Origin of the sequence: Rubrivivax gelatinosus, assembly GCF_004340905.1 — a bacterium.
Taxonomy (GTDB): Bacteria; Pseudomonadota; Gammaproteobacteria; order Burkholderiales; family Burkholderiaceae_C; genus Rubrivivax; species Rubrivivax gelatinosus.
In genome coordinates, this window is the sequence record NZ_SLXD01000001.1 from 168,942 (window position 1) to 390,013 (window position 221,072).

Genomic DNA, 221,072 nt, shown 5'->3' on the forward strand with positions numbered 1-221,072 from the left:
TCACCGACCTGCCGCCGGGCAGCTTCGCGGTGCTGACCAAGATCCACCACGCCGCGGTCGACGTCGCCGGGCGGCACGAGCTCGTCGACGCGCTGCACGACCTGGCCGCCGAGCCGCCGCGCGCCGAGCCGCCCGAGCCCTGGTTCCCCGAACGCGCCCCCGGCGCGCTGAAGCTGCTGGCGCGCGGCGCGCTGCACAGCGCGCTGTCACCGCTGTCGCTGGCCGCGCCGCTGCTGCGGCTGGCACCGGTGGCCTGGACCTTCGCCGCCGACGTCGTCGCGCCCGAGCAGCACAGCGCCACGCGCTTCAACTCGGTGGTCTCGCCGCACCGCGTGTTCGACACCCGCCGCTTCGCGATCGCCGAGTTCGAGCGCATCCGCGGCCTGGTGCCGCGCGCCACCCTCACCGACGCGGTGCTCGCGGTCTGCGCCGGCGGCCTGCGGCGCTACCTCGACGCCCAGGGCGAGCTGCCCGAGGCCGACCTGGAAGCCATCGCGCCGGTCGCCGGCGCGGTGCCCGAGCCCGGCGTGGAGCCGCCGTGGCAGCTGGTGAGCCTGGGCACGACGATCGAGGACCCGGTGCAGCGGCTGCGCCACGTCCAGCGCCAGACCGCGAGTGCCCGCGCCGGGCTGCGTGCGCGGGCCGCACGCGGGCTGGCCGAACTCGCCGAACACGCGCCGGCCGCGACGCTGAAGCTCGCCTCGCGCTGGCTGGGCCTGCGCCCGAGCGAGCTGCGCCGGCCCGCCGCCTGCTGCACCGTCACCGCCGTCGGCAGCCCGCGCCAGCCGCTGTACCTGTGCGGCGCGCGCATGACCTACTTCTCGGCCATCCTGCCGATCGCCGACGGCATGGGGCTGGTGTTCGCCGTCACCGAGTACGACGGCCGCATCGTCGTCTCGCCGACGTCCTGCCGCGAACTGGTGCCCGACCCGGAAACCTTCACCCAGGCAGTGCGCGACAGCTTCCAGGAGTACCTGGCGCTGGCCGCGGCGGCGCCGGTGCCGCTCAGACCGGCAGCACGTGGTGCGTCAGCAGCCGGTAGGCCCGGCCCCAGCCCCCGTGCGGCTCGAACGGACGCCAGCGGCCGTCCGGCAACGCGAGGCGGTCCGCGACGATCCACAAGACCACCGGGTTGAAACCCAGCCCGAGGTGGCTGCCGGGCACGCGGATGTTCTCGTGGCGCGCCGCGTCGCCTTCGATCGTCGCCTCCTGCGGCGGCACGACGCCGTCGCTGAGCGAGTACAGGCAGGACACCGGCACCGACAGCGGCGCGCGTTCGCGCAGCTTCTTGGCGCGCGGCTGCATCGTGTGCGCCGTCGGGCCGTGCGGATGGGCGATCAGCCGGTACATCGCCTTGACCAGCGGCGGCGACGCGCTGCCCCCGGCGTCGACGCTGACCGGGCTGCCCAGCGTGACGACCTGGCGCACGCACTCCGGTGCCTGGTGGGCGCCGTAGACCGCGAACACGCCGCCCAGGCTCCAGCCGACCAGGCTGACCGGGCGCCCGGCGCGGTGCGCCATGTGGCGGATCTTCTGCTCCAGCGCGGTGGCGTGGCGCGGGTTGAAGCCGACGTTGCGGCCCAGGCCCCAGGTCTCGACCGCGTAGCCGCGGTGGCGCAGGAAGCGCTCCAGGCCGACGAGCGAGAACTCGCTGCCCATGAAGCCGGGCAGCAGCAGCACCGGATGGCCGTCGCCGCGCGGCGCGGCCAGCGACAGCGCCGGCAGCGTCCAGGGCAGCACGGCGAGCTCGGCGAGGACACGCGCCTCCAGCGCCGAGTGCAGCAGCCGCGGGCGGCCGCGGTGCGGGTGACGGGTGGCCATGCGGCCACTGTACGCCCGGGCACGCGGGCCGGATGCAGGACGATGTCACGCAGCGGACATCCCCCGTGCGTTACGCGGTGTCCACAATGCGGAGGATGTCGCGGCCGCCGCAGAATCGCCTCCACGATGCCCACCGCCCCATCCATCGCCACGCGCAGTGCCACCGAAGCCGACCTTCCCCTGCTCGTCGCGCTGCGGCGCGGCTTCGGTGCCGACGGAGACGACGCCGAGCTGGCGGCGCAGCTGCGCGGCCAGCTCGACGGCAGCACGATCGTGCTGCTCGACGGCCACCCGGTCGGCCTGCTGCGTGTGCACCGGGGGAGCCGGGACTGGGCGATCCAGCAGGTGCAGCTGCTGCCCGGGTACCGGCGTGCCGGCATCGGCAGCCGGCTGATCGGCGAGGTCCTGGCCGAAGCGCGCGCCCAGGGTGCCCGTGTCAGCCTCTCGGTGCTCAAGGCCAACCCGGCGCGCAGCCTGTACGAACGCCTGGGTTTCACCGTCACCGCCGAGTGCGAGAACGGCTACAGCATGCGCGCCTGTCCCTGAAGGCAGGCACCGGGCGTTTAAGCTCGCGCGGTGGCAACTCCCGCCGTGCCTCCCGTCTGGATCGAACGCGCCCGCGCGCTGGCCGATGGCCCGCGGCGGCTGCTGGGGATCGCCGGGCCGCCCGGCGCCGGCAAGTCCACGCTCGCGGCGGCGCTCGGCGTTGCGCTCGGGCCGCTCGCTGCGGTGGTGCCGATGGACGGTTTTCATCTCGCCAATGCCGAACTCGAGCGCCTGGGCCGGCGGGGCCGCAAAGGCGCGCCTGACACCTTCGACGCCGCCGGCTACACGGCGCTGCTGGCCCGGCTGCGTGCCGCCGAGGGCACCGTCTGGGCTCCCGAGTACCGGCGTGACCTGGGCGAGCCGGTGGCCGGCGCCATCGCGGTGCCGCCCGACACGCCGCTGGTGATCACCGAAGGCAACTACCTCCTGCTCGGCGGCCCCTGGGCCGGGGTGCGGCCGCTGCTGGACGAGATCTGGTACGTTGAGGTCGACGATGCGCTGCGGCGCGAGCGCCTGGCCGCACGCCACCGCCGGTACGGGCGCAGCGCCGCCGACGCGGCCGCCTGGGTCGAGCAAACCGACGAACCCAACGCGCGCCGCGTGGCCGCCGTGCGCCAGGGCGCCCACGCCGTGTTCAGCTGGGGTGAACCCTGAGGCTTGCGTCGCCGCCAACCCCCTATTTGCAAGGGGGTGACATCCCACATCGTGGGCTCCGAGCGCGGATCATTCACGCTGGTGGGTGCAAGGGCGATCGACAGATCGAAGCGGCAGGTCCAAGCGGCAGCCAGGGCTCGGCCGGACAGCGTGGGCAGGACAGCGGGCCGCAAGGTCATCTGTCTCAAGCGCTTGATCTGGCTCATGTCGACAACCCCGCAACCACCGGGAAACAGGCTCCAATGACCATGCGCAGTACCAAGGTCGCAGTCTGCTCCGCCACGCCTTCGGCGCGGGACGGCAGCGGGATCGCTCCTTGCTCGACGCCCGATGCCCACCTTCACGCCACGGTGAGAGAGACATGAGCGAGATCAAAGTACAGAACGGAGACGAGGCCCTGAAGCGGGCGGCCCTGTGGGCCTTGCTGGCCAGGGTCGTCATCGAACGGCCGACACCGCCCTGGCTGGACGAACTCGAGGCCGAGCTGTCGTCCTCAGACGCCACGCCGCCGCTGTCGTCGCAGCTGGGCAACCTGCTCGCCGCGCTGCGCAAGTCGCGCCGCCATCCGGGCGGCGCCACGGTGCTGGCCGTCGACCGCACCCGGCTGCTGTCGATGGTGATGCACGGCGAGACGCTGACGCCGCCCTGCGAGTCGGCCGCGCTCGGCGCCGCGCCGGGCGGTGACCGCGTGCTCGACGTGCTGCGCTCCTACCGCGAAGCCGGCTACGAGGCGATGGCTGCGCTCGGCGCGCCCGACCATCTGGGCAACGAGCTGCGTTTCGTCTCGCACCTGTGCCGCCTCGAGGGCGAGGCACTGGCCGGCGGCGACGCCGCCGCCGCGCAGCGCTGGCGCGCGCAGCAGCTGCGCTTCCTGTCGCGCCACGTGCAGGCCTGGGTGCCGGCGCACTGCGAGCAGCTCGCCGCCAAGGCCGCCACCGGCTACTACGCCGCCGCCGCGGTGCTGATCGGCCGCGCCTGCAAGCTCGCGCTCGACGAACTGGACCCGTTCACGCCGATGATCCAGGTCGCCGCCTGAACGCGGCGCCCGCCTACCGCATCACGAGCCCGGCTTCGCGCCGGGCTCGGCGCTTTCAGGCGATGCGGCCGATCCAGTCGAGCAGGCGGCCGATCGACGGCTTGTACGGCGGCGCGATCAACCCGGTGGCGGCCAGCGCCGACTGCTCGAACACCGGCTTGTCCTTGGTGAACTGGCGAAAGCCCGCCTCGCCGTGGTACGCGCCCATGCCCGAGGCGCCGACACCGCCGAAGGGCAGCCCCTCCTGGGCGACGTGCAGCAGCGTCTCGTTGAGCGACACGCCGCCGGAGATCGTCTGCGAGAGCACCTTGCGCCGCGCCGCCGCGTCGCTGCCGAACCAGTACAGCGCCAGCGGCCGGTCGCGGTCGTTGACGAAGTCGATCGCGTCGTCGAGCGTGTCGTAGCCGACGATCGGCAGCACCGGGCCGAAGATCTCCTCCTGCATCACGCGCATCGACGCGTCGACGTCCAGCAGCAGCGTCGGCGGCAGCTGGCGGCTGGCGCGACCGATGCCTTCGCCCGGCGCCTCCAGCTCGATCACCGTCGCGCCGCGCTCGCGGGCGTCGTCGACCAGCTCGCGCAGGCGGCGCAAGTGGCGATCGCTGACGACGCTGGTGTAGTCGGGGTTGGCGCGGAAGCTCGGGTAGAGCTTGCCCATCGCGGCGCGCAGCGCGGCGACGAAACGCTCGCGCTGCGCCTTGGGCACCAGCACGTAGTCGGGTGCGATGCAGGTCTGGCCGGCGTTGACCAGCTTGCCGAAGGCGATGCGCTCGGCCGCCTTCGCGAGCCGGGCCGAGGTGTCGACGATGGCCGGCGACTTGCCGCCGAGCTCCAGCGTCACCGGCGTCAGGTTCTTCGCCGCGGCCTGCGCGACCTCGCGGCCGACGGCCGTCGAGCCGGTGAAGACGAGGTGGTCGAAGGGCAGCGCGACGAAGGCACGGCCGATCGCCGCGTCGCCGGTGACCACCGTCACCTCGTCGGGCGCGAAGTGCTCGGCCACCGCAGCCTGCAGCGCTGCCGAGAAACGCGGCGTCAGCTCGGACGGCTTGATCATCGCCCGGTTGCCCGCCGCCAGCGCGCCGACCAGCGGCGCCAGCGCCAGCTGCAGCGGGTAGTTCCAGGGGCTGACGATGCCCACCACGCCCAGCGGCTGCGGCAGCAGCCACGAGCGCCCGGGCCAGAACGCCGGCGAGGTGGCGACGCGCCGCGGCTTCATCCAGCGCCCGAGGTGCCGGCGCGCCTGGCGCAAGCCGGCCTTCAGCAGCATCGTCTCGGTGATGCGGATCTCGACCGGCGAACGGTTGCCGAAGTCCTCGCCGATCGCCTCGGCGAACGCGGCGGCGTGGTGCTCGAGCAGCTGCTCGAGCCGGCGCAGCCGCTCCAGGCGCAGCGCGCGCGAGGGCAGCATGTCGGCACGCTGCGCACGCCGCAGACGCTCGAGCAGCGCGGGCAGCGCTTCGGCGGGGACGGACGGCGGGACGGGCGAGGTGACGCTCATGCGCGGCTCCTGGGTTCGGCGGCGGGGCTATCCGAGGGGCGGGCACGGCAGCGCCAGCACCCCGATCGTGGACCTTATCGACCGATGTTTACGATGTCAACATGGGCATATACTGAGCCGATGGACAGCCGATCCACCGCGCCGGGCGGACCTGCGCGCCGCAGCTATCACCACGGCGACCTGCGCGTCGCGCTGCGCGAGGCGGCCGAGCGCATCCTCGTCGAACGCGGCGCCGCCGAGGTCAGCCTGCGCGAAGTGGCGCGGGCGGTGGGTGTCTCGCATGCCGCGCCGTACCGCCACTACGCCAGCCGCGAGGCGCTGCTGGCCGACATCGCCGCCGGCGGTTTCGACCGGCTGCGCGCCGTGTTCGCGGCGCTGCCCGAGAGGCCCGACGCCGCCGCACGTTTCGTCTCGATGGCACGTGCCTACGTCGAGTTCGCCGTCGCCCAGCCGGCGATCTACCGCCTGATGCTGGGCCCCGAGGTGCGCAAGGCCGATCACCCGGTGCTCGCCGAGGCCGGCCACCGCGTGCTCGACACGCTGCGGCGCGCCCTGCTGGCGCTCGGCGTGCCGGCACCGGCCACCGACGAGGCCATGGCCGCCTGGGGCTTCGCGCACGGGCTGGCCCAGCTGCTGGTCGACGGCCGGCTCGAAACCGATCCGGCGGTCGACATCCCGCTGGACCTGGAACGCCTGGTCGAGCGCTCGGCCCGCATCTACGTCGCCGGGCTGGCCGCCGCCTGAACCCGCCTCGCGAGCGGCCGGTCACGCCCGGTCATCGCCGGGCACCGGCATGCGGTTTGCCCGCGACGTCATCATGGTTAAACTGTCCGAAACCGCAAAAAACGCTGATCGAGGGATAGCCCGGGGGCTTCGTTGGGCGCGGGTTGTGCTGGGACAAATCCATCCGGCCCCGGCCTCGCCAGAGTCAACAGGCGCCACCACCCGGTGCAGCGTTTCACGATGCAGGAGATAGACATGATGAAGTGTTCGACCGAGACAAGGGGTCCGGACGCTGAATCGGCGTCGCAGCCAGCCCACGCGAGCTTCGTCACGGGCACATTCGAGGACGACGTCGCCCTGCTGCGCATCGCCTTCGCGCCGATGCCCGTTCCCGACTCGACCCTCGTCAGGCTCAGCGACGCCTCGCGCATGATCTGCTGCCCGGCCGGACGCTTCACGCTCGGATCACCCCGGCGGCCCGAACCTTCCTGGTGGCTGGTGCGCCATGGCTGCGCCAGCGTGGGCCGGCTGGGCGCCGACGGCGGCTTCATCGAGCGCCGCCTGATCGGCCCCGGCGAATGGTTCGACGTCACCGGCGCACTCGACCTGCCGGGCGGCTGGGCCGAAGCGGCCATCGTGCGCGAGCCGATCGAGCTGCTCGCGCTGCCGCTGGAGTCGCTGTTCGAGGCCTGCGACAGCGACGAGGTGTTCGCACGCGCCTTCGCGCTGACGCTGGCTGCGCGCATGCGCGAGCTGGCGCTGCACCGCCCCGACGTGCCGCAAGGCGCCGAACGCCTGTCGGCCGCGGAACTTGCCGACCTGCGCAGCCACGCACGCCTGCCGGGCGACCCGATGGCGATGCTGCGCCGCTGAAGCGGCACCGCACGAGACAGGCGCCCCGCGGGGCGCCTTTTTCATGGGCGCCCGGTTCTCAGGGCTGCAGCACCCGCCCGACCCCCTTCGTGCGCCGCGGGCCGAAGCGCAGGAACAGGTCGCCGTCCTCGGCGGCGACATGCTGCTGCAGGTCGTCGATGAACTTGCGGCAGCCGGCGGCCAGCGGCCCCGCCTCGGGCGACGCCGGCAGGCGCAGCACCAGCTCCTCGAGCCGCGTGATCGAGACCTCGTGCGCGCGGTGCTCGCGCTCCAGGTCGTCGAGCAGCAGGTCCAGCAGCGTGCCGCCGCCCTGCTCCATCATCGGGAAGAGCCGCATCTCCTCCTTGAACATGTGCTCCTCGAGCGCCTGGCCCATCAGCGCCAGGTGCTCGGCGAGTTCGGGCAGCACGCCCGCGGCGGCCAGCGCGCGCGCCTGGGCCACCAGCTCGGGCACTTCGCGGCGATGCGTCTCGTGGAAACGCACCAGGATGCAGGCGATCAGGTCGGCCACCGCGTGCGGGACCTTGTCGGAGGGGCTCATCGTCGGGTTCTCTTCACATCGAGAGGTCACGGCCCGCCGCTCGCGGGCCCTGCCGGGATGCTCGCCCGGCCCCGCCGGTCGAATCCTTGAACCGGTTCAAGGAAAGTACCCGAGCAAAACAGGAGGATAAGCGCACCGAAGTCAAGGAGGCGCTTTCCATGAGCCAAGTCCGGGGCGGGTTCACCAAGCAGATGGCCCGCAACATGTTCTACGGCGGCACAGTGTTCTTCGCACTGCTGTTCGCCGCACTCGTCTTCCACACCGAGCGGCGCATCCCGCAGCGCTCCAATGCCGCCGCGATCACGCCTGCCGTCATCGCCGGCAAGAGGATCTGGGAGACGCGCAACTGCATCGGCTGCCACACGCTGCTGGGCGAAGGCGCGTATTTCGCGCCCGAGCTGGGCAACGTCTACCAGCGCCGCGGCGGCGAGTTCATCAAGGCCTGGATCAAGGCCCAGCCGACGCACATCCCGGGCCGCCGGCAGATGCCGCAGTTCGACCTCACCGAGCAGCAACTCGACGATCTCGTGCAGTTCCTGAAGTGGACCGGCGAGATCGACACCGAGAAGTGGCCTCCCAACATCGAAGGCTGAGCGCCGGAGCACCTTCCATGAATACCCAACAAGTCCTCAAGTACCGCTCGCAGGCGGTGGCCAAGCCGTACTTCATCGCGGCGATGCTGCTGTTCGCCGGCCAGATCATCTTCGGCATCAGCCTCGGGCTGCAGTACGTCATCGGCGACTTCCTGTTCCCGTACATCCCGTTCAACGTCGCACGCATGGTGCACACGAACCTGCTGATCGTGTGGCTGCTGTTCGGCTTCATGGGCGCGGCCTACTACATCGTGCCCGAGGAGTCGGAGACCGAGCTCTGGAGCCCCAAGCTGGCCAGGGCGCTGTTCTGGATCTTCCTGGCCGCCGGCGTGCTGACCATCGTCGGCTACCTCACGCTGCCCTACGCCAGGCTGGCCGAGCTCACCGGCAACGACCTGCTGCAGACCATGGGCCGCGAGTTCCTGGAGCAGCCGCTGCCGACCAAGATCGGCATCGTCGTCGTCGCGCTCGGCTTCCTGCTCAACGTCAGCATGACGGTGCTCAAGGGCCGCAAGACCAGCGTCTCGGTGGTGCTGCTGATGGGGCTGTGGGGGCTGGCGATCTTCTTCCTGTTCAGCTTCGTGAACCCGCACAACCTGGTGCGCGACAAGATGTACTGGTGGTTCGTCGTGCACCTGTGGGTCGAGGGTGTGTGGGAGCTGATCCTCGGCGCGCTGCTGGCCTACGTGCTGGTCAAGACCACCGGCGTCGACCGCGAGGTCATCGACAAGTGGCTGTACGTGATCATCGCCTTCGCGCTGATGACCGGCATCCTGGGCACCGGCCACCACTTCTACTTCATCGGCCTGCCGGGTTACTGGCAGTGGATCGGCAGCATCTTCAGCGCGATGGAGCCGATCCCGTTCTTCATGATGACGGTCTTCGCCTTCAACATGGTGCAGCGCCGCCGCCGCGAACATCCGAACCAGGCCGCCGTGCTGTGGGCGCTGGGCACCGCGGTGATGGGTTTCCTGGGCGCGGGCCTGTGGGGCTTCATCCACACGCTGAGCCCGGTGAACTACTACACCCACGGCTCGCAGGTCACCGCCGCCCACGGCCACCTGGCCTTCTACGGCGCCTACGTGCTGGTGGTCATCACGCTGATCAGCTACGCGATGCCGACGCTGCGCGGGCGCATCGCCAACAGCCAGCGCGCCCAGGCGGTCGAGATGTGGAGCTTCTGGATCATGTCGATCGGCATGGGCGTGATGGTGCTGGCGCTCAGCGGCGCCGGCATCCTGCAGGTCTGGCTGCAGCGTTTGCCGACCGAAGGCGCGATGAGCTTCATGTCCACCCAGGACCAGCTGCGTTTCTTCTACTGGGTGCGCATCGCCGGCGGCCTGACCTTCCTCGCCGGCCAGTTCACCTACTTCGCCAGCTTCTTCGTCGGCGGCGAGCCGGTGAAGACCGACACGGTGACGTCGGCCAAGCTGGCGCAAGCCTGACCGCAGGGGGCTGCTGCCATGGACATGAGCGAACGCGGCGCCCTCGGGCTGGAGCTGTTCCAGCCCGACGCCGGCCGCAGCGGCGGGGCCACGCTGCCTTTCTACGCCGAGCAGGCGGGCGAGGCGGCGCTGTTCGAGCAGGCCTGGCGGCAGCGGCTGCCGCTGCTGCTGAAGGGCCCCACCGGCTGCGGCAAGACCCGTTTCGTCGAGCACATGGCGGCCCGCCTGGGCCGCCCGCTGGTCACCGTCAGCTGCCACGACGACCTGTCCGCCGCCGACCTGGTGGGCCGCCACCTGATCGGCGCGCAGGGCACGGTCTGGGCCGACGGCCCGCTGACACGCGCCGTGCGCCAGGGCGCGATCTGCTACCTCGACGAGGTCGTCGAGGCGCGCAAGGACACCACCGTCGTGCTGCACCCGCTGGCCGACGACCGCCGCGTGCTGCCGATCGAACGCACCGGCGAGCTGCTCGCCGCGCCGGCGGGCTTCATGCTCGTCGTCTCGTACAACCCGGGCTACCAGAACCTGCTGAAGAGCCTGAAACCCAGCACCCGCCAGCGTTTCGTCGCGCTGACGCTGGGCTACCCCGAGCCGGCGCTGGAGACGCGCATCGTCGAGATGGAGTCCGGCGTCGCGCCGGAGCTCGCCGCGCGCCTGGTGCGCCTGGCGCAGGCGCTGCGCCGCCTGACCGAACACGACCTCGAGGAGACGGCCAGCACCCGGCTGCTGGTGATGGCCGCCCGCCTGACGGCCGGCGGCGTGCCGCTGCGTGCGGCCTGCCGCGCCGCGATCGTCGACGCGCTGACCGACGACGCCGGCACCGCCGCCGCGCTGGACGAAGTCGTCGGCGCCGTGCTCGGCAACTGAGAACCCGCGGCCGCCCTCGAGTGGCCGCCTCCGACTCCCCCGCCCCGTGTCCGCCGCCCTGCAACACCGCCGCCGGCTCTTCCAGGCCGCCTTCCTGGCGCTGTTCGTCAGCGCCCCGGCGCTGGACCTGCTGCGTTTCGACCTGCACGAGGCCCAGCTCTGGCTGCTGGGCCGGCCGTGGACGCTGGGCATCACCGACTTCACGGCCGGGCGCATCGGCGCGACCGAGGTCGCTCTCGCCATCGTGCTGCGCGCCTTCGTGCCGGCGATCGTGCTGGTCGTCGGCTTTCTCTATATCGCCTGGCGCTGGGGCCGGCTGTACTGCGGCTGGCTGTGCCCGCACTTCAGCGTCGTCGAGACGCTGGACCGGCTGATGCGCCGCGCGCTCGGCCGCGCCAGCCTCTGGGACGCCGCCCCCACGGCGCGAGGCGACTGGCGCTGGTGGCCGCCGTTCGTGCTGCTGGCCGCCGGGTTGGGTTTTCTCTGGGCGGTGACGCTGCTGTCGTACCTGCTGCCGCCGGCCGAGGTCTGGGGCCGGCTGCTGGCCGGCGAGTCCACGCCCAACCAGGCGCGTTTCCTGGCCGTCGCGACGGCGGTCTTCACCGCCGAGTTCGTCTTCGCGCGCCACCTGTTCTGCCGCTTCGGCTGCGCCGTCGGGCTGTTCCAGAGCCTGGCCTGGATGGCCAACCCGCGCGCGATGGTCGTCGGCTACGACCGAGCCCGTGCACGCGACTGCCGCAGCTGCAGCACCGCCGCCGCACCCGGCGGCAGCGCCTGCGACAGCGTCTGCCCGATGCGGCTGAAGCCGCGCGACATCAAGCGCCGCATGTTCTCCTGCGTGCAGTGCGGGCAGTGCCTGGACCAGTGCGAGCAGTCGCAGGGCGGCCAGGCACGCCAGCCGCTGCTCGAATGGCGCACCGGCGCCGACGCGCTGCGCGAGACGCTGCGCCGGCGCAGCGGCGAACGCCAGGCCCGGGGCGAAGGCCGCGGTCTCTCCACCACCCTCACCCTGCCCCTCTCCCGCGAGCGGGAGAGGGAACTCGAGCCAGACCCCGCGCTGGCACTGTCCCGCGTGCGGCAGAGCGAACTCGAGCCCGGCCCCGCGCGGCCCCCTCTCCCGCACGCGGGAGAGGGCTGGGGTGAGGGCCGCAGCCACACAGCCGCCTTCGCGCAGGCGCGGGAGCACCGCGCCGAGGAGTTCTGAAATGGAAGAGTGGGTCGGCCAGCACTGGCACCGCTTCATCAGCCGCGCGGCCGACCGCCGCCACGCCGACGCCGCCGTCACGCTGCCCGAGGTGCAGCGCACGATCACGCTGATGTTCCGGGCCGGCGGCGGCGCGCCGGGGCTGCGTTTCGCGTCGGCCAGCGCCACACGCGCCGGCGGCCCGCGCGGCTGGCTGCAGCGGGTGGCCGGCAGCGGCACGCATGCCGCCACCGCACGCCTGGACGCCGAGGCGCTGTCGTTGCCGCCCGAGGTGGCGGTCTTCGCCGACGCCGCGCTCAACCGCCGCCTGTACCTGTGGCTGGCGGCGCTCGCCGCGCACTACACGCCGACCGGCGACTGGCTGGCCGACAACCTGCACGCCACGGCCGCCGCGCTGGCGCAGTTCCCCGGGCTGCGCACCGCGCACGCCGAACTCGTCGCCGCGCAGCTGGCGCTGCGCCCGGCGCCCGGCACGCTGCGTGGCCCGGCCGCCGCAGCCGAAGCCACCGTGCAGCATGCGCTTCGCGGCGAGCCGCTCGCCCTGCCCGCCGGGCTGAAACCCGCCGACGCCGCGCCGGTCTGGCTGTGGCTGGACGCCGCCGAAGCCGCCGTCGCCGCCGCGCGCCAGGACCCGGCCCCAGCCGGCGACGACGAAGCCGCCCGCGCCAAGCCCAGCACCAGCGACCGCCGCCGCCACGCCGAACGTGTCCAGGACGAACGCAGCCAGGCGCCGCTGATGATGTTCTTCCGCGCCGAGTCGATCCTGTCCTGGGGCGAGTTCGTGCGTGTCGACCGCGCCAGCGACGACGAGGACGACGGCAACGCGCTGGCCGCCGCCGACGACCTGGACACGCTGGCCATCGCGCCCGACGGCCGCCGTGCCGCGTCGCGCGTGCGTTTCGACCTCGACCTGCCCAGCGCCGCGGCCGACGACCGCCCGCTGGGCCCCGGCGTGCGCCTGCCCGAGTGGGACTGGCGCCAGCAGTTGCTGATCCCGGAACACTGCGCCGCCCAGGTGCTGGTCGCCGCCTCGCCGCCGCCCTGGCAGCCGCCGCCGGCACTGCGTGCCGTGGCGCGCCGCGTGCGCCGCCGCATGGAGGTGCTGCGCGCCGCGCCGGTGCGTGCCCGCGCCCAGGCCGACGGCGACGAGCTCGACCTCGACGCCTGGCTGCGCCACCGCGTGTTGGCCGACGCCGGCAGCGTCGACGAGCAGCCCGCCGTCTGGCAGCGCCGCGTGCGCGGCGAACGCAGCCTGGCGACGCTGCTGCTGGCCGACCTGTCGCTGTCCACCGACGCCTGGGCCGGCGGCGACGCGCGCATCGTCGACGTCATCCGCGACGCGCTCTGGGTCTTCGGCGAGGCGCTGGCCGCCAGCGGCGACGCCTTCGAGATGCTGGGCTTCTCGTCGGTGCGGCGGCAGAACGTGCGCATCCAGCACCTGAAAGGCTTCGGCGAGCCCTGGGACGGCGCGGCGCGCGCGCGCATCGGCGCCATCAAACCCGGCTACTACACGCGCATGGGCGCCGCGCTGCGCCTGGCCACGCAGCGCCTGGCCGCGCGCCCGGAGCGCCAGCGGCTGCTGCTGATCCTGACCGACGGCAAACCCAACGACCTCGACGTCTACGAAGGCCGCTACGGCCTGGAAGACACGCGCCACGCGGTGCAGGCGGCGCGCGACGCCGGGCTGCAACCTTTCTGCGTCACCATCGACGAGAGCGCGCACGACTACCTGCCGAGGGTCTTCGGCCAGCACGGCTGGGCGCTGGTGCACCGCCCGCAGGACCTGGTGCAGCGCCTGGCCGCCGTCTACGCGCGCATGACCCGTGGTTGATCGCGGGAGCCCCGGCCGCCAGAATTGACGTCAATCAATAGTTGGCCCGCATCGGAATCGGGCGCATCCTCGGTTCCAACCCCGCGCCGCCGGCGCGCCTGCCGGCCTCAGGAGAACGAATGGAGACGAGGAGCTTCGACATCCCGCGCTACCTGGCCGTGCTGCCGCTGTTCCAGGAGATGAGCCCCGAGGAGCTGCAGCGCCTGGCCGAAGGCTGCCGGCTGCGGCGCTACTCGCGCGGAGACACGGTGTTCCGTGTCGGCGAGCCCTGCGAGGAGCTGCACGTCACGGTGATGGGACAGGTCAAGCTGTTCGCCATCTCGCCGGCCGGGCAGGAGAAGGTCATCGAGCTGGTCGGCCCGGGCAACACCTTCGCCGAGGCGCTGATGTTCACCGGCAAGCCCTACATCATCAACGCCCAGGCGCTGGGTGACACGCTGGTGCTGAGCGTCGGCAAGGCCGCGGTGCTGGCCGAGATCGAGCGCGACTCGCGTTTCGCGCTGCGCATGCTGGCGGGTATCTCGCGCCGGCTGCACGGGCTGGTGCACGACGTCCAGGCCTACTCGCTGCACAGCGGCATGCAGCGCGTCATCGGCTACCTGCTGCGCGCCCTGCCCGAGGAAGCCGAGGACGCCGCCGCGTTCTCGCTGGCCGACGCCGGCGTGACGCCCGCCGCCCAGGCCCAGCGCCGCGACCTGCGTGTCAGCCTGCCGGTCAGCAAGGCGACGATCGCCTCGCGGCTGTCGCTGACGCCCGAGTACTTCTCGCGCGTGCTGCACGAGCTGGAAGCCGCCGGGCTCATCGTCATCGACAAGCGCGAGATCCGCATCCCCGACCCGAAGCGGCTGGCGGGGCACAACCTGCAGTAGGCGCCGGGAGAAGGGCGACACACGCCACGTCTTCAGCATGCGAAAGGCCAACAACCGTGAACAAGCCCGCCTCGCGCCGTACTTCGGGCTCGGATCTTGAACGCGTGGATCGGCACACGATCCAGCCGCACGAATACAAGGAGTTGCCGGAGCTGACCGCGGACCTGCTGGCCCGGGCCATCGTCAAGAAGGGTGGCCGGCCGAAGTCCGAGAACCCCCGCCAGCTCATCAGTCTGAGACTGCCGCCGGAAGTCATCGCACGCTGGCGGGCGACGGGCCCGGGCTGGCAGACACGCATGGCCGAGCGGCTGGCGGAAACGCCGCCGACACCCGTCGAGAACGGCTGAGCGCCCGCTCTCCTCAGCTGATCCCCAGCCGCTCCTTGATCTCCGGCAGCAGCCGGCGGCTGATCGGGATCACGCGGCCGCGGCGCGTCACGAACTCGGCCAGGCCGCTTTCCAGGTACTGCAGCTTGTGCACGAGGTCGACGTTGACCAGGTACTGGCGGTGGCAGCGCAGCAGCTGGGTGCGCTGCTGCAGGATGTTCAGCCGCAGCGCCGTCGGGTGCTCGTGGCCGTCGAGGTCGGACACGTAGATGCCGGTGGTGCGCGCCTCGACGAACTCGACGTCGGTGGCCTGCACGAAGACCACGCTGTGCAGCCCGTAACACGGGATCTGGCGCAGGTGGTTCACCTCGGGCAGCACGCTGAAGTCGTGCTTGAAGAAGCTGTTGCGCAGCCGCTCCAGCGTCAGCTCCAGCCGGTCGGAGGTCACCGGCTTCAACATGTAGTCGAAGGCGTTCTTCTCGAACGCGCGCACCGCGTACTCGTCGTAGGCGGTGAGGAAGACGATGTGCGGCATCGTCTCGGGGTCCAGCATGCCGATCATCTCGATGCCGGTGATCTGCGGCATCTGGATGTCCAGGAAGACGACGTCGGGCTTGTCGACGTGGATGCGCGTCAGCGCGTCGATCGCGTTGCCGCATTCGCCCAGGATCTGGATGTCCCGGGCAGGCTCCAGCGCGCGGCACAGGTCGCGCCGCGCGAAGGGCTCGTCGTCGACGATGAGGGCGGTGATCATCAGCTCAGGGCCTCCACGGGAATGCGCACCGTGGCGCGGGTCGAGACTTGGCGCTCGCAGCTCATCGTGACGCCGTAGGCCTCGCCATAACGGTTCTTCAGCCGGCGGTCGACGATGTTCATGCCCAGGCCGCCACCCCCGGGCTTGGGATCGTAGCGGCCGGCGTTGTCCTCCACCACCAGACAGACCGCCGGCCCGTCCAGGTGCGCGCTGATGGCGACACGCCCCACGCCGATGATCTGCGCCGTACCGTGCTTGATCGCGTTCTCCACCAGCGGCTGCAGCGTGAACGCCGGCACGCGCAGCGCCATCAGCGGGTCCGGGATGTCGATCTCCACCGACAGCCGGTCCTCGAAGCGCGTGAGCTGGATGCCCAGGTAGGCCTTGATGTGCGCGATCTCCTCGGACAGCACCACGTCTTCGGTCGGGCGCTTCAGGTTCTTGCGCAGGAACACCGCCAGGTCGGTGAGCACCGCACGCGCCTTGGCCGGGTCGTCGTGGGTGATGGCGATGATCGTGTTGAGCGTGTTGAACAGGAAGTGCGGGTTGACCTGCGCGTGCAGCAGCTTCAGCTCGGCTTCCAGCAGCAGGCTCTTCTGGCGTTCGTAGCGGCCGTCCAGGATCTGGCTGGACAGCAGCTTGGCGATGCCTTCGCCCAGCGTGCGGTTGATGGTCGAGAAGATGCGGGTCTTGGGCTCGTAGAGCTTGATCGTGCCGATGACCTGGCGGTTCTCGCCCACCAGCGGGATCACCAGCGCCGAGCCCAGCTTGCAGTGCGCGCTGATCGAGCACTGGAACGGCACCTCGTTGCCGTCGGCGAAGATGACCTCGTTGCACTCGATCGCGTGGAAGGTCTGCTGCGACGAGATCGGCGTGCCCGGCAGGTGGTGGTCGTCGCCGACGCCGATGAAGGCCAGCAGCTTCTCGCGGTCGGTGATGGCCACCGCGCCGACGCCGGTCTGCTCGTAGATGATGCGCGCCACGCGCGTGCTGTTCTCCTGGTCGAAGCCGTCGCGCAGCACGCCGTCGACGTGCGCCGCGATGTCCAGCGCCTTGGCCGAGAACGCGCGCGACTGGCGGTCGATGCTGTCGCGCCGGTCGAGCAGGATCTTCACGAAGATCGCCGCGCCGCCGGTGTTGGCGATCAGCTCGGGCAGCGCGATCAGCTTGACGATCTGCAGCGCCTCGTCGAAGGGCCGCGACAGCGCCAGGTCGATGCCCAGCTCGATCAGGATGGTGATGAAGGTCAGCCCGCCGGCCAGCGCCGGGCTGAACAGCAGCCGCGTCTTGCCGCGGCTGATGAGGTAGCGATGCGTCAGGCCGCCGGCCAGGCCCTGCATCACGATGTCGATGCCGGCCGCCAGGCCGAACGAGCCGCCCAGCGTGTAGCGGTGCAGGCCGCCGGTGATGCCCACGCCCAGCCCGACGACGGGCCCGCCGAGCAGGCCGCCGAGCACCGCGCCGATCGCCGGGGTGTTGGCGATCGCGTTGCCGCTGACCACCGGCAGCCCGAGCAGCGTGCCCATGATGCAGAAGGCCGAGAAGATCAGGTAGCACGCGATGCGGTGCGGCCAGCGGATGGTCGCACGCGTCAGCGGGATGAACAGCCGCGTGCGGCTCAGCGCGTACGCCACCACCAGGTAGACGCACATCTGCTGCAGCAACGACAGCGACAGCGAGACGATCGAACTCAGGGTCAACGGCGTACCTCTTGAACTGCTCCGGGCGTCGGTACGCGACAGGCCGCCCAGCGCGCTATTTTGCGCTGGGCGGCCTGTCGCGGGGCGGTGCTCAGGGGGCCCAGCGGATGCACTCCTGATCGGGTTCGGCGACGGCGATCGGGATCGGCGCGGCCATCTTCAGCGCCAGCCCGCCGCAGGAGGTCTCGCGGTACTTCGGGTCCATGTCCTTGCCGACCTCGAACATCACCTCGATCACCTTGTCCAGCGGCACGATCGGCGCGCTGGTGCGCCCCAGCGCCATGCGCGCGGCGTTGATCGCCTTCACCGCGCCCATCGCGTTGCGCTCGATGCAGGGGATCTGCACCTGGCCGCCCACCGGGTCGCAGGTCAGGCCCAGGTTGTGTTCCATCGCGATCTCCGCCGCGATGCACACCTGCTCGGGCGAGCCGCCCAGCAGCTCGGCCAGGCCGGCCGCGGCCATCGAACACGCCACGCCCACCTCGCCCTGGCAGCCGACCTCGGCGCCGGAGATCGACGCGTTGGTCTTGAACAGCGCGCCGATCGCCGCCGAGGCGAGGAAGTAGCGCGTGCAGTCCTCCTCGCCGAGCGGGTTGATGAAGTGCTCGTAGTAGGCCAGCACGGCCGGCACGATGCCGCAGGCCCCGTTGGTGGGCGCGGTGACGACGCGGCCGCCGGCGGCGTTCTCCTCGGACACCGCGAGCGCGAACATGTTGACCCAGTCGATGATGTTCATCGGGTCCTTGGACAGCGGCCCCGCGGCAGCCAGGCGCCGGTGCAGCGCCACCGCGCGGCGCGGCACGCGGAACGGGCCCGGCAGCACGCCTTCGGTCTTCATGCCGCGTTCCATGCACTGCGACATCTGCGCCCGGATGTTGGCGAAGTAGCGGTCGATCTCCTCCTGCGAGTGCAGCGCCAGCTCGTTGCGCAGCACCAGCCCGGACAGCGACAGGCCGGTGCTGCGGCAGTGCTCCAGCAGCTCGGCGGCATTGCGGTAGGGATAGGGGGCCGCCGCGTCGCCGTCGTCGCCACCTGCCGCGGCGCCGTCCTCGATGACGAAGCCACCGCCGATCGAGTAGTAGTTCTTCTCCAGCAGCACGCGCTCGCCGGCGTAGGCGCGCATCGTCAGGCCGTTCTCGTGGCGCGGCAGGCTGGAGCGGTGGAAGGTCATCGCCGTGCGGCCGAAGTCCACCTCGGGGCCGTCGGCACCGAGCTGGATGCGCTGCGTGCTGCGCACCTTCTGCACCAGGCCCGGGATGGCGCCGACGTCGATCGTGTCGGGCAGCTCGCCCATCAGGCCGAGCAGCAGCGCCACGTCGGTCTTGTGGCCCAGGCCGGTGAGCGCCAGCGAGCCGTAGACGTCGATCACCACCGACGTCGCCTGGGCCAGCTTGCCCAGGCCGCGAAGGTCCTCGACGAAGCGCCGCGCGGCGTTCATCGGGCCCAGGGTGTGGGAGCTCGACGGGCCGATGCCGACCTTGTAGAGCTGGAACATGCTGATCATGGTGAGTTCCCCTTGTTGTGGGAAGACGCTGCCCGCCGGCCCCCGCCGCCCGTCCAAGTTCAGGCGCGGCGGCAGGCGGGCAGCAAACCGGGTGTCAGAGACCGATCAGCGAGTAGAAGATCGCCGACATCGCCACCGCGCCGATGAAGATCACCAGCACGTTGCTCGGGCTGTTGGCGTACTTGCGCATCGCCGGCACCTTGCGGATGGCGTACATCGGCATCAGGAACAGCAGGGCCGCGATGACCGGGCCGCACAGCGATTCGATCATGCCCAGGATGCTCGGGTTGACCGTGGCCACGCCCCAGATCGTGAGGAACATGAAGAGCATGCTGCCGCGGTTGACCAGCTTGTCGTTGACGCGCTTGTTGCGGCCCTTGAGCTGCTGGGCGACGAAACCGTTGAGGCCTTCACGGGCGCCGAGGTAGTGGCCGAGGAAGGACTTGCTCATCGCGACGAAGGCGACCAGCGGCGCGATCACGGCGGCCCAGGGGTTCTGGAACTTGTTGCCGATGTAGGACAGGATCGAGATGTTCTGTTCCTTGGCGGCGGCCAGGTCGGTGGGCGACAGCGCGAAGACGCAGCTGAAGACGAAGAACATCACCACCACGACCATCATCAGCGCGGCGTACTTCTCGATGCGCTCGGCCATGCCGACGGCGTCCTTGCCGTACTGCTGCTGCTGCGCGACGGCGAAGCGCGAGATCACCGGCGAGTGGTTGAACGAGAACACCAGCACCGGGATGCTGAGCCACAGCGTGACGCTGAACTTGCTGAACGACGGCACGCCGCCTTCGAGCACCGCACCGTTCCATTCCGGCACGAGGAACAGCGCCAGGCCCATCAGCACGAAGATGAAGGGGTAGACCAGCCAGCCCATCACCTTGACGACGATCTTCTCGCTGAGCGCGACGATGGCGATCAGCCCGGCGGTGAGCAAGAACGACAGGATCACCCGCGGCCAGGCTTCCATGTGCAGCTGGTGCGTCATGAAAGATTCGACGGTGTTCGTCAGACCGACGCCGTAGAGCAGCAGGATGGGAAGAATCGTGAAGAAGTAGAGCAGCGTGATGAGCTTGCCGGCGAGCGGGCCGAAATGCTCGGTCACGACTTCGGTGATGTCGCTGCCGGGTTTTGACGACGAAAGAATGAAGCGGATCAGGCCCCGGTGCGCGAGATACGTCATCGGGAATGCCAGGAGCGCCATCACGAGCAGCGGCCAGATGCCGCCCAAGCCCGCGTTGATCGGCAGGAACAAGGTCCCCGCGCCGATGGCCGTGGCGAACAGACCCAAAACCCACGTCCGGTCGTGAGCGGTCCAGGATGATTCAGCGACGGGGGCGCGTACGGCGCCTGCGTCTATTCTGGTGGTGGCGGACATTGTTGCTACTCCTCTTCGATGCACCGTGATCGGTCAAGGTGAGCACGGTTGAGAGGCAGTCTAGGAATGCAAAAACGCGCCGCCGGGGCGAATCCGGAGCGGCGGTTTGGGCGCCGGAGTGGTTGGTTTGGCGCACGAGCGGAGGCCCTGCTGCGCTGCTGCGGCGCAGCAAGCGGGCACAACGGCGGCGTGTCGTGCGGCTGCCTGGCGCGCAGCCGCGGCGCGGTGAAATCCGGCTCAGCGCACGCCGTGGACGCAGGCCAGCGCCGCCGCGATGGCCGCCTGGATCGCGGCCCGGGCCTGCGGGCTGTTCTTCCAGCAACTGCTGCCGCTCAGTCGCGCGCCCTGCTCCAGCAAGTCGCGTGCGTCGGCATCGGCCAGCGCGGCCAGGCTGCGGATGCCCATCTGCTCCAGGCGCTCGACCACCCGAGGTCCGACGCCGCGCGTGGCGAGCAGGATCTCACGTTCGTGGGCGGCGAAGTGCAAGGGGTCGGACATCGGCATGGCGCTGGAGGATCGGTTGCTGCGTGTCTTCACGACAAGGTCAGGACTGTGAGGCTGAATCCCACAAGCGCAAGCTGGTATCTAGCAGAAACTCGTCTTGATAGTGACCGGTCGCGAGTGAAAGCCCCACCGGTATACCATCGACCTGGGCAAGCGGCAGGGTGATTTCAGGCAATCTCGCCACACCGGCAAACGACGTGACGGCCATGGTGCGGCCGTAGTAATCGAGCACCGCATCGAGGTTGCGGCCAGTGAGCACGCCCTTCTTCGGGGCCAGCACAGGTGCCGTCGGATAGCAGAAGACATCACCCGGCCGAACGAATGCCGCAACCCGCGCGAACAGGGCTTCGCACAGGTTCAGGGCGTCGCTCATCGCACTGCGATCAAAATTCTCGACATTGCGATATCCCGCCCGGAAATTGGGCCCTTGCTCGGGCTGGTTATCTTCGATCCAGCCCCCGATGGCGTTGGCGATCTCTGCCGTCTGCAGCACCCGGAGTGCGTCCTCGTTGCACGACCGCAGACTCACGTTCAAACCAGTGATGTCGCGCAGGGAAATGGACGTGACATTCACATGAGGCAGGCGGCCAAACTGCGCCACGCATCCCGAAAGAGCATCCTGGATGGCCGGGTCGGCCAGCTCGAAAGCCTCTTTCAGCAAATAGATGTTCTTGACCGGCGGCCGCGCCAGGTCGTGACTGCGCAGAAGCACACGCATCGCCCGCGACAGAACAGGCAGATTCCGCGCCAGAACACCCACCGTGCTGACACTCGGCGCAAAAGGCAGCACCCCGGCTTCGGATATGCGATGAAGACTCGGCCGCATGCCGCATACCCCACAAAGACTGGCGGGAATCCGGATCGAGCCTCCACAGTCGGTGCCCAGAGCAAAGTCGACCAGCCCGCAGGCGACGGCTGAGGCCGAGCCACTCGAAGAGCCACCCGGGATCCGATCAGGCGCCCGCGGATTCACCGGCGTGCCATAGAAGTAGCTTTCACCGTCCAGGCTGTAGGTAAATTCGTCGGCAATTGTCTTGCCGACACAACGCGCCCCGGCCATCAGCAGCTGCTCGACGCAGACCGCGTGATAGGCCGCCCGCGGATGGGCCTCACGCCACGGCTTGCTGCCATAGGATGTAAATCGCCCGCGGATATCGATGTTGTCCTTGACCGCAAAAGACAAACCATCCAGCACACCAGATCGATACGGAGCGATGTCAAAGATCTCGACAAAGGCGCTGGAGGTCTGGAAATCGTAGGTCTTCATTGGCAGTCATCGAACGAAGCGGAAAGACTCGGCGGCGGGGAAGACGATCCGCGCAAGATTGTCGCCCCCCCCGATGTCCCACCGGGGTGGCCGACGGGATCCCTCCCGATGTCCCCGGGTCGGTTGACCCCGTGCCGCCCCTGCGCAGGCGTCCAGGCCCCACGCAGGAGGCGGCAGCGGCCAGCATCATCGATGGCGCCGCGGCGCCGTCAAGGGACGTTCGGGTGGAAGGACACGGCCTTGCGGGTGCCCTGCCAGTACTCGGCGCTCATGCAGGCCGTCCAGTAGAGCTCGGCGGAGTCGTCGTCCTGCAAGGCGTCGCGCAGCAGCTCCAGGATCTCGGACAGCAGCATCTCCTCCCCGTGCCCCAGCTCCTGCATCCAGGTCAGCTCGCCTTTGGCCGCATTCCAGTAGCAGACGCCGCAGGCCCCGACGTCCCGGTCGCCTTGCAGCACCAGGTTGTGGTGCAGCGTCCGGTACGGGTGGCGTTCGAGCCTGGGCGCCACGAACTGCAGGACACCGTGGTCATGCCAGTCGTCGCGCTGGGCGTGGGTCCAGTAGATCAGGTGCTGCTGTTCGATCGCCTGCTGGATGCGCACCGTGTCCCAGTGCTGGTCGATGATGGTGTCGGCGACGCGGCCCGACATCGTGCAGCCGTACTGCCCCACGGTGACGAGATCGATCGCAAGCTCCTCGGACGGCGGCAGCACCTGCGGCTCGTGCCCGCCGTGGCCGCGGACATAGACCTTGTAGATGGACATGTCGGCTCCTTCGTGGCGGTGCGGCTGGCTCAGGCCTGGGGCTTGCCCGGGAGGCTGCTGACGGCGAGCACCGAGCCGTGCGGCCCCGTCACCGCCGGCGCATTGGAGCGCTGGAACCGGTCGTAGATGGTGCGGGCCTCGTCGAGTGCCGTGTTGATCTGGTCGTCCTTGAGCTTCATCGACGCCAGCTGGCCCCGGTAGATGTTCAGGAAGGTGTTGAAGCGGATCTTGCTCAGGTCCACCGCGGACTTCACCACGACGAAGGCGGAGGCCTTCTGCATGGTGCTGCGGATGCTCTGCGCCTGGACCTCAAGGTACCAGGCCATCAGGTCCACGCGCACGACGGACCAGCCCTCGGTGAGCACGTAGTACTGCTTCTTCGTGCCGGTGCTGGCGCCGCCGCTGCCGAGGAAGACCGTCAGGGCGTCGGTGATCAGGTTGCCCACGCCCGTCAGGATCTCGTCCTTGCCGCCCGAGCAGAAGCTCTTGAGCGCCGAGCTGACCGAGTCGCCGATCTTGGACACGCTGTCCGACGCGATGGCGTGGGTGTAGGTCTCGCTGTTGAGGACGGCCTCCACCGGCACCGTCTGGTTGTCCGGACTGCCGGCGGTGCGCAGGTTGGTGGAGATCTGCAGTTCGAAGAACTCGGCCTTGCTCTCGGCCAGCCGCGCCAGGTTCTCGACCAGCTCGCGCTGCATCTGACCCTGTTCCTTGGAGCTGTCGAAATCGTCGATGAGCTTGCGAATCGCTCCCATGATGAGCACCTCCTGAAGTGAATGGCGACCTGGATGCGACGCCGTCGGCCGGGTGGCCTGGCGGCGGCCCGCTGGGGAATCCAGCGAGGAGCCCATCATGCGAAGGGCGAGCGGGCCGTCCAATACCTCCGACGTCGTAGGGGGGCACCCGGGTCAGCCGCATGCGCCGGCGCGCGGACCGACGAGCGCAACCAGGCGGGCGGTGGTGGCGACCTCCAGCTTGCGCATCAGGTTCTCCCGGTGCTTGCGCACCGTGAGCGGGCTGATGCCCAGCCGGCGCGCGATCTCCTTGCTGGTGTGCCCGGCGACGACGAATGCCATCACCTCGCGCTCGCGGGCCGAGAGCGTTTCCAGGCGGGGGGCCACGGCACGCACGCCAGCGCTCGGAGCGGCGCGCGAGGGCGACGACTCCAGCGGCGCTGTGCACGCCCAGTTTGGCCATCAGGTTGCAGCGGTGCTTGCGCACCGTGAGCTCGCTGATGCCCAGCTCGCGCGCGATCTGCCGGCAGGACAAGCCCCGGGCCATCGCCTGGACCAGTTCGGTCTCCCGGCGCGTGAGCGGCGGGGCGGGCCGGTCAAGGGTCACGGGCGCGCCGGACCATGGCGGGGCGGCGACTGGCCGTGACTCATGCCGTGACCGTCGGCTGGGCGCGTGCACGCGCCCGCATCCCGGATGCTGCGTTCCATGAGGGGCCTCCCTGGCCTTGCCGACGACTCGCCGCGCCCAGGGCCCAGTGGTGATGAACGCCGTTCAGCCGAGATCTCCATCTCGCATCGGTCGCACCCCGTCTGCCGCAAACGCGAGAAACGGTCGTCGGTCAGTCAGATCGTGATGGAACACGATGCGCACGAGGATGTCGACGTCGGGGCGGGAAGCCATGATTTGTCGAAGTGGAGGCTGAGCGCCTCGGATGACGGCCGGCCCTTCGAACGCAGGTTGCGCGGGTTGCTCGTGCTTCAATGAGGCCGAGGCGGAGCGCCTCGGATGACCGGCGGAAGGCCTCGACTGCGGCATCGGCCTCGCGGCTTCAATGAGGCCGAGGCAGAGCGCCTCGGATGACTGTGGCGAAGGTAGTGCACTCCGCGGACGGGACGCAGCTTCAATGAGGCCGAGGCAGAGCGCCTCGGATGACCTCCACCGCGCCAGGTGAAATCCCCCTTGACGTCGATGCTTCAATGAGGCATAGACAGAGCGCCTCGGATGACCACAGCACGCTCACCGCCTGCTGCACCTTCAGCTGCAGCTTCAAGGAGGCCGAGGCAGAGCGCCTCGGATGACGTCGCCAGTCATCGGCACCTCGACTGGATCGGCCAGGGCTTCAATGAGGCCGAGGCAGAGCGCCTCGGATGACATCGACGTTGCCGCGCTGGTGATGCCCGAGGCGGCCTCGCTTCAATGAGGCCGAGGCAGAGCGCCTCGGATGACATCAGCGTGGCGTCGTCATCCTTGGCCGACGCCGGGCTTCAATGAGGCCGAGGCAGAGCGCCTCGGATGACCTGGCGGCCATCATGCGCGACGACCAGACCATGATGCTTCAATGAGGCCGAGGCAGAGCGCCTCGGATGACGACAATACCTCGCTGTGGGTCGTCGTATGGGGGCCGCTTCAATGAGGCCGAGGCAGAGCGCCTCGGATGACCTGCCCGGCGAGCTTGGTTGCCAGCAGCAGGTTGTCGCTTCAATGAGGCCGAGGCAGAGCGCCTCGGATGACGCGACCGGCTACCGCGGCGCGGCCAGCGCGACCGGAGGCTTCAATGAGGCCGAGGCAGAGCGCCTCGGATGACCTGGTTGCCCATCAGCAGGCCGCTGGCGGACATGTGGCTTCAATGAGCCCGAGGCAGAGCGCCTCGGATGACCTGGACTCGTCGCCGATCAAGATCCCGCTGGCTGCTGGCTTCAATGAGGCCGAGGCAGAGCGCCTCGGATGACCGGCCGCACCATGTAGTCGATCGCCTCGGACTTGCTGCTTCAATGAGGCTGAGGCAGAGCGCCTCGGATGACCAGGAACAGGCTCGGCGCGACGAGGCCGAGAAGCAACGCTTCAATGAGGCCGAGGCAGAGCGCCTCGGATGACCGGCGTGCTGCGCACGGCGTCATAGACCGATGGGTCGCTTCAATGAGGCCGAGGCAGAGCGCCTCGGATGACGGCCAAGGTATTCCTTCAGCTGCTCGGCACGCACGCGCTTCAATGAGGCCGAGGCAGAGCGCCTCGGATGACTCGTGCCGCGACAGGTCGCCGGAATGCTCGACGACGGCGCTTCAATGAGGCCGAGGCAGAGCGCCTCGGATGACGTCGCGGCGCAGTGACACGTCGAGCAGCGCGGGATTGCTTCAATGAGGCCGAGGCAGAGCGCCTCGGATGACCCGAGCGCCGTTCTGGCGCACCGCTACCCCAACACGCCGCTTCAATGAGGCCGAGGCAGAGCGCCTCGGATGACGCCACATCGTGGCGACGGCCTGCCACGTGCCCGCCTGGCTTCAATGAGGCCGAGGCAGAGCGCCTCGGATGACGGGCGCCGGCGGGTCCCAGTCGGTGGCTGCGGTGTCGCTTCAATGAGGCCGAGGCAGAGCGCCTCGGATGACGTCGCGCACGCGCACGCCGCCGCCCGAGTCGGCGGTGCTTCAATGAGGCCGAGGCAGAGCGCCTCGGATGACGTGTCCGGCCGTCAGCGCTGGAGCGGCGCCGACCTGCTTCAATGAGGCCGAGGCAGAGCGCCTCGGATGACCGGACGCCGAGCCGGAGGCCAGCAGCGATGAGCAGCTTCAATGAGGCCGAGGCAGAGCGCCTCGGATGACGAGGAACTCCTTCATCGTCAGCCGCTGGGGCGTGGCGCTTCAATGAGGCCGAGGCAGAGCGCCTCGGATGACATCGCGTGGAAGCGCGACGGGCACGTGAGCGTCAGGCTTCAATGAGGCCGAGGCAGAGCGCCTCGGATGACGAGCTACCGCAAGGGCCGCGCGATCCGCGACTACGTGCTTCAATGAGGCCGAGGCAGAGCGCCTCGGATGACCAAGATCGCGGCGCAGCGTGAAGCGGAGGCCGAGCGGCTTCAATGAGGCCGAGGCAGAGCGCCTCGGATGACAGCGACGCAAGGCCACGGGGCGATGGGAGTACACCTTGCTTCAATGAGGCCGAGGCAGAGCGCCTCGGATGACCTACCTCGACGGCATCAGCACGACGACGGGCAGCGTGCTTCAATGAGGCCGAGGCAGAGCGCCTCGGATGACGCCTATACCAGCGCGACGACGCGGCGCAGCTTCACGCTTCAATGAGGCCGAGGCAGAGCGCCTCGGATGACCGCCTCACGGGCGCGCTCGACGTGCGACAGGCCTTTGCTTCAATGAGGCCGAGGCAGAGCGCCTCGGATGACCCGCGGCAACGTGGGCGCCGCGTCGCAGGCCGCCGCGCTTCAATGAGGCCGAGGCAGAGCGCCTCGGATGACGGGCCGAGTCATCGAGTTCGTGCACCGGGTCAAGACGCTTCAATGAGGCCGAGGCAGAGCGCCTCGGATGACCCGCGTGGCGCTGGGCATCAGCACGCGCGAGGCCGGCTTCAATGAGGCCGAGGCAGAGCGCCTCGGATGACGCCGGCCGCGCGTCTGCAGGCGATCTCGACCTGGCGGCTTCAATGAGGCCGAGGCAGAGCGCCTCGGATGACCGGCAGCATGCTGCGGTGGGTGAAGCGTCGGCCGCGGCTTCAATGAGGCCGAGGCAGAGCGCCTCGGATGACCTGACGTACTGCTTGACCGCGGTGACCTCGGCCTTGTTGCTTCAATGAGGCCGAGGCGGAGCGCCTCGGATGACACCTTTTCGCCGACGCGCAAGCAACTGCTTGTCCTGCGGCTTCAATGAGGCCGAGGCGGAGCGCCTCGGATGACCTCCCTAGCTTTGCGCGCGCCGGGTAAGCCCGCTTCGCTTCAATGAGGCCGAGGCGGAGCGCCTCGGATGACATCGCGATCGGCCTCGTCGTGTAGTTGGACTCGGCGCTTCAATGAGGCCGAGGCGGAGCGCCTCGGATGACCCACGAGCGTCTGCAGGGTGCGGCGGGCGAAGGTGTCGCTTCAATGAGGCCGAGGCGGAGCGCCTCGGATGACCCACCAGGGGATGCTGCAGAACCTGATCGCCAACGAGCTTCAATGAGGCCGAGGCGGAGCGCCTCGGATGACGATCGCCATCCGCGAGCACAGCGCCGACGATCAGTCGGCTTCAATGAGGCCGAGGCGGAGCGCCTCGGATGACCTACGCCCGCGAGCTGCAGCGCCAGCAACGGAACGCGCTTCAATGAGGCCGAGGCGGAGCGCCTCGGATGACCGCCGCGATGGGCTCGCCGCTCGCGAGCGCAACTGTCGCTTCAATGAGGCCGAGGCGGAGCGCCTCGGATGACAGGTGCTCGGCCTTGCTGGTGATGGTCGACAGCGGGCTTCAATGAGGCCGAGGCGGAGCGCCTCGGATGACCCGAGCGTCACGTAATCAAAGACGTTTGCCACGAGCCGCTTCAATGAGGCCGAGGCGGAGCGCCTCGGATGACAAGGCCACGGCATCGGCGCAGTCATCAGCCGCTCCGAGCTTCAATGAGGCCGAGGCGGAGCGCCTCGGATGACGCCCGCCGCCTTGCGCTGCGCCCGGTTGCCCGTTTCGCTTCAATGAGGCCGAGGCGGAGCGCCTCGGATGACGCTCCACTATGCTCGGCTGGCACCACGGGCACCTGGCGCTTCAATGAGGCCGAGGCGGAGCGCCTCGGATGACGCTTCGGCGCCTGCGCATCGGCGGCGGCCAGGGCGGCCACCGCATGCTTCAATGAGGCCGAGGCGGAGCGCCTCGGATGACGCAGTGAGGCCCGTCGGCACCCAGGATGAGCCATCGCTTCAATGAGGCCGAGGCGGAGCGCCTCGGATGACCCGCAATCGACGAGGCCATCGAGCGGCTGCGGGCTGCGCTTCAATGAGGCCGAGGCGGAGCGCCTCGGATGACCCGGCGGCCGCCGTCGAAGAAGCTGCGTTGCAGCCTGCTTCAATGAGGCCGAGGCGGAGCGCCTCGGATGACTTCCTCTGCGGTTACGCCTTCAGCGTGGGGGAGTTCTCGCTTCAATGAGGCCGAGGCGGAGCGCCTCGGATGACCCCGACATCTGCATCGCTACCTTGACGGGAACTGTGGCTTCAATGAGGCCGAGGCGGAGCGCCTCGGATGACCTCGCCGACACGCTTCAAGCCTTGGAGGTCTGCGGTGCTTCAATGAGGCCGAGGCGGAGCGCCTCGGATGACGGCGCGCGCGCTGCAGATCAGCGTGCTGCGCGCGGAGCTTCAATGAGGCCGAGGCGGAGCGCCTCGGATGACCCGGTTCGCTCGAGACTCGTTCCTGAACTACGAGATGCTTCAATGAGGCCGAGGCGGAGCGCCTCGGATGACTGGGGCCGTGCCGGCACAGAACGACGCGCCCGGCCAGCTTCAATGAGGCCGAGGCGGAGCGCCTCGGATGACGCCGCTGCCGGCGGGCTTCATCGACGACGGCCTGCTGCTTCAATGAGGCCGAGGCGGAGCGCCTCGGATGACCCCCATCGTCGACGGGAAGCGCTGGGCCATGGATTCGCTTCAATGAGGCCGAGGCGGAGCGCCTCGGATGACGTCCGTCGCGGCGTCTCGCCCGGCGCGCTCGGCTTCCTGCTTCAATGAGGCCGAGGCGGAGCGCCTCGGATGACCAGGTAGGTCAGGCCGAGCAGCACGCCGTCGGAGCGCTTCAATGAGGCCGAGGCGGAGCGCCTCGGATGACAGGCCTTCGCAGAACGCCCGCCAGCACCGGATTTTGGCCCGCATTTGCGAGCGCTCCCGGGCCGAAGACGCGGCGGGCGGCAGGGTGCGGGCAGGGACCGACAGCGGGGTCATGCAAGTGCTTGTCAGACAGGCGCTTTGCGCTGCGCGAGCGCTCACCTGGGGCGGCCGCCAGCACCACAGCGCTCGCGGCTCCGCGGCAGGCCGTCATGCTGCGATCAGACGATCGTCGGCACGCGCTCGATCGGCACGAAGCTGCGCTTGCCGAGGCTCTGCACGCGCGGCTCGACACGGTCTGCGGGGCCGAGGTCGACAATCAGAACGTGATCCTCGGACGGCGCAATCGTGTCGGTGACGCGCGCCATCAGTTCGGCACGGCGCATGGCACCAAGCCGGCACTGGAACACCGACAGCTGCATCCACTCGCCGAAGCCGTTCATCAGCTTGAACACTGCGCGCCAGCGCCGCTCGTCGGCGATGTCGTAGGTCACGAGGATCAGGTGTTCGTCGCTCATGCACAACCTCCCGCAGGGGCACTCATCGCGTCGTGAAATGAGGGCACTGCTCCAGTTCGCCAAGCAGGTGCCGTCCCAGCAGCCGGCACTGGATCTCGACGATCTGCCGGTACTGCGCCGCATAGCCGAACAGCGGGTGCGTCACCTCCTGCGACATGCGTCGTTCGAACGCCGCGATGACGGCCCGGCGGCCGCGTTCGTTCAGGCCGACTGCCCCGGCGGCCGTCACGAAGTCGCCAGCGTCGACCTCGCCGTTGTTCACCAGGGTGAGCAGCACCGAGTCCGCGAGCAGCGGCCGGAAGGGCTCCATCATGTCCAGCGCCAGCGCGGGCCGCCCGTAGCGCGGCTGGTGGTAGAGGCCTCGATAGGCGTCAAAGCCAACCGCGGTCAGCGTCACCGCCAGCGTGCGCGACAGCAGCGAGTACAGGTACGACAGCAGCGCGTTCACCGGATCGCGCGGCGGGCGGCGGTTGCGCTGTTCGAAGTCGAAGGTCCAGGGCGTCGGCGGTTCGGCGCCCGAAGCATCGCCACTGCCTCCCAGCATTTCGCCGAAGTGTCGGAAGTAGCGTGCCGCGGCGTTGCCCTCGATGCCCAGCAACTGCGCCAGGTCGTGCGCGCGCTCGGCGGCCTCGACGTCTTGGCGGAACTCGCTCAGCAGCGACTCCGGCAACTCGCCGCGCTTCCAGTTGCGGCGCAGCAGCGTGCGCTGGTTGCGGATCTTGGCGGCCACGAGCCCGCGCGCGAAGCGCAGGCAGGCCCCGGCGTCGAAGCTGGCGCGGTACTGCGCGGTGCGCAGTTCGACGTTGCGGTGGCCCAGCCCGATCGTGTGCCCCAGGAACCAGCCGCCGTGCGACAACCAGGTGACCGGAATGCCGCGCGCCATCAACTCGTGCTGGGCCGGCGCGGTGAGGTAGACCCCGCCCTGCAGCACGAGCTGCGACACGTCCATCAGCCGCGCGTCGGCCACCTTCTCGTCGTCGACCGAGACCTCCAGCACCTCGCCCTTCTTGGACACCTTGGCGCCGCGGGCCTGCACGTACATCGGCAGCGCCGGCGTCTGCCCGACGACCAACGGCCGCGGCGGTGTCTGCGCGGTCTTCAGGTAGTGCACCTCGTCGGGCAGGCAGATGGACGCGAGCGAGCAGCGCGGGCACTTGGGGCTGTTCTCCAAAGGAGGAGGGATTTGGCCGCCGGTGGCCAGCAGGCGCAGCCCTGCGGCGGCCTGGCGCGCGGCCTCGCGCAGTTCGGCGTCGAAGGCGACGGGCACGCGCTCGCGCGACGCGGCGAAGTACAGCACCCCTTCGGGCGAGTCGTAGCCGTGTTCCTCCAGCAGCAGCGCCTGCACGCAGAGCTGGATGCGCTCAGGCTCGTAGGCGCCGCGTGCGACGTGCGGTCTCCGGCCGTGTTTGTAGTCGACCGGGACGGCCCGCCGCCCGTCGAACTCGGCCAGGTCCAGCTTGGCCACCAGCCCCAGCGCCGGCGAAGACAGCTCCAGCGATTGCACGTGCACACGCACGGGCTCGGCCGCGGCGTCATCCGGCGCCGGCGGCGTGCCGGAGCGCTTGTCGACACGCCGGTGCCTGCTGCGCCCCTCCACGGTGTCGGCCGACTCCGCCCACTCGCCCTGCACCCACTCCAGATACGCCAGACGAGGGCAGTAGGCGTACTCGTTGACCATTCGCGCCGGCAGCAGTGGCACACCGGGAGGCAGGGGCGGAGCGTCCAGCGGCAGGGATGACTGCGCGGCGGTGCTGCCGGCCGACTCGATCGGACTATCCATGTTTGCCCCCTCAACGCGCGCCGGCCACCCGACCCGCGCGAACCACCGCCGGAGAGAAGCTGCCGTAGCCGCCCTGTGCCGAGCGCCGGACCTCCACGGTGCAGACCGCGCCGACTCCGGGGCGACCGGCGCGCGGATCGAACCAGTCGAGCGCGAGCAGCGACCTGACTGTCGCCAGCGATGCGGGAGCGCTCCACAGAGGCCAGGCAAACTGCATGTCGCCGTGGCGGCCACGGAAGCCCGTTGTTGCCAACCCCCTGCCCCGTGGCACTGAGGGCAGCAAGGGCAGCGCGCGAAACGCGAGCCATTCGAGCGGAGCATTGACAGTCGTCGGCGCAACGCTGGGGTCCGATGCCATCAGCGCGTACAGCCGCTCGGCACCGGGATCCCAGCGCAGATTCGCGCCGCCGCGCTCAGCCGGCCGGCCGGACAACGCATCGGCCACCCAGTCGTCGCGGACGGACTCCCTGACCTTCTCGACCGTCTCCAGGAATGCCTGCTGCCCGGCCGTGAAGTGCAGCGCCGTCGGCTTGACATTGCCATGGGCACGATCCACCGCGGCTTCAGCATCGCTGCCGTACGCCGCCGCGTACAGCGCCTGATCGTCCTGCCCGGCCACCCAGGCGTCGATGGCTTGCGCCAGGAAGTGCGCATAGACCGCAGGAGCCGGCTTCAGGTCCGCCACCACACGCAGCTTGTTCTTCTCCTGCTTTTCGTAGACCAGCCGCCACGGCTGCGGCCCGGCCTGGCTGCGGGCGTCCTCGGCCACCCAGCGCACCAGGGCGTCGATGGCGACGCCCTGGATCTGGGCGACGAAGGCTCCGTCGTCCGAGAAACTCAGGCGCGCCGCAGGCTCGCGCGCCGCTGCCAGCCTCAGAAGACCGAGAGCGGCCAGGAAGTCACGCGGGTTGGTGCCCACCACGCCATCCAGTCGGTTCATGGCTCCTGCCCCCTTTCTTCGGCCTCGCTCGCCCGGTGATCCGCCAAACGCAACACCGCCTCCAGCCAGCACAGCTCCTGCCATCCGTAGCGCTCGACCAGGCGCCAGAAGCGCTCGGCCAGCGGCGAATCCAGGCGCCACAGCCGGTGGTCCGACGTCGTCGTCGGGAAATCCAGCCGGCCGAACACCGGGCTCTCGTGCCCGGCCAGCGCCACGTCCACAGGCGCAGGGTCGGCGGCCACTGGCGCGAACGGGCGGCAGTGCCCGTGGTGGCTGGCGACGAGGTGCAGCACCAGATCCAGGTCGTGGGCCAGCGCGGCGACACGCTCGCGCGCCGCCTCGATCAGGGCCAGCGACTGAAGCTCGTGCCGCGCACCCGCCGGATAGCCGCTGCGCTGCTGCGCGCGGCGCGCGGCGTCGCGGTCTGCCGGGCTGATGCGCGACTTGGCCCAGGCGCGCTCGTCCTTGAAGAACTCGATCTCGTCGCCGCCACGCAGCAGGAGCTGGAAGCGCTGGTCGGCCTTGCCGATGTCGTGCAGCCAGGCCGCCAGCGCGATGTCGGACGCCAGGGCCGAAGGCAGGCCGAGCGCTTCGGCGTAGCGCCTTGCGAAGCCCTCGACGTCCGCGCTGTGGCGCGCCAACGTGATGCCGGCGCGGCCGGCGTGGAACGAATCCTCGTCGTCGCTGCACAGATCGGCTCCGCCTTCGACGCTGCGCAGCGGCTCGCCACCGAGACGGCGGCGCAGCTCGGCCGGAGCCAGACGGGGCGCTTCCAGCAGCCGCCAGGCCTCGCGTCCGCCGCCTGGAGCGACGACGCTGGTTCGCAACCGCGCCGCCAGCGCCTGCAGCCAGACGGATCGCCAGCCGTCCTCGCCCTCCGCGGCGCGCCGCAGCGAGGGGCGCGGATCCTCGTCGTCGGGCACGGTCAGGCCCAGCCCCGCAAGCACCGCCGGATGCAGGCGCAGCACTGCACAGCCGCGCCCCATCAGCGCGGCACGTTCGGCGAGGTCGGACACCGGCTCGGTGCCGGCGGGGTCGAAACTGCCGCTCGACAGGCCACCCCGCGTGCTGGGCACGACCAGCGTGTCGCCAGGGCGCAGTTCGTCGGCGCCGATGATGCGGCTGTCGTCGCCGCGCCAGCACAGTGCGCGCCGGCCGCCGTCGGTGCTGTCCGTGTCATCGTCGGCGCCGGCTACGGCGTCGACGTCGGCGATGTCGGCCGCGCCATCGCCGCGCAGCCACGCCCTCGCAGCGACGAAAGGCAACGACACCGTCTCCAGGCTGCTCGGGCGCACGGCGGCCACGACGCTGCGGGCCGCCGCGGGGTCGTCGCCCGCCAACATGGCCTCGTCGAGGTCGGCTCGCCACAACACCTGGACATCGGCCGGCCCGGACTGCGGGCCGTGCAGGAACAAGGCCACGTCCGGCACCAGGGCCGGTGCAGGCGCCGTCTGCATCCACAGGTCGACATAGGCGGGCAGCAGCGTCGGCGCGCGCCGCAGCGGGGCCAGCAGCGGGCCAGGCTCCTCAGGCAGTGCCAGCCGCTCGATGCCAAAGTCCAGCTTCTTCTGGCCCTTGAGCCAGTCCCAGGTCGACTTGAGCGCCGCGCCGTAGATCGGGTCGTCGCGAGCCTCGCCGCTGACGTGCACGACCACGGCTTCGGCTCGGCCGTAGCGGCCGAGCCGGTCGACGCGGCCCAGGCGCTGGCGCAGGGCGTCGAGGCTGGCCGACTCGCTGACCATCGCGTCGAAGTCCAGGTCCGCACCGGCTTCGATGCATTGCGTGGCGACGACGATCAAGCGGCCGTCGGCAGCGTCGCGCGTGCGGCCCGAAGCGATGCGCGGCCACCAGCGCGCCAGCAGGTCGTCGCGGTCCAGCGGGCGCATGCGGCCGGTCAGCAGCACGACATCGACGTCCGAAGCGCCGCGCTCTCGCAGCAAGGCTGCGGTCTGGCGTGCCGAGGCGACGCGGTTGACAACGACGGCGACGACCGCATGGCGGTCCAGCAGGCGCAGCGCCAGTTCGGCACAGGCGGCCGGCAGCGCGTCTCGCGTCTTCACGGTGCTGGTCGTCACAGGCTTGGCCGCGTGCAGACGCGGCCCCAGCGCCGATTCCGGCGCCCGTTCGGCAGCGTCCAGGCGGAAGCTGTCATCGACCTCGCCGCCCGGCGTGGCCGACAGGAACACACGATGGAAGCGCTGCGGCAGGGACGGCACGCTTTCAGGCCTGGCGCGAGAGCGCAGGCGCTGCAGTGCATCCAGCGTCTGCGCGAAGGGTCGCGACAGATGCACCTCGTCCAGCAGCAGCAGCGTGTCGTTGGCCAGCAGGCCGGCGTGCACGGGCCGCATGCCCGGCGACACGCCGTAGCCCTGGATCAGCAGGCGCGAGCCGACCTGGTCGACGGTCGAGGCGATGACCAGCGGCTGATGTGGCGTACGTGCCCAGCCGTCGTCCTTGGGGATGCCGCCGCGCAGCGTGTAGACGGCCAGAGGCTCCTCGTCGCCGCCCGTCAGCGAAGCCAGGGCATCGCGCACGGCCGCCAGCACCGGCACGTCATCAGCCCGGGTCAGCGCCGCGAGCAGGCGGCGGCCACGCTCGGCGGCCTGGTCGACGACGACGCGCCGGTCCACGACCATCGCGATGCGCCGCGGACACCAGCGATCTGCCGGCGGCGTCGCCGCGTCGAGCGCCAGCGCGAACAGCGCGATGTCGATGCAGCTGGTCTTGCCGGCACCGGTCGGCAGGTCGAGCACGGCCGGCCAGCTACGTCGGGTGACGACACGCTCCAACAGCCGCTGTTGCCACGGAAATGGCGGGTGGCCGTGGACGGCGGCGTGAAAGGCCGCGAAATCCGAGGTCTGCAGCGTCATGCGCCACCTCCTTCGGCGGCAGGCATGCACAGCCCGAGGCCGTAGTGCCGCCCCGCGCCGAGCAGCACCGGACCGGCCACCGGCTGGGCGAAACGAAGCCGGGCGTGCACCCGCACCCGCGGTGCACGCCCGGCGCTGACGACCCAGCCGCGGAAGTCACCGCCAGGCTGGGCGCCGGCGGCCAGCGGCGAAAGGCTCACTTCGACTTCTTCAGGGCGGGGCAAGCCGATCCTTACGCAGGCCTCGGCGATGCAGCGCTGCGCTTCGACGGCGGCGCGATGCGCGGTGCCGCCGAGGTTGCTGCGCAAGTTTCCGGGATGGCGATCGAGCGCGATCGGCGTTGCCGTGACGAAGCTGCGCGAAGGCTGGCACCAGCGGTCCGGCCTCAGCCCCCAGCGCTCGGAGAGCTCCACACGCCGAAGCCGAACCGGAGGCAGCCCTTCAGCGGCGAGTTCGACGACGCCATCGTCCCCGCGCGCGGCCTCCCAGGCAGCCAGCCGGCGCATCAGCGTGCGCCGCTCATCGGACGCCAGGCCAGCCGGCAGCACGATGGCACAGCCCAGCACACCGCCGTCGGCGTGCTCGTGGCCAACGTCGGGACAGGCGACGAAAGCCAGGTGTGGCACGGCGGTCGGGCGTCCGTCTGCGTCATGACCGCACAAGGACGGGGGCAGCGAAGCGCCAGGACCGCCCGCCTCCAGCAAGGCCGCCCGCAGCGCACGGGCCAGCTCCGGGCCACGCGAGGCGCGCAGCCGGGCACCACCGCAACGCTGGTAGACGATCCACTGCGGCGAGAACACGCCGCGGGCAGCGGCGACAGGCTCCCGATCAGCCTTCGGAGCGGCGTAGCACTGCGGGCGCGCAGGCAGCACTCGCGCCTCGACGCCTTCGTGACGCACATGGGCGGCACGCAGCCTATCCAGCTGCCCAGGGCCAACGACGCGCAGGACCAACGGAGCAGCCTCCACCGGCACCAGCGTGGGCTGCACCATGCGTTCGACGCGTGTGCAGCGCACCAGCGAGGAGGCGTGCCCCAGCCGGGTCACGCGGCCCAGGACAGCGTCGAAACCGGCCTGCAACTCGGCTGGCAGCACCGACGGCCAGACGAACGCGAAAACAGGCTGCGGCGGGGTCACCGACGGGAAGGCTCGCACCTGTCGTGTGCGCCGGTCGGGCAACAGCGCTGCAGCGGCTTTGAGATCGACAGCGCTGGCTTGTCCGCCCGTGTCCGCCAGCTTGGCGACCAGTTGGTCGCGAAGCTTGTCGCGCGCCTTGAGCGCGGCCGTGACGGTCTTCTTGGGCTCGGACGGCGACAGGGCCGACAGTGCGACTTCGGCGTCGCCGAGCTTGCGCGCAGCCTCGTGTGCCGCAGCCAGCACCGTGACGTCGTTGACCGGCACGTAGACGTCGTGCACGTCGCGCCGGGCCGGCGCGCCCTCGGGAAGTTCCAGCGCTGGTGCCGGCTGGCACTCGAGCCAGCGCAACGCGGCCTCCTCGGCCGCGGCGGGCGGATCGGCGTCATGCAGCGCCGCCACCAGCGCCGAGTAGAAGCGCGCCGGATGCGGCGGCCACTCGGCACGGCGGCGGTCGTCGTGCGCCGTGGCGACGTAGCGGCCGGCCAGCAGTTCGACTTCGACGACCAGCACCTCAGTCTCCCTCGGCGTCGGCACCGGCGGCCGCGAGCTTGCGGCTCTCGATGACCAGATGCTGCAGCTTGGGAGAGGGCGTGAGTTCGGCGAGCGCGACGCCCGGTGCCAGCACTTCGCCACTGCCCCAGCGCACGAAACTCAGTTCAGGCGGCAGTGCCGCGACCGCGGCGACGTAGAGATCGACGGCCTCCTGCAGGGTCAGCGCCAGCGGGACGACGCTGCCGTCCTTGACGACGGCCTCCAGTTGCAACGTGCCGCGTCCATCGGCCGAGGGCACCAGCAGGCAGCGCGAGCGCAGGTCGTGGCCGCGGTCTTCGGCGGCCAGGGCGGCGAGCAGCGCCAGCGCTGCGAGCACGGTACGCACGGCGGCATCGCCGCCGCCGAAGGACAGCCGGCGCAGCGCGGCCAGCGAAAGCACCAGGGTCTGCTCGGCGTGGTCGATGGTGACGCCGCCGGCCACGTCGTCGATGGACGGAGGGATGTTTCCGTGCACGATGGAGGCAGGCTTGCCGGCCTTGTCCTTGCTGCCCCACTTGCGCACCCGGTCGGCATCGGCGTCGCTGCGGGGCGGCTTGGTCGGATCCAGCACCTCGGCCGCCATCACGTCGGTGGTCCAGGTCAGGTTTCCGTCCGCGTCCCGCTCGCGGGCGACGTAGATCGTCGCCGCGTCGCGCATGATCGCCGCCGGATCGATGCGGCTGGAGGTCTTGACGCCACGCACCGCGCCGACACCGACAATCTCCGACACGAGGGCTCGCGCGAACTTGGCACCGCGCCCACCTTTGGGCCCGGTGCTGTCCCAGAGCCCGAACACCAGCGCGGTTGGGCAGGCGCGGAACAGCGGACCAGCGTTGCGGATCGAGGCATCGACGAAGGACTTGCCCAGCGCAGATGCACGGAACAGCGTCTCGCCATGCAGGCTGTCGCGCAGCAGCGCGTCGGCGACGCGGTGCGGCGCGGTCAGCGAGGTCACGCAGCCGACCTCGGGCGCGATGGCCCCGAAGTCGACCGTGATCACCGGCAGTGCGATGCGGCGCTCGGCCCACAGCGCCTGCAGCGCCTCTTCCATGCGGTTGGCTTGGCTTTGCACCGAGTCCAGCAGCACGCATTCGGCGACCTCACCGCCGGGCAGGATGCGGCGCTCGAAGGCGTAGCGCGCCCCGGGCTGGGGCTTGCGGTCATCGACGCTGTGCGTGGGCGGGAACACCTTGTCGCCCGGGCCACCGGCCGGCTCCAGCACGGCCTTGCCGCGAATGGCGACGGCACCGCCGGCCACGAACGCGGTCAGGGTATCGAGGGTCAGTTGCTGTCGGGTCATCTCGTCTGCTCCTGTGTCGTCAAGGTGGAAGGGATTGCCGCGACGGCTTTGCCGCGCAGCGATGAGGAAACTGTCGCCGGCCGCCGGGCCAGCAGATGAGCCGCCAAAGCGCTGCGGCCCTGAAGATTCATCCAGCGTCTTGCAGCGCCACCCCCGCCTTCAGCCGCGCCAGCACCTCGTCGGCCAGCTCCTGCGGCCACAGCACCTCGACCTCGGGCGCGTGGCGCAGCACGTCCATCACCAGCTCGCGCGGGTCGGCGTAAGGCAGGTCCAGCAGCCAGCGGCCCTCGGCGTCGAAGCGGCCTCGCTGGTCTGCGTGCCAGCGCTCGGCGGCCACCCAGCGCGCGCGCTCGGCGCTGAAGCGCAGCCGCGCCCAGGTGACGTCGCGGCCGGCGAAGATGCCGTAGCCGGCGCCCAGCACGGCGTCGAGTTCGTCTTCGGGCACGTCGATGGCGGTGCGGTCCAGCACGCGCACCCGCCGCACGGCGTCGACGCTGAAGTGGCGCAGCGCCTCGCGCTGGTGGCACCAGGCGTCCAGGTACCAGTTGTCGCGGTAGTGCACCAGGCGCTGCGGCGACACCTCGCGCTCGCTGGTCTCGGCGCTGGTGCGGCTGCGGTAGCCGATCTGCAGCCGCTGGCGGCGCAGCAGCGCGGTGCCGATGGCCTGGAAGCCCGGCAGGTCGATGCGGCGCGCGCCGACGGTCTGCACGCGGATGCGCCGCGCCACATCGCTGCGCGGCGGCGCGCCGGTGCCCAGCAGTTGCGACAGGCGCTTGCGCAGCGGCTCGATGTGCGGGCCCAGGAAGCCGCCGGCGTCCAGGTTGGACAGCAGGTGCTGCATGGTCAGCAGCGCGTGGATCTCCTCGGCGCTGAACCACAGCCCGGGCAGCTCGTACTGGCCGTCGGGCCCCTCGGGCCGGCGCTGCAACCGCCAGCCGCGGCGCTCGCGGTCCCACTCGACGGGCGTGTTCAGCCGGTCGCGCAGCAGCGCGATGTCGCGCTTGAGCGTGGAGGCCGACACCTCCAGCTCGCGCATCAGCCACTCGCGGCTCACGCAGCGGCCCGAGTCCAGCCACTGCCGGATCTTGTAATGGCGGTCGGTCTGTGCCACCTGCCCTCCCTGGCCGCGATGTCCGCGGCGCGCCCAATCTAGTACAACGGGTGCCCGCCGAAGGCGGGAGAACTCAGGAACGCAGGCACGGCGCGCCTGCCGGCACCCCGGATGGGGGGCCGGCCACAGCGTCAGCCCAGCCCCGCAACGGCCCAGTGGCCCCGCCCCTGCCCGCCCGATCTCGAAACCCAGGACACGAAGTCATCTCCATGCCCGCACCGTTGCACATCGGAATCGTCGGCTGCTCTGCTGAAGGCGCCGCTCTCTGCTACCGGACGATCTGCGCAGAAGGCGCAGCGCTGCTCGGCCCGCACGCTCATCCTGAGGTCTCGCTGCACACCGCGTCCCTCGCCGATTACGTCGAGTGCCTGGAGCGCAACGACCTCGACGGCGTCGCCGAGCTGATGCTGGCTTCGGCCCAGAAACTCGCCGCCGCGGGCGCCGACTTCCTGGTCTGCCCCGACAACACGATTCACCAGGCGTTCTCGAAGGTCGAGCCGGCCTCTCCGCGGCCCTGGCTGCACATCGCCGAGGTCGTCGCCGCCGAAGCCGCCGCGCGCGGCTATCGGCGCATCGGCATCACGGGCACCCGGTGGCTGGTGGCGAGCGAGGTCTACCCCGAGAAGCTGGCCGCGCGTGGGCTGGACTACGTGCGCCCCAGCGAAGCCGAACGAGACGAGATGGGGAGGCTCATCATGGACGAGCTGGTCCCGGGTGTTGTCAGGCCGGCCACCGTCGCGTATTTCCAGAGCGTCATCCGCAACCTGCAGGCCCACCACTGTGACGCCGTGGTTCTGGGTTGCACCGAGATCCCGCTGATCATCGACGACGGCAACTCGCCGCTTCCGACGCTGGACTCCACTCGCCTGTTGGCGCGGGCCGCGCTGCGCCGGGCGGTCGAATCCGGGCGCTGAGGGGAAACGAACTCCTCCTCTGGCGCATGACGCCGGCCCGGCCTGGCGTTGATGCCGGCCGGCTCAGCCGCGCCGCCGCCCGCCCGCCCGCTCCCGATGCAGCCAGGTCAGGCCCGAGGACGTGCCCAGCGGTTTGCCGCCGCGCGCGGGCCGGTACTCGCAGCCGATCCAGCCGTCCCAGTGCCCCTGTGCGGCCAGCTCGTCGATGAGCTCGAAGAGGTACGGGTAGTGCACCTCGCCCCGGTCGGGCTCGTGGCGTTCGGGCACGCCGGCGATCTGCAGGTGGCCGACCTGCCCGGTGGGCAGCCAGCGGCGCAGCAGCATCGCCAGGTCGCCCTCGGTGATCTGGCAGTGGTACAGGTCCATCTGCACCTTCAGCGCGGGCGAGCCCAGGGCCTGCACCGCGTCGTGCGCGTCCTGCTGGCGGCTGAGGAAGTAACCCGGCATGTCGCGCTGGTTGATGGGCTCGATGAGCAGGGTGCAGCCGGCGGCCAACGCGCGTGCCGCGGCCCACGCGAGGTTGTCGTGCCAGAGCGCCAGACGCTGCTCGCGGCGCACGCCGGCGGGCAGCAGGCCCGACATCACGTGCAGGCGGCGGCAGCCCAGCGCCCGCGCACAGGCCAGCGCACGCTCGATGCCTTCGCGGAACTCGGCCTCGCGCCCGGGCAGGCTGGCCAGGCCGCGCTCGCCGCCAGCCCAGTCGCCGGGGGGCGCGTTGAACAGCACCTGGCTCAGGCCGTGCTCGTCGAGCAGGGCGCGCAGCGTCGCGGGGTCGTGCTCGTAGGGGAAGAGGTACTCCACGCCCTCGAAGCCGTCCTGCGCCGCGGCGCGGAAGCGCTCGAGGAAGGGCTTCTCGGGATACATCAGCGACAGGTTGGCGGCGAAGCGGGGCATGGTGGCGGCAGGTCGCGTAACGAGTGGGATGCGGTGGCGGGGCCGGCCGGCGGCCACCGCGGGCCGGCCCGGCCGGCGCAGGCCCGGGTCGTCCTGCGCGTCGGCCGGCCCCGGCGGTGTGCCGGGCGCGGGCTTACTTCGCTTCGCGCAGGCGTTCGACCTCGGCGCTCACCTCGCCCACCAGCGCCTCGCCGATGTCCTTGGCCAGCTTGGCCGAGACCGGCGCGAGGTGGCGGCGCATGCGCTCGATCTCGGCGGCGCTGACCTCGTTGACGAGGGTGCCGCGGGCCTTGAGCGAGGCGGTGGACCTGGCCTCCATCTCGCGCGAGACCTGGCGCTGGTAGGCCCGCGTCTCGACCGCGGCCTCGGTGAGCACCCGGCGCTCGGCGTCGTTGAGCCGGGCCCAGGCCTTGCCGCTGGCCAGCACGATGAGCGGGTTGTACTGGTGGCGCGTCAGCGAGAGGTACTTCTGCACCTCGTTGAACTTGTTGGCGTCGAACACCGCGGTGGGGTTCTCCTGCCCGTCGACGGCCTTGGTCTCCAGCGCGGAGTAGACCTCGGTGAAGGCCATCGGCGTGGCGTTGGCGCCCAGGCCGTTGATGGTCTCGATGATCATCGGCGACTGCGACACGCGGATCTTCAGCCCCGCGAAGTCCTCCAGCCGGGCCACCGGACGGCGGCTGTTGCTGAGGTTGCGGAAGCCGTGGTCCCAGTAGGCCAGGCCCACCAGGCCAGCCGGCACTTGCGTCAGCAGCTTCTGGCCCACGGGGCCGTCGAGCAGCGCGTCGGCCTCGGCGAAGCTGCTGAACAGGAAGGGCATGTCGAAGACCGCGAAGGGCTTGGCCAGGCCCACCATCAGGCCCGGCGGCAGGGTCGTCATCTCGACGGTGCCGCCCTGCAGCGCCGAGATGGTCTGGATGTCGCCGCCCAGCGTGCCGCCAGGGAAGAGCCTGATCTGCATGCGCCCCTTGGACTTGGCCGCCACCAGCTCGGCAAAACGCACCGCGCCCGCGCCCATGTGGCTGTCCTTGGGCTGGACGAAAGCGAACTTGAACGTCTGGTCGCGGATCTCCTGCGCGGCCGCGGGCAGCGCGGCGGCAGCGAGCAGGGGGGCAGCGAGCAGGGCGCGGGCGAGCAGGCGTCGCAGGGCGTTGGGGGTCTGCATGGTGATGTCTCCGTTGTGTCGATGGCCTTCTGGGGGCGGTGGGCCCGGCGCCGTGGCGGCGCCGGGGCGGCGGCGTGGCCGCGCGGGGTCAGAGCTGCAGTTCGCGGCGGAACATGTCCTCCTGGGCGCGGCGCACCTGCACGGCCTGCTTGCTGGCGTCGTACTCGACGTCGTCCCAGCTCACGACCTCGCCGGCGGCGATGTCGCGCTTGAGCACCATGTTGTGCGCCAGGCCGATGGGCAGCGCGCGCCGGCGCAGCGAGGTGGCGGTGGGCATCAGCTTGCCGTAGACGGTGAAGCCGCCCTCGCCGTCGAGCTTCTCGCCGGCCCTGAGCGCACGCTTGGCGGTGGCGCCCACGTCGCCGCGCCACTCGCCGGTGGCGCCGGTGGCCTCCTGGCGCACGGCGATGCTGGCCACCGAGATGCCCAGCTCCAGGCCGATGAGGTGGTAGGGCTTGTACATGGCGGCGTAGCGGCCGCTGGCGTCGGTCTTCAGGCCGTACTGCTGGAAGCAGTCCTTCACGTAGGGGCTGGGCGCCTCGAACACGGCGTACACGCCCCAGCGCAGGTCACGGAACACCGGGCGGCCATCGCGCTCGAGCGAGCTGACCACCTCGACCATGCCCTTCTTCGGCAGGATGCCGCCGTCGGCGGCCGGGCGCAGGACGTGCGGCAGGTCGTCCACGCCCACGGGCGGGAACACCAGGCCGTCCTCCGGCGGCGACAGCTCGCAGCCGTTGGCCACCGCGGCCATCTCCAGCGCCGACTTGGTGCCGTCGAGGAAGCTGTTGAACATCTGCGCGTTGAAGTCGCCGCCGGCGACCTGCGCCTCGCTGAAGCCGTAGTGGCCCCAGACCGTCTCGGGCGTGCTGGCGTGGTAGATCGGCAGGTACTTGGTGCCCTTGCCGGCGCACACGACCTCCATGCCGATGGTGCGTGCCCAGTCCACCAGCTCGGCGATCAGCGCCGGCTGGTCGCCCGAGGCCATGCTGTAGATGATGCCGGCCTCGGCCGCCCGGCGCGCCAGATAGGGGCCGGCCAGCACGTCGGCCTCGACGTTGACCATGATGATGTGCTTGCGGTGCTCGCAGCACAGCAGCGCGTGGGCGATGCCGGCGGCGGGGCTGCCGGTGGCGTCGATGACGATGTCCACCGCGTCGCTGGCGATGACGGCGTGGGCGTCGTCGGTGATGAAGGTGCTGCCGTCCTTCTTGGCCTGGGCCAGCGAGGTGGCGGCGAAACGCGGCGCGTCCCAGCCCACGCGCGCCAGCGAGGCGCGGGCACGGTCGGGCGAGAGGTCGACCACCGCGGTCAGGTGGATGCCCGGCGTGCGCGGCGCCTGCGACAGGTACATGGAGCCGAACTTGCCGGCGCCGATCACGGCGACGCGCACCGGCTGGCCGTTCTGCGCGCGGGTCTTGAGCTTGCGGATGAGGGACATGGACTCGGGGTCTCCGTCTGGGGGTTGGCAAGGAGCGGTGTGCGCTCCGGATCGGGCGAGCCGGCCTGCCGGCTCGGTCAGAAGCAGTCGCAGCGGTGAACGAACCGCGCACGCCCGGGCCGCTCGCCCTGCGACGGCCGGGCGGGTGAGGCGGGCTCGTTCACGGCCTGTCAGCCGTGGAGCCAGCGCAGCGGCACCAAGACGAGTTGCGGGAAGAAGACGAGCAGGAACATCACGGCCGTCTGCGCGGCCATGAACGGCAGGACGCCGCGCGTGACTTCGGTGATGTTCATGCGGCCCACGCCGGCCACCACGTTGAGCACGGTGCCCACCGGCGGCGTGATCAGGCCGATGGCGTTGTTCATGATGAACAGCACGCCGAAGTAGACCGGGTCGATACCGGCGGCCTTCACCAGCGGCATCAGCACCGGGGTCATGATCAGGATGGTGGGCGTCATGTCCATCGCCATGCCCACCACCATCACCAGCACCATGATGGCCAGCAGCAGCAGCGTGGGGCTGTCCAGCAGCGGCTCGAGCAGGCTCACCACCTGGCTGGGCACGTCGGCCACCGTGATCAGCCAGGCGCTGACCATCGCCGCCGCGACCAGGAACATGATCACGGCGGTGGTGCGCGAGGCGCTGACGAAGACCTCGGCGAGCTGCGGCCAGTGCAGCTCGCGGTAGACCAGCGTGGACACCGCCAGCGCGTAGACCGCCGCCACCACCGCCGCCTCGGTGGGCGTGAACACGCCCATCCTCAGGCCCACGACGACGATCACCGGCAACGCCAGGGCCCAGGTCGATTCGCGCAGCGCCGTCCAGCGCTCGGCCGCGGAGGCCGGCGGCGGCGGCTGCACCGCCTCGCGGCGCGAGATCCAGCCCCAGGTCAGCGCCAGCGCCAGGCCCAGCATCAGGCCGGGCACGATGCCCGCGAGGAAGAGCTTGCCCACCGACACGTTGGCCGCGACGCCGAAGACGATGAAGCCGATGGACGGCGGGATGACCGGCGCGATGATGCCCGCCGAGGCGATGAGGCCGCCGGCGCGCGCCCGGTCGTGGCCGGCGCGCACCATCATCGGCAGCAGCAGCGTGGCCAGCGCCGCGGTGTCGGCCACCGCCGAGCCCGACAGCGCGGCCATCAGGCAGGCGGCGACGATGGTCACGAAGCCCAGGCCGCCGCGGCGGTGGCCCACCAGCGCGAGCGCGAGGTTCACGATGCGGCGCGACAGCCCGCCCACGTTCATGATCTCGCCGGCCAGCATGAAGAAGGGCACGGCCAGCAGCGGGAAGCTGTCGGCGCCGTTGATGACGTTCTGCGCCAGGATCTGGGCGTCGAGCAGGTCGAGCTGCCACATCAGCGCCACGCCGCTGGCCAGCAGGGCGTAGGCGATGGGCGTGCCCAGGGCCATCACGGCCAGCAGCGAGCCGAGGAAGAGAAACACGGTCATGGCCTGCTCCTCAGTGGCGCCAGGCGGCGCTGCGGTCCAGGTGCAGGTCCTGGATCTGCGCCACGTCCTCGGACTCCTGCAGCGGCGCCAGGTCCTCGTCGCCGAGCTCGCCGGTGACGGTGCGCAGGGCCTGGCGCAGCAGCAGCCCCAGCACGAGCACGCCGAAGACCACGCCGGCACCGTAGAACCCCGCCATCGACAGGCCGCTGACCGGCGCGCGCACCGACCAGTTGATGGCCGCCTGCTGCCAGCTGCCCACCAGGAGCAGCGCGGTGATGGCGATCATCAGGGTCTGGCTGAGCAGCAGGCAGGCCCGGCGCCCGCCGCGGCCCAGGCGCTCGACCAGCAGGTTGCTGCCCAGGTGGCCCCGGTTCTCGACGGCCACCACGGCACCGAGCATCGTCATCCAGACGAAGGCCCAGCGGGCCAGTTCCTCCGACACGGTGATGCTGGCGTCGAAGCCGTAGCGCATCACCACGTTGCCGAAGACCAGCACCACCATCAGTGCCAGCAGCGTGGCGCATGCGAGGTCCAGCACCCGCATGCCCCTGCGTATCCAGAAAGCCATGTCTGTCTCCGATCTTGTCTCGTCGGTCACCTCTGCGGGTGCCGGCCCCGGCCGGTGTGGACGGGGCGAGGCCACGATAGCATCGGCATTCCTGCAAAAGAACTCGCAAATCAGCACACCGGCTGTGCAAAAACTCGCATGCCCGACTTCGACTGGAACGACCTGCGCGCCTTCCTGGCGATGGCCCGCACCGGCCGCCTGACGGTGGCCGCGCGGCAGCTGGGCGTGGATCACAGCACCCTGAGCCGGCGCATCAGCGGCCTGGAGGCGGCGCTGGGCACGCCGCTGTTCGACCGCCGCCCGGCCGGCTTCGTGCCCACCCCCGAGGGCGAACGGCTGCTGCCCGACGCCGAGGCCATGGAGGCGATGGCGCTGCGCCTGACCGGGCGCCTGGCGGACGCGGGCCAGCAGCTCTCGGGCAGCGTGCGCGTGGGCTCGCCCGAGGGCTTCGGCACCTACTTCTTCGGGCCGCGGCTGGCCACGCTGGCCACGCGCCACCCGCAGCTCGAACTGGAGCTGGTGGCCATGCCGCGCAGCTTCAGCCTGTCCAAGCGCGAAGCCGACCTCGCCATCACGATGACGCGCCCGGCCCAGGGCCGCGTCTACGCGCACAAGCTGGTGGACTACGCGCTGGGCCTGTACGCCAGCCCGCAGTACCTGCAGGGCCACGCCGCCATCCGCCAGCGCGAGGACCTCACGGCCCACCGCTGGATCGGCTACGTCGAGGAACTGATGTGGACCGAGGAGCTGGACTACCTGCCCCAGGTGCAGCGCGGCCTGGTGCCGCAGCTGCGCATCTCCAACGTCATCAGCCAGATGATGGCGCTGGCCGGCGGCGCGGGCCTGGGCGTGCTGCCGCACTTCATGGCGCGCCAGCAGCCGGGCCTGGTGCCGGTGCTGGCGGACAAGGTGCGCCTGGTGCGCAGCTACTGGTGCGTGACGCACGAGGACACGCACGAGCTGGCCCGCGTGCGGCGCGTGGTCGAGTTCCTGGACGAGCAGGTCATGGCGGCGGGCGACGACTTCTGGCTCGACTGAAGCGGCCGTGAACGCACCCACCACGCCGGGCGGCCCAGGCATGCAGGTTGACGACGCGGGCGCCCGCGGGCCGGTGGCGGGCGATGGCGCCGGGCGGCAGGCAGGCGAGCGGGCACGCGTCGGGCATCAGGCGAGCCGTGCGTGGTTGCCGGGCCAGGCCGGTCACACCAAGGCGTCACCCGGCTCACCCGCCCGGGTTCCGCGGGCCGGCAAGGCCCGCTTGCCGACCGCGCTTCACGCTGGCGGCTGTCCGGTGCTCCTCGGCAACTCCACCCAGAACACGCTCCCCTCCCCGACCACGCTGCGCACGCCGATGCGCCCGCCCTGCAGCTGCACCAGCTGGCGCGTCACGTCCAGGCCCAGGCCGCTGCCCCGGGCGCGTTCGGGCTGCGCGCTCTCGGCCTGCTCGTAGCGGCCGAACAGCCGCGCCTGGTCGGCCTCGCCGATGCCGACGCCGGTGTCCTGCACCTCCAGCCGCCAGCGCTCGCTGTCCAACGCCTGCGCCCGCAGCACCACGCGGCCGCCGGCCGGGGTGAACTTGACGGCGTTGGACAGCAGGTTCAGCAGCACCTGCGTCAGCCGCAGCGGGTCCAGGCACAGCCCGGGCAGCGGCTGCAGCTCGGCGTGCAGCCCGATGCGCTTGGCCTCGGCCGGCTCGCGCAGCAGCGCCAGCGCCTCGTCCACCAGCACCGGCAGGTCCAGCGGCCGGGGCCTGAAGTCGAGCTTGCCGGCTTCGATGCGCGACAGGTCCAGCAGGTCGTTCACCACCTGCAGCAGGTGCTGCCCGCCCTGGGCGATGCGGTCCAGGTACTGCCGGTGCCGCGCCGACTCGGGCGGCACCTTGCCCTGGCGCAGGAGGTTGGCAAAGCCGATGACGCCGTTGAGCGGCGTGCGCAGCTCGTGCGAGACGCTGGCCAGGAACTCCTGCTTGCGCCGGCTGGCCGCGGCGATCTCGCGGTTCTGCGCCTCCAGCTCCACGCCGCGCAGGCGCAGCGTCTCGTTCTGCTTGCGCTCGGTGATGTCGGCGACGACGCCGATCATGCGCGCCGGCGCGCCGGCTTCGTCACGCAGCATCAGGCTGTGCAGCGCCAGCCAGTGCTCGCTGCCGTCGGACCAGACGACGCGGAACTCGGTGTTCAGCGCCTCGCCCAGGCGCATCGAGGCCTCGGCCTCGGCCAGCACGCGCGGGCGGTCCTCGGGGTGCAGCGCGCTGCGGAAGGACTCCACCGTCCATTCGGCCACCGGCTCGGCGTGGCCGAAGCAGCGGTCGTGCTGCTCGGAGTGGTGCAGCACGCCGCTGCGCATGTCCAGGTCCCAGGTGCCCATGCGGCTGGCTTCGATGGCCAGGCGCAGGTCGGCTTCGCTGCGGCGCAGAGCGGCCTCGGCCAGGTCGCGCGCCTGCTCGCGCTCGTCCAGCAGCCCCTGGGCGCTGACCAGCGCGTCGGCCAGCTCGCGCGCCTCGTGCATGTCGGGGCGGGGGATCGGCACGCGCCGGCCGGCGCCGATCTGGCGCGCCGGGCCGGTCAGCGCCTGGATGGGCCGGGCGATGCTGCGCGCCAGCACGGTGGCCAGGCCCAGCCCGCCCAGCAGCAGCACGGCCGCCAGCCCGGTGAACAGCGCCAGGCTCTCGCGCAGCTCGGCGGTCAGCTCGGCGCGCGGCGCGCCGATCGTCACCGACCACAGCCAGCGTTGGGACCGCGCATGGGCGGCCAGCACCTCCACGCCTTCGCGCGTGGTCGTGAACGAGCTGCTGCTGTCCTCGTTCAGCACGCGCTGCAGCATCTGCGGCACCAGCGGCGTGCCGACGTAGCGCTCGGCGTTGACGGTGCGCGCGGCGGTGATGCCCTTGCGGTCGACGACGCTGGCGATCCAGCCCGGCGGCAGCCCCTGGCGCCGCATGAAGTCGGCCAGCGTGTCCACCGACAGCACCATGACGAGCCAGTAGCGCTGGCGCCCGTCGCGCATCACCGGCACGCGCAGCGACACGCGCCGCACGCCGGTGACGGCGCCCAGGAACAGGTCCGACACCTGCGCCTGGCCGTCGCCGGTGGCCGGCGGGAACATGTCCAGCGGGCGGCGCGGCGGCAGCGGCCCGCCGTAGGGCACCAGCAGGTTGAGCAGCTGGTTCTCCTGGGTGTCGAAGATCACCAGCGTCAGCGCGTCGGTCTCGGGGCGGGCCAGCGCGGCCTGGTCGTGGAAGGCGCGCAGGTCGCCCCGGTCCAGGTGCGGCGAGGTGGCCAGCATGCGCAGTGCCGTGGCGTGTTTGTCGATCTCCGACTCCAGCGCCTGCAGCAGCCGCGTGGCCGACGTGCCGGCGCTGCGCATCAGCGCGTCGTGCTCACGCTGGTAGTGCGTCAGCAGCACCACCACCGCCGCCAGCCAGCCCGGCACGATGCAGGCGACGACGAGCAGCTGCAGGCGCCCACGGATGGTGCTGGGCAGCCAGGAGCGTCGCTCAGCCAGTCGCATGCAGGCACCTCGCTGTCGGCGGGCACGGGGTGGCGGGGGGCACGGCGGCACGCGCGGGCGTCGCCCGGCGGTCAGGGCTCATGCGTCCCCACTCGGGATGACGATTCTGCCCAGCGTGGCACGGTTCACGCTGAGGGTTAATCACAGCGGAACGCGCCGCTGGCGCAGTCTTTGCCTTCAGAGGAGGGCCGGATGCTGCATCAACCTCAGGACTTGGGCCTGGCCGACTTCATCATTCATGACCTCGACGCCATCATGGCCGAGTGGGAGGCGTTCGCTGCCACCCAGCTGCCGGCGGCCGAGGGCATGTCGTCGCTGGCGCTGCGCGACCACGCCCCCGCGATCCTGCTCACGGTGGCGCGCGACTTGAAGACGCAGCAGACGCAGCTGCAGCAGGCGGACAAGTCCAAGGGCCTCGCGCCGGTGAGCCCCGGTGCGCCGCAGACGGCGGCCCAGACGCACGCCGTGCTGCGCGCACGCCACGGCTTCGACATCAACCAGTTGGTGGCCGAATACCGCGCGCTGCGTGCCAGCGTTCTGCGCCGCTGGCTCGCCGTGGTGCCGCTGGAGCGGCCGCAGGTCGAGGAAGTGATGCGTTTCAACGAGGCGATCGACCAGGCGGTGGCCGAGTCGGTGGCGCACTTCCATGCCCAGGTGGAGTTCTCGCGCAACCTGGTGCTGGCGATGCTGGGGCACGACATGCGCACGCCGCTGGGCAACATCTTCATGACGGCCACCTACCTGCATCGGCTGCAGGCCGGCGAGCAGGTGACGACGGCGGCGGCGCGGCTGATGCGCAGCGGCGAGTCGCTGCGCGCGCTGATCGACGACCTGACGACCTTCGGCCGCACCAGCCTCGGCCTGGGGTTGAGCCTGGCATGCGCGCCCATCGACCTCGCCCCCCGGGCGGCCGACGAAGTGGAACAGCTGCGCGGCGCCCACCCCGGCCGGCACATCGAACTGTCGATCAGCGGCGACACCCACGGCCACTGGGACGGCGTGCGGCTGCAGCAGCTGCTGCGCAACCTGGTGTCCAACGCCATCCGCTACGGCAGCCGCGACGCGCCGGTGCAGGTGGTGCTCGACGGCCGGGACCCGCAACTCGTGCTGCGGGTGGACAACCGCGGCGAGCCCGCGGACGCCCAGGCCCTGGCCCGGCTGTTCGGCCCGCTGGAACGCGGCAGCGCACCTCAGGAAGGCGGCGAGGGCCGCGAGAGCCTGGGGCTGGGGCTGTACATCGTGCGCGAGATCGCCCAGGCGCACGGCGGCGAGGTCACGGTGCGCTGCGACGGCGACCTCACCGCCTTCACGGTGCGGCTGCCGCGCGGCGAACCCGGCACGCCGGCAGCCGCCGACACTGCCGGCTGAACAGGGCGCCGGCCGGCCCGTGTCGCCAGGCGGGGACGGCGCTTCGCCAAACCTTGCGCGCAGCGCGGCCTATCGTCACGCTCTCTTGACCTAGGTCTAGCCGCGACCCTGCGCTGCGCCCGGGTCAGCGTGTATCGTCCCGCCGAGCCTCAGCCCCCGGTCCGCGCCCCCGTCGTCGATGAACCTCGCCCTGCCCCCCGGCCATCCGCTGCGTCTTTGCAGTGCCGCGCTGGAGATCGCCCCGCTGCCGCCCGAGCGCCTGCTCGCCGCGGGCGGCGAGCCGACGGCGGCGTTCCTGGCGCCCAACGGCGAGTCCTGGGTGGGCATCGGCGCGGTGCGCTGGCTCACCGGCAAACCGGGCGACGCGCACGCGCTGTGGGCCGGTCTGGCCGATGTCAGCCCCGACGCCCCGCCGCCCGCTGCGCTGGGCGCGCTGCCGTTTTCGGCGCGCGAGATGCCCGACGCGCTGTGGGCCGGCCTGATGCCCGGCGGCGTGGTGCTGCCCGAGCGCCTGGTGGTGCAGCGCGGCGGCCGCGCCTGGCTGCGCCTGACGCTGCCGGCCGCCGAGGCCGACACGCTGCGCGCCCGGCTGAACTCGGTCGCGCGCGAGCTGGCGGCGCTGCCGGCGGCCGAGAACACGCCGCTTCCGGGCTTCGACGAGTTCGACGACGCCGACACGGCGGCGCGTTACACCGCCGCGGTCGGTGACGCGGTGGCACGCATCCGCGCCGGCGAGCTGGTCAAGGTGGTGCTGGCGCGGCGCGCCAACATCGCGTTCGAACACGCGCCCAGCGCCGCCGCGGTGCTGCGCCGGCTGTCGGCACACCAGAGCGGCGCGGTGCGCTACGCCTGGTGCCGCGGCGGCAAGGCCTGGCTGGGCGCCACACCCGAGACACTGCTGCGCCTGGACGGCCGCACGCTGCGCACCGAGGCGCTGGCCGGCACGCGCCCGGAGGCCCGCGCCGACGAGCTGCACGCCGACGCCAAGGAGCGCCACGAACACGCCGTCGTCGTTGACGCGGTGCGGGCGGCCATCGCACCCTGGGTGCAGGCGCTGCCGCCGGCGCGCCCGCCCGGCCTGCGCCGCACGCGCGGGCTGGCACACCTGCACACGCCGATCGAAGCCACGCTGCGCGCCGACACCGACGCGCTGGCGCTGGTGCACGCGCTGCACCCCACGCCCGCGGTCTGCGGCCTGCCGGCCGAGCGCGCCGCCACGCTGCTGGCAGCCCTGGAAGGCGAACCGCGCGGCCTGTATGCCGGCCCGGTGCTGCGCCTGTCGGCCGACGGCACGGCACACGCCGTCGTCGGCCTGCGCGGTGCGCTGCTCAGCGGCCGGCTGGCGGTGCTGCCGGCGGGTGCCGGCATCGTCGACGGCTCCGACGGCGAACGTGAACTCGCCGAGACACGCGCCAAACAAGGCAGCGTGCTCGACGCGTGGCGGGCCTTCGCCGCAGCATGAGCGCTCAGGACTTGTCCGGGGCTCATTCCCGCTTGGCGGGACCGGCCGCCAGGCCGGAGGGTGCCCCAGTGAGCGCTCAGGACTTGGCCGGGGCGCCCCAGTGAGCGACCTGCACACCGCCTGGGCGCGGCTGTTCGCCGGCGCGCTGCGCGACGCGGGCATCGGCCACGCCGTCATCAGCCCCGGATCACGCTCGACGCCGCTGGCCCTGGCGCTGGCGCGCACGCTGCCGCACACGCTGCTGCACGACGAACGCGCGGCGGCCTTCTTCGCGCTCGGCCAGGCACGGGCCAGCGGCCGCCCGGCGGTGGTGCTGGCCACCAGCGGCACCGCGCCCGGGCACTGGTTGCCGGCGGCGATGGAAGCGCGCGAGGCCGGCATCCCGCTGCTGCTGCTCAGTGCCGACCGGCCCTGGGAGGTGCAGGACGCGCAGGCCTCGCAGACGGTGGACCAGCAGCACCTCTTCGGCCGCCACGTGCGCGCCTTCTACGACCTGGGCCTGCCCGACGAACACCCGGCCGCGCTGCGTGCCGTGCCGCGCATCGCCGCGCAGGCGGTGCTGGCCACACGCCACCCGCTGTCCGGCGCGGTGCACGTCAACGCGCGTTTTCGCAAGCCGCTGGAGCCGCAGCCCGGCCCGGGCGGCGAGCCCTGGCGGCCGCTGGTCGAGCGTCTGTCGCGCGACGGCGCGCCGCGCCTGCTGCCGCCGGCGGCCATGCCGTCGCCCGAGGCGGTGGCGCTGCTGGTCGAACGCGTGACGGCCGCGCCCAAGGGCCTCATCGTCGCCGGCCCGCTGCCCGCGCCCGACGCGCCGGCGCTGCGCCGCGCGGTCGCGCGTTTCGTCGCCGCCAGCGGCTACGTGCTGCTGGCCGAGGCCACGAGCCAGCTGCGTTTCGGCCTGCCGGCCGAAACCTTGCCGCGCTGCCTGGGCGCCTTCGACGCGCTGCTGCGCGCGCGCCCGGTGCGTGCCGCGCTGAAGCCCGAACTGGCGCTGGAGATCGGCGCGCCGGCGGTGTCTGCGCAGTGGCTGGCGCTGTGTGCCGGCCACGACGCACCCGAACGCATCGTGCTGCCCGGCGAACGCCCGGCCGACCCCGCCGGTGGCGCCGCCGCGATGCTGCTGGGCCCGGTGGCCGCGCTGCTGGAGGCCGCCGCCGAGCGCCTGGAGTCCCAGGCACGGCCGCGGGCCGAGCATGAGGCCGCCACCGCGTACGCCCAGGCCTGGCAGTTCGCCGAAGCCGGCGCCTGGGCGGCACGCGAGGACTGCGCCGACGGCGGCGACGACGGCCCGCTGCACGAACACCAGATCCCGGCGCTGCTGCGCGCCGCGCTGCCGGCCGGTGCGACGCTGATGGTGGGCAACAGCAACCCGGTGCGCGACCTGGACCACGACCTGCGCCCCGACGGCCGGCCGCTGGCCGTGCTGCACCAGCGCGGCGCCGCCGGCATCGACGGCCTGGTGGCCGGCGCCGCCGGCGCCCGGCGTGTGCTCGACGGCCCGCTGGCGCTGCTGCTGGGCGACGTCTCGCTGCTGCACGACGCCGGCGGCCTGGCCGCCGCGGCCGCGGTGCGCGGGCCGCTGGCCATCGTCGCGGTGCACAACGACGGCGGGCGCATCTTCGAGCGCCTGCCGATCGGCCGCGCCCCGGCGCTGGCCGACGACTGCGAGGCGCTGTTCGTCGCCGGCCACGGCCGCGGCTTCGAGGGCCTGGCCGACACCTATGACCTGGGCTACGAGCGTGTGGCCACGCCGGCAGCACTGCGCGACGCGCTGGACTGCGCGCTGGCCGCCAACCGGCCGATGCTGATCGAGGCGCGTGTCGCCGACGGCGGCAGCGCCACGCGCGCAGCGCTGCTGTCGGCGATGGCCGAGGCCGGCGCCGCGGCGGTGTCGCTGACGTGAACGCGCCCGGCACCCGCCACGCCGCACGCGGCGACGGGCCGCCGCTGGTGTTGCTGCACGGTTTTCTCGGCCACCCGGGCGCCTGGGACGGCGTGCTCGCCGCCCTGCCCGCGCACGGCGAAACCTGGTGCCCCTGGCTGCCCGGCCACGGCCCGGCGGCGCCCGAACCGCGCAGCTGGGCCGAGGCGGTGGACACCATCGCCGCCACGCTGCCCCCCGGTGCGCTGTTGGCCGGTTATTCGATGGGCGCCCGGCTGGCGCTGGGCGCGGCGATGGCGCGGCCGGGCCGCGTACGCGCGGTGCTGCTGGTCGGCGGCCACGTCGGGCTGGCGGGCGGGGCCGAACGCGCCGAACGTGCGGCGCAGGACGCGGCGCGGGCCGCAGCCTTGCGCCGCGACGGCCTGGCCGCCTTCGTCGACGCCTGGGAGGCGCTGCCGCTGTTCGCCAGCCAGCGGGCTATGCCGGCCGCGGCGCAGGCGGCCCAGCGCGCCGCGCGGCTGGCGCACGACGCCCAGGCGCTGACCTGGGCTTTCGAGGTCGCCGGGCTGGCGCAGATGCCCGACTACCGCGCCGCGGTCGCCACGACCGGCCAGCGCCTGCACTGGCTGACCGGGGCCGAGGACACCCGCTTCGACACCCTGGCCGCGGGCCTGGCGCGGCCGCCGCAGATCACGCACGAACGGGTGCCCGGCGCCGGCCACAACCTGCTGCTCGAAGCACCACAGGCCGTGGCCGCGGCGCTGGCGCGGCTGGCGGCATGAACACCGGCGCGCGGCGGCTGACGCTGGGCGCGCCGGTACGCGTGCCCTGCGGCACGCTCAGCGTGCGCGGCAGCGACAGGCCGCGGGTGGCGGTGCGGGTCGCGGTGTCCGACGGCAGCTTCACCGGCCACGGCGAGGCCCTGCCGCTGCCGGGCTTCAGCAGCGACGACGCCGACACGGTGCTGGCCGTGCTGGCGGCGCTCGCCGGCACGACGCTGCGGCTGCCCGACGCCGGCACGCCGGGCGCGCGGCTGAATGCCGCGCTGGCGCCGCTGGCCCCGCTGCTGGCGGGCTCGCCGTCGGCACGCTTTGCGCTGGAGTGCGCGCTGCTGGAGGCCGCGGCGCAGGCCGAAGGCCGTGCGGCCGCCCGCTGGCTGGCCGGCGGCCGCACGCTGCAGCCGGTGGCCGTGAGCGTGCTGCTGCCCGACGATGAACGCGCGCCGTCGGCAGCCGCCGAGGCCGCGGCCCGCGGCCACCGCGTGCTGAAGCTGAAGATCACGATCCCCGGCCGAAGCCCCGCCGACGAAGACCGCCTGCTGGCGGCGGTGCGTGCGGCAGCCGACGCCGCCGCCGGCCCGGGCGCGGTGGCACTTCGGCTGGACGCCAACGGTGCGCTCGCGCCGGCCGACGCACCGGCGCGGCTGGCGGCGCTGGCGCGCCACGGTGTCGAGCTGGTCGAGGAGCCCTGCCCGGGCATGCCGCCGCCGCTGCCGCTGCCCTGGGCCGCCGACGAGTCGCTGGCCGACCCGGCGCGTGCCGCGGCCCTGCTGTCGCTGCCGCCGGGACGCCGGCCCGCGGCGCTGGTGCTCAAGCCGGCGCTGCTCGGGCTGGCGCGCTGCCTGGCGCTGGCCGACCAGGCCGTCGCGGCCGGCATCGGGCTGATCGTCACCCACGCTTTCGATGGCGACACCGGCTTCGCCGCCGCCTGCGCGCTGGCACAGGCGCTGCCGGTGCCGCCGCTGCCCTGCGGCCTGGCGCCGCACGCCGGCCTGGAGCGCGACTGTCCGGCCGCGGCCTGGCTGCCGCCGGCGGCAGGGCCTGGGCTGTTGCCGCCCGCCTGAAACCCACGACCATATGCTTCGTATACGTTTCGTATACGATGCCGGCATGGGAATCGTCAAAATCTCCGAGCCGATGCACGAGAGCCTGCGGGTCGCGGCGGGTGCGCTGTCGCGCTCGATCAACGCGCAGGCCGAACACTGGATGCGCATCGGCATGCTCGCCGAGCTGCACCCCGACCTGCCGCACGGCGAGCTGTGCCGGATGCTGGTGCGCGCCGAGCTGGCCGGCGGGCTGGACCTGGCCCGGGTGGCCGGGGCGCCCGAAGCGAGGGTGCAATGAGGGGGCCGGTGCCGCGGCGCAATCCGGCCGAGGTGGCCAAGGCGCGCGAAGCCGGCCACATGGCCGCGTCGGTGCTGGCGATGCTGGTGCCGCACGTGCGCGCCGGCGTCAGCACCGAGGCGCTGGATGCGCTGTGCCACGACTACATCGTCGGCACGCTGAAGGCGGTGCCGGCCAACGTCGGTTACCACGGCTTCCCGAAGACGGTCTGCGCCTCGGTGAACGAGGTCGTCTGCCACGGCATCCCGTCGCCGGCCACGGTGCTGGCCGACGGCGACATCGTCAACATCGACGTCGCCGTGATCCACGACGGCTGGTACGGCGACTGCAGCCGCATGTACTGCGTCGGCGAGGTCTCGCCGCTGGCGCGCCGGCTGGTGGACACCACCTACGAGGCGATGCGTGCCGGCATCCGCCGCGTGCGCCCGGGCGCGACGCTGGGCGACGTCGGCCACGCGATCCAGACGGTCGCGCGGCGCGAAGGTTTCGGCGTCGTGCGCGAGTACGGCGGCCACGGCATCGGCACCGTCTACCACGGTGACCCGCACGTCGCGCACTTCGGCCAGCGTGGCCAGGGGCTGCGGCTGGCCGAGGGCATGATCTTCACGATCGAGCCGATGCTCAACGCCGGCAGCCCGGCGATCCGCGAAGCGGGCGACGGCTGGACCGTCGTCACGCGCGACGGCTCGCTGTCGGCGCAGTGGGAGCACATGGTGGCCGTCACGCGCGACGGCTGCGAGGTGCTGACACCCTGGCCCGACGGCCTGGGCGGCTACGCGCCGGTCTGAGGCCGGAAGGCGTTCTGCGCCTGGCGAAGGCTCGAGCGCGATTACACGCGCGCGAGCTGACCGGCGCGCGCCGCGCCCGACCTCACTGCTTGAGCACCCAGGCGATGACGGTCTTGAGGTCGGCGTCGGAGATCTGCTGCGGCGTGTGCGGAATCATCGGCACGACGCCCCAGTTGCCGGCGCCGCCCTTGCGCACCTTGTCGAACAGCATCGCGTCGACCTTCTTGCCCTTGTACTTGGCCGCGACTTCCTTGTAGGACGGGCCGACGACCTTCTTGTCGACCTGGTGGCACATCAGGCAGCCGGACTTCTTGACGATGTCCTCGGGCGCGGCCTGGGCCGCAGCGGACACGAAAGCGAGGCCGAGTGCGGCCAGCAGGGGCTTGATCATCTGGACGGTTCCTTTTCCGGCCCGCGGCGAACGGTCGCGCCGCCGGGCTCGATGCGAATGGGAATGCTTATCGTATCCAGTCCAGACCGCTTGGCTTTGATCAAGAGCAGGCCGACGGGGCGACGGATCTCGCTTCGCACGCCCTCGCAGAGGCTTGACGATCTTTTATGTAGCCGACTACATTTCAGCCAAGGAGACGCCGATGTTCGAACTCAAGGACCTGCCCAGCTACGACACGCTCGCCGCCTTCGGTGCCGCCTACGGCAACCCGGACGTCGACGGGCTGCACACCTGGCTGGCCTGGGCTTCGGCCACCGGCGAGATGCTGGCGGCCTTCGAGGCCAACCTGGCCCGCCACGGCGGCCTGTCGCAGTCGCAGTTCTTCGTGCTGCTGCTGCTCAAGCGCAACCCCGTCGGCCTGAGCGTCGGCGCGCTGGCACAAGGCGTCGCGGTGACCTCGCAGACCATGACCCGCATCGTCGACCGCATGGAAGGCGCCGGGCTGTGCCGGCGCGAGGCCGACCCGCAGGACCGCCGCGCCTGGCTGATCCGCCTGACGCCCGAGGGCGACGCGCTGCTGGGCAAGGCCCTGCCCGCGCACTACGCCTGGGTGGCCGGGCTGATGCGCCAGTTCAGCACCGAGGAGCGCCGGGTGCTCGCCGGGCTGATGCAGAAGCTGCGCAGCGCAGATCTCTCGCCGTCCTGAGCGGGGCGCCGGTCGCGCCCTCCCGTTTCAACACCCAATATGTAGCCAACTGTCTTTCAGCCATGAACCCAACCATCACGCTCCACCAGCCCTCGACACCGCTGCGCCTGCTGCTGACCTTGTGTGCGCTGGCGGTCGTCTCGCAGCTCTACGTGCCGCTGCCCATCCTGGCGCAGCTGGCGCAGGAACTCGACGTGGCGCCCGGCGTCGCCGCCGGCGCGGCCGGCGCCTTCGGCCTGGCCTATGCGGCCGGCTTCCTGGTGTTCGGGCCGCTGTCCGACCGCCTGGGCCGGCGCCAGGTGATGGTCTGGGGGCTGGGGGCGCTGGCCCTGCTGAGCGCCAGCGTCGCCTGGAGCCATGCCGCACCGCTGCTGATGGCCGGGCGTGCGCTGCAGGGTTTCGCCGCAGCGGCCTTCCCGCCGGTCGTCATCGCCTACCTGGCCGAGCGCGGCAGCGCCCGGCAGCGCAGCTGGGCGGTGGCCGGGCTGAGCACGGCCTTCCTGTCGGCCGGCCTGCTGGGCCAGATCTACGGCGGCGCGGTCGCCGGGCGCTGGGGCCTGGGGGTGGCGATGCTGCCGCTGGCGCTGGTGTACGCGGCGACGGCGGGCGCACTGGCGCTGACGCCGGCCGACCCGCGGCCGGCAGCGCGCCCGGACCGCTGGCTGGCCGTCTACCGGCCGCTGGGGGCGCTGCTGGCCGACACCCGCCTGCGGCGCGTCTACGCGCCGGCGCTGCTGCTGCTGATGTGTTTCGTCGCCTTCTATCTGGCGCTGGACGCCCAGGCCGGCAGCGCCTTGCAGGCGCTGGGCATCACGCCGCTGGCCGCACGGGCCGTGGCGCTGCCGGGCTTTCTGATGCCGCTGGCCGCCGCCGTCCTGATGCCGAAGCTCGGCGCGCGGCGCCTGGTGGCGCTGGGCCTGGGCCTGGCGAGCGCGGGCATGGCGGCCTGCGCCGCGGCGGGCCCTGAGCACCCGCTGGAGCTGCTGGCCGCCAGCGTGCTGTTCGCCGCCGGGCTGGGCTTCAGCGTGCCCAGCCTGATCGCCCGCGTGGCGGGGCTGGCCGACGCGCCGGCACGCGGCCTGGCGGTGGCGCTCTACACCTTCGTGCTGTTCGTCGGCGCCAGCGTCGGCCCGTGGCTGGCGCAGGCCACCGCGCACTGGCCGCTGGCCACGACGCTGTGGCTGCTGGCGGCGCTGCTGGGCGCGGCGACGGTCTACGCCGTCAGCGGCCGCGACGTCAGGGCGGTCAGTGCGGTCAGTGGGAAGTGCCCTCCGAGCGCGTGATCTTGTTCCACACGTTGTACTTGCCGACCGGCTTGCTCATCGGCAGGCGCTTCACTTCCTTCAGCGTCCTGGCGTCGTAGACGACGAGCGCGCCGTCCAGCTCCCAGACGCTGGCCAGCGCGTAGCGGCCGTCCTTGGTGAACTCGATGTGCGCCAGCGTCCGGCCGGGCTCGCGGATCGTCGCCACCGGCGAGAGCGTCGCCTTGTCGATCAGCGTCAGCGTGTCCCGGGCCGTCGGGCTCATCATCGAGTCGGCCCAGGCATAGGGCGTGGCCTCGTGGCTGCGCATGAAGAAGCCGGGGCCCGGCGTCGGAATCGTCTTCACCGGCTTCCAGGTCTTCATGTCGATGACGTCGATCGCGCCGCCCTTGAGGTTGGGGCTGGCGAGCACCGTCGTGCCGTTCCATCCGAAGGTGATGCCCGAGCCCAGGTGCGGCATGCCGGCGATCGGCAGCTCGGCCACCTTGCGCCGGATGTCGAGGTTGACGACCTGCGCGCTGGCGCCCTGCCCGTCGGCCTTGGGCCGCGTGGCGCCCAGCACGTGGCGGTAGCCCTGGTCGAAGAAGAAGTCGTCCAGCGGCTCGTCGAGCACGGTGCGGCGCGGGTTCTGGAAGCCGGGTCTGGCGATCGCCTCGCCCATCTTGTAGTCGTGCACCAGGCCGTCGTGGATCGGCTCGGCCTTCGGGTCGTAGCTGATCTCCCAGACCTCGGGGATGTCCTTCATCGCGACGACGAAGCTCTTGCGCGGCGCGGCGTCGTACACCGCCGAGACACGTGACGCGGCTTTGCCGTCCAGCGTCTGCGCCGGGATCGTCTTCACGAGCTTCAGGTCGGCGTCGAACAGCGCGACGGTCTTGGGCAGGTAGTTGGCCGCCATCACCCAGCGGCCGTCGCCGCTGACGGCGATGTTGCGCATGTTCAGGCCCGCCCGCACCTCGGCCACCACCGTCAGGTTCCAGAGGTCGTACTTCGTGATCCAGCCGTCGCGGCTGCCGAAATAGACGTAGCGCCCGTCGGGCGTGAACTTGGGCCCGCCATGCAGCGCGTAACGGCTGGCGAAGCGGTGGATCACCTCGAAGCGGTCGCCGTCGACCAGCGAGACGTGGTGGTCGCCGCCTTCGACGACGACGAAGAGGTTCATCGGGTCGGCACGCCACACCGGTTTGGCCGGCAGCTTCGCAGCACCCGGCGTCTCTTCGCGCGAGGCGCGGATGTCGGCCTCGCTCCAGGCCGGCGCCGGGTTCACCGGCTGGTAGACCCAGGCGGCCAGCGCGTCGATCTCGGCGGCGCTCAGCGTGGCCGCGAAACCCGCCATCTGCGTCGCCGGCCGGCCCTGGGCGATGACCTTGCGCGCTTCGGCCGGGCGCAGGCGCTCCAGGCTCTCGGGCAGCAGCGCCGGGCCCATGCCGCCGGTGCGCTGGGCGCCGTGGCAGGCGGCGCAGTGTGTCGTGTACAGCGCCGGGGCGGCCGGTTCGGCCACCGGCTGTGCCAGCGCGACGTCCCAGCCGGCCCAGACGACGGCCGCGGCCAGCAGCAGTTTCAGCGCGCGTTTACGCATGTTGGGCCTCCCGGCGGCCGAAGGGCGCCAGCGCGACACGCGCCGCGTCGGCGCCGGCGGCCAGGCCGATCTCCTCGTCGTCGAGGTAGCAGCCCGGGTCTTCGGCCCAGGCGTCGCCGGTGAGCTGCTGGGCACGCACCCGCGTGTTGCCGCCGCAGATCGCGAAGTGGCGGCAACCGGCGCAGCGGCCGCCGACCGGGCGCGGGTGCGCCTTCAGGCCGGCCATCAGCGGGTCGCTGGTGTCGCTCCAGATCGCCGAGAACGGCCGCTCGCGCACGTTGCCCAGCGAGTGGTGCCACCACATCGTGTCGGGGTGCACGTTGCCGAGGTTGTCGATGTTGGCGACGTTGACGCCGCTGGAGTTGCCGCCCCAGGCGACGAGGCGCTCGCGCAGCGCCTCGGCCCACTCGGGCCAGCGCGCGGCGGCCCACTGCAGCAGGAAGGGACCGTCGGCGTCGTTGTTGCCGGTGACGTAGTCCTCGTCGCGGCCTTGCTGCACGCTCTGCCAGGCGCGTTCGAACAGCAGTTCCATCGCCTGGCGCGTGGCGGCAAACAACGCGTCCTTGCCGCGGTGGATGTTGCCGCGGCCGGCGTAGTTCAGGTGCGAGAAATAGAACTTGTCGACCTGCTCCTCGCGCATCAGCGCCAGCAGCGCCGGCAGGTCCTGCTGGTTCAGCGCCGTCATCGTGAAGCGCAGGCCGACCTTGACGCCGCGTGCACGCAGCAGGCGCACGGCGGCCAGGCTGCGGTCGAAGGCACCTTCGAGGCGGCGGAACTTGTCGTGCGTGGCCTTGAGCCCGTCCAGGCTGATGCCGACGTAGTCGAAGCCGGTGGCGGCGATGCGGTCGGCGCAGGCCTCGTCGATCAGCGTGCCGTTGGTCGACAGGCCGGTGTAGAAGCGCATGGCCTTGGACCGGGCGGCGATCTCGAACAGGTCCGGGCGCATCAGCGGCTCGCCGCCGGAGAGGATCAGCACCGGCACCTGGTAGGCCTGCAGGTCGTCCATCACCGTGACGACCTCGGCGTGACTCAGCTCGCCGGCGTAGTCGTGGTCGGCCGACAGCGCGTAGCAGTGTTTGCAGGTCAGGTTGCAGCGCCGGATCAGGTTCCAGATGACGACCGGGCCCGAGGGACGCGGCGTGCGCACCGCCGGCCAGGCGCCGGTGCGGATCGCGGCGTCGAGTTCACGCAGGTACTGGCTGATGCGGAACATGGTGTTGGGGCTTTCTCGCTTGCTCCCTCTCCCGCCTGCGGGAGAGGGTGGGGGTGAGGGCTCGCGGCGCACCACCACCCTCACCCCGGCCCTCTCCCGCGCGCGGGAGAGGGGGCAAGGCAGAGCGGCACGAGGCACCGGAGCTCATATCCGCAACCCGGTCTTCTTGAGACATGGTGTTGCGCTTTCTCGCTTGCTCCCTCTCCCGCCTGCGGGAGAGGGTGGGGGTGAGGGCTCGCGGCGCACACCACCCTCACCCCGGCCCTCTCCCGCGCGCGGGAGAGGGGGCAAGGCAGAGCGGCGCGAGGCACCGGAGCTCATATCCGCAACCCGGTCTTCTTCAGGATCGCGGTGGAATAAAGGATGTCGTGGCCGCGGCAGGCGCTGCCGAGCAGCGTTTCGACCTCGCGGGCCTGGGCCTCGACTTCGGCGCGGCTGCGGCCGTGCAGCATCGCGAACAGGTTGTAGGGCCACACCGGCCGGTGGCGCGGGCGGCGGTAGCAGTGGCTGACGCCGGCCAGCGCGCCGATGCGTTCGCCGAGCGTGTCGACCTGGTCGTCGGCGACGTCCCAGACGCTCATGCCGTTGGCGGTGAAACCCAGCGCGTAGTGGTTGGGCACGGCGCCGATGCGGCGCACCAGGCCCTGCTCGAGCATCTGCGCCAGGCGTTCGCGCACACGTTCGCCCGGCACGCCGAGCATCGCGCCGACGGCTTCGTAAGGCCGCGGCACCAGCGGCAGCCCGCCCTGCGTGGCGGCGATCAGCTCGCGGTCGAAGGCGTCAAGCGGCATCGTCGGCCTCCTCGGTCTCCAGCGCCGCGGCGGCATCCACCAGCGGCAGGCGAAGCTCGACGAAGAACTCGCGCTCCTTCGGGAAGGCGAGCACCGGCAGGCCGGTCTCGGCTTCGATGCGCGCGATCGCGGCGTCGGCCGCGGCGGGGGTCTCGGCGGCGACGACGAACCACATGTTCAGCGCATGCTCGCGGCGGTAGTTGTGCGCCACCTCGGGCAGCGCGTTGACGATCGCGGCGACGGCGTCGAAACGGTCCTCGGGCACGGCGACGGCGGCGAGCACGAAACGCCCGCCGGCGCGTTCGATCTGGAACAGCGGGCCGAAACGTGTCAGCACGCCGGCCGTCAGCCAGCCGTGCACACGCTCGATCAGCGTGTACTCGCTGCAGCCAAGTTCGGCGGCGAGCTCGGCGAAGGGCCGGTCGCTGAGCGGCAGGCCGCCGTGCAGGCGATCGATCAGCCGCAGGTCCTCAGGCGTGAGCATGCGCGGACTCCAGGACGGGGGCGCCGAAACGCGAGGCACCGGTCTGCTTGAAACGCCGGCACGAGAACAGCACCGAACGCGGGGCCTGCTGCAGCCCGGCGGCGACGGCGGCACGCTCGAGCACGTCCTGCACCGCGTCGCGGTCGCGGCCGTGCACCATGCAGTACAGGTTGAAGGGCCAGCCTTCGCCACGCGCGCGGCGGTAGGCCAGCGTGACGCCGGGCACCTGCGCCAGCGCGTCACCGCGCGTGTCGACCTCGGTGTCGGGCAGGTCGAACACGGCCATCGCGTTGGCGGCGAAACCCAGCTCGTGGTGGCGCACGATGGCGCCGAAACGTTTCAAGGTGCCGTCGCTCAGCCAGCCGCCCAGCGTGGCGAGCACGGCCTCGGGCTCGCGGCCGAGCTCACGCGCCCAGAGGTCGTAAGGCCGCGGCACCAGCGGCAGGCCTTGTTCGACGAGCGCGGCCAGCGGCCGGTCGACAGCGGGCACCGCCGGGGCGCGGCGCTGCGGCGCCATCGCCTCGGGCGCGGTGCGCGCACGCAGGTCGAAGCCGAGGTCGATGCGGTAGGGGCGCAGCAGCGGCAGGCGCAGCGCGGCCAGGCCGGTACAGCGTTCCAGGCGCGCGACGACCGCCTCGACCGCCGCGGCGTCGGCGGCATTGACGACGAACCAGAGGTTCAGCGTGTGCTCGCGCTCGTAGTTGTGGTTGACCTGCGGCTCGGCCGAGACGAGGGCCGCGACCGCGTCCAGCCGCGCCGGCGGCACGGCCATCGCGACCAGCAGCCCGGCGCCGCCGGCACCGGGGCCGAAGACACCACCGATGCGCGACAGCGCGCCGCGGCGCTGCGCGTCGCGGAAGGCCGCCAGCAGCTCGGGCGCCGGCCGGCCGGAGGCCGCGGCGATCGTCGCGAACGGCGTGCGTTCGAGCGGGAAACGCTGCTGCCAGGGGTTGAGCAGGTCGGTGCCGTCCATGCCTAGAACCCGACCCGGTGGGCGCGCGAGGTGAAGAAGATGCCGCTCGGCGAGTCGACGGCCAGCGTCGCCAGCGTCGTGAAGCGCGTGGTGTCGACGACGCTGACGCGGTGGTCGTCGCGGCTGCTGATCCAGACCGCGTCGCCGCGCGGCGTGAACTCCAGGTGCAGCACCGCCTTGCCCGGCGAGAACGTTTGCACGACCTGGTTCGACAGCGTGTCGATGACCTGCACGCGGTCGTAGTCGGGCACGGCGAAGTTGACCCAGACCTGGCGGCCGTCGGGCCGCGCCATCACGAACACCGGCTGACCGGCGACCGCGATGCGGCCGACTTCCTGCCAGCTCCCGGTGTCGACGACCAGCACCTCGTGGCGGCCGATGGCCGGCAAATAGGCGCGCCGCCCGGCGACGGCCCAGCCACGCAGATGCGGCATCTTGTAGACCGGCAGCGGCCCCTGGCCGCGGCCGTAGCCCGACAGCACCTTGCGCGGGCGCAGCGGCTCGGCCCAGAGGTCGACCAGCGCCAGGCCGTCCTCGCCGAACAGGCCGGCGACGTAGTGGCGGCCGTCGGGCGTGACGAGCGCGTCGTAGGGCTGGCGGCCGATGCCGCCGAGCTTGGTCGTCTTCGGCGCGGCGGGGTCGCTGCAGTCGGTGATCCAGATCGCGTCGGCGTCGAACAGGCTGTAGGCGAAACGCCGGCCCGGCAGGTCGACGAGGCCGACGACGCGCGAGCGCTGGCCGGGCGCGACTTCGGCCGGCACGTCGGCGACAAGCGCCAGCGTCGCGGCGTCGAAGACCTTGATGCCGCCGGGCGTGTAGTTCTGCGCCGCGACCAGCGTGCCGTCGGCGCTGATCGCGCCGCCGATCGAGTTGCCGGCCTGCATCACGCGGCCGGCGATGCGGCGCTCGAGCAGGTCGACCTTGCTGAGGCCGCCGTCGCGGCCGAAGACGTAGGCATGGCGGCCGTCGCGCGAGAACACCGCCGAGGCATGCGACAGGTCGCCGAGGCCGCCGACGCGGCCGAGCACGCTGCGGGCGCTGGTGTCGACGACGACGACGGAGCCGGCGGCACGTTCGACGACGAGGCCGAGGTCACCGGTGCCGCGCAGGGCGGGCGTCTGGGCGCAGCCGGGCACGAGCGCGGCCAGCGGCGGCAGCGCGAGCGCGGCGAGCAGGTCGCGGCGTTTCATCGGGAGGCGGGCAGTTCGGGGAAGCCTGTGAGCAGCCGTTCGGCGATCCAGCGCGCCTCGCCCTCGTCGAGCATCGCGCGCCAGGGCGGCATCGGCGTGCCGGGGCGTCCGTGGAAGATCGTCGCGGCCAGGCCGTCGACGGGTTTGTCGGCCAGGGCCAGCGGCGTCAGCGCGGGGCCGAGGCCGCCGGCCAGCCGCATGCCGTGGCACGAGCCGCAGTCCTGCCGCACCACACGCACCAGCTGCTGCTGGCGCTCGGGCGCGGGTTCGGCGGCCAAGGCGGTAGCGGCCGCCGTCGTCAGCACGACGGCCGCCCACCGGCGCCGCCTCAGCCTTGCTTGAGGATCCACGCGATGACCTCCTTGAGGTCGGCGTCGGAAATCTTCTCCGGCGGGTTGGGCGACATCGGGATCGGGCCGAAGCTGCCCGATCCGCCCTTGCGCACCTTGTCGAAGAGCTTGGCGTTGACGTCCTGGCCCTTGTACTTGGTCGCGATGTCCTTGAACGACGGGCCGACGAGCTTCTTGTCCTTGGTGTGGCAGGCCATGCACGCGGCCTTGTTCAGCGCGTCCTCGGGCGCGGCCAGCGCACCGGCACTCGCGAACGCGAGGCCGAGCGCGACCAGCAGGGTCTTCTTCATGGGAGTCCTTTCGGTGATGAGGAGGCCGGGAGCGGTGCCGGTGCCGCCCCCGGTGCGCGACATCAATAGATGTCGTGTTGCGTGTTGAAGATGTTGAAGTGACCGGTCGGCGTGATCAGCCGCGGGTCCTTGATGACGGCCTTCAGCTTCAGCGTCCTGTCGTCGACGACGACCAGCGCGCTCTGCTTGTTCTTGGCCGACCAGACCGAGAACCAGACCTCGTCACCGGCCTTGTTGAACTCCGGCTGCACGACACGCTTGGCGCCGTCGTCGCCCAGGCCCGCCCACTGCGCGATCGGCAGCACGGTGAAGCCCTTGTCGAGGTTCTTCACGTCGTAGACCGCGATCGACTGCGACAGCGCCGGGTCGGGGTTCAGCGGCGTGTCGACGTACAGGTGCTGCGACTTCGGATGGCTCTTCAGGAACAGCGAGCCGCCGCCCTGGCCGGTGAGCTTGGCGACTTCCTTGAAGGCGTAGGGCTTGTGCTTGACCGGGTCGGTGCCGATCAGCGAGATCGTCTCGTCGCCCAGGTGGCCGGTGGCCCAGACGGGGCCGAAGGTCGGGTGCACGAAGTTGGCGCCGCGGCCCGGGTGCGGGATCTTGCCGACGTCGACGATGGCCGCCAGCTTGCCTTGCTTGGCGTCGATGACGGTGATCTTGTTGCTCTGGTTGGCCGCCACCATGAAGTAGCGTTTGCTGGCGTCCCAGCCGCCGTCGTGCAGGAAGGGGGCCGAGCCGATCTCGGTCATCTTCAGCGCGTCGAGGTTGGAGTAGTCGACCATCAAGGTCTTGCCCGTCTCCTTGACGTTGACGATGAACTCGGGCTTGTAGTGCGACGCGACGATCGACGCGACACGCGGCTCGGGGTGGTACTCCTGCGTGCCGACGACCATGCCGCGTGTGGCGACGATCTTCTTCGGCTCCAGCGTGTCGCCGTCCATGATCGTGAACTGCGGCGGCCAGTAGGTGCCGGCCACGGCCAGCTTGTCCTCGTAGCCCTTGTACTTGGAGGTCTCGACCGAACGCGCCTCCAGGCCGACGCGGATCTCGGCCACCGTCTCCGGGTGCTCCATCCACAGGTCGATCATGTTGATCTTGGCGTCGCGGCCGATGACGAACAGGTAGCGGCCCGAGGCCGAGGTGCGCGAGATGTGCACCGCGTAGCCGGTCTTGATGACGCTGATGATCTGCTTGCTGTCGCCGTCGATCAGCGCGATCTCGCCGGCGTCGCGCAGCGTCGTCGAGAAGATGTTGTCGATGTTGAACTTGTTCATCTTCCTCGTCGGCCGCTTCTCGGGCGGGACGAGCACCTTCCAGGTCTGCTTCATCTGCGCGAGACCGAACTCGGGCGGCTGCGGCGGCTCCTGCTGGATGTAGCGCGCCATGATGTCGACGGTCTTCTCGTCGAGCTCGCCCGAGGTCAGCCAGTTCGGCATGCCGGCGGGGCTGCCGTAGGAGATGAAGACCTTCAGGTAGTCGGTGCCCTTGGCCAGCGTGATGTCCGGCGTCAGCGGCTTGCCGGTGGCGCCCTTGCGCAGCACGCCGTGGCAGCCGGCGCAGCGCTCGAAATACGTCTTGCGGCCAAGCTCGAACTCGGCCTCGGTCATCGCCGGGGCCTTGGGGTTCGTGCTCTGGTGCATCGGCTCGTGGGCCAGCGGCGACGGTGCGCCCTGGTAACTCTGCTGCGCCGGCGGCAGGGTGCCGTGGGTGTCGGCGGCGGCCGACGCCGCGCCCTGGGCCATCGCGCCGGCGGACGCCAGCAGGGCCGTCAGCGCGGCAGCGCCTGCGACCGTGGTCTTGCGGATCATGTTCTCTCCTTCTTTCTCGGCAGGTCGCGGCCGGCAGCAAGACCGGCGGCGTAACGCGGGCGCGGCCGTGCCGCTTCCGTGGAACGCATGGTCGGCAGCGGCTGCCGGGGCGTCCTTAAACTGGTTCAAGGACGCTGCCGCCACCGCATTTCGACAATGGCCCCACATCGCGACACACCGGCAAGGAGTTCGGCATGACAGATTTCACCGAGGCGCCCTACCTGCTGGCCGACCCGTCGCGCTGCGGGCACGTGACGCTGCTGGGCGCCGGCCCGGGTGACCCGGAGCTGCTGACGCTCAAGGGCGCGAAGGCGCTGCAGCGCGCGTCGCTGCTGCTCTACGACGCGCTGGTCAGCGAGGAGGTCCTGGCGCTGGCGCCGCCCACGGCCGAGCGGCTGTACGTCGGCAAGCAGGCCTCGCGGCATGCGCTGCCGCAGGAGCAGATCATCGAGCTGATGCTGCGCCTGGCGCGCAGCGGCCGATCACTCGTGCGGCTCAAGGGCGGCGACGGCTACATCTTCGGCCGCGGCGGCGAGGAGGCGCTGGCGCTGGCCGAGGCCGGCGTGCCCTTCGACGTCATCCCGGGCCTGAGCGCCGCGCAGGGCGCCGGTGCCAGCGCCGGCATCCCGCTGACCCACCGCGACCACGCCGGCGCGCTGGTCTTCGCCACCGGCCATCTGCGCGCCGACCGCCAGGCCGTCGACCTGGACTGGGAGGCGCTGGCGCGGCCGCGGCAGACGCTGGTGATCTACATGGGGGTCGGCACGCTGCCGATCATCTGCCGCGAACTCGTCGCCCACGGCCTGGCGGCCGACACGCCGGCGGCGATCGTCGAACGCGCGACGATGCCCGACGAACGCTGCCTCACCGGCACCGTGACGACGCTGCCGATCCTGGCGGCGCTGCAGAAGGTGCGCACGCCGGCGCTGATCGTCATCGGAAGCGTCGTCGGCCTGCGCCCGCTGCTGGCGCAGCGCCGGCGCGAGGTCCGCGAACTGCAGGCCTGCGCATGAACGACAGCCGTGCCGCGGCCTTCGCCCGCATTCCCTACGAAGGCCCGCCCGAGTGGCGCGAGCCGGTGCTCGAGGCGCTGGCCCGGGTCGTCGACCCGGAGATCGCGCTGAGCATCGTCGACGTCGGCCTGGTCTACGGTGTGCGGCTGCAGGACCGCATCGCCGCGATCCTGCTGACCACGACCTCGGCCGCCTGCCCGCTGGCCGACTCGATCGCCGACGACGTCGAGAGCGAGCTGATGCAGCTGCTGCCGGCCGGCTGGGCGGTGGACCTGGAGCTGACCTGGACGCCGGAGTGGACGCCGGAGCGCATGAGCCCTGCCGCACGCCAATTCATGGGTTGGTGAGGCTGCGATGAAATCCCTGCGCCCGCTGGTCGCCGCCGCCGTCGTCACCGTGCTCGTCTCGGCGGTGATCGGCGGGCTGCTGCGCGTGGGTGTCGGCGAGGTGCTGCTGGGCAGCGACGCCGGCGCGGCGGTCTTCGGCCGTGCGGCGGTGTTCCACGCGGCGCTGATGCTGTCGGGTTTCTTCGGCACCGTGATCGCCATCGAACGGGCGGTCGCGGCGCGCGTGCGCTGGGCTTTCGCGGCACCGGCGCTGTCGGGCGCCGGGGCGCTGGCGCTGCTGGGCGGGGCCACCGCGCTGGCGGCGGCGCTGTCGCTGGCCGGCGCGGCGGTGTTCGTCGCCGTGCACGCGCTGCTGCTCAAGCGCCAGGCGATGACACACACCCGGCTGCTGGCACTGGCCGCGGGGGCCTGGCTGGCCGGCAACGCCTTGTTCGCCGCCGGCCGCGGCGCCGACGCGCCGGTCTGGTGGTTCGTGTTCCTCGTGCTGACGGTGGGCGCCGAGCGGCTGGAGATGACGCGCTTCGCGCCGCGCAAACCGGCTGCCGAACCGGCGCTGCTGGGCATCGTCGCGGCGCTGCTGGCCGGCGCGCTGGGGTCGGCCTGGCAGCCGGCGGCCGGCGGCGTGCTCTACGGCCTGGCGCTGAGCGCGCTGGGCGTCTGGTTCGCGCTCTACGACGTCGCGCGGCGCACGGTGCGCGCGCCGGGCCTGCCGCGCTACATGGCGCTGTGCCTGCTGTCGGGTTACGCCTGGCTCGTCGTCGGCGGGCTGGCCTGGATGGGCACGGCGCTCGGCTGCCCCGGGCGCGACATGGCGCTGCACGCGCTGGGCCTGGGTTTCGTCTTCAGCATGGTGATGGGCCACGCGCCGGTGATCCTGCCGGCGGTCGCCAAGGTCAAGCTGCGTTTCGGCGCCCGCTTCTACGTGCCGGTGGTGGCGCTGCAGGCGTCGCTGGCGCTGCGGCTGTTCGGCGGCGCCGAGCACGCCGGCCTGAAGGCGCTGGGCTCGGCGCTGAACGCGGCCTCGGTGGCGCTGTTCGCGGTCATCGTCGTCAGCGCCATCGTCGCCGCGCGCCGTGCCGCGCGCCGGGCGCCGCCGCCCAAGCCGGTGGACGCCGCCGACGCCGAAGCGCGCCTGGCCGCGGCGCTGGCCGCCGCCCGCGCGCGCCGCGGCGACACGCCGCACTGATCAGCCCGGCGGCGCGAGCCACGCGCGCAGCGCCGGCGACAGCGTGCGCGCGCGGTGCTGCACGAGGTACAGCGGCCGCACGATGGGCGGCAGCCCGCCGTCCAGCAGCCGGACGCGGCCCAGCGCCAGCGCGTCGGCCACGGCCAGCGAGCTCAGGCAGCTGATGCCCAGCCCGGCGGCCACGCCCTGCAGCAGCGCCTCGTTGGTGTCGAACTGCAGCGTGCGCGCGAAGTGGTCCAGCCGCGGCAGCAGCGCCTGCTCGACGGCCTCGCGTGTGCCCGAGCCCGGTTCGCGCAGCAGCCAGCGGGCCTGGCGCAGTTCGTCGCAGTCCAGCCGCCGGCCGGGGGCGGCCAGCGGGTCGTCGGCCGCGGCGACGAGCAGCAGCCGGTCTTCGGACCAGCGTTCGACGGCGAGTTCGGGCTCGCTGCAATGGCCTTCGACCAGCGCCAGGTCCAGCTCCAGCCGCGCTGCGGCGGCGGCGATGGCGCGGGTGTTGTCGATGCGCAGCGTGACCTGCGCGTCGGGCCGCTGGCGCAGCAGCCGCGCCAGCAGCGCCGGCACGAGGTAGTTGCCGACGGTGCGGCTGGCGCCCAGGCGCAGCGCCAGCGGTGGCCCGGCTTCGCCGCCGGTGAACTGGCGCTCCAGCCGGTGCAGGCGGTCCAGCGCCTCGCGCAGCTCGGGCAGCACGGCGCGGCCGCGTTCGTTGAGCAGCAGCCGGCGGCCGACACGGTCGAACAGCCGCGTGCCCAGCAGCGACTCCAGCTCGCCGAGCGCGGCGCTGGTCGCCGACTGCGACAGCGCGACCCGTTCGCCGGCCGCCGCGGTGCTGCCGCAGTCGGCCACCGCGAGCAGCACTTCCAGCTGGCGCAGCGTGAAACGCATGGTTCAATCGAGTTGCTGGGTCGATCGATCATACGCAAACAACTCGTTTTTCAGATCACTCGGCGCGGCGCACGATGCGCCCCGTGTCGCCTGCCCTCCCCTCGTCTTCGATGCGCGCGCTGCTGCCCGGGCTGGCGCTGGCCGCAGCCATCGCCGCCGCGGCCACGGCGCTGGCCGCCCTGCCGGGCTTCGCGGCCCACGGCCTGGGTGCGCTGACGCTGGCCATCGTGCTCGGCATCGCCGTCGGCCACGCGCCGGCGGCACGCCGCGCGGCCACCGGGCCCGGCATCGAGTTCGCCAAGCAACGCCTGCTGCGCTGGGGCATCGTGCTCTACGGGCTGCGGCTGGGGCTGGCCGACCTGGGCGCGCTGGGCGCCAGCGGCCTCGTCATCGACCTGCTGATGGTCGGCACGACCTTCGTGCTGGCGTATGCGCTGGGCCGGCGTGTCTTCGGCCTGGACCACCGCACGACGGTGCTGATCGGCGCCGGCAGCTCGATCTGCGGCGCCGCCGCGGTGATGGCCTGCGCGCCGGTGCTGCGTGGCCGCGCCGACGAGGTGGCGGTGGCGGTGTCCACCGTCGTCGTCTTCGGCACGCTGGCGATGTTCGCCTACCCGCTGGCCTATCCGCTGCTGGGCCTGGACGCGGCGAGCTTCGGGCTCTACGTCGGTTCGACGGTGCACGAGGTGGCGCAGGTCGTCGCCGCGGCGCGCCCGGCGGGCGAGAGCGCGGCCGACGCCGCGGTGGTGGCCAAGCTGGCGCGTGTGATGCTGCTCGCGCCCTTCCTGCTGCTGCTGTCGGCCTGGGACGCGCGCCGCGGCGATGGCGGCACCGGCCGCATCACCGTGCCCTGGTTCGCGCTCGGGTTCGTCGCCGTGGTGCTGCTGCACCCGCTGCTGGCGCTGCCGCCGGCGCTGGTGGACACGCTGCTGGCCGTCGACGCCGCGCTGCTGGCCGCGGCGATGGCGGCGCTGGGGCTGACGACGCACGTCTCGGCCCTGCGCCGCGCCGGCGCCCGGCCGCTGGCGCTGGCGGCGCTGCTGGCGCTGTGGCTGGCCGCAGGCGGCCTGGGCGTCAACCTCGGCGTGCAGGCGCTCGCCGGCGGCGGCTGATCAGTCGAAGGCCGGCGTCTGCGGGCGCTCGACCGGCTTGCCCGCCGCGACCCAGGCGTCATAGCCGCCGGCGATAGAGACGACGTCGGTGTAACCCATCTCCTGCATCGCCACCGCGGCCAGCGCGGCGCGGCCGCTGCTCTTGCAGTACAGCACGACCTTCAGGCCGCGCTCGGCCAGCGCCGGCGTGGCGCTCAGCTTGAACTCCAGCATGCCGCGCGAGACGTGCAGCGCGCCGGGCAGATGGCCGGCGGCGTACTCGTCGGCCTCGCGCACGTCGAGCAGCACGTCGGCACGCGCGATCGCGGCCTCGGCCAGGTCCGTCGAGACTTCGTGGATGCGCGACTTGGCGGTGACGACGAGGTCGTGGGCGGTTTTCATCGGGAGGGTCCGGAAGGGTTGAAGACGGATTCGCACTATACCCACGCCGGTATGCAAACACGATCGCATGAAACCGATGCCGAGCCGGAGACGGCCATGCCGTCGCCAGGTAAAGCAGGGCAGAACCGGCCCGTCTCGAGGCTTTCCCGGCACCTGCCGCTGGCAAACTGCGGCAAACCGTCCCTCCAGACAACAACAACGCCGTCAGCATGAGCCTCCGCCTCCAGACCCATCGCTTTCACCTTGCACTGCCCGCCGCGCTGCTCGCGGCCGGCCTGCTGGCCGCCTGCGGCGGCGGCGGCAGCAGCAGCTCGGACAGCTACACGCTGGGCGGCACGATCAGCGGCCTGGACACCGAGGGCCTGGTGCTGGCCAATGGCAGCGACACGCTGGCCGTGGCCTCCGGCGCCAGCAGCTTCAGCTTCGACGACACGGTCAGCGGCAGCTACAAGGTGACGATCAGCGCCCAGCCCTCGGGCCAGACCTGCCAGGTCAGCAACGGCAGCGGCAGCGCCAGCGCCGACGTCTCCAGCGTCGTCGTCAGCTGCCGCGACTACCGCGTCTACGTGGCCAACAGCGCCAGCAACACGCTGTCGCAGTTCGCCGTCGGCAGCACCGGCACGCTGTCCGCGCTGAGCACGGCGAGCCTCGGCGTGAGCTACGCGCCCTCGGCGCTGGTGGTCAACCGCAACGGCAGCCGCGCCTGGCTGAACTACCGCGACGACGAGTTGCTGACCGTGCTGGACATCGACAGCAGCGGCGCGCTGAGCGTCGCCAGCGCCAGCGCCGAGGCGGCCACCTTCGGCTACGCGCTCGCCCTGTCGCCCGACGAGTCGACGCTGTACTCGGTCAACTACGGCGGCGCCAGCGTCTCGCAGTTCAGCCTGGCCAGCAGCGGCAAGCCCACGGCGCTGTCGACGGCGTCGGTGAGCGCGGGGTTGTCGCCGTACGCGATGGCGATCACGCCCGACGGTGCCTTCGCCTACGTCGCCAACGCCAGTGGCGACACGATCTCGATGTACTCGGTGGGCAGCAACGGCGCGCTGAAGGCACTGAGCACGCCGACGGTCAGCGTGGCCAGCCGCGGCAGCAAGCCCCAGGGCCTGGCGGTCGCGCCGGGCGGCGGCTACCTCTTCGTCACGCTGGCCGACAGCGCCAAGGTGCTGAGCTACACGATCGACAGCAGCACCGGCATGCTGACCTACAACAGCAGCCAGAGCACCGGCACGACGCCGCGCGCGATCGCGCTGACCTCCACCGGCACCCGGGCCTACGTCGCCAACGCCGGCTCGGCCACGGTGTCGCAGTTCCTCGTGTCCGGCGGCACGCTGACGCCGATGGCGACCCGCACCGTGGCCACCGGCAGCACGCCCTCGGGCATCGCGATCACGCCCGACGACGCCTACCTCTACGTCAGCAACGCCGGCGACGGCACGGTCTCGGAATTCTCGGTGAGCACCAGCGGCGCGCTGGGCGCGCTGGCGACGATCAGCACCGGCGGACAGTCGCCGGTCGGCATCGTCGCGCGCTGACCCCGGCCTGCGGCCGTTCCTGGTCGAATCCCGCTCGCCCCGCTCCAGTACCGAACCGTCCCCGTCACGCCCGTCCAGCAGAACTGCAGCATCGTCGGGTGCGACGAGACGCACGAAGCCGCGGTGCTGGACCCGGGCGGCGCTGGCGGTGCGCCGGGCAGATGGCCGGCGGCGAATTCGTCGGCTTCGCGCACGTCGAGCAGCACGTCGGCATGTGCGACCGCGGCCTCGGCCAGGTCCGTCGAGACTTCGTGGATGCGCGACTTGGCGGCGACGACGAGGTCGTGGGCGGATGTCATCGGCAGTCCTCCAGGGCCTGCAGGTGGCAGCGACCGTACCGGCGGCGGTATGCGCCGCCTGGTCTCAGTGCGGGCTGGCCAGCTTGAGCCCGACGATGCCGGCGACGATCAGCGCGAGGCTGGCGATGCGCCCCGCCGACGCCGCCTCGCCGAACAGCACGATGCCGAGTATGGCCGTGCCGACCGCGCCGACGCCCACCCAGACCGCGTAGGCCGTGCCCACCGGCAGCACCTTCATCGCCAGGCCCAGCAGCAGCACGCTGCCGGTCATCGCCGCCAGCGTCAGCACGCTCGGCAGCGGTCGCGTGAACCCCTCCGTGTACTTCAGGCCGATCGCCCAGCCGACTTCGAGAAGACCGGCGACGAAGAGCAGCAGCCATGCCATTCGTGAACTCCTGTGTGCGGGGCCTGTCGGCCCGATGGAACAACAGCCGCGCCATGAGCGGGCCGGGTAGAACGCCTGTCAGCCGCGGACGCGCCAGCGCCACGGGCGTTCGGCGTGGCCGTCTGGGGCCGGCGCGGCGGCGGCGGCAAGACGTTCATCACGTGGCGGGCTGCGGCAGTTGGCCGGACTGTGGTGCCGCGGTGCACCGCTTGGCAAGAGGCCTGCCCCCAGCGCTCTCTCCCCATCGCGCAGCCGTCGAACCCGGCCCCGCTTCCCTAGGTGTTCGGCCCGGCGCCGACACGACAAACGAGCACGATCGCGGCTAACATGAACTTCGGCCGGCGTCGTACGGCGTCCGCACCTCGCACCGGGTGCCCGACTGGCGGGTCCTCTTCGCGACCTAGCGTCACGTGCACAGGCTCTTCGACAGCCTTGTGCCTGCTTTACCATCCAAAGCCGATCAGTCAGTCAGCGTCACAAGCACCATATGGGCGGAGCATCAGCGGGCAAGGCTGCCGGTGAGGAATCGGCGGGGCTATGGTCTCTTGCCTCTGGTCTTTGGGCGCCGCGGGACGAAGGCGGGGGCTTCGTGCTGCACAGGACGGCACAGGGGAACGCCCCATCGCCGGCACTGAGTCAGGCCGATCTGGCCTGCTGGCTGAACGCCGGTCTCGAGTCAGGCCCCCAGAGCGGCCTGCAGCCCCCGGAGTTCCGTTTCTGCGTCGACAGCGGCGCCCCGTTGCGACGCCCCGCAACGGCAGCGCCCGGCGCCCCCTGGGTGCCCCCCTTCGGCGCGAGCCCGCTGGCCCCGCGTGCGGCCCGCGTGGTCGGCGGGCTGCGTCAGAGCAACAGCAGCATCGTGCTGAGCCGCCGCAACGAGCGGCGCCCCGAAGCCGAGCCGGATGCGAGCCAGCCTCTGCCACCTCCGGGCGACTACGAGTTCTTCTCGGTGGCGGCCGGCACCCGAACGCCGGCGCTGCTGGCGCTCGATCCGAGCAAAGGCACGCTGTACGCCTGGCTGCCCGCATCGCAGCGCTGGGAGCCGCTGGAGCACGACGGCGGCGGTCTTCTGGCCGTGTCTCGACTGGCGCGTGCGGCCTGGCGCTGCGAGCTCAGCCAGGCCGGTTCGAGCAGCCTGCTGTTCCTGCCCACCGAAGAGGGCCTGGCCTGCATTCAGCCCGACGCCGTCGGACTCAGCTTCCAGGCGCAGTACCACGGTCAGGATGCCGCCGTCGGCGCGCCCGTCCAGTTCGGTGAACAGGTCTGGGCGCCGCTGCGCAGCAAGGCCGGCATGCTGCGTTTCGTCAGCGCCAGCCTGCAAGGCAGGCCTGGCGCGGTGGTCGAACTGCCGGACGGGCCGCTGGAGACCGGCGCCCTGCAGGCGCCGCTGGCAGACGGCCGTCTGGCGATCTGGCCTGCTGCGGCCGGCCAGCTGGTGCTGCGCAAGCAGGCGAGCGGCGCCATCCAGGGGAGCTTCCTGGCCTGGCCACAGGGTCTGCAACCCGCGTTCGAGTTCGGCAGCCCGTTCCTGTCACGCGATGGCAGCCTGTGGCAGCTGTGCTTCGACACGCGCGCCGACAGCTACGTCTACCTGCAGCTGGGCGTCGAACAACCGGAGCGCGAGACCACCACGGCGCCGCGCCTGTGCACCGGCAGCTTCAATTTCCGCTTCGCCTCCAGGTTCCGCAGCGCACCCTGGCTGGAGCCCGAGCATGGAGACGACAGCGCCACGAATGCGGTGGTGCTGCCGCTGCTCGAGTCGAGTCCCAGCGCTGCCGTGCTCGGCGTGAAGCTGGCCACCACCGAGGGCCTGGCCCATGTGCTGCAGTCCAGCGAGCGCATGCGTGTCGAGCTGGTGCTGGACGACGACACCACGCAGACCGCCTTCTACTGCCTGTCGGTCGCCGAGCCCTGGCGGCTGCGCTTCTTCGTGCACGAAGCGCGGCTGTGGGCCTATCACCCCCTGTCGAACAGGCTGGACGGCTGGAACCTGCAATGACGCGCCTGACGAACCTCCTCCGCCGTGCGGCGTCGGCCCTTGCGCTGACGGCCTTGAGCTGGGCCGCGCCCGCGACCGCAGCGGGCATCCAGCAGGCTTTCCTGGTGCAGAACTCCGGCTGGATGGAGCCGTTCTACACCGACCCCGCGTCCCAGCTGAAGCCGCTGGTGGCCGCGGTGGCCGCTGCCGCCACGAGCCCCGACGACACCGTCTTCACGCTGGCCTTCAGCCAGAGCAGCGGCAGCCATGCCTCGCCGCAGCTGCTGGCCAGCAGCCGTGGCGCGGCCGACATGGCGCGCCAGCTGGCGCCGCTGGCCGTGGCGCGCAAGGGCAGCGGCGGCGCGCTCGCCGACACCGATTTCAAGGAAGCCATCACCGGGACGATCACCGGTCCGTTCAAGGCCGCGCCGGGCATCCTGTGGATCTTCACGAACAACAAGAACAGCCCCAACAACGACGCCCAGACGGCCGAGCGCAACCGCGACTTCTACCGCCTGCTGCACCTGGAGCCGTCGATCACGAAGACCCTGGTGTTCCCGCTCAAGATGCCGGTGCGCGGCAAGCTGTATGCGGCGCAGGGCCTGATGGTCTACGCGCTCGCCTACGGCCAGCCGGCCGCCGCGGCGCTCGACCGCATCATGGCCGAGGGCCGGCTGTCCAAGGTGCTGACGAACGCGCCCGCGCGGCTCAAACCGGTCGATCAGGGCGCCGCGCGGCTGCTGCCCGAACGCGTCATGAACGCGCCCAACGTGCGCGTCAGCCTGGCCAGCGACAACACCACGCTGGTGCTCGACGTGGACGCGGCGGACCTGGTGCCCACCGTCACGCTGCAGGCCTCGCTGGAGAACCTCTTCTATCCCTACGTGATCCGCCAGGCCAAGGTGCAGGCCGCGCTGGGCCTCGGCGCCGGGCGCACGCCGATCGCGGTGGCTCCCGCCGCCATCGAAGGCCTGGAGCCGGGAGCCCGGCAGTCGGTGGAGGTGAGTTTCACGCTGCCGATGGCGCAGGTGCCGTCCCCGTGGTCGGCCCAGGCGCTGGCGGCGATGGGCAAGCAGATCGTGCTGCCCATGGTGGTCGAGATGGCGCTCACGGATCAGCAACTCGTGCCTTCGGCGGCCTTCACGGCCCAGCTGCGCGAGCTGTTTCCCGGCGACCCGATCTCCGAGATGTTCACGCCGCCGGACAGCGTGCGTGCGTCGCAGACCCAGGTCCCGCTGCAGGTGCGCATCCAGTACCCGCTGGCCCCGGTGCTGGCCCTGATGGGCGGCGTGCTGCTGCTCGTCGGCAGCATGGTGGCCGGCCTGGTGCTGGCGCGCAGCAGCAAACGATATGAAGTGCTGGTGGATGGCGTGAGGCGCAGCTTCGTCCTCAAGCCCTTCAGCACCCTGCCGGTCGTCGACGGGGACGGCAATCCGGTCGGCGAGCTCAAGCGCGGGCTGGGGCGGCCGCAGGTGCTGCGCGTCGCCGAGGGGCGCAGCCTCAGCGTGACCGGCCGCTGAACGATCTTCCATCTGTTTACCGTGACGACCTCTGAAATGGGAACCCAAGGACATGGCCAACTCTGAATCGACCACCTCCGGTTTCACGCTGCCGGCACCGACCGATTCCGCACCCTCGGCCGCCGGCACGGGCACCACCGTGGCCCTGCCGGGCGATCAGCTCGCAGGCGCCTACCCCGTGGGCACCGACACCTCCTCGCGCGACCTGCTGATCGGCGGCGGCATCCTGCTGGTGCTGTTCGTCGCGTTCTTCTTCGCGAAGAACGCCTATGCCAACACGCTGGTGGGCAAGCGGGTGCCGCCGAACAAGGCCAACGCCGCGGGCTGGTGGATGTTCGTGCTGCTGGCCAGCCTGTCCACCGGCGTGGTGCTGTCGGCCGTCAACGCCTCGAAGTTCATGACGCCGCTGATCCTCGGCCCGGTCGGCGCCGTGGGCCTGCTGGCCCTGGCGCTGATGCTGACCACCGGCCGCAAGTAAGCGCAACCAGGCCGACGGCTTAGAGAACGGGCAGGTAGTTCATGGCGGACAAACTCATCGACCAGTCCGGCGCCCATGGCGCCGAGGCAGCGCCCAAGCAGGAAACCAGCATCGACCTGCGCCCCACGCTGTTCATCGGCGTCGGCGGCACCGGGATGGAGGTGCTGATGCGGGTGCGGCGCCGGATCCTGAACGCCCTGTGGGGCGGTGCCGGCAACCGCACGCGTGTCGAGCAGCTGAGCGATTTCCCCGTCGCCCAGTTCATCCAACTCGACCTGGACAGCGGCGCCGTGATCGACGGTGGCCGGGCCCAGGCCGAGGACCTGCAGTTCGATCTGGTCAAGTTCACCGACGACGAGAAGATCGTCGAGACCTTCGACATCGAGAAGTACAGCCGCGACGACGATGCGCTGGAGCGTTACCCGCACATCAAGGACTGGCTGTCGCTGACGCCCAAGAAGATCCGTGAGCTCGGCATCGACCCGGCCAAGGGCGCCGGGCAGATCCGGGCGATCTCGCGCCTGTACTTCTTCGACAAGTACGCCAAGATCCGCGACAAGATCCGGCTGAAGCTGAAGACGCTGAAGGCCGGCCTGTCGCACGAGCGCCAGCTCAACCAGCTGGGGCTCAAGATGGAGACCAGCAAGTTCCGCATCGTCGTGGTGGGCTCGGTGGCCGGCGGCACGGGTTCGGGCGCCTTCCTCGACATGGGCCTGCTGGCGCGCTGGCTGGCCAAGACCGAGGTCGGCAACGCCGATGTCGAGCTGATGCTCTTCCTGCCCACCGGCTATGCCGGCGCCAACAAGGACCGCACCGAAGCCAACGGCTACGCGGCCTTGATGGAGCTGGAGTCGGCCATGATGGGCAACAAGGGCTATGTGGGCCGCTGGGACGCCTACGACCAGCCCGAGCTGCCGCGCGAGCCCTACAACGAGGTCTACCTGATCGACTCGGGCAACCTCGCCCAGCAGCACACCAAGGACGTCATGGACGTCTATTACATGGTGGCGGACGCGCTGTTCGAGGATTTCGCGTCCGGCGACTTCGCGCGCCGCAAGCGCTCGGTCGCGGTGAACCAGGCGCAGCACAAGAACTTCCTGTTCGACGCGCTGGTGCCCAAGAACCGCTTCCCGGACATGCGCCTGTCCTTTGCCAAGCGCTACTCCGCGATGGGCCAGGCGGTGCTCGACACGCGCCAGGAGGCGCGCCGCGACGAGCGCACGCACCGCTGGGCCGGCGAGATGCTGAAGGCCTTCTTCGGCGTCGGCGCCTCCGACCTGGGCGCCAACCGCGCGACCGACAAGCAGCGCGACGAGTTCATGGCCCACCACATGGCCCTGCGTCCCTGCGTCTTCAGCGACTTCCCGGAGTTCTCCGACAAGAGCGTCGAGCTCAAGCGCAGCTCCGGCGAGTTCCAGGACTTCTTCATCGTCGAGGACCTGCTGCAGGACAAGAACGGCCTGCTGCTGGCGGGCGTCGAGCAGCGCGTCAACCACCGCATCGACGAGATCCGCAACGGCTTCGACCGCAAGGAATGGCCGGCGCAGGTGCGCGCGGCCGTCAAGCTGCTGGAACGCGACGCGGTGCGCGACCAGGACTCCACCGCCGACACCACCGAGGACCGCGTCAGCAAACGCCGCCGCGAGGTGCTGGAGCGCGTCAAGACGACGGTGCGCACCCAGCTCTACGCCTACCTGGACAACAAGGAGTTCGGCGGCCTCGAGTACGTGCTGTCGCTGGTCGAGCAGATCAAGGACCGGCTGGAGGCCAACGGCAGCGGCATCCTGGCCGCGCTCGCGCTGAACGCCGAGCGCTACCGCGAGATCAAGGAGGCGGTCCGCACCCGCGAGTTCGAACGCCTGCTGACCAACCTCGAGCAGACCCGCGGCGGGCTGTTCGGCGGCGGCGAGAAGCAGGCCGTCATGGTGATGGACCAGCTGCGCACCGAGATCGCCAACGGCATCAAGTTCCATCTGCGCGCCAAGGCTGCCGATGAAGCGGCGGTGCTGATGAACGAACTGTCGACCTGGCTGGGCCGCAAGACCGGCGTCGATGCCCAGGGCCGCCCGATCTGGAGCGGGCTGGTCGGCGAACTGCAGGCCGGACGCGAGGCCGTGCTGGCGATGCTGGAGCAGCTTCAGCGCGCCAACACCATCCTGCAGCAGGACCTCAAGAAGGACCATGCGACGCTGATCAGCGTGCCCGCGCCGGACCGCGAAACCCCGATGCCCGGTGCCGCGCAGCTGCGTGAATGGGCCGACGAGGCCTTCAAGGACCTGGGCGGATCGCGCGTGCTGTTCCCGATGCTGGCCGAGGCCGAGGACCGCTTGAAGATCCTCGCCAAGGTCAAGCGCATGGCCGAGCGGCAGCTGGCCCTGGCCACCAGCAGCGAGGACGGCGCCGCGCTGGCCGATCCGTTGATCGAAGCGCTGGAGCTGATGAGCCCCAGCGCCCGCCAGGAGGCCTTCCGCAAGCTGCTGGCCTGTGCGATGCCCTGGATCGATGCCAACCTGTCCGGCGACTTCACGGTGCGCGCCGACCAGTACAAGTGTTTCATCGGCGTGGCCGGCGCCGAGGAGTTCAAGCGCAGGTACCACAACGAGCTGGAGGTCTGCGTGCCGACCCAGGCTGGCATCACGTCGGGCCAGCTCTCGATCGTCGAGACCGGCGTTCCCGGGCGGGCCGTCTGCTACTGCGAGCTGTCGGGCGTGCCGCTGACGGTGCTGCGCGGGCTGGAGGGCTGGCGCACCAGCTACCGCAAGGAGTCCGAGCGCAGCCCCACCCACACGCACATCGACTCGACCCAGTTCAGCCATCCGATCGCACCGGCCACGAACGAGATCGCGCGCCTGGCGGAGGACTTCAAGTACTTCCTGCTGGCCGTGATGACGGGCGTGCTGACACGGTCGGCGCAGCGCATCGTGCCGCCGGGCCAGTACCAGTTCGCGGTCGCCCGTGGAGACGTCCGGCGCATCGGCAACGAGCGCGCGATCCGCCAGAACGGTCTGCCCGTGGCCTACCGCGAGGCCATCGTCAACCGTGTCCAGGAGCTGATCGCGGAGGCGGGGGCCGCGCCGTTGGCGGCGCTGGCCGCACTGTGTGACTACTACGAGACCGCGGTCTACACGCCCAAGCTGGTATCCGACGCCACCGGCGCCGAGCAGGTGCGCAAGGGCTTTGCCAGCGCCATCGCCACCGAGGCCAAGCAGGAGCTGCGCGAGCGCGCCCGGCGCAAGGGCATGACGGAGCGCGAGATCAGCCAGATCGGCACGCAGCTGCTGGACGATCTCAAACGCTGGGCTGCACCCATCGGAGACTCCGACGCCGACGCCTACGACTGGGAAGTGCGAGAGCCTGGCGAGGACGGGCAACCGCGCCTGAAGTACATGATCCAGCCGGAGATGCTCAAACCCGGCGCCCTCGAGGCCCTGCTGGCCCCGCGTGCTGCCGCCGGCGGCCTGGCGGGCGCGTCCTTCCCGGCCGCGATGCCGGCCGCCGTCGTGGGCATGCCGCCCATGCCCGGCGCCATGCCGCCGCCGCTGGGCGGCATGCCTGTGCCGATCGAACAGCACCAGTACCACCTGGGCGTCAACGGCACGCAGTACGGTCCCTTCACCGCGGCCCAGATCGCGCAGATGCTGGCGTCCGGCCACATCGCCCTGGCGGGCACCAAGGTCTGGCGCCAGGGCCTGCCGGCCTGGCTGGACCTGAATCAGCTGGCCGAGCTGGCCCCTCTGCTTCAGCAGGGCCAGACCCCGCCTCCGCTGATGCCGCCGCCCCTGTCCTGAACATCCGCGAGCCCTTTCTTGCAAGCGCCTCCCGCCAACTGCCTGAGCTGCAACGCACGCCTGTACTCGGCCGTTCGACACTGCCCTTTCTGCGGCAGCGCCGTGCCGCAGGCCGATGCGGCCGTGCACGCAAGCGCAGCGCCGGTCGCTGCGCCGGTCGCTGCGTCCACACCGGCGGCCATCCCGGCCGCGGCAGCCCGGCAGCCCGAGCCGCCGGGAGGCGCGACCGGCACACGGACCGGCGACGAGCCACGCGTCGCCGAGGCGAAGCCGGCTTCCGGAACCTCGTCCCGCCGATCCACGGCCGCGCCGACGCCGGCACCCGCGGCACCCGCGCCGGCTGCAACCAAAGCCGCCGGCACGCCGACTCCGCAGTCGCCACCGCCGGGCCCGCCGCCGACCACGGAGAGCGACACGGGCAAGGCGGGGCGCGGCGGCATGGGCCTGATGGGCAAACTGGCGCTGGCGCTGGTCGCCCTGGGCGGTGCCGCCTTCTTCTTCACCGGCAACTCCCCGCGCGAGCCCGACCCCTGCCAGGACGCGCTGGACCAGGCGGCCAGCCTGCTGGCCAGCGGCAATGCGGCCGCGGCGCGCAGCCAGACGGTGCTCGCCACGGCGTCGTGCAGCGGTGAGGCCCGCGCCAAGGCCACGGATCTGCAGGCCGCGGCGGACAAGGTGCTGGCCAGGCAGGCGGCCTGCGAACGCAGCTTCCGCCAGATCGGCAACCTGGTGGCCGACCGGCGGCTCGAAAAGGCGCGGTCCCAGCTCGATGCGCTGGAGACCGCCTGCGTCGAGAGCCCGCAGGGCAAGGCCTTGCAGCAGAAGATCAACCAAGCCCGGGCGACGGCCACCGACGCCGCCGGCCAGGTGCGCCAGCATCTCGCCGAGGGCAACCTGAAGAGCGCCCGCGAGCAGCTGGAGCGCCTGGCGGCCAGCAACCGCGAACACGCCGATCTGGCCGGCCTGCGGCAGGAGGTCCAGGCGGCCGGTGCGAGGCAGGAGCGCGAGGCGATGCCCGAGCAGACGCCTGCACCGCCGTTGCGGGCGGCGCAGCCCGCGCCGAGCCCGGCCCCCGCGGCACCGGCGCCCCAGCCGGTCGCCAATGCACAGGCAGAGATGGCCCAGGTGCTGCTGCGCGACGCGGAGAACGCCTTGCGTCAGCTGCGCTTCGACGCCGCGAAGACCTTCGTCGACAGCGCCCAGCGCCTGGACCCGCAGAACCCGCAGGCTGCCGCGCTGGCGCGCCGCATCAAGGAACGTGAACTGCAGTATCTGAGGGAGGAGACCTCCATCAAGTGAGGACTGCCGCACGGCCAAGGCCACAATCGCAGCATCAGGGAGACGACATGAAATCGATCCAGCCGCTTCAACGCACGATCGCCTGCATCGCCGCCACGGCCCTGCTGGGGGCGTGCGCCACGACCCAGGGGCCCGCGGGGGACCAGACCACCGACGACGACCCCTGCGGCGTGACGACGAGTGCTGCCGTGGGCGCATTGGCCGGCGCCGTGCTGGGCGGGCTCATCGACGGCAAGCGGGGCGCGGTGCGGGGTGCCGTCATCGGTGCGGGCACCGGGGCACTGGCCTGCGTCGCGATCAACCATCAGTCCCGCCAGACGAAGACGGCCGCACAGGCCGAACAGGACTACCTGAAGGTCCGCAAGACGCTGCCGGCCGAACCCGAGGTGACGGCCTATGCCGCGCGTCTGGAGTCCGGTTCGGTGCAGCGCGGCCAGCCGCTCAAGGTCAACTCGACGCTCGAGCTGGTCAATGGCCGCGGCAGCAAGGTCAATGAGGTGCGCGAGGAACTGGTCGTCTTCAACCCCGACGGCACGCCCTTCAAGACCGGCAGCAAGCCTTTCACGGCCAACTCGGCCGGCCGCTTCGAGAACTCATTCGAGCTGAGACTGCCGGAAGCTGCCCCGCAAGGCGCCTATGCGCTGAAGACGAACGTCTACGTGAACGGCAAGATGCTGGCGACACGCGATCTGCGCACCCAGGTGGTGTGGGACGGCAGCTCCGGCGTCATCGTCGCCTCGCGCTAAGCCGCGCATCGGCTTTCCCCGGCGCTGCCGCCGATCGCCGCGGCGCCGTGTGGCGGTGGCAGCTCCTCCGAGCCGAATCCCCGCACAAGGCCCGCTTCATGGGCCTGGCGCGGCGACGCCGCCGCGCAGCCGCCGAGGCGGTTCTCGACGCCGAATAGAGCGGCGCGCAGCGATCCGCGATTGCCTCCCGACGCGGTCAATTCGAATGACCGTTTGCGTGCCTGTTGCCCGGGAATGGCCGAGTTTTGTTCTATGTTTGCGGTTTCAATTCCTTGTTCTTGAGAAACACTCTCGCGCGATGCTCCAGTACCGAACCGTCCCCGTCACGCCCTTCCAGCAGAACTGCAGCATCGTCTGGTGCGATGAGACGCGTGAAGCCGCGGTGCTGGACCCGGGCGGCGACGTGCCGCGCATCCTGGCGGCGATCGAGGAACTCGACGTCGCGCCGCGGCTGATCCTGCTGACGCACGCCCACATCGACCACGCCGGCGGCGCCGGCCGCCTGGCACGCGAGCTGGCGCTGCCGATCGTCGGCCCGCACGAGGGCGACAAGTTCTGGATCGACGGCCTCGCGCAGCAGGCGGCGATGTTCGGCTTCGCGCCGGCCGAAGCCTTCATGCCGGTGCGCTGGCTCGACGACGGTGACACCGTCGCCGTCGGCCGCACGACGCTGGCGGTGCGCCACTGCCCGGGGCACACGCCGGGCCACGTCGTCTTCCACAACGCCGAGGCGAAACGCGCCTTCGTCGGCGACGTGCTGTTCGCCGGCAGCGTCGGCCGCACCGATTTCCCCGGCGGCGACCACCAGACGCTGATCGACAGCATCGTGCAGCGCCTGTGGCCGATGGGCGACGACACCGTCTTCGTGCCTGGCCACGGGCCGGAAAGCACGTTCGGCGAGGAACGACGCCACAACCCCTACCTGCGTGGCACCTGAGCCGAAGAACAGGGCGGCTGCGATTGACCTATTTCAAGGCTGCCGCCGCCGAGCGGCCGCTACGCTGACGGTTTCATCGATTCAGACCGACCGGCGGCGCCCCATGAAGATCATCGGCATCCCCTTGCGCAAGCCCAGCTTCGACGAAGTGACCGCCGCCGCCGTGATGGGCAGCGGGCTGTGGCTGCTGCTCGTCGGCCTGGCCCACGCCAGCGGCATGGCGCTGGAGCGGGCCGACGCCGGCGCGCTGCTCGTCGTCGCGCTGTGGGGCGCGCTGAGTGCACGCGTGGGCATCCACGTCGGCCAGGGCGAGCGCCATCTGCTGGCCAACCTGGCCGTCAGCGCCGTGCTGCTGGGCGCCTACCAGGCCGCGGTGACGCTGGCCGGCTGAACGCGCCGGCCGCGGGAGGACAATCCCGGCTCCCGGCCGTCGTGCGGACGGCCGCCACCCGGAGAACCCTCACGATGGCCGAACCCTCCCCGCTGCGTGTCGAGCGCGACGGCGCGATCCTGCGCCTGACCGTCGACCGGCCGGAGCGCCACAACCCCCTGTCGATGGCGGTGCTGGGCGCGCTGCGCGAAGCGCTGCTGCGCCACGCCCACGACCCCGCGCTGCGCTGCGTGCTCGTCACCGGCGCCGGCGAGCGTTATTTCGCCGCCGGCGGCGACGTGCACGAACTGGAGTCGGTGCGCAGCGACGACGACGCGCGGCTGATGTCCGACCGCGGCCGCACCGTGCTGGACACGGTGCGCGACTGCCCGGTGCCGGTGCTCGCGGTGCTCAACGGCGACGCCATCGGCGGCGGCAGCGAGCTGGCCGTGGCCTGCGACTTCCGCCTGATGCGCGAAGGCACGCACATCGGTTTCATCCACGGCAAGCTGGCCATCACCTCGGCCTGGGGCGGCGGCCCGGACCTGGCCTCGCTGGTCGGCCCGGCACGCGCGCTGCGCATGATGTCGCGCTGCGAGCTGGTGCCGGCACAGACCGCACTCGCCTGGGGCCTGGCCGACCTCGTCGTGCCCGACGCCGCGGCGATGCCGGCGGCGGTGGACGAGTTCATCGCGCCGATCCTGCGCCAGACACGCGCCGCGCTGACCGGCGCCGTCGAGCAGACGCGGGCGCTGCGCCGCGGCGAGTCCTACCGCGAGCGGCGCGAGATCGAGCAGCGCCACTTCGTGCGCGCCTGGGTGCACGAGGACCACTGGGCGGCGGTGGAGCGCTTCAAGACGCGCAAGCGCGGCGCCTGAAGCCTCAGGGCGCCGGCGGCGTGCGCGCGTAGACCCGCGTCGTGCGCAAGCGCCCCTGCAGGTCCAGCCGTTCGTTGACCAGCGTGCCTTCGTGGCGGAAGCCGGCGCGTTCGGCCAGCTTCCAGCTGCGCAGGTTGCGTTCGTCGCAGGTCAGGAAGACACGGTTCGCGCCGAGCTCGCCGAGCGCGTGGTCGGCCAGCGCGCGCACGCCTTCGGTGATCAGGCCCTGGCCCTCGTGGCCGGCGCGGCACCAGTAGCCGACCTCGAAGCGGCGCAGCGTCCAGTCGGGGCCGTGCAGGCCGCTGCCGCCGACCAGGCGGCCCGAGCCCTTCAGGAAGAAGAAGGCCATCATGTCCTCGTTGAGCAGCCAGCGCGCCTGGCCGCGACGGCAGTTGGCCTCGGACTGCTCCAGCGTTGGCGGCGGCGTCACCCAGCCCAGCCAGGGCGCGAGCAGCGGCAGCGACTCCAGCACCGCGGCGTTGAACACCGGCCCGTCGCCCGGGCGCGGCACGCGGATCACGAGGCGCTCGGTCTCGAGCTGTTCGGGCAGCTGGTTGGAAGGCATCGGGGCACTCCGGCAGGTTGCGTGCAGCCTAGCGGGCCGGCCGGCGCCGCGGAAGCGCCGGGTGCACGAGCGCGGGATCAGCCGCCGCCCAGCGGCTTGTCGTACAGCTCCAGCGTCTCGCCGCCGTGGTCCACGGCCTGCAGCCGGCGCCAGCCGCAGCGCTCCAGCAGCGAGGCGGCCGTCGCCGTGGCGCAGTACAGCCGCGTCTCGCCCATCGCCGCCGCGCGGCGCTCCAGTTCGAGCAGCAGCGCGCGGCCGATGCCCAGGCGGCGCAGGCCCGGGTGCACGACCGCGGCGCCGACCCAGGGGCCGAGCTGCGGCAGCGATGCCAGCCCCTCGCGCTTGAGCGCCATGAAGCCGCAGGGATGGCCGTCCAGCCGCGCCACCAGGCCCAGCGGCAGCGCGTCGTGCCGCGCATAGGCCTGCAGGTCGTGCAGCGCGTTGCCAGGCCCGCCGGGGCCGTACCAGGCCGGCCACTCGGCCTCGAACCAGCGGCGGATCAGCGGCATCAGGTCGGGCCGTTCGGCCAGCGGCACGATCTGCGGCACGGCCGGCCCGCCGCGCATGACGACGACCTCGAAACGCGTCGCGGCGGCACCGCGCACGAAAAAGCCGTCCTCGACGGCGGCGAAACCGTGGTGCTCGTAGAAACGGCGCGAGTTGCGTGTCGCGACCACCGTCACCGGTCCGTCGTGGCCCTGCCGGGCGCGCAGCAGCGCGATGTGCAGCAGATGCCCGCCCAGCCCGCTGCCGGTGGCCTCGGGGCGCACGAAGAGCAGCGTCACCTCGCCCGGCACGGCAGCGCAGAAACCGAGCACACGGCCGTCGCGCTCGGCCAGCGTCATCTGGCCGGCCTCGATCGCCGGGTGGTGGATGGCGGCGCTGCGGCCTTCGAACCAGGTCGCCATCTGCGCCGGCGTGTAGGCGTCGGCGCAGAGATGCAGCACCGAGTCGCGGTGGGCGTCGTAGACGGCCGGGGCGTCGGCGAGCACGGCGGGGCGCAGCGTGATCGCGCCGGACGCCAGTTGTTCGAGCAGCGTCGTCATTTCAGTCTTGCTCTCGACAGGCCGAGGAGAAGTCGAGTGGTGGAGGGGCGGCCGACAGATGAGTCTTTGAAGCTTGCCACAGCCGCTAAACTGGTCAGCACACTGGTTTGAAGGAGTCGACCATGAAGCACTGGCCCGTCCAGGACGCCAAGGCACGCTTCAGCGAGTTCCTCGAAACCTGCCTGGCCGAAGGCCCGCAGATGGTGACCAAACGCGGAGCCGAGGCTGCGGTGCTGGTGCCGGTGCAGGAATGGCGGCGGCTGCAGGCGGGCGCGCGCCCATCGTTGAAGGAACTGCTGCTGTGCGACGAGGCACGCGGCGAGCTGCTGCTGCCCAGCCGCGGGGCAGCCCGCCGCCGCACGCCGAGCGCCGCACGCTAGCCCGATGTTCCTGCTCGACACCAACGTCGTTTCCGAGCTGCGCAAGCCCAGGCCACACGGCGCCGTGCTGGCGTGGTTGCGCGGGCTGGACGAAGCCCAGGTGCATCTGTCGGCGGTGACGATCGGCGAGATCCAGGCCGGCATCGAGCTGACGCGCGAGCAGGACGCCGCCAAGGCCGCAGAGATCGAGGCCTGGCTGGAAATGACCGCGGCCTCGTTCCAGGTGCTGCCGATGGACGCCAGGACGTTCCGCGTCTGGGCGCGGCTGATGCATCGGCGCTCGAACACGCTGTACGAAGACGCGATGATCGCGTCGACCGCCCAGGTGCACGGCCTGACGGTGGCGACGCGCAAGGTCGCCGACTTCGACGCGCTCGGTGTGCCCGTGCTCAACCCGTTCGCAAGCTAGCCGACGCCGCTCACGACGCCCGGACCACCCAGCGCGCGAACGCTGACAGGTCGTCGACGACCGGAACCTCGACATCGGAGGGCGCCTGGGCGCCGCTGGTGCGCAGCCAGACCGCCTGCACGCCGAAGCGCCGCGGCGCCCGCACGTCGTGCTCCTGCGAGTCGCCGACCATCGCGATGCGCTCGCGCGGCACGCCCAGGCGGCGTTCGACGGCGTCCCAGAACTCGGGCTCGTTCTTGCGGTGGCCCAGCTCGGTGAAGCAGAAGATGTCGGCGAAGTGGCGCCCGAGGCCGACGCGGCGCAGCGCCAGCTCGATCATCGGCCGGCGCGACACCGTGGCGTTGGTGGCGATGGCCAGCGGCAGCCGCCCGGCCAGCAGCGCCAGCGCCTCGGCGGCGCCGGGCAGCGCCTGCACCTGCGGCCACAGCCCCATCGGCGTGTCTGCAGGCCCCTGCTCCGACATCAGCGTGCCGCCCCAGTCGAAACACACGGCCTGCACCTCGTGCAGCGGGTTGGGCGCCGGCTCGCCGGCCAGCGCCGCCGACGCCGGCAGCCCGGCCAGCGAGCGCCGGTAGAAGACCACACGCTCGGTCTCCTCGAAACCCAGGCGCTCGTGCAGCGCCTGACCGGCGAGGTTGTCGAGCGCGGTGTCGGACGCCAGCTCGGCACAGCCGCGGCTGCGCGCCCAGGCGGCGACGGCGCCGACCAGCGCGCGCGAGACGCCCTGCCGGCGCGCCTCGGGCACGACGTACAGGCCTTCGAGGAAACCGACCGGGCTGCCGTCAGTGCCGTTGACGTAGTCCTGCCGGATCGAGGCCTCGGCCAGGCCGAGCGCGGCGCCGTCGTCGTCACGGGCCAGGAACTGCGCGTAGCGCCCGGGTTCGGCGAGCTGCGACTGCATCTCGTGCAGATGCCCGGCAGCGTCAGCGTCGGGCCACAAGGCCTGGCGCAGTTGCAGCCAGGCGGGATTCGGCAGCGTCAGCAGGGCTTCGATCTTCATCGGGCAGCGAGGGGTCTCAGGGCCGGCGCTTGCGGGCCGCGTCGTACTTCTTCCAGTAGCCGAACTCGTCTTCGTGGACCTCGAAGTCCAACTCGGCGATGCGCGCCTGCAGCCGCTCCTGCACGTCGGCGACGGCCTGGTTGTAGACCGAGGGCGCGATCTCCTCGAGGAAGAAGCCGAGCAGCCCGGCGGCGGTGACGTTGCCGACCGGCTCGTCCAGGTTCTCGCGGCACCAGCGTTCGATCGAGGCGATGGCCTGCTGCCGGTCCTGCTTGTTCAGTTCGATGGCCATCGGGGCTTGTGCCGGCACGCCGGGCGGAGGAAAGAGACGGCCATTTTGGCGGGGCGCGACGAAAGCGCCCGCCGCCCTACAGCGCCTGGCGGCGCCGCCACTCCTCGGCGTCGAGCTGCGCCAGCGCGGCCTCGTAACGCGCCTGCGAAGCCTCGGCCAGCATGCCGCCGCGGCTTTGCATCAGCTCGAAGAAGTGCTCGGCCAGCGCCGAGCAGACGGCGTGCAGCGCCTCGTGGCGGTCCAGCCCCTGGCCGACGAGCCGGGAGAGCGCGTCGACGACAGCCGGCACGCCGAGCGCGAGCTGGTTCTCGACGATCGCGTGGAACACGGCATGGGCGCGCACGCTGGGCAGCGGGATGCCGGCCTTGCGGTGGTACTGCTCGGCCAGCTGGATGCGCGCGCCTTCGTCCAGTTCGAGCCATCGCGTGGGATCGGGCGCGAAGTCGGGGTCGTAGCGTTGCATCGTGGGGCTCCTCCAGAGGACGCGGGACCGGCGCGTCATTGTCGCCCCGGCGAGGTGGCGGCGCATGGCCGCCGCCGTTCAGGCCCGCCGCGCCGTCACCCGCCGGAAGTGCAGCGGCAGCGTGGCCGCCTGCCCGTCGGCCACCAAGGCGGCGACCGCGTCGCGAAAGCGCTGTTCGAAGCCTGCGCGCTCGGCCGGCGGCATCATCAGCAGCTCGTAGACGCCCCCATACCAGCCCCAGGCCGTCTCGGGGTCGCAGGCCAGGTCGGCGGCGACCTGGGCGATGCGCAGGTCGGCGAAGCCGCTGAACAGACCGCGGATGCCGTCCTCGTCGCGCCAGGCCCGGCCCGGGAAACGCAGGCCCGGCCACGCGGTGGCGGTCTCGGTGCTGCGCAGCGTGTCGATGAACACCTGCTGCACCGCCGATGCGGGCGCCGGCGCCGCGACCAGCGCGGCGACGACGCCGCCCGGCCGCAGCACCCGGCGCAGTTCGGCCAGCACCTGGTCGGCGTCTTCCATCAGCATCAGCGCCATGTGCGAGAGCACGAGGTCGAACGACGCATCGGCATAAGGCAGGCGTTGCGCCCGCGAACGCACCAGGCGCGCACGGCCGCCCAGCCGGCGGGCGGCGGCGGCCAGCTCGCCGGCGCTGAAGTCCAGGCCGTGCAGCGTCAGGCCCGGCTGCTCGCGCACAGCCAGCAACGACAACAGCGCACCGTCGCCACAGGCGAGGTCCAGCACGGCCAGCGGCGCCGGGCCGCCGGGCACGGCGTCCGCCAGCAGCGCGTAGGTCGAGGCGTGCGAGGCGCCGGCCATGCGCACCGGCAGGCGCGCCATCGCGTCGCTGGTCACGCCGGGGTGGCGGTCGTGCGTGTCGGCGAGGAAGCGCTCCAGCACGCTCATCGTGCGGGCTCCGCGGGCAGCACTGGATTCAAGGCCTTGCTGAGCACGACGCTGCGATAGACCTTGCCGGGCCACTGCACGTGGCCGACCGGCCGCCAGCCCAGGCGGGTGTAGAGCGCCACCAGATGCGTCGCCGGTTCGGCGGTATCCATCGCCAGTTCGGAAAATGACTCGCGCCGCGCCCAGGCTTCGCAGGCGGCCAGCAGCGCGCGGCCGACGCCGCGGCCCTGCAGCGCCGGTTCGACGGCGAACTGGTGGACCGCCGCGACCCCGGGGCGCGTGAACCAGGCGCAGACGTTACGCGCATAAGTCGGATGCACGAGCACCGTGCCGACGAGGCGGCCGCCCAGCTCGGCGACGAAACACTGGCCTCCGGCGATGCGCTGCGCCGTCACCTCGGGCGTCTGGTCGGCAGCGGTGTAGTTCAGGCCCATCGCGGCCAGGCGGCCGTAGGCGCGGTGCAGCAGCGAAGTCAGGTCGGCCAGCGAGTCGGCTGCGGCCAACGGGCGGATGAGGGGCATCGGAACGAGCGGAGCGACCGGCGGGCGGCCGACCCGCCGCGTTTTACACGACCTCGCCGGACGCCCCAGCCGCCTCCCGGTCCCGCTCGGCGAACACCTCCTGGGCCGCGAACAGGCCGTTCAGTGCCGCCGGGAAGCCGGCGTAGACGGCCATCTGCATGATGAGCTCGACGACCTCCTCGCGCGTGCAGCCGACGTTGAGCGCGCCGTGCACGTGCACCTTGAGCTGCGGCGTCGCGTGGCCCAGCGCGGTGAGCGCGGCGACGGTGGCGATCTCGCGCGACTTCAGGTCCAGCTGCGGGCGGGTGTAGACGTCGCCGAACGGGAACTCGATCAACAGGCGCGCGAAGTCGGGCGCGATGTCGGCCAGCGCCTGCACGACCCGCTCGCCGGCCTGGCCGTCGATCTGGCGCAGCTTGTCCCAGCCGCGCGCGTAGCGCGAGGCTTCGGGGGCCTGTGTGGTGTCGGTCGTCATGCGCGCTCCCCGGTGGCGGCCAGCAGGCCGCGGTAGAGGCCGATCTTGTCGTCCAGCGCGCGGGCGCTGGCCTGCAGCTCGTCGATCTGCGCGGCCAGGCGCTCGCGGTGGCGCTCCAGCATCGCCAGGCGCTCGCCGGTGCTGGCCTCGCCCTGGGCGCGCAGCACGGCGTAGCGGCGGATCTCCGCCAGCGGCATGCCGGTGTGCTTGAGACGCAGCACGAAGGCCAGCCAGGCCAGGTCTTCGTCGCGGTAACGGCGGTGGCCGTTGCCGGCGCGGCCGGCGGGCTGCAGGATGCCTTCGGCTTCGTAGAAACGCAGCGTGTGCGCCGACACGCCGCTGCGGCGGGCGATCTCGCCGATGGAAAGCGCTTCGAGGTTCATGCCCGCATCGTGGGGCTTCGAGTGCACTCGAAGTCAAGCCCCGCGCGGCAGGCCGTGCGGGCTACTCCAGCACCACCGCCGTGCCGCTGGCCGAGACCATCAGCATGCCGTTGCCCTGGCCCAGCACCTCGTAGTCGAGGTCGATGCCGACGACGGCGTTGGCGCCGGCGGCGCGGGCGCGTTCCTCCAGCTCGGCCAGCGCGATGTCGCGGGCGCGCTGCAGCTCGCGTTCGTAGGTCGCCGAACGCCCGCCGACGATGTCGCGGATGCCGGCGAACAGGTCCTTGAAGACGTTGGCGCCGAGGATGGCTTCGCCGGTGACGATGCCGCAGTAGCGGCTGATCTTGCGGCCTTCGACGCTGGGGGTGGTGGTGAGGATCATGCGCTCTCCTTGGGCACGGCCGGAGGAAGCGGCCGGCTGGCGCAGGCTAATGCAGCAGGTCGTGGCGACGAAGCACGTGGGCAGACGATGGACATCGGCGACCGGCTGGCAGGCCACGCATGAGCCGGCCGCGTCACGCGGGGCCTTGGCGTGCCGACCGCAGCAGCCACAGACGGCCCGTCGCCGCCAGAACCAGCCCGAGCACGCCAAGGCATCCGACCAACCGGGCAACCCGTCTCCAATAGGCCCGCTTCATCGCGACGACCATCTCCCGCGAGAGGATCTCCTCATCGCCGATACGGACGCCGTAGATGGCGAATGGGCCGTCCCACAGCGAAGGCGGGACCGGCCGCTGCACGGTGACCACGGTGCCGGGAGAAAGCGACTCCAGGCGTGCCCTGACTTCGGGTGGTTGCAGTTGGTCGAAGTCCTTGATGTACGCAGGAATCGCTCCGTCGCTCAACTCCAGGTAGACGGTCGCCTTGGGCAGCTTCACGAGCACGGGAGCAGTTGCCAGGCGCATCTTCTCGGCGCGCAAGGAGGCCGACACAGTCTCGTCCGGGCGGCCGAACGCCGCGACGCAGACGAGCCCGATGCCCGCCACCGCCGAGACCCCGAGGCCGAAGCGAGTCAGCCAACGCATCTCCGAGGCGTACAGGTCCATGTCTCGTCTGCGCTGGGGTGGCCGCGCCTCAAGAGGCGGGCGAAGCGCGGCAACTGGCCGGCAGCAGCGCCGGCTTCAAGCTGGCGCCGTTCGTGCACGTCCAGGTGACTCGCCGCTGCTCGTCGGCCGAAGGCACCAGGACCAGTTCGCCCTGGGGCAGGTCGACCGTCACGACCATGTTCTCGGCGTTCAGCGACAGCGTGCTGCCGTCGTGCAAGCGCTCGGACTGGCCGACGGCGGCCAGGGAGTCCGGCACGTTGCCGGTGCGCTCGTAATGCTCGGCGAGGGCCGCCTCGACGGGCTGCGCTTCGGCCAGCGCGGCGGCGACGCTCGCCTTGTCCTTGTAGCTCTGATAAGCCGGGATGCCGACGGCGGCCAGCACGCCGACGATGTAGACCATGATCAGCGCGCCGAACAAGCCGCCCTGCGGGCCCGCGTAGGGCACGAAGGCCGCCAGCAGATAGGCCAGCGGCTTGCGGCGCGGCATCGCGGCGTCGTTCTTCATCACGCGGGCCACACGCTTGGTGAGCCAGGGATAGGCGGCAGTCAGCTCATGGAACGAGGCCCAGAAGCCACCGGCATCAGGCAGCTGGTGGCGCTGGTAGGCCGCGACGTCGACGGTCTTCCAGCGGGCCGGGCCCGCGGCCAGGGCCAGCAGCGATTGCGCCGCCGCCAGGCGCGAACTGCTGCAGGCCAGACCGTGGCGGTCGCAGGTGCTCTCGCGGCTGCGCGAATACGCCGCGCCGAGCAGGGGCAGCCAGAGCACCGGCCAGCGCAGCAGGTGCCCCTGCAGGTGCTTCATGCGGATGTGGCCGAGTTCGTGCCCGATGTAGAACTTCACGCCGTCCGGATGCTCAGCCATCGCGTCGACGGTGTCCGTGTAGAGCACCACGAACTCGTGGCCGAGGAACCGGGTGGCGAAGGCGTTGATGCTGCCGCTGCCGTTGAGCACGTAGGCCTTGGGCGGCTTGGCGATGCGCAGGCGGGTGCAGCACTCGACGTACTGGGCGTACAGATCCGGGAACTGGTCCTCGGACAGTTCGACGCCGTTGCCGCGGATGTAGGCGATGAGCGCCGAGTGGGCGACGACATAGAAGACGAAAGCCACGAGCAGCGCGATCAGCAGCCCGCCGAAGGTGCCGACGAGCAGCACCAGCCAGGCGATCACACCCAGGATCAGCGTGATGCGCCCGAGGCGCTTCTCGTTGTAGTGCACAAGATCGTTCACCCATTCCTCCCTTTTCATTCTTCGGTCGACGACACCGCCGAGCAAGGCCGCGCAGGCTATCCGCCTTGGGTGGCGAAGGGCCTCGAAACCAGCGACCACGGAGGCGGCTCGTCCCCTGCCCAGCCGACGGCACGGCGGGCGTGCCCGGCGGGCTCCGTTATCTACTCCCCGTAGACACGGGTCACCGCCCAGAAACCGACCGCGAGACCCAAGAGCCCGAGTGCGCACAGAAGAACCAGGTACGCGCAAAGCCGGAGCAACTCGCGTGCGCTGAACTCCTGAAAGACTGTCGCCTTGTAGACGCACAAAGCGGCTGCGACCCATGCGATCAGCACCGCGTAGGGGCTGATCGGCAGGTTCAGGCCCCGCTCGTGCATGAGATACGACGAGCCAAGGAAGACAGCGGGAAGCGTGCAGGCCAGCACCGAAAGCCGGACGAACAGACGACCGATCCTCATCGGACCGCCTCGCCATTGACGGACGGCGCTGGAATCCGTGGCGACCCGAACGGTTCGCCGTAGGAGCGACGCGCGACGTAGGTCTCCAAGTCCCGGGCCTCCCGCTCGTCCAGCACGCCCAGCGTGCGCGCCACCGCGGCCGCGTACTGGCGGTAGGCCCAGGGCTGGGCGGTGATCAGTGGGCCGTCCTGCACGAGGTCGGCACGCACGAACTGCATGCCGTCCCAGAAGTGGCGTGTCGCGGCGATCTTCTCGGCGGGCGCGTGCTCGGCGGTGTAGTTGTGCGTGCCCCGGCGCCCGACCAGCAGCCCGGCGCCGGCCATCACCAGGTTGCCGGCGCAGATGCCGGCGACGAGCGCGCCGGCGGCGGCCTGCGCACGCAAGGGCTCGCTGGCGCGAGGCACCGGCAGCATCAGCGAGCGAGGGTCTCCGCCCGGCACGAGCACGGCCTGCAGCGAGGCCGACTTCAAGGCCGACAGATCGCCGGCCGGCGCGAGGGTGGCGCCGTTCGACGCGTGGTGCGGTTCGCCGTCCGGCGTGTAGTAGCTCAGCGTGCAACGCCCGGCCAGCGTCTCGGCGGCCAGGGCGATCTCGAAGAAGATGCAGCCGGGGTAGAGCAGGATGGCGACGTGCATCGTCAGGACTCCAGGGTTGAGGAGCCGGGGCTCACGGCGCACCGGGCTCGGGCATCACCGGCCGGCCGACCGACGGATGACCTGGCGATCACATCAGTTGGCGCACGCTGCAGACCTGCTCGGTCGAGGCAGCGGCACGCACACGCGGCAACGGGATCAGGCCGCCGTCGATGCGGAGGCCGGGAAGCGAGAGCACGATGGGATCGGCCACGGCGAACGGCTCGCCGACGATGACGAAGACGTACTGCCGCCAGTTCTCGGACTTGACGAACAGGCGCAGGAAGTCAGGCCCGCTCCTGTCGGCCGCGCCCACGAACGGTGACGTGGGCGCGAAGGAGTACTTGAAGACTTCAAAGTGCTCGCCGCCGATATAGGCCATGCCGTACAGCCGGACCCTGGAAGCACCCGCCGTCGGCATGTCTTCGGACGAGCTGCAGCGGCGCTCGCCGTTGGCCTTGTCGAGGCAGGAGACCTGGTACGAGGCCTCCGACAACTCCAGCGTTCCAGCCTGACCGGGCGCGGCCTCGGAGACATAGCGCAGCTCGGCGCGCTCCAGCTGCAGCCGCCGCCCCTCGGGCGCCAGAACGGTCATGCAAAGGGATCCGAAGGGCTCTCCAGGGCAACGGGAGAGATGGATCTCCGCTTCGGGCTCGAGCTGCAGGTTCAGGAAGTAGGGCTGCGGCTGCAGGGCCGTCACGGCAGGCGACACGGCGCCGACCGGTTCCACGCGCAACACGCGCGCGTCGTGGCAGTTGGCGCAGCCTTGCAACAGCACAGCAAGCAGCAGCGCGCCCCAAGACCACGGCCGCCATCGCGAGTGCGTGGCGCCGGCAGGGTGCGGCGGCGGGGAGCACTCGCGGTTCATTCCGTGCACTCCACGATGAAGTGGCTGGTCAGCCGGGCGTACTCGTAAGCCCAGACGATGTCGGGGCCCGTGAAACCGTGCGGGCACAAGCCGCGCTCCGCCAACAGATCCGCCGCATGGCGGCGCATGCCTTCGCGGATCTTTTCGCTGGACGGAAGAGGCGGCGCCAGGATCTCGGGGTACTTCTTCAAGCCAGGGTCCCCGTGCACCACGAACCGCACCCGCTTCGGCTTGTCCGGGTCGACGGTCACCGTCTCGGGGACCGGCCGGCGGGACGAGTCGGTGGCACAACCGGCACCGGCCAGCACCGCCAGGAGCACGAAGGCGACGGTGCGAGCCTGTCGGCCGAGGTGGCCGCTGGCCGGGGTGCGCGCGGTCATCGTGCAGCTGTCGCCAGCACCAGCCCAGGGGCCACCGGCCACTGGCAACGGTTCGCACGACAGCGAACGATCAAGATCGCCTCGGCCACCGCGAACGCGGAAATGTCGTTGCAGGTCAGTTCCTGGTCCAGGCGCCGATATTCAGCACCTGCTTGTCCACCGGCAGCGCAGCCAGGCCAGGATTCTTCCGGCGAATGATTCGGAGATCACGCTCGAACTGGTCCGAGCATTCTGGCAGCCCGCCACCGGGGATCGCCAAGCCAAAAATGTTCTTCCCCATCAGCGTCTCGATATGCAGCGCACCGATGTACGTCGCCTTGTCCGCTTCGACGGTGAAGGTCAGGACCGGCAGTTTTTCTCGCGGCGAAATATAGCCATAGCCGCCCATCGTTGGAATATAGATCGTCCAGGTGACCATCTCGTACTCCCCCGGCTCGAGCATCAACGCCTGCGCGCGCCCGAGTCGATCCGGAAGCTCGGGAAAGTCATCGTCCCTGACGAAAAATGCGACATCGTTCGACTTCAAGCGCTGCAACGCTTCATCGCCCTTCTTGCGGAAATAGAACCAGGTACCGATCGTGGGCTTGCCTTCGGAAGCCGTGAGGGAGAAGAACAGCCAACCCTTGCCGGGCGTGATGACCGCCTCCTTCTCGCCTTGCAGGGGCAGCGATTCACACCCCCCGGCCAATGCGGAGACACCCAGCGAAGCACCCAGGAAGTAACGCCGATTGATCATGAAGCAGCCAGCCTTGTTTCTGATGATGGGGTAATGGCAGACGGACCAAGGGGACAGTTGAAACGTGCGCGGCGCCAGGGCGCGGAGCAGGCCTCCGCTGTGCAGGGACCTGCAACTTGATGCGCCTGCCTCAGCGTCAAGTTCTCCAGCAGCCTATCGAGGGGGTACGGTGCCGGCAAGCGCCGGCCGTCATCTTCACGATCTTCAGAGAAATAACCGTTGCCGCCGCACCAACGAACAGCAGATCGGCCATGCCGGAGCAACACCGCCGACCGGCTACCGTCCGGGGCATCACGGACGGCTCTGCGAATTGCATGTCCGATTCCGGCGCGACACCACGCCGGCCCACGACCAGACTGCAAGCCACTATTTGCAGGAGCAGACCGATGCATGACTTGAACGGCAAGGTGGCGATCGTCGTGGGCGCCAGTTCCGGGATCGGGCGGGCGACGGCGTTGTTGTTCGCGTCCGCCGGGGCGGCCGTCGTCCTGGGTGCACGGCGAAGCCACGAACTGGACGAGGTGGCGAAAGAAATCAGAAGCCGCGGAGGACGCGCCGAGTCTCTCGCCGGCGACGCGAGTGACGAAGGCTTCGCGGAAAGCCTGGTCGCCCTGGCAGAGGAGCGTTTCGGCGGCCTGGACATCGCCTTCAACAACGCCGGCACGCTGGGCGAAATGGGGCCAAGCGACACCGTCTCGGCAGACGGCTGGCGCCAGACCCTCGACACCAACCTGACGAGCGCGTTCTTCGGCGCCAAGCACCAGATCCGCGCGATGAAGCGGCGTGGCGCCGGCAGCATCGTCTTCACGTCGACCTTCGTCGGCCACACCGTCGGTTTCCCGGGCGTCGCCGCTTATGCCGCCAGCAAGGCGGGCATCGTCGGGCTGACCCAGGCGCTGGCCGCTGAACTCGGCCCCATCGGCATCCGCGTCAACGCTCTGCTCCCGGGCGGCACCGACACCGCGATGGGGCGGCAGATGAGTTCGACACCCGAGCAACTGCGCCGGGTCGCCGACCTCCATGCGCTGAAACGACTGGCCAGCCCGGAGGAACTGGCGCAGAGCGCGCTGTTCCTGGCCTCCGATGCGTCGTCGTTCATGACGGGGGCGGCGATGCTGGTGGACGGCGGGGTTTCGATCAACCGGACGTAGGTGCAGCCGGAGCTTCCTGTAGGTTCAACGCCCACGATCCGACGTGTGGGAGCTCACAGCGCACCGGCCTCGGGCATCACCAGCCGGCCGATCGACATCAGGCCCTGGGCGTCGAGTTCGGTGACTTCCGTCCAGCGGCGGCTGCCCGGCGCCGTTTCCACTTCCGGCAGCGGCAAGCCGTGGACGAAGCGGGTCGACGCACCGGACAAGGCGAAGAACCGGCGCGAGCCTGGCGCCAGCTCGACGGCCAGCGGCGGGGCCATCTCCCCGAACACCGGCAGGCCGGCGACGGTGCGCAACCGATGGCGGCCGGGCGGCAGGCTGATCACGGTGTAGGTACCCGAGTCCAGCGTCGCCAGATGGCGATCGCCCTCGTAAACCCGGACGACCTTCGAGTCGTGCGGCGCGCGCAGCAGGTAGACGAGCGCCTGCCCCGGCGGCGCGTCCTGCAGCGGCAGGTCGACCGGCGGCACGTAGGGCTTGAACTCGCTGGCGCAGGACGCCAGGGCGGCGGAACAAACCAACAGCCAATGGCGGCGCGAGAGCGGGCGTTGCGGCATGACTCAATGTCCCCCGGCGTCACGCGACAGGTCGTCGAGGGCCTCGAAGAGCACCTGGTGGATGTCGTCGCCCGCGATGTCGCCGGTGAGGCTTTGACGGGACAGCCCGACAACCGGCACGCCGTCGACCGTCGCTTCGATCCTGGCCGAGACGAGCGAGGACCGCGAGCGCCGCGCGATGTAGTCGATGACGACCGGCGCCAGCAGGCTGCCGACGACGGCCGACTTGCCGGAGCCGGCGGCGTCCACCGGCATCGGCAGCGGCGCCGGGCCCGAGGCGAGACTGCTGTTGCCCGCCGCCGGCTGGAACACCTGGACCTTGAGATCCTTCATTTCGACCCTCTTGCCGGCCAGCGCGGTGCCGGCACGGTCCTCCAGCCAACTGCCGACCAGCACCGACGGCGGCCGCGTGAACGCGTCGTCGCCGAAGAAGACCGTGGTGCCGAGCGTGTCCTGCTCTTGCATCGTGACCGGCCGCAGCTCGCTGCGAGCATCGACGAAGGCGAACGACAGCGCCGTCGCCTCCGGTGGCGCGACCAGGCGGGGACGGGGAGGCGCGGTCTGGCAGCCGGCGATGAGAACGACGAGTGCGAGGAGCAGGCGGGTCATAGCGGGGCGGTGGTGGGATGAGGAACAGGCGGGATGAACTCTCACCGCGCCCCGGCACCAGACGCCTGGGGCCAGGTCACCCGGTAGACGGTCACGCCGTCACGCCAATAGGACGGGCCTTGGTGAACGCGGATGCCGAGGGCGGGCGAATCACCGATGGTCTCGCCGTCCTGGATGACGGGGCCCTTGGAGATCAAGTACTGCGCCATGCCCTGCAGGAGCACGAACACTTCCAGGCCGGGGCGACTGACGTCCTTGGCCTCGATCTCGCGCAGGTCGAACTGCTCCATGCCCTGGGTCGACACCGAGAACCCGCGCTCGGCATCACGGCTGACCCGGAAGTTGATCCACAGCCAGGCCGGCGGCTGGTCGCGGTTGATGGCGGTGCTCTGACGCAGGAAGGCCTCGCGGGACTGGAGGCTCGCGCCCCAGTAGCTCGCGATCGCGTTGCCGTCCATCAGCGAGGCGACCACGTCGGTGAGCAGCAGGGACGCGTCGAGCTTGTCGAGGCCCGTGCCGAGAACGCTGACGGCCACGTGAGCCCGGTGACCGGCCGTGGCCTGGCACGCCTGGCGCCAATACCAGGCGGCAGCACACAGGTCGTCGATCTGGCCCTTGGGCAGCGGCGCGTCGATCAGGCCGACCATGACGGTGCCACCGGCCACGCGCAGCAGGATGACGTCGCGCCCATCGGCCTCCATGTCGGTGATCGCCAGACGCCCGGCCAGACGCTTCTCGACCTGGGCGCGGAACGCCTTCGCCTCGGGCAGCCTGGGTTCCGACAGCAGCACGAAGGACAGGACGTTGGCCTTGCTTGTCTCTGCCGCGCGGGCCGGGAGGAGCGTGAACAGGAGGCAAAGCAGCAAGGCGAAGGTACGCATGGGCATGAGGGTGAGGTTCAACGACCGATGCCGTTTCGCGAGGTTCGATTGCTCGTGCAGACGGCGTTATGGACCCTGTAGAAGGTTTAGACGGCTGGCTGCCTCAAACTGAAAGCCTATAGCGGGAGCTGCATACGGAGGCCAAGTGTTTAACAAGAGACAGCACAAAGGCCTCTGCCTCGCAGTACTCAGATAGTGAGATTTCGACGAGTTTTCGGCCATGCGCGATCGCATTCCTTCTGTCGTACATGCTCTGGTAGTATGAACGAATCTCTGAAGACGTCTTGCCAGAGAAGGACGCTGGATAGCAATCGATCTCAAACACGCTCTTGAAGATCTTTCGTCTCTCAACCGTGTTTTCGGCCGGCTTCCTCAACCAGGACCAAAGAGCCGGCTTTGAGTAGCGGTCATCCTTGTCGGGCGCTTCGGCCGGCACCGACAGATCAGCAGATAATATATCGTCGCCAGGCACATACCCTTTCCCTTCGGGCCGGTAGTGCAGCAGCGTCTTCAGAACATCAATTTCGAATTGCTCCATTGCACCGAGCAAGCGAACGAACGCCGAACTAGTGATGAAGTTGGGCAGCCGCGCCCATCCAATGCTGCTTCTCTCTACTCCAATGTCTTGCTCTGAGAAGCGCGATCTCGCACCGGCCAATTGAACGTCAAGTAGGTCGATGCCATGTTCTCTTACGCTCTCTTCCATTGACCGAACCATATCTAGCCTGCTTCGACCCTCAGCAACGTATGTGACATGAACCGGCTTGACCCCTTGCTCTGAAAGCCACTCATCGTAGAACGATTCGGGCCGCTTGGTCCCTAGGCCAATCGCGCCTCCACGCAAGGTAAAAGCGACAGATTCACGCAGCGCTTCGACATGGCGAAGCGCTGCCCATGAGAGTTTGTCCATGATTTAGATGGAGACTACAAACGTCTAACGAAGCCAGGAGGGTCGGGGCCAGATCTTGCTTTTGCACGCCTCTTCGGCCGTCGGAGGTTTGCCTCGCAAGAGCGGCCTACGTTCGCAGCCTGGGATGCAAAACACAAGACCTGCCCCGAGGCCACACACTGCGCCCGGGCCAACCGGCATCGCGGGAGTGTTATTGCAGACTGCCCTTAGCCTAAGGCGTGAAAGTAGTGCTGCGCTTCAAGTTCAACCCCGCGCAGACAACTTCGCTTTTTCGTCGCGGATTTCCGCCTTTTTTCTGGCCCCCTCGGGGACCATGGAATAAAGCGCCTCCAACTCTCTTGGCTCAGATATCCCCTTTTTGACGACAAAGTTAAGCAATTCAAACATTTTCGAGGCAATGTGATCAAAGTCATCATCGCACATTTCCCCTGGATGAACCGCATTGTTTCCTGTTATTCGCACCGTATCCGCAACCTTAACAACCAAAGGCGGGATGGTATTTTTTGCAGCCAAAGACCTAATGTCTTCATTTATGTTCACCCCCTCCTCGCCCAAATGTCTACACAGCTTCTGCAGACCAAGCCTGAGTAATGCCGCCGCCCCTCTCGGCGACTTTGAGAAAATCCGAGCGGCCTCACAGTAGTCTCTCACCACATCCTCAGGCATATCAACCTCTGGCAGCGGCGCAGTACCGAAGTCCGGATAAACCATCTCACCAGAATTCGGCTTCAAATTGCCATGCACATTCTTTGTGTCATACGCCAACCAAAGGCTCGCTTTTCGGCACCTGGAGCAAGTAGCCTCAAGATATTTAGTTATCGCCTGCCTGTTTACTAGCCAAGCCCAGTCCATGTGCGCGTATGTGCCGCAGAAAGGACAATGAAAAGCTTCAATGGTTATTTCAGGCGCAACATAATTCATTAACACACCTTTGATTCACTGCCTATCGCGACTAAAGATTTTGCATCAGGCTTGATGAAAGGCGCTGCTCCGCCACCAATCGAACCTATACGGCGCGTGCCCGCTTGGCGCGGGCGATAAGCAGTGTCGCGCCGCGGGCGTGATGGCAATGTAAGGTGGCATCCCTACTGCGACAACGACTGCGCAGAGGAGGACGCCAGACTGCGGATGCGGCGTTGCCTTCAATCGACGCGTCACAGCCACGCCGTGGTGACGGTGGCACGTCGAGCGATACTAGTAAGTCGACCAACTGCTCCAACCGCCCGCCTTTGATGAACGAGCGGACATCCCCACCCCACCCCGCCCTGCCGCGGACGCCGGGTGGCCGGTGGAGTGAAGTATTAGGAGGAGGCCCGGCGCAGCCGGGCCGGGGGACATGAACGGAACCGGCCACCCGGTGGCCGCGGCACGCCGCAGTCGGTCGCGGACGAGACGCCAGGAACTCCGCGACTCACGCGAAGAACCGGACAGCCGAACAGGCAGCGCCAGAAGCCAGGGCAGCGCCACCCTCATACGCAAGAAACCAGAAGCGCCCCTACGCCCCCACCTTCAACGCCCCCCGCCGAATCTGATCCCGCTCCAGGCTCTCGAACAGCGCCTTGAAGTTGCCTTCGCCAAACCCCTCCTCGCGACGCCGCTCGATGAACTCGAAGAACACCGGCCCGAGCAGCGTCTCCGAGAAGATCTGCAGCAGCAGCCGCTTGTCGCCGCCCGTTGTCGAACCGTCGACCAGGATGCCGCGCGCCTGCAGCGGCGGCACCTGCAGGCCGTGGCCGGGCAGGCGTTCGTCGAGCATCTGGTAGTAGATGTCGTTGGGCGCCGTCATCAGCGGCACGCCGGCCATCTGCAGCGCGTCGACGGTGGCCACCAGGTCGTCGGTCAGCAGCGCGATGTGCTGGATGCCCTCGCCGCTGAACTTCATCAAGAACTCCTCGATCTGGCCGCTGCCGCCCTTGCCCGACTCCTCGTTCAGCGGAATGCGGATCAGCCCGTCGGGCGCGGTCATCGCGCGGCTCGTCAGGCCCGTGTACTCGCCCTGGATGTCGAAGTAGCGGATCTCGCGGAAGTTGAACAGCCGCTCGTAGAAGCCGCCCCAGAACGCCATGCGCCCGCGGTAGACGTTGTGCGTCAGGTGGTCGATGACGCGCAGGCCGTGGCCCCGCGGGTGGCGTGCCGCCGGGTCGGCATAACCGGGCAGGAACTCGAAGTCGATGTCGTAGATGCTCTTGCCGTCCTCGAAGCGGTCGATCAGGTACAGCGCCGCGCCGCCGATGCCGCGGATGGCCGGCAGGCGCAGCTCCATCGGCCCGGTGGGCACGTCGATCGGCTGCGCGCCCAGCTCCAGCGCACGCGCGTAGGCGTGGTGCGAGTCGCGCACGCGGAAGGCCAGCGCGCAGGCGCAGGGCCCGTGCTCGGCAGCGAAGTAGCCGGCCAGGCTCTTGGGCTCGCGGTTGACGATGAAGTTGATGTCGCCCTGGCGGTACAGGACGACGTCCTTGCTGCGGTGGCGGGCGACGAGCGCGAAGCCCATCTTCTCGAACAGCGGCTCCAGGACGTTCGGCGTCGGCGAGGCGAACTCGACGAACTCGAAGCCCTGCAGCCCCATCGGGTTGGGGAACAGGTCGGGCATGGATGTCTCCGTGGGGAACGGTTGAAAGCGTGCGGCGGGGCTCAGCAGCCCGGCGGCGCGCACGCGATCCCGCGCACGGAGACGGCCAGGTGGCCGCCGAAGGTCATCGCCAGCGCGGCGGCCCGCTCGTGTGCACGGCGACCCCGGCGCGCCAGGGGCGCGCAGCGACGGAGACAGGCGGGGGAGCGGGTGGCGGGCATCGTGCGATGGCAGGGGAACCGCGGCGCGCGCCACCGGCGCGCCGCCTTGCCTGCCGGATGCCAGCCTAAGCCCGGGCCGGGGGCGTCGGCCTCGGGATAAACGCCGGGGCGGCGCTCAGGCCTTCGGTACGCCGAGCACCACGTGCGAAGCCTTGATGACCGCCGTGGCCGCCACGCCCGGCGCCAGGCCCAGATCCTTCACGGCTTCCTTGGTGACGATGGCGGCGATCTGCGCACCGCCCGGAAGCGTGATGACGACCTCGGCGTTCACCGCGCCGGTTTCGACGGCGCTGACGGTGCCGGCCAGCTGGTTGCGCGCCGACAGCTTCAGCTCGCTGTCGCCGGTCATCACGATGACCCAGGGCGCCTTGACCAGTGCCACCACCGGCTTGCCCGGGGCCAGCTCCAGGTCGGTGCAGCTGGCCAGCGTGACGATGGCCGTCAGGTGGTCGCCCGCACCCAGATCGACATGGACTTCGGCATTGACGGCACCGGCCTTGACCGCCGAGACGGTGCCGCGGAGAACGTTGCGAGCGCTGATCTTCATCGTGCTTCCTTTGTGTTGCAGGCTCTGACGGGTTTTTTGTAGTGTTGCCTACATAGAATGTCGGGCACCCGACAGCGTCGGCCCGATGCAGCCCACTCTAAGTGCCACGCCTATGGCGTTGCCACCATAACGATGGCCTCGCACCACGCCGGCATCCGGCGGGCGCGGGACGGCGGCGCTGGCACGGCTTTCGCTATCTACCGCGGTACATATAAATGCCGAAGACGATGGACTCCGACGCCACCCCCCGCTTCGCCGCCCGCATGACGCTGGACACCGACGGCGGCGCCTCGCTGGGCGAGACGCGTGTGCGCCTGCTCGAAGCGATAGCCCGCCACGGCTCGATCAACCAGGCCGCCAAGGCCGTGCCGCTGTCGTACAAGGCTGCCTGGGACGCGATCGACACGCTGAACAATCTGGCGCCGCAGCCGCTGGTCGAGCGCGTCACCGGCGGCCGCCAGGGCGGCGGCACACGCCTCACCGACTACGGCCGGCGCGTCGTCGCGATGTACCGCGCGCTGGAGACCGAATACCAGACGGTGCTCGACCGCGTCGCCGCGCACCTGCCCGAGGCCGGCGCGTCCGACGTGCGCGCCTTCCGCCAGCTGATGCGCCGCGCGTCGATGCGCAGCAGCGCACGCAACCAGTTCCACGGCCGCATCGTCGGCCTGCGCGACGGCCGCGTCGACTACGAGGTGCGCCTGGCGCTGGACGACGCCACCGAGATCGTCGCCGTCATCACCCGTGCCAGCGCCGAGAACCTGGGCCTGGCCATCGGCCAGGAGGTGCTGGCGCTGGTGAAGTCCAGCTCGGTGCTCGTCGCCACCGACCGCGCCATGCGCGTCACCGCGCGCAACCAGCTCTGGGGCGAGGTCTCGGCGGTGCACGCCGGCATCGTCAACGACGAGGTCGTCATCGCCCTGCCGGGTGGCCGCAGCGTGGCCGCCGTCGTCACCCACGGCAGCGTCGAGGCGCTGGGCCTGGTGCCCGGCATGGCCGCCGGCGCGCTGTTCAAGTCCTCGGCGGTGATCCTGGCCACCTACGACTGACGCTTGTCCCGTTCCCCGTCCCCCGTCACACGGAGCTTTCCTGCATGAAGAACCCGATCGCCCTCGCCGCCCTGCTCTTTGCCGCCAGCCTGGCCCATGCCGACGAGGTGCAGGTGGCCGTGGCCGCCAACTTCACCGCCCCGGCGCAGAAGATCGCCGCCCAGTTCGAGAAGGACACCGGCCACGTCGCCAAGCTGAGCTTCGGCGCCACCGGCAAGTTCTACGCGCAGATCACGAACGGCGCGCCGTTCGAGGTGCTGCTCGCGGCAGACGACGAGACCCCGGCCAAGCTGGAGAAGGAAGGCCAGGCCGCGCCGGGCACACGTTTCACCTACGCCATCGGCACGCTGGTGCTGTGGAGCGCGCAGCCGGGTGCCGTCGACGCCCAGGGCGCGGTGCTCAAGAGCGGCCAGTTCGAGCGCCTGTCCATCGCCAACCCCAAGACCGCGCCCTACGGCGCCGCGGCCATCGAGACGATGAAGGCGCTGGGCGTTCTCGACGCCGTCACGCCCAAGCTCGTGCAGGGCGAGAACATCGCCCAGGCCTACCAGTTCGTCGCCACCGGCAATGCGCCGCTGGGCTTCGTCGCGCTGTCGCAGGTCTTCGAGGACGGCGCGCTCAAGAGCGGCTCGGCGTGGATCGTGCCGGCCAAGCTGCACCAGCCGATCCGTCAGGACGCGGTGGTGCTGGCCAAGGGCGCGGCCAACCCGGCGGCCAAGGCCTGGCTGGCGTATCTGAAGAGCGAGAAGGCGCTGGCCATCATCCGCGCCTACGGCTACCAGGTCGCGCCGTAAGCGCGACGCACGGAGCCCACCGATGCCGTTCAGCAGCGAAGACTGGGGCGCGATCCGGCTGACGCTGGAGCTGGCGACGGTCGTCACCGCGCTGCTGCTCGTCATCGGCACGCCGATCGCGTGGTGGCTGGCACGCACGCGGTCTTGGTGGAAAGGCCCGGTCGGCGCCGTCGTCGCGCTGCCGCTGGTGCTGCCGCCGACGGTGCTGGGCTTCTACCTGCTGCTGGCGATGGGGCCGCACGGCCCCGTCGGCGCGTTCACCGAGTGGCTCGGCATCGGCCGGCTGCCGTTCACCTTCGCCGGGCTGGTGGTGGCGTCGGTGTTCTATTCGATGCCTTTCGTCGTGCAGCCGCTGCAGAACGCCTTCGAGGCGCTGGGCGACCGGCCGCTCGAAGCCGCGGCGACGCTGCGCGCCGGGCCGCTGGACACCTTCTTCAGCGTCGTCGTGCCGCTGGCACGGCCGGGTTTCCTCACCGCCTCCATCCTCGGCTTCGCGCACACCGTCGGCGAGTTCGGCGTCGTGCTGATGATCGGCGGCAACATCCCCGAGCAGACGCGTGTCGTCTCGGTGCAGATCTACGACCACGTCGAGGCGATGGAGTACGCCCAGGCCCACGGGCTGGCCGCCGGCATGGTGATCTTCAGCTTCGTCGTGCTGCTCGGGCTGTACACGCTGAACCCGTCGCGGAGGCGGGCATGAACGCCGGCCGGCCCGAAGCGCAGGCGGTCGAACGTGCGGCCGAGCCGCGGGCGGCGATCGAAGCGCGTTTCGACGTCGATTACCCGGGCTTTCGCCTGCAGGCCGACCTGCAGCTGCCGGGCCGCGGCGTCACCGCGCTGTTCGGGCCTTCGGGCTCGGGCAAGACGACGCTGCTGCGTGCCATCGCCGGGCTGGAACGCCACCGCGGCCGGCTCGTCGTCGGCGGCGAGTGCTGGCAGGACGAGACACGCGGCCTCTTCGTGCCGACGCACAAACGCCCGGTCGGCGTCGTCTTCCAGGACGCCAGCCTGTTCGAGCACCTGACGGTGCGCGCCAACCTCGACTTCGGCCGCAAGCGCATCGCGGCGGCCGATCGCCGTGTCGATTTCGACGCCGCCGTCGAGCTGATGGGCATCGGCCACCTGCTGGAACGCCGGCCGGCGCACCTGTCGGGCGGCGAGCGCCAGCGTGTCGCCGTCGCGCGCGCCTTGCTGACCAGCCCGCGCCTGCTGCTGATGGACGAGCCGCTGGCCGCGCTGGACACGGCGCGCAAACGCGAGATCCTGCCCTTCCTCGAGAAGCTGCACGCCGAGCTGGACCTGCCCATCCTCTACGTCAGCCACGCGCCCGACGAGGTGGCGCGGCTGGCCGACCACCTGGTGCTGCTGGACAGCGGCCGCGTCGTCGCGCACGGCCCGCTGGCCGAGCTGATGGCGCGGCTGGACCTGCCCACCGCGCAGGGCGAGGACGCCGGCGTCGTCATCGACGGCCGCGTTGTCGAACACGACGTGCACTACGGCCTGGTGACGATCGCCTTCCCCGGCGGGCGTGTGCAGGTGGCGCACGGGCCCGAGCCCGCCGGCCGGCGGCTGCGGCTGCAGGTGCGCGCGCGCGACGTCAGCGTCGCGCTCTCGCCCTCGGGCGACAGCTCGATCCTCAACCGCGTCGCCGCCACCGTCGTCGCCGAGGCGCCGGCCGACACGCCGGCGCACGTGCTGCTGCGCCTGGACGCCGGCGGCACGCCGCTGGTGGCACGCATCACCCGGCTGTCGCGCGACCAGCTCGGGCTGGTGCCGGGCTGCCCGGTGTGGGCGCAGATCAAGGCCGTCGCGCTCTTGGCTTGAGGACCGCGATGAACACCCTGCCCGACCCCGAACTGCTGGCCCTGCTGCACGACGACGTTCCCTGCGGCGACCTGACGACCGAGGCGCTGGGCCTGGCCGCGGCGGCGCCGGCGCGGCTGGAGTTCCGCGCGCGCGCCGCGATGACGGTCTGCGCGACCGAGGAGGCCGAACGCCTGTTCGTGCTCGCCGGCGCCAGCGCGCGCCGCCTGGTGCCCAGCGGGCGCGCGGTCGCGGCGGGTGAGCGCCTGCTCGCCGCGCAAGGCCCGGTGCCGGCGCTGCACGCGGCCTGGAAGACGGCGCAGACGCTGGTCGAATGGGCCTCGGGCATCGCCACCGCCAGTGCCACGCTGGTGGCCGCGGCGCGCGACAGCGGCCGCGCCGTGCCGGTGGCCTGCACGCGCAAGAACGTGCCGGGCACCAAGTGGCTGTCGGCCAAGGCGGTGCGCGCCGGCGGCGCGACGATGCACCGGCTGGGGCTGTCGGAGACGCTGCTCGTCTTCCCCGAACACCGGCTGTACCTGCGCGAGGCGCCGGCGGCCACGGTGGCGCGGCTGCACGCGGCCGAGCCCGAAAAGACGGTGGTCGTCGAGGTTCGCAGCGTCGACGAGGCGCTGGCCTGGGCCGAAGCCGGCGCCGACGTGCTGCAGCTGGAGAAGTTCAGCCCGGCGCTGGTGGCCGAGTGCCACACGCGGCTGCAGGCGCTGGCGCGGCGCCCGCGGCTGGCCGCAGCCGGCGGCGTCAACGCCACCAACGCCGCGGCCTACGCCGCCGCCGGGGCTGACCTGCTGGTCAGCTCCGCGCCCTACAGCGCGCCGCCCTGCGACGTGCGGGTCGAGTTCCATCCAGGCGACGCCGAGCTCGCCTGAGGCCGAAGGAGGATGCCGATGGCCCGCGACCCCAGCGCCCCGCCGCCGCCCTGCCGCATGGGGCAGCCGCCCACCGACTGGCGGCATCTGCTGCCCGACACGCTGCGCGCCCTGGTGGTGCCGCCGCAGCGCTGCGAACACCACGCCGACGACGAACTGCCGGCCGAACGCACGCTGGGCTACGCCGCCGACGGCACGCCGAGCTTCTGCACCAGCCGCCACCGCCTGGCCGCGCCGGCGTCCGACGACGACGAGGAGTTCGTCGAAACGACTTCGGTCACCGCCTGCACCACCGCCTGGCGGCTGCACGACGGCCGCTGGCTGGTGCACGAGTCGGTGCTGCACTACGGCCGCTGCCCGCCCGAAGAAACCGCGCGCTACTACCTGTCGGAGACGATGCCACGATGAGAATCCCGCTGCCGGCGCGCTGGGGCGCCTTCATGCTGCCGCTGCTCGCGGCCTTCACCTTCGCCGCTGCGGCACGCGCCGAGCCGCCGATCGTCGCCGCCGGCGCCGGCTACAAGCGCCCGGTCACCGAACTCGCCCAGGCCTTCGAGGCGCGCAGCGGGTTCAAGCTCGAAGCCTCGTTCGGCAACATGGCGCAGGTGCTGGCGCTGGCCGCGCAGAGCACGCGTGTCGCGCTGATCCTCGGCGACCAGGCTTTCCTCGACGCCGCGCCGCTGCTGAAGGGCGCGCGCCTCGTGCCGGTCGGCGAAGGCCGGCTGGTGCTGGCCTGGGCCAAGGCCGCGCCGGCACCGGCCAAGGCCGAGGCGCTGGCCGAGCCGGCCTACGCCCGCATCGCGCTGCCCGATCCGACGCACGCCGTCTACGGCAAGGCGGCCACCGAGTTCCTGCAACGCAGCGGCCTGGCCCCGGCGCTGAAGCCGCGGCTGATGACGGTGGCGACGGTGCCGCAGGTCTCGGCTTACCTCGTCAGCGGCGACGTCGACGCCGGCTTCATCAACCTCACGGACGCGCTGGGCATCCGCGAGCGCATCGGCGGCTGGCTGGTGGTCGACGCGGCGCTGTATTCGCCGGTGCACATCGTCGCCGCCGTCGTGCCGGGGCACGAGGGCGACGCCGAGATCCAGGCCTTCGAGGCCTTCCTCGCGACGCCCGAGGCGCAGGCCCTGCTGCGCCGGCACGGGCTCTGACGCCGGCGCCGTGCCGGACGTGTTCGCCGCGCTGGCCGAGCCGGCGCTGCGTTCGGCGCTGGTGCTGTCGGCCCAGGTCGCGGCGCTGACGCTGCTGGTGCACGCGACGCTGGGCACCGCGCTGGCGGCGGCGCTGGCGCGGCGCGGCTGGCGCGGGCGCGCGCTGCTCGACGGGCTGGTGACACTGCCGCTGGTGTTTCCGCCGGTGGCCACCGGCTTTCTGCTGCTGTGGCTGCTGGGCCGCCACGGCGTGGTCGGCGCGCCGCTGCGCGAGCACCTCGGGCTGGACTTCGTGTTCTCGTTTGCCGGCGTGCTGCTGGCCTCGGTGCTGGCCGGGCTGCCGCTGGTCGTCAAGCCGGTGCAGGCGGCGCTGGAGAGTGCCGCGGCACGGCTGGGCGAAGCGGCGCGCACGCTGGGCAAGAACGAGTGGCAGATCCTGCTGCAGGTGCTGCTGCCGGCAACCCGGCGCGCGCTCGCGGCCGGGCTGGCGCTGGGGCTGGCGCGTTCGGTCGGCGAGGTCGGCATCACGCTGATGCTGGGCGGCAACGTCGAGGGCCGCACGACGACGGTCTCGCTGGCGATCTACAACGCCGTGATGGGCGGCGAGTTCGCCCAGGCCGCGCTGCTGTCGGCGCTGCTCGGCGCGGTGGCGCTGGCGGTGTTCGCGGCGCTGCGGCGGCTGGAGGCCTTGTGAAGGCTGGCCGCGAGCCCCTCACCCCGACCCTCTCCCGCAAGCGGGAGAGGGAACAGACAGCGGTGCCGGAACGGGCGCTGCGGGGGTGATCCGCCTGCCGAAGCCGACACCGACCACCGACCGCCGCCGGTGACGTCCCCTCTCCCGCCCCGCGGGAGAGGGAGCTGGCGCTGGTGCCGGCGGGGACGGATGGCACGGGCACCGAGGCCCGGCCGCTACGAGACGCGGCCTGCCGACGACGCGGCTTCGATGCGCGGCGCCGCGGCGCTGACGAGCACCAGGTCACCGACGCGCCAGTCGCCATCGGCGGCAATGCGGCAGCGCTGGCCGGCGGCCTCGACCTCGACGGCGCCGTCGGCATGCCGCGCGAGCACACGCGCCGGCACCCGCAGGCAGCCGTCGTCGGATGGCGGCGCGGCGGGCAGGTCCTGCTGCAGCCGGCCCTGCTCCAGCCGCAGCAGCCGGCCGGCCAGGCGCAGCGCCTCGGCCGGGTCGTGCGTGACCAGCAGCGCCGAAGGCCGGCCGTGGCCCGGGATGTCGCCGCGGCGCAGGCGCAGCAGGCCGTCCTGCAGTTCGTGGCGCAGCGCCGCGTCCAGCGACGACAGCGGTTCGTCGAGCAGCAGCAGCCTCGGCTGCGACGCCAGCGTGCGCGCCAGCGCCAGGCGCTGCTGCTGGCCGCCGGACAGCTGCTCGGGCCGGCGATCGGCCAGCGCCGCCAGCCCGGCCCAGTCCAGCCAGTCGCCGGCCAGGCGCCTGGGTGCGCCGGGCCGCAAGGCGAACTCGACGTTGCGCCGCGCCGTCATCTGCGGGAACAGCGCATGGTCCTGGAAGACGAAACCGACACGGCGATGGCGCGTCGGCACGAAGACGCCGCGTGCGGCGTCGGACCAGCATTCGTCGCCCCAGTCGACCCGCCCGGCCTCGGGCCGCGCCAGCCCGGCGACCAGCCGCAGCAGCGTCGTCTTGCCGGCACCCGACGGCCCCAGCAGCGCCGCCCATTCGCCGGGCGCCAGGCGCAGCGCGACGTCCAGCCGCATCGGCCCGTGGGCCGAGGCCAGCGGCATCGCGACCTGGAGCTGCAGCGCACGCGGCGTTTCGTCGTCGTCGGCCGCTTGCGGCCGGGGCCAGAGTCTCATGCGCGGGAGCGTTGCACGCGCCGTGCCGGGGCGTGTGTCGCCGCGTGTTCGTGCACGCCGCCGGTGTGCGGCGCGGCCTCGGGCAGCGCGCCGTGGCCCAGGCTGGCGAGGATGCCGCAGGCCGCGCCATCGCCCGGCGTGCCGCAGCGTGCACGCAGCGTGCGCAGCGAGGCTTCCAGCGCGCGCAGTTCCTCGATGCGGTGCACGACGTGGCCGATGTGTTCGTCGAGCAGCGCATTGACGCCGCTGCAGTCGGCCGGCGGCGCGTCGCGGAAGGCGAGCAGCGCACGCACCTCGTCCAGCGACATGTCCAGCGCGCGGCACTGACGGATGAAGGCCAGGCGCTCCAGCTCGGCCTCGCCGTAGACGCGGTAGTTGCCGCCCGAACGCGGCGGCGCCGGCAGCAGGCCTTCGCGTTCGTAGTAGCGGATCGTTTCGACCGGCGTGCCGCAGGCCGCCGCGAGTTCACCGATGCGCATCACCGTTCCTCCGTCGTGGGACCGCTTGACTCTAAACCCGCTACAGGGTCTGCAATGGCGGCATGGACACGAAGAAGAACGATTCCGACGGCTGCGGCGAAGGCTGCGGCTGCACGCCGGTGGCCACGGTGGCCTTGCCGATGCCGACGCGGCGGCGGCGCGCGCCGGAACCCGCCCACGAACATTCGCACGACCACGGGCATGAGCATGGGCACGACCACGCGCACGACCACGGCCATGCCCACACGCATGGCGACGCGCACGCGCACGAACACGACTGCTGCGGCGGCGCCTGCGCCGCGCCCGCCGACACCCAGCCCGACCCCGGCGGCCCCGGCCTGAGGCTGCGCATCCCGGCGATGGACTGCGCCGTCGAGGAAGGGCAGATCCGCCGCGCGCTCGAAGGCATCACGGGCATCCGCAGGCTGCATTTCGCGCTCGCCGAACGCACGCTGCGCCTGGACGCCGAACCCGCGGCGCGCGACGCCGCGCTGGCCGCCATCCGCCGCGCCGGCTTCGCCGCCGAGCCGCTGGCCGAAGACGCCGCGCCGCTGCCCTGGTGGCGCGCCGCCGGCCTGCCGCGCCTGGGCGCGGCGCTGGCGCTGGCCGCCGCTGCCGAGCTGCTGCACGCCCTGCTGCCCGCCTCCCAGACCGCCGAATGGGCCGGCATGGCGCTCGCCGCCGCGGCGATCGCACTGGCCGGCCTGGGCGTGCTGAAGAAGGGTTTCGCCGCGCTGGCGCGCCGCCGGCTGGACATCAACGCGCTGATGTCGGTGGCCGTCGTCGGCGCCTTCGCGATCGGCCAGTGGCCCGAGGCCGCGATGGTGATGGCGCTCTACACGATCGCCGAGCTGATCGAGGCCCGCGCGGTGGACCGCGCGCGCGGCGCGATCGCCGCGCTGATGGCGATGGCGCCCGAGGTCGCGACGCTGCGCCGCGCCGGCGCCTGGGTCACGGTGCCGGTGGCCGAAGCCGCCGTCGGCGAGACGCTGCGCGTGCGCCCCGGAGAACGTTTCCCGGTCGACGCCGTGCTGAGCGAAGGCACGACCAGCGTCGACCAGGCCGCCGTCACCGGCGAAAGCCTGCCGGTGGACAAGCAGCCGGGCGACGCGCTGTTCGCCGGCACGCTGAACCTGTCGGGCGCGGTCGAGGCGCGCATCAGCGCGCCGGCCTCGCGTTCGACGCTGGCGCGCATCGTCGAGGCGGTCGAACACGCCCAGGCCTCGCGCGCGCCGACGCAGCGTTTCGTCGACCGCTTCGCCGCCGTCTACACGCCGGCGGTGTTCGCCGTCGCGCTGGCGGTGGCGCTGGGCGGGCCGTTCGTCGCCGGCTGGGCCTGGACCACGGCGATCTACAAGGCGCTGGTGCTGCTTGTCATCGCCTGCCCCTGCGCGCTGGTGATCTCGACGCCGGTGGCGCTGTCCAGCGGCCTGGCGGCGGCGGCGCGCCGCGGCGTGCTGCTCAAGGGCGGCGCGCATCTCGAAGCCGCGCGCCGCATCCGCGCCGTGGCCTTCGACAAGACCGGCACGCTGACCGAGGGCCGGCCGCGTCTCGTGCACTGGCAGACGCTGGCCGGCGACGAGGCCGCGGCGCGTGCGCTGGGCGCGGCGCTGGCGGCGCAGACCGACCACCCGGTGTCACGCGCCATCGCCGCCGGCCTGGCACCGGCCGCAGCGGCCGCCGTCAGCGCGGTGCAGGCGCTGCACGGGCGTGGTGTCGTCGCCCAGGCCGAGGGCGCCGCCGTCTGGCTGGGCAGCCGCCGCCTGGCCGCCGAACGCGGCGCGCTGACACCCGAGCTCGAAGCCGCGCTGGCCGAGCACGAACGCCAGGGCCGCGGCCTCACGCTGCTGGGCCGCGGCGCGCAGGCGCTGGCGCTGTTCGCCGTTGCCGACACGCTGAAGCCCGGCGCGCGCGAAGCCGTCGCGGCGCTGAAGGCGCTGGGCGTGGTGCCGGTGATGCTGAGCGGCGACCACGGCGCCGCGGCGCAGGCGGTGGCCGCCGAAGCCGGCATCGCCGAAGTGCGCGCCGACCTGCTGCCCGAAGACAAGCTGGCCGCGATCGAGGACCTGCAGCGCCGCCACGGCCCGACGGCGATGGCCGGCGACGGCCTGAACGACGCCCCGGCGCTGGCGCGCAGCGACCTGGGCATCGCGATGGGTGCCGCCGGCACCGACGTCGCGATCGAGGCCGCCGACGTCGTCGTGATGAACGACGACCCGCGCCGCGTCGCCGAGACCGTGCGCCTGTCGCGTGCGACGCACGCGGTGCTGGTGCAGAACATCGTGCTGGCGCTGGGCATCAAGGCGGTGTTCCTGGCGCTGGCGGTGTTCGACGACGCGACGATGTGGATGGCCGTCTTCGCCGACATGGGCGCCAGCCTGATCGTCGTCTTCAACGGCCTGCGGCTGCTGCGCCGCTCGAAAGGCTGATCAGCCGGGGCGGCGCGCCAGCATGCCGATCAGCGCCGCCCGGCCGACGTGCTGCGTGCCTTCGGCGAGTTCGGCTTCGTACTCGGCGAGGTCCAGGATCTCCAGCCCGGCGAAGGCCTCGCGCAGAAGCTCGGGCGTGTAGAGGTGGTCCACGCGCCCCGGCCCGCCGCTGCGGTAGGCCAGCTGCGCCGGCGTGTAGCCCTGCAGCACCAGGCAGCCGCCCGGACGCAGCGCACGCGCCATGCGCTCGAACAGGCGCGAGCGCGTCGGCGGGTCGGCGAACTGCACGAAAACCGCGGCCACCAGGTCGTAGGCCGCTTCGGGCCAGGCCCGGTCGTCGCAGCCGACGACCTCGTAGTGCACCGTGACGCCGGCCTCGGCCGCCAGGCGCCGCGCCTTGGCCACCGCGACCTCCGAGATGTCGAAGGCGTCGACCTCGAAACCGCGCCGCGCCAGCCAGACGCTGTTGCGGCCTTCGCCGTCGGCGACACACAGCGCGCGCCCGCCCGCCGGCAGCCGGGCGGCCAGGCTCTCCAGATAGGCGTTGGGCGCCGTGCCGAACAGATAGCCCTCGGCGCGGTAACGCTGGTTCCAGCCGCCGGCGGGGTCGTCGAAGACGGGGGTGTTGTCTCTGCTCATGCGCCGATTGGGCCACGTCCCGGGAGGCCCCGCGGCCGGCACCGGAACCCCGGGGGGTAGCATCGCGGCGTCAGCTTTCCCGGAGCCCGTTCATGCGCCGTGCCCTCGCCCTCGCCTGCCTCGTCTGCGCCCCTGCCGTCTTCGCTGCCGAGGACGGGCGCACCTTCGTCCCGATGACGCCGGCCGCCCAGGCCACGCTGCGCGACGAGATGCTGGGCAACCTGCGTGCGCTCAACGAGCTGATCGCGCTGCTGGCCGACGGCAAGCTGGCCGAGGCCGCCAAGGTGGCCGACACCGAACTCGGTTTCGGCGCGATGGGCCGCAACCGCTCGCTGCCGATGGACGCGCGCCCCGGGCCGCAGATGCCGCAGGAAATGCACCGCCTGGGCATCGAAGGCCACCAGGCGGCGACCCGTTTCGCCGAAGCCGCCAAAGCCGGCGACCAGGCGCTGGCGCTGCGCCGGCTGGGCGAGCTGACGACGAGCTGCGTCGTCTGCCACCACGCCTGGCGCACGCGCTGACGGCGCGGCTCAGAGCCGCGGGCGGTAGTCGAAAGCCGAGGCCGCGCGCGGGTCGGTGAAGGGCTCGACCGGCTGCGCGCGTGTGACCGCGGCGTTGACCAGCGAGGCCGGGAACACTTCCAGCCCGGTGTTGTAGAGCTCGACGTTGCGGCTGAAGATCGTCAGCGCCGCCGTCACTTCCTTCTGCAGGTCCACGAGCTGGGCCATCAGGTCGCGCAAGGCGCCGGCGGCCTGCAGCTCGGGGTAGGCCTCGACGGCGATGCGCAGGCTCTTCAGCAGCTCGGCGCTGGCGCGTTCGGCCTGGGCCAGCGCGATGCCGTCGGGCTGCGCGCCCAGGCGGCCCAGGCTCTCGCGCAGCTGCGTCACGCTGGTCAGCAGGCCGCGTTCGTACTCCTGGTAGGAGCCGACCAGCTCCTCCAGCCTGGGCAGGGTCTGCTGCTTCTGGCGTTCGTAGGCCAGCACGTCGGCCCAGGCGCGGCGCACCGCGTTGCGGCGCGAGACGATGCCGTTGTGGATGAGGACGACGCCGCAAGCGACGGCGATGGCGGCCAGCACGACGATCAGGGTGGTGTTCACGGGAAGGCCTTTCGGGACGGGATCGGGGGTGCGGGCTCGGCGCGCGGCTGCAGCCCGTCGGCGGCGTCGCACAGCGCGCGCAGCAGCGTCGTCAGCGCCTCGAGCTTGGGCATCGTGGCCGTCGACCGCACGCGCCAGCGCAGCTCGTCGAGGCGGTCGGTTCGCTGGCGGGCGTCGGCACGCACGAGCAGGTCGTCGTCGGAGAACGAGATGCAGCCGCTGTCGCCGATGAAGTGCAGGTCCAGCGCGCGGAAGTGGCGCCCGGTCTCGACGAAGGTCTGCACGACGGACGGCGTCAGCAGGCGCGCGGCCTGCATCTCGCTGGCCGCGCCGACGCGCCAGCGCTCGCCGAACTCGATCGACGCGGTGCTCCAGGGCACCGGCATGTTCGGCTTGCGCACTTCGGAAACGGCCAGCACCAGCGGCAGCGCCAGCGAGACGACGACGCCGTGGCGGTCGTGCGTCGTGCGCTGCGTCTCGTCGTGCTGCTTGCCGTCGGCGTCGGTGCGGGTGCTGTGCCGCACCTCGACCCAGCGGAAGCGGTAGCAGGCGATCCGGTGCGTGCCGCCGGCTTCGTCGGTCCACTCGCCCTCGACGAGGCGGTCGATGGTCTGGCTCTCGTCGCCGCGTTCGAAGTCGGGGAAACGTTCGCGCCATTCGCGCCACAGCGCAGGGCCGTCGCGCTGCACCGCGCTCAGGCCGCGGTCGAGCATCGCCGCCTGGCCGAGCACGGTGTCGATGAAGCGCCGTCGCGCCGCGAAGGCCGCCACCGGCAGGCCGCCGGCCAGCAGCACGACGAGCAGCGCCGCCAGCGCCTGGCCGTCTTCGCCGGCCTGGTGGCGCCAGGCCGCGGCCAGCACCGCCAGCACCGCGACGGCGATCGCCGGCAGCGGGTCGGCGCGCACGATGCGGCCGTCGGGGCCGGCGTGGCGGGCGAGTTCGGCCAGCAGCAGCTCCTTGGACGGCAGCGCCGACGCGAGCCGCGCGGCGCGGCGCAGGCGCATCAGGTGGCGGATCATCGGCCGGGGCGGGGGCGGGTTCTGGGCGGCATCGGCGCGCCGCAGCATGCCACGCGCAGGCTGTCGCGGGGGGTCATGCCCCGTTATCGGCGCCTCAGGCGCCGACGTTGAATCTCAGCGGGTCGCGGCCGAGACACGCGTCCAGAGCGCTGCCGCGGCGGCAGCCGGCGCGCCGTCGCCCAGGCCGGCGCTGGCGGCGTCCACCCAGTCCAGCGTGTCGTGCGCGCCGCCGGGCACGCGGTCGCGGCGGCGTTCGGCCACCAGCCAGGCGTGCATCGCCGCGTAGTCGGCCGGGCGGCGGGCCTGGATCCAGGCCAGGCCGGCGAGGTCGGCCCAGGCTTCTTCGCCACGTTCGGGATTGGCGGCAGCGTCGGCACCCGGCGGGCGGCCATGCCAGGCGCCCTGCACGTGGCGTTCGCAGTGCGCGACCTCGTGCGCGGCCATCAGCTCCAGCGCCAAGTCCTCGCGGCCGGGCGGCAGGCGTTCCAGCGTCGCTTCGGCTTCGGGGTTGGCGCGCATCGACAGCACGAACTTGCAGCGCCCGTCGACGAAACCCAGCGCCAGCGGCGCCAGCCCGGTGGTGGGCTGCGGCTGCACGACGATGTCCAGCGGCAGGCCGCGCGCCTCGGCGTCGGCCAGCACCGGCGCGGCACCACGCAGCCAGCGGGTCTCGGTGGCGGTCAGCCCACCGGCGGCCGCCGGCAGCGCCGCGGCGAGCATGAAGCCGAAAACGATCGTCTGCCGCACCTGCGTCTCCCGCCGTTGCCGATCCCGGCTCTTCGGCCGGGACGCGGGGCGGTTGAGTGCTGCGGCAGACCGTTACATCGGCGAGCCGCCGGCCCGCCGCGGCCGCGGGAAGAACCGTTCGCCCAGTGCGGCGTTGTCGACCTGCACCAGGTCCTTGTCGAACTGCCGGCCCAGGCGCTGCTGCACCTGCGGCGAAAACGCCTTGCGCAGCAGGCCGAGGAAACGCGGCGCGGCGGCCAGATGCAGCTCGTCGAAGCGGTGCGCCAGCGCCGCTTCGTGCAGCCGCGCCGCGACACGGCGCGCGAAGCTCTCGGCTTCGTGGTGGCGTTCGTCCTCGCCGGCCGAGGTGGTGGCGGTGCCGCCGCGCGTGCTTTCGGGCGCGCCGGCGGGCACGCCGCCGGTGCGGCGGCCGACGGCGTCGTCACGCAGATCGCGGCCGCGCGCGTGCGCCGCCGGGTCGGTCAGTTCCTCGATCGGTTCGAGCGCACCGCCGCCGTCGGGGCGGCGCAGCAAACGTGCGATGGCCTCGTCGGCCACCAGCACCCAGATCGTCTTGTCGTCCATGCCGGCTCCTGCGGTCAAGATGCCGCGAAAGCCGGCAAGCCGCGTTCCGCCGGCCTCAGGACGCCATCTGGCTCTGCAGGTAGTTCGGCAGCGTCACCAGGCCGATCAGGCGCAGCTGCTGCTCCAGCCAGTGGGCGTGGTCCTGCTCGGTGTCGTCGAGCATCGGCAGCAGGATGTCGCGCGTGACGTAGTCGCGTTCGGCTTCGCACAGCGCCATCACCTCGCGCAGGTGCTGCACGACACGCAGTTCGACGGCCAGGTCGTTCTGCAGGATCGACGGCACGTCGTGGCCGACGTCCAGCGCGTTGGGCGTCATGCGCGGCGTGCCGCCCAGCATCAGGATGCGGCGGATCAGCGCGTCGGCGTGCGCCGTCTCGTCTTCCATCTCGTGGCCGATGCGGTCGGCCAGCTTCGCCAGGCCCCATTCGGAGAGCATGCGCGAATGGATGAAGTACTGGTCGCGCGCGGCGAGCTCGTCGACCAGCAGCGCGTTCAGCGCGTCGAGGATGGCGGGGTGACCTTGCATCGGCTTGTCTCCTGGCGGGGCAAATTCGCGCAAATCGTACGCTGCCCCCGGGGTCTTTGCAGGGCGCGGGTCTGCGGGTTGGCCGCAGGGCCGTGACGGCGCGCACGCGCGAGACTGCAGTCCCGCCCGCTTCACGCACCCGATGCCCCCGAGCCGCCTGCGCCGCCCGCCCCTGCCCCGCCCCGGCGCCGACGACGCCGTGCGCGAAACGCTGGCCTTCATCCGCGCGCACAGCGCGATCCGCTTCATCGCGCTGCCGTTCTTCCTCGGCGCGATCGCGGCGCTGGCCAAGGTTTACTACGACGACGAGCCGCCGCCGTCGCCGACGCTGCTGGCCGCCACCGGACTCCTGCTCAGCCTGGTGGCCGGCACGATCGAAGTCGTGCTGTCGCGCAACCTGATCGCCTGGTGGCACGCGCTGGACCGGCACTTCGCCCGCGCGCCGCACTGGCGGCTGGTGCGGGCGCACCGTGATCCAGGCGCACTGACGGCGGCGCGCTGGACGCTGTTCCTGCCCTACGTCGCGGCCTTCGTCTTCTGGCTCGTGCAGCTGGCCGGCTGCATCGCGCCGGCCGGGCGCGGCGGCGCGGTGCTGGTGTTCGCGCTCTTGCTGGCGCTGCTGCTGTGTTCGGGCGCCGGCGCCGTCTGGCGCCGCGCCGCTCAGGAGCCGCCTTCGGGCACGTAGACGATGGAACCGTCCTTCATCCGGTAGGCGACGCCGGCCTTCTCGCCATCGCCGCTGCCGATCGCGCCGCTGGCCTTGTAGCGCTCGATCTTCTCGCCCTTCTTGACGACCATCTCCATGCTCGGTTTGCCCGGGTCGGTGATGACGGTGACGTCGCGCTTGGAGAACGGGTTCATCAGCGGGTTCTGCGCCACCGTGATCAGCAGCGCGGCGATGACGACGAGGAAGATGTCGATCAGGTTGACGACCGAGAGGATGGGGTCGTCGTCCTGCGGTTCGTGCAGCAGCTTCATGCCGCCGCCTTGCCGCGGGCGGCCGTGATCTCGACCAGCTCCTCGGCCAGCCAGCGCCGGCGCACGTTGACGACCCAGAAGGTGATCGACGCCGCGATCAGCGCCAGGATCACCGCCGAGAACGCGACGGTGAGGTTCTGCGACACCTGCGCCAGGTTGCCGTCGGACAACGACTTCAGCGCCGGGCCCATCGGGATCATCGTCGCGACGAGTCCCAGCATCGGCGTCACGCGGCTGGCGATGCGCTGCGTTTCCAGCATCCGGTGGGCGTGCAGGTCCAGCGCGTCGTCGCTCAGGCCGCCGGCGGCGCGGTCGGCGGCCAGCAGCGGCCGGCCGCCGCCGCGGCGGCGCTGCCAGGCGAGCGTGGCGAACTCGCCCAGCGCCCAGAAGGCGTAGAGAAAGAGCAGCGCGATCAGCGCCAGCGTCGGCAGCAGGAAGAGCTGCGCGACGTCGTACATGGTCGATTCGAGCACGTGGTTCATGGTCGGAGGGCTGCCTTCAGGTGGCGAAAGAAAGGGTGGACCGGTGGCGCCGGCCGCGCAGCGCGCCGCCGGCCAGCGCCAGCGCGATGGCCGCCAGCGCCAGCGCAGCACGCGAGGCCTCGGCCGGCGGCGGGGCGACACGTTCGAGCAGCAGGCCCTCGACCGGGGGCCGTGCCGCGGCGGGCTCGGGGGCGACGGGGGCCGCTTCGGCGGGCGCCGCGGGTGCGGGCGCCGGCACGGCCGGCTGCGGCGCGAGGCCGAAACCGACGAAGGCGGCGAACGCGGCGCTGTCGGGCCGAACGTCGTGGCGCTCGGCCAGCTCGCGCCAGCGTTGTTTCAGCTCGGCGACGCTCTCGGGCGCGGCCTTCCACTGGCCCAGGCGCGCGGCTTCCAGCATGCGTTCGATGACCTGCGCCATCGCGTGCGGGTTGCGGCTCTCGAACCAGCGGCGCACGCCGAGCTGGTGCTTGTCGCGCACGTAGACGTCCATGAACTCCTGCCACTGGTCGTCGCGCACGATCTCGCGCGCCACGCTCTGCCAGCCGGCGAAGTTGTTGATGCCGTCCAGCACCTGCAGCGTGCCGGCGTAGCCCTCGGCCATCAGGCCGCTGATGTGGCCGGGGTGGAAGTTGCGGGTCGCCAGCTCCTTGGCGAGGAACTCGGCCGCGCCTTCGACCCGCCCCGCGCCCGGCCCGCGCAGGTTGCTGATGTAGAGCTCGGGCGCCTGGCCGTCGAGGTGGCGCACGGCCAGCGACAGCCCGCCCAGGTACTGGAACGGGTCGTCGGTGGTCAGCATGCCGTAGAGGTTGGAGCTGCGCGCCAGCACCGCGCCTTCGGTGCCCTTCAGGTGCTCGGCGTAGAGGTTGGCCTTGCCGCGTCCGTCCACGCCGGCCTGGCCCCACTCGCCCTCGTCGGGGCCGTAGGCGTACTGCATGCGCGACAGGTACAGCGTCGCCAGCTTGCGGTCGCCCTCGGCCTGGGTCTTCCAGGTGTCGGTGGCCAGCGCCGCGTCGTCCAGGCCGCTGCCGTAACGGCCCGACTCGGACGAGAAGATGCGCGTCTGCCCGGCGCGTTCGGCGGCCGCCGCGTCCAGCCCGCGTGCGCGCAGGCCGGCGCTGATGCGGCGTGCGTTGGCCGCCACCGGGTTGTCGGCTTCGTCGGCCTGAGACGCGAGCTTGGCCGCCTTGGCGAGCTGGCGCATCACGTTCGGGAAGTGGTCCCGGTACAGCCCGGTGGCCGACAGCACGACGTCGATGCGCGGCCGGCCCAGTGCGGCGCGCGGCACGAGCTTGACGTCGGCGACCCGCCCGCCCGCGTCCCAGACCGGCTCGACGCCCAGCGCCCACAGCGCCTGCGCTTCGAGCAGGCCCTGGTGGCGCATGGTCTCCACCGACCACAGCGTGAACGCCAGCTTGGCCGGCGTGCGGCCGGTCTTGGCGCGGTGCGCGGCGGCGAGCTGCTCCAGCGCCTGCTTGCCGGCTTCCCAGGCGGCTTTGGTCGGCACGCGCGAGGGGTCGAAGCCGTAGAGGTTGCGCCCGGTCGGCAGCGAGTCGGGGTTCTTGATCGGGTCGCCGCCGTAGCTCGTCGGCCGGTAACGCCCGGCGAGTGCGTCCAGCAGCCCGGCGAGCTCGCCTTCGGCGCCCAGGTCGGCGTACCAGCGCCGGCCGCGTTCGAGCGCTTCACGCACCGGGGGTGGCAGCGCCGCGGTGTCGGCGCCCTGGACGATGAACTCGTGCAGACGGCGGTAGGTGGCGGTCTCGGTGAGTTTTCGCCAGTCGCCGACCAGCACCTCGTCGGCCTCTTCGCCGGGCGCGGCCAGCGCGACGAGGGTCTCGCGGCCCAGCATCTCCATCACCATCGCCAGGCGCCAGCGTTCCTCGGGCGCGCGGCCGAAGGTATGCAGGCCGACCGGCTGCACCGTCAGCGCCAGCTCGTGCAGATGGTCGTGCAGCGCGGTGATGAAGGCCGGGAACTCGGCTTCGACACGCTCCTGGCTCCAGCCCATGTCGGCGGCGATGCGTTCGCGCTTAACGCCGTCGGCAATCTGGCGCCGCAGCGCGTCGCGCACCTGGCCTTCGCCCTGCGCCAGCCACTGGTGCAGCGCGTCGTGCAGCGCGGTCAGCGCGTCGTGCAGCCCGGCCGGTGCCAGCGCCGGCGTCTGGTGCGAGACGACGACCGCACGCCCGCGGCGTTTGGTCTGCAGCGCCTCGCCGATGTTGTCGACGATGTACGGGTAGACCACGGGCACGTCGCCGACGGCCAGCAGCGCGTCGTCGTGGACCGACAGCCCGCGCTCCTTGCCCGGCAGCCACTCCTGCGTGCCGTGGGTGCCGAAGTGCACCAGCGCGTCGGCGGCGAATTGCTCGCGCGCCCAGAGGTAGACGGCGTAGTAGTGGTGCGAGGGCACGGCGCTGGTCGAGTGGTAGATGGCTTTCTCGCGGTCTTCGCCGCGTTCGCCGCGCGGCGGCTGCGGCAGCAGGCTGATGCCGCCCAGGCGCAGCCGCGGCACGACGAAACCGTCCTGGCCGCCGCGGCGCACGATCCAGGTCGAGCGTTCGGGCGCGCCCCAGCGTTCGTGCAGCCGCGCGCCGACCTCGGGCGGCAGCGCCGCCAGCCAGGCGCGGTAGCGCGAGACCGGCAGCCAGTCGGCCAGGCCGTCGCGCAGCAATCGCTCCAGCACCTCGCGGTCGGCCGCCGGGCGGTAGGCGGGCTCCAGCAGGCGCTGCAGCGACGCCGTCAGCACCGCCTCGTCCTGGGTCTCGGTCGTGTAGCCGGCCTGGCGCAGCGCCGCCAGCGTCGCCACCAGGCTGCGCGGCAGGTTCATGAACGAGGCCGACAGGTTCTTCTCGCCCGGCGGGTAGTTCCAGAAGAACAGCGCGACGTGTTTGTCGGCCGGGGCCTTGCGCTGCAGCGCGACGAGCTTCATCGCCTTGGCGACGACGGCGTCGACCTGCGGCGCGATCGGCTCCAGGCGCTCGTCGGCGCCGCCGTTGGCCGAGGCGATCAGGATGTCGGTGATGCCGGCGGTCTCGGCCTGCGACAGGTAGAACGGCACGTCGTCGATGCGCACGCCCTGCGGGTCGGCGCGCCAGGCGGCGGCGTCTCCGCGACGGTAGTTCATGGCCTGGATCACCGGCACGCCCAGGGCCTCGAACTCGGCGCGGCGCGCCTCGGGGCTCAGCGTGATCTGGGTGTTGATCAGCACGTCGACCGTCGGCCGGCCGTCGAGCAGCGCGACGCGGCGCACGGCGTCGGCGTCGAGCACCGGCGTGTAGAAGGCCAGCGGCAGCGCGCCCTGCGCTTCCAGCCGCGTGATCAGCGCGTCCAGCAGCTCGGTCTCCTCGGCGGCGACGCTCTGCGGGTGGAAGACGATGCCGACGACCGGCGGGCGTGCCCCGCCCGGCGCGACGCCCTTCCACGCCAGGTAGTCGCGGCTCGACGCGCTGACCAGGCCGGGGTATTTCGGGTGGTAGATGCCGGTGGCCGGGAAGACGACCGGGTCGGGGTGTAAGCCCCAGGGCCGGCCGTCCAGCCAGTCGTCCAGGGTCTGGACGAAGTGGCGCAGGTTGGGCCCGGCGCCGTTGACGTAGTAGGCGTGCAGGCGTTTGGCGAGGTCGGCCGGCACGTCGTGCGGGCGCGCCTCGGCGGTGGACAGCCAGACGTGCCGGCGGCGCTCCAGCGCCGGCAGCGCGGGCGCCAGCTTCTCGCGCATCCAGGCCTCGATGTGGGCACGCGGCGCGTCCAGCAGCACGAGGTCGGCGCCGTCCCAGAGCGTGGCGTCGATCGTGCCGAGCTTCTCGACGTAGCGGGCCTGCACCTCCAGCCCCAGCGGGCCGCCAACGCGTGCCAGTGCCGCGAGCTTGGCCGGCGGCACCGGCGAGGTGGTGACGACGAGCACGCGCGCGGCCTGCGCCGGCAGCGCGAGCAGCAGCAGCAAGGCGGCGAGCACGACGGCCGCCGCCGCCAGCCGCCGGCGGGCGGCGGCGAGCGGGGCGGCGAGCTGGCAAGGCCGGCGCGTGGCCGGCGGGCTGGCGTCGCGGCGCATCAGAAGCGGTAGCGCACGCTGGCGTTGAAGGCGCGGCCGGGCTGCGTGTAGGCGTCGATGGCCTCGGTGGTGGTGCTCAGCTCGCGTGCGTCGGCCCACTGCATGTACTTCTTGTCGAAGAGGTTGGTGACGCCGAACACGAGTTCGGTGTCGGGCCGCACCAGCCACCACATCGACAGATCGGCGACGGCGAAGCCGCCGGGCACGTACTGCGTGCTGTCGGCCTCGCGCACGTAGCGGCTCTGGCGCTTCATCGCGGTGACCGAGAACTCGCTGCCGAAGTGGCCGACCTCGCGCTTGACGGCCAGCACCAGCTTGTCGGGCTCGACGCTCTCCAGCGGCTGCTCGACGCCTTCGCTGTCGCTGTCGCCGTGCGCATGGGCGTAGCGCGCCGACAGCGTCCAGCCCGGGGCGACGCTCCAGTCCAGCGTCGCCTCGACGCCGCGGATGTCCACGCGGTTGAGGTTGACGGCCTGGAAGACCCACGGGTCGGCCGAGGTGCCCGAGCCGTCGACGGTGACGTTGGACTCGATGAAGTCCTTGTAGCGCGACTTGAACACCGTCGCCGTCCAGCGCAGCGCGCCGCTCTCGCCGCGCAGGCCGAGTTCGACGGTGTCGCTGGTCTCGGGCTTCAGGTCGGGGTTGCCGATCGAGATGTAGGGCTGAGAGGCCGTCAGGTTGGTGACGCCGCCGTTGACCTGCGACGGTGTCGGCGCGCGAAAGCCGTGCGCGACGTTGGCCACCGCACGCAGCGCCGGCGAGAACTTCCAGATCAGCCCCAGCCGCGGCGACAGCTCGCTGCCCGACAGCGCCGTCGGCGCGATCGAGTTGTTGAGGGCGTACAGCGGGTCGTTGCGGTCGGGGTCGAGCTTGAAGTGGTCCCAGCGCAGCGCCGGGATCAGCGCCAGCCGGCCGAGCGAGATCTCGTCCTGCACGAAGGCGCCGAGCAGGCGGTAGTCGGTGTCGGGGAAGCTCTTGTTCTTGACGAAGGCCGAGGAGCCGCTGGTGACGAGCACGCCGTCCAGGTAGTTGGCGCCGTCCTTCAGCGAGGTGACTTCGGTGGTCGACGCGTCCAGGCCCCAGACCAGGCGCTGCGCGAGCTCGGTGCCGAAGTTGGACTCGAACTGCACGCTGCCGCCGACGGTCTTCTCCTCGTAGCGCGCGTCGCGTTCACGGGTGTTCCAGGCGCTGGTGTTGGTGCGCGCCTCGTAGCCGAGCTGGCGGTTCTCGCTGTCCTGGGCGTAGACCGTGGCGTTGACACGCTGGAACCAGGCGGCGCGCGGGTCGGCGAACTCGTAGCCGGCCTTCAGCAGCGTGCGCTCGATGCGCTCGGCGGCGTCGACGTCGGTCGTCGTCGGGTACATGAAGTTGCCGAACAGCGTGTAGATCTCGGCATCGGTGCGTTTGCTCAGGTGCTCGGCGCTGAACTTCAGCTTCTGGCGCGCGTCCAGGCGCTGCTCGAGCTTGGCGAGCACGAAGTTGGATTGCGTGTCCTGCGGGTTGGGCGTGGTGCGGGTGTTGTTCCTGGCGTCGTTGTCGCCGCCGTTGTCGACCTCGTGGCCACGGCGCAGGCTGGCCAGCAGCATGGCCTCGGTGCCACCTTCGGCGCGCAGCGCGAAGGTCGGCACCGCGACCCAGGAGTCGTCGACGCCGCGGTAACCCAGCTTCAGCGACTCGGCGTGTTTCTCGCCCGGGCGCAGCAGGTCCGACGGGTCCTTGGTGACGAAACTCACCGCGCCGGCCAGGCCGTCGCTGCCGTAGGACGCCGAGGACGGCCCGCGCAGCAGCTCCACGCGCTTGAAGGCCTCGACGTCGATGTAGTCGCCGCGGCCGGCGAAGAACGGGCCGCTGGAATAGAGCATCGGCAGGCGCACGCCGTCGACCTGCAGCATCACCTGGTTGCCTTCGAGGCCGCGGATGTTGATGCCCTCGTTGCCGCCGCGGCCGGTGCTGTAGAAGGCCGCCGAGCTGCGGTTGGGCAGCGCACGCACCGCGACGCCCGCCTCCTGCTTCAGCAGGTCCTGGATGTCGTTGGCGCCGCGGCGGTCGATCTCCTCGGCGGTGACGGCGCTGACGGTGGCCGCGACCTCGTCTTCGTTGGCCTCGACCCGCGTCGCCGAGACGACGACCTTGGGCAGCGGGGCCTGGGCGACGACGGTCGGCTGGGCGACCGGCTGGGCCTGGGCCAGCCCGGCCGCCAGTGCCGCGGCGGCAATGGTCAGCGGATGAAGGGCAAAACGTTGGCCGCGGCGCGGACCCTGTGGCTGTGACATGGCTGTCTTTCTTGTGTCATGGCAAAGGGCTGGCGGCCGGCGCCCGGGCGGGCGCGGTGGCTGGCGGTCGGTGGGAGAAAGGGGACGCTCAGGCGCCGAGCGCCGGGCGGATGCGGGATTCGGCGCGCCAGGCGCCGCCGCCGAGTGCCCGGCGCAGCGCGACCAGCTGCTCGGCCTGGCGGCGGTTCTCGCGCACCAGGTCCAGCCGGGTGCGCAGATCCGGCGTTTCGACGTGCAGCAGGCGCAGCTCGTCGCGCAGCTGGGCGAGCTCGGTGTCGCGGCGGATCAGCAGCGCGCGCAGCCGCATCGCGTCGGCCTCGGCGGCGTCGGCGCGGCGCTGCAGCTCCCCGAAGACAGCGCCGGCTTCGGCGCGGGCCAGCGCCAGCACGGCCGCGATCCTGGGCTTGGGCGCGTTCATGCGTCCACCTCCACCTCGAGCTGGGCGACGAGGCGGCGCCAGCCGCAGCGTTCAGGCCGGACCGTGGAGTCGTCGCCCAGACGCGCGATCGGGGCGCCCGTGGCGTCCAGCAGCAGCAGCGTCTGGCGCAGGCCGGCCAGCGACGGGCAGCCGAGCAGCCAGGCCTCGGCCACCGCGTCCTCGCGCAGGTGCAGGCGCACGCCGGCGGTCTCGGCCTGCGTCCAGCCGCGGGCCTGGTGGACCGCGCGCCAGTCGCCGCCGCAGGCGCCGGCGCCGGGCACCTCGACCGACAGGCGCACGCCCTGCTGGGCGGCCGCGGTGAGCAGTTCGTGCGCGCTCGTCGGCACGACGCGGCGCGCGAAGTCCGGGCCGGCCAGGCGGCAGGCCTGCGCCGGGCTCAGCGCAAAACGCGCCAGCAGGGCTTCGAAACCGTCAGGCGTGCGCATCGCGCCCCAGGCCCGGCGCAGCGTGGCCGCGTCCGCGGGTTCGTCGGCGGGACGCGCGGCACGCACCCTGCGCGCCGCCAGAGGGCGCGGCGCCGGCTCGAAGCAGGCGCAGGCCTCGACAAGGTCCAGCCAGGCGGCCACGCCAGCGGCTTCCAGCGGCGTCAGCTCGGCCAGGCTGTCGCCGGCGGCGTCGAAGAACTGCAGGCTGCGCGCCAGCGAGCCGTCGGCGCCACGCTGCTCGAGCGCGAAGGCGTGCGCCCAATGTTCGGGCGCGCAGGCCGGGCCCAGGCGCTCGACGCGGCAGGCGCGGTGGCCGGCGACCGAACGCGTGCGGCCGAAACGCGCCAGCGCCGCGGCGATGTCGCGGCGGCGCACACGCAGCCGGCGCGCGGCCAGCGGCGACTCGGCGCGGTCGAAACAGCCGGCGTGTGCCGCGACGAGTTCGGCCTCGCGCACGCCGATGGCGGCCGCGGCGTCGCAGCGCTGCAGCGCCGCAGCCGGCACCGGCGTGCCGCTCAGCGCACGCAGCAGCTGACGCAGCGCCGGCGCACGCACGCCGGGCGGGGGCAGCTTGAGGCCCTGGAGTACACGTGGAACGGCGGACGTTGGGTGCACGAAACGCTCCTGTTGGAGAGGGCGCACGTGCTGGCGGATCGCTGGCTGGTGCTGCGGCAGAGAAGGACGGGCTACTTCGTCAGGATCAGCTTGCCCATCGAGGTGATGCGCATGCGGTAGACGGCGTCGCCGTGTTCGATCTCGATCTCGTCGGCCGCGCCGAAGAGATCGGCGCTCGTCCAGCGCGGACGGCGCGACGCCGGAGAGGGGGCAGGACGCCTGGCCGGCGTGTCGCCGGACGGCCGCAGCGGCTCGCGGGGATCGGGTTGCAGCATCGTCGTGGCCATCGGTTGTCGATGCTGTCGACTGTAATGCGAACCATTCTCATTAACAAGCCCACGAGCGCAGGAATGGCGTGCACGCCACGTTCGCAGGGCCGGGATGCCCTTTCGCGCGCCTTGGCCCGGGCGCGGTCACGGCGAACCGTTACAACATCGCCTGCCGCCGATTGCCACTGCCCGATGCCCCGTTTCCAAGCTGACGATGAACCCCGCCGCCTGCCGCTGTCGGCGATGCTGCAGGCGCTCGCGCACGATGAATCACGTGAACGCATCGCCGTCGGCGACCTGCTGGCCGCACTCGGCGACCGCGCGCTGGCCGCGCTGCTCTTCGTCTTCGCCTTCCCCAACGTGCTGCCGACGCCGCCGGGCACCTCGGCAATCCTGGGCGCGCCGCTGATCTTCCTGGCAGCCCAGCTGGCCTTCGGGCTGAAGCCCTGGCTGCCGCGTGTCATCGCCTCGCGTTCGATGTCGCGCGCGGACTTCGTGCGCCTGATCACGCGCGTGGCGCCCTGGCTGGCGCGTGCCGAGCGCCTGCTCAGGCCACGCTGGAGCGCGCTGGCGGCGCCGCCGATGGAATACCTGATCGGCCTGGCCTGCCTGCTGCTGTCGCTGGTGCTGGTGCTGCCGGTGCCGCTGGGCAACATGCTGCCGGCGCTGGCGGTCAGCCTGTTCGCGCTCGGCGTGCTCGAGCGCGACGGCCTCTGGGTGATCGCCGGCGCCGCCACCTCGGTCGTCGCCGCGGTCGTCGTCTCCGGCGTCGTCTGGGCGATGGTGAAGGGCGCCGTCTACTTCATCACCCAGGTGCTGGGCCTGGGCGGCTGAGTCAGGCGGCTTCGTCGGCCGCCGGCGGCGGCGCGTCGCGCAGGTCGCGGCGCAGGATCTTGCCGATGTTGGTGCGCGGCAGCGGCTGCGCACGGAACTCGACGTGGCGCGGCATCTTGTAGCCGGTCAGGTGCTGGCGGCAGTGCGCCAGCAGTTCGCGCTCGCTCAGCTCGGGGTCGTGGCGCACGACCACCACCTTGACCGCCTCGCCCGAACGTTCGTCGGGCACGCCCACCGCGGCGGCCTCCTGCACCCCGGGGTGCATCGCCAGCACGTCCTCGACCTCGTTCGGGAAGACCTTGAAGCCCGAGACGACGATCATGTCCTTCTTGCGGTCGGTGATGCGGATGCTGCCGTCCTCGTCCATCGTGCCCATGTCGCCGGTGCGCAGCCAGCCGTCGGCGGTCAGGACCTCGGCGGTCTCCTCGGGCCGCTGCCAGTAGCCGCGCATCACCTGCGGGCCGCGCAGCCGGATCTCGCCGACGGCGCCCGGAGGCAGCACGCGGCCGTCGTCATCGGCGATGACGACGTCGGTGCTGGGGATGGGCATGCCGATCGTGCCGCTCCACTCGTGCACGTCGACCGGGTTGGCGATCGCCACCGGCGAAGCCTCGGTCAGGCCGTAGCCCTCGACCAGCGGCACGCGCGCGCGTTCGCGCCAGCGCTGGGCGACGACGTGCTGCACCGCCATGCCGCCGGCCACCGCGAGCTTGAGCCCGCCCAGGTCGACACGGGCGAAGCCCGGTGCGTCGAGCAGCGCGCGGTACAGCGTGTTGACACCGACGATGCCGGTGAACGGCACCGTCTGCAGCGTCTTCAGCATCTCGCCCATGTCGCGCGGGTTCGGGATCAGCACCAGCATGGCGCCCTTGCGCAAGAAGACGAAGGACGCCATCAGCGCGAACACGTGATACATCGGCAGCGGCAGCACGACGGTCTCGCGGCCGTCCTGCAGGTCGCGTGCGAGCCAGGCCGTGACCTGCAGCACGTTGGCCAGCACGTTGCCCTGCGTGAGCATGGCGCCCTTGGCGACGCCCGTGGTGCCGCCGGTGTACTGCAGGAAGGCGAGGTCGTCGTGGCCCAGCGTCACCGGCGACAGCGGCCGGCGCCGGCCGGCGGCCAGCGCCTGGTTGAACGTCACCGCGCCCGGCAGGCGCCAGGCCGGCACCATCTTCTTCACGTGGCGCACGACGGCGTTGACGATCGTGCCCTTGAAGCCCAGCAGGTCGCCGGCGCCGGTGGTGACGATGGCGCGCAGCCGCGTCGCCGCCACCACCTGCTGCAGCTTGGCGGCGAAGTTCTCCAGCACGACGATGGCCGCGGCACCCGAGTCCTGCAGCTGGTGCTCCAGCTCGCGCGGCGTGTACAGCGGGTTGACGTTGACGACGACCAGCCCCGCGCGCAGCGCGCCCAGCAGCGCCACCGGGTACTGCATCAGGTTGGGCATCATCAGCGCGACACGCTCGCCGCGCGCCAGGCCGGCGTCGTGCTGCAGCCAGGCGGCGAAGGCGAGGCTCGCCTCGTCGAGCTGGCGGTAGCTCATCGTGCGCCCCATCGACCACAGCGCGGGCTGGTCGGCGAAGCGGGTGCAGGCATCGGCCATCGCGTCGACCAGCGACGCATGGCGGCCGACGTCGATCTCCGACGGAATGCCGTCGGGATAGTGGGCGAGCCAGGGCTTGAACATGAGGCCGGCGATGGTCTCACAGCGCGTGCGCCGCGGGCGCCCGCGACGGCGACGGCCCCTGACCGAAGTCAAAACGCCGCACCGCGTCAGGGCATGCCTTGTCATGGTGCATTCACGGCGCTGCCATCTGGGCGGCGCAGCATCGACGGTCCTGGAGGCGAGCGCGATGCTGATTTTCGTGAACACCGAGTGCCTGGTGAACCATGCCGACGACGGGCACGGCGGCCTGCCCGGCTTCGAGGCCGTGCTGCACGCCTGGCCGCAGCTGCGCGTGGTGCTGGCCGACGAGCGCCGCCACTGGACGACGATCGAGCGCCTGCGCGCGCCGTTCAGCGCGCCGCTGCATGCGCGCATCCTCGGCACGACGCCGATCTACGGCGCGCTGGCGCAGTCGCGCCCGGGGCGGGAGGACGAGATCCTCGACTGGCTGCGCCAGGCCGACGCCGAGGAGGCCGACTGGCTGGCCGTCGACGACCGCAGCGACGAATTCCACGCCCACGCGCACCGGCTGCTGCCCTGTCGCCGTTTCGGCGCCGCCGAAGCCGATGAGCTGCACGCCCGGCTGCAGCGGCGCTCGCTGCGCCGCGAGGCCGTGGTGCGGTCGATCGTGCCGCTGCGTCCGGCGGCTTCGCTCGGCGCCTGAATTCCTGCGGCGGTGGCGCCGCCACCGCGGTGCGCGGACAATGCGCGCCTTCACGAGGACATGGGCATGGACCAAGAATTCCTGGACGGCATCGCCGAGCAGTTCGCCGACATTCCGATGGACGAGCTGATCAGCGGCCCGCTGATCGCCGACTGCGAGCCCGCACTGAAGGCCGAGCTGGCCCGGGCGCGCTACATCCGCTTCGCCGGCTTCGCGATCGACGCCGACGGCGGCCTGCCGCAGGTGAAGTTCGAGTGGCAGCGCGCCGACGCCGAGGCGCCCGAGATCCTGCAGGTGCCACTGCCCGGCACGACGCCGGAAGACCTCAGCGAGACCATCGCCCGCGAAGGCGGCGGCTCGCTCTGACACGCATGGCCACGACCAGCCGCGCCCGGGCCGAGGAAGAGGCGCGTGTCCAGCGCCGGCTCGAGGACCTGGAGGTCAAGCTCGCCTTCACCGAGGACCTGCTGGAGAAGCTGGACGCCGTCGTCGTGCGCCAGCAGCAGCAGATCGACCTGCTGACCCAGAAGCTGGTCGATCTCAAGCGCCAGGGCGCGGCGGCCGAGCCGGCGACCTGGCGCAGCCTGCGGGAAGAACTGCCACCGCATTACTAGGAGTCCGCGCGGCAGAAGCCGCGCCGCCTCCTAGCCGGCCGCCCTTGCCCGCTACCAGCGGTACGAGGCCGTCATGACGAGCTCGCGCTGGGTGCCGTACCAGCAGTCGCCGCGCGCCAGGCAGGCGGCGAAATAGGTCTTGTCGGCGAGGTTGGTGACGTTGAGCGCGAAGGCCCAGCGCTGGATGTCCCAGCCCAGCATCGCGTCCATCACCGTCACCGGGGCGGTGCGCAGCGTGTCGTAGCCGTCCCAGGCCGGGCCGATGTGGCGCACGCCGAAGCCGGCGCGCACACGCGGCAGGCCGTAGGCGTCCAGCCGGTGCACGGCCCACAGCGAGCCGGTGTTCTCCGGCACGTTGGCCAGGCGCGCGCCGGTCTCGGTGTCTTCGCTGCGGGTGCGCGTCCAGGCGGCGATCAGCTGCCAGGCGGCGAGGTCGGCGCGCAGTTCGAGCTCGGTGCCGCGCACCTCGACGTCGCCCAACTGGCGCGTCGTGCCCGGCGTGTCGCCGTCCTCGACGCGGCCGCTCTCCTTGAGGCGGAACATCGCCGCGCTGGCGGTCAGCGGCAGCGTCGCCGGCTGCCACTTCAGGCCGGCCTCTAACTGCTTGCCGCGCAGCGGCTGGAAGGCCGAGCCGGTCTCGCTGGCACCCTGGGGCTCGAAGGACTCGGCGTAGCTGAGGTAGGGCGAGACGCCGCCGTCGGCGAGGTAGACCGCGCCGACGCTGCGGCTGGTGGCGTTGACCTTCAGGTCCTCGCTGCCTTCGGCCAGCGTCTTGGTGCGGTCGTGGCGGATGCTGCCGGTGAGCACCCAGCGCGCGCCGATCTTCATCTGGTCCTGCAGCACCACGCCCCACTGGTCGGTGCCGCTGGAGCCGGTGTAGGTCGGGTCGGCATTGGCACGCGTCAGCGTCGGCGGCGTCCACTGGCCGTAGGTCGGCGTGTAGACGTCCAGCGCCGTGGCAGAGCCGGTCCAGTACAGCCGGTCGGCGCGCTGGCGCATCGTGTCGACGCCGGCCAGCAGCGTGTGCTGCACGCTGCCGGTCGCGAGCTTGCCGGTGACGAACAGGTCGGCGTTGGTGATGCCGCCCGAGTCGTCGCTGGCGTACCAGGTGCGGTTCAGCGAGCGGCCGTCTTCCAGGTAGCCTTCCCAGTAGTTGGCGTAGAGGCTGCGGTGCTTGCCTTCCACGACGTCACGGCGCAGGCGCTGGCTCAGCGTCCAGCCGGGCGCCAGCTCGTGCTCGAGCTCCCAGCCGAAGCGCCAGCGGTGGCCGCCGTAGGTGTCCCAGCCCGGTTCGCTGACGAAACGCTCGACCGGGATCTTGCCGTTCGGGCCGTCGTAGAGCGTGCCTTCGAGCGGGAAGAAACCTTCGGTGCTGCCGCTCTCGTCCTTCTGGTACTGGGCATAGACCCACAGCCGGGTGTCGGGCGTGAGCTTCCAGTCGATCGACGGCGCGAACAGCGTGCGCTCGATGTCGGCGTACTCGACCTGGGTGCCGCTGTCGCGGTGCAGCGCGAGCAGGCGCCAGGCCAGGCGGCCGTCGTCGCCGAAGCTGCCGTTCAGATCGGCGGCGACCTGCTGGTGCTCGTGGTTGCCCAGCTGCACCGAGACCTCGTTGCCGGCCTCGGGCTGCGGGCGCTTGCTGACCAGGTTGACGACGCCGCCGGGGCCGTTCTGGCCGGCCATCACCGAGGCCGGGCCGCGCAGCACCTCGACGCGCTCGAAGGCATAGGGCTCGTCGCGCACGACGCCGTACCAGTTGGTCAGCGGGCGGCGCAGGCCGTCCAGCAGCGTCGAGCCCTGGCTGCCGCCGCGCAGCTCGAACCAGTCGCCGCGGTTGTCCAGGCCGTAGACGTCGGCATTGACGCCGGGCGTGTAGCGCAGCACCTCCTGCATCGTCTGCGCGTTCTGGTCGCGGATCTGCTCGGCGCTGATGACGCTGATCGACTGCGGGATCTCGTTGAGCGGCGTGTCGGTGCGCGTGGCCGTGGCGCTGCGGCGGGCGGTGTAGCCCGAGACCGGCGAGGTGGCGGTCTCGACGCGGCCGCTGGCCTTGATCGCCGGCAGCGTCGCGGCTTCGGGCTCGGAGGCGGCGGTGGCCGCGGGTTCGGCGGTCTGAGCCTGGGCCTGCAGCGCCAGCAAGGCGGCTGCCGCGAGCAAGGCCAGGCGCGGGGAACGGGAGGAGAAGGTCGTGGGCATCGGTTCGGACGGTCTCGCCTCGATCAGGCGGCGGCGAACTGTAATGCGACTGCTTCGCATTTGCGAATGCGCACCATGACAGCATGTACCTTGTCGCGCCGCCGCGACAGCGCCCGGGTTCAGGCCGCGCCGACGTGCCAGGCCTTGACCTGCTGCTGCGCCTGCCACATCGCGCGGTAGCGGCCGGGCACGGCCAGCAGCTCGTCGTGGCGGCCCTGCTGCACCAGCCGGCCCTCGTCGAGCACCAGGATGCGGTCGGCCGCAGCGATGGTCGACAGCCGGTGGGCGATGACGATGACGCTGCGCTCGCGCACCAGATGGTCGATGGCGCGCTGCACGGCGAGCTCGCTCTCGGTGTCCAGCGCCGCGGTCGGCTCGTCGAGCACGACGATCGGCGCGTCCTTCAGCAGCGCACGCGCGATCGAGATGCGCTGGCGCTCGCCGCCGGACAGGCGCGCGCCGATCTCGCCCAGCCGCGTCTGCCAGCCCTGCGGCAGGCGCTCGATGAAGTCCAGGCACTGCGCCGCGCGCGCCGCGGCGCGCACCTCCTCGTCGCCGGCCTCGGGCCGCGCCATGCGGATGTTGGCGAGCACGGTGTCGTCGAACAGGTAGACGTCCTGGAACACCACCGAGACCTGCGCGTTCAGCGTCTCGGCGGGAATGGCGCGCAGGTCCACGCCGCCCAGCAGGATGCGGCCCTGCTGCGGGTCGGCGTGGCGCAGCAGCAGCCGCAGCAGCGTCGACTTGCCCGAGCCCGAAGGGCCGACGACGGCCGTCATGCTGCGCTCGGGCAGCACGACGTCGACGCCGCGCAGCACCGGCGTGCCGTCCGGATAGGCGAAGCCCACACCCTCCAGCCGCAGCTCGTGGCCCTGGGGCCGCCGCTGTGGCTGCTGCTGCGGCAGCGGCTGCACCGCCATCAGCGCGTCGATGCGCTCCAGCGCGGCCTCGATCAGCTCGAAGATCGCGGTGTAGGCGACGAAGTCCGACAGCGGCCCGGCGAAACGCACGACCAGCACCAGCGTCGCGGCCAGCAGCGCCAGGTCCAGCGTGCCGGCGGCCACCCAGGCGGCGCCGGCCGCCGCGATCGCCAGCAGGCCGAGTTCGACGACGCTGGCGATGAGCACGTTGGGCTTGCTGCCCTTGCGCTGGCCCAGGGTCTGCAGCCGTTCCAACTCGGCGAAGCCGGCGCACAGCGCCGTCGCGCGCTCGCCGTCGCAGCAGGCGGCGCGCAGCGCGGGCAGACCCTGCATGTACTCCAGCGTGTCGGCGGCGCTGCGCGCGTGCGCGGCGCCCAGCGCGCGCATGCCGCGGCCGAAGGCCGGCCGGCGCCAGCGGTACAGCGGCACGATCGCCGGGAACACCAGCAGCAGCGCCAGCGCCAGCCGCCAGTCGAAGGCGAAGACCGCCAGCGCCGCGGCCAGCGGCGTGACCAGCGCGACGGCGACCAGGTTGACGATGGTCAGCGTGTAGTTCAGGTTCTCGTCGACGTTGCCCAGCAGCATCGCGTGGACCTCGCCGCTGCGCCGGTCCTGCAGCTGCAGCAGCGGCATGCGGCGCAGCTGCTCGCCCAGCCGGGTGCGCAGCTCGTGCGTCGTCAGCGCCATGCGGCCGTCGTAGTCGAAGCCCTGGGCCCGCCAGCGCAGCGCCGTCGACGCCAGCCCCAGCGCCGCCATCGCGCCCAGCCAGCCCCAGGCGGCGCGCGCATCGCCCCGCGTCAGCAGCGCCTGCAGCAGCGGGTAGGCGCAGGCCAGCGCCAGCCCCTGCAGCGCCGCGGCGGCCACCAGCCCGGCAAGGCTGGCGCGCAGCGCCGGCGCCTGCGCCCCGGCGCTGCGCAGCAGCTGGCGGTAGGTGTCGATCCAGGGCGTGGGCCGCAGCCCGGCGTGTGCGGAACTCATCGTGCGCCCTCCCCGGCCGCGTGGCCGGTGCGCAGCGCCCAGTGCTGGGCGCGCTCGTGGTGCTGCCAGAGACGGGCATAGAGCCCGGCGCGCGGCAGCAGTTCGTCGTGACGGCCGGCCTCGACGAGGCGGCCGCGGTCGAAGACCAGGATCTGGTCGGCATCGCGGATCGTCGCCAGCCGGTGCGCGACCATGATCACCGTGCGCCCGCGCATCAGCGCCGACAGCGCCTGCACGATCGCCGCCTCGTTCTCCGGGTCGGCGAAGGCCGTGGCCTCGTCGAGCACCAGGATCGGCCGGTCCTGCAGGATGGCGCGCGCGATCGTCAGCCGCTGGCGCTGGCCGCCGGACAGGAAGACGCCGCGTTCGCCGACCGGCGTGTCGTAGCCCTGCGGCAGCGCGGCGACGAAGTCGTGCGCCTGCGCCGCGCGCGCGGCCGCCTGCACCTGGTCGGGCGTGGCCTCGGGCCGGCCCAGGCGGATGTTGTCGGCCACGCTGCCGGCGAACAGGAAGGCGTCCTGGAAGACGAAGGCCACCTGGGCCATCAGCGCCTGCGGCGTCATCTCGCGCACGTCGACGCCGCCGACACGCACCGCGCCGCGCTGCACGTCCCAGAAGCGCGGGATCAGCCGCGCGACCGTCGTCTTGCCGGCCCCCGAGGGACCGACGAGCGCCGTCACGCTGCCCGGCGCGACACGGAAGCTCACCGCCTCCAGCGCCGCCGCCGACGCCGTGTCGTAGGCGAAGCACACGCCGTCGAACTCGACGCTCGCGTCCTGCGGCACCCGGCCCGTGGCCGGCAGCGGCAGCGGCGCCAGCGCCAGCACCTGGTGGATGCGGTCGACGCTGAGCCTGGCCTTGTCGACCAGGTGCATCAGCGACATCAGCGGCATCAGCGCCTCGGCCATGCCGGTGCCCAGCAGCAGCAGCGCCAGCCAGCGTTCGAAGCTCAGGTCCGGCCACAGCCACAGCCCGAGCGCGAACAGCGCCAGCAGCGTCGGCAGCGGCCCCAGCACGGCGAGCGCGAAACGTGCGCTGAAGCCGGCGGCGCGGTACCAGTCGGTCAGCATCGCCAGGTAGGCGGCCAGCGCCCGCTCGTAGCGGCCGAAGGTGGCACGCCCGGTGTCGAAGCTGCGCACCACGGGCATCGCCTGCACGAACTCGACGACCGCGGCGCCGACCTGCTCGCGCGCGGCGTGATAGCGGCGCGACATCTCGCCGCGCCCGCGCATCGCCAGCGACATCACCGCGACGCCGAAGACCAGCACCGCCAGCGCGCCCAGCGCCAGGCGCCAGTCCAGCAGCAGCAGCGCCAGCAGCGTCGCCACCGGCGCGACGTAGGCGCGCGCATACAGCGGCGTGCTGTCGGCGACGAAGACGTGCAGCGCCTTGACGTCGTCCTGCACCACCTTGGCCAGCGCGCTCGGGCCCAGGCGCTGCACCTCGCCCAGCGGCAGCCGCGCGACGTGCTCGGCCAGCCGCGTGCGCAGCAGCGTCTCCAGGCGGAACGCGGCGTAGTGCGAGCGGTTGAAGGCGTGCAGCCGCAGCACGTAGGCACCGACGGTGCAGACGGCGGCCGCCAGCAGCGGGCCGGCGGGCCAGTGGCCGGGCGCGTGCAGCAGCGCCTGCACGGCCAGCGCCAGCGCCGCCAGCGCCGCCATGCCCAGCAGCACGCTGGCCGCGGCGACGGCCATCGCGGCGTGGATGCGCCCGCGCACCGGGTCCATGATCGCCCACGCGGCGCGCGCGCCGCTGGCGGTTTCGGGGCTCTCGTTCATCGGGTCGCGGCCCGCGCGGCGGGCTCCTGGGGACCGGCAAGGCCGGCGTTGGTCGTCAGCGCCAGCGGCACGGCCGCCAGCGCGGCCAGCACCGCCAGCGCGAGCACGGTGCCGTAGCCCAGCACGCCGGCCAGCGCCGTCGCGCCGCCGGTGACCACGGTGGCGAAGCCCAGGAACAGGCCGTACTGCAGCGCGTAGTCGGTGGCCGGGCGCGCCGGGTCGACGCGGTCCATCATCAGCGTGGACATCACGACCAGCGCCGGGTTGTAGAACAGGAACAGCAGCCCGGCGCCGGCCAGCGCCGCGCCGGTGCCGCTGTCGCCGCCGACCAGCGGCAGCAGCGCCAGCACGCCGGGCACCTGCAGCGCCGCGGCGACGACCAGCGCCCGGCGGCGCCCGCCGCGGCGGATCAGCCAGCCGGTGGCCAGCGCCGAGACGATGCCCAGCAGCGAACCCAGGCCGTTGACCACCCAGCCGATGCCTTCCAGCGACCAGCCGGCGTCGGCCAGCAGCGGTGTCAGCAGCGCGTAGGCCATGCTGACGCCCACCGGGTACAGCGCCAGCATCGCCAGCCAGCGGGCGCCCTGCGGGCGGCGCCACAGGCCGACGACGCTGGCGCGCAGCCCGGCCCGCTCGGGCGGCACACGCGGCTGCGGCGGCTCGCGCAGCGCCAGCAGCTGCACCCAGCTGACGGCGGTGCCGGCGGCCAGCAGCGCCATCGCGCCGGCCCAGCCGATGCGCTCGTAGAGCACCAGCACCGCGCCGGCCCCGAGCAGGTTGCCGAGCAGGCCGCCGGCGGCCTGGATCGCGTTGCCCAGCGCGCGGTCGGACGGCGCGAGACGGCGGCAGGCGAGCGCGTCGGCGGCCAGGTCCTGCGTCGCCGACAGCGCGCCGACGACGACGCAGCCGGCCAGCACCCGGCTGAAGTCCTGCACCGGGTCCAGCGGCGCCATCGCCAGCAGCGCGAGCACCATGCCGGCCTGGGCCAGCAGCAGCCAGCCGCGTTCATGGCCCCAGCGGCCGAAGGACAGGCGGTCGACCCAGGGCGCCCAGAGGAACTTCAGGACCCAGAACAGGCCCAGCAGGTAGATCGCGCCGAGCTGCTCCAGCGGCATGCCGGCGCGGCGCAGGATGGCCACCAGCGCGACCATGAAGAAGCCCGGTGCCAGGTACTGTGTCGTGTACAGGCTCAGCAGCAGCGCCCAGGGCGGGCGCGCGTGTTCGGCAGCGGTCATCAGAAGCGCCAGCGCGCGCCGAGGCCGAAGCGCCGCGGTTCGCTGTAGACGACGAGGTCGCCGACGTCCATCTCGCTGACGCTGCTGACGACCTGCTTGTCGCCGGCGTTGCGCACCCAGGCGTAGACGTCCCAGGCGCCGCGCTGCCAGCCGGCGCGCAGGTCGACCGCGGTCCAGGCGCCGCTGCGGCGGGTGTTGGCGGCGTCGAACCAGCGCCGGCCCTGGCCACGCAGGTCGACGCGCGCGTAGCGCCCTTCGGCGTCGTGGTACTGCAGGCCGACGGCCAGCGTGTAGGCCGGCGTGCGCTCGATGTTCGCGCCCTCGGCCGCTTCGCTGCCGTGCTCGTCGTAGACCGCGTGCGTGGCGCCGAGCGCGGCGTCGAGCTCCCAGCGGTCGGAGAGCACGTAATTGGCCTCCAGCTCGGCCCCGTAGGAGTGGCCGCGGCCGGCGTTGGAGGTGAAGATCTGGCCGCTGCCGGCGTCGTACGAATAGACGTGGATGTCGCGGATGTCCAGGTAGAACAGCGCCGCCGACAGCTGCAGCCGGCCCGGCGCCGAACGCAGGCCGAGCTCGTAGTTCAGCGAGGTCTGCGGCTCGAAGCGGTTCTCGGACTCGACGGCGCTGGAGGTCCAGAAGTTGTAGCCGCCGGGGATGTAACCCTTGGCGACCGAAGCCCAGACGCTCCAGTCGGGCGTGGCCTGCCAGCGCAGCGCGGCCTTGGGCAGCAGCGCGTTCCAGCGGTGCTCGGCGTCGAGCGCGTAGACCGTCGCGCCGCTGCCACCCACCGGGCCGAGCCGGTAGTCGGAGACGAAGGCCTTGTCCACGGTCTGCGCCCGCGCGCCCAGCGTCAGCTCCCAGCGCGGGGCGAGCGCGACGACGGCCTGGCCGAAGACCGCGGCGGTGGTGGTGCGTGTCGTCGACGGATCGTCCAGGTCCAGGTCGACGCCGGGGCCGAAAGGCTCGCCCATCGCCTCGCCCGGGTACTGCATGCCGTAGCGCGTGTTGCGGTAGCGGTCGCGCTCGGCATAGACGCCGGTGACCCAGCGGGTGCCGCCGCGCGCGCCGCCGGACAGGCGCAGCTCCTGCGTCCAGGTCTCGAAGCGCGAGTACTGGAACTGCTCGAGCCCGTCGTAGAGCGCCAGCGATCCCCAGTCGCGGTCGTAGGCGCCCTGCACGCCCAGCGTCTTGTGCGTCGTCACCGCGTTCAGCTCGCGGCCGTCGCCCAGGCGCCAGCGCAGGCGCAGCGCCTGGGCGTTGGTGATGGTCTTGGTGCGTGTGGCGACGTCGTAGTCGGCGTCTTCGGCGTCGTCGCGGTCGTAGGCGGCGAACGAGGTGCCGCTGGGCGCCAGGCCACCGTCGATCCAGTCGCGACGGTCGGCGTCGTGGGTCAGCGCGAGCTTGATGTCCAGGCGCTCGCTCGGCGCCCAGCCCAGCGTCAGTGCGAGGCGGCGCTCGGCGCGGTCGTTGGCGTTTTCGCCCGTGCCGCCATGGTGGTTGTCGATCCAGCCGTCGTCACCGGCGACGCGGCCGGCCAGCGCCAGCGTCAGGCCCGGCACGGCCAGCGGCCCGGACAGCGAGAAGTCGGCGGCGCGGCCGCTCTGGTTGGCGACTTCGACCCCGGCCCGCCCCTGCCAGCGCGGGCCCGGCGCGCGCGTGACGACGTTGATCACGCCGCCGATCGAATCCTTGCCGTAGAGCGTGCCCTGCGGGCCGCGCAGCACCTCCACGCGCTCGACGCCCTCGAGCAGCGTGTCGTAGGCGTAGCGGCTCGAGTACGGCACGCCGTCGACGTAGAGCACCACCGGGTTCAGGTTGGTGAAGGTCGAGGCGTTGAGCCCGCGCAGGTTGACCTCCTCCGAGAACACGAAGGACGAGGACATGTTGGGCACCAGCCGCACGACGTCGGCGATCGAGTGCAGCCCTCGCTGCGCCAGCGCCTCGCCGTCGAGCACGGTGATGCTGGCGGGCACGTCCTGCAGCCGCTCCTCGATCTTGTTGGCGGTGACGATGATCTGTTCGGCCCGGGCCGGCACGGCGGCCGCGGCGGCGATCGCCAGGGCGAGCACGGCCGGACGGGGCGCCCGCAGCGGGCGGCGTCGAAGGTTCAAGACGGACTCCTGAAACGATGAAGGGAGCGCGCGCGGCGGCGGCGCGCGGCGGCGCTCAGCCGGCGATGCGCACCTGCACGATCGTCGGCAGCAACCGGCCCAGCCAGGGCAGCGGCGCCACCACCGGCATCAGCGCGCCGGCAAAACCGCGCACGCGGCGATAGGGTTCCTCGCGCACCGAGGCCAGCCGCGGGCTCCAGCCGCGCAGCAGCGGCGCGATCTCGTCGCGGTTGATGCCCCAGGGCATGCGCGGCGCGCGGTAGTGCGGCGTCAGGTCCAGGCCCTGCATCGTCTTGCGCGAGAACCAGCGCGGGATGACGTCGAACATCAGCTCGCCGCCGGGGAAGGCGTCGACGATGGCGCAGAACAGGCGGCGCACCTCGGCCTCGTCGAAGTACATGAACAGGCCCTGCGCCGAGACGAAAACACCGCGCGCGGCATCGACCTCGGCGATCCAGCGTGTGTCCAGCGCGCTCAGCGCGAGGTGGCGGCAGCGCGGCGACGGCGGCAGGAAACGCTCGCGCACCGCGATCGACTCGGGCAGATCGACGCACAGCCAGTTCACACGGCCGTCGTCGCAGCGCTGGAACTGCGTCTCCAGCCCGCAGCCGAGCTCGACCACGGTGCCGCCGGGGTGCGCCGCCAGCCAGGGGCGCAACGCCTCGTCGAACATCAGCGAGCGCATCGCGTGCGAGCCGTCGGCGCGCCGGAAGTGGGCTTCGTAGTCGTAGGCGATGCTGCGGTACAGCCGCACGGCCTCGGGGTCGCGCAGCCAGCCGTCGGGGCGGAGGGCCTCGGTGGCGCGGTTGTGCAGCGTCCACAGCATGGTCTGCGGAACACCGGCGAGCTGGGCGGCCTCGGACATGGTCGGGTGCGGTGATGGCGGTAAACTTCAGATGATAGTGATTCGCATTTGCATCACCACCCGAATCGCATCGTCTTCCGCCCGGATCGATGCCGCCGCACCATGAGCCACGCCGCGTCTCCCCACCCCGTCGAGGTCGAGGCCTCGGACCTGCTCGAGCGCCACGAGCAGCTGGACTTCGGCCGCGGCGCCTGGTCACGGCTGTCGATCGTCGGGCTGCAGGAGGGCGTGGCGCTGCTGGGCTGGCAGGCCGGCTTCGATTCGCCCTGCGAGCTGCGGCTGCGCGACGACAGCGACGCGGTGCATTTCGGCTACGCGCTGCGCGGGCGCAGCCGCTGCCGCATCGAACACGGCCGGCGCCGCGAAGAGCACGACTTCCCCGCCGCACGCGGCCACCTGCACTACGGCCCCGACAGCCGCGGCCGCTTCCTGCAGCACGGCGAGTACTGCAGCGTCTCGGTGATGCTGCGGCCGGCGCTCTTGCGCGCCTGGGCCGGCGAAGACCGGGCACTGCAATGCGCGCTGGACGACGGCCACTGCCTGGCCCACGGCCTGCACGGGCGCGAGCTGCACGCCGTGGCGCAGTCGCTGCACCAGGCGCTGTTGCCCGGCGCGCCGCCTCGCCATGCGCTGTGGCTGCAGGGCCAGGCGCTGGCCTTCGTCGGCCTGTGCCTGGAGGCGGGGCGCGACGGCGCGGCCGCAGGCCTGGGCGCCGATGAACGCCGCCGCCTGCTGCAGGCGCGCGACCGGCTGCTTTCCGACCTCGCGGCGCCGCCGCTGCTGGCCGACCTGGCCGCCACGCACGGCCTGAGCGTGCTGCGGCTGCAGCGCGGCTTTCGCTCGCTCTTCGGCTGCAGCGCCTACGCGCTGTTCCAGCGCGAACGCATGCACGAGGCGCGGCGGCGGCTGCTGGCCGGCGAGGCGCGTGTCACCGACGTCGCGCTGGAGCTGGGCTACACCAACCTCAGCCACTTCGCAGCCGCGTTCCGGCGCGAGTTCGGCCTGGCGCCGGCCATCGTGGCCGGCCGCCGCCGCGCCTGATCAGCGCCGGGGGCGCACCAGCCGCACGGCGTTGGGCAGGTTGCGGTCGTCGAGCACCTCGTCGCCGCTGCGGAAGTCCACGGCCCAGGCGTCGTAGTCGTTGCCCGGCTCGGTGTCGGCGCTCCAGAACCACAGCGGCGGTGTCGCCGGAAAGACGCGGCCGTCGATCGCCGGGTCCACGCAGTGGCCGTCGACCAGCGTGCGCAGCTCGGCGCGGGTCGGCAGCCGCCAGTCGTGGCGGCCCAACCAGCCGTCACGCACCAGTCGTGCGACCAGATCCTGGGCCTGCATCGCGCTCAGCCGGCGCGGGGCGCCGTCGGCGCAGTGCTCGCCCCTCTGGCCCCAGGGGCAGCGCTGCCACTGCAGCCCACGCGCCGGGTCGTCGACCAGGGCCGGCGAGGCGACGACGAAAGCCGGCGGCGGGCGCACGCCGTCGCGGCAGATCGGCGCCGTGCCGGCGGCTGCCGCCAGCAGCAGCGCGGCGGCGAGCATCAGCGCTCCAGCGCCGCCTTCACGACGCGGAAGACGTCGGTGTTGTCGACGTAGCGGCCGTCGTCGTTGTGGCCGGTGACCTCGGCGAAACGCGGGTCGCGGCCACGCTGGTGGGCGGCGAAACGCTCCGCGCCGGCACCGCGCGCCCACAGCCGCACCAGTTCGTTGGTGTGGTTGTCGCTCCAGAAACGCGGTGCCGGGCGCACGCCGGCACCGCCGTTGGGCACGGCCTGGAAGGCGACGCGGTCGGACTGCGGCCCCAGCGGCAGGCCGTTGCCGTGATCGGTGGTGACGATCAGCAGGTTCTGCTCCCAGCCGCCGTGAGCGGCGATCCAGGCCTCGACGACGGCCAGCGCGGCGTTGAACTCGGTCTGCTCCTCGACCAGCCGGCCGGCCTGGTTGGCGTGCGCCGCCCAGTCGACGGCGCCGCCTTCGATCATCAGGAACAGGCCGTCGGGGTCGCGCTCCAGGTGGCGCAGCGCGGCGCCGGCCATCGTCGCCAGGTCGGGCACGCCGGCGATGCGGCGCACGCCGCTGGGCTGCGCCGGGTCCGCGCCCAGCACCTCGTCCTCGCGCGCCTGCTGCAGCGTCCAGCGCACCCGCGGGATGCCGAGCAGCGGGCCGTCGACGCGCCGCTGGCCGGCGGCCAGGCGTTCGAACTCGGCGCGGTCCTCGACCAGCGTCCACGGCCGTTCGGCGCCCGCCGGGCGCAGCGTGCCGGCGCGCAGCTCGCGCCACTCGGCTTCGGCGAGCACGTCCCAGCGTTTGGCGCAGGCCGTGCGCGCGGCGCAATCGGCGGCCGACAGGCCGAGCACGCTGGCGCCGTTGCCGTCGTGCTCGGGGTGGCCGGCGCCCATGATCAGGTCGAGGTTGCCGTCGCGCAGCATGTCGCGTGCGAGCTCGCTCATGCGGCTGCGGCTGGCGTTGCGCGCGCCGAAGGCCGCCGGCGTGGCGTGCGCCAGCGGCACCGAGGTGACGACGCCGGTGGCCTTGCCGGCACCACGCGCGATGCGCGTCGCGAAGTCCAGCGGCTGGCCGAAGTTGTCGACGTTGATCGCGTTGTTGTAGGTCTTGGTGCCGGAGGCCAGCGCGGTGCCGGCGGCGGCCGAGTCGGTGTACTGGCGCTTCAGGTACTGGTAGCCGGCGATCGCGGTGGCGTAGGCGTCGCCCGGCACCGGGGCCACCGGGCTGGGGTCCCAGGCGCGCGCCGGGTCGTAGCTCACCTGCGGCGTCGCGTCGTGCGTCGGCTTCGTCGAGGTGTTCAGCGGGAAGGTCGTGACGCCCCAGCGCTCGGTCAGCAGCTGGTACTCGGGCAGGTCGTTGGCGCGCGCGCCGGAGCGGAAGTGGGCCGCCATCTCCCAGGTGTTCCAGCTGGCGCCGTCGCTGATCATCACGATGACGTTCTTCGGCTGGGCCGGCGCGGGGGCGACCGGCGCGGCGGCGCAGGCGGACAGCAGCGCGGCAGCAGCCAGGGCGGCAAGCGCCGCACGGCGCGGCGGGACGGCGGACGAAGACGGACGACGGTTCATCGGCGGACGGGTAGCGGTTCTGACGGAGCCGCGAGCCTAGCCGATGCCCGCAGCGCAGGCCACGATATTGCGACAGCAATATCATTAGAACCCGCTCACCCCTCCTGCCCATGGAACGCAACACCCGCCAGCGCTCCGCGATCCGCGTCGCGATCGCCGAAGCCGCCCGCCCGCTGCTGCCGCAGGAGGTGCTGGAGCGCGCCCAGCGCACGGCACCCGGCCTGGGCATCGCCACCGTCTACCGCAACCTGAAGGCGCTGGTCGACGAAGGCCTGCTGCGCACCGTGACGCTGCCCGGCGAGGTGCCGCGCTACGAGGCCGCCGAACACCGCCACCACCACCATTTCCAGTGCACGCGCTGCCAGCGTGTCTTCGACGTGCATGCCTGCCCTGGCGACCTGTCGCACCTGGCGCCGCCGGGCTTCGCCGTCGAGGACCACGAGCTGACGCTGTACGGCCGCTGCCGCGACTGCGGCACGCCCGCGGCTGCCAACTGATGTCGGCCGGAGCAACACGATGCTGATGGCAGGCGCTCTGGCCCGTCTCGCGGGCGCGGCACTGATCGTCGCGGCCCTCTGGGCCGCGGTCGCCTGGGCGATGTCATGACCACGCGCCACACAACCGGAGCCCATCTGCACGCGGTGGAACCGGCCACGAAGCCGGCCGCCGCACGCGCGGCCGCCGTGCGCCTGCACGACCTGACCGTGTCCTGGCGCGGCCACCCCGCGGTGCACCACCTGAGCGGCGCCTTCGAAGCCGGCTGCGCCACCGCCATCGTCGGCCCCAACGGCGCCGGCAAGAGCAGCCTGATGGCGGTGCTCGGCGGCACGCTGCGGCGCTACCAGGGCCGCGTCGAACGCGACCCGGCGCTGCGTGTGGCCTATCTGCCGCAGGCCGGCGAGATCGACCGTTCGTTCCCGGTGCGGGTGCACGAGTTCGTCGCGATGGGGCTGTGGCAGCGCATCGGCTGTTTCGGCGCCGTCGACGAGGCGATGCGCGGGCAGGTGCACGCGGCGCTGCACGCGGTCGGGCTCGACGGTTTCGAGCAGCGCCCGATCGGCGAGCTCTCGATCGGCCAGATGCAGCGTGTGCTGTTCGCGCGCCTGGTGGTGCAGGACGCGGCGCTGATCCTGCTGGACGAACCCTTCAACGCGCTCGACGAACGCACCACAGCCGACCTGCTGGCGCTGCTCGAGCGCTGGAAGGCCGAAGGCCGCACGCTGATCGCGGTGCTGCACGACCTGCCGCAGGTGCGCGCGCACTTCGAGCGCACGCTGCTGCTGGCGCGCGAGCGCGTCGCCTGGGGGGCGACGGCCGAGGTGCTGTGCGACGAACACCTGGGTGCCGCACGCCGCATGGCCGAGGCCTGGGACACGCACGCGCCGCGCTGCACCGTCGAGAAGGAGACGGCGCCGTGACCGAGCTGCTGCAACCCTTCGTCGAGTTCGGCTTCATGCGCCGCGCGCTGGTCGCGACGCTCGCGCTGTCGCTGGGCGCGGCGCCCATCGGCTGCCTGCTGGTGCTGCGCCGCATGAGCCTGGCCGGCGACGCGCTCGCCCACGCGGTGCTGCCCGGTGCGGCGGTGGCCTACCTGATCGCCGGGCTGTCGTTCCCGGCGATGAGCGCCGGCGGCTTCGTCGCCGCGCTGATCGTCGCGCTGGCCGCCGGCTTCGTCACGCGCAACACGCCGCAGCGCGAGGACGCGAGCTTCGCCGCCTTCTACCTGATCGCGCTGGCGCTGGGCGTGCTGCTGGTGTCCTGGCGTGGCAGCCAGGTCGACCTGATGCACCTGCTGTTCGGCAGCGTGCTCGCCGCCGACGACGCGGCGCTGCTGCAGACCGCCGGCGTCGCCAGCCTGACGCTGTTCGCGCTGGCGCTGGCCTGGCGGCCGCTGGTGCTGGAGAGCTGCGACCCCGGTTTCCTGCGCAGCGTCGGCGGCCCCGGCGCCACCGTGCACGCGCTGCTGCTGGTGCTGCTGGTGGCCAATCTCGTCAGCGCCTTCCAGGCCCTGGGCACGCTGATGGCCGTCGGCCTGATGATGCTGCCGGCCGCGGCGGCGCGTTTCTGGGCCGCGGGGCTGGCGGCGATGTGCACCGTGGCCGCCGCGATCGGCGCCGCCTCGGGTGCCCTCGGCCTGCTCTGGAGCTACCACGCCGAGCTGCCGTCGGGGCCCTGCATCGTGCTCGTCTGCGGCCTGGCCTATCTCGGCTCGGTGCTGTTCGGCCGCCGCGACGGCGTGCTGGTGCGCCGCTTCCAGGCCGCCCACCACCTTCAACGCTGAGACCCATGACCACCCTGCCCCGCCGTTCGCTGCTCGCCGCCGCGCTGGCCTGCGCCGCCGCGCCCGTCTTCGCGCAAGCGCCGCGCGGCGGGCGCATCGTCGCCAGCTTCTCGATCCTCGCCGACCTGGTGCACGAGGTCGCGCCGCCGGACTTCGAGGTCGTCTCGCTGGTCGGCCCCGACGCCGACGCCCACGCCTGGGAGCCGCGCCCGGGCGACGTGCGCAAGCTCGCCGGCGCCGACCTCGTCGTCGTCAACGGCCTGGGGTTCGAAGGCTGGATGACGCGGCTGGTGAAGAACTCGGGCTACCGCGGCGAGATCGTCGTGGCCAGCGAGGGCATCACGCCGCGCCACGCGGAGCACGACGAACACGACCATGGTCATGGCCACGACCACGGCGACGCCGACCCGCACGCCTGGCAGGACCTGGCCCACGCCCGGCGCTACGTCGCGACGATCGCCGCCGCGCTGGCGCGGCGCTGGCCGCAGCGGCGCGCCGAGTTCGAGGCCCGTGCCGCGGCCTACGGCGAGCGCCTGGCGGTGCTGGACACGCGGCTGCGCCGCCTGGTCGACACGGTGCCGCGCGAGCAGCGCCGCGTCATCACCTCGCACGACGCCTTCGGCTACCTCGGCGCGGCCTACGGCATCGAGTTCCTCGCGCCGCAGGGCTGGACGACGCACAGCGAGCCCTCGGCCGCAGCCGTCGGCCGGCTGGTGCGCCAGATCCGCCAGCAGCAGGTGCGCGCGGTCTTCGTGGAGAACATCAGCGACCCGCGGCTCGTCGAGCGCATCGCACGCGAGACCGGCGCGCGCATCGGCGGGCGGCTCTATTCGGACGCGCTGTCGGCGCCCGGCGGCACGGCAGCGAGTTTTCTCGCGCTCTACGAGTACAACGTGCGCACGCTGGTCGCCGGCATGAGCGGCGGCTGAGGCTTCAGCGAAGCGCGACGGCCAGCAGCGGCGCGACGAGCACGTTCAGCGCCCCGACCAGCACCATCACCAGCCCGGCCACCGCGCCCTCTTCGGCGCCGACCCGGTGCGCCTGGGCGACACCGGCGCCGTGCGCGCCCATGCCGAACAGCGCGCCGCGTGCCAGCGTCGAGCGCAGCGGCAGCCAGCGCATCAGCGCCTGGCCGATCGTCGCGCCGAGCACGCCGGTGAAGACGACGAACACCGCCGCCAGGTCGGGCACGCCGCCGATGTCGCCGGCCACCGTCATCGCGAACGGCGTGCTGACCGAACGCGGCACCAGGCTCAGCCGCAGCTCGCCGCCGACCCCCAGCCAGGACGCCAGCCACCAGGCGGTGAGGATGGACACCGTGCTGCCGACGACCATGCCGACGGCCAGCGCCGCGGCATGGCGGCGCAGCAGCGCACGCTGCTCCCAGACCGGCACCGCGAAGGCCACCGTCGCCGGCCCCAGCAGCGCCAGCAGCCAGTGCGTGCCGCGCAGGTACTCGGCATAACTGCCGTGCAGCGCCAGCACGACGAGCAGCAGCACCGCCGGCGCCAGCAGCAGCGGCAGGGTCCAGGCGCGCGGATGGCGGCGGTGCAGCGCCTTGGCCGCGGCATAGGCGGCGATCGTCGGCGCCGACCACAGCAGCACCGCAGCGGCGGCCGACGCCGAGAACATCGCCATCACGGCTGCGCCACGCCGCGGCGCAGCATGCACTCGACGGCCAGCGCGGTGGCGGCCATCACCGCCAGCGTGCCGCCGGCGATGACGACGAGCAGCTTGAGGCCCAGCCAGCCGAAGAGCTCCGGGTGGTCCAGCACCGCCAGCACCGCCGGCACGAAGAACAGCAGCATCTCGGCGATCAGCCAGCTCGCGCCGCGGCGCCAGCTCGCCACGCGCACCGCGCCGGTGGCCAGCAGCAGGAGCAGCAGCGCCATGCCGACCAGCCCGCCGGGCAGCGGCAGGCCGGTGGAGCGCACGATCAGTTCACCGGCCGCCCAGACGGCGCCGATGGCGCCGAGCTGCGCGACGCGGCTGCGCCGCCAGCGGCGCCGCAGCGCCACCGTCGTGCCATGCCAGTCGAGTGCGAGATCCATGGCTTGCACTCTAGGTTGCAGCGCAGCATGATGAAAGCGAATCTTGAGAATGGTTGCCAGTCCAGAACGGAATGGATATCAAACTTCGCGCCTTGCGCGCCTTCATCGAGGTCGTGCGCCAGGGCGGTTTTTCGCCCGCCGCACGCCAGGTCTTCGCCACCCAGTCGGCGGTCAGCAAGGCGGTGCGCCAGCTCGAGGACGAGCTGGGCGTGGTGCTGCTGGACCGCGGCGTGCAGCCGGCGCGCCTGACCGACGCCGGCGAGGTGGTCTACCGCCGTGCGCTGGCGCTGCTGGCCGAGCAGGACGACCTGCGGGCCGAACTCGACGAGCTGCGCGGGCTGCAGCGCGGCGTGCTGCGCCTGGGCCTGCCGCCGATCGGCAGCAGCCAGCTGTTCGCGCCGCTGTTCGCGCGTTTTCGCGGCCTGTACCCGGGCATCGAGGTGCAGCTCGTCGAACACGGCAGCAAGCGCCTGGAGGAAATGCTGCGCGACGGCGAGCTCGACCTCGCCGGGCTGCTGGCGCCGATGTCGGGCGCCTTCGAGTGGCAGTCGGTGCGCGAGGAGCCGATGTGCGTGCTGGCCGCCGAGTCGGCGCCGCTGGCGGTGGAGGCTGACCGCGTGCGCTTCGCCTCGCTCGCGGCGCAGCCCTTCGTGCTGTTCGAGGCCGGTTTCGCGCTCAACCCGCTGCTCGTCGACGCCGCGCGTGGCGCGGGCTTCGAGCCGCAGATCGTCGCGCGCACGAGCCAGATCGAGTTCATGGTCGAACTCGTCGCCGCCGGCCTGGGCGTGGGCTTCCTGCCGCGGCTGATGGCCGAGCCGCGGCGCCGCCCGGGCGTGCGCGTGCTCGCGCTGGCCGAGCCGGCGCTGGCCTGGCACATGGCGCTGGCCTGGCGCCGCGGCGGCTACCTGCCGCATGCCGCACGCGCCTGGCTGGAGCTGGCCGCCCGCGCTTAACGAGGCAACGCGCGCGGCACCCAGCCCGAGGCGCCGAGCACGTCGACACGCGCGCGGCGCGCGACGCTGTAGTGCAGCTCGGTGCCTGGCGCGACGCCCATCGCGGCCAGCCGGCGCTGCAGCAGCGCACGCGCCGCGGCGAGCTCGGTCACCTCGACGTCGATGCGGTGAAAGCGCAGCGGCCGCAGGCCGGCGCCGCCGGCCTCGCCAAGCGAGCCGCCCCAGCCGAGCAGCGTGCCCAGGCCGGCTTCGGCCAGCGCCTGCTCGAGGGCGGCGTGCAATGCGTGGTGGGCGTCGGCCGCTTCGTCGGTCGACGGGATCTTCAGGTACAGGAATTCCATGGACGGCAGCACGGGGCACCGGACGCGCCCCCCGAGCGCACAACGTGCGAGCCGCCGGTTGCGAGGACACAACCCTGCGGCCGGCGTCGCGTGCGCACCTTGACGCTGCCGGCCCGCCGCGCCTTAGACTGCCGCCACGACGAGGAGGAGACCGGCGATGGGCATGCGCACGGCGCGTGAGCGGTGTCGCACGCGAGCGGCGCAAGGGCCGTGTCGCGCCTGCGGCACCCGTTTGCGCTCATGACCGCCGACCCGCTTGCGGCGGCCGGACGCCGCCTCGCGCTGCCCCTGGTCGTCACCGCGCTGGTGCTGGGCTCCGTGCTGAGCTGGGGCTGGCTGGTGCACCAGGACGCCGTCGCCGCCGCCGACGCCCATGGCGATGCACTGCGGCGGGTGGCCGGCGAAGTCGAGTCGGGCACGCTGGCGCTGGCCGGCGACACCGGCGAGGCCGCGCCGGCGGAGACGGCCACCCGGCTGCGCCAGGCACGCGGGGACGTGCTCCAGCTCGGCCAGCGCGCGGGCGCCGGCGGCGCGGCAGCGCGCTTCTCGTCGGCACTGGACGCCGCGCTCGCGAGCCCGCATGACGGCGCCACGCTGCGCCGGCTGGCCGCCGCGTGGCGCGAGTTCGAGGACACGACGCTGGCACGTGCCGAAGCCGTGCGGCGCGACGCCGACCGCCGCTTCGGGCTGCTGCTGCTGGCCGCCGCGGCGCTGGTCGCCGGCGGGATCGCCTGGACGCTGCGGCCGCCGCGCCCGGGCACGGCACCGCCGGACGCGCCGCTGGAAGACACCGGCCACGGCGGCTTCGAACCCGGCGAACACCCGTTCGCGCGCCTGTCCGGCGACACGCCGGCGATGCTGGTCGCCTACTGGGACCGGGCGCTGCGGCTGCGTTTCGCCAACCAGGCCTACCTCGACTGGTACGACCTGGATCGCGACGCCGTGCTGGGCCGCACGATGGGCGAGGTGCTCGGCGACGAGGTGCCGGTGCGGCGCCGCGAGGCGCTGGAGCGCGTGCTGGCCGGCGAGGTCGTGCAGACCCGGCTGGACATCAACGGCGCCCGCGGCCGCCGCGGCCACTTCTGGGTCTACCGGCTGCCCGACAAACGGGGCGGGCGCATCGCCGGCTTCTATTTCATCGCCAGCAACGTCAGCGAGCTGCAGGACGCGCGCCTGGCCGCCGAAGCCGCCAACCAGGCGCTGGCGCACGCGGAGGCCTTCACGCGCGAACTGGCGAACTCGCTGCCGGCGGTGGTGCTGTACTGGGACCGCGACGAACGCTGCCGATTCGCCAACCTGGCGGCGCAGGACTGGTTCTCCCGCCCCGAAGCCGAGCTGGTCGGCCGCTCGATCGCCGAGCTGATCCCCGCCGCGCAGTACGAGGTGGCGCGGCCCTTCATCGAAAGCGCGCTGCGCGGCGAGCGCCAGCAGTACGAACGCACGCTGGTGCGTGCCGACGGCCGCGCGGTGCCGCTGTACGCGCAGTACGTGCCGCGTTTCATCGATGGCCAGGTGGCGGGTTTCCTGGCCGTGCTGACCGACGTCGGCGCGCTCAAGCGGGCCGAGCAGCGCCTGGCCGAAGCCAACGTGCAGCTCGAGCAGCGCGCCGTCCAGGCCGAGGCGGCGACACGCGCCAAGAGCGCCTTCCTGGCCAACATGAGCCACGAGATCCGCACGCCGATGAACGCGATCATCGGCCTCACGCACCTGATCGCGCGCGCCACCGACGACCCGCTGCAGCGCGAGCGGCTGCGCAAGGTCGACGGCGCCGCGGCGCACCTGCTGCAGATCCTCAACGACATCCTGGACCTGTCCAAGATCGAGGCCGGCAAGCTGCAGCTGGAACCGGCGGACTTCTCGCGCGACGAGCTGATCTCGCGTGCGCTGGACGTGGTCGAGGCCGCGGCACGCGCCAAGGGCCTGGAGCTGGTGCTGGACACCGACCACGTGCCCAAGCGCCTGCGCGGCGACGCCCGGCTGCTGTCGCAGGCGCTGATCAACCTGCTGGGCAACGCGGTGAAGTTCACCGAACGAGGCTGGATCCGCCTGCGTGCCGAGGTGCAGCGCGCCGAAGGGCGGCGCCTGCTGCTGCGTTTCGAGGTGCAGGACACCGGCATCGGCATCGCGCCGGAACATCTGCCGCGGCTGTTCACGCCTTTCGAGCAGGCCGACAGCACGCGCACGCGCCGCCACGGCGGCACCGGGCTGGGCCTGGCGCTGACACGCCATATCGCCGAGCTGATGGGCGGCAGCGCCGACGCCAGCAGCCGGCCCGGCGAAGGCACCACCTTCGGCTTGACCGCCTGGCTCGAGCGCGCCGAAGCGGTGCCCTCGACGGCGTCCAGGCGGCTGCCACCGGCGCTGCGGGCGCTCGTCGTCGACGACCTGCCCGAGGCGCGCGAGGCGATCGCGATCCAGCTGCAGGGCCTGGGCGTGACGGTGGACACGGCCGAAGACGGCCCCGGCGCGCTCGCACGCCTGCTCGCCGCACGCGAGCAGGGGCTGGCCTACGACGTCTTCCTCGTCGACTTCATGATGCCGGGCTGGGACGGCGTCGAGACGCTGCAGCGGCTGCGCGCCGCCGATCGCGGCGGGCGCACCCGGGCGCTGCTCGTCAGCGCCGGCGACGACCCGCAGATGCACGGACGCGCGCGCGACGCCGGTTTCGGCGCGGTGCTGTTGAAGCCGCTGACGCCGTCGGTGCTGCACGACGCGCTGGCGCGGCTGCTGCGTCCGGCTCCGGTGGTCGACGCCGCGCCGCCGGCAGACGACGCGTTCGAGCAGCTGCGTGCACGCACGGCCGGCCGCCGCGTGCTGGTGGCCGAGGACAACCCCGTCAACCAGGAAGTCGCGATCGCGCTGCTGGAGGACGCCGGGCTGGAGGTCGTCGTCGCCGGCGACGGCCAGCGCGCGATAGAGCTGGCGAGCGCCGGCGCCTTCGACCTCGTGCTGATGGACGTGCAGATGCCCGGCGTCGACGGCCTGGACGCGGCGCGCGAGATCCGGGCCCGTCTCGGTCCGGCGCTGCCGATCATCGCGATGACCGCCAACGCCTTCGGCGAGGACCGCGAGGCCTGCCTGGCCGCGGGCATGGACGACCACGTCGCCAAGCCGGTGGACCCGCCGCGGCTGTACGCGACGCTGCTGCGCTGGCTGTCCGGCGCGGCCGGCTGAATCACTCGGCGCGGAAACCCGAGGCGCGCAGCAGGTCGGCGCCCAGCGCGAACTCGCTCGCGACGAAGCGGCGGAACTCGTCGGTGCCGAGCACCGCGGCGCTCAGCCCCAGCGGCACGAGCGCGCCGGTGCTGTCGAGCGCCTTCGCCGCCGCCGCGATCGCGTCGGACAGCGCCTGCACGCGCACGGCCGGCGTGTCGCGCGGCGCCCAGACGCCGTACCAGGAGTGGTGCAAGAAGCCCGCGAAGCCGCTCTCGGCGAAGGTCGGCACCGCGGGCAGCAGCGGGCTGCGTTCGGCCGCGCTGATCGCCAGCGGTCTGACGCGGCGCGCGCGCGCCAGCGGCAGCAGCGCGACCGCGGAGTCCAGCAGCAGGTCGGTGTGGCCGCCGGCGACGTCCATCAGCGCCGGCTGCGAGCCCTTGTAGGGCACGAGGTTCAGGCGCAGCCCGGCGCGGCGCTGAAAATCGAGCGTCGCCAGGTGTCCGGGCGCGCCGAACGCGGGCACGCCGGCGTTCAGGCGCCCGGGTTCACGCCGGATCGCCGCGACGAGCGCCGCCAGGTCCGGCTCGGTGCGGCCCGGGGCGACGACGAGCAGCAGCGGCGCCTGGCCGAAGCGGGCGACGGCGGCGAAGTCGGTCTGCGGGTCGTAGGGCGGCAGCGCCAGGACCTGGCGCGTGAAGACGTGGGTCGCGGCCGAGAACAGCAGCGTGCGACCGTCCGCCGGGGCGGCCATGACGAGGCGACCGCCGATCGTGCCGCTGGCGCCCGGATGGTTCTCCACGTTCACCGGCGTGCCCAGCACCGCGGGCAGTGCGCCGGCGAGCGCACGCGCCGCGGCATCGACGCCGCCACCGGGGGCGAAAGGCACCACCAGCCGCAGCGGCGCGGACGGCGTGGCGTCGGCCGCCTGCAAGCCCGACGCCCAGCCCAGGGCCGAGATCAGCAGCGATCGGCGCTTCAGCGCCGGCATTCGCGCTCCACCATGACGCCTCCGGAGTGGCCGCAACGGCCGGCGGGAGCCAGCATGCAGCCGCCGCACGGCAAGCGCAATGCCCCGTCCCGGGCTGCGTCAGCGTGCGGCGGAGGGAGGCGGCGCGGTCCAACGGACGCGCCGCCGAGGCTTCACTGGACGCGCAGCTCGTCCAGCGTCTTGCCGGCGGCGAGCGCGGCGCGGATCCACTCCGGACGCTTGCCGCGGCCGACCCAGGTGTTGCCCTGGCCGTCGGCATAAACCGGCTTGCCGGCGGCCTTGCGCGAGCGCGCGGCCTTGGGCGCCAGGCCCAGATCGGCGGCGCTCAGGCCATAGGCGGCGATCTGGGCCTTGATGTCGGCGACGACGTCGGCGATTTCCTTCTTGCGCAGCGCTTCGGCCTCGGCCTTCAGCTTTTCGATCTGCGCCTGGATTTCCGCGTAGGTTGCCGTGGGGGCTGCATTCTTCTTGGTGGCCATTCGGTGATGTTCCGTCATTTGTCGGGATGAAAAGGATAACGCGAAAACGCCGGAGCGCGCCGGACGGTTTACACCGACCTCGCCGCGAACGGGCAAATGGCGACGCAATGCGAAAGAAGCTCGCGGCGTCGGCATCGGTTTGACATGCGGCCAACACCGGGCGATCGGGCGTCGATCGAAGGGCCTGGCCGCAACACGACGTGCGGCAATGCGGCGCAATGGCCGCGACTCAGAGCCAGCCGAAATGGGCGCGCAGATGATGCGCCGTCAGGTTCACCGGATCGACCGGCGCCTGGGGAAACTGGCGCATCGCCGCGCCCCGCCAGCCGCCGGGGTTCTGGCCGAGCACCGCGATCGACTTCAGCCGCCAGCCGGCCGATTCGAAGTGCTCGAGATACGCACCGGCGTCGGGCATGTTCGCCGGATCGACCGGATTGGCCAGCGGCCAGAGGCAGAACAGAACCGCCGCGCAGCGCCGCCCGGCAACCTCCCGGACGAAGTCGGACGGCGTCGTGCGTGTTTCCTGCAATGCGCCGGCACGTGCGTAGAGCCTGAATGCAGGAGCACCCGAAGCGGGCTGGATGTCCCGCAGGCTGCGATTGAAACAGCCGCTCAGGCTGCGCACGAGGGTCGACTTGCGCGTGTTCGGGTTGCCGATCAGAACGTAGGCTTGCACGGGGAGTCCCGGGATGTCGTGCCGGTCCGATGATGCCGCAGACCGCGGGCGCGGGGTATCAGTGCGGCGGCGGGGCCAACGGGCCGGCGTCGCGCCGGTCCAGCAGACGCACGCCCTCGGCCCCGACACCGAGCAGCAGCTCGGCATCGCCGTGGCGCACCAGCACCAGCCGCTCGCGCGGCCCCAGCACCAGCGTACGCAGCACCCGCAGTTCCGGCGCGCCGGCGGCCGCGGGCGGCTGGACGAAACGCCGCAGCCAGCGCAGCCCGAACCACGCCAGCGCCAATACGAAGGCCAGCGCGAGCACGCTGCCGGCCAGCCCGCTCCATGCCGCAGTCACTGGAGCACCCTCCGGCCTGCGGCCGGTCCCGCCAGGCGGGAATGAGCCCCGGACAAGTCCTGAGGGTTCACTGGAGCACCCTCCGGCCTGCGGCCGGTCCCGCCAGGCGGGAATGAGCCCCGGACAAGTCCTGAGGGCTCATTGGGGCACCCTCCGGCCTGGCGGCCGGTCCCGCCAAGCGGGAATGAGCCCCGGACAAGTCCTGAGGGCTCATTGGGGCACCCTCCGGCCTGCGGCCGGTCCCGCCAAGCGGGAATGAGCCCCGGACAAGTCCTGAGGGCTCATGTCGCGGGCTTCGCGGACGCCGCCGGCGGCCGGCCGGCGTAGGCGCTCAGGTCCTCGCCCGGCGCGGGGCGCGTCGGCGGGCCGTCGCCGCGTTCCATCGCCTGGCGCACCTCGCGGGCCCAGAGGATGACCTCGGCGACGACGTCGAAGAGGTCCGCCGGCACCAGCTGGCCGACCTCGCCGCGGCCGAGCAGGTCGCGCGCCAGCGGCACGTTGCGCACGATCGGCACGCCGGCTTCCTCGGCAGCTTCGCGCATCGCGCGCGCGACGTGGTCCTCGCCCTTCGCACTGACGGTGGGCACCGGGCAGCTGTCGCGGTCGTAGTCGATCGCGATCGCGACGTGCGTCGGGTTGACGACCAGCACGTTGGCCTGGCGGGCGGCCTGCTGCGCGTTGCGCTGCGACCATTCCTGGTGCGCCTGGCGGCGCTGCTGGCGCACATGCGGGTCGCCTTCGCTCTCCTTGGTCTCCTGCTTGATGTCGCGCAGGCTCATGCGCAGTTTCTTCGTGAACGAATGGCGCTGCCAGGCCATGTCCAGCGCGGCGACGAGCACGAAGGCGACGAGCGTCCAGGTCAGCGCCTGCCGCGTCACCTCGAGCAGCAGCGTGCCGACGGCCGCCACGCCGCCCGGCGCCTGCAGCAGCCGCGCGCTGTCGGCGAGCACGCCGCGCAGCACCAGCGTGCCGATGGCCAGCAGCAGCACGCACTTGGCCAGCGACTTGGCCAGCTCGACGAGGTTGTCCAGGCCGAACATGCGCTTGATGCCTTCGACCGGGTTCAGGTGCTCGGCCTTGGGCTTGAGCCGCTCGGCGCTGAACACCGGGCCGGCCTGCAGGAACTCGACGAGCACGCCCAGCGCGGCCGCCGGCAGCAGGGCCAGCGCGCTCAGCCACAGCGCGGTACGCCAGGCCAGCTCGCCCAGCGCCGGCGCCGCGACGTCGAAGGGCCGGCCGATGCTCGCCAGCGCCGCCTCGGCCAGCGCACCGAGTTCGCGGCCGGCGTAGACGCCACCGAGCACGACGACCGCCAGCCAGGCCAGCAGCGGCACGGTGCTCGACAGGTCGCGGCTCTTGGGCACCTGGCCCTTGCGGCGGGCATCCTGCAGCTTCTTCGGCGTCGGCTTCTCGGTCTTGTCGCCGCCGTCGTTCTTGTCGGCCATGGGCGGGCGCGTCCTCCTCTGGATGGCAGACGCGATCCTCGGCCCGACCCGCTCCGGTTGACACCTCGGGTGCAACTGCCTGTTTCCTAGGGATCCCGGCCGCTCCCATATGAAAGGGCGGACCTAACAAACTCGGCACAGACGGATACCGAATAGGGGAGTTCGACGTGACCGCCGTCACGAAGTCCCGGGAGCATCGCGCCGCGCACCAGAAGAGCCGTCATAAGCCGTCAGAGGAGGTCATGTGCGACGCCGTGAGGCCTGTGCCACCGGATCTGTCCGGTATCCCTTTCGCTGTGCCGCCGCATGGGCGGCGCTGTCGGCATTCGGCCCGGCCTTCGCCGCGGCGCCGGCGCTGGACGCCGACACCTGCGCGGCGCTGCAGGGCGCCGCGACGGCCAAGTACAGCCTCGGGCTCGCAGCCTGCGGCTTCGACGCCGCCGGCGCTGCGCCGGCGGCGCCGCTGCCGCGCACGCGCCAGGCCCAGCAGCTGCAGATGTACGACCCGGCGCCCGCGCCGGAGGCGCCCGCCACATCGGCGCCGGCTCCCGCCCCGGCGGCTGTCCCGGCACCCGTCACGCGGCGCTGGCCGGCCTCGCTGGCGCGCGCGCTGCAGCTCGCGCCGGTGATCGACGAGGTCGCACTCGCCGAGAACCTGGACCCGCTGCTGCTGCACGCCATCGCGCACGTCGAGTCGCGCCACGACGCCGCAGCCGTGTCGCACGCCGGCGCCCGCGGCGTGCTGCAGCTGATGCCGGGCACCGCAGCGCGCTACGGCGTGCAGGGGCGCAGCGCGCTGCACGACGCGCCGACCAACCTGCAGGCCGGCGCGCGCCACCTGGCGATGCTGCAGCGCCGCTACGGCGGCGAGCTGGACCTGGTGCTGGCGGCCTACAACGCCGGCGAAGGCGCCGTCGAGCGCCACGGCCGGCGCGTGCCGCCGTACCGCGAGACGCAGGACTACGTGCGCCGCGTGCTCGGCGAGTACGGCCGTCTGCGCGCGGCCGCGGCCAGTCTGGTGCCGGTGACCGTCCGATGAGCCTCGCCGCCTATTTCGCGTCGGCCCGCACGACGCGTGGCAGCCTGTTGTCGCGCTACGGCGATCTGGCGCTGGTGGCCGGCGTCGTCGTCATCGTCGCGCTGATGGTGCTGCCGCTGCCGCCGCTGCTGGTCGACGTGCTCGTGGCCATCAACATCTGCAGCGGCGTGGTGCTGCTGCTGGTGGCGATCTACGTGCGCTCGCCGCTGGAGTTCTCGGTCTTCCCCAGCGTGCTGCTGATCACGACGCTGTTCCGGCTGGCGCTGTCGATCGCGACGACGCGCATGATCCTGCTGGAGGCGCACGCCGGGCACATCATCGACACCTTCGGCCGCATGGTCGCCGGCGGCAACCTGGTCGTCGGGCTGGTGGTGTTCCTGATCATCACCGTCGTCCAGTTCATCGTCATCGCCAAGGGCGCCGAGCGCGTGGCCGAGGTCGCGGCGCGCTTCACGCTCGACGCGATGCCGGGCAAGCAGCTGTCCATCGACTCGGACCTGCGCTCGGGCCTGATCGACAAGGACGAGGCGCGCCGCCGCCGCCGCGAGCTGGAGCTCGAGAGCAAGCTGCACGGCAGCCTCGACGGGGCGATGAAGTTCGTCAAGGGCGACGCCATCGCGAGCATCGTCATCGTCGTCGTCAACGTGCTCGGCGGCCTGGCGATCGGCGTGCTGCAGAAGGACATGACGCTCGCCGGCGCGATGCACACCTACTCGATCCTGACGATCGGCGAGGGGCTGGTGGCGCAGATCCCGGCGCTGCTGGGCGCGATGTCCGCCGGCCTGCTGGTCACGCGCGCCACCGACGAGGAACGCGACCGCCATCTGGGCGACGCGATCGGCCGCCAGATCGCGGCCAAGCCACGGGTGCTGCTGGTGGCCGGCGGCCTGTGCGTGCTGCTGGCCGCGGTGCCGGGTTTTCCGGCGCTGGTCTTCCTCGGCCTGGCCGCCGTGCTGCTGGGCGGCGGTGCGCTGCTGACGCCGGCGCTGCGTGCGCTGCTCGAACGCCGCCTTGGCCCGACGCTGGCGCGCGTGCCGCGCCGCGAGGCCGCCGCCCCGGGCGTGCTGAGCACCGCCGCGCCCGAGCCGCGCCCGGCGGTGCCGCTGCTGCTGGAGCTGCCGCAGAGCGCGCTGGACGCGGCCAGCGCACGCGCCCTGGTCGACGCGCTGTCGGAGGTGCTCGACCGCTTCCAGCTCCAGCTCGGCCTGCTGCTGCCGCGCATCGCGGTGCACCCGCGGCGCGCCGAAGCCGGCGCCCCCGCCGGCTGGCGGCTGCTGGCCTTCGAGGTGCCGATCGCCGAAGGCGTGCTGCCGCCGGCGCCGCTGCCGCAGGCGCTGGCCGAGGCCTGCCACCAGGCGCTGCGCCGCCACGCCGCGCTGTTCCTCGGCACGCAGGAGACCGGCGCGCTGCTGGCGCGTGCCGGCAGCGACTACCCCGACGTCGTCAAGGAGGCGCTGCGCGCGCTGCCCCTGGCGCGGCTGGCCGAGATCCTGCGCCGCCTGGTCGAGGAGGAGGTGCCGATCCGCAACCTGCGCGACGTGCTCGAAGCCCTGGCCGACGCCGCGCAGCGCGAGAAGGACGTCTTCGCGCTGACCGAGATGGCGCGCATCGCCCTGCGCCGCCAGACCAGCCACCGCGCCGCGCCCAACGGCGTGCTGCGCGCGGTACTGCTGACCCCCGAGTTCGAGGACCGGCTGCGCGCCGCGGTGCGCGTGGCCAACGGCCAGTCGACGCTGGCGCTGGACCCGGCCGAGGCCCAGGCGGCGATGCAGCGCCTGGCGCAGGCGGTGCGCGCCAGCCGCCCGGCGGCGCTGCTGACCGCCGTCGACCTGCGCCGCCACGTGCGCAAGCTGGTCGAGGCCGAGTGCTTCGACACCCCCGTGCTGAGCTACCACGAGCTGATGCCGACGCTGCGCCTGGACGTGCTGGCGCGTGTCGGCGACGAGCCCGCCGTGCAGCTCGAGGCGGCCTGAGCCGCCGCCCCCCCGATGAGCCTCTCCCACCCGATGAACCCCATCCCGCGACCGCTGTCCGCCCGTCTGGCCGCGCTGCTGCTGGCCGGCGCCTGCCTGGCCACCCAGGCCGCGCCGATCCCGTTTGCCGAACGCCAGGTGCGGCTGACCGCGCGCGAGCAGCCGGTGGCGCAGTTCCTCGAGGACCTGTTCGGTCAGGTCGACGTGCCGGTGGCCGTCAGCGAGCAGGTGCGTGGTGCGGTCAACGGCGCCTTCGAGGGCGACGCCGAACGCGTCTGGGCCAAGGTCGCGCGCAGCTTCAACCTCGTCGGCTACTACGACGGCACGGTGGTGCACGTCTACGTGCCCGCGGAGCTGGGCACGCGCACGCTGCCGATGTCGCGCGAGGCCGCGACACGCGTGCGCCGCAGCGCGCAGGAGCTGAACATGCTGGACACGCGCCACACGCTGCGCGCCACCGCCGAAGGCACGCTGGTGGCCGCCGGCACGCGGCGTTTCCTCGACCAGATCGATGAGCTGGCGCAGGGCCAGCGCGCCCAGGCCGCCGCGGCGGCGCCGCAAGGCTTCGAGGTGCACTTCCTGCGTTATGCCTGGGCGCACGACGTGGCGGTGAGCTTCGGCGGCCGCGACGTCGTCGTGCCCGGCGTGGCGTCGATCGTGCGCGCGCTGATGACCAGCCAGGCGCGCAGCCGCATCGAGATCAGCAGCCACGAGCGCCCGGCCCCGAGCACCGTGCCCAAGCTGCGCGGCCAGGGGCTGGCGGCCCAGGCCGCGCCCGAGCCGCAGCCGCCGTCGGCCGCGGCGCTGCTGGCCGCCTACGGGGCCGCGCCGGGCACGCTGCCGGCCGCCGCCGCCGAACCCGCCGCGCTGCGCCTCGTCGACACCTCGCTGGCGCGCGTCGAGGCCGACACCCGGCTCAACGCCGTCATCGTGCGCGACGACCCGCAGCGCCTGCCGCAGTACCGCCAGCTGATCAGCGCGCTGGACGTCGAGCCGCAGGCGCTGGAGATCGAGGCGCGCATCGTCGACATCGACACCGACCGGCTGCGCGAGCTGGGCATCAACTGGCGGCTGTCCAGCGGGCGCTCGTCGCTGCTGTTCGGCAACGGGACGAACAGCGACACGCTGCTGTCGGGTTCGCAGCGGCCCGAGGACATCACGCCGCAAGGCAAGGGCGGCTTCCTGTCGGCGGTGCTCGGCGGCGCCGACGAGCTGGCGCTGCGCATCAACGCGCTGCAGGACCAGGGCGCGGCCAAGGTCGTGTCCAGCCCGCAGGTGCTGACGCTGTCGGACGTCGAGGCGGTGTTCGACACCAGCCGCACCTTCTACGTGCGCGTTGCCGGGCGCGAGGACGTCGACCTGTTCTCGGTGTCGGCGGGCACCACGCTGCGTGTCACGCCGCACGTCTTCCGCGACGACCACGGCGTGCGCATCAAGCTGCTGGTGGCGATCGAGGACGGCGCGCTGTCGCAGCAGCAGGTCGACCAGATCCCGGTCGTCGAGCGCGCCTCGATCAACACCCAGGCGCTGATCTTCGAGGGCGAGAGCCTGCTCGTCGGCGGCCTCACGCGCGAAGCCAGCAGCAACGGCGTCACCAAGGTGCCCTTCCTGGGCGACATCCCGGTGATCGGGAACCTGTTCAAGAGCAGCGTCGACAGCCTGCGCCGCACCGAACGCCTGTTCCTGATCTCGCCGCGCCTGGTGCCGGCGCGGCGTGTCGCCGCCACCGCGCCCGAGGGCGCCGCGCCGCCCGCCACGGAGAACCGCCGATGAACACGCCGCCCGCCCCCGCCGCCCACGAGCTGCGTGTCCTCGACGGCCCGCAGCGCGGCGCCTGCGTCGTGCTCGAACCCGGCCGCGCCTACCGCGTCGGCCGGCGCTGGGGCTGCGACGTGCTGCTGCGCCCGCAGGCCGGCGACGACGGCGCCGAGCTGACGCTGACGCTGCAGCCCGACGGCCGGCTGCATCTCCAGGTTCAGGCCGGGCGCGTGCGCTGCGGCCGGCGCGAGCTGGAGCCTGGCCAGGCGCTGGCGCTGCCGGCGCTGCAGCCGCTGGAGCTCGACGGCGTGCGCCTGGCCGCCGGCCCGCTGGGCAGCCCGGCCTGGGTGGCGCTGCTCGAAGGCGGCGTGCCGCCGCCGCCCGCGCCCGAGCCGGCGCGCCCCGACGAGCGCCGCCAGCGCCTGCAGCGCTGGGGCCGCTGGCTGCGCCTGGGCGGCGCAGCACTGGCCGCGACTTCGCTGTCGATGTTCGCGCTGGCGATGGTCGCCACGCCGGCGGCGCCGACGCCGGCGCAGCAGGCGCGCCAGGCGCAGGCCCTGCTCGCCTCGGCCGGCTTCACCGCCGTCGAGGTCGCGCCCGAGTCCGGCGGCCTGCTCGTCAAGGGCTACCTGGAGACCCAGGCCCAGCGCACACGCGCCGAGCAGCTGCTCGCCGGTCAGGGGCTGGCGGCGCGGCTGGACGTCTGGGTCAACGAGGCCATCGCGCGTGCGATCGAGGACGTCTACCGCGTGCACGGCGTGAAGGCCGAGGCCCAGCCCAGCGGCGCCGGCGCGATGCGCGTGCGTACCGCGCTCGCCGACCCGGCGCCGCTGGCCGCCATCGAGCGCCGGGTGCGCCGCGACGTGCCCGGGCTGCACAGCCTGCAGCCCATCAACGAGCCGCCGCGCCACACGCCCAGCCCGATCCCGGCGCTGGACGACCCCGGCAAACGCGTCGCGTCCATCGTCGCCGGAGCCGAACCCTATGTCGTCACGGTCGACGGCACGCGCTACTTCGTCGGCGCGATGCTGCCCACCGGACACCGCATCGAGCTGATCGACGGCAGCCGCGTCGAGCTCGAACGCGAAGGCGAGCGCTCGGCCATCGTCTTCTGATCCCGCCACGTCCCCCAGTCACCAGGAGCCCACCATGTCGCAAACGATCCCGCCCACCAGCCTCGCCGCCGCCACCGCCACCGCCAGCACCGGACAGGGCACCGGCAGCAAGTGGTACGAGCTGATGGCCGAGGCCTGGGGCAAGGCCCTGGACAGCAAGGCCACCGAGATGGAGGGCACCGCCGACCTGATCAACGGCGGCGACGACCGGCCGGCGACGATCACCCAGCTGACGGCGCAGTCGCAGCAGATGGCCTTCCTGGCGCAGAGCGCGCACACCGCGATCTCGTCGGTGGGCACGGCGCTCGAGACCATGGCCCGCAAGCAGTGAGCCGCGGAGCACGCCGATGACGACGCTCGCCGTCCTCCCGCCCGCCGCGGCCGCGGCGACCGGCGCCACGCCGCCGGTCCAGGCCGGCTACGGCGTTTCGCTGACCGACCTGTCGGCCTTCAACGCCTCGCTGGCGCGCGCCGGGCAGCCGCTGCAGGCCCAGCCGACGCAGGCCGCGGGCGAAGGCATGAAGCTGCTGTTCCGGCCGCTGGAGCAGATCAACGGCGAGGCCGCCGCGCTGTCGCGCCACGCGCGTGTCGCGATGCAGGCCGGCGCCGACATGACGCCCGGCGAGATGGTGATGCTGACCGTGCGCTGCCAGGAGTTCCTGTTCCACAGCCAGCTCACGGCCAACGTCGCCAACCGCACGTCCGACGGGCTGCAGCAGCTCTTCCGCCAGCAGGCCTGAGGCCGACCATGCCGCATCCCACCGCCCCCGCCCTCCCGCGCGCCCGGCTGCGCCGCCTGGCGTTGCTGCTGGCCGCTACCGCCGCGCTCGCCGGCTGCGGCCGCGAGGAGCTCTACGCCCAGCTCGACGAACGCGAGGCCAACGAGATGGTCGCGCTGCTGACGCACGCCGGCATCGACGCGGCCAAGCAGCGGGTCGACGGCGGCCAGTTCGCGCTGCGTGTGGGCAGCGGCGAGTTCGCGCGCGCGGTGCAGGTGCTGCACGCCGCCGGCTACCCGCGCGAGGAACATCAGAGCCTGGGCACGATGTTCAAGAAGGAAGGTTTCGTCACGACGCAGCTCGAGGAGCGCGCGCGCTTCATGCATGCGCTGTCGCAGGAGCTGGCCGGCACGCTGCAGAACATCGACGGCGTCGTGCTCGCGCGCGTTCACCTGGCAGTGCCCGAGAAGCGGCGCTTCGCCGAGAAGCCCGAGCCGTCGGCGGCGGCGGTGTTCCTGAAGGTGCGCCCGGGCGTCGACCTGTCGCCGCAGATCGGCTCGATCAAGGCGCTGGTCGTCAACGCGATCGAGGGCCTGCCTTACGAGCAGGTGACGGTCGTCACCTTCCCCGCCGAACCCTGGCCCGGGCCGTCGGCACCGGCCGCCGCGACGGCGCTGGACGGGCTGGGCCGGCCGCTGCTGTGGGCCGCGGCGCTGGGCGGCAGCGCGCTGGCGATCGGCGGCGGGCTGTGGTTCTGGCAGCGCCGCCGCGGCGGCGCGCGGCACGAGATCGCGCCGCTGCAGGCGGTGGCGGGTGGCCCGCATGACTGAAGCCGCCGTCTCCCCCGCGCTGGCCCGCGCCGCACGCGCCGCCGCGGCCGCCGCGACGCTGCCGCGCAGCGACGTCTCGCCGGCCTGGGACACGCTCGCCGCCTGTCCCGACTGGGCGCTGGACGCTCCGGGCAGCCGCGCCACGCTGCGGCGCCTGGGCGCGCTGTGGCACGCCGGCGCGCTGCAGCGCTGCATCGACGGCCGCCAGCTGCAGGCCGCGCAAGACGGCCTCGGCGCCACGCTGCTGCAGGCGCTGCTGGACACCGACCCGCCCGGGCCGGGCGCCGCGGCGCTGCCGGCATGCGAGGCGCTGGACCAGGTCTTCGCCGAATGCGGCCACGCGCTGGCGCTCGCCGCGCTGCCCGATGCGGCGCTGCGGGCAGCGCTCGCGCCCGCCGAGCCCGGCGCGCTGGACCGCCTGCCACTGCAGGTCGCGGCAGCCTGGGCCGAGGCCGCCGAACGGCTGCCACCGGCGCAGGAGACGCCGCGATGAGCCCTCAGGACTTGTCCGGGACTCGTTCCCGCAGGGTGCCCCGATGAGCTGGATGGCCGTGCACCTGCAGCCGCAGCTGAGCCTGACGACCGACGCCCTGCTGCTGCCGCCGCACGAGGCCGCCGCCTTCGCCGACGCGGTGGCGCTGGCCGAGTCGCTGGCGGCCCTGCACGCCGCCGAGTCCGAGCGCATCGCCGCGGCCGAACACGCGGGCCATGCCGCCGGCTTCGCCGCCGGCCGCGCCGAAGCGCTGGCCGACGTGCAGGAGCAGGCCGCGGCGCAGCTCGCCGGGCAGGCCGACGCCCTGGCCCATCGCCACGACGAGACGATGGCCGCGCTGGAGCAGCGCGTCGTCGCGCTGGCGCTGCTGGTGCTGCGCCGTGTCGCCGCGTCGCTGCCGGCCGACGAAGTGGTCGCCGCGCTGGCGCGGCAGGTGCTGGCCCAGGCCGACGAGTCCGGCCGCGGCGAAGGCCACGTGCTGCGCCTGCACCCGGCGCTGGTGGTGCCGGTGCAGGCGCGGCTGGACGCCGAGGGCGCCGCGCTGCGCTGCCGCGCCGACGATCGCCTGGCACCGCTGGACTGCGAGCTCGACACCCCGGGCGGGCGCCTGCTCGCCGGGCTGGAGACGCAGCTGCAGCGTGTGCAGGCCGCGCTGCAGCAGGTGGTGGCGCGATGAACGCGCCGCCCGCCTGGCCCGACGCCGGCCTGCAGCGTGCGCTGGCCGAGCTGCAGCCGGTGGCCGCACGCGGGCGCGTCGTGCAGGCCGTCGGCACCATGCTGCGCGCCACCGGGCTGCCGGCGCACCTGGGCCAGCAGTGCCGCATCGTCGACCCGCGCCATCCGCAGCTGGCGCCGCTGCGTGCCGAGGTCGTCGGCCTGGCCGACGGCTGCGCGATGCTGGCGCCGCTGGGCGAGCTGCGCGGCGTCGCGCTGGGCGCCGAGGTCGAGCTGCTGGAGCAGCAGGCGCGTGTGCCCTGCGGCCGCGGGCTGCTGGGCCGCGTGCTCGACGCCTTCGGCGAGCCGCTGGACGGCCGGCCGCTGCCGCCGGGCCTGGCCGGCTGGCCGCTGCGCAACGCCAGCCCCAACCCGCTGGCCAGGCGCCCGGTCGACCAGGCGCTGGCCACCGGCGTGCGCGCCATCGACCTCGCGCTGACCGTCGGCATCGGCCAGCGCGTCGGCGTCTTCGCGATGGCCGGCGGCGGCAAGAGCACGCTGCTGGCGATGCTGGCGCGCGGCGCGCAGGCCGACCTGAACGTCATCGCGCTGGTCGGCGAACGCGGCCGCGAAGTGCGCGAGTTCATCGACGACAGCCTGGGCGCCGAAGGCCTGGCGCGTTCGGTCGTCGTCGTCGCCACCTCCGACCGCCCGGCGATGGAACGCGCGCGCGCCGCCGAGACCGCGACCGCCATCGCCGAAGGCTTTCGGGCCGGCGGCGCGCACGTGCTGCTGATGATGGACAGCGTCACGCGCTATGCCCGCGCGCTGCGCGAGATCGGCCTGTCGGTCGGCGAGCCGGCGGTGCGCCGCGGCTACCCGCCCAGCGTCTTCGCCGAGCTGCCGCGGCTGTTCGAACGCGCCGGCCACGACGCCCAGGGCGCGATCACCGCCTTCTACACCGTGCTCGCCGAGGACGAAGACGGCAGCGACCCGGTGGCCGAGGAAGTGCGCTCCATCCTCGACGGCCACGTCGTGCTCAGCCGCGCGCTGGGCGCCGCCGGCCACTATCCGGCGATCGACCTGCTGGCCAGCGCCAGCCGCGTCTTCCCGCGTGTGACCGACGCCGCGCAGCAGGCCGCGGCGCGCGAGCTGCGGGCGCTGCTCGCGCGCTACGCCGAGATCCGCTTCCTGCTGCAGGTGGGCGAGTACCAGGCCGGCAGCGACGCGCTCGCCGACCGCGCGATCGAGCGCATGCCGCGGCTCGAAGCGCTGCTGCGCCAGGCGCCCGACGAGCACACGCCACCCGCCGAGGCGCTGGCCCGGCTGCAGGAGGTGCTGGCATGAACGACGAGCGCCAACGCCGCGAGCAGGCGCGCCAGCTGCAGCGCCTGCGGGCGCTGCGCGCCGAACGTGCGCAGCGCGAACGCGCCGAGGCCCAGCGCGCCCAGCAGCAGGCGCTGGCCGCGGTGCGCGCCGCCGAGGCCGAGTTCGACGCCCGCCGCCAGGCGCTGAAGGCACTGCTCGCCGCGCGCAACGGCGGCGCCGTCGCGCCCCGCTGGCAGGCCTGCGCCGAAGCCCGACGCGCAGCGCTGGACGAAGCCGCCGAACGCGCCGAGTACGCGCTGCTCGACGAGCAGGAGGCGCTGGACGCGGCCGACCGCCGGCTCGACCGCGCCCGCGCCGCCTGGCGCGAGGCGCTGTCGCGGCGCCAGACCGCCGACGAAGCCGGCCGCGACGCGCTGGCCGCCTGGCGGCGCGCGCTCGAAGCCGCCGCCGAACGCGAAGACCCCGCGCCCCGTATCCAGACCCCTTCGTTTCTTCCGGGAGCCCCACGATGACCCCACGTCCTGCCCGCACCGTCTACCTGGTCGACGACAACGCCGAGTTCCGCAGCAGCGCCCAGTGGTGGCTCAGCGGCGCCGGCTACCGCGTGCACGACTTCGGCGATGCGCAGACGGCGCTGGACGCGCTGGACCGCCTGGCCGCCGAGCGCCCCGACGAGCTGCACCGCGCCTGCCTGCTGCTGGACGTGCGCATGCCGGGCCTCAGCGGCCTGGACCTGCACGACCGCCTGGCCGACCGCGGCCTGACGCTGCGCCTGGACCCGGCGGCCGAGCCGCCCGCCGCGCCGCCGGCGGCGCCGCCGTTGCCGGTGGTCTACATGACCGGCCACGGCGACGTGCCGCTGGCCGTGGCCGCGATGCAGAAGGGTGCGGTGACGATGCTGGAGAAGCCGTTCGCCGACGACGCGCTGGAGCAGGCGCTGGAGCGCGCCTTCGCGCTCGCCGAGTCGGCCTGGGCACGCTGCCAGGTGGCCTCGCTGTTCGCGCTGCCGCCGGGCGACGGCGCCGTGCCGCCGCCGACGCCGCGCCTGCCCGAGCCCGACCCGGCCGAGGCCGGCCGGCGCGAGTACCAGCGCCGGCTGGAGTCGCTGTCGCCGCGCCAGCGCCAGGTGCTGCAGGGCATCGTCGCCGGCAAGCTGAGCAAGCAGATCGCCTGGGAGATCGGGCTCAGCGGCAAGACGGTGGAGTTCCACCGCAAGTGCCTGATGGAGCGCATGCAGGCGCGCAACGCGATGCACCTGCTGCGCATGGCGGTGTCGCGCAGCGTCGACGTCGCCGACACGCTGGTGGCGTGAGACGGCGGGGCGGCGCGCGCCTCGCCGTCTCAGCGTGTCCAGCCGAGCAGTTCGCAGCCCAGCGTGTGGTCACGGGCGCTGCTGCTGCGGTTGCGGACCTTGAACATCGCCGCGGCGCCGGGCGCTGCCGGCAGAGGGTTCAGGTTGCGGCCGCTGGCCGGCGCGTACCAGATCTCGCAGGTGCCCATGCACGACGAGCCGCTGCAGACCAGCCCGGTATCGACGTCGAAGGCGACACGCTCGCCGTCGGGCGACCAGCGGCCGTAGGACGTCAGGCCGGTGGCGGTGAGCCGCTCGAGCGCGCTGCCGTCGACGCCGCCGACCCACAGGTCCAGGTCGTCGACGTTGCCCGCGCCGGTGTAGGACACCAGCGTGACCAGGTAGCGCAGGCCCAGCGGGTCGACGGAGAGGTCGACGAGGCTGCGGCCACCGAGGTTCAACTTCGCCACCGTGCTGCGGCTGCCGCCGACCTGGCCGACCGACAGCGTGCCGTCGGCGGCCAGGTGCAGGTAGCGCCCGTCGGGCAGCCAGTCGACGACGGTGCCGACACCCGAGATGCGGTCGAGCTCGCGCAGGTTGGCCAGATCGACGAAGACGTAGTCGGTGGCGCTCAGCGAACTGGTGTAGTCCTCGGCCTGCGACACCAGCAGCACCGCCTTGTTGGCCGGCGATGGACGCAGGTCGGCGGCATAGCCGCTGATCACGGCCGAGTACAGCGTCGTGCCATCGCTGGTGCGCTTGATGCGCAGCACGGTGTCGCCGTCGCGCTCGTCGTCGTAGTTGTAGATGGCGTACTGCGAGCCGTCGGGCCAGGGGCGGGCCACCTTGTCGGCGTCGACCAGCGTCGGCGCTGCGCCGCCGAGGTCGGCGATCTGCGTGCCGTCGAGGAAGTCCAGCGCGTAGTTGCTGTGCCAGAGGCGGCCGGAGAGTTCGGACGCACCACCGGATCCACCGGAGCCGCTGTCGTCGTCGCCTCCCCCTCCGCCACCACCACCGCCGCAGGCGGTCAGCGCGGCCGTCAGGAGTGCGGCGATCGCCAGGCGCCAACGGGGGCGCCGTGCGCGTCCGGTCGGCGCGGGGGAACGAGGCGTGAGGCTGCTTTCAAGCATTGTTCTATCTCCCTGGAGTGGCTGAACAGGCACACGCCGGCCACCCGCCTGACGGGGCGGGCCGCCAGCGGCGTCACGGATCAGTCGAGTTGCAGGCCGCCCGGCCCGAAGGAGACGCGCTCGGCGTCGGCCTTGAAGAACTGGCGCAGATAACCCCGCGCGGCCTCGCGCATGCGCTGCTCGGTGGCAGCGTCGGGTTGCTGCTGCAACGCCATCTGCGTGCCGGCCATCAGCATGCCGAGGATGGCCATCTGCTCGTACATCTCGCGCCGGTCGAGCATCGGCGCGTCGGCGAGTTCGGGCTGGGCCGCCAGCAGCGAACGCATCTGCGCCACCACCGGCGGGAAACGCTCGTCGGGGAACGAACGGTTGTGCAGCCCCATCCAGCTGGCGACGAGGAACGACGCGAGCGCGCCGCCCAGATCGCCGTGCGGGATGTCGAACTGCTTTTCGATGCCGCGGTAGCGCACCAGCAGATCCTCGAACAAGGCCTTCGCCTTCGCCTGCTGGCCCGCCGGGTAATGCGCCGCCAGCTTGGCCGGCATCGTCGCCGGGCCGCGCGTGGACACCGTCAGCGCACCCGCGCCGTCCTTGCTGCGGCCTGCGCCGGCCAGCGCCGCCTGCGCACGCTTGGGCGTCGACAGGTCGTTGACGACGCTCTGCGTCAGGTAGCTGGAGGACAGGAAGTTGGACATCGGCGCGCCGGTGACGGCGTAGCCGGGGCTGTACATCTGGGCGTGCACCGGAGACTGGACCAGGCACAGCACGGCGGCGAGCGCCAGCGTTCGACGGACGAGATGCATGGGCGGATGGGCGCCAGGCGCCGATGACGACGGTTCAAGACCAGATCTGACGCCGCGATTGAAGCGGGGACGGCTCCGTTTGTCAGTCTCACAAGGTGACAGAGCGTCACCGCATCCCAAGAAAAAGGGGCGGAAGCCCGAGAGCCCCGCCCCTCCTTCGTGTCGGCCGCGAGCCGCGCTTACTGCTTGCGGGCCATCGCCGACAGGCCTTCACCGATGGCCTTGATGGCCGTGGAGAAGGCGGTCTGCAGCATGTTGTATTCCTGCGAGGTCGCCTGGAATTGCGCGTTGACCGAGTTCATTTCCTTGGCGGCCTGTTGCTGGGCCTTCTCGGAACCGCCGGCGGAGGACAGGTCGGCGAGCTTGTTGCTCAGCTCGACCATCTTCGCGGCCTTGTTGCCGGCGGCCTCGCCCATCGCCAGCGCGATGGCTTCCAGCCAGCTCGTCGCGGACTTCTTGCCGCTCTTGCCGGCGCTGGACTTGCCGTCGCCCTTGTCCTGCGCCATCAACGCCTGGGCGTTCTTGACGATCGCCTCGGTCAGCTCTTCGGTCAGGCTCTTGATGTCGCCGCTGAAGTTGGACGCCACGGCGCCGTCGGCCTGCTCGTCGCTGGACTGCGTGAGGTTCGAGACGACGTTCTGCACCATCTGCGAGATCGCCTCGCCGAGGAACTTGGGCATGCCCGAGGCGACCAGCTGCGTGACCGCGGACATGACGGCCTGGCCGACGGCCTGCGTCACGAGGTTGGCCAGCGAAGTGGCCAGCGCCATCGGCGGGAAGACCATCGACGCGATGTTCATCACCAGGCCGAGGATGTTGCCGCCGCCGAAGACGTTGCTCAGTGCTCCACCCATGATCGGAATCCTCCAGAAGTGTTGACGGGTTGCGGGTCGGGGCTCGCGTCCTGCGGCCCGCTCCCGCGGCATCGGTGCAGGGCTCGTGTGATGCCGTACACGATGGGGCGGATTCAACCGGAGCCCCTGGCGCCGCGTAACCTGTGATCGCTCCTAGCCGGGCCGGCGCCGTAGGGCGCAAGGCGCCGGCGCATCCGGTGACAGACGCACTGGGGACGATCCCAGGTGCCGGTTGCGGCGGGGTGTCGGAAGCTCGCGACCGTCAAGGGAGAAAGAGCCCGCGTCGTGCGCACAGCCGGCACGACGACGAGGCCCACACCGATGCACGGACGTTTCCTGATCGCGCTGGCTTGCGCAAGCCTCGTCGCCGCCGCGCCGGCCCAGGCCTACTGGGGCACGGCCGATGTCGGCAACCTCGCGGCGCTGGACTTCTCGTACAAGCTCAGCCGCATCCAGATGCGCAACGCCGAGCGCGCCGGCCAGCGCGCGCGCAAGGCATCGCCGGCACCGTTGCCGACCGAGGCGCGCGCCCGCCAGACGGCCGCCCGCGAGATGGCGCAGGCCTATCCGGCCGCACAGCGCGAACAGGCCGCCGCGCTGTTCGAGACGCTGCTGACGAAGTACGGCGAGATCGAGGATCGTTTCGGCATCCGCCGCGGCGACATCGGCGGCGCGCTCGCCGCCTTCGTCGCCGGCAACCTGATGGCGATGCGCCAGCAGCCTTTTCCCGACGCCCACTTCGCGGCGCTCGTGCGCCAGATGCGCGAAGCCGTCGCAAGCGACCCGGCCTACCGACGCCTGGACCCGGTGGAGCTGCGCCGCAGCTACGAACAGCTGGCCATCGTCGGCATGTTCATGGCCGCCACGCAGATGGCCCTGGCGCAGCAGCCCGACGACGGCCTGCGCGAACGCAGCGTCACGGCCGCGCGCCGCTACCTCGCGACGGTGATCCCCGGCGACCTGGACCGCCTGCAGATCACGGCCGACGGTCTGTCCCAGCGTTGAACGACCCCGTCATGCCGATGCCGCTTTCCCCCCGACGATGGCTCGCGCACGCCGCCGCCTGCCTCGTGCTGGCCTGGCCGGCCTTCGCGGCCGCCTACGGCCCGATGTACAACATCGGCAACCTCGGCGTGCTGGACTCGTCCTGGTACTACCAGTCGATCCAGTACCGCATCGTCGAGAACGCGCGCCAACGCAATGCGGCCGCCAAGGCGGCCGACACGCCGCCCGCACCCAGCCGCGACGCCGTCGTCAAGCTCGTCACCCGGGCCGACGGTCCGACCCGGATCCCCAGCCGCCTGGCCGCCGGCTACCCGCCCGCCGGGCGGGCGCAGGCCGAGTCGACGTTCGCGACGCTGCTGCGGTCCTATGGCGACATCGAACGCCGCTTCGGCATCGAGCCGGGCGACCTCGGCGGCGCCGCCGCGGCCTTCGTCGCCGGCTGCTGGATGGCGATGCGCGGCGAGGACTTCCCCGACCACCACTTCGCCACCCTGGTCGCGCAGATGCGCCGGGTGATGGCCTCGCAGCCCGGCTTCGCCTCGGTGCCGGCACGCGAGCGGCGCGAAGCCTACGAACAGCTGGCCATCATCGGCATGTTCATGGCGACGACGCAGATGGGGCTGAAGTCCAGGCCCGACGCCGCGCTCGCGAAGAGCAGCCGCGAGGCGGCGCGGGGCTATCTGCAGCAGTTCCTCAAGGGCGACGTCGATCGGCTGACGCTGGGCGACGACGGACTGGTGCTGCGCTGAAGGCACGCACCGCCTGCCCGCGGTCTGCATCCCGGAACGAACGACACCCAACGATGGCCAACGGAACCAGACCATACGGGTGCATTCTTCGCTGGGCGCTCGGCGCCACCCTCATCGCCATGGCCGGCTTGGCCGCCTGCGGAGACGGCGCAGGCTCTCACGACAGCGCCAACAACGGAGGCGGCGGAGGCGAGGCGGCGTCCGGTCGCTTGTGGCACAACTTCTTCCCGCTCGGCGACGGCACGGGTCTGTACGTGTCGTCGCCGGACGGCGCGCGCACTCGGCACGTCGATGCGGTCAAGGACGCGGTGCCGACGCCCGACGGTTCGCACTACGTGACACTCGAGCACGACCTCAGCGCCGACACCAGCCAAGTCTCGATCAAGTCGAACTCGGACGGCCGCGTCGTGCACCAGGCCGTGCTCAACGGCTACGTCAGCAAGGTCCGCCCGTCTCCCCTGCGGTTGGGCGACCTGCTGCTGGTGTGGGCGAGCAGCGCCATCGCGGGCGACGGCGTCGTCACGGCGATCGACTTGCCGGCGCGGCGGACCTTGCAGCGATGGCCCACCCGCGCCGCGGCCGACTGGCTGCCCGACGGCCGCGTGATCTCCGCGGAACCCACCGGCGCCGTCCACGTCGCCATCGTGGGCCAGCAGGACAGCGCTGTCGGCACACTGTCGGTGCCGGGGTGGACGCTGCGCGGACTGTGGAGCGACCCAACCGGCAGCCGCATCGTCACCCGCTGGATGCGCTTCAACGCCAGCGGCGATCCGGCGGAGACCGATCTGTGGATTGCCGGCGCCGACGGGACCGGACTCCAACGGCTGACCCGAACGGGCCTGACGTCCTACGCGGTGTGGGCGCCCGACGGCCGGTCTTTCGCCTTCGACTGGGACCCGGCCAACGTGTGCACCGGGACCGCCTGCGTCGGTGCCGGCAGCTGCGAACTGCACACGGCGCCGGCGACCGCGCGCGAGGTCACCCTTGATCACGCGTCGGTCCGACCGATCGCCGTCACCGACGACGAGGGCCAGGCGGCGACGCTCGGCTGCGACCTTCTAGGGTGGACGCGCTGAGCGCGCAGGTACCTCAAGCGACGCCGTCCACGGCACCGCTGTCTTCCGGGCACGCGCTGTGGCTTTTCGCACGACTGACACCCGAGACGACGAACCTCGGGCCCGGCAGAAGGCGGCTCGCCGCGAGTCCCTAGGACGCCAGACATGAGGAAGCAAATGGACTCTCTCAGCCGCGTGATCGGATGGGCGCTGGCCGCGGCTGCCTTGGTGGCGGCCAGTCTGGCCGCCCGATGGGCAGGCTTTCGCCTTCCATCAAGACAGGGCAAACGCCTGCACCGGAACGCGGTTACCAGCGCCGGAGGCAGTCGGAACATCCTCGGTCCCGGGCGGAACAGCGTCACATGAGCCTTCGAGCACTGGGTCACGCGCTATGCGCAGCCACCCTCTTCGTGGCCCAGTCCGCCCACGCCTACTGGTGCTGCTACGGCCTGGACAACCTCGCCGGGCTGGACTTCCAGTACCGGATGAACCGCATTCAGATGCAGCTCGTCGAGCAGTCCGCGAAGGCCAGGGCCAAGACCCCGGCACCGCTGCCAACCGTCGAGCGCGCCAGCACGACGGCCGCCCGCGAGATGGCGCAGGCCTATCCAGCAGCACAGCGCGAACAGGCCGCACGAACCTTCGAGACACTGCTCGCGAAGTACCGGGAGATCGAGGATCGTTTCGGCATCCGCCGCGGCGACATCGGCGGCGCGCTCGCCGCCTTCATCGCCGGCAACCTGATGGCGATGCGCCAGCAGCCTTCTCCCGACGCCCACTTCGCGGCACTCGTGCGCCAGATGCGCGAAGCCGTCGCACGCGACCCGGCCTATCGGCGCCTGGACCCGGTGGAGCTGCGCCGCAGCTACGAACAGCTGGCCATCGTCGGCATGTTCATGGCCGCCACGCAGATGGCCCTGGCGCAGCAGCCCGACGACGGCCTGCGCGAACACAGCGTCACCGCCGCACGCCGCTACCTCGCGACGGTGATCCCCGGCGACCTGGACCGCCTGCAGATCACGGCCGACGGTCTGTCCCAGCGTTGAACGACCCCGTCGTGCCCATGCCGCTTTCCCCCCGACGATGGCTCGTGCACGCCGCCGCCTGCCTCGTGCTGGCCTGGCCGGCTTTCGCGGCCGCCTACGGCCCGATGTACAACATCGACAACCTCGGCGTGCTGGACTCGTCCTGGTACTACCAGTCCATCCAGTACCGCATCGTCGAGAACGCGCGCCAGCGCAATGCCGCCGCCAAGGCAGCCGACACGCCGCCCGCACCGAGCCGCGACGCCGTCGTCAACCTCGTCACCCGGGCCGACGGTCCGACCCGAACCCCCAGCCTGCTGGCCGCCGGCTACCCGCCCGCCGGGCGGGCGCAGGCCGAGTCGACGTTCGCGACGCTGCTGCGGTCCTATGGCGACATCGAACGCCGCTTCGGCATCGAGACGGGCGACCTCGGCGGCGCCGCCGCGGCCTTCGTCGCCGGCTGCTGGATGGCAATGCGCGGCGAGGACTTCCCCGACCGCCATTTCGCCACCCTGGTCGCGCAGATGCGCCGGGTGATGGCCTCGCAGCCCGGCTTCGCCTCGGTGCCGGCGCGCGAGCGGCGCGAGGCCTACGAACAGCTGGCCATCATCGGCATGTTCATGGCGACGACGCAGATGGGGCTGAAGGCCCGGCCAGACGCCGCGCTCGCGAAGAGCAGCCGCGACGCGGCGCGGGGCTATCTGCAGCAGTTCCTGAAGGGCGACGTCGACCGGCTGACGCTGGGCGACGACGGCCTGGTGCTGCGCTGACGGCCTCCCCCTGGTCACGATCCCAGGTGGCGAGCGCGCCGCCGGCTTCCTAAGCTGCGCCGCGATCGGAGGACCGCCCATGAACGACATCGGCCGCCAACCCGCACGCGTGCCGTCGCCGCCGCCTTCGCCGGTGGTGGACACGGCGCTGCGCCAGCTCGACCGCCTGCTCGACGCCTCGGGCCTGGGCTGGGTCAGCCGCGACGAGGTGCGCCAGGCCACCGAGCTGATCGGGGCGCTGCCGGCGCGTGATGCCGACGCCGTCGTCGACCGCATGGCCGCCACGGGCCGGCTGGACCGGCTGGCGCAGGAGGTGATGGACCGCTCCTGGGTCGGCCCCGGGCTGACGGCCGACCAGCGTGCCGACTTTTTCCAGGCGATGGCGCAAGACCTGGACGGCGACTCGCTGGCCGCGCTGTCGCGGGCCCTGGCCGGCACCGAGGCCGCCAGCGGCGGCTTCGAGCCGGTGACCGAACTGGGCACGGCGGTGGCGCGCCACGCCTCGCCACAAGCCAAGCTGGACTACGTGCAGGCGCTGGCCGGCCGAACGACCGACCAGCCGCAGCACGCGGTCGGCGGCCTGCTGGAGTTCGACGGCCAGCGCCGCCTGGGCGATGCCGAGGCGCGCGCCATCGCCTCGGTCGTCGCGTCCTTCGGCGACGATCCGGCGTCGGCGCGGGCCGCCTTCGAGACCCTGGCGCGCGAGCCCGGTGCGCTCGACGCCGTGATGCTCGCCGCCACCGACACCGAGCAGGACTGGGGCCTGATCAACGGCTGGCACACGGCAAAGTCGGACCACGGCACGTTCCGTGCGCTGATGCAGACCGCCGCGCGCATGGAACAAAGCTTCGCCGGCGGTGCCGACGGCGCGACCGTGCGCGCGCTGGGCGACCGCGTGTTCGACGCCGCGGTGCGCGCCGTCGCCCCGGGCGACGTGCAGGCCGCCGACCTCGTGTTCCGCGCCACGCCGATGGACGCACACGCCACGCGCATGGCCGAGCTGTCGCAAGCTGTCTACGACCGCAGCAGCGCACCGGCCGGCGCCACGCGCCTGGGCGACGCGCAGCTGCAGGCGCTGGGGCTGGACCCGGCGCTGCTGCACAAGCCGGCGATCGGCTTCGAGGCGGCGCTGTTCCGCCTGGACGACGGCGCCTGGGTGCTGGCCTTCCGCGGCACCGACGACTGGGCGCTGAAGCGCGCGGGCGACGCCGACGACAACCTGGCCCAAGGCATGGGGCTGGGCTCGCTGCAGCACTCGGCGGCGGCGATCGCAGCGATGGAGGTGGCGCGCGTCGTGCCCGCCGGCCGTCTGGAGACCACCGGCCACTCGCTGGGCGGCGGCCTGGCGGCCACGGCCGCCGGGCGCGCCGGCGTGCCGGCCACCACCTTCAACGCCGCCGGCGTCGCCGACGAGACGCGTGAAGGTTATTCGCTGCACTTCGCCGAGGGCCAGGTCACCAACTACCGCACGACGGGTGACATCATGAGCTTCCTGAACGGAGGCCCGGTGCCGACACGTTATGCCGACGCGCTGGGGCTGGACCGGCTGCGCCAGTTCCCGGCGTCGGTCGGCCGCTCCGTGGACCTGGGCAACCCGCTGGCGCGCATTTACCTCGGCGCGCGCCTGGACAGCTGGAACCCGGGCACGATCGCCGAGGGAGGCCGGTTCGGCACGCAACAACATGGTCTGGAGGAAGTCCTGCGGCATCGTGCGCCGGCGCCCTAGCGGCGTCGGCGTGGTGCTGGCCGCGGGCCTCGCGGCCCTGGGTTTCGCCGCCTGCTCGCCGGCCGCCGCACCGAAGGAGGAACCCGTGTCCATCGACGTCTCCGCCGTCTTCGGCGCCACCGACCAGCGCGAGCGCGCCCTGGCCCGTTTTGCCGACGAGCCCAGCCGGCGTTTCCTGCGCCTGGCCGAAAGCGGCGACCTGGCCGCGATGACGGCCCAGGTGCGCGCGGGCTACGCCGTCGACACGCCCGGCGAGCAGGGCGTGACGCCGCTGCTGGCCTACGTCGCCTACGTGCGCCCGGTGCGCGCCGACGTCGTCGCCCACCTGCTGGCGCTGGGCGCCGACCCGACCCGCACGCTGGCCAACGGCATGTCGCTGCTCAACGCCGCCGCGCGGGTGCGCGACCCGCAGCTGCTGCCGGTGCTGCTGAAGGCCGGCGTGTCGCCCGATGCGCGGCTGCCGGTGCAGGGCGAGACCTTTCTGTCGCTGGCGATCCGCGAAGGCAACACCGATCTCGCGCTGGCGCTGCTGCAGGCCGGCGCACGCGCCGACCTGCCGACCGCCGACGGCAGCCTGCCGCTGCTGCTGGCCACCGGCATGGGCAACTGGATCGTCGCCGACGCGCTGCTGCAGGCCGGCGCACGCATCGACCCGCCACGCCTGGCGCACGCGCTGAAACTGAACCCGCCGGCCGCTGACACGCCGCAGGGCCGCGCGCACGCTGCGGTGGCCGCCAGACTGCCGCGATGATCCCCGACCGGTTGAGGCGTCGTCGCGATGACGAGCCGGGCGACAAGCTCGCCCCGCGCCTGCTCAGCTACCCGGCTTACGCGGCGCCGCACGCCGGCCGCGGCTCGGCACTGCGCCCCGACCAGGCGGCGGAGAACCTCGCCTGCTTCGAACAGGTCCTGCCGCAACGGCTGCAGCAGGTCTCGGCGCTGCTGCGGGAGGTCGCCGGCATCGACACCCGGGCGGCGCTGGCCGACCCGTCGGCGCACGCCGCGGCGTTCGCCGACGAGCTGCAGCGCTGGGCACTCGCCCAGTGGCCCGCGCTGCCGGCCGAGGGTGGCCTCGCACGCTGGCTGGACAGCCGCCGCAGCGGCGACGACATCGTGTTCTCGATGCTGCTGGACCTGGCGATCCTGCTCGGCGAGCTGGTCCGCCGTGGCAACCCGGACTGGCACTGGGGCCTGGATCTGGACGCGAAGAACCTCGCCGACGGCATGCTCAGCGCACGCCGCATCGTGCTGCTGGCCGACCCGGTGGGCACGCACACGACGCCTTTCGTGCTCGACGTCGAGGACATCGTCGTGCACCGCTTCCTGCATGGCGACGACCCGGCGCAGCGCCTGCTGAACCCGCTGCGTCGTCTGGTCGAGGAAGGCCTGCGCGGCGATGCGATGGCTCACTGGCGGCAGGCCGGGCCGGCACCGCGCTGAGACCATGACGGGCTGGCTGAAGACCATTTTCGGTCCACGCGAACGCGAGGGCGCGCTGGGTGCCCGGCTGCGCCAGTACCCGCCGTTCGTGCTGCCCCACCCGGGCTCGGGCGGCGAGCTGTCGGACGACCAGGCGCGCGAGAACCTGGCGAACTGGCTGCAGCAGCGCGAGCCGCGCCTGGCGACGATCACGCGGCTGCTGCACGACGACGCCGGCCTCGACACCGCGCCGGCGCTGGCCGCGCCACGGCAGCACGCCGCCGCTCTGTGCAGCGCGCTGCAGCAATGGGCAACCGAGGCCTGGCCGGCGCTGCCGCCGCATCCGCGGCCGGCGTATTCGCACTGGCTGCACAGCCGCCGCGACGGCGACGGGCTCGTCTACTCGATGCTCGCCGACCTGGCGCTGCTGCTCGGTGAACTCGTCTGCCGCGGCAACCCGGCCTGGCGCTGGGGCGTCGACCTGGACCCGCAGAACATCGCCGACGGGCTGCTGACGGCGCGCCGCATCGTGCTGCTGGCCGACGTCGGCGGCCACCGTTTCGTGCTCGACGTCGAAGCCGTCGTCGTCGCCCGCTTTCTCGACGCCGAAGCCCCGGCGCAGCGCCTGCTCGATCCGCTGCGTCAGCTGGTCGAACGCGGGCTGCGCGGCGACGACTTCGTGGTGCTGGGCGGCAGCGGCTGAAAGCTCCGCCCGTCCCAGGTCCAGCGCCGCCCGTCGGCACAGGCGACGGTGAGGCCGCGCCGCGGCAGCGTGCAGTCGTCGCTGTCGCGCCAGCCGGGCAGCAGCGCGGCCGTGAGGTCGTTCCAGCCCGCGCCGTCGCGGCGCAGCAGCCGCGTGCGCTGCGCGTCCGGCCAGCGCTGTTGCACGGCGACGACGGCGCCGCCGTCGGCCTGGCGGAACAGCGCCGCGACATAACCCGGCCGGCCGCCGTCGCCACGCAGCGCGAGATAGCCGTTGGCGGCGTCGTCCACCTCGTACAGCGGGTGGCCGGGCTGCAGGCGCTGCAATCGTTCCAGCCGCGTCAGGTCGACGACGTCGACGGGCAGCGAGGCAAAGGCCGCCGCCAGTTCCGCCTTCACCGTCGGCAGCAGCCGCGCATAGGCCGGCGCCAGGCGGCGGCGCGCCTCGGCGGCATCGACCACGCCGTCGAGCAGCGATTCCAGCTCGGGCACGGCGCGCACGCCGTCGCCGTCGCGGCGCAGCACACGGGCGCTGTCGTGGCGCTCGCCGCCGGCCGGCGCGGCGCGGGTGTAGCGCTCGAGCAGCACGAGGTCGCGTGCCCCTTCGGGCCCGGTGGCGAAGGCGGCGCGCAGCTCGATGTCGAAGAAGGCGTCGGCCGGTTCGGGATCCCGCAATCGCAGCAGCCGCCAGTGCGCGGCGTCGCCGGGGCGCGGTGCCAGGTACCAGACGGCGACGCCGGCCTCGGGCTCGGGCGCGCGCCAGGCCAGCAGCCAGCCGCGTTCGTGGGCGCCGAAAGGCAGCGCCAGCGGGCCGTGGATCAGGCGGGACCCGGCGGGCAGCAGCGTGCGCAGCGCAGCCTCGTCGGCGGCGACTGCGGCAGGCACTTCGTAGGGCGGGTCGTAAGGTGCGGCCGCGGCGGTGCCGGTCAGCACCGCGAGCAGCGCCGCGCACAGCCTTTGCAGCAGCGTCATGCGGCGACGATAGCGCCGGCCGCGGCAGCCACCGGCATCCGGTTGCAACGGACTCAGTTGGAGGAGAACCGCGCCCAGGCCTCGGCCATGCGCGTGTCGTACTGGTTGGCGGCGTAGCCCTCGCCGTTGTAGCGCAGCGCGAAGCCGGCCCAGTCGTGGTCGCGCAGCGCCTGGTGCATCGCCGGGTCGGCCTGGATGAAGCTGACGAAGGCGTCGAGCTGGCGGCCTTCGCCCTGCTGCATCGCCTGCACGAAGCTCTCGACGTCGGCGTAGCCGGCGGCCTGGTGGTTGAAGCCCATGATCTGGAAACGGCCCCAGGAGGCCGACTCCAGCGCCGCCGTGCGGTCCAGCGCCATCGCCTGCTCCAGCCGCGGGTACTCGCCGGCGCCGCCGACGTAGAGGCTGCGGTTCCAGCGCGCGCTGGAAATGTCGGGGTGGCTGGCGTTGTAGGCGCCGCCGGTGCGACGGCCGAAGACGTGGGCCTCGAACAGGATCTTCGGCCGGCCGTCGGCGAGAAAGCCGCTGCCCGGCGCCTCGACCTGCGCGACGGCGCGGATCGCGGCCACGTCAACGCCCAGCGTGGTCGCGGCGCGCTGCCAGTCGGCGTCGCTCAGCGTGCGCTGCGGCGTCGCCACGGCCGCGGGCGGCGCGGCGGCCGGCGCCTCGGCACTGAGCCGCTGCGTGTCGACGAGCACGGTGCGCACGCTGTTCTGCGTGCCCAGCGCGTCGAACAGCCGGGCGTGGTCGGCCGGCGGCAGCGTCAGGCAGCCGGCCGAATAGGTGTTCGAGGCGCCGCCGACGTGGATGTGCATGCCGTAACCGCCACGCGCGGTGCGTACGCCTTCGTCGAAGCGGCCGTCGTGGTTGGTGTCGCGCTCGGTGACCTGGTCGTTGCCGGCCATCAGCGCGCTGGCGCCGAGGAAGCTGCCGCGCGTGTGGCTGTAGGTGCCTTCGGCCAGGCGCCCCTGGTCGCCGCGGCGGTCGCCGTTGTAGTCGCCGCCGACGGCACGCCGTGCATAAGGGCCGCCGGGTTCGTACTGGCCCGAGGGGTCGGTGTTGGCGCGCAACTCGACCGCGTGGCGCGTGCCGTCGGCGCCTTGCCAGAGCACGACCATGCGGTCGTCGTAGACCCCGCGGCCCTCGGCGGCGCGGGCGTTCGTGTCCTGGCGCAGCGCGAGGATCACGCGGCGGCCGTCGGCCAGGTCCTGGCGCGCGGCGGCGTCGCCGAAACGTTCGACCTGTGCGGCGTAGAGCTCGTAACGCGCGGCTTCGTCCAGGCCGGTGGTGTCGGGCAGACGGCCGGCGGCGAGCGCCGGCGCGGCCGGGGCCGCGGGGGTGGCCGGTGCCGCCGCGCGCGGCGCGCTGCCCGGCAGCCGCAGCACGTCGCCGGGGAAGATCAGGTTCGGGTTGGTGATGCCGTTGGCTTGCACGAGAGCGGCGACGCTGCTGCCGTGGCGCGCTGCGATCGCCGCCAGCGTGTCGCCCGGCTTCACGGTGACGCTGCGCTCGGCCGCCGGCAGCGCCAGCCACTCGCCCGGGTGGATCACGTCCGGATTGCGGAGCTGCGGGTTGGCGTCGATCAGCGCCTGCAGGCCGACACCGTGGCGCTGCGCGATCGCCGCCAGCGTGTCGCCGCGCCGCACCTGCACGCCGGCGGCGTCGCCCTGGCCGGCCGGGGTCGGCGCGGTGACGGGGCTGCTGATGCGCGTGGGGCTGAGGTTCATGGACGGCGCTCCTGCGGACATGGAAATCCCGGCCATGCTCGGTTCGTGTCGGAGCAGCCGCCAGTGCGGATCGCTCCTCACGGCCGCGCACCGGCTGCAGATGTTTACGCTTGCCCCCGGATCGAACCCAGGGGTGGCAGCACGAGCGCGCTGCCTAGACTGCGCCGTGGTCCCCTTCCCGCCCCTGCTGCAGACGGCACGCCTGCGCCTGCGCCGCTTCGCGGCCACCGACGTGCCGGCCCTCACCGCGATGCATCGCGAGCCGCGTGTGCGCGAGCTGCTCGTCGACGACCAGCCGCTGGACGAACCCGCCGTCGCCGCCGATTTCGTGCGCCGCCTGCAGGCCTGGTACGGCGCGAAGCCCGGGCTCGGCATCTGGCACGCCGAACGGCGGCAGCCGCCCGACGCCGAGGCGCTGGCCGAAGCCCGGGCCGCCGTCGACGCCGGAGAACTCGACGCCGCGGCGCTGGCCTGGCTCGTGCAACCCGGCTGGCAGTTCTGCGGCTGGTTCAACCTGATGCCGATGAGCGGCCACCCGTCGCGTGTCGAACTCGGCTGCCGGCTGCGCCCCGAGGCCTGGGGCGGCGGGCTGGCGCTCGAAGGCGGCGAGGCGCTGCTGGCGCAGGCTTTCGGCCCGCTGGCGCTGGCCGAGGTCTGGGCCGTCTGCCACCCGCGCCACCGTTCGGTCGACGTGGTGCTGCGCACGCTGGGCTTCGACGCGCTGGGCACGGCGCCCTACGACGGCCGCCCGGCCGCGCACTACCGGCTGGACCGCGCCGGCTGGCTGGCGGTGCAGCGCCACGGCTTGCGCGAACGCCGGCGCCACGCCGTCGCGGCCGTTCGCGCGCTCGCCGCCTGATCGTGCAGACGATGAACAACTCCGCTGCGCCCGTGCGCCCGCCCGCGCCGCCACGCACCGACGGCGAGCCGGCGCGGCCCTCGGACGGGCGCGCCGAGGACTTCGCCGCCGCGGTGCAGCGCGCCGCGCGGCGAGGCCCGAAGACGCCGGACGAGCCCGCGGGCAGGCTGCCGCCGCAGGACGCCGGCCCGCCGGCCGTCGGCCCGCTGCTGGCCGCCCTGCCACCGCCGGCCTTCGCCAGCGCACCCGCCGCCGCAGCGCCGGCGGCACGCGGCGACGTCGCCGCGGCCGAGCTCGGCGCCGCGCTGACCAGCCTGCTCGCGCCCGCCGACGCCGAGGGCCTGCAGCACTGGCAGTTCAGCTTCGCCCAGGCCGGGCTGCCGCTGGCCGCCGTGGCGCTGACGCTGCCGGCACACCCCGGCGCTGCGATGCAGCTGCAGCTGCGCCTGCCCGCGCACAGCCGCGAGCGCCCGGCGCTGGCCGCCGGCCTGGACAGCTTGCGCGAACGGCTGGCCGCGCGTGGTGCCGCCGGCGCCGAGATCACGCTGCACGACGACGAGAACCCCGGACGATGAACGCCCTGCCCCCTGCCGACGCCGGCACGCGCCTGGCCGCCGAACTGCCCGCCCTCGTCGAGCTCGCGCTCGCCCGATTGCTGGCCGCGCCCGACGCCGGGCCCGAACCGGCGCCGCTGCGCGTGCCGCGCAGCGTGCGTTCGGCGGGTGCCGCCGCGCTGGCCGCGCGCCAGGGCGGCGGCCCGGCGGCGCGCACCCAGGCGCTGGCGCTGTACACCCGCTGCCTGCAGCACTACCGCCAGGACGTTCAGGCCCGGCTGCAGCCCGGGCTGCGCGAAGACGACGCCGGGCTGGCGGCGGCCTTCTTCACGCTGGCCAACCTCGCCGCCTTCGACGGGCAGTCGCCCGACACCGGACGGCTCGACGCCGTCGAACGCCAGTTCCGCCGCCTGCTGGGCGCCTGCGGCGCCTGGACGCACTGCAGCACCGCCGAGCGCCAGTCCTTCGTCGAGCAGCTGGCCGCCGTCGGCGTGCTGGTCAACGAGTCGCGCCTGGCCGCGGCCACCCAGGGCGATGCGGCGCAGGCGCGGCTGCGCGACGCCGCGCGCGGCTACCTCGTGCAGCTGCTGGGCCTGGCCCCGGAGCGCCTGGCGCTGGGTGAACACGGCCTGGTGCTGAAGGCGGCCTGATGTCGCTGCAGGTCACGCCGAACCCGCTGGCCGGGCTGGCCGCCTGGTTCGGCGGCGACGGCCCGGGCGCCGGCATGGCGCCCGGGCCGAACGCCCCACCCGCCGCCGGCGAGGCGCAGGCCACGGCCGCCGTGCAGGCCGCCGCGACACCGGCGGCGCCGCCCACGGCGCCCGGCACGCCGGCCGTCGCGGCGCCGCCGGCCTGGGGCCACACCGAGCACGGCGAGCTGAGCCAGCCGATGCCGCTGGCGGCGGCCCCCGCCTCGTCGCCGGCCCCCGACCTCGCCGCGCCGCCGCTGACACCGGCCTGGGTGGGCAGCCTGCAGACGCCGTCGGCCTTCGCGCCCGGCTGGCCGCGTGCGCCAAGGCCCGAGCGCGAGGCGCGCCGCCCACGCCCGGCGGTGGACGATCCCTGGGACGACCCCGAGGAACCCGACACACGCCCGTCGGGCCGGCCCGACGAAGCGCCCGCGGCGCGCCCCGCCGCGCCCGTGCCCGCCGGGCTGCCCGAACGCGTGCGAGCCGAACTGCGGCGCCGGCGCAGCGTGCTGCTGCTCGCGCCGCTGCGCGCGGCCACCGGCCCCTCGCCGCTGGCCGGCTGGTGGCTGGGCGTCGACGCGAAGGGCCAGGCGCGGGTGCGACGCTGCGGGCTCGTCGGCGAGGCGCCGGCGGCCAGCGGCTGGCGCTTCTGGCACGCACACCGCGACGACGAACACGGCGCCGTGCGCCTGGCCACCCGTGCCGACGCGCCGGGCCAGCCGGCGTTGCAGCTGCGCCTGGCCGGCGAGGCCCTGCCGCCGGCGCTGCGCGGCCCGGCCGAGGCCTGGGCCGATCTGCTCGAACCCGGCCTGGCGCGGCACTGCCTGGGCCTGCAATGGACCTGGCTGGTGGCCTGCGCGCCGTCGCCGCCGCCCTGGGCATGAGATCTGACGTCTGCCCAGTGAACACCGAACCCGACAACGCCACGCTGCTCGCCGCACTCGGCCAGGCGGCGCTGCGCCTGCGCATGGCGCCGGCCGGCGTCGTCTGGCGCACGCCGGCCTGGGTCGAACGCCATGCCGGCTGGCCCGACGCCGCGCTGCACGCGGCGCTGCAGCCGGCCTGGCAGGCGCGTGGCGAACCCGGCTCGGCCGGCTCGGGCAGCGTCGCCGCGCCGGGCGGCACGATGGTCGCGCTGCACTGGGTCGTGCTGGCCGACGGCCTGCTGCTGCACGAGCCGGCGCCGCCGCCGGACACCGCGCTGGCGCTGCAGCGCCACCTGCGCGACCGCGAACGGCTGCTGTTCACCTCGCGCAGCGTCAGCGTCGGCGAGATGGCCAGCACGCTGGCGCACGAGATCAACCAGCCGATCGGCACGATCGCCAACGTGCTGCGTGGCGTCGGTGCGCGGCTGGCTCGCCTGGCCGTGCCGGCGCACGAGCAGGCGGCGCTGGAGGACCTGCGCCACGGCCTGAAGCTGGCACTGGACCAGGCGCAGTTCGCCGGCCGCATCGTCGGCCGCATCCGCGAGTACACGCCTTCGCGCCAGCCGCGGCGCGAGCGCCTGGACCTGCGCGCGCTGGCCACCGAGTGCGTGTCGCTGCTGGACTGGGAGTTCGCGCGCGACGGCGTGCCGGTGCAGGCCGACATGCCGCACGAGGCCTGGGTCGAGGGCGACGCGCTGATGCTGCAGCAGGTGATCGTCAACCTGATGCGCAACGCGCTCGAAGCCCAGCGCGAGGCACCGGGGCCGAAGGCGCGTGTGCTGCTGCGACTGCAGCGCGTGCCGGGGCTGGCCGGCGTGCCCGACGAGCTGCAACTGGACATCGTCGACCACGGCTGCGGCCTCACCGAGGACGCCGAGAGCCGGCTCTTCGTGCCCTTCGAGTCGAGCAAACCCGACGGCATGGGCATCGGGCTGAAGATCTGCCGCAGCTTCGTCGAGCTGCACCAGGGCCGGCTGTGGTTCACGCGCCATGCGCCGCCGGACGCCGGCTGCAGCTTCCACATCGCGCTGCACGCAGCGCCTTCACCCCCGTCAGCGCCCGGGCGGGCCGAGCGCGCCGAACCCCGGGAGCCCGGACCAGCCGCCGCCTGAGCCAGCGCCGCCGCGCGCAGCCTGCAGAAAGGCGTCGACGGCAAGGCCGGGGACGGCCCCCGGCGCCCAGGCCGCGGCCAGCGCGCGCAGCGCGGCGCGGTCGGCGCGCGACCAGGCGCCTTCCAGCGGGTCCGCAGCAGCCGCCTCGAGCCGGGCGCGGTAACGTGCATGGGCCTGCACGTCCTGCGCCATCAGTCCCAGCAGCGCACGCGCCGTGCGGTCGAAGGCGCTGGCCGACAGCGGCAGCGCACCCTGCGGATGCAGGAAGGCGGCACAAAGGAACTCGATCGGCCCCTGGCGCCGCGAGGCGCCCGCCAGCGCGCCCCAGGCGGCCTGCGGGCCGGACGGCAGCCGGCCGCTGGCCAGCGCGTCGTTCAAGGTCGCGGCCACGGCGCGCTGCGCCAGCGGCTCGCCGTGTTCGCCGACGAGGCACAGCACGCGCAGGAACGCCGGGTACAGCGGGTCGCCGATCGCGCGGCACAGCTGCTCCAGCCAGGGCACGCGCTCCGCGGGCGCGAGCAGGCAGCAACCGTCGACGAGGGTCTGGGCGGCCTCGTGCCAGTCGGGCTCGGCGCGCAGCGCCTTCACGGGATCAGGCGCCGGCGTCGCCGGCGAGCAGGCTGGCCAGGAAACGCGCCGTCAGCGCCTGCGGCGTGGCCGAACCGTCGGCCGGGGCGCGCAGCACGCGCGAGGCCGCGTCGGCACCGCCGTCGGTGCCGAGATCAGCCCAGCCCGCGGCCTCGGCGGCACGCGCTGCGGCGGCCGGAGCGAACGATGGCGAAGGGGGCCAGGCAGGCAGCGAGGTCATGGCGCCAGCTTAGGGGGCGGGGACCGGCCCGCGCCACTGAGGATCGTCCCCAGGGTCGGGCTCAAGGCGCCCAGATGCGCAGCGCCGGCAGCAGCCCGGCGACGCCGTCGTCGAGCCGCGCCACGACCGTGTCGACCAGCACCGTGAACATCAGCACCCAGACCAGCGTCGCCGCCACCGACTTCAGCGACATCGAGATCGAGATCAGGTTGAGCTGCGGCGCGAAGCGGTTGACCAGGCCCAGCGCCAGGTCGAGCACGTAGAGCACGACCAGCGCCGGCGCCGCGAACAGCAGCGCCAGCAGCATCAGCTGCGCGAAGGCCGACTCGAAGACCTGCACGTCGGCCGGGTCGAAGTGCAGCCCGGGCTGCGCCAGCGGCCAGATCGCGAAGCTCTGCACCGCGACCGCCACCAGCGCCAGGAACCCGCCGCCGGCCATGAACAGGAACATCGCCAGCCGCGCCAGCAGCGCGCCCGACAGCGAGGTCTGGTGCCCCGACAGCGGGTCGGCCACCTGCGCCAGCGTGGCGCCGACCTTGGCGTCGACGATCTGGCCGGCGGCCTCGAAGGCCCAGAGCACGGCGCCGAGCAGCACGCCCAGACCGATGCCCAGCAGCGATTCGCGGCCGAAGAGCAGCAGCCAGTGCCCGGCCGTCCAGCCCTGGACCGGCACCGCCGGCTGCACCGCCAGCGTGATCAGCCCCAGCCCGACGAAGAGCGCGTTGCGCACCAGCGCCGGCACCGTCTCGGAGGCGAAGATCGGCAGCAGCAGGAAGGCGACGGCGAAACGCGTGCTGGCCAGCGCGACGAGCAGCGCACCGTCGGCCAGCGAGTCGACGAAACGCAGCGCCTCCATCGGCCGGCACGCGGCTCAGGGCCGCGAGACGATCTCCGGGAAGTCGCTGAACAGCCGGTCGCTGAACGCGTAGAGCGTGCCGCCGAGCAGCGCCGCGGTGACGAAGATCGTCAGCACGATCGCGAACAGCTTGGCCGCGTACTGGAAGGTCTGTTCCTGGATCTGCGTCGCGGCCTGCACGATGGCGATCAGCAGCCCGACGACCGCGGCCACCAGCACCGGCGGCGCCGACAGCAGCAGCACCAGCCACAGTGCCTGCAGCGTCAGTTGCATCGCCTCGCTGCCCGACATCGTGCCGCCTTCAGTAGGAGAGCACGAGGCCGTGCGAGAGCTTGACCCAGCCGTCGACGAGCACGAACAGCAGCAGCTTGAACGGCAGCGAGACGGTGGTCGGCGACAGCATCATCATGCCCAGCGCCATCAGGATGTTGGAGACGACGAGGTCGATGACGAGAAAGGGCAGGAAGATCAGGAAACCGATCTGGAAGGCCACCGACAGCTCGTTGACGACGAAAGCCGGCACGACGACGACGAGATCGCGTTCACCGAGCGCCTGCTGCTGCGCCGGCGTCAGGTTGCGGCGCAGCGTCTCGAGGAAGAAGCGGCGCTCCTGCGGGTTGGAGTGCTGGATCAGGAAGTCGCGCAGCGGCTCCTTGGCGGCGTCGGCGGCGGCCAGCAGCGCCTCGGTGCCGCGCCCGGCGGGCTGGGCCTGGGTCTGGCCGACACGTTCGGCCATCTGCAGCCCCACCGGGTACATGACGTAGATCGACAGCACCAGCGCCATGCCGTTGAGCACGACGTTGGGCGGCACCTGCTGCAGCCCGAGCGCGTTGCGCAGCAGGCTGAGCACGACGACGATCTTCGTGAACGAGGTGACCATCACACCGACGAAAGGCGCCAGCGCCAGCAGCACGACGGTGATCAGCGCCGAGGACGGCGTGAACTGGCTCAGGTCCATGCAGGCGTCCGGTCTTCGCAGGGCGCGGTGGTCGCCGCGGCACCGTCTTCGAGCAGCAGCCCCCAGCCCAGCCCGGCCGGCACCAGCGTGCCGCGCGCCACCGCCAGACCGGCGATGGCGAGCCGGGCGGCGCCGGCGGGCAGCGGGACCGCGGCCCCCTCGGCGCCGAACCAGGCGCTGGCCCGGACGTCCATCGGCGCCTCCAGCCAGACCTGGGCCTCGTCAGGCCGGGCCGCCGGCGCTTCGGCGGCCCGCAGGTCCAGCCGTCCGGCCCGTGGCTGCCAGCAGCCGGTGCGTGCCGGCATCGGCGCGGCGGGCTGCAGCAGCACCGCCATCGCCTCGCCGGCGAAACTGGCCGGCAGCAGCAGCAGCGCGCCGCGCCTCAGCATCGCACGCGGGACACACGACAGCGGCAGCGACTGAACCCGCACGCGCACGGTCCAGGCGGGCCAGACCAGCGGCAGCTCGTCCGGCGGCACGCGGCCCCAGGGCAGCAGCACCGGCGGCAGCAGCAACCGGCCGCCGTCACCCCAGCCGAGGCCGACGGCGCCGGCCGGTGACGGCGTGCGGGCGGGCCGCAGATCGTCCAGCGGCATGCCGATCCAGCGCTCGAGCGCCGCCAGCGGCGCGAGCGCCGGGGCCAGCGCACACGCGGCATCGAGATCGGAATCGGGATCCCCGGCACCCGGCAGTTCGAGCCGGGCGCGGCCATGCGGCCAGACGAGATCGAAACGGAACGGCGGCGGGGACATGCAGCGGGATGGCGGAGCGGACCCCGGACTTCAACAGAAGCCCCGCCCGCCGCCACCCTGGGATCGCGCCCGGGGCGGCGGCAACAGCCTGTGTCAGCCGCCCAGTCGCGCGAGCACCAGCGTCAGGCGCAGCAGCGGGAAGGCCGGGCCGCTCTCGTCGAAACGGCGCGACGGCGTGCCGCCGGCCCAGGTATCGGTGCCGCCGGTCTCCGGCGCACGCGGGCGCGGGTCGTGGCGGCCCTCGCCGTTCGACGCGCGCGACACGGCCGCCAGCGTGCCGAGGAAGGCGCCGACGAAGCTGATCATCATCAGCCCGCCGAGCGCGCGGAAGGCGTCGCGGTACTGCTCGGTCAGGCGGCCACCCTTCATCAGGTCGGTCTCGTTGATGAAGTTCTGGTCGACCTGGCGGATGCGGCCCTGGTCGTCGATGCCGACGAAGCCCTTGCCGAAGGTGTTCTCGTAGAGCGTGTTGCCGTCGGCCACGGTCAGGTCGACGAGGCGGCCCCAGCCGCGGCCCTCGTCGATCGCGAGGTCGCCGACGGTGTTGGTGTCGACGCCGGTGATCTGCACGCCGTAGTCGCCGTTGGTGATCGTCACCTTGGACGACAGCGTCATCGCCGGGTTGCCGGCCCAGGGCGTGGTGTCGATCGTGACCTTGGTGCCGTCGTCGAGAACGAAGCTGGTCGTGCCCCAGAAGTCGAAGGCCTGCTGGCCGTCGATCTCCATGTGCGGGTCGCCCCAGGCGCGGTAGGTCTCGCCGGTGTGCTTGTTCTGGATCAGCACCTGGTTGTCATCGCCGGCGGTGATGCGGTAGTTGTCGTTCTCGAAGACGGCGACGCCGTTCTCGAGCCGCGTGCTGGCGTTGCTGGGGTTGGAGGAGTCGACACACGGCGGCATGCAGCCGCCGGCGGCGATGCCGGCGCCGGCCGGCAGGGTGTTCAGCGACATCGTTCTAGCTCCTGGACGGCCCGGACCTCCGGGCGCGGTGCCGCGATTGCAGCCCGAGCGCGCCGCGCGCGCAGCCTGGGATCGCTCCTCAAGGCCGGCCCGGACGCCACGCGCGACTGCCGGCAAACGCAGGAGACCGGGGCTGGAAATGACGGGTCTTCGCCAGGCATCTCCGGGAGGAAATCGAGCGGCTGCTGCCCAGAATCGGTGCTTCGCCCCGGCGCCACGCGCAGTCCCTGGTACCGGGCGGCCCACGCCCGGACGGGCGCTTCGGCGGCGCCGCACCGGCGCCCTTCACTTCTTCATCGGTCCGTGGACGGCTTCCTCAGCGAGTTCGAGATCTGGTTGGCGCTGGTCGGGCTCGGCAGCGGCTCCTGGCTCGGCTACGTGATCGTCGACGGCGTCTACGAGAGGCTGCTGACGCTGGCCGAGCGCCGCCGCGCGGCAGCGGCCGAGCCCGAGATCCTGAGCCAGCCGCCGCCGCTGCCGGTGCCGCGTTTCGACGACGACGCCTTCGAGGCCCTGGCCGCCGGCATCGTCGAACGCTACCTGCAGATCTGGGAACACGGCGACGAGGGCCGTGAACTCGCCGCCGCGCTGCACGCCGCGCTGGCGGCGCAGCAGCCGCCGACGACGCTGCAGCAGGCCATCGAGTGCCAGCTGCGCCAGGGCATCGCGCCGCTGCTGGACGACCCGGACGGTGCGCTGCGTGCGCAGCTGATCGGCGCGCAGCTGCTCGGCGCCGCGGTGATGCGCCACGTCGTGCGCGCCGAGCCGCTGGCCAGCCTGCCGGCCCCCCAGCTGGTGCAGGCGTTGACGCCGGCGGTCGGGCGCAGCCTGGCCGAAGCCTTCGCCGCCGTGCACGCCCGGCACGGCGCGCCCAGCCCCAGCGTGCGCTAGCCTCCGGCCGGCACGCGGTCGTCGGACCGCGGCACCAGGTCGATGCCGCAGTCCAGCTGCGCGGCCCAGTCGATGAACTGCGGCACCGCGGCGCCGGTTCCTGCGGGGGCTGCGCTGTGGCAGCATCGCCGCGTCCTCGCGCCGCCTGACCGCCTTGACCGCCGCCCGCACCAGCCACAGCCACCCGCTGCAGATCGCCGCGGTGCGTGCCAGCCCGTCGCACGGGCGCATCGGCATCACCTTCTGTCCTGGCAAACACGACCGCGCCGCCGCCACCGGCGCCTGGGCGCGCGACCTGGGCATGGACCTGGACACGATCGCCGGATGGGGCGCCAGGCTCGTGCTGACGCTGGTCGAGCCGGCCGAGCTCGCTTCGCTGAAAGTGCCGCAGCTCGGCCACGAGGTGAAACGCCGCGGCATCGCCTGGGTTCACCTGCCGATCCCGGACTTCGGCGTGCCCGGGGAACACTTCGAACGCGAATGGGTGGTGGCCGGCGCCGAGATCCGCGCGCTGTTGCGGGCCGGCGACGACATCGTCGTGCACTGCAAAGGCGGCCTGGGCCGCGCCGGCATGATCGCCGCGCGCTTGCTGGCCGAGCTGGGCGTCGACCCGAACCAGGCCATCCGCGACGTGCGCCGCGCGCGGCATGGGGCCATCGAGACACCGGCGCAGATGATGCTGGTGCAGCGAACGCGCCCCCTGCCATGACGCCCTGTCTGCGACACGAGACGCCGGAGCCGGCGCCCGAGCCCGCCGCGCGCCTCGTCGACACCGGCGCCCTGCAGCGTGTCGGTGGCCGCCTGGGCAGCAACCCGGCCGGCATCTACCGCGACCCGGCCGGGCGGCGCTACTACGTCAAGGAGCTGGAAAGCCCGGCGCACGCGCGCAACGAGTGGCTGGCGGCGCAGCTCTACCTTCTCGCCGGCGCGCCGACGCTGCACTACCGGCGCACACGCGCGGCCGACCAGATCGCCACCGACTTCGTCGTGCTCGACAAGAAGCTGATCTCCCAGCTCGACGAGGCCGAGCGCCGCCAGGCGCAGCACTGGCTGGGCGTGCACGCCTGGACCGCCAACTGGGACGCCGCGGGTTACGGCGGCGACAACCAGGGCGTGCTCGGCGGCACGGTGCTGACGCTGGACGTCGGCGGCGCACTCGAGTTCCGCGCCCAGGGCAGCCCCAAGGGCCGCGCCTTCGGCACGGAGGTCGGCGAGCTCGACCGGCTGCGCCAGGACCCCGACAACCCGCACGCACGGCGGCTGTTCGGCGACATCGGCGACACGGCGCTGCGCGAGTCGGTGACGGTCGTGACACGCATCCCGGACTGCGACATCCGCGCCTGCGTGCTGGCCCACGGCGGCAGCGTGGCGCTGGCCGAGAAGATGGTGGCGCGCAAGGCGGAGCTGGCGCGGCGCCTGGGCGCATGACGATCACGCGCCGCGACTTCGTGCACGGCGCGGCGCTGGCGGCACTGCCCGGGGCCGCCGCAGCGCAAGACGCCGACCCGTCGTTGGCCACCGGCCTGCAAGGCCAGACCGAGGCCGACAACGCCGTCGCCCACGCCTGGCGCGACCGGCCGGGACGCTGGGACGACCAGGCCGCAGAACTCGACGCCGACGAGCCCGACCTGCTCGTCGTCGGCGCCGGCATCAGCGGGCTGGCCGGCGCCTGGTGGTTCCGCGAGCACGCCGGGCGGCCGGTGACGATGCGTCTGCTCGACGCCGCGGGCGAGGTCGGCGGCCATGCGCGGCGCAACACGTTCATCAGCCGCAGCGGGCGCACGCTGATCGGCTACGCGGGTTCGCAGTCGCTGGATTCGCCGTCGCTGTTCTCGCCGGCCTCGAAGGCGCTGCTGCGCGGCGTCGGTGTCGACCTGGCGCGTTTCGAACAGGGCGCTTTCGACCACGACTGGCATCGCCGCCACGGGCTGGACGGCCACGCGCTGCACTTCGGCGCCGCGGGTTGGGGACCGGCGCGCACCGTGTTCCGCGGCGACGGCGAAGCGCCATCCGACTGGCTGGCGCGCACGCCGCTGCGGCCGCAGGCGCGGCAGGCGCTGGCCCGGCTGCTCGACGAGGGCTCGCGCCACGATCCGCTGCCCGGCGTGCGCACCCGCGCCGCGCGCGCCGCGGTGCTGGCGCGCTGGACCTATGCCGAGTTCCTGCGCCGCGGCTGGGGCGCCGACGACGAGGCGCTGCGATGGCACCGCGGCGCGACGCGCGGCTACTTCGGTGTCGGCAGCGACGCCACCAGCGCGCTCGACGCCTGGGCGCTGGGGCTGCCGGGCTTCCAGGCGCTGGACCTGGGCGAGCGCCCGTTCACCGCCAACTCGCCCAGCGGGCGCCAGCTGCGGCTGGGCCAGGACGACTACGTCCACCACTTCCCCGACGGCAACGCCGGCGTCGTGCGTGCGCTGCTGCGCTCGCTGCTGCCGCAGGCCCTGCCCGGTGCCGAGGGCATGGACGGGCTGGTCGACGCAGCGCTGCGGCACGCGCGGCTGGACGAACCCGGCCAGCCGCTGCGCATCTCGCTGCGCAGCACCGTCGTCGGCCTGCGCCACCTCGGGCCGCCCGAGTGGGCCGAACGTGTCGAAGTGCGTTACGTCGACGCCGCCGGCCGGCTGCACGCGGTGCGCGCGCGTCAGGTGCTGCTGGCCTGCTGGCACCGCGTCGTCGCCAGGCTCTGCGACGAGCTGCCGGCGGCGCAGCGCCGCGCGCTCGACGACCAGGTCAAGGTGCCGCTGGTCTACGCCAACGTGCTGCTGTCGAACTGGCGGGCGTGGAAAGCCGCCGGCGTCTCGTCGCTGCACCCGGTGGACGGCTTCTGGGACGACGTCGCGCTGGACTTCCCGGTGCGCCTGGGCCGCCAGCGCCCGCCCGAGTCGGCCGACGAGCCGATCCTGCTGCACCTGGGCAAGGTCGTCGTGCCGGGTGGCGGCGCGCCGGCACGCGAGCAGTCGGCGGCCGGGCGCAAGGCGCTGCTGGAATGGGACTTCGGCCGTTTCGAGCACGAGATCGTCACGCTGCTCGGCGAAGCGCTGGGGCCCCACGGCTTCGACGCCACGCGCGACGTCGAGGCGATCACCGTCAACCGCTGGCCGCACGGCTACGCCTACGAGTACATGCGGCCCTGGGACCCGTTCTGGCCGAGTGGTCCCCTGCCCTGCGAGATCGCGCGCCGCGGCTGGGGCCGGGTGGCGATCGCCAACAGCGACGCCGGCGCCTACGCCTATGCGAACGGCGCGATCGACCAGGCGGCGCGCGCGGTGCAGGAGCTGCTGCCGCGCGCCCGGCTGCCGGCCTGGCAGCGCTTTCCCGGGCCGGCGATGGGCTGAGACTGTCGGCTGGCGAGAGACAGTGTGTCGCCGGCTCCGGCCTATGCGTGCAGGGCAGCGGTTTCTAGAGTGAGGCTCATCGTCGGCTCTTCGACGACAAGCCTCCGATCATGAACCTCAAACCTCTGCATCTCGCCGCCGGCGTGCTCGCGCCGCTGTGCATCGCGAGCTTCTTCGTCGCCACCGTCGCCGCCGAACTCTTCGGCACGCCGCAGACCGTCGCCACCGTCAAGGCGCTGATCGTCACGCCGGGGCTGTGGATCCTGCTGCCGGCGATGGCCGCGCTGGGCGCCAGCGGCTTCGCGCTCGGCCGCTCGCGCCACGGCCGGCTGGTCGACGCCAAACGCCGGCGCATGCCGATCGTCGCCGCCAACGGCCTGCTGGTGCTGCTGCCCTGCGCGATCGTGCTCGCACGCTGGGCCGCCGCAGGCCGTTTCGACGCCGGCTTCTACGCCGTGCAGGCGCTGGAACTGGCCGCGGGCGCCACCAACCTCGCCCTGATGTTCGCCAGCCTTCGCGACGGCCTGCAGCTGGCAGGACGCCGCCGCCCGGCGGTCGCCGCGGGAGCGCGCTGAGATGGGCGCCCCTCTTCGAGCGGCCGTGCTGGCGACGGCCCTGGCCTGCAGCGCCGCGTTGGCCGCCGGCGATCCGGTCGCCGAACGCGAACATGAGTTCAAGGCGAGCAAGCGCGCCAACGCCGCGATCAAGGCGGCGATCGCCCGCGGCGACGCGGCGACGGTGGCCGCGTCGGCCGACGAACTGGCGGCGTTTGCCGCGCGGCTGCCGTCGCTGTTCCCGCCCGACAGCCGCGGCGGCCTCTTCTCGGGCGCCAAGGCCGAGATCTGGAACCGTTTCCCGGACTTCGTCGAACACGCCCAGGCCTTCGAGGCCGCGGCTCGGGCGCTGGCACGGCAGGCGCGCGAGACGCCGGCCGACGCGTCCGCGCTGCGCGAGCGCCAGGGGCGCCTGAACGAGAGCTGCACCGCCTGCCACCGCGCCTACAAGCGCGGCTGGTGACTCAGGCGGCCTGCGCCGCCCAGCGTTCGTAGACCGCGTCGACGTCGCCGGCGAAGTAGTCGGGGTTCAGCTCGCGGATCGTCGCCAGGCTGGCGTTGAGCCCTTCGAGATGCGCGGCGACCCGCGCCGCGGCGGTGTCGGCGTCGTGCGCGGCGATGGCGTCGACCAGCGCCGCGTGTTCGTCCAGCGCCAGCTCCATGCGGTGCGGCTGCGGCAGCGTCAGGCGGCGGTAGCGGTCGAGCTGCACCTTGATCTGCTGCACCATCTCCCAGATGCCGGGCAGGCCGGCGGCCTCGGCGATGGCGCGGTGCATGGTCTCGTCGGCGGCGTGGAAGCCGGCCTGGTCGCCGGCTTCGAGCTTCTCGCGCTGCAGCTCGATCAGCGCGCGCAGCCCGGCGACGTCGGAGCCGCGCGCGCGTTCGGCGGCGGCGCGCACCGTGATCGTCTCCAGCGCGGTGCGCGCCAGGATGATCTCGGGCAGCTTGGCCACCGGGATGCGGGCGACGATGGTGCCCGACTTGGGCACGATCTCGACCAGCTTCTCGTCGGCCAGGCGCAGCAGCGCCTCGCGCACCGGCGTGCGGCTGACCTGCGCTTCCTGCGCGATCTCCTTCTCGTAGATCACGTCGCCGGGGCGTCGCTGCAGCGACACGATCTCGTCGCGCAGCCGCTCGTGCACCAGTTGCGCGGCCGTGAGGCTTGCGCTGTTGGAAGGGGTGGGGCGCCGTGCGTCGCCACCGAGAGTCCAGTCCGCCATGGGGTTCCTTCGCTGCCCGCGAGAGGCCGCCGCATCCGGGCCAGCTCCGTCGAGCAGTTCTCGCATATTACATATATGGCCACGCCGACAGCGGCTTGGCCACGAGGATGCGCTCGCTTCGGCGCGACGTTGGCAGCGCGCATCGCGCCACGGAAGGGCTCGCGCATAACGTCAAGCCCGGCCGTCAGGGAATCAGTGAAAACACTGAGCCAAACGTCTCAAACAAAGCTATGTATACCAAATACTCCTTGTATATCATGCATACAGACCGCCCCACCTGACCCGCAAGACGGCGCACAGACGCCCTGACGGCAGGCCTGATGCGAGCGGCGCAATGTCCGGCGACGAGCCCACGAGGCCCGCGACCGGGAGACCGCTGGCAAGGACTGAGAGATGGACAAGAGCCCCGTGCTGCGCGTCGCCGCGATCGGCGAGTGCATGGTCGAACTGCAGGAGCGTGCCGACGGCAGCGTCAGCCAGGCTTTCGGCGGCGACACGCTGAACACCGCGGTCTACATGGCCCGCCTGGGACAGCGCCTCGGCCGTTTCGTCCACTACGTCAGCGCCATCGGCGACGACCCGTTCAGCAGCGCGATGGCCGAGTTCTGGCGCGCCCAGGGTGTCGACGACAGCCTGACGATGCGCCGCGCCGGCCGCCGCCCGGGCCTGTACTTCATCAAGACCGACGCCGCCGGCGAGCGCCGCTTCTTCTACTGGCGCGGCGAGGCCGCGGTGCGCGAGGCCTTCGAGTGCGAAGGCTCGGACGCGCTGCTCGCGTCGCTCGCCGGCTTCGACGCGATCTACCTGTCGGGCATCAGCCTGGCGGTGCTGCGCCCGGCCAGCCGCGAGCGCCTGCTGGCGCGCCTGGCCGAACTGGCCGCCGCCGGCAAGACGATCGACTTCGACTGCAACTACCGCCCGCTGCTGTGGGAGAACGTGGCCACGACACGCGCCGTCTACGAGCGTGTCTTCGGCTTCGCCCGCCGCGTGCTGGTGACGGTCGAGGAACTGGAGGTGCTGGGCGTGGCCCCGCAACCGGCGGCCGGCGCGGCGCACTTCCGCCCGCTGACGCAGCTGGAAGTCGTCATCAAGGACGGCGCCAAGCCCTGCACGCTGATCCACGGCGGCCAGGTCGAGTCGGTCGCCGCGACCTGCATCCCGCAGGTCGTCGACACCACCGCCGCCGGCGACAGCTTCTCCGGCGCCTATCTCCTCGGACGCATGCTGGGCCTGGACCCGGCCGAAAGCGCCCGCCGGGCCCACCGGGTGGCCGGCGCCGTGGTCCAGCACCGCGGCGCCATCATCCCGGCCGAGGCCACCCCCGACGTCTACGCCACGGAAACGGCCGCAGACCGCCCGTAGCGCGTTCCACCCTGCCGGCCCCACCCGGCTTTCTCTGCACACAAGGGGTACGTCCATGAACATCAAGAAGGCAATCGACCGGATCCCCGGTGGCCTGATGCTGGTGCCGCTGATCCTCGGCGCGCTGACCAAGACCTTCTTCCCGGACGCCGGCAAGTACTTCGGCTCGTTCACCAACGGGCTGATCACGGGCACGGTGCCGATCCTGGCAGTGTGGTTCTTCTGCATGGGCGCGACGATCGACCTGCGCGCCACCGGCACGGTGCTGCGCAAGTCGGGCAACCTCGTCGTCGTCAAGACTCTGGTCGCCTGGGCCGCCACCTGGATGGCCGCGCAGTGGCTGCCGATGGACGGCGTGCAGGCGGGCCTGTTCGCCGGCTTCTCGGCGCTGGCCATCTGCGCCGCGATGGACATGACCAACGGCGGCCTCTACGCCGCGGTGATGCAGCAGTACGGCACCAAGGAGGAGGCGGGCGCCTTCGTGCTGATGTCGGTCGAGTCGGGCCCGCTGGTGTCGATGCTGATCCTCGGCGCCGCCGGCGTCGCCAGCTTCGAGCCGCGGCTGTTCGCCGGCGCCGTGCTGCCCTTCCTGGTCGGCTTCGCGCTGGGCAACCTGGACAAGGATCTGAAGGAGTTCTTCGGCAAGTGCGTGCACGTGCTGATCCCGTTCTTCGGCTTCGCGCTGGGCAACGGCATCAACCTGAACGTGATCGCGCAGACCGGCCTGGGCGGCATCCTGCTGGGCGTGATGGTGATCATCGTCACCGGCATCCCGCTGATGTTCGCCGACAAGCTGATCGGCGGCGGCAACGGCACCGCCGGCCTCGCCGCCTCGTCGACCGCCGGCGCCGCGGTGGCCAACCCGATGATCATCGCGGAGATGGTGCCGGCCTTCAAACCGGCCGCCGCCGCCGCGACCTCGCTGGTCGCCGCCGCCTGCCTGACCACCGCCATCCTGGTGCCCGTGCTGACCGGCCTGTGGGCCAAGCGCATGGCCGCCCGCGGCGAAGCCAAGGTGCAGCCGGCCACGGCCTGACCCCCCAGCGCCGCCCCCCGCGCGTGGTGCCGGTTCTGGTCACGCGCGCCGGGCGGCCCCCGGCCGGCCCCGCACGGGCCGGCCGAGCCCCCCCCCGAACCCCAGGACCGCCGCGGAATCCGCCATGTTCCTCAGTCACATCGCCCTGCTCGACCGCGAGGCCGACCACATTCCCGCCGCGCTGCTGCGCGGCCTTCGTTTTCTCGCCGAGACCGACATCGAGAGCCTGCCCGCCGGGCGCTTCGAGCTCGACGGCGACCGCCTGTTCGCGCTGGTCCAGGACTACGACACCGAGCCCAAGGACAGGAAGCGCGCCGAGTCGCACGCCCGCTACATCGACATCCAGTACGTCGCACGCGGCCTGGAAGTAATCGGCTACGCGCCGCTGAACCACGGCGGCGCCGTCGAGGAAGACCTGCTCGCCGAGCGCGACGTGCAGTTCTTCGCCTCGGTCGCCGACGAGACCGACCTGCTGCTGGGCCCCGGCAGCTACGCCGTCTTCCACCCCACCGACATCCACCGCCCGGGCTGCTGCGACGACCGCAGCCGCAAGGTGCGCAAGGTCGTGGTCAAGGTCCTCGCCTGAACCACGCCACCGACACGAGAACCACCATGGACATCCGCTATTCCACCCACCAGCGGGACTTCAAGCGCTACACCACCGAAGAGACGCGCCGCGAGTTCCTGATCCAGAACCTGTACCTGCCCGACACCGTGCAGGCCGTGTACAGCCACGTCGACCGCATGGTGACCTTCGGCTGCATGCCGGTGGACGAGGCCGTGCCGCTGGACAAGGGCATCGCCTGCATGAAGAGCTTCGGCACGAACTACGTGCTGGAACGCCGCGAGCTGGGCATCTTCAACATCGGCGGCGCCGGCTCGGTCGAGGCCGACGGCGTGCGCTACCAGCTCGGCTTCCAGGACTGCCTGTACGTCAGCCAGGGCACGCACGAAGTCGTGTTCCGCAGCGCCGACCCGTCGCGGCCGGCCAAGTTCTACATGGTCAGCGCGCCGGCCCACAAAGCCTGCAAGACGACCTTCATCTCGATCGCCGACGCGAAGAAGAAGCCGGTCGGCGACACCGCGACGGCGAACAAGCGCGTCATCAACCAGTTCATCCACCCCGACGTGCTGGAGACCTGCCAGCTGTCGATGGGCCTCACGCAGCTCGAGCCCGGCAACGTCTGGAACACGATGCCCGCGCACACGCACGAGCGCCGCATGGAGATCTACACCTACTTCGGCATCCCCGAAGGCCAGGCCGTGTTCCACATGATGGGCGAGGGCCAGGAGACGCGCCACATCCTCGTGCACAACGAGGAGGCGGTGATCTCGCCGTCGTGGTCCATCCACTCGGGCTGCGGCACCGCCGCCTACACCTTCATCTGGGCCATGGGCGGCGAGAACCAGACCTTCGACGACATGGACCACATCGCGATCGGCGACCTGCGCTGACGCGACCGCACCGAGACCCCACCATGAGCTTCTATCCCGACGCTTTCTCCCTGAAGGGCAAGGTCGCCCTGGTCACCGGCGCCAGCTACGGCATCGGCTTCGCGCTGGCCAGCGCGCTGGCCGAGGCCGGCGCGACGATCGCCTTCAACGACATCAACGAAGAGTTCCTGGCCCAGGGCCTGGCGGCCTACAAGGCCGCCGGCATCAGCGCCCACGGCTACCTGTGCGACGTCACCGACGAGCCGGCGGTGCAGAAGATGGTCGCGCAGATCGAGCGCGAGGTCGGCAGCGTCGACATCCTGGTGAACAACGCCGGCATCATCAAACGCGTGCCGATGCACGAGATGGCGGCCAGCGAGTTCCGCCAGGTCATCGACATCGACCTGACGGCGCCCTTCATCCTGGCCAAGGCGGTGATCCCGGCGATGATCGCCAAGGGCGGCGGCAAGATCATCAACATCTGCTCGATGATGAGCGAGCTGGGCCGCGAGACGGTCTCGGCCTACGCCGCCGCCAAGGGCGGGCTGAAGATGCTGACGCGCAACATCGCCTCCGAATACGGCGCGCACAACATCCAGTGCAACGGCATCGGCCCGGGCTACATCGAGACGCCGCAGACCGCGCCGCTGCGCACGCCGGGCCACCCGTTCAACAGCTTCATCCTCGCCAAGACCCCCGCCAACCGCTGGGGCCGCACCGCGGACCTGAAGGGCCCGGCGGTGTTCCTCGCCTCCAGCGCCTCGGACTTCGTCAACGGCCACGTGCTGTACGTGGACGGCGGCATCCTGGCCTACATCGGCAAGCAGCCTTAAGGCGCACGCTCCGACCCAGCGCCCCCGGGGCCGCGCAAGCGGTGCCGGGGGCGTTCTTCATGGAGGCAGGACGAGGCACGCAGCGACAGGACTATCGAGGATTACCGACCCCCAGATAAACTATCTCCTCAAAGATAGTTCAGGATAGTCGCGATGATCGCCTTCCCCCGAAGCGCCCTCGCCCGCGAACTCGTCGCCGCGCTGCAAGGCCGGGCCTTGCTGGGTGACGCGCACAACGGCCTGTTCCTGGCCGCACCGCGCCGCACCGGCAAGTCGACCTTCCTGCAAGGCGACCTGGCGCCGGCGCTGCAGGCCGCCGGCGTGACGGTGGTCTACGTCGACCTGTGGGCCGACGCCCGCCGGGATCCGGGCAGCCTGATCGCCGATGCCGTCGGCCGGGCGCTGACATCGGAGCTGGGCATCGTGGCCAGGGCCGCGCGCAAGGCGAGTCTGAGCAGGGTGAAGGTCGGCGGCCTGGAGGTCGACACCAGCCGTATCGGCAGCATCGACGGCATGACGCTGGTGGACGCTTTGCGGCTGCTGCACGAGACCGCCGGTCGGCCGGTGGCCTTGATCGTCGACGAGGCGCAGCACGCCCTGACCAGCGATGCCGGCGAGGCCGCGATGACGGCGCTGAAGTCGGCACGCGAGCAGCTCAATCAGCCCGGGCGGATCAACCTGATGCTGGTGATGTCAGGGTCCGACCGCGACAAGCTGCTGCGGCTGGTGAACACCGCCGGAGCGCCGTTCTACGGCTCGCAGGTCCAGCGCATGCCGGCGCTGGGGCCCGACTTCATCGCCCACGTCGCCGGCCTGGTGGAGGATCAACGGCCCGAGCTGAAACCGGTGGACCGGGCGGCGCTGCAGCAGGCCTTCGAGCGCTTCGGCCAGCGCCCGCAGTTCTTCATGGCCGCGCTCGGCCAGGTGCTCAGCCCGCTGGCAGGATTGAGCGGCCGCTTCGAGCCGGCACTGCTCGACGCCGCAGCGCAGCAGCAGGCACAGGACGAGGCGCAGATGGAGGCGGACTACCTCGCGCTGAAGCCGATCGAGCAAGCGGTGCTGTGGCGCATGCTGGAGCAAGAGGCGCGCTACAGACCTTACGACGCCGCGGCCCTGCGTTTCTATCGCGAGAAAACAGGCCATCCGGTGAGCGTCGCGCAGGCGCAAAAGGCGCTGGAGGCGCTGCGGCAGCGAACGCCGGCACTGGTCTGGAAGTCGGCCCGCGGCGAGTACGCCCTGCAGGACGCCGCGATGCACCGTTGGCACCAGAGCCGGGTGACCAGCGGCCAGTGGCCGCCGCAGGCGCAAGGCGACTGACCGAGCGAGCGATGAAACCCCGCATCCTGCTGCTGGAAGACGACAACGCGATCGCCGGCACGGTGGCCTTCGCGCTCGAACGCGAGGGCTTCGCCGTCGAGGCCGTGGCGCTGCTGCGCGACGCCGAGGCGGCGCTGCGCCGCACGCCGCCCGCCGCCGCGGTGCTCGACGTCGCGCTGCCCGACGGCAACGGGCTGGACCTGCTGCGCCGCTGGCGTGCCGACGGCGATGCCCGCGTCGCGACGCTGCCGCTGATGCTGCTGACGGCACGCGGCGAGGAGATCGACCGCGTGCTCGGCCTCGAAGCCGGCGCCGACGACTACCTGCCCAAACCTTTCAGCCCGCGCGAGCTGGTGGCGCGCGTGCGCGCGCTGCTGCGCCGCGCCGCGATGCCGCGTGCGGCCACGCAGGTGTTCGAGCTCGAAGAGCCCGGCCAGCGCATCCGCTACCGCGGCGCCGTGCTCGCGCTGACGCGGCTGGAGTACGGCCTGCTGCGCGAGCTGATCCTGGCGCGCGGGCGCATCCTGTCGCGCGAGACGCTGTTCGACCGCGTCTGGGGCACGCAGGCCGAAGCCGCCGACCGCACCGTCGACACGCACGTCAAGACGCTGCGCGCCAAGCTGCGTGAGGTGCACGCCGGCGCCGACCCGATCGCCACCCACCGCGGCCTGGGCTACACGCTGGCCGACGGCGAGGGCTGAATGCACATCGGCCTGCGGCTGTTCTTCGCCTTCGCCGCGATCACCGGGCTGGCGGCTTTCTTCGTGCTGCGGGTCTTCGTCACCGAGATCAAGCCCAGCGTGCGCGAGGTGATGGAAGACGTGATGGTCGACAGCGCCAACCTGCTGGCCGAGGTCGCCGCGCCCGAACTCGCGGCGCTGCCGGCCGGCGGCACGCTGGGCGACGGGCCCTTCGCCGGCGCGGTGCGCGAGTACGCGGCGCGCGAGGTCGACGTGAAGATCTGGGGTCTGCAGAAGACGACGCTGGACCTGCGTGTCGTCGTCACCGACGTCGCCGGCCGCGTGGTCTTCGACTCCGGCACGCCGCCGGCCGTGGGCCAGGACTACTCGCGCTGGCGCGACGTGCTGCTGACGCTGCGCGGCGAATACGGCGCGCGCACCACGAAGAGCGGCCCCAGCGACCAGAGTTCGGTGATGCACGTCGCCGCGCCGGTGCGCAGCGGCGGCCGCACTGTCGGCGTGCTCGTCGTCGCCAAGCCGCTGGCGAGCATCATGCCCTTCGTCGAACGCGCCGAACACAAGGTGCTGTGGGCCGGCGTGCTGCTGCTCGGGCTGTCGCTGGCGATCGGTGTCGTGGTGACGCTGTGGGCGGTGCACGCGGTGCGCCGGCTGCGCGCCTATGCGCAGGCGGTCGGCGAGACCGCCGAAGGTCCGCGCCGCACACCTCCACCGCCGCCCGCACTCGGCGGCGAACTCGGCGAGCTGGCGCAGGCCATGGACCGCATGCGCCAGCGCCTGGAAGGCCGCGAGCAGCTCGAACACCAGGTGCGTGCGCTGACCCACGAGCTGAAGACGCCGCTGGCCGGCATCCGCGGCGCCGCCGAGCTGCTGCACGAAGACCTGCCCGAGGCCGACCGCCGGCGTTTCGTGCAGCAGGTCGACGCGCAGGCGCGGCGGCTGCAGGCCATCGTCGAGCAGATGCTCGAACTGTCCAAGCTGGAGAGCCTGCAGGCACTGCCGACACGCGCGCCGGTGGACCTGAATGCGCTGGCGCTGGAAGTCGCCCAGGCCCACGGCGCCGGCGAACGCCTGCGGCTGCCGGCCGAACCGGCCGTGGTGATGGGTGATGGCGAGCGGCTGCGGCTGGCGCTGTCCAACGTGCTGGCCAACGCCATCGCCCATGCGCCGGCCGGCACGCCGCTGGAGGTGCAGGTGCGGCACGACGGCGGCACGCTGGAATGGTCGCTGCGCGACCACGGCCCCGGCGTGCCCGACTACGCGCTGGCACGCCTGGGCGAACGTTTCTTCAGCACCGGCGAAGGCCGCGGCAGCGGCCTGGGCCTGGCCATCGTGCGCCAGGTGCTGTGGCTGCACGGCGGCAGCGTCGGCTTCGAGCCGGCCGCGCCGGGGCTGCGCGTCGTGCTGCGCTTCCCCTGACTTCACGCCCGCTTCACGCAGCCCATCGCCGCTTCACCGCCGCTGGCCAGACTGCGGCGCATCGTGAAACAACGGAGCGAGGAGCGATGCGAAACCCGGTGGTGGTGAAGGTGATGGCCGTGCTGGCCACGGTGCTGTTGATCTCAGTGGTGCTGGCGCGCATCGGCTGGCTGGTCGACGAGCGCCAGGGCTACCAGCGCGAGGCGGTCGACAGCGTGCAGCAGTCGTATGCCGGCGCGCAGACGCTGCTGGGGCCGGTGCTGCAGCGCCAGTGCGTCGAGGAATGGGACGTCGTGCAAGGCAGCGGCGCCGAGCGCCGCACGGAAGTGGCGCGCCGCAGCTTCGCGCTGCAGGCCGTGCCCGCCGAGCTGGTGGCGAGCACGAAGACCCAGGCCGACGCGCGCTACCGCGGCCTGTTCAAGGTGAACGGCTACAACGCCCGGCTGGAACTGCAGGCGCGCTGGCCGCAGCTGGCGGCGCTGCAGCCCCAAGCCGAGGTCGCCGGCGGCCGCGTCAGCTGCCAGGCGCCGACGGTCTGGGTGGCGGTGTCCGACCCGCGCGGGCTGCGCGGCGCCAGCATCCAGCTCGCCGGCCGCACGCTGGAGCTGCAACCGGGCACCGGCCACGCGGCCTGGAAGGACGGCCTGCACGCCGAGCTGCCGGCTGCGGCGGCCGACGCTGGCGCCCTCGAACTGAACGTGGTGCTGGACCTGGTCGGCACCGCCGAACTCGCCGTCGTGCCCGCCGCGCGCAGCCTGCAGTGGACGCTGGCCTCGGACTGGCCGCACCCGTCCTTCGGCGGCCGTTTCCTGCCGGTGACACGCGAGGTGCGCGACGACGGTTTCGACGCCCGCTGGTCGGTCAGTGCGCTGGCCAGCAACGCGGCGCAGACCGTCGAGCAGGCCGGTGGCGAGAAGCCGCGCCTGGCGGCGCTGGACACGCTGGCCGTCACCTTCACCGACCCGGTGAACCCCTATGTGCTGGCCGACCGCGCGATCAAGTACGGTCTGCTGTTCGTCGTGCTGAGCTTCGCCGCGGTGGCGCTGGCCGAGACGCTGGCGCGCCAGCGCGTGCGCCGCGTGCACCCGGTGCAGTACGCGCTGGTCGGGCTGGCGCTGGCGCTGTTCTTCCTGCTGCTGCTGGCGCTGTCGGAGCAACTTCCCTTTGCCGCCGCGTACGGCCTGGCCGCGGCCGCCTGCGTGCTGCTGCTGGGCAGCTACGGCCGCCACATGCTGGGCGGCGCGCGCGACGGCTGGCTGTTCGGCGCCGGCATGGCGCTGCTCTACGGCCTCCTGTACCTGCTGCTGCTGCGCGAGCAGACGGCGCTGCTCGTCGGCTCGCTGGGCCTGTTCGCGGCGCTGGCGGCGGTGATGCTGCTGACGCGGCGGCTGGACTGGTATCGGCTGGGGGCGACGGCGGAGTCGGCTTGAGGCCGCAGGCGCGCGCCGCCGGGCGACGCCGGTCAGCGCGGCAGCGCCTCGGCCGGCATGGCGCCCGCCGGCTGCAGCAAGGCCGCGAACTCGGCCGCCGCCTCGTGGGCCGCGATCCCCGCCGGTGCCAGCCGGCTGAAGCGGGCCTTCAGCTCGCCCAGCGGGGCGAAATAGCCCAGCCGCAGCGCCGCGAGCTGCTCGCCGGTCGCCGCGTCGACGGCCTCGATCTCGAAGGCCGCGCCGCCGCGGTCCAGCGGGCCGATCAGCAGCAGCGTGCCCACCGTGTTGAGGCCAGGCGAGACGGTCTCGACACGTGTGATCGCCGCGCGGATGCGCGCCGGCCGCCCCTCGGGCGCCGGCGGCAGCGCCTGCACGGCCTGGCGCAGTTCGCGCTCCAGGGCGGCGAGCAGCGCCTGGCGTTCGTCGTCGCCGAGCTCGCTGCGTGCATCGGCACGCCAGACGACCTCGTCGATCGTCACGCGGGCCGGGTCCAGCGCCTGCGCCGCCGCACGCCGGGCGCCCGATGCGTCGGCGGCCGGCAGCAGCGCACGGGTGTCGCTGAGATAGCCGCTGTCGGCGGTGGGCATCACGGTGCCGCAGGCCGACAAGGCGGCGATGCAGGCGGCGGTGGCGGCAAGACGAGTCAGGTTCTTCATCACGGTCCTCGGGAAGACGGGTTCAGCTGCGCACGAAGCGGCCCAGCGGGCGCCGCGGCGCGGGTTCGGGGCGCGGCGCGAGGCCCAGGCGCACGAGCATCTGCACCCGCGCCGGCGCGGCGACGCCGAGTTCGGCGTGCAGGCGCCGGTGCAGCGGCGCCATCGCGTCGAACTCCTGCAGCAGCTGCGAGTTCGGGTGAAGCGCCCAGCCCTGTTGCGCGGCGGCCAGGTCGGTGCGCAGGTAGGCGCGGCCGGCCTCGATCTGCGTGCGCCGGCTGTTGTCGGCGCTGACCAGCCAGACCCAGGCCGGCGTGTGGCCGATCGCGTCCAGCGCGGCGGCCAGCGCCGAGTGCACGACCACGCCGTCGGTGCGACGCCGGGTCTCGTCGTCCAGCAGGCCGAGCCGTCGTGCGAACCAGGCCTGCAGCCCGGTGACGGCAAAACCCGAGGGCTCGGCGGCCACGGCCGCGGCGCCGACGCGCATCAGCCCGGCGCTCTCGGCCCAGGTGGCGGCGTCGCCGAACTCCACGCGGCAGCCCGCGGCCGCCAGCGCGCACAGGCGGCGCACCGGGGCGGGTTCGGTGCTGGCGCGCAGCGTGAGGCCGGGGCGCCGCGCCGCAGCGGCCAGGGTCGCCAGCACGGCGGCGTCGGGCACGCGGTCGCCATAAGGCGCACGGTTGCTGCGGCGCAGCGGCACCGCGGCGAACAGCGGGTCGGGCCGCAGGCCGGCGTCGGCCGTCAGCCGGACGCTGGCGAACGGCCGCGCATCGACGCCGCCGGCGGCGTAATCGCCTTCGGGCAGCAGCGTCACGTCGGCGCGCTGGCCCTGGGCGGCGGCGGCCAGGCACAGCAGTTCAAGGAAGGCGCCGCAGCCGATCAGCACCTGGCGGTTCTGCGGGTCGGCGGCCGGCAGCAGGCGCTGCAGGTCGACCGACAGCCGGATCAGGCCGGGCTCGCGCAGGTCGGCCACCCAGCTCTGCAGGTTGTGCGGGCTGGGCGCCAGCAGCGCCCAGGCCAGCGCCCGCCGCCGCGGGTCGGTCTCGCCGGCCCCGGGTTCGTGCCAGGGGGCCGTGGCTGCGGCCGGCAGCGTGTCGCAGCCCGCCAGCAGGGTCGTCACGCCGCCGGCCGCCAGCACGCGCATCCAGGAACGTCGTTTCATTGTTCTAAGCTTCCGGCTCGCTCGTCGATGGACTCACTGTATGAACCGGGCCCCGCGCCGGCTTGCCAGAACGCGCCAGTCTCTGAACATCCGGCTCCATGGCTGAAGCTCCGGCCTGGGTGCCCGCGCTGACGCTCCGGCTGCAGCTCCAGGGCCTGGCCACGCTGGGGCTGGACGCGGCGCATGTGCAGGCCGCGCTGGGGCCGCTGCCCGACGCGCCGGACGCGCTGGTGCCGGCGCAGGCCTATGTGCGCATGTGGCACGCAGCCGAACTGCTGCACGGCCCCGGCGTGGCCAGCGCGCTGGCCGGCACGATCGCGTTCGGCGCCTTCGGGGCGCTGGACTACCTGGTCGGCAGCGCCGACACCGTGGCCGGCGGCTGCGAGTCGGCGCGGCTGCACTTCGCGATGGTGTCCACCGACACCGCGCTGGAGATCGACCCGCTGGACGACGGCGGCCACGCCTTGCGCGTGCGCGCGCTGGCGCCGATGCCGGTGCAGGCGCTGGAGTTCACGCTGGCGACGCTGTTCCTGCGCCTGCGCCACGTCACCGGCGGCGGCTTCCGGCCGCGGCTGCTGGGGCTGCCGGTGGCGCGGCCTGCGGGCGACGACGCCGAACGCCTGGCCTTGTTCGGCCAGACACCGGCCTACGGCCACCCCTGCGCCGAGATGCTGATCGATGCCGCCACCTGGGAGATGCCGACCTGCAGCGCCGACCCGATGCTGCACGCCGCGCTGAAGGACATGGCCGCCCGGCTCGAGCTCGCGCAGCCGGGCGACTCGTCGCTGCAGCAGGCGCTGCGCGCGCGGCTGCGCGACGCGCTGGCGCAGGGCCACGCCGACGCCGCGCGTCTGGCCGAGCTGCTGGGCGTGTCCGAACGCACGCTGCAGCGCCGGCTGGCGGGGATCGGCCGCAGCTTCAGCGAGGTGGTGGAGGAGTTCCGCCGCGAAGAGGCAGCGCGGCTGCTGGCCACGCCCGGGCTGGCGCTGGTGGAAGTGGCCAGCCGGCTCGGTTATGCCGAGCAGACCTCGTTCACACGCGCCTTCCGGCGCTGGACCGGCGTGACGCCCGGCCGCTGGCGGGCCGGGCGACGCTGAGGCGCGGGCGGCATCGCCGCCCGCCTCAGGCTCAGGGCAGCACCACCCCCGCGGCCGTGGTCACCTGCTGGTGCGAGTAGTCGGCCCGCGCCGGCCGCGCCACCGTGCCCTGGGCCTTCACGTAGTCGGCGAAGGTCTGGGTGTAGAGCAGGTAGGTGTTCACGTAGGCACCCGTGGCGTAGACCGTGCCCAGCGTGGCGTAGCCGTCCTGGCCCGCGGCGACGAAGTCATTGGTCACCAGCGTGTAGGTCTTGGCCGGGTCGATCGCCGACCAGGTGCCGGTGACGCGGTCCTTCACCTGGACCTGGCTGAAGCGGCTGCCCTTGGGCTGGCTCATGTCCAGGTTCCAGCGCAGGCCGGCGGCGTAGGGGTGCGAGCCGCTGGACTGGCCGTTGTCGAGGTGGTTGGCGACACCGTCCTCCAGCGCCGCGACCATCTGCGCGCCGGTGACGTCGATCTCGACGAGCACGTTGGTGAAGGGCAGCAGCGTGAAGGCGTCGTTCATCGTCAGCGTGCCGGCCTGGAGCGGCACACGCACGCCGCCGGCGTTCTGCAGCGCGAAGTGAGCGCGCTTGCTGGCCGCCAGGAAGGCCTCGGAGACGACCTGCGCCGCGTCGCTGCCGCGCGCCTGCAGGTTGGCCTCGGCACCCGTCTCGATGCAGCCGGCGATGCCGGACGATCGGTTGGTCGACTCGCCCGGGATGCGCACCAGACACAAGGCCTGCGACGCGGTACCGATGGTCTTGGTCTTCTCGGCCGCCACCTGCGTGGTGTAGGTGGCCAGCAGCGCCGCCGCGTCGGCGTCGGGCGTCGTCACCTTGATGCGCGGCTCGGTCGCCAGGCTGGCGACGATGCTGGCCTTGGTGGCGTCGTCGACGGCGACGAAGCTGCCGGTACCGTCCTTGCGCGCGAAGCTGTCGCCGATGACCAGCGAGGCGTTGCCGCTGCAGCTGGCCACCGCGCCCTTGTCGTCGAACTTCACGTTCATCAGCGCGAAGACCTTGGCGTACTCCCAGGCCTGGCCGATGCAGACCTTGGCGCCGTCCTTGTTCGTGACCTGCGTCGGGTAGGCCCCCGAGCTGGCGACGCCGAAGGCGCTGAAGTCGCCGAGCAGCGTGTGCGAGTCGCCGCCGATGATGACGTCGACGTCGCTCAGCTGGGTGGCCATCGCCTTGTCGGCGTCGTAGCCCTGGTGCGTGAGCAGCACGATGTGGCGAATGCCCTGGCGCTTGAGCTCGTCGATGTATTTCTGGGCGGTCGTGACTTCGTCGAGGAACTGCGTCGTCGACAGCGGGCGCGAGGAGTTCACCGTCTTGCCGGCGATGTCGATGCCGACGATGCCGACCTTGACGCCGTCGTAGGTCTTGATCGTGTAGGGCTGGACGAGCGGGGTGCCCGACGGATTCAGCGGCGTGCCGCTGGCGGGCACGACGTTGGCGCCGAGCACCGGCGTCTGGCAGCTGCCGGCGTGCAGCATGTCGATGAAGTCGCGCGTCGCCTGGTCGCCGTCGTCGAACTCGTGGTTGCCGAGTTCGAAGGCGTCGAAGCAGACGGTGTTCATCATCTTCGCGTCGGCCTCGCCCTTGAAGAAGGTGTAGTAGAGCGTGCCGGTGACGGCGTCGCCCGCGTGCAGCTTCAGCAGGTTCTTGGTGCCGGCCTGGGCGTCGAACAAGGTCGTCAGACGCGAGAAGCCGCCGAGCTCGACCTGCGTGGCCTCGCCGCCGAGCGTCATCTCGAAGGCACTGAAGGGCTCGAGCTGCGAGTGGTGGTCGTTGACGTGGGCGATGTTGATCTCGATCGCCGGGTAGCTGTCCTCGCCGTCGTCGTCACCGCCGCAGGCGGTGAGCGCGGCCACGGCCAGCGAGGTGATGCCGAACACGGCGGCGCGCCGCAGGAAGGTCGCACGCAGTCGCGGATTCAAGGACATGAGGGGTCACCGAGGGTCATGGAAGACGGCCGATGATGGGCAGCGCGGGTGAAACCGCGATGACATCGCCGCCCACCGCACCCGCCACGCTCAATAGGGCGGCGCCACCCGCGAGCGCTGCGTGCGCGCCGCCTCCGTCCACCAGGCCAGGTCGTCGGCGAAACGTGTGAAGGCCTTGCGCAGCGACTCGCCGGGGCCGCCCTGCGGCTGGGCGTCGGCGTCCAGCGTCTGCGCGATCGGCCCGACGGCCAGCGCGCTGGAGATCACGACCATGCCCATCTCGGACAGGATGGCGTGCCAGGCGGTGCCCGCGCGCACGCCCGAGAAACGCCCGGCCGAGTAGCTGGCGATCGCCGCCGGGCGCCAGAACCACTCCTCGAGGAAGTGGTCGGTCAGGTTCTTCAGCCCCGGCTGCGGGCCCCAGTTGTATTCGCCGCAGACGAAGACGAAGGCGTCGGCGCCGCGGATCTTCTGCGCCAGCGCGTCCATCGCCGCCGGCGCCTGGCCGGCCGGGTATTCCTTGTACATGCGGTCGAGCATCGGCAGGCCCACCGCCTGGGCGTCGACCAGCTCGGGCGCCGCACCCCGCTCGCGCAGGCCGTCGACGATGAACTGCGCCAGGCGGATGCCGACGCGGTCGGCACGGTACGAACCGTAGAAGACGAGGATCTTGTCCATGGGGGGGCGGCTCCTTGGGGTTGGAAAGGCAGGCTAAGGCCGGGCGGCAAACGCCTGCCGGCGTCAGGGGCGCCACGCGGCGCGGGCCGGGCTGCACGGTGGACAGCTTGACCGGCCGGCCAAGGCGAGCAAAATCCGCCCCCGCAACCCCTTTGGGCGCTGAGCGCGGTCCGGCATTTCCGGGCAACCGCAGCGCATCGGCCCCATCGCGCAACGGTTGCCGCGGGAGTACGGGGCCGTACTGGAGCCCCTTGGATGAAAACCATCATCGAGCCCTTCCGCATCAAGTCGGTCGAACCGATCCGCCTGAGCACCCGCGAAGAGCGCCAACAACACCTCGCCGCCACCGGCTACAACCTCTTCGGCCTGCCTTCGGAGGCCGTGCTGATCGACCTGCTGACCGACTCCGGCACCGGCGCGATGTCCTCGCTGCAGTGGGCCGCGGTGATGCGCGGCGACGAGAGCTACGCCGGCAGCCCCAGCTTCTACCGCTTCGAAGCGGCGGTGAAGCACCTGATGCCGTTCAAGCACGTGATCCCGACGCATCAGGGCCGGGCCGCGGAGGCGATCCTGTTCTCGATCTTCGGCGGCGCCGGCCAGCGCATCCCGTCGAACACGCACTTCGACACCACACGCGGCAACATCGAGGCCTCGGGCGCGATCGGCGACGATCTCGTCATCGCCGAAGGCCGGGACCCGCGCAGCGAACACCCGTTCAAGGGCAACATGGACCTCGAGCGGCTGGAGGCCTACCTGCAGCGCCACGCGGCCGAGGTGCCGCTGGTGATGATCACCATCACCAACAACGCCGGCGGCGGCCAGCCGGTGAGCCTGGCCAACATCCGCGCCGTCGCCGAGCTGGCGCACCGCCACGGCAAGCCCTTCGTCATCGACGGCTGCCGCTTCGCCGAGAACGCCTGGTTCATCAAGTCCCGCGAGCCGGGCCAGGGCGAGCGTTCGATCGAGGACATCGTGCGCGACTGCTTCGCGGTGGCCGACGGCATGACGATGAGCGCCAAGAAGGACGCCTTCGGCAACATCGGCGGCTGGCTGGCGCTCAACGACGACGAGCTGGCCGAGCAGGCGCGCCAGCACCTGATCCGCACCGAGGGTTTCCCGACCTACGGCGGCCTGGCCGGGCGCGACCTGGACGCGCTGGCGCAAGGCCTGCGCGAGATCGTCGACGAGGACTACCTGCGCTACCGCATCCGCACCAACGCCTACATCGTCGAGCGCCTGGACGCGATGGGCATCCCGGTCGTCAAGCCGGCCGGCGGGCACGCGGTGTTCGTCGACGCCCGCGCCTGGTTGTCGCACATCGCGCCGCTGCAGTACCCGGGCCAGGCACTGGCCGTGGCGCTGTACGAGGTGGGCGGCATCCGCAGCTGCGAGATCGGCACGGTGATGTTCGGCCGCCAGCCCGACGGCAGCGAGAAGCCCGGGGCGATGGACCTGGTGCGCCTGGCCTTCCCGCGGCGGACCTACACCCAGAGCCACGCCGACTACGTCGTCGAGGTCTTCGAGGAAGTGGCGGCGGCCAAGGACCGGCTGGCGGGCTACCGCATCGTCAGCGAGCCCAGGCTGATGCGGCACTTCACCTGCCGGTTCGAGAAACTGGCGCCCTGACGCGGCAGGCGTCCCCGCGCGCGCCCGACACGCGGGGACGCCCCTTCCGGCGAGGGATGCGCGGCGCGTATTCCACACGCCAGGGTCACCGGGTTGCGCCGTACCATCGCCGGCGATGAACCTCGCCCCGGTGTCGCAGGTTTCCGCCGCGAAGGCCTTGACGGCCACAGCTGTGCTGCTGGCGGGGCTGGGCATCAGCGCGGCGCTGGCGTGGCATCAGCAGCGCTCGGTCACGCAGCAGCGCCAGGAGCAGTTCGCACACCTCGCGGCGGGCGCCGCAGACCAGCTGAAGGCCAACGTGCTGAGCTACGAGCGCGGCCTTCGCGGCCTGCGCGGGGCCATCGTCGCGCTGGGGCCGCAGCGGCTGGACCGGGCGGCCTTCCAGGCCTACAGCCAGACACGCGACCTCGACCTCGAGTTTCCTGGCGCGCGGGGCATCGGCTACATCCAGCGCGTGGCGCCGGACCAGGAGCCCGCCTTCGAGACGGACATCCGCCGCCGGGGCTGGACGGGCTTCGAGATCCGACATCTGGCACCGCACGATGGCGAGCACTGGGTGATCGTCGACGTCGCGCCCGGCGGGCGCAACAGCGGCGCGTCGGGCCTGGACATCGCGTCCGAGCCCCGGCGCCGCGCCGCCGCGGCGCTGGCGATGCGCAGCAACGCGGCCGCGATCAGCGCGCCGGTCACGCTGGTGCAGGCCACCACGGCGCCGGCCCAGGGTTTCCTGATGCTGCTGCCAGTGCGGCTGGCCGGCACGCCCGTGGACGGCGAGATCTGGGGCTGGACCTACGCGCCCATCGTCGCGCCCGAACTCATCGCCGCGACCGGCCTGGCCACCGACCTCTTCCAGCTCGCCGCCGACGACGTGACCGAAGGCGAAGACCGGCCCGCCGGACGCTTCTTCGACAGCGGGCTGCAGGCCGGCGACGCCACGGTGCGTGCCGTCGTCGAGCGCGACGTGCTCGGCCGCCGCTGGCGGCTGCAGATGAGCGCCACGCCGGCCTTCATGGCGCGGCCGGTCGGCACCGAACCGCGCACGCTGTTCCTCGCTGGTGCCGCCGCCAGCGCGCTGGCGGCCTTCGCCGCCGCGCTGCTGGCCGGCGCGGCGGCACAGCGGCGCCAGACGGCGATCGAACGTTCGCGCCGGGCCGCCATCGTCGAACGTTCGGGCGATGCGATCGTCGGCCTGTCGCTGGACGGCGGCGTCACCGACTGGAACCGCGGCGCCGAGCGCCTGTTCGGCTACCCGGCTGGCGAGGCGCTGGGCCGGCCGCTGGCCGCGTTGATCCTGCCGCCGGGGCACGAGGCCGAAGGCGCGGAGCTGCTGCGCCGGGCCGCCGCCGGCGAAGCGATCGAGCCGCTGGACACGCAGCGGCGCCGGCGCGACGGGCAACTGCTCGACGTCTCGATCGCGCTCGGACCGATCGCCGACGAGACCGGCCACGTCGTCGGCGTCGCGGCCATCATCCGCGACTCGGGCCAGCGGGTGGCGCGGCTGCGCAGCGCCGAGCAGGAGCGGGCCGTCGCGACCGAGCGCGCCGAGCTCGCCGAGGCCACGCTCAGCGCCGCGCAGCGCGACTACCTCACGCTGTCCACGGCGATCACGGCGCAGTCGCTGTACTCGGTGACCGACACCGAGGGCACGATCCTCGACGCCAACGAGCACTTCTGCCGCGTCAGCGGGCGCTCGCGCGACGAGCTTCTGGGCCGCACCCACCGCGTCGTCAACTCGGGCACGCATGCGCCGGAGTTCTGGAGCACCCTGTGGGCGACCATCGTCGCCGGCCGCACCTGGCAGGGCGAGGTGTGCAACCGCGCGAAGAACGGCAGCCTGTTCTGGGTGGACAGCGTCATCGTCCCGGTGCCCGGCCTCGACGGCAGCATCGTGCGCTACCTGTCGGTGGGCACCGACATCAGTTCGCGCAAGCAGGCCGAGCAGGCGCTGCGCGTCGAGCGCGAGCGCCTGGCCAACGTGCTGCGCGGCACCGACGCCGGCACCTGGGACTGGAACATCGAGACCGGCGAGGTCGCGTTCGACGCCCGCTGGGCCGGCATCGTCGGCTACCGCACCGAGGAGCTTCGCCCGCACATCGACACGCGCGTGCAGCTGGCCCACCCCGACGAGCTGGCCGCAGCGCAGGAGCAGCTGCGCCTGCACCTGTCCGGCTCGATCGACCTCTATTCGTTCGAAGGCCGCCTGCGGCATCACGACGGGCACTGGATCTGGGTGATGGACCGGGGCCGCGTCGTGCAGCGCGACGCCGCCGGCAACGCCACGCGCATCATGGGCACGCTGCTCGACATCAGCCAGGGCAAGGCCGCCGAGGCCGCGCTGCGCGACCGCGAACGCGAGCTGGCGCGCAGCCAGGACTTCCTGCGCCGCATGGCCGACACCATGCCCGGCCCGGTGGGCTACTGGGACACGGACCTGCGCTGCCGTTTCGCCAACGAAGCCTGCCGCGGCTGGTTCCCCGTCCCGCCGGAGCGCATGCCGGGCATGGCGATGGCCGAGCTGATCGGCGAAGAACGCCTGCGCGGCGACGAGGACCTCGTGCGCGCCGTCCTGCGAGGCGAGCGCCGCGACTTCGAGCGCGAGTTCGTGCGCGCCGACGGCGCCGTGACCCGCATCCTCGTGAGCTACGTGCCGCAGGTGCTGGACGGCGTGGTGCAGGGTTTCCTGATGGTCGTCACCGACGTCACCGCGTTGAAGCAGGCCGAGCAGAAGCTCGAGCAGCTGAACGAGGAGCTGGCGCGGCGCGTCGACCAGGCCGAGGCGGCGACACGCGCCAAGAGCGCCTTCCTGGCCAACATGAGCCACGAGATCCGCACGCCGATGAACGCGATCATCGGCCTGACCCACCTGATGGCGCGCGACGCCGCCGACACCACGCTGCGCGAGCGCCTGCGCAAAGTGGACGACGCGGCGCGCCACCTGCTGCAGGTCATCAACGACATCCTGGACCTGTCCAAGATCGAAGCCGGGCGGCTGACGCTGGAGAACGCCGAGTTCTCGCGCGACGAGCTGATGCACCGCGTGCTGGACATGGTGGCCGAAGGCGCGGCGCACAAGGGGCTGGAGCTGGTGCTGGACGCCGGCCAGCTGCCCGAGCGGCTGCGCGGCGACGCCAAGCACCTGGCGCAGGCGCTGATCAACCTGCTGGCCAACGCCGTCAAGTTCACCGACCACGGCTGGATCCGGCTGCGCGGCGAACGCGTCGCGGCCGAAGGCGGCCGGCTGCTGGTGCGTTTCGAGGTGCGCGACACCGGCATCGGCATCGCGCCGGAACGCCAGGCGCGGCTGTTCGAGGCCTTCGAGCAGGCCGACGCGTCAACGACACGCCGTTATGGCGGCACCGGCCTGGGCCTGGCGTTGACGCGGCACCTGGCGCGGCTGATGGGCGGCGACGTCGGCGTCGACAGCCGCCCCGGGCAGGGCAGCAGCTTCTGGTTCAGCTGCTGGCTGGGCCAGGGCGACACCCGTGCCCCCGAGTGGCCGCCCGCAGCCCAGGCGCCGTTCGGCATGCGCGCGCTGCTGGTCGACGACCTGGCCGAGTCGCGCGAGGTGCTCGCGGACATGCTGCGGCGCGTCGGCATGCAGGTCGACGAGGCGGGCGACGGCACGCAGGCGATCGAGCGTTTCGCCGCCGAACGCGCCGCCGGCCGGCCCTACGACCTGCTCGTCGTCGACTGGCGCATGCCGGGGCCGGACGGCATCGACACCGTGCTCGAGCTGCGGCGGCGCGGGGGCGACGTTGCGCCGTGCATCCTGGTGAGCGCGCACGACGCCGACACGCTGCGCGAGCGGGCGCGGCAGGCGCAGTTCGTCGCCGTGCTCACCAAGCCGGTGACGCCGTCGTCGATCAACGACGCGCTGTCGCAGGCGCTGCTGAGCCTGCCGGCGGGCAGCACCGTGCCGGCACGGCCGTCCGACGCCCTGACACGCTTGCAGCGCCGGCCGACGCGCCCGCGTGTGCTGCTGGCCGAGGACAACCAGGTGAACCAGGAGGTGGCCTGCGCGCTGCTGGAGGATGCCGGCATCGTCGTCGAGGTGGCCGCCGACGGCGAGCAGGCGGTCGAGCAGGCGGCACGCGGCGGTTTCGACATGATCCTGATGGACATGCAGATGCCGGGCACCGACGGCCTGGAGGCGACACGACGCATCCGCAGGCGGCTCGGCGACGCCCTGCCCATCGTCGCGATGACCGCCAACGCCTTCGGCGAGGACCGTGCCGCCTGCCTGGCAGCCGGCATGA

Annotated in this window: 217 protein-coding genes, 3 pseudogenes and 1 CRISPR repeat array (2 of these 221 cut by a window edge); of the genes and pseudogenes, 107 read left to right on the forward strand and 113 right to left on the reverse strand. The window is 72.3% G+C overall.

The window, feature by feature from the left end; all coding sequences use genetic code 11:
• The 4 genes from EV684_RS00790 to EV684_RS00805 form a co-directional block, all read left to right on the forward strand.
• Window positions 1–1,136: the 3' portion of a wax ester/triacylglycerol synthase family O-acyltransferase gene (locus EV684_RS00790; protein WP_132644301.1), read on the forward strand. The gene continues 388 nt to the left of window position 1, outside the view; 1,136 of the gene's 1,524 nt are visible here — the last part of the coding sequence; its start codon lies beyond the left edge, outside the window; its stop codon occupies window positions 1,134–1,136.
• 811 nt (window positions 1,137–1,947) lie between these two features.
• Window positions 1,948–2,367, forward strand: coding sequence for a GNAT family N-acetyltransferase (locus EV684_RS00795; RefSeq protein ID WP_132644302.1), 420 nt, complete (start codon window positions 1,948–1,950; stop codon window positions 2,365–2,367).
• A gap of 30 nt (window positions 2,368–2,397) precedes the next feature.
• The gene (locus tag EV684_RS00800; RefSeq protein WP_132644303.1) at window positions 2,398–3,021 is read left to right on the forward strand and encodes a nucleoside/nucleotide kinase family protein; all 624 of its coding nucleotides are present in this window, start codon (window positions 2,398–2,400) and stop codon (window positions 3,019–3,021) included.
• Window positions 3,022–3,382: 361 nt separating this feature from the next.
• The gene (locus tag EV684_RS00805; protein WP_132644304.1) at window positions 3,383–4,057 is read left to right on the forward strand and encodes a TorD/DmsD family molecular chaperone; all 675 of its coding nucleotides are present in this window, start codon (window positions 3,383–3,385) and stop codon (window positions 4,055–4,057) included.
• A 55-nt stretch (window positions 4,058–4,112) separates the two neighbouring features.
• On the opposite strand, the gene EV684_RS00810 is transcribed toward EV684_RS00805, so the two are convergent.
• On the reverse strand, window positions 4,113–5,555 hold the full coding sequence (locus EV684_RS00810) for a coniferyl aldehyde dehydrogenase (RefSeq protein ID WP_132644305.1): 1,443 nt from the start codon (window positions 5,553–5,555) through the stop codon (window positions 4,113–4,115).
• A 120-nt stretch (window positions 5,556–5,675) separates the two neighbouring features.
• Here EV684_RS00810 and EV684_RS00815 point away from each other — a divergent pair, with 120 nt between their 5' ends.
• A complete protein-coding gene (locus EV684_RS00815; RefSeq protein ID WP_132644306.1) occupies window positions 5,676–6,299 on the forward strand; it encodes a TetR/AcrR family transcriptional regulator in 624 nt (207 codons plus the stop codon).
• Between the two features lie 237 nt (window positions 6,300–6,536).
• The gene (locus tag EV684_RS00820; protein ID WP_242478432.1) at window positions 6,537–7,151 is read left to right on the forward strand and encodes a Crp/Fnr family transcriptional regulator; all 615 of its coding nucleotides are present in this window, start codon (window positions 6,537–6,539) and stop codon (window positions 7,149–7,151) included.
• Between the two features lie 58 nt (window positions 7,152–7,209).
• Here the strand turns inward: EV684_RS00820 and EV684_RS00825 are convergent, their stop codons facing one another.
• Window positions 7,210–7,692: a hemerythrin domain-containing protein gene (locus tag EV684_RS00825; RefSeq protein ID WP_132644308.1), complete on the reverse strand. Its 483-nt coding sequence runs from the start codon at window positions 7,690–7,692 to the stop codon at window positions 7,210–7,212.
• A gap of 158 nt (window positions 7,693–7,850) precedes the next feature.
• Here EV684_RS00825 and EV684_RS00830 point away from each other — a divergent pair, with 158 nt between their 5' ends.
• From EV684_RS00830 to EV684_RS00865, 7 genes are all read left to right on the forward strand, one after another.
• Complete coding sequence (locus tag EV684_RS00830) at window positions 7,851–8,285, forward strand: c-type cytochrome (RefSeq protein WP_132644309.1); 435 nt, start codon at window positions 7,851–7,853, stop codon at window positions 8,283–8,285.
• 17 nt (window positions 8,286–8,302) lie between these two features.
• The gene (locus EV684_RS00835; RefSeq protein WP_132644310.1) at window positions 8,303–9,730 is read left to right on the forward strand and encodes a cbb3-type cytochrome c oxidase subunit I; all 1,428 of its coding nucleotides are present in this window, start codon (window positions 8,303–8,305) and stop codon (window positions 9,728–9,730) included.
• Window positions 9,731–9,748: 18 nt separating this feature from the next.
• The gene (locus tag EV684_RS00840) at window positions 9,749–10,597 is read left to right on the forward strand and encodes a CbbQ/NirQ/NorQ/GpvN family protein (protein ID WP_132644311.1); all 849 of its coding nucleotides are present in this window, start codon (window positions 9,749–9,751) and stop codon (window positions 10,595–10,597) included.
• A gap of 46 nt (window positions 10,598–10,643) precedes the next feature.
• Complete coding sequence (locus EV684_RS00845) at window positions 10,644–11,801, forward strand: 4Fe-4S binding protein (RefSeq protein WP_132644312.1); 1,158 nt, start codon at window positions 10,644–10,646, stop codon at window positions 11,799–11,801.
• A 1-nt stretch (window position 11,802) separates the two neighbouring features.
• Window positions 11,803–13,632, forward strand: a complete 1,830-nt coding sequence (locus EV684_RS00850) for a VWA domain-containing protein (RefSeq protein WP_132644313.1) — start codon at window positions 11,803–11,805, stop codon at window positions 13,630–13,632.
• A gap of 119 nt (window positions 13,633–13,751) precedes the next feature.
• Window positions 13,752–14,501, forward strand: coding sequence for a Crp/Fnr family transcriptional regulator (locus tag EV684_RS00855; protein WP_132644314.1), 750 nt, complete (start codon window positions 13,752–13,754; stop codon window positions 14,499–14,501).
• Between the two features lie 56 nt (window positions 14,502–14,557).
• The gene (locus EV684_RS00865) at window positions 14,558–14,848 is read left to right on the forward strand and encodes a BrnA antitoxin family protein (RefSeq protein WP_132644315.1); all 291 of its coding nucleotides are present in this window, start codon (window positions 14,558–14,560) and stop codon (window positions 14,846–14,848) included.
• A gap of 13 nt (window positions 14,849–14,861) precedes the next feature.
• Here EV684_RS00865 and btsR read toward each other — a convergent pair whose 3' ends face one another.
• The 17 genes and pseudogenes from btsR to EV684_RS00950 all read right to left on the reverse strand — a co-directional run bounded on the left by btsR (window position 14,862) and on the right by EV684_RS00950 (window position 39,401).
• A complete protein-coding gene (gene btsR / locus EV684_RS00870) occupies window positions 14,862–15,581 on the reverse strand; it encodes a two-component system response regulator BtsR (RefSeq protein ID WP_132644316.1) in 720 nt (239 codons plus the stop codon).
• Window positions 15,581–17,281, reverse strand: coding sequence for a sensor histidine kinase (locus tag EV684_RS00875; protein WP_242478431.1), 1,701 nt, complete (start codon window positions 17,279–17,281; stop codon window positions 15,581–15,583). Before EV684_RS00875 ends, btsR begins: the two co-directional genes overlap by 1 nt.
• 91 nt (window positions 17,282–17,372) lie before the next feature.
• On the reverse strand, window positions 17,373–18,785 hold the full coding sequence (locus tag EV684_RS00880; protein WP_132644317.1) for an L-serine ammonia-lyase: 1,413 nt from the start codon (window positions 18,783–18,785) through the stop codon (window positions 17,373–17,375).
• A 94-nt stretch (window positions 18,786–18,879) separates the two neighbouring features.
• Window positions 18,880–19,971, reverse strand: a complete 1,092-nt coding sequence (locus EV684_RS00885) for an SLC5/6 family protein (protein ID WP_310733523.1) — start codon at window positions 19,969–19,971, stop codon at window positions 18,880–18,882.
• A 432-nt stretch (window positions 19,972–20,403) separates the two neighbouring features.
• Window positions 20,404–20,664, reverse strand: a complete 261-nt coding sequence (locus EV684_RS00890; RefSeq protein WP_242478430.1) for a helix-hairpin-helix domain-containing protein — start codon at window positions 20,662–20,664, stop codon at window positions 20,404–20,406.
• A 46-nt stretch (window positions 20,665–20,710) separates the two neighbouring features.
• The gene (locus EV684_RS00895) at window positions 20,711–21,937 is read right to left on the reverse strand and encodes an amidase family protein (RefSeq protein ID WP_132644320.1); all 1,227 of its coding nucleotides are present in this window, start codon (window positions 21,935–21,937) and stop codon (window positions 20,711–20,713) included.
• Between the two features lie 209 nt (window positions 21,938–22,146).
• Window positions 22,147–22,698 (reverse strand): hypothetical protein, encoded by a 552-nt coding sequence (locus EV684_RS00900; protein ID WP_132644321.1) that lies wholly within the window; start codon window positions 22,696–22,698, stop codon window positions 22,147–22,149.
• Between the two features lie 29 nt (window positions 22,699–22,727).
• Entirely contained in the window at window positions 22,728–23,453 is a 726-nt protein-coding gene (locus EV684_RS00905; RefSeq protein WP_132644322.1) for a hypothetical protein, read from the reverse strand.
• A gap of 153 nt (window positions 23,454–23,606) precedes the next feature.
• Window positions 23,607–23,819 carry a LuxR C-terminal-related transcriptional regulator gene (locus EV684_RS00910; RefSeq protein WP_243651004.1) on the reverse strand — a complete coding sequence of 71 codons (213 nt, stop codon included), beginning with the start codon at window positions 23,817–23,819 and terminating at the stop codon, window positions 23,607–23,609.
• Between the two features lie 43 nt (window positions 23,820–23,862).
• Window positions 23,863–24,111 (reverse strand): annotated as a pseudogene (locus tag EV684_RS24635) (response regulator transcription factor); the annotation flags it as partial.
• 296 nt (window positions 24,112–24,407) lie between these two features.
• A CRISPR array of direct repeats spans window positions 24,408–29,219; the repeat unit is 36 nt; unit sequence GCTTCAATGAGGCCGAGGCGGAGCGCCTCGGATGAC.
• A 217-nt stretch (window positions 29,220–29,436) separates the two neighbouring features.
• The gene (cas2, locus tag EV684_RS00920; RefSeq protein ID WP_200222296.1) at window positions 29,437–29,709 is read right to left on the reverse strand and encodes a CRISPR-associated endonuclease Cas2; all 273 of its coding nucleotides are present in this window, start codon (window positions 29,707–29,709) and stop codon (window positions 29,437–29,439) included.
• Window positions 29,710–29,755: 46 nt separating this feature from the next.
• Window positions 29,756–31,513, reverse strand: a complete 1,758-nt coding sequence (cas4g/cas1g, locus tag EV684_RS00925; protein ID WP_132644324.1) for a CRISPR-associated endonuclease Cas4g/Cas1g — start codon at window positions 31,511–31,513, stop codon at window positions 29,756–29,758.
• Window positions 31,514–31,523: 10 nt separating this feature from the next.
• Complete coding sequence (locus tag EV684_RS00930) at window positions 31,524–32,453, reverse strand: type I-G CRISPR-associated protein, Cas3-extension family (RefSeq protein ID WP_132644325.1); 930 nt, start codon at window positions 32,451–32,453, stop codon at window positions 31,524–31,526.
• Window positions 32,450–35,323 (reverse strand): type I-G CRISPR-associated helicase/endonuclease Cas3g, encoded by a 2,874-nt coding sequence (gene cas3g, locus EV684_RS00935; RefSeq protein WP_132644326.1) that lies wholly within the window; start codon window positions 35,321–35,323, stop codon window positions 32,450–32,452. Before cas3g ends, EV684_RS00930 begins: the two co-directional genes overlap by 4 nt.
• Entirely contained in the window at window positions 35,320–36,969 is a 1,650-nt protein-coding gene (gene csb2 / locus EV684_RS00940) for a type I-G CRISPR-associated protein Csb2 (RefSeq protein ID WP_165908352.1), read from the reverse strand. The genes cas3g and csb2 overlap by 4 nt, the downstream gene beginning before the upstream one ends.
• 1 nt (window position 36,970) lies before the next feature.
• Window positions 36,971–38,290 carry a type I-G CRISPR-associated RAMP protein Csb1/Cas7g gene (gene cas7g / locus EV684_RS00945; RefSeq protein WP_132644328.1) on the reverse strand — a complete coding sequence of 440 codons (1,320 nt, stop codon included), beginning with the start codon at window positions 38,288–38,290 and terminating at the stop codon, window positions 36,971–36,973.
• A 127-nt stretch (window positions 38,291–38,417) separates the two neighbouring features.
• The gene (locus tag EV684_RS00950; protein ID WP_132644329.1) at window positions 38,418–39,401 is read right to left on the reverse strand and encodes a helix-turn-helix transcriptional regulator; all 984 of its coding nucleotides are present in this window, start codon (window positions 39,399–39,401) and stop codon (window positions 38,418–38,420) included.
• 209 nt (window positions 39,402–39,610) lie between these two features.
• Here EV684_RS00950 and EV684_RS00955 point away from each other — a divergent pair, with 209 nt between their 5' ends.
• The gene (locus EV684_RS00955; RefSeq protein ID WP_132644330.1) at window positions 39,611–40,315 is read left to right on the forward strand and encodes an aspartate/glutamate racemase family protein; all 705 of its coding nucleotides are present in this window, start codon (window positions 39,611–39,613) and stop codon (window positions 40,313–40,315) included.
• A 63-nt stretch (window positions 40,316–40,378) separates the two neighbouring features.
• On the opposite strand, the gene otnI is transcribed toward EV684_RS00955, so the two are convergent.
• The 5 genes from otnI to EV684_RS00980 all read right to left on the reverse strand — a co-directional run bounded on the left by otnI (window position 40,379) and on the right by EV684_RS00980 (window position 45,834).
• Complete coding sequence (otnI, locus tag EV684_RS00960; protein WP_132644331.1) at window positions 40,379–41,209, reverse strand: 2-oxo-tetronate isomerase; 831 nt, start codon at window positions 41,207–41,209, stop codon at window positions 40,379–40,381.
• A gap of 133 nt (window positions 41,210–41,342) precedes the next feature.
• Window positions 41,343–42,374, reverse strand: a complete 1,032-nt coding sequence (locus EV684_RS00965; protein ID WP_132644332.1) for a TRAP transporter substrate-binding protein — start codon at window positions 42,372–42,374, stop codon at window positions 41,343–41,345.
• A gap of 88 nt (window positions 42,375–42,462) precedes the next feature.
• On the reverse strand, window positions 42,463–43,815 hold the full coding sequence (locus EV684_RS00970) for an NAD(P)H-dependent oxidoreductase (protein WP_132644333.1): 1,353 nt from the start codon (window positions 43,813–43,815) through the stop codon (window positions 42,463–42,465).
• A gap of 170 nt (window positions 43,816–43,985) precedes the next feature.
• Entirely contained in the window at window positions 43,986–45,266 is a 1,281-nt protein-coding gene (locus EV684_RS00975; RefSeq protein WP_132644334.1) for a TRAP transporter large permease, read from the reverse strand.
• A 10-nt stretch (window positions 45,267–45,276) separates the two neighbouring features.
• Window positions 45,277–45,834: a TRAP transporter small permease gene (locus tag EV684_RS00980; RefSeq protein WP_242478429.1), complete on the reverse strand. Its 558-nt coding sequence runs from the start codon at window positions 45,832–45,834 to the stop codon at window positions 45,277–45,279.
• A 138-nt stretch (window positions 45,835–45,972) separates the two neighbouring features.
• Between EV684_RS00980 and EV684_RS00985 the strand changes: the two genes are divergently transcribed.
• Window positions 45,973–46,872: a LysR family transcriptional regulator gene (locus tag EV684_RS00985; protein ID WP_132644335.1), complete on the forward strand. Its 900-nt coding sequence runs from the start codon at window positions 45,973–45,975 to the stop codon at window positions 46,870–46,872.
• 234 nt (window positions 46,873–47,106) lie between these two features.
• Here the strand turns inward: EV684_RS00985 and EV684_RS00990 are convergent, their stop codons facing one another.
• Complete coding sequence (locus tag EV684_RS00990; protein ID WP_132644336.1) at window positions 47,107–49,341, reverse strand: sensor histidine kinase; 2,235 nt, start codon at window positions 49,339–49,341, stop codon at window positions 47,107–47,109.
• 192 nt (window positions 49,342–49,533) lie between these two features.
• Between EV684_RS00990 and EV684_RS00995 the strand changes: the two genes are divergently transcribed.
• The 7 genes from EV684_RS00995 to map all read left to right on the forward strand — a co-directional run bounded on the left by EV684_RS00995 (window position 49,534) and on the right by map (window position 56,964).
• Window positions 49,534–50,709, forward strand: coding sequence for a sensor histidine kinase (locus tag EV684_RS00995; RefSeq protein ID WP_375138608.1), 1,176 nt, complete (start codon window positions 49,534–49,536; stop codon window positions 50,707–50,709).
• A gap of 178 nt (window positions 50,710–50,887) precedes the next feature.
• Window positions 50,888–52,171 carry an isochorismate synthase gene (locus EV684_RS01000; protein WP_132644337.1) on the forward strand — a complete coding sequence of 428 codons (1,284 nt, stop codon included), beginning with the start codon at window positions 50,888–50,890 and terminating at the stop codon, window positions 52,169–52,171.
• Window positions 52,172–52,271: 100 nt separating this feature from the next.
• Window positions 52,272–54,074, forward strand: a complete 1,803-nt coding sequence (gene menD / locus EV684_RS01005) for a 2-succinyl-5-enolpyruvyl-6-hydroxy-3-cyclohexene-1-carboxylic-acid synthase (RefSeq protein WP_165908353.1) — start codon at window positions 52,272–52,274, stop codon at window positions 54,072–54,074.
• Window positions 54,071–54,835, forward strand: coding sequence for an alpha/beta fold hydrolase (locus tag EV684_RS01010; RefSeq protein WP_165908354.1), 765 nt, complete (start codon window positions 54,071–54,073; stop codon window positions 54,833–54,835). Before menD ends, EV684_RS01010 begins: the two co-directional genes overlap by 4 nt.
• Complete coding sequence (locus EV684_RS01015) at window positions 54,832–55,896, forward strand: enolase C-terminal domain-like protein (protein WP_132644340.1); 1,065 nt, start codon at window positions 54,832–54,834, stop codon at window positions 55,894–55,896. The genes EV684_RS01010 and EV684_RS01015 overlap by 4 nt, the downstream gene beginning before the upstream one ends.
• Before the next feature lie 46 nt (window positions 55,897–55,942).
• Entirely contained in the window at window positions 55,943–56,176 is a 234-nt protein-coding gene (locus EV684_RS01020; protein ID WP_132644341.1) for a ParD-like family protein, read from the forward strand.
• The gene (gene map / locus EV684_RS01025; protein ID WP_132644342.1) at window positions 56,173–56,964 is read left to right on the forward strand and encodes a type I methionyl aminopeptidase; all 792 of its coding nucleotides are present in this window, start codon (window positions 56,173–56,175) and stop codon (window positions 56,962–56,964) included. The genes EV684_RS01020 and map overlap by 4 nt, the downstream gene beginning before the upstream one ends.
• A gap of 82 nt (window positions 56,965–57,046) precedes the next feature.
• Here the strand turns inward: map and EV684_RS01030 are convergent, their stop codons facing one another.
• A complete protein-coding gene (locus EV684_RS01030) occupies window positions 57,047–57,355 on the reverse strand; it encodes a c-type cytochrome (RefSeq protein WP_132644343.1) in 309 nt (102 codons plus the stop codon).
• Window positions 57,356–57,557: 202 nt separating this feature from the next.
• Between EV684_RS01030 and EV684_RS01035 the strand changes: the two genes are divergently transcribed.
• Together EV684_RS01035 and EV684_RS01040 are read left to right on the forward strand one after the other, a co-directional pair.
• Complete coding sequence (locus EV684_RS01035; RefSeq protein WP_132644344.1) at window positions 57,558–58,061, forward strand: MarR family winged helix-turn-helix transcriptional regulator; 504 nt, start codon at window positions 57,558–57,560, stop codon at window positions 58,059–58,061.
• A gap of 62 nt (window positions 58,062–58,123) precedes the next feature.
• Window positions 58,124–59,344, forward strand: coding sequence for an MFS transporter (locus EV684_RS01040; protein WP_132644345.1), 1,221 nt, complete (start codon window positions 58,124–58,126; stop codon window positions 59,342–59,344).
• Here the strand turns inward: EV684_RS01040 and EV684_RS01045 are convergent.
• From EV684_RS01045 to EV684_RS01085, 9 genes are all read right to left on the reverse strand, one after another.
• Window positions 59,316–60,902 (reverse strand): nitrite reductase, encoded by a 1,587-nt coding sequence (locus EV684_RS01045; protein WP_132644346.1) that lies wholly within the window; start codon window positions 60,900–60,902, stop codon window positions 59,316–59,318. The two genes, EV684_RS01040 and EV684_RS01045, sit on opposite strands and share 29 nt — an antisense overlap.
• Window positions 60,895–62,115 carry a heme d1 biosynthesis radical SAM protein NirJ gene (gene nirJ / locus EV684_RS01050; RefSeq protein WP_132644347.1) on the reverse strand — a complete coding sequence of 407 codons (1,221 nt, stop codon included), beginning with the start codon at window positions 62,113–62,115 and terminating at the stop codon, window positions 60,895–60,897. The genes EV684_RS01045 and nirJ overlap by 8 nt, the downstream gene beginning before the upstream one ends.
• Window positions 62,116–62,432: 317 nt before the next feature.
• Window positions 62,433–62,906 (reverse strand): siroheme decarboxylase subunit beta, encoded by a 474-nt coding sequence (gene ahbB / locus EV684_RS01055; protein WP_132644348.1) that lies wholly within the window; start codon window positions 62,904–62,906, stop codon window positions 62,433–62,435.
• The gene (locus tag EV684_RS01060; RefSeq protein ID WP_132644349.1) at window positions 62,896–63,390 is read right to left on the reverse strand and encodes an Lrp/AsnC family transcriptional regulator; all 495 of its coding nucleotides are present in this window, start codon (window positions 63,388–63,390) and stop codon (window positions 62,896–62,898) included. The genes ahbB (EV684_RS01055) and EV684_RS01060 overlap by 11 nt, the downstream gene beginning before the upstream one ends.
• Window positions 63,377–64,363 carry a siroheme decarboxylase subunit beta gene (ahbB, locus tag EV684_RS01065; protein ID WP_132644350.1) on the reverse strand — a complete coding sequence of 329 codons (987 nt, stop codon included), beginning with the start codon at window positions 64,361–64,363 and terminating at the stop codon, window positions 63,377–63,379. Before ahbB (EV684_RS01065) ends, EV684_RS01060 begins: the two co-directional genes overlap by 14 nt.
• Before the next feature lie 2 nt (window positions 64,364–64,365).
• On the reverse strand, window positions 64,366–65,553 hold the full coding sequence (locus tag EV684_RS01070) for a cytochrome D1 domain-containing protein (RefSeq protein WP_132644351.1): 1,188 nt from the start codon (window positions 65,551–65,553) through the stop codon (window positions 64,366–64,368).
• Window positions 65,550–65,858: a c-type cytochrome gene (locus tag EV684_RS01075; protein WP_375138609.1), complete on the reverse strand. Its 309-nt coding sequence runs from the start codon at window positions 65,856–65,858 to the stop codon at window positions 65,550–65,552. The genes EV684_RS01070 and EV684_RS01075 overlap by 4 nt, the downstream gene beginning before the upstream one ends.
• 23 nt (window positions 65,859–65,881) lie before the next feature.
• Window positions 65,882–66,193, reverse strand: coding sequence for a c-type cytochrome (locus EV684_RS01080; RefSeq protein ID WP_132644352.1), 312 nt, complete (start codon window positions 66,191–66,193; stop codon window positions 65,882–65,884).
• Between the two features lie 62 nt (window positions 66,194–66,255).
• Complete coding sequence (locus tag EV684_RS01085; protein WP_132644353.1) at window positions 66,256–68,001, reverse strand: nitrite reductase; 1,746 nt, start codon at window positions 67,999–68,001, stop codon at window positions 66,256–66,258.
• Between the two features lie 194 nt (window positions 68,002–68,195).
• Between EV684_RS01085 and cobA the strand changes: the two genes are divergently transcribed.
• Genes cobA through EV684_RS01100 form a run of 3 tightly spaced genes read left to right on the forward strand, consistent with a single transcriptional unit; the run spans window position 68,196 to window position 70,547 of the window.
• Entirely contained in the window at window positions 68,196–69,014 is an 819-nt protein-coding gene (gene cobA / locus EV684_RS01090) for a uroporphyrinogen-III C-methyltransferase (RefSeq protein WP_132644354.1), read from the forward strand.
• Window positions 69,011–69,361, forward strand: a complete 351-nt coding sequence (locus tag EV684_RS01095) for a metal-sulfur cluster assembly factor (RefSeq protein ID WP_132644355.1) — start codon at window positions 69,011–69,013, stop codon at window positions 69,359–69,361. Before cobA ends, EV684_RS01095 begins: the two co-directional genes overlap by 4 nt.
• Window positions 69,362–69,368: 7 nt before the next feature.
• Window positions 69,369–70,547 (forward strand): hypothetical protein, encoded by a 1,179-nt coding sequence (locus EV684_RS01100; RefSeq protein WP_132644356.1) that lies wholly within the window; start codon window positions 69,369–69,371, stop codon window positions 70,545–70,547.
• Here EV684_RS01100 and EV684_RS01105 read toward each other — a convergent pair whose 3' ends face one another.
• Window positions 70,548–71,429 (reverse strand): LysR substrate-binding domain-containing protein, encoded by an 882-nt coding sequence (locus EV684_RS01105; RefSeq protein WP_132644357.1) that lies wholly within the window; start codon window positions 71,427–71,429, stop codon window positions 70,548–70,550.
• 74 nt (window positions 71,430–71,503) lie between these two features.
• Here EV684_RS01105 and EV684_RS01110 point away from each other — a divergent pair, with 74 nt between their 5' ends.
• Window positions 71,504–72,541 (forward strand): YeiH family protein, encoded by a 1,038-nt coding sequence (locus EV684_RS01110; protein WP_132644358.1) that lies wholly within the window; start codon window positions 71,504–71,506, stop codon window positions 72,539–72,541.
• Here the strand turns inward: EV684_RS01110 and EV684_RS01115 are convergent, their stop codons facing one another.
• On the reverse strand, window positions 72,542–72,922 hold the full coding sequence (locus tag EV684_RS01115; protein ID WP_132644359.1) for a rhodanese-like domain-containing protein: 381 nt from the start codon (window positions 72,920–72,922) through the stop codon (window positions 72,542–72,544).
• A 209-nt stretch (window positions 72,923–73,131) separates the two neighbouring features.
• Between EV684_RS01115 and EV684_RS01120 the strand changes: the two are divergent.
• Window positions 73,132–74,373: pseudogene (locus EV684_RS01120) on the forward strand (lactonase family protein); the annotation flags it as partial.
• Here the strand turns inward: EV684_RS01120 and EV684_RS24240 are convergent.
• Window positions 74,331–74,753 carry a rhodanese-like domain-containing protein gene (locus EV684_RS24240; RefSeq protein WP_242478666.1) on the reverse strand — a complete coding sequence of 141 codons (423 nt, stop codon included), beginning with the start codon at window positions 74,751–74,753 and terminating at the stop codon, window positions 74,331–74,333. The pseudogene EV684_RS01120 and the gene EV684_RS24240 sit on opposite strands and share 43 nt — an antisense overlap.
• Before the next feature lie 64 nt (window positions 74,754–74,817).
• Window positions 74,818–75,138 carry a quaternary ammonium compound efflux SMR transporter SugE gene (gene sugE / locus EV684_RS01130; RefSeq protein WP_132644361.1) on the reverse strand — a complete coding sequence of 107 codons (321 nt, stop codon included), beginning with the start codon at window positions 75,136–75,138 and terminating at the stop codon, window positions 74,818–74,820.
• Window positions 75,139–75,916: 778 nt separating this feature from the next.
• Here sugE and EV684_RS01140 point away from each other — a divergent pair.
• The 9 genes from EV684_RS01140 (at window position 75,917) to EV684_RS01180 (ending at window position 87,132) form a co-directional block, all read left to right on the forward strand.
• Window positions 75,917–77,137, forward strand: a complete 1,221-nt coding sequence (locus tag EV684_RS01140) for a hypothetical protein (RefSeq protein ID WP_165908355.1) — start codon at window positions 75,917–75,919, stop codon at window positions 77,135–77,137.
• On the forward strand, window positions 77,134–78,636 hold the full coding sequence (locus tag EV684_RS01145; protein WP_242478665.1) for a hypothetical protein: 1,503 nt from the start codon (window positions 77,134–77,136) through the stop codon (window positions 78,634–78,636). Before EV684_RS01140 ends, EV684_RS01145 begins: the two co-directional genes overlap by 4 nt.
• Before the next feature lie 52 nt (window positions 78,637–78,688).
• Window positions 78,689–79,114 carry a hypothetical protein gene (locus EV684_RS01150; protein WP_132644364.1) on the forward strand — a complete coding sequence of 142 codons (426 nt, stop codon included), beginning with the start codon at window positions 78,689–78,691 and terminating at the stop codon, window positions 79,112–79,114.
• A 41-nt stretch (window positions 79,115–79,155) separates the two neighbouring features.
• The gene (locus EV684_RS01155; RefSeq protein WP_132644365.1) at window positions 79,156–82,902 is read left to right on the forward strand and encodes a tubulin-like doman-containing protein; all 3,747 of its coding nucleotides are present in this window, start codon (window positions 79,156–79,158) and stop codon (window positions 82,900–82,902) included.
• A 438-nt stretch (window positions 82,903–83,340) separates the two neighbouring features.
• The gene (locus EV684_RS01160; protein WP_132644366.1) at window positions 83,341–84,201 is read left to right on the forward strand and encodes a hypothetical protein; all 861 of its coding nucleotides are present in this window, start codon (window positions 83,341–83,343) and stop codon (window positions 84,199–84,201) included.
• 47 nt (window positions 84,202–84,248) lie between these two features.
• Entirely contained in the window at window positions 84,249–84,947 is a 699-nt protein-coding gene (locus EV684_RS01165) for a glycine zipper 2TM domain-containing protein (protein WP_132644367.1), read from the forward strand.
• Window positions 84,948–85,245: 298 nt separating this feature from the next.
• Complete coding sequence (locus EV684_RS01170) at window positions 85,246–85,884, forward strand: MBL fold metallo-hydrolase (RefSeq protein WP_132644368.1); 639 nt, start codon at window positions 85,246–85,248, stop codon at window positions 85,882–85,884.
• Between the two features lie 103 nt (window positions 85,885–85,987).
• On the forward strand, window positions 85,988–86,275 hold the full coding sequence (locus EV684_RS01175) for a hypothetical protein (protein ID WP_132644369.1): 288 nt from the start codon (window positions 85,988–85,990) through the stop codon (window positions 86,273–86,275).
• Between the two features lie 74 nt (window positions 86,276–86,349).
• A complete protein-coding gene (locus EV684_RS01180; protein WP_132644370.1) occupies window positions 86,350–87,132 on the forward strand; it encodes an enoyl-CoA hydratase/isomerase family protein in 783 nt (260 codons plus the stop codon).
• A gap of 4 nt (window positions 87,133–87,136) precedes the next feature.
• On the opposite strand, the gene EV684_RS01185 is transcribed toward EV684_RS01180, so the two are convergent.
• Window positions 87,137–87,697 carry a GNAT family N-acetyltransferase gene (locus EV684_RS01185; RefSeq protein WP_132644371.1) on the reverse strand — a complete coding sequence of 187 codons (561 nt, stop codon included), beginning with the start codon at window positions 87,695–87,697 and terminating at the stop codon, window positions 87,137–87,139.
• A gap of 77 nt (window positions 87,698–87,774) precedes the next feature.
• Window positions 87,775–88,743, reverse strand: a complete 969-nt coding sequence (locus EV684_RS01190) for a GNAT family N-acetyltransferase (protein ID WP_132644372.1) — start codon at window positions 88,741–88,743, stop codon at window positions 87,775–87,777.
• 122 nt (window positions 88,744–88,865) lie between these two features.
• On the opposite strand from EV684_RS01190, the gene EV684_RS01195 reads away from it, so the two are divergent.
• A complete protein-coding gene (locus EV684_RS01195) occupies window positions 88,866–89,123 on the forward strand; it encodes a type II toxin-antitoxin system Phd/YefM family antitoxin (protein WP_132644373.1) in 258 nt (85 codons plus the stop codon).
• A gap of 4 nt (window positions 89,124–89,127) precedes the next feature.
• Entirely contained in the window at window positions 89,128–89,532 is a 405-nt protein-coding gene (locus EV684_RS01200; RefSeq protein WP_132644374.1) for a type II toxin-antitoxin system VapC family toxin, read from the forward strand.
• 10 nt (window positions 89,533–89,542) lie between these two features.
• Here the strand turns inward: EV684_RS01200 and EV684_RS24245 are convergent, their stop codons facing one another.
• From EV684_RS24245 to EV684_RS01275, 16 genes and pseudogenes are all read right to left on the reverse strand, one after another.
• Window positions 89,543–89,995, reverse strand: a complete 453-nt coding sequence (locus EV684_RS24245) for an HAD family hydrolase (protein ID WP_275951972.1) — start codon at window positions 89,993–89,995, stop codon at window positions 89,543–89,545.
• 96 nt (window positions 89,996–90,091) lie between these two features.
• Window positions 90,092–90,532 (reverse strand): annotated as a pseudogene (aac(6'), locus tag EV684_RS24250) (aminoglycoside 6'-N-acetyltransferase); the annotation flags it as partial.
• A 16-nt stretch (window positions 90,533–90,548) separates the two neighbouring features.
• On the reverse strand, window positions 90,549–90,824 hold the full coding sequence (locus EV684_RS01210; protein WP_132644376.1) for a DUF2164 domain-containing protein: 276 nt from the start codon (window positions 90,822–90,824) through the stop codon (window positions 90,549–90,551).
• A gap of 76 nt (window positions 90,825–90,900) precedes the next feature.
• Window positions 90,901–91,287 (reverse strand): hypothetical protein, encoded by a 387-nt coding sequence (locus EV684_RS01215; protein ID WP_132644377.1) that lies wholly within the window; start codon window positions 91,285–91,287, stop codon window positions 90,901–90,903.
• 78 nt (window positions 91,288–91,365) lie between these two features.
• On the reverse strand, window positions 91,366–92,190 hold the full coding sequence (locus EV684_RS01220; protein ID WP_132644378.1) for a class I SAM-dependent methyltransferase: 825 nt from the start codon (window positions 92,188–92,190) through the stop codon (window positions 91,366–91,368).
• Window positions 92,187–92,711: a GNAT family N-acetyltransferase gene (locus EV684_RS01225; protein WP_132644379.1), complete on the reverse strand. Its 525-nt coding sequence runs from the start codon at window positions 92,709–92,711 to the stop codon at window positions 92,187–92,189. The genes EV684_RS01220 and EV684_RS01225 overlap by 4 nt, the downstream gene beginning before the upstream one ends.
• Window positions 92,712–92,754: 43 nt before the next feature.
• Window positions 92,755–93,186 (reverse strand): carboxymuconolactone decarboxylase family protein, encoded by a 432-nt coding sequence (locus tag EV684_RS01230; protein ID WP_132644380.1) that lies wholly within the window; start codon window positions 93,184–93,186, stop codon window positions 92,755–92,757.
• Window positions 93,183–93,569 (reverse strand): MerR family transcriptional regulator, encoded by a 387-nt coding sequence (locus EV684_RS01235; protein ID WP_132644381.1) that lies wholly within the window; start codon window positions 93,567–93,569, stop codon window positions 93,183–93,185. Before EV684_RS01235 ends, EV684_RS01230 begins: the two co-directional genes overlap by 4 nt.
• 61 nt (window positions 93,570–93,630) lie before the next feature.
• Window positions 93,631–93,951, reverse strand: coding sequence for a heavy metal-binding domain-containing protein (locus EV684_RS01240; RefSeq protein WP_132644382.1), 321 nt, complete (start codon window positions 93,949–93,951; stop codon window positions 93,631–93,633).
• Window positions 93,952–94,084: 133 nt separating this feature from the next.
• Window positions 94,085–94,615: a hypothetical protein gene (locus EV684_RS01245; RefSeq protein WP_132644383.1), complete on the reverse strand. Its 531-nt coding sequence runs from the start codon at window positions 94,613–94,615 to the stop codon at window positions 94,085–94,087.
• A 28-nt stretch (window positions 94,616–94,643) separates the two neighbouring features.
• Window positions 94,644–95,843: a M48 family metallopeptidase gene (locus tag EV684_RS01250; protein ID WP_132644384.1), complete on the reverse strand. Its 1,200-nt coding sequence runs from the start codon at window positions 95,841–95,843 to the stop codon at window positions 94,644–94,646.
• Between the two features lie 161 nt (window positions 95,844–96,004).
• Window positions 96,005–96,301 carry a hypothetical protein gene (locus tag EV684_RS01255; RefSeq protein WP_132644385.1) on the reverse strand — a complete coding sequence of 99 codons (297 nt, stop codon included), beginning with the start codon at window positions 96,299–96,301 and terminating at the stop codon, window positions 96,005–96,007.
• A complete protein-coding gene (locus EV684_RS01260; RefSeq protein WP_132644386.1) occupies window positions 96,298–96,936 on the reverse strand; it encodes a DJ-1/PfpI family protein in 639 nt (212 codons plus the stop codon). Before EV684_RS01260 ends, EV684_RS01255 begins: the two co-directional genes overlap by 4 nt.
• Before the next feature lie 88 nt (window positions 96,937–97,024).
• Window positions 97,025–97,801, reverse strand: coding sequence for a hypothetical protein (locus EV684_RS01265; RefSeq protein ID WP_132644387.1), 777 nt, complete (start codon window positions 97,799–97,801; stop codon window positions 97,025–97,027).
• Complete coding sequence (locus EV684_RS01270) at window positions 97,798–98,181, reverse strand: hypothetical protein (RefSeq protein WP_132644388.1); 384 nt, start codon at window positions 98,179–98,181, stop codon at window positions 97,798–97,800. The genes EV684_RS01265 and EV684_RS01270 overlap by 4 nt, the downstream gene beginning before the upstream one ends.
• Before the next feature lie 115 nt (window positions 98,182–98,296).
• Entirely contained in the window at window positions 98,297–98,917 is a 621-nt protein-coding gene (locus EV684_RS01275) for a hypothetical protein (protein ID WP_132644389.1), read from the reverse strand.
• Between the two features lie 386 nt (window positions 98,918–99,303).
• Between EV684_RS01275 and EV684_RS01280 the strand changes: the two genes are divergently transcribed.
• A complete protein-coding gene (locus EV684_RS01280) occupies window positions 99,304–100,068 on the forward strand; it encodes an SDR family oxidoreductase (protein ID WP_132644390.1) in 765 nt (254 codons plus the stop codon).
• A 53-nt stretch (window positions 100,069–100,121) separates the two neighbouring features.
• On the opposite strand, the gene EV684_RS01285 is transcribed toward EV684_RS01280, so the two are convergent.
• From EV684_RS01285 to EV684_RS01315, 7 genes are all read right to left on the reverse strand, one after another.
• A complete protein-coding gene (locus EV684_RS01285; RefSeq protein WP_132644391.1) occupies window positions 100,122–100,628 on the reverse strand; it encodes a hypothetical protein in 507 nt (168 codons plus the stop codon).
• 3 nt (window positions 100,629–100,631) lie between these two features.
• On the reverse strand, window positions 100,632–101,237 hold the full coding sequence (locus tag EV684_RS01290; RefSeq protein ID WP_132644392.1) for a hypothetical protein: 606 nt from the start codon (window positions 101,235–101,237) through the stop codon (window positions 100,632–100,634).
• A gap of 41 nt (window positions 101,238–101,278) precedes the next feature.
• Complete coding sequence (locus EV684_RS01295) at window positions 101,279–102,139, reverse strand: DUF4261 domain-containing protein (RefSeq protein WP_242478664.1); 861 nt, start codon at window positions 102,137–102,139, stop codon at window positions 101,279–101,281.
• Window positions 102,140–102,221: 82 nt separating this feature from the next.
• Window positions 102,222–103,028 carry a HEPN domain-containing protein gene (locus tag EV684_RS01300; RefSeq protein ID WP_132644393.1) on the reverse strand — a complete coding sequence of 269 codons (807 nt, stop codon included), beginning with the start codon at window positions 103,026–103,028 and terminating at the stop codon, window positions 102,222–102,224.
• A 243-nt stretch (window positions 103,029–103,271) separates the two neighbouring features.
• On the reverse strand, window positions 103,272–103,949 hold the full coding sequence (locus EV684_RS01305) for a DUF4145 domain-containing protein (protein WP_132644394.1): 678 nt from the start codon (window positions 103,947–103,949) through the stop codon (window positions 103,272–103,274).
• Window positions 103,950–104,523: 574 nt separating this feature from the next.
• Window positions 104,524–105,618 carry a 4-hydroxyphenylpyruvate dioxygenase gene (hppD, locus tag EV684_RS01310; RefSeq protein WP_132644395.1) on the reverse strand — a complete coding sequence of 365 codons (1,095 nt, stop codon included), beginning with the start codon at window positions 105,616–105,618 and terminating at the stop codon, window positions 104,524–104,526.
• Window positions 105,619–105,933: 315 nt separating this feature from the next.
• A complete protein-coding gene (locus EV684_RS01315; protein ID WP_132644396.1) occupies window positions 105,934–106,365 on the reverse strand; it encodes a TOBE domain-containing protein in 432 nt (143 codons plus the stop codon).
• A gap of 227 nt (window positions 106,366–106,592) precedes the next feature.
• Between EV684_RS01315 and EV684_RS01320 the strand changes: the two genes are divergently transcribed.
• Genes EV684_RS01320 through modB (EV684_RS01355) form a run of 8 tightly spaced genes read left to right on the forward strand, consistent with a single transcriptional unit; the run spans window position 106,593 to window position 112,746 of the window.
• Window positions 106,593–107,414 (forward strand): TOBE domain-containing protein, encoded by an 822-nt coding sequence (locus EV684_RS01320; RefSeq protein ID WP_132644758.1) that lies wholly within the window; start codon window positions 106,593–106,595, stop codon window positions 107,412–107,414.
• A gap of 44 nt (window positions 107,415–107,458) precedes the next feature.
• Entirely contained in the window at window positions 107,459–108,208 is a 750-nt protein-coding gene (gene modA / locus EV684_RS01325) for a molybdate ABC transporter substrate-binding protein (RefSeq protein ID WP_132644397.1), read from the forward strand.
• 22 nt (window positions 108,209–108,230) lie between these two features.
• Window positions 108,231–108,908 (forward strand): molybdate ABC transporter permease subunit, encoded by a 678-nt coding sequence (gene modB / locus EV684_RS01330; protein WP_132644398.1) that lies wholly within the window; start codon window positions 108,231–108,233, stop codon window positions 108,906–108,908.
• A complete protein-coding gene (modC, locus tag EV684_RS01335) occupies window positions 108,905–110,032 on the forward strand; it encodes a molybdenum ABC transporter ATP-binding protein (RefSeq protein WP_132644399.1) in 1,128 nt (375 codons plus the stop codon). The genes modB (EV684_RS01330) and modC overlap by 4 nt, the downstream gene beginning before the upstream one ends.
• A gap of 8 nt (window positions 110,033–110,040) precedes the next feature.
• On the forward strand, window positions 110,041–110,898 hold the full coding sequence (gene modD, locus EV684_RS01340) for a ModD protein (RefSeq protein ID WP_132644400.1): 858 nt from the start codon (window positions 110,041–110,043) through the stop codon (window positions 110,896–110,898).
• An 18-nt stretch (window positions 110,899–110,916) separates the two neighbouring features.
• Window positions 110,917–111,306 carry a hypothetical protein gene (locus tag EV684_RS01345; RefSeq protein WP_132644401.1) on the forward strand — a complete coding sequence of 130 codons (390 nt, stop codon included), beginning with the start codon at window positions 110,917–110,919 and terminating at the stop codon, window positions 111,304–111,306.
• Complete coding sequence (modA, locus tag EV684_RS01350) at window positions 111,303–112,052, forward strand: molybdate ABC transporter substrate-binding protein (protein WP_132644402.1); 750 nt, start codon at window positions 111,303–111,305, stop codon at window positions 112,050–112,052. Before EV684_RS01345 ends, modA (EV684_RS01350) begins: the two co-directional genes overlap by 4 nt.
• A gap of 10 nt (window positions 112,053–112,062) precedes the next feature.
• Window positions 112,063–112,746, forward strand: coding sequence for a molybdate ABC transporter permease subunit (gene modB / locus EV684_RS01355; protein ID WP_132644403.1), 684 nt, complete (start codon window positions 112,063–112,065; stop codon window positions 112,744–112,746).
• 215 nt (window positions 112,747–112,961) lie between these two features.
• On the opposite strand, the gene EV684_RS01360 is transcribed toward modB (EV684_RS01355), so the two are convergent.
• Window positions 112,962–113,882 (reverse strand): ABC transporter ATP-binding protein, encoded by a 921-nt coding sequence (locus tag EV684_RS01360; protein ID WP_132644404.1) that lies wholly within the window; start codon window positions 113,880–113,882, stop codon window positions 112,962–112,964.
• Window positions 113,879–114,361, reverse strand: a complete 483-nt coding sequence (cadR, locus tag EV684_RS01365; protein ID WP_132644405.1) for a Cd(II)/Pb(II)-responsive transcriptional regulator — start codon at window positions 114,359–114,361, stop codon at window positions 113,879–113,881. The genes EV684_RS01360 and cadR overlap by 4 nt, the downstream gene beginning before the upstream one ends.
• A gap of 62 nt (window positions 114,362–114,423) precedes the next feature.
• Between cadR and EV684_RS01370 the strand changes: the two genes are divergently transcribed.
• Window positions 114,424–116,790, forward strand: coding sequence for a heavy metal translocating P-type ATPase (locus EV684_RS01370; RefSeq protein WP_132644406.1), 2,367 nt, complete (start codon window positions 114,424–114,426; stop codon window positions 116,788–116,790).
• On the opposite strand, the gene EV684_RS01375 is transcribed toward EV684_RS01370, so the two are convergent.
• The gene (locus tag EV684_RS01375; protein ID WP_132644407.1) at window positions 116,791–117,429 is read right to left on the reverse strand and encodes an SAM-dependent methyltransferase; all 639 of its coding nucleotides are present in this window, start codon (window positions 117,427–117,429) and stop codon (window positions 116,791–116,793) included. It abuts the gene before it with no gap.
• Window positions 117,430–117,521: 92 nt separating this feature from the next.
• Here EV684_RS01375 and EV684_RS01380 point away from each other — a divergent pair, with 92 nt between their 5' ends.
• Entirely contained in the window at window positions 117,522–117,950 is a 429-nt protein-coding gene (locus EV684_RS01380) for a cytochrome C (protein ID WP_132644408.1), read from the forward strand.
• A gap of 9 nt (window positions 117,951–117,959) precedes the next feature.
• On the opposite strand, the gene EV684_RS01385 is transcribed toward EV684_RS01380, so the two are convergent.
• The 5 genes from EV684_RS01385 to bfr form a co-directional block, all read right to left on the reverse strand.
• Window positions 117,960–118,526, reverse strand: a complete 567-nt coding sequence (locus tag EV684_RS01385) for a LemA family protein (protein WP_132644409.1) — start codon at window positions 118,524–118,526, stop codon at window positions 117,960–117,962.
• A complete protein-coding gene (locus EV684_RS01390) occupies window positions 118,523–119,545 on the reverse strand; it encodes a hypothetical protein (protein ID WP_132644410.1) in 1,023 nt (340 codons plus the stop codon). The genes EV684_RS01385 and EV684_RS01390 overlap by 4 nt, the downstream gene beginning before the upstream one ends.
• Before the next feature lie 114 nt (window positions 119,546–119,659).
• Entirely contained in the window at window positions 119,660–120,292 is a 633-nt protein-coding gene (locus EV684_RS01395; protein ID WP_132644411.1) for a hypothetical protein, read from the reverse strand.
• Window positions 120,293–120,364: 72 nt separating this feature from the next.
• Window positions 120,365–120,856 carry a host attachment protein gene (locus EV684_RS01400; RefSeq protein ID WP_132644412.1) on the reverse strand — a complete coding sequence of 164 codons (492 nt, stop codon included), beginning with the start codon at window positions 120,854–120,856 and terminating at the stop codon, window positions 120,365–120,367.
• Between the two features lie 55 nt (window positions 120,857–120,911).
• Window positions 120,912–121,382 carry a bacterioferritin gene (bfr, locus tag EV684_RS01405; protein WP_132644413.1) on the reverse strand — a complete coding sequence of 157 codons (471 nt, stop codon included), beginning with the start codon at window positions 121,380–121,382 and terminating at the stop codon, window positions 120,912–120,914.
• Between the two features lie 142 nt (window positions 121,383–121,524).
• On the opposite strand from bfr, the gene EV684_RS01410 reads away from it, so the two are divergent.
• Window positions 121,525–122,067, forward strand: coding sequence for a hypothetical protein (locus tag EV684_RS01410; RefSeq protein ID WP_243651007.1), 543 nt, complete (start codon window positions 121,525–121,527; stop codon window positions 122,065–122,067).
• Here EV684_RS01410 and EV684_RS01415 read toward each other — a convergent pair.
• The 7 genes from EV684_RS01415 to hemP all read right to left on the reverse strand — a co-directional run bounded on the left by EV684_RS01415 (window position 122,043) and on the right by hemP (window position 130,926).
• Complete coding sequence (locus EV684_RS01415; RefSeq protein WP_009858382.1) at window positions 122,043–122,360, reverse strand: DUF2149 domain-containing protein; 318 nt, start codon at window positions 122,358–122,360, stop codon at window positions 122,043–122,045. The two genes, EV684_RS01410 and EV684_RS01415, sit on opposite strands and share 25 nt — an antisense overlap.
• The gene (locus EV684_RS01420; protein ID WP_132644414.1) at window positions 122,357–122,842 is read right to left on the reverse strand and encodes a MotA/TolQ/ExbB proton channel family protein; all 486 of its coding nucleotides are present in this window, start codon (window positions 122,840–122,842) and stop codon (window positions 122,357–122,359) included. The genes EV684_RS01415 and EV684_RS01420 overlap by 4 nt, the downstream gene beginning before the upstream one ends.
• Window positions 122,843–122,858: 16 nt before the next feature.
• Window positions 122,859–126,887: a cobaltochelatase subunit CobN gene (gene cobN / locus EV684_RS01425; protein ID WP_242478622.1), complete on the reverse strand. Its 4,029-nt coding sequence runs from the start codon at window positions 126,885–126,887 to the stop codon at window positions 122,859–122,861.
• On the reverse strand, window positions 126,887–129,160 hold the full coding sequence (locus EV684_RS01430; RefSeq protein ID WP_132644415.1) for a TonB-dependent hemoglobin/transferrin/lactoferrin family receptor: 2,274 nt from the start codon (window positions 129,158–129,160) through the stop codon (window positions 126,887–126,889). The genes cobN and EV684_RS01430 overlap by 1 nt, the downstream gene beginning before the upstream one ends.
• Window positions 129,161–129,248: 88 nt before the next feature.
• Window positions 129,249–129,578, reverse strand: coding sequence for a hypothetical protein (locus tag EV684_RS01435; protein WP_132644416.1), 330 nt, complete (start codon window positions 129,576–129,578; stop codon window positions 129,249–129,251).
• Window positions 129,575–130,639, reverse strand: a complete 1,065-nt coding sequence (locus EV684_RS01440) for a ChuX/HutX family heme-like substrate-binding protein (RefSeq protein ID WP_132644417.1) — start codon at window positions 130,637–130,639, stop codon at window positions 129,575–129,577. The genes EV684_RS01435 and EV684_RS01440 overlap by 4 nt, the downstream gene beginning before the upstream one ends.
• Window positions 130,640–130,710: 71 nt before the next feature.
• Window positions 130,711–130,926: a hemin uptake protein HemP gene (hemP, locus tag EV684_RS01445; RefSeq protein WP_242478623.1), complete on the reverse strand. Its 216-nt coding sequence runs from the start codon at window positions 130,924–130,926 to the stop codon at window positions 130,711–130,713.
• 174 nt (window positions 130,927–131,100) lie between these two features.
• On the opposite strand from hemP, the gene EV684_RS01450 reads away from it, so the two are divergent.
• On the forward strand, window positions 131,101–131,742 hold the full coding sequence (locus EV684_RS01450) for an exopolysaccharide biosynthesis protein (protein WP_132644418.1): 642 nt from the start codon (window positions 131,101–131,103) through the stop codon (window positions 131,740–131,742).
• A 1-nt stretch (window position 131,743) separates the two neighbouring features.
• Here EV684_RS01450 and EV684_RS01455 read toward each other — a convergent pair whose 3' ends face one another.
• A complete protein-coding gene (locus EV684_RS01455; RefSeq protein WP_132644419.1) occupies window positions 131,744–133,429 on the reverse strand; it encodes an AMP-binding protein in 1,686 nt (561 codons plus the stop codon).
• A 166-nt stretch (window positions 133,430–133,595) separates the two neighbouring features.
• Between EV684_RS01455 and EV684_RS01460 the strand changes: the two genes are divergently transcribed.
• The 3 genes from EV684_RS01460 (at window position 133,596) to EV684_RS01470 (ending at window position 134,686) form a co-directional block, all read left to right on the forward strand.
• Complete coding sequence (locus EV684_RS01460) at window positions 133,596–134,072, forward strand: HAD domain-containing protein (RefSeq protein WP_132644420.1); 477 nt, start codon at window positions 133,596–133,598, stop codon at window positions 134,070–134,072.
• Between the two features lie 66 nt (window positions 134,073–134,138).
• The gene (locus EV684_RS01465; protein ID WP_242478624.1) at window positions 134,139–134,438 is read left to right on the forward strand and encodes a hypothetical protein; all 300 of its coding nucleotides are present in this window, start codon (window positions 134,139–134,141) and stop codon (window positions 134,436–134,438) included.
• A 5-nt stretch (window positions 134,439–134,443) separates the two neighbouring features.
• Window positions 134,444–134,686, forward strand: coding sequence for a SlyX family protein (locus EV684_RS01470; RefSeq protein ID WP_132644422.1), 243 nt, complete (start codon window positions 134,444–134,446; stop codon window positions 134,684–134,686).
• Between the two features lie 51 nt (window positions 134,687–134,737).
• On the opposite strand, the gene EV684_RS01475 is transcribed toward EV684_RS01470, so the two are convergent.
• The 6 genes from EV684_RS01475 to EV684_RS01500 form a co-directional block, all read right to left on the reverse strand.
• Complete coding sequence (locus tag EV684_RS01475) at window positions 134,738–136,882, reverse strand: TonB-dependent siderophore receptor (RefSeq protein ID WP_132644423.1); 2,145 nt, start codon at window positions 136,880–136,882, stop codon at window positions 134,738–134,740.
• A gap of 119 nt (window positions 136,883–137,001) precedes the next feature.
• On the reverse strand, window positions 137,002–138,780 hold the full coding sequence (locus EV684_RS01480; RefSeq protein WP_132644424.1) for an ABC transporter ATP-binding protein: 1,779 nt from the start codon (window positions 138,778–138,780) through the stop codon (window positions 137,002–137,004).
• Complete coding sequence (locus tag EV684_RS01485) at window positions 138,777–140,558, reverse strand: ABC transporter ATP-binding protein (protein ID WP_132644425.1); 1,782 nt, start codon at window positions 140,556–140,558, stop codon at window positions 138,777–138,779. Before EV684_RS01485 ends, EV684_RS01480 begins: the two co-directional genes overlap by 4 nt.
• Window positions 140,555–141,793: an MFS transporter gene (locus tag EV684_RS01490; protein ID WP_132644426.1), complete on the reverse strand. Its 1,239-nt coding sequence runs from the start codon at window positions 141,791–141,793 to the stop codon at window positions 140,555–140,557. The genes EV684_RS01485 and EV684_RS01490 overlap by 4 nt, the downstream gene beginning before the upstream one ends.
• Entirely contained in the window at window positions 141,793–143,901 is a 2,109-nt protein-coding gene (locus EV684_RS01495; RefSeq protein WP_132644427.1) for a TonB-dependent receptor, read from the reverse strand. The genes EV684_RS01490 and EV684_RS01495 overlap by 1 nt, the downstream gene beginning before the upstream one ends.
• A 55-nt stretch (window positions 143,902–143,956) precedes the next feature.
• On the reverse strand, window positions 143,957–144,766 hold the full coding sequence (locus tag EV684_RS01500; protein ID WP_132644428.1) for a class I SAM-dependent methyltransferase: 810 nt from the start codon (window positions 144,764–144,766) through the stop codon (window positions 143,957–143,959).
• A 102-nt stretch (window positions 144,767–144,868) separates the two neighbouring features.
• On the opposite strand from EV684_RS01500, the gene EV684_RS01505 reads away from it, so the two are divergent.
• Window positions 144,869–145,807, forward strand: coding sequence for a helix-turn-helix transcriptional regulator (locus EV684_RS01505; protein WP_132644429.1), 939 nt, complete (start codon window positions 144,869–144,871; stop codon window positions 145,805–145,807).
• On the opposite strand, the gene EV684_RS01510 is transcribed toward EV684_RS01505, so the two are convergent.
• Complete coding sequence (locus tag EV684_RS01510) at window positions 145,808–146,299, reverse strand: Lcl C-terminal domain-containing protein (protein WP_132644430.1); 492 nt, start codon at window positions 146,297–146,299, stop codon at window positions 145,808–145,810.
• The gene (locus EV684_RS01515; RefSeq protein WP_132644431.1) at window positions 146,299–147,828 is read right to left on the reverse strand and encodes an alkaline phosphatase; all 1,530 of its coding nucleotides are present in this window, start codon (window positions 147,826–147,828) and stop codon (window positions 146,299–146,301) included. Before EV684_RS01515 ends, EV684_RS01510 begins: the two co-directional genes overlap by 1 nt.
• Before the next feature lie 110 nt (window positions 147,829–147,938).
• Between EV684_RS01515 and EV684_RS01520 the strand changes: the two genes are divergently transcribed.
• The 4 genes from EV684_RS01520 (at window position 147,939) to EV684_RS01535 (ending at window position 151,038) form a co-directional block, all read left to right on the forward strand.
• The gene (locus tag EV684_RS01520; protein WP_132644432.1) at window positions 147,939–148,325 is read left to right on the forward strand and encodes a Fur family transcriptional regulator; all 387 of its coding nucleotides are present in this window, start codon (window positions 147,939–147,941) and stop codon (window positions 148,323–148,325) included.
• A gap of 144 nt (window positions 148,326–148,469) precedes the next feature.
• Window positions 148,470–149,246 carry a metal ABC transporter ATP-binding protein gene (locus EV684_RS01525; protein WP_132644433.1) on the forward strand — a complete coding sequence of 259 codons (777 nt, stop codon included), beginning with the start codon at window positions 148,470–148,472 and terminating at the stop codon, window positions 149,244–149,246.
• Window positions 149,247–149,281: 35 nt separating this feature from the next.
• The gene (locus EV684_RS01530) at window positions 149,282–150,109 is read left to right on the forward strand and encodes a metal ABC transporter permease (RefSeq protein WP_165908383.1); all 828 of its coding nucleotides are present in this window, start codon (window positions 149,282–149,284) and stop codon (window positions 150,107–150,109) included.
• Between the two features lie 5 nt (window positions 150,110–150,114).
• Window positions 150,115–151,038 carry a metal ABC transporter solute-binding protein, Zn/Mn family gene (locus tag EV684_RS01535; RefSeq protein WP_132644435.1) on the forward strand — a complete coding sequence of 308 codons (924 nt, stop codon included), beginning with the start codon at window positions 150,115–150,117 and terminating at the stop codon, window positions 151,036–151,038.
• Window positions 151,039–151,042: 4 nt separating this feature from the next.
• On the opposite strand, the gene EV684_RS01540 is transcribed toward EV684_RS01535, so the two are convergent.
• Both EV684_RS01540 and EV684_RS01545 read right to left on the reverse strand, forming a co-directional pair.
• A complete protein-coding gene (locus tag EV684_RS01540; protein WP_132644436.1) occupies window positions 151,043–151,747 on the reverse strand; it encodes an LrgB family protein in 705 nt (234 codons plus the stop codon).
• Window positions 151,747–152,160, reverse strand: a complete 414-nt coding sequence (locus tag EV684_RS01545) for a CidA/LrgA family protein (protein WP_132644437.1) — start codon at window positions 152,158–152,160, stop codon at window positions 151,747–151,749. Before EV684_RS01545 ends, EV684_RS01540 begins: the two co-directional genes overlap by 1 nt.
• 77 nt (window positions 152,161–152,237) lie before the next feature.
• Between EV684_RS01545 and EV684_RS01550 the strand changes: the two genes are divergently transcribed.
• Complete coding sequence (locus EV684_RS01550; protein WP_338100675.1) at window positions 152,238–153,113, forward strand: LysR family transcriptional regulator; 876 nt, start codon at window positions 152,238–152,240, stop codon at window positions 153,111–153,113.
• On the opposite strand, the gene EV684_RS01555 is transcribed toward EV684_RS01550, so the two are convergent.
• A complete protein-coding gene (locus EV684_RS01555; RefSeq protein ID WP_132644439.1) occupies window positions 153,110–153,454 on the reverse strand; it encodes a hypothetical protein in 345 nt (114 codons plus the stop codon). The genes EV684_RS01550 and EV684_RS01555 overlap by 4 nt on opposite strands.
• Before the next feature lie 240 nt (window positions 153,455–153,694).
• On the opposite strand from EV684_RS01555, the gene EV684_RS01560 reads away from it, so the two are divergent.
• Window positions 153,695–156,628, forward strand: a complete 2,934-nt coding sequence (locus EV684_RS01560; protein ID WP_132644440.1) for a hybrid sensor histidine kinase/response regulator — start codon at window positions 153,695–153,697, stop codon at window positions 156,626–156,628.
• 1 nt (window position 156,629) lies between these two features.
• Here EV684_RS01560 and EV684_RS01565 read toward each other — a convergent pair whose 3' ends face one another.
• The 5 genes from EV684_RS01565 to sctU form a co-directional block, all read right to left on the reverse strand.
• Window positions 156,630–157,598, reverse strand: a complete 969-nt coding sequence (locus EV684_RS01565) for a Bug family tripartite tricarboxylate transporter substrate binding protein (RefSeq protein WP_132644441.1) — start codon at window positions 157,596–157,598, stop codon at window positions 156,630–156,632.
• A gap of 152 nt (window positions 157,599–157,750) precedes the next feature.
• Entirely contained in the window at window positions 157,751–158,212 is a 462-nt protein-coding gene (locus EV684_RS01570) for an H-NS histone family protein (RefSeq protein ID WP_242478625.1), read from the reverse strand.
• A 94-nt stretch (window positions 158,213–158,306) separates the two neighbouring features.
• The gene (locus tag EV684_RS01575) at window positions 158,307–158,753 is read right to left on the reverse strand and encodes a hypothetical protein (protein ID WP_132644442.1); all 447 of its coding nucleotides are present in this window, start codon (window positions 158,751–158,753) and stop codon (window positions 158,307–158,309) included.
• A gap of 58 nt (window positions 158,754–158,811) precedes the next feature.
• On the reverse strand, window positions 158,812–159,093 hold the full coding sequence (fliO, locus tag EV684_RS01580; protein ID WP_165908357.1) for a flagellar biosynthetic protein FliO: 282 nt from the start codon (window positions 159,091–159,093) through the stop codon (window positions 158,812–158,814).
• Window positions 159,094–159,374: 281 nt separating this feature from the next.
• A complete protein-coding gene (gene sctU / locus EV684_RS01585; RefSeq protein WP_132644444.1) occupies window positions 159,375–160,538 on the reverse strand; it encodes a type III secretion system export apparatus subunit SctU in 1,164 nt (387 codons plus the stop codon).
• Between the two features lie 244 nt (window positions 160,539–160,782).
• Between sctU and EV684_RS01590 the strand changes: the two genes are divergently transcribed.
• From EV684_RS01590 to EV684_RS01645, 12 genes are read left to right on the forward strand one after another with little or no spacing between them, the layout of a single operon-like run.
• Window positions 160,783–161,577: a lytic transglycosylase domain-containing protein gene (locus EV684_RS01590; protein WP_132644445.1), complete on the forward strand. Its 795-nt coding sequence runs from the start codon at window positions 160,783–160,785 to the stop codon at window positions 161,575–161,577.
• Window positions 161,574–163,550, forward strand: a complete 1,977-nt coding sequence (locus tag EV684_RS01595; RefSeq protein WP_132644446.1) for a flagellar biosynthesis protein FlhA — start codon at window positions 161,574–161,576, stop codon at window positions 163,548–163,550. Before EV684_RS01590 ends, EV684_RS01595 begins: the two co-directional genes overlap by 4 nt.
• 15 nt (window positions 163,551–163,565) lie before the next feature.
• A complete protein-coding gene (gene sctC / locus EV684_RS01600) occupies window positions 163,566–165,323 on the forward strand; it encodes a type III secretion system outer membrane ring subunit SctC (RefSeq protein ID WP_132644447.1) in 1,758 nt (585 codons plus the stop codon).
• Window positions 165,320–166,423, forward strand: a complete 1,104-nt coding sequence (locus EV684_RS01605) for a SctD/MshK family protein (protein ID WP_132644448.1) — start codon at window positions 165,320–165,322, stop codon at window positions 166,421–166,423. The genes sctC and EV684_RS01605 overlap by 4 nt, the downstream gene beginning before the upstream one ends.
• A 34-nt stretch (window positions 166,424–166,457) precedes the next feature.
• Window positions 166,458–166,754: a hypothetical protein gene (locus tag EV684_RS01610; protein ID WP_132644449.1), complete on the forward strand. Its 297-nt coding sequence runs from the start codon at window positions 166,458–166,460 to the stop codon at window positions 166,752–166,754.
• Between the two features lie 16 nt (window positions 166,755–166,770).
• The gene (locus EV684_RS01615) at window positions 166,771–167,163 is read left to right on the forward strand and encodes a hypothetical protein (RefSeq protein WP_132644450.1); all 393 of its coding nucleotides are present in this window, start codon (window positions 166,771–166,773) and stop codon (window positions 167,161–167,163) included.
• Window positions 167,164–167,171: 8 nt separating this feature from the next.
• On the forward strand, window positions 167,172–167,972 hold the full coding sequence (gene sctJ, locus EV684_RS01620; protein WP_132644451.1) for a type III secretion system inner membrane ring lipoprotein SctJ: 801 nt from the start codon (window positions 167,172–167,174) through the stop codon (window positions 167,970–167,972).
• Window positions 167,965–168,465: a hypothetical protein gene (locus tag EV684_RS01625; RefSeq protein WP_132644452.1), complete on the forward strand. Its 501-nt coding sequence runs from the start codon at window positions 167,965–167,967 to the stop codon at window positions 168,463–168,465. Before sctJ ends, EV684_RS01625 begins: the two co-directional genes overlap by 8 nt.
• A 43-nt stretch (window positions 168,466–168,508) precedes the next feature.
• The gene (locus EV684_RS01630) at window positions 168,509–169,141 is read left to right on the forward strand and encodes a FliH/SctL family protein (protein WP_132644453.1); all 633 of its coding nucleotides are present in this window, start codon (window positions 168,509–168,511) and stop codon (window positions 169,139–169,141) included.
• Window positions 169,138–170,466, forward strand: a complete 1,329-nt coding sequence (locus EV684_RS01635) for a FliI/YscN family ATPase (protein ID WP_132644454.1) — start codon at window positions 169,138–169,140, stop codon at window positions 170,464–170,466. Before EV684_RS01630 ends, EV684_RS01635 begins: the two co-directional genes overlap by 4 nt.
• Window positions 170,463–170,960, forward strand: coding sequence for a hypothetical protein (locus EV684_RS01640; protein WP_132644455.1), 498 nt, complete (start codon window positions 170,463–170,465; stop codon window positions 170,958–170,960). The genes EV684_RS01635 and EV684_RS01640 overlap by 4 nt, the downstream gene beginning before the upstream one ends.
• Window positions 170,957–171,760: a response regulator transcription factor gene (locus EV684_RS01645; RefSeq protein ID WP_132644456.1), complete on the forward strand. Its 804-nt coding sequence runs from the start codon at window positions 170,957–170,959 to the stop codon at window positions 171,758–171,760. Before EV684_RS01640 ends, EV684_RS01645 begins: the two co-directional genes overlap by 4 nt.
• A 29-nt stretch (window positions 171,761–171,789) precedes the next feature.
• Here the strand turns inward: EV684_RS01645 and EV684_RS01650 are convergent, their stop codons facing one another.
• The 3 genes from EV684_RS01650 to EV684_RS01660 form a co-directional block, all read right to left on the reverse strand.
• Complete coding sequence (locus EV684_RS01650) at window positions 171,790–172,869, reverse strand: TolB-like translocation protein (protein ID WP_132644457.1); 1,080 nt, start codon at window positions 172,867–172,869, stop codon at window positions 171,790–171,792.
• Between the two features lie 80 nt (window positions 172,870–172,949).
• Window positions 172,950–173,672: a DUF6683 family protein gene (locus tag EV684_RS01655; protein WP_132644458.1), complete on the reverse strand. Its 723-nt coding sequence runs from the start codon at window positions 173,670–173,672 to the stop codon at window positions 172,950–172,952.
• 179 nt (window positions 173,673–173,851) lie between these two features.
• Window positions 173,852–174,526 (reverse strand): hypothetical protein, encoded by a 675-nt coding sequence (locus EV684_RS01660; protein WP_132644459.1) that lies wholly within the window; start codon window positions 174,524–174,526, stop codon window positions 173,852–173,854.
• A 321-nt stretch (window positions 174,527–174,847) separates the two neighbouring features.
• On the opposite strand from EV684_RS01660, the gene EV684_RS01665 reads away from it, so the two are divergent.
• The 9 genes from EV684_RS01665 (at window position 174,848) to EV684_RS01705 (ending at window position 182,978) form a co-directional block, all read left to right on the forward strand.
• Entirely contained in the window at window positions 174,848–175,531 is a 684-nt protein-coding gene (locus tag EV684_RS01665; RefSeq protein ID WP_132644460.1) for a DUF6683 family protein, read from the forward strand.
• Between the two features lie 17 nt (window positions 175,532–175,548).
• On the forward strand, window positions 175,549–176,280 hold the full coding sequence (locus EV684_RS01670) for a DUF6683 family protein (protein ID WP_207184551.1): 732 nt from the start codon (window positions 175,549–175,551) through the stop codon (window positions 176,278–176,280).
• A gap of 53 nt (window positions 176,281–176,333) precedes the next feature.
• Window positions 176,334–177,356: a TolB-like translocation protein gene (locus EV684_RS01675; protein WP_132644461.1), complete on the forward strand. Its 1,023-nt coding sequence runs from the start codon at window positions 176,334–176,336 to the stop codon at window positions 177,354–177,356.
• 389 nt (window positions 177,357–177,745) lie between these two features.
• On the forward strand, window positions 177,746–178,381 hold the full coding sequence (locus EV684_RS01680; protein WP_243651010.1) for a DUF6683 family protein: 636 nt from the start codon (window positions 177,746–177,748) through the stop codon (window positions 178,379–178,381).
• Between the two features lie 17 nt (window positions 178,382–178,398).
• On the forward strand, window positions 178,399–179,130 hold the full coding sequence (locus EV684_RS01685; RefSeq protein WP_207184547.1) for a DUF6683 family protein: 732 nt from the start codon (window positions 178,399–178,401) through the stop codon (window positions 179,128–179,130).
• Between the two features lie 79 nt (window positions 179,131–179,209).
• Window positions 179,210–180,856 carry an Mbeg1-like protein gene (locus EV684_RS01690; protein WP_132644463.1) on the forward strand — a complete coding sequence of 549 codons (1,647 nt, stop codon included), beginning with the start codon at window positions 179,210–179,212 and terminating at the stop codon, window positions 180,854–180,856.
• Window positions 180,857–180,941: 85 nt separating this feature from the next.
• Entirely contained in the window at window positions 180,942–181,607 is a 666-nt protein-coding gene (locus tag EV684_RS01695) for an ankyrin repeat domain-containing protein (protein WP_243651013.1), read from the forward strand.
• A complete protein-coding gene (locus EV684_RS01700; RefSeq protein ID WP_132644465.1) occupies window positions 181,604–182,296 on the forward strand; it encodes a hypothetical protein in 693 nt (230 codons plus the stop codon). Before EV684_RS01695 ends, EV684_RS01700 begins: the two co-directional genes overlap by 4 nt.
• Window positions 182,297–182,300: 4 nt before the next feature.
• Window positions 182,301–182,978, forward strand: a complete 678-nt coding sequence (locus tag EV684_RS01705; RefSeq protein ID WP_009857239.1) for a hypothetical protein — start codon at window positions 182,301–182,303, stop codon at window positions 182,976–182,978.
• Here the strand turns inward: EV684_RS01705 and EV684_RS01710 are convergent.
• Both EV684_RS01710 and EV684_RS01715 read right to left on the reverse strand, forming a co-directional pair.
• Window positions 182,918–183,949, reverse strand: a complete 1,032-nt coding sequence (locus EV684_RS01710; protein ID WP_242478627.1) for a hypothetical protein — start codon at window positions 183,947–183,949, stop codon at window positions 182,918–182,920. The two genes, EV684_RS01705 and EV684_RS01710, sit on opposite strands and share 61 nt — an antisense overlap.
• A gap of 53 nt (window positions 183,950–184,002) precedes the next feature.
• The gene (locus EV684_RS01715) at window positions 184,003–185,673 is read right to left on the reverse strand and encodes an N-acetylmuramidase domain-containing protein (protein ID WP_165908358.1); all 1,671 of its coding nucleotides are present in this window, start codon (window positions 185,671–185,673) and stop codon (window positions 184,003–184,005) included.
• Between the two features lie 166 nt (window positions 185,674–185,839).
• Between EV684_RS01715 and EV684_RS01720 the strand changes: the two genes are divergently transcribed.
• Genes EV684_RS01720 through EV684_RS01740 form a run of 5 tightly spaced genes read left to right on the forward strand, consistent with a single transcriptional unit; the run spans window position 185,840 to window position 189,813 of the window.
• Window positions 185,840–186,532, forward strand: coding sequence for a GNAT family N-acetyltransferase (locus tag EV684_RS01720; protein WP_165908359.1), 693 nt, complete (start codon window positions 185,840–185,842; stop codon window positions 186,530–186,532).
• 11 nt (window positions 186,533–186,543) lie between these two features.
• The gene (locus EV684_RS01725; RefSeq protein WP_132644468.1) at window positions 186,544–187,107 is read left to right on the forward strand and encodes a hypothetical protein; all 564 of its coding nucleotides are present in this window, start codon (window positions 186,544–186,546) and stop codon (window positions 187,105–187,107) included.
• Window positions 187,104–187,736, forward strand: coding sequence for a DUF6683 family protein (locus EV684_RS01730; RefSeq protein ID WP_132644469.1), 633 nt, complete (start codon window positions 187,104–187,106; stop codon window positions 187,734–187,736). Before EV684_RS01725 ends, EV684_RS01730 begins: the two co-directional genes overlap by 4 nt.
• Window positions 187,736–188,659, forward strand: a complete 924-nt coding sequence (locus tag EV684_RS01735) for a hypothetical protein (protein ID WP_132644470.1) — start codon at window positions 187,736–187,738, stop codon at window positions 188,657–188,659. Before EV684_RS01730 ends, EV684_RS01735 begins: the two co-directional genes overlap by 1 nt.
• A 17-nt stretch (window positions 188,660–188,676) precedes the next feature.
• Window positions 188,677–189,813 carry a sensor histidine kinase gene (locus EV684_RS01740; protein ID WP_165908360.1) on the forward strand — a complete coding sequence of 379 codons (1,137 nt, stop codon included), beginning with the start codon at window positions 188,677–188,679 and terminating at the stop codon, window positions 189,811–189,813.
• Here the strand turns inward: EV684_RS01740 and EV684_RS01745 are convergent.
• The 7 genes from EV684_RS01745 to EV684_RS01775 all read right to left on the reverse strand — a co-directional run bounded on the left by EV684_RS01745 (window position 189,754) and on the right by EV684_RS01775 (window position 194,135).
• Entirely contained in the window at window positions 189,754–190,401 is a 648-nt protein-coding gene (locus EV684_RS01745; RefSeq protein WP_132644472.1) for a hypothetical protein, read from the reverse strand. The genes EV684_RS01740 and EV684_RS01745 overlap by 60 nt on opposite strands.
• A 4-nt stretch (window positions 190,402–190,405) precedes the next feature.
• On the reverse strand, window positions 190,406–190,621 hold the full coding sequence (locus EV684_RS01750; protein ID WP_132644473.1) for a hypothetical protein: 216 nt from the start codon (window positions 190,619–190,621) through the stop codon (window positions 190,406–190,408).
• 61 nt (window positions 190,622–190,682) lie between these two features.
• The gene (gene sctT, locus EV684_RS01755) at window positions 190,683–191,477 is read right to left on the reverse strand and encodes a type III secretion system export apparatus subunit SctT (protein ID WP_132644474.1); all 795 of its coding nucleotides are present in this window, start codon (window positions 191,475–191,477) and stop codon (window positions 190,683–190,685) included.
• Between the two features lie 15 nt (window positions 191,478–191,492).
• Entirely contained in the window at window positions 191,493–191,768 is a 276-nt protein-coding gene (gene sctS / locus EV684_RS01760) for a type III secretion system export apparatus subunit SctS (protein WP_132644475.1), read from the reverse strand.
• Window positions 191,769–191,778: 10 nt separating this feature from the next.
• A complete protein-coding gene (sctR, locus tag EV684_RS01765) occupies window positions 191,779–192,435 on the reverse strand; it encodes a type III secretion system export apparatus subunit SctR (RefSeq protein WP_132644476.1) in 657 nt (218 codons plus the stop codon).
• Window positions 192,426–193,187 (reverse strand): hypothetical protein, encoded by a 762-nt coding sequence (locus EV684_RS01770; protein WP_132644477.1) that lies wholly within the window; start codon window positions 193,185–193,187, stop codon window positions 192,426–192,428. The genes sctR and EV684_RS01770 overlap by 10 nt, the downstream gene beginning before the upstream one ends.
• A gap of 93 nt (window positions 193,188–193,280) precedes the next feature.
• A complete protein-coding gene (locus tag EV684_RS01775; protein ID WP_132644478.1) occupies window positions 193,281–194,135 on the reverse strand; it encodes a DUF1521 domain-containing protein in 855 nt (284 codons plus the stop codon).
• 312 nt (window positions 194,136–194,447) lie between these two features.
• Here EV684_RS01775 and EV684_RS01780 point away from each other — a divergent pair, with 312 nt between their 5' ends.
• From EV684_RS01780 to EV684_RS01805, 6 genes are all read left to right on the forward strand, one after another.
• Window positions 194,448–195,035, forward strand: a complete 588-nt coding sequence (locus EV684_RS01780) for a TetR/AcrR family transcriptional regulator (protein ID WP_132644479.1) — start codon at window positions 194,448–194,450, stop codon at window positions 195,033–195,035.
• 154 nt (window positions 195,036–195,189) lie between these two features.
• Window positions 195,190–195,744 (forward strand): cyclin-dependent kinase inhibitor 3 family protein, encoded by a 555-nt coding sequence (locus EV684_RS01785; RefSeq protein WP_132644480.1) that lies wholly within the window; start codon window positions 195,190–195,192, stop codon window positions 195,742–195,744.
• Window positions 195,741–196,463, forward strand: coding sequence for a hypothetical protein (locus EV684_RS01790; protein WP_132644481.1), 723 nt, complete (start codon window positions 195,741–195,743; stop codon window positions 196,461–196,463). Before EV684_RS01785 ends, EV684_RS01790 begins: the two co-directional genes overlap by 4 nt.
• Window positions 196,460–198,370: an NAD(P)-binding protein gene (locus EV684_RS01795; RefSeq protein ID WP_132644482.1), complete on the forward strand. Its 1,911-nt coding sequence runs from the start codon at window positions 196,460–196,462 to the stop codon at window positions 198,368–198,370. The genes EV684_RS01790 and EV684_RS01795 overlap by 4 nt, the downstream gene beginning before the upstream one ends.
• A 110-nt stretch (window positions 198,371–198,480) precedes the next feature.
• Complete coding sequence (locus EV684_RS01800) at window positions 198,481–198,945, forward strand: hypothetical protein (RefSeq protein WP_132644483.1); 465 nt, start codon at window positions 198,481–198,483, stop codon at window positions 198,943–198,945.
• Window positions 198,946–198,970: 25 nt separating this feature from the next.
• On the forward strand, window positions 198,971–199,387 hold the full coding sequence (locus tag EV684_RS01805) for a cytochrome c (protein ID WP_165908361.1): 417 nt from the start codon (window positions 198,971–198,973) through the stop codon (window positions 199,385–199,387).
• A gap of 1 nt (window position 199,388) precedes the next feature.
• Here EV684_RS01805 and EV684_RS01810 read toward each other — a convergent pair whose 3' ends face one another.
• Window positions 199,389–200,144, reverse strand: coding sequence for a GntR family transcriptional regulator (locus EV684_RS01810; RefSeq protein ID WP_132644485.1), 756 nt, complete (start codon window positions 200,142–200,144; stop codon window positions 199,389–199,391).
• 393 nt (window positions 200,145–200,537) lie between these two features.
• On the opposite strand from EV684_RS01810, the gene EV684_RS01815 reads away from it, so the two are divergent.
• The 9 genes from EV684_RS01815 to creD all read left to right on the forward strand — a co-directional run bounded on the left by EV684_RS01815 (window position 200,538) and on the right by creD (window position 209,673).
• Window positions 200,538–201,506, forward strand: coding sequence for a sugar kinase (locus EV684_RS01815; RefSeq protein WP_132644486.1), 969 nt, complete (start codon window positions 200,538–200,540; stop codon window positions 201,504–201,506).
• A gap of 55 nt (window positions 201,507–201,561) precedes the next feature.
• The gene (kdgT, locus tag EV684_RS01820) at window positions 201,562–202,542 is read left to right on the forward strand and encodes a 2-keto-3-deoxygluconate transporter (RefSeq protein WP_132644487.1); all 981 of its coding nucleotides are present in this window, start codon (window positions 201,562–201,564) and stop codon (window positions 202,540–202,542) included.
• A 124-nt stretch (window positions 202,543–202,666) separates the two neighbouring features.
• Complete coding sequence (locus tag EV684_RS01825; protein ID WP_132644488.1) at window positions 202,667–203,128, forward strand: YhcH/YjgK/YiaL family protein; 462 nt, start codon at window positions 202,667–202,669, stop codon at window positions 203,126–203,128.
• 26 nt (window positions 203,129–203,154) lie between these two features.
• Window positions 203,155–203,997: a 5-dehydro-4-deoxy-D-glucuronate isomerase gene (gene kduI / locus EV684_RS01830; protein ID WP_132644489.1), complete on the forward strand. Its 843-nt coding sequence runs from the start codon at window positions 203,155–203,157 to the stop codon at window positions 203,995–203,997.
• 23 nt (window positions 203,998–204,020) lie between these two features.
• On the forward strand, window positions 204,021–204,809 hold the full coding sequence (locus EV684_RS01835) for a gluconate 5-dehydrogenase (protein ID WP_132644490.1): 789 nt from the start codon (window positions 204,021–204,023) through the stop codon (window positions 204,807–204,809).
• Between the two features lie 153 nt (window positions 204,810–204,962).
• Window positions 204,963–206,126, forward strand: coding sequence for an ATP-binding protein (locus EV684_RS01840; RefSeq protein WP_132644491.1), 1,164 nt, complete (start codon window positions 204,963–204,965; stop codon window positions 206,124–206,126).
• A gap of 11 nt (window positions 206,127–206,137) precedes the next feature.
• The gene (locus tag EV684_RS01845) at window positions 206,138–206,827 is read left to right on the forward strand and encodes a winged helix-turn-helix domain-containing protein (RefSeq protein WP_132644492.1); all 690 of its coding nucleotides are present in this window, start codon (window positions 206,138–206,140) and stop codon (window positions 206,825–206,827) included.
• Window positions 206,828–208,243, forward strand: coding sequence for a two-component system sensor histidine kinase CreC (gene creC, locus EV684_RS01850; protein ID WP_132644493.1), 1,416 nt, complete (start codon window positions 206,828–206,830; stop codon window positions 208,241–208,243).
• An 86-nt stretch (window positions 208,244–208,329) separates the two neighbouring features.
• Window positions 208,330–209,673 carry a cell envelope integrity protein CreD gene (gene creD, locus EV684_RS01855; protein WP_132644494.1) on the forward strand — a complete coding sequence of 448 codons (1,344 nt, stop codon included), beginning with the start codon at window positions 208,330–208,332 and terminating at the stop codon, window positions 209,671–209,673.
• Window positions 209,674–209,705: 32 nt separating this feature from the next.
• Here the strand turns inward: creD and EV684_RS01860 are convergent, their stop codons facing one another.
• Both EV684_RS01860 and EV684_RS01865 read right to left on the reverse strand, forming a co-directional pair.
• Window positions 209,706–210,329 (reverse strand): DUF3313 family protein, encoded by a 624-nt coding sequence (locus EV684_RS01860; protein WP_132644495.1) that lies wholly within the window; start codon window positions 210,327–210,329, stop codon window positions 209,706–209,708.
• 22 nt (window positions 210,330–210,351) lie between these two features.
• Window positions 210,352–211,488: an Acg family FMN-binding oxidoreductase gene (locus tag EV684_RS01865; RefSeq protein WP_132644496.1), complete on the reverse strand. Its 1,137-nt coding sequence runs from the start codon at window positions 211,486–211,488 to the stop codon at window positions 210,352–210,354.
• Window positions 211,489–211,586: 98 nt separating this feature from the next.
• Between EV684_RS01865 and EV684_RS01870 the strand changes: the two genes are divergently transcribed.
• The gene (locus EV684_RS01870; RefSeq protein WP_132644497.1) at window positions 211,587–212,585 is read left to right on the forward strand and encodes an AraC family transcriptional regulator; all 999 of its coding nucleotides are present in this window, start codon (window positions 211,587–211,589) and stop codon (window positions 212,583–212,585) included.
• A gap of 31 nt (window positions 212,586–212,616) precedes the next feature.
• On the opposite strand, the gene EV684_RS01875 is transcribed toward EV684_RS01870, so the two are convergent.
• Complete coding sequence (locus EV684_RS01875) at window positions 212,617–214,512, reverse strand: bifunctional metallophosphatase/5'-nucleotidase (protein ID WP_132644498.1); 1,896 nt, start codon at window positions 214,510–214,512, stop codon at window positions 212,617–212,619.
• A gap of 90 nt (window positions 214,513–214,602) precedes the next feature.
• Window positions 214,603–215,190, reverse strand: coding sequence for an NADPH-dependent FMN reductase (locus EV684_RS01880; RefSeq protein WP_132644499.1), 588 nt, complete (start codon window positions 215,188–215,190; stop codon window positions 214,603–214,605).
• Between the two features lie 255 nt (window positions 215,191–215,445).
• Here EV684_RS01880 and EV684_RS01885 point away from each other — a divergent pair, with 255 nt between their 5' ends.
• On the forward strand, window positions 215,446–216,816 hold the full coding sequence (locus EV684_RS01885) for a tryptophanase (protein ID WP_132644500.1): 1,371 nt from the start codon (window positions 215,446–215,448) through the stop codon (window positions 216,814–216,816).
• A gap of 157 nt (window positions 216,817–216,973) precedes the next feature.
• Window positions 216,974–221,072: the 5' portion of a PAS domain S-box protein gene (locus EV684_RS01890; RefSeq protein ID WP_165908362.1), read on the forward strand. It continues 509 nt past the right edge of the window; 4,099 of the gene's 4,608 nt are visible here — the first part of the coding sequence; the start codon lies at window positions 216,974–216,976; its stop codon lies beyond the right edge, outside the window.

Excerpts from the sequence above, each read along its gene's own strand:
- EV684_RS01615 (WP_132644450.1), top strand. The coding sequence starts at position 166,771 with ATGACGACGCTCGCCGTCCTCCCGCCCGCCGCGGCCGCGGCGACCGGC.
- EV684_RS01465 (WP_242478624.1), top strand. The coding sequence starts at position 134,139 with ATGGACCAAGAATTCCTGGACGGCATCGCCGAGCAGTTCGCCGACATT.
- EV684_RS01645 (WP_132644456.1), top strand. The coding sequence starts at position 170,957 with ATGACCCCACGTCCTGCCCGCACCGTCTACCTGGTCGACGACAACGCC.
- EV684_RS01170 (WP_132644368.1), top strand. The coding sequence starts at position 85,246 with ATGCTCCAGTACCGAACCGTCCCCGTCACGCCCTTCCAGCAGAACTGC.
- EV684_RS00795 (WP_132644302.1), top strand. The coding sequence starts at position 1,948 with ATGCCCACCGCCCCATCCATCGCCACGCGCAGTGCCACCGAAGCCGAC.
- EV684_RS24245 (WP_275951972.1), bottom strand. The coding sequence starts at position 89,995 with ATGTCGGAGCAGGGGCCTGCAGACACGCCGATGGGGCTGTGGCCGCAG.
- EV684_RS01735 (WP_132644470.1), top strand. The coding sequence starts at position 187,736 with ATGTCGCTGCAGGTCACGCCGAACCCGCTGGCCGGGCTGGCCGCCTGG.
- EV684_RS01555 (WP_132644439.1), bottom strand. The coding sequence starts at position 153,454 with ATGGAATTCCTGTACCTGAAGATCCCGTCGACCGACGAAGCGGCCGAC.
- EV684_RS01235 (WP_132644381.1), bottom strand. The coding sequence starts at position 93,569 with ATGAACCTCGAAGCGCTTTCCATCGGCGAGATCGCCCGCCGCAGCGGC.
- EV684_RS01435 (WP_132644416.1), bottom strand. The coding sequence starts at position 129,578 with ATGAACGCGCCCAAGCCCAGGATCGCGGCCGTGCTGGCGCTGGCCCGC.
- EV684_RS01015 (WP_132644340.1), top strand. The coding sequence starts at position 54,832 with ATGAACACCGGCGCGCGGCGGCTGACGCTGGGCGCGCCGGTACGCGTG.
- EV684_RS01650 (WP_132644457.1), bottom strand. The coding sequence starts at position 172,869 with ATGCTTGAAAGCAGCCTCACGCCTCGTTCCCCCGCGCCGACCGGACGC.
- EV684_RS01265 (WP_132644387.1), bottom strand. The coding sequence starts at position 97,801 with ATGAACCGCGAGTGCTCCCCGCCGCCGCACCCTGCCGGCGCCACGCAC.
- EV684_RS00970 (WP_132644333.1), bottom strand. The coding sequence starts at position 43,815 with ATGTCCCTCATCCGCAAGCTCAAGACCCGCGCGCAGAACGGCCAGCCG.
- EV684_RS00990 (WP_132644336.1), bottom strand. The coding sequence starts at position 49,341 with ATGCGACTGGCTGAGCGACGCTCCTGGCTGCCCAGCACCATCCGTGGG.
- EV684_RS01880 (WP_132644499.1), bottom strand. The coding sequence starts at position 215,190 with ATGGACAAGATCCTCGTCTTCTACGGTTCGTACCGTGCCGACCGCGTC.
- EV684_RS01870 (WP_132644497.1), top strand. The coding sequence starts at position 211,587 with ATGGCTGAAGCTCCGGCCTGGGTGCCCGCGCTGACGCTCCGGCTGCAG.
- EV684_RS01635 (WP_132644454.1), top strand. The coding sequence starts at position 169,138 with ATGAACGCGCCGCCCGCCTGGCCCGACGCCGGCCTGCAGCGTGCGCTG.
- cadR (WP_132644405.1), bottom strand. The coding sequence starts at position 114,361 with ATGCGCATCGGTGAACTCGCGGCGGCCTGCGGCACGCCGGTCGAAACG.
- nirJ (WP_132644347.1), bottom strand. The coding sequence starts at position 62,115 with ATGTTCCGCATCAGCCAGTACCTGCGTGAACTCGACGCCGCGATCCGC.
- EV684_RS01400 (WP_132644412.1), bottom strand. The coding sequence starts at position 120,856 with ATGGACGACAAGACGATCTGGGTGCTGGTGGCCGACGAGGCCATCGCA.
- EV684_RS01195 (WP_132644373.1), top strand. The coding sequence starts at position 88,866 with ATGAAGCACTGGCCCGTCCAGGACGCCAAGGCACGCTTCAGCGAGTTC.
- EV684_RS01300 (WP_132644393.1), bottom strand. The coding sequence starts at position 103,028 with ATGGACAAACTCTCATGGGCAGCGCTTCGCCATGTCGAAGCGCTGCGT.
- EV684_RS00905 (WP_132644322.1), bottom strand. The coding sequence starts at position 23,453 with ATGGGAGCGATTCGCAAGCTCATCGACGATTTCGACAGCTCCAAGGAA.
- EV684_RS00995 (WP_375138608.1), top strand. The coding sequence starts at position 49,534 with ATGCTGCATCAACCTCAGGACTTGGGCCTGGCCGACTTCATCATTCAT.
- EV684_RS01225 (WP_132644379.1), bottom strand. The coding sequence starts at position 92,711 with ATGCCCCTCATCCGCCCGTTGGCCGCAGCCGACTCGCTGGCCGACCTG.
- EV684_RS01410 (WP_243651007.1), top strand. The coding sequence starts at position 121,525 with ATGCCCCCGAGCCGCCTGCGCCGCCCGCCCCTGCCCCGCCCCGGCGCC.
- EV684_RS00820 (WP_242478432.1), top strand. The coding sequence starts at position 6,537 with ATGAAGTGTTCGACCGAGACAAGGGGTCCGGACGCTGAATCGGCGTCG.
- EV684_RS01030 (WP_132644343.1), bottom strand. The coding sequence starts at position 57,355 with ATGATCAAGCCCCTGCTGGCCGCACTCGGCCTCGCTTTCGTGTCCGCT.
- modB (WP_132644398.1), top strand. The coding sequence starts at position 108,231 with ATGCCGTTCAGCAGCGAAGACTGGGGCGCGATCCGGCTGACGCTGGAG.
- EV684_RS01060 (WP_132644349.1), bottom strand. The coding sequence starts at position 63,390 with ATGCTCACGCCTGAGGACCTGCGGCTGATCGATCGCCTGCACGGCGGC.
- EV684_RS01070 (WP_132644351.1), bottom strand. The coding sequence starts at position 65,553 with ATGAAACGCCGCGACCTGCTCGCCGCGCTCGCGCTGCCGCCGCTGGCC.
- EV684_RS01000 (WP_132644337.1), top strand. The coding sequence starts at position 50,888 with ATGAACCTCGCCCTGCCCCCCGGCCATCCGCTGCGTCTTTGCAGTGCC.
- EV684_RS01085 (WP_132644353.1), bottom strand. The coding sequence starts at position 68,001 with ATGATCCGCAAGACCACGGTCGCAGGCGCTGCCGCGCTGACGGCCCTG.
- EV684_RS01305 (WP_132644394.1), bottom strand. The coding sequence starts at position 103,949 with ATGAATTATGTTGCGCCTGAAATAACCATTGAAGCTTTTCATTGTCCT.
- EV684_RS00830 (WP_132644309.1), top strand. The coding sequence starts at position 7,851 with ATGAGCCAAGTCCGGGGCGGGTTCACCAAGCAGATGGCCCGCAACATG.
- EV684_RS00980 (WP_242478429.1), bottom strand. The coding sequence starts at position 45,834 with ATGGCTTTCTGGATACGCAGGGGCATGCGGGTGCTGGACCTCGCATGC.
- EV684_RS00975 (WP_132644334.1), bottom strand. The coding sequence starts at position 45,266 with ATGACCGTGTTTCTCTTCCTCGGCTCGCTGCTGGCCGTGATGGCCCTG.
- EV684_RS01240 (WP_132644382.1), bottom strand. The coding sequence starts at position 93,951 with ATGATCCTCACCACCACCCCCAGCGTCGAAGGCCGCAAGATCAGCCGC.
- EV684_RS01860 (WP_132644495.1), bottom strand. The coding sequence starts at position 210,329 with ATGAAGAACCTGACTCGTCTTGCCGCCACCGCCGCCTGCATCGCCGCC.
- EV684_RS01475 (WP_132644423.1), bottom strand. The coding sequence starts at position 136,882 with ATGCCCACGACCTTCTCCTCCCGTTCCCCGCGCCTGGCCTTGCTCGCG.
- EV684_RS01145 (WP_242478665.1), top strand. The coding sequence starts at position 77,134 with ATGACGCGCCTGACGAACCTCCTCCGCCGTGCGGCGTCGGCCCTTGCG.
- EV684_RS00965 (WP_132644332.1), bottom strand. The coding sequence starts at position 42,374 with ATGCAGACCCCCAACGCCCTGCGACGCCTGCTCGCCCGCGCCCTGCTC.
- EV684_RS00890 (WP_242478430.1), bottom strand. The coding sequence starts at position 20,664 with ATGTCCGACCCCTTGCACTTCGCCGCCCACGAACGTGAGATCCTGCTC.
- EV684_RS01700 (WP_132644465.1), top strand. The coding sequence starts at position 181,604 with ATGATCCCCGACCGGTTGAGGCGTCGTCGCGATGACGAGCCGGGCGAC.
- EV684_RS01835 (WP_132644490.1), top strand. The coding sequence starts at position 204,021 with ATGAGCTTCTATCCCGACGCTTTCTCCCTGAAGGGCAAGGTCGCCCTG.
- EV684_RS01485 (WP_132644425.1), bottom strand. The coding sequence starts at position 140,558 with ATGAACGAGAGCCCCGAAACCGCCAGCGGCGCGCGCGCCGCGTGGGCG.
- cobA (WP_132644354.1), top strand. The coding sequence starts at position 68,196 with ATGACAGATTTCACCGAGGCGCCCTACCTGCTGGCCGACCCGTCGCGC.
- EV684_RS00815 (WP_132644306.1), top strand. The coding sequence starts at position 5,676 with ATGGACAGCCGATCCACCGCGCCGGGCGGACCTGCGCGCCGCAGCTAT.
- EV684_RS01230 (WP_132644380.1), bottom strand. The coding sequence starts at position 93,186 with ATGACGACCGACACCACACAGGCCCCCGAAGCCTCGCGCTACGCGCGC.
- EV684_RS01215 (WP_132644377.1), bottom strand. The coding sequence starts at position 91,287 with ATGCAACGCTACGACCCCGACTTCGCGCCCGATCCCACGCGATGGCTC.
- EV684_RS01320 (WP_132644758.1), top strand. The coding sequence starts at position 106,593 with ATGGACTCCGACGCCACCCCCCGCTTCGCCGCCCGCATGACGCTGGAC.
- EV684_RS01750 (WP_132644473.1), bottom strand. The coding sequence starts at position 190,621 with ATGACCTCGCTGCCTGCCTGGCCCCCTTCGCCATCGTTCGCTCCGGCC.
- EV684_RS01430 (WP_132644415.1), bottom strand. The coding sequence starts at position 129,160 with ATGTCACAGCCACAGGGTCCGCGCCGCGGCCAACGTTTTGCCCTTCAT.
- EV684_RS01150 (WP_132644364.1), top strand. The coding sequence starts at position 78,689 with ATGGCCAACTCTGAATCGACCACCTCCGGTTTCACGCTGCCGGCACCG.
- EV684_RS01290 (WP_132644392.1), bottom strand. The coding sequence starts at position 101,237 with ATGACCCGCCTGCTCCTCGCACTCGTCGTTCTCATCGCCGGCTGCCAG.
- EV684_RS01245 (WP_132644383.1), bottom strand. The coding sequence starts at position 94,615 with ATGGACCTGTACGCCTCGGAGATGCGTTGGCTGACTCGCTTCGGCCTC.
- EV684_RS01715 (WP_165908358.1), bottom strand. The coding sequence starts at position 185,673 with ATGAACCTCAGCCCCACGCGCATCAGCAGCCCCGTCACCGCGCCGACC.
- modA (WP_132644397.1), top strand. The coding sequence starts at position 107,459 with ATGAAGAACCCGATCGCCCTCGCCGCCCTGCTCTTTGCCGCCAGCCTG.
- EV684_RS00805 (WP_132644304.1), top strand. The coding sequence starts at position 3,383 with ATGAGCGAGATCAAAGTACAGAACGGAGACGAGGCCCTGAAGCGGGCG.
- cas3g (WP_132644326.1), bottom strand. The coding sequence starts at position 35,323 with ATGACGCTGCAGACCTCGGATTTCGCGGCCTTTCACGCCGCCGTCCAC.
- cas7g (WP_132644328.1), bottom strand. The coding sequence starts at position 38,290 with ATGACCCGACAGCAACTGACCCTCGATACCCTGACCGCGTTCGTGGCC.
- EV684_RS01100 (WP_132644356.1), top strand. The coding sequence starts at position 69,369 with ATGAAATCCCTGCGCCCGCTGGTCGCCGCCGCCGTCGTCACCGTGCTC.
- EV684_RS01595 (WP_132644446.1), top strand. The coding sequence starts at position 161,574 with ATGAGCCTCGCCGCCTATTTCGCGTCGGCCCGCACGACGCGTGGCAGC.
- EV684_RS01280 (WP_132644390.1), top strand. The coding sequence starts at position 99,304 with ATGCATGACTTGAACGGCAAGGTGGCGATCGTCGTGGGCGCCAGTTCC.
- sctJ (WP_132644451.1), top strand. The coding sequence starts at position 167,172 with ATGCCGCATCCCACCGCCCCCGCCCTCCCGCGCGCCCGGCTGCGCCGC.
- EV684_RS01155 (WP_132644365.1), top strand. The coding sequence starts at position 79,156 with ATGGCGGACAAACTCATCGACCAGTCCGGCGCCCATGGCGCCGAGGCA.
- EV684_RS00885 (WP_310733523.1), bottom strand. The coding sequence starts at position 19,971 with ATGACGTATCTCGCGCACCGGGGCCTGATCCGCTTCATTCTTTCGTCG.
- EV684_RS01095 (WP_132644355.1), top strand. The coding sequence starts at position 69,011 with ATGAACGACAGCCGTGCCGCGGCCTTCGCCCGCATTCCCTACGAAGGC.
- EV684_RS01675 (WP_132644461.1), top strand. The coding sequence starts at position 176,334 with ATGGCCAACGGAACCAGACCATACGGGTGCATTCTTCGCTGGGCGCTC.
- kdgT (WP_132644487.1), top strand. The coding sequence starts at position 201,562 with ATGAACATCAAGAAGGCAATCGACCGGATCCCCGGTGGCCTGATGCTG.
- EV684_RS01420 (WP_132644414.1), bottom strand. The coding sequence starts at position 122,842 with ATGAACCACGTGCTCGAATCGACCATGTACGACGTCGCGCAGCTCTTC.
- EV684_RS01500 (WP_132644428.1), bottom strand. The coding sequence starts at position 144,766 with ATGTCCGAGGCCGCCCAGCTCGCCGGTGTTCCGCAGACCATGCTGTGG.
- sugE (WP_132644361.1), bottom strand. The coding sequence starts at position 75,138 with ATGGCATGGCTGCTGCTCTTCGTCGCCGGTCTTCTCGAAGTCGGCTGG.
- EV684_RS01790 (WP_132644481.1), top strand. The coding sequence starts at position 195,741 with ATGACGCCCTGTCTGCGACACGAGACGCCGGAGCCGGCGCCCGAGCCC.
- EV684_RS00930 (WP_132644325.1), bottom strand. The coding sequence starts at position 32,453 with ATGAACCGACTGGATGGCGTGGTGGGCACCAACCCGCGTGACTTCCTG.
- EV684_RS01315 (WP_132644396.1), bottom strand. The coding sequence starts at position 106,365 with ATGAAGATCAGCGCTCGCAACGTTCTCCGCGGCACCGTCTCGGCGGTC.
- EV684_RS01490 (WP_132644426.1), bottom strand. The coding sequence starts at position 141,793 with ATGACCGCTGCCGAACACGCGCGCCCGCCCTGGGCGCTGCTGCTGAGC.
- EV684_RS00895 (WP_132644320.1), bottom strand. The coding sequence starts at position 21,937 with ATGAAGACCTACGATTTCCAGACCTCCAGCGCCTTTGTCGAGATCTTT.
- EV684_RS01625 (WP_132644452.1), top strand. The coding sequence starts at position 167,965 with ATGACTGAAGCCGCCGTCTCCCCCGCGCTGGCCCGCGCCGCACGCGCC.
- EV684_RS01730 (WP_132644469.1), top strand. The coding sequence starts at position 187,104 with ATGAACGCCCTGCCCCCTGCCGACGCCGGCACGCGCCTGGCCGCCGAA.
- otnI (WP_132644331.1), bottom strand. The coding sequence starts at position 41,209 with ATGCCCCGCTTCGCCGCCAACCTGTCGCTGATGTATCCCGAGAAGCCC.
- EV684_RS01540 (WP_132644436.1), bottom strand. The coding sequence starts at position 151,747 with ATGGCGATGTTCTCGGCGTCGGCCGCCGCTGCGGTGCTGCTGTGGTCG.
- sctU (WP_132644444.1), bottom strand. The coding sequence starts at position 160,538 with ATGGCCGACAAGAACGACGGCGGCGACAAGACCGAGAAGCCGACGCCG.
- EV684_RS01795 (WP_132644482.1), top strand. The coding sequence starts at position 196,460 with ATGACGATCACGCGCCGCGACTTCGTGCACGGCGCGGCGCTGGCGGCA.
- EV684_RS01270 (WP_132644388.1), bottom strand. The coding sequence starts at position 98,181 with ATGACCGCGCGCACCCCGGCCAGCGGCCACCTCGGCCGACAGGCTCGC.
- EV684_RS01080 (WP_132644352.1), bottom strand. The coding sequence starts at position 66,193 with ATGAAGAAGACCCTGCTGGTCGCGCTCGGCCTCGCGTTCGCGAGTGCC.
- EV684_RS01545 (WP_132644437.1), bottom strand. The coding sequence starts at position 152,160 with ATGGATCTCGCACTCGACTGGCATGGCACGACGGTGGCGCTGCGGCGC.
- modA (WP_132644402.1), top strand. The coding sequence starts at position 111,303 with ATGAGAATCCCGCTGCCGGCGCGCTGGGGCGCCTTCATGCTGCCGCTG.
- EV684_RS01840 (WP_132644491.1), top strand. The coding sequence starts at position 204,963 with ATGATCGCCTTCCCCCGAAGCGCCCTCGCCCGCGAACTCGTCGCCGCG.
- EV684_RS01220 (WP_132644378.1), bottom strand. The coding sequence starts at position 92,190 with ATGAGCGTGCTGGAGCGCTTCCTCGCCGACACGCACGACCGCCACCCC.
- EV684_RS01175 (WP_132644369.1), top strand. The coding sequence starts at position 85,988 with ATGAAGATCATCGGCATCCCCTTGCGCAAGCCCAGCTTCGACGAAGTG.
- EV684_RS00825 (WP_132644308.1), bottom strand. The coding sequence starts at position 7,692 with ATGAGCCCCTCCGACAAGGTCCCGCACGCGGTGGCCGACCTGATCGCC.
- EV684_RS01560 (WP_132644440.1), top strand. The coding sequence starts at position 153,695 with ATGACCGCCGACCCGCTTGCGGCGGCCGGACGCCGCCTCGCGCTGCCC.
- EV684_RS01415 (WP_009858382.1), bottom strand. The coding sequence starts at position 122,360 with ATGAAGCTGCTGCACGAACCGCAGGACGACGACCCCATCCTCTCGGTC.
- bfr (WP_132644413.1), bottom strand. The coding sequence starts at position 121,382 with ATGCAAGGTCACCCCGCCATCCTCGACGCGCTGAACGCGCTGCTGGTC.
- EV684_RS01045 (WP_132644346.1), bottom strand. The coding sequence starts at position 60,902 with ATGCGTAAACGCGCGCTGAAACTGCTGCTGGCCGCGGCCGTCGTCTGG.
- btsR (WP_132644316.1), bottom strand. The coding sequence starts at position 15,581 with ATGATCACCGCCCTCATCGTCGACGACGAGCCCTTCGCGCGGCGCGAC.
- EV684_RS01665 (WP_132644460.1), top strand. The coding sequence starts at position 174,848 with ATGCACGGACGTTTCCTGATCGCGCTGGCTTGCGCAAGCCTCGTCGCC.
- modC (WP_132644399.1), top strand. The coding sequence starts at position 108,905 with ATGAACGCCGGCCGGCCCGAAGCGCAGGCGGTCGAACGTGCGGCCGAG.
- EV684_RS01380 (WP_132644408.1), top strand. The coding sequence starts at position 117,522 with ATGCGCCGTGCCCTCGCCCTCGCCTGCCTCGTCTGCGCCCCTGCCGTC.
- modD (WP_132644400.1), top strand. The coding sequence starts at position 110,041 with ATGAACACCCTGCCCGACCCCGAACTGCTGGCCCTGCTGCACGACGAC.
- EV684_RS01450 (WP_132644418.1), top strand. The coding sequence starts at position 131,101 with ATGCCCCGTTTCCAAGCTGACGATGAACCCCGCCGCCTGCCGCTGTCG.
- EV684_RS01035 (WP_132644344.1), top strand. The coding sequence starts at position 57,558 with ATGTTCGAACTCAAGGACCTGCCCAGCTACGACACGCTCGCCGCCTTC.
- EV684_RS00855 (WP_132644314.1), top strand. The coding sequence starts at position 13,752 with ATGGAGACGAGGAGCTTCGACATCCCGCGCTACCTGGCCGTGCTGCCG.
- EV684_RS24240 (WP_242478666.1), bottom strand. The coding sequence starts at position 74,753 with ATGACATCCGCCCACGACCTCGTCGTCGCCGCCAAGTCGCGCATCCAC.
- map (WP_132644342.1), top strand. The coding sequence starts at position 56,173 with ATGAGGGGGCCGGTGCCGCGGCGCAATCCGGCCGAGGTGGCCAAGGCG.
- EV684_RS01040 (WP_132644345.1), top strand. The coding sequence starts at position 58,124 with ATGAACCCAACCATCACGCTCCACCAGCCCTCGACACCGCTGCGCCTG.
- EV684_RS01520 (WP_132644432.1), top strand. The coding sequence starts at position 147,939 with ATGGAACGCAACACCCGCCAGCGCTCCGCGATCCGCGTCGCGATCGCC.
- EV684_RS00835 (WP_132644310.1), top strand. The coding sequence starts at position 8,303 with ATGAATACCCAACAAGTCCTCAAGTACCGCTCGCAGGCGGTGGCCAAG.
- EV684_RS01165 (WP_132644367.1), top strand. The coding sequence starts at position 84,249 with ATGAAATCGATCCAGCCGCTTCAACGCACGATCGCCTGCATCGCCGCC.
- EV684_RS01710 (WP_242478627.1), bottom strand. The coding sequence starts at position 183,949 with ATGACGCTGCTGCAAAGGCTGTGCGCGGCGCTGCTCGCGGTGCTGACC.
- EV684_RS01115 (WP_132644359.1), bottom strand. The coding sequence starts at position 72,922 with ATGAAAACCGCCCACGACCTCGTCGTCACCGCCAAGTCGCGCATCCAC.
- creD (WP_132644494.1), top strand. The coding sequence starts at position 208,330 with ATGCGAAACCCGGTGGTGGTGAAGGTGATGGCCGTGCTGGCCACGGTG.
- EV684_RS01660 (WP_132644459.1), bottom strand. The coding sequence starts at position 174,526 with ATGGGTGGAGCACTGAGCAACGTCTTCGGCGGCGGCAACATCCTCGGC.
- cobN (WP_242478622.1), bottom strand. The coding sequence starts at position 126,887 with ATGCGCCGCGACGCCAGCCCGCCGGCCACGCGCCGGCCTTGCCAGCTC.
- EV684_RS01865 (WP_132644496.1), bottom strand. The coding sequence starts at position 211,488 with ATGAAACGACGTTCCTGGATGCGCGTGCTGGCGGCCGGCGGCGTGACG.
- EV684_RS01345 (WP_132644401.1), top strand. The coding sequence starts at position 110,917 with ATGGCCCGCGACCCCAGCGCCCCGCCGCCGCCCTGCCGCATGGGGCAG.
- EV684_RS01815 (WP_132644486.1), top strand. The coding sequence starts at position 200,538 with ATGGACAAGAGCCCCGTGCTGCGCGTCGCCGCGATCGGCGAGTGCATG.
- EV684_RS01185 (WP_132644371.1), bottom strand. The coding sequence starts at position 87,697 with ATGCCTTCCAACCAGCTGCCCGAACAGCTCGAGACCGAGCGCCTCGTG.
- EV684_RS01470 (WP_132644422.1), top strand. The coding sequence starts at position 134,444 with ATGGCCACGACCAGCCGCGCCCGGGCCGAGGAAGAGGCGCGTGTCCAG.
- EV684_RS01110 (WP_132644358.1), top strand. The coding sequence starts at position 71,504 with ATGCGCCCCGTGTCGCCTGCCCTCCCCTCGTCTTCGATGCGCGCGCTG.
- ahbB (WP_132644350.1), bottom strand. The coding sequence starts at position 64,363 with ATGGACGGCACCGACCTGCTCAACCCCTGGCAGCAGCGTTTCCCGCTC.
- EV684_RS00985 (WP_132644335.1), top strand. The coding sequence starts at position 45,973 with ATGCCCGACTTCGACTGGAACGACCTGCGCGCCTTCCTGGCGATGGCC.
- EV684_RS01260 (WP_132644386.1), bottom strand. The coding sequence starts at position 96,936 with ATGCACGTCGCCATCCTGCTCTACCCCGGCTGCATCTTCTTCGAGATC.
- EV684_RS00840 (WP_132644311.1), top strand. The coding sequence starts at position 9,749 with ATGGACATGAGCGAACGCGGCGCCCTCGGGCTGGAGCTGTTCCAGCCC.
- EV684_RS01210 (WP_132644376.1), bottom strand. The coding sequence starts at position 90,824 with ATGGCCATCGAACTGAACAAGCAGGACCGGCAGCAGGCCATCGCCTCG.
- EV684_RS01810 (WP_132644485.1), bottom strand. The coding sequence starts at position 200,144 with ATGGCGGACTGGACTCTCGGTGGCGACGCACGGCGCCCCACCCCTTCC.
- cas4g/cas1g (WP_132644324.1), bottom strand. The coding sequence starts at position 31,513 with ATGGATAGTCCGATCGAGTCGGCCGGCAGCACCGCCGCGCAGTCATCC.
- EV684_RS01375 (WP_132644407.1), bottom strand. The coding sequence starts at position 117,429 with ATGAGCAGAGACAACACCCCCGTCTTCGACGACCCCGCCGGCGGCTGG.
- EV684_RS01825 (WP_132644488.1), top strand. The coding sequence starts at position 202,667 with ATGTTCCTCAGTCACATCGCCCTGCTCGACCGCGAGGCCGACCACATT.
- EV684_RS01105 (WP_132644357.1), bottom strand. The coding sequence starts at position 71,429 with ATGCGTTTCACGCTGCGCCAGCTGGAAGTGCTGCTCGCGGTGGCCGAC.
- EV684_RS01480 (WP_132644424.1), bottom strand. The coding sequence starts at position 138,780 with ATGAGTTCCGCACACGCCGGGCTGCGGCCCACGCCCTGGATCGACACC.
- EV684_RS01775 (WP_132644478.1), bottom strand. The coding sequence starts at position 194,135 with ATGTCGCTGAACACCCTGCCGGCCGGCGCCGGCATCGCCGCCGGCGGC.
- EV684_RS01705 (WP_009857239.1), top strand. The coding sequence starts at position 182,301 with ATGACGGGCTGGCTGAAGACCATTTTCGGTCCACGCGAACGCGAGGGC.
- kduI (WP_132644489.1), top strand. The coding sequence starts at position 203,155 with ATGGACATCCGCTATTCCACCCACCAGCGGGACTTCAAGCGCTACACC.
- EV684_RS00955 (WP_132644330.1), top strand. The coding sequence starts at position 39,611 with ATGCCCGCACCGTTGCACATCGGAATCGTCGGCTGCTCTGCTGAAGGC.
- EV684_RS01570 (WP_242478625.1), bottom strand. The coding sequence starts at position 158,212 with ATGCCGACGCCGCGAGCTTCTTTCGCATTGCGTCGCCATTTGCCCGTT.
- EV684_RS01200 (WP_132644374.1), top strand. The coding sequence starts at position 89,128 with ATGTTCCTGCTCGACACCAACGTCGTTTCCGAGCTGCGCAAGCCCAGG.
- EV684_RS01190 (WP_132644372.1), bottom strand. The coding sequence starts at position 88,743 with ATGACGACGCTGCTCGAACAACTGGCGTCCGGCGCGATCACGCTGCGC.
- EV684_RS01610 (WP_132644449.1), top strand. The coding sequence starts at position 166,458 with ATGTCGCAAACGATCCCGCCCACCAGCCTCGCCGCCGCCACCGCCACC.
- EV684_RS01390 (WP_132644410.1), bottom strand. The coding sequence starts at position 119,545 with ATGATCCGCCACCTGATGCGCCTGCGCCGCGCCGCGCGGCTCGCGTCG.
- EV684_RS01360 (WP_132644404.1), bottom strand. The coding sequence starts at position 113,882 with ATGAGACTCTGGCCCCGGCCGCAAGCGGCCGACGACGACGAAACGCCG.
- EV684_RS01640 (WP_132644455.1), top strand. The coding sequence starts at position 170,463 with ATGAACGACGAGCGCCAACGCCGCGAGCAGGCGCGCCAGCTGCAGCGC.
- EV684_RS01845 (WP_132644492.1), top strand. The coding sequence starts at position 206,138 with ATGAAACCCCGCATCCTGCTGCTGGAAGACGACAACGCGATCGCCGGC.
- EV684_RS01460 (WP_132644420.1), top strand. The coding sequence starts at position 133,596 with ATGCTGATTTTCGTGAACACCGAGTGCCTGGTGAACCATGCCGACGAC.
- ahbB (WP_132644348.1), bottom strand. The coding sequence starts at position 62,906 with ATGCCGCTTGACGCCTTCGACCGCGAGCTGATCGCCGCCACGCAGGGC.
- EV684_RS01800 (WP_132644483.1), top strand. The coding sequence starts at position 198,481 with ATGAACCTCAAACCTCTGCATCTCGCCGCCGGCGTGCTCGCGCCGCTG.
- EV684_RS01020 (WP_132644341.1), top strand. The coding sequence starts at position 55,943 with ATGGGAATCGTCAAAATCTCCGAGCCGATGCACGAGAGCCTGCGGGTC.
- EV684_RS01515 (WP_132644431.1), bottom strand. The coding sequence starts at position 147,828 with ATGAACCGTCGTCCGTCTTCGTCCGCCGTCCCGCCGCGCCGTGCGGCG.
- sctR (WP_132644476.1), bottom strand. The coding sequence starts at position 192,435 with ATGGACCTGAGCCAGTTCACGCCGTCCTCGGCGCTGATCACCGTCGTG.
- EV684_RS01885 (WP_132644500.1), top strand. The coding sequence starts at position 215,446 with ATGAAAACCATCATCGAGCCCTTCCGCATCAAGTCGGTCGAACCGATC.
- EV684_RS01670 (WP_207184551.1), top strand. The coding sequence starts at position 175,549 with ATGCCGCTTTCCCCCCGACGATGGCTCGCGCACGCCGCCGCCTGCCTC.
- EV684_RS00880 (WP_132644317.1), bottom strand. The coding sequence starts at position 18,785 with ATGATCAGCATGTTCCAGCTCTACAAGGTCGGCATCGGCCCGTCGAGC.
- EV684_RS01505 (WP_132644429.1), top strand. The coding sequence starts at position 144,869 with ATGAGCCACGCCGCGTCTCCCCACCCCGTCGAGGTCGAGGCCTCGGAC.
- EV684_RS01770 (WP_132644477.1), bottom strand. The coding sequence starts at position 193,187 with ATGTCCCCGCCGCCGTTCCGTTTCGATCTCGTCTGGCCGCATGGCCGC.
- EV684_RS01535 (WP_132644435.1), top strand. The coding sequence starts at position 150,115 with ATGACCACCCTGCCCCGCCGTTCGCTGCTCGCCGCCGCGCTGGCCTGC.
- creC (WP_132644493.1), top strand. The coding sequence starts at position 206,828 with ATGCACATCGGCCTGCGGCTGTTCTTCGCCTTCGCCGCGATCACCGGG.
- hppD (WP_132644395.1), bottom strand. The coding sequence starts at position 105,618 with ATGCCCGACCTGTTCCCCAACCCGATGGGGCTGCAGGGCTTCGAGTTC.
- EV684_RS01875 (WP_132644498.1), bottom strand. The coding sequence starts at position 214,512 with ATGTCCTTGAATCCGCGACTGCGTGCGACCTTCCTGCGGCGCGCCGCC.
- EV684_RS00850 (WP_132644313.1), top strand. The coding sequence starts at position 11,803 with ATGGAAGAGTGGGTCGGCCAGCACTGGCACCGCTTCATCAGCCGCGCG.
- EV684_RS01180 (WP_132644370.1), top strand. The coding sequence starts at position 86,350 with ATGGCCGAACCCTCCCCGCTGCGTGTCGAGCGCGACGGCGCGATCCTG.
- sctT (WP_132644474.1), bottom strand. The coding sequence starts at position 191,477 with ATGGAGGCGCTGCGTTTCGTCGACTCGCTGGCCGACGGTGCGCTGCTC.
- EV684_RS01285 (WP_132644391.1), bottom strand. The coding sequence starts at position 100,628 with ATGCCGCAACGCCCGCTCTCGCGCCGCCATTGGCTGTTGGTTTGTTCC.
- EV684_RS01530 (WP_165908383.1), top strand. The coding sequence starts at position 149,282 with ATGCGCCGCGCGCTGGTCGCGACGCTCGCGCTGTCGCTGGGCGCGGCG.
- EV684_RS01455 (WP_132644419.1), bottom strand. The coding sequence starts at position 133,429 with ATGTTCAAGCCCTGGCTCGCCCACTATCCCGACGGCATTCCGTCGGAG.
- EV684_RS01275 (WP_132644389.1), bottom strand. The coding sequence starts at position 98,917 with ATGATCAATCGGCGTTACTTCCTGGGTGCTTCGCTGGGTGTCTCCGCA.
- EV684_RS00810 (WP_132644305.1), bottom strand. The coding sequence starts at position 5,555 with ATGAGCGTCACCTCGCCCGTCCCGCCGTCCGTCCCCGCCGAAGCGCTG.
- sctS (WP_132644475.1), bottom strand. The coding sequence starts at position 191,768 with ATGTCGGGCAGCGAGGCGATGCAACTGACGCTGCAGGCACTGTGGCTG.
- EV684_RS01370 (WP_132644406.1), top strand. The coding sequence starts at position 114,424 with ATGGACACGAAGAAGAACGATTCCGACGGCTGCGGCGAAGGCTGCGGC.
- EV684_RS01685 (WP_207184547.1), top strand. The coding sequence starts at position 178,399 with ATGCCGCTTTCCCCCCGACGATGGCTCGTGCACGCCGCCGCCTGCCTC.
- EV684_RS01690 (WP_132644463.1), top strand. The coding sequence starts at position 179,210 with ATGAACGACATCGGCCGCCAACCCGCACGCGTGCCGTCGCCGCCGCCT.
- EV684_RS01255 (WP_132644385.1), bottom strand. The coding sequence starts at position 96,301 with ATGAGGATCGGTCGTCTGTTCGTCCGGCTTTCGGTGCTGGCCTGCACG.
- sctC (WP_132644447.1), top strand. The coding sequence starts at position 163,566 with ATGAGCCTCTCCCACCCGATGAACCCCATCCCGCGACCGCTGTCCGCC.
- EV684_RS00900 (WP_132644321.1), bottom strand. The coding sequence starts at position 22,698 with ATGTCCATCTACAAGGTCTATGTCCGCGGCCACGGCGGGCACGAGCCG.
- EV684_RS01725 (WP_132644468.1), top strand. The coding sequence starts at position 186,544 with ATGAACAACTCCGCTGCGCCCGTGCGCCCGCCCGCGCCGCCACGCACC.
- EV684_RS01630 (WP_132644453.1), top strand. The coding sequence starts at position 168,509 with ATGAGCTGGATGGCCGTGCACCTGCAGCCGCAGCTGAGCCTGACGACC.
- EV684_RS01655 (WP_132644458.1), bottom strand. The coding sequence starts at position 173,672 with ATGCATCTCGTCCGTCGAACGCTGGCGCTCGCCGCCGTGCTGTGCCTG.
- EV684_RS01510 (WP_132644430.1), bottom strand. The coding sequence starts at position 146,299 with ATGCTCGCCGCCGCGCTGCTGCTGGCGGCAGCCGCCGGCACGGCGCCG.
- hemP (WP_242478623.1), bottom strand. The coding sequence starts at position 130,926 with ATGGCCACGACGATGCTGCAACCCGATCCCCGCGAGCCGCTGCGGCCG.
- EV684_RS01605 (WP_132644448.1), top strand. The coding sequence starts at position 165,320 with ATGAACACGCCGCCCGCCCCCGCCGCCCACGAGCTGCGTGTCCTCGAC.
- EV684_RS01160 (WP_132644366.1), top strand. The coding sequence starts at position 83,341 with ATGGGCCTGATGGGCAAACTGGCGCTGGCGCTGGTCGCCCTGGGCGGT.
- EV684_RS01565 (WP_132644441.1), bottom strand. The coding sequence starts at position 157,598 with ATGCCGGCGCTGAAGCGCCGATCGCTGCTGATCTCGGCCCTGGGCTGG.